The 226,474-nt window shown below is 64.9% G+C and carries 221 protein-coding genes, 3 tRNA genes, 1 pseudogene and 2 riboswitches (2 of these 227 cut by a window edge); of the genes and pseudogenes, 135 read left to right on the top strand and 90 right to left on the bottom strand.

The window, feature by feature from the left end; all coding sequences use genetic code 11:
* Together M8312_RS05630 and M8312_RS05625 are read left to right on the top strand one after the other, a co-directional pair.
* Positions 1–578, top strand: the 3' portion of a protein-coding gene (locus M8312_RS05630; protein ID WP_250119395.1) for an ABC transporter ATP-binding protein. It extends 358 nt beyond the left edge of the window; the window shows 578 of its 936 coding nt (coding positions 359–936); its start codon lies off the left edge, out of view; its stop codon occupies positions 576–578.
* Complete coding sequence (locus M8312_RS05625; protein WP_250119394.1) at positions 575–2,065, top strand: ABC transporter permease; 1,491 nt, start codon at positions 575–577, stop codon at positions 2,063–2,065. The genes M8312_RS05630 and M8312_RS05625 overlap by 4 nt, the downstream gene beginning before the upstream one ends.
* A 70-nt stretch (positions 2,066–2,135) precedes the next feature.
* Here the strand turns inward: M8312_RS05625 and M8312_RS05620 are convergent, their stop codons facing one another.
* Entirely contained in the window at positions 2,136–2,246 is a 111-nt protein-coding gene (locus M8312_RS05620; protein WP_284070204.1) for a PEPxxWA-CTERM sorting domain-containing protein, read from the bottom strand.
* 1,092 nt (positions 2,247–3,338) lie between these two features.
* Between M8312_RS05620 and M8312_RS05615 the strand changes: the two genes are divergently transcribed.
* Together M8312_RS05615 and M8312_RS05610 are read left to right on the top strand one after the other, a co-directional pair.
* Entirely contained in the window at positions 3,339–4,334 is a 996-nt protein-coding gene (locus M8312_RS05615) for an acyltransferase family protein (RefSeq protein WP_250119393.1), read from the top strand.
* A 67-nt stretch (positions 4,335–4,401) separates the two neighbouring features.
* Positions 4,402–5,121: an FkbM family methyltransferase gene (locus tag M8312_RS05610; protein WP_250119392.1), complete on the top strand. Its 720-nt coding sequence runs from the start codon at positions 4,402–4,404 to the stop codon at positions 5,119–5,121.
* Positions 5,122–5,475: 354 nt separating this feature from the next.
* Here M8312_RS05610 and parE read toward each other — a convergent pair whose 3' ends face one another.
* Positions 5,476–7,461, bottom strand: a complete 1,986-nt coding sequence (gene parE / locus M8312_RS05605) for a DNA topoisomerase IV subunit B (RefSeq protein WP_250119712.1) — start codon at positions 7,459–7,461, stop codon at positions 5,476–5,478.
* A gap of 184 nt (positions 7,462–7,645) precedes the next feature.
* Between parE and M8312_RS05600 the strand changes: the two genes are divergently transcribed.
* Entirely contained in the window at positions 7,646–8,125 is a 480-nt protein-coding gene (locus M8312_RS05600) for an Hsp20 family protein (protein ID WP_250119391.1), read from the top strand.
* 51 nt (positions 8,126–8,176) lie between these two features.
* Here M8312_RS05600 and M8312_RS05595 read toward each other — a convergent pair whose 3' ends face one another.
* Entirely contained in the window at positions 8,177–8,983 is an 807-nt protein-coding gene (locus M8312_RS05595; protein ID WP_250119390.1) for a DUF7847 domain-containing protein, read from the bottom strand.
* Positions 8,984–9,095: 112 nt separating this feature from the next.
* Here M8312_RS05595 and lipB point away from each other — a divergent pair, with 112 nt between their 5' ends.
* From lipB to M8312_RS05580, 3 genes are all read left to right on the top strand, one after another.
* On the top strand, positions 9,096–9,740 hold the full coding sequence (gene lipB / locus M8312_RS05590) for a lipoyl(octanoyl) transferase LipB (RefSeq protein WP_250119389.1): 645 nt from the start codon (positions 9,096–9,098) through the stop codon (positions 9,738–9,740).
* A gap of 100 nt (positions 9,741–9,840) precedes the next feature.
* A complete protein-coding gene (locus tag M8312_RS05585) occupies positions 9,841–10,110 on the top strand; it encodes a hypothetical protein (RefSeq protein ID WP_250119388.1) in 270 nt (89 codons plus the stop codon).
* 95 nt (positions 10,111–10,205) lie between these two features.
* A complete protein-coding gene (locus tag M8312_RS05580) occupies positions 10,206–10,574 on the top strand; it encodes a hypothetical protein (RefSeq protein WP_250119387.1) in 369 nt (122 codons plus the stop codon).
* Here the strand turns inward: M8312_RS05580 and queE are convergent.
* The 9 genes from queE to M8312_RS05535 all read right to left on the bottom strand — a co-directional run bounded on the left by queE (position 10,571) and on the right by M8312_RS05535 (position 16,881).
* Complete coding sequence (gene queE / locus M8312_RS05575) at positions 10,571–11,203, bottom strand: 7-carboxy-7-deazaguanine synthase (protein WP_250119386.1); 633 nt, start codon at positions 11,201–11,203, stop codon at positions 10,571–10,573. The two genes, M8312_RS05580 and queE, sit on opposite strands and share 4 nt — an antisense overlap.
* On the bottom strand, positions 11,200–11,898 hold the full coding sequence (gene queC / locus M8312_RS05570; RefSeq protein WP_250119385.1) for a 7-cyano-7-deazaguanine synthase QueC: 699 nt from the start codon (positions 11,896–11,898) through the stop codon (positions 11,200–11,202). Before queC ends, queE begins: the two co-directional genes overlap by 4 nt.
* Positions 11,899–12,044: 146 nt before the next feature.
* Positions 12,045–12,437 carry a DUF3617 domain-containing protein gene (locus M8312_RS05565; RefSeq protein WP_250119384.1) on the bottom strand — a complete coding sequence of 131 codons (393 nt, stop codon included), beginning with the start codon at positions 12,435–12,437 and terminating at the stop codon, positions 12,045–12,047.
* 23 nt (positions 12,438–12,460) lie between these two features.
* On the bottom strand, positions 12,461–13,360 hold the full coding sequence (gene hslO / locus M8312_RS05560; RefSeq protein WP_250119383.1) for an Hsp33 family molecular chaperone HslO: 900 nt from the start codon (positions 13,358–13,360) through the stop codon (positions 12,461–12,463).
* A 48-nt stretch (positions 13,361–13,408) separates the two neighbouring features.
* Positions 13,409–13,609, bottom strand: a complete 201-nt coding sequence (locus tag M8312_RS05555) for a hypothetical protein (RefSeq protein ID WP_250119382.1) — start codon at positions 13,607–13,609, stop codon at positions 13,409–13,411.
* Positions 13,610–13,678: 69 nt separating this feature from the next.
* Positions 13,679–13,885: a cold-shock protein gene (locus M8312_RS05550; protein ID WP_250119381.1), complete on the bottom strand. Its 207-nt coding sequence runs from the start codon at positions 13,883–13,885 to the stop codon at positions 13,679–13,681.
* Between the two features lie 264 nt (positions 13,886–14,149).
* Positions 14,150–15,340 (bottom strand): aspartate aminotransferase family protein, encoded by a 1,191-nt coding sequence (locus M8312_RS05545; RefSeq protein WP_250119380.1) that lies wholly within the window; start codon positions 15,338–15,340, stop codon positions 14,150–14,152.
* Between the two features lie 118 nt (positions 15,341–15,458).
* Positions 15,459–15,983, bottom strand: coding sequence for a hypothetical protein (locus M8312_RS05540; RefSeq protein ID WP_250119379.1), 525 nt, complete (start codon positions 15,981–15,983; stop codon positions 15,459–15,461).
* Between the two features lie 94 nt (positions 15,984–16,077).
* The gene (locus M8312_RS05535; protein ID WP_250119378.1) at positions 16,078–16,881 is read right to left on the bottom strand and encodes an ABC transporter permease; all 804 of its coding nucleotides are present in this window, start codon (positions 16,879–16,881) and stop codon (positions 16,078–16,080) included.
* Positions 16,882–17,002: 121 nt separating this feature from the next.
* Here M8312_RS05535 and M8312_RS05530 point away from each other — a divergent pair, with 121 nt between their 5' ends.
* Both M8312_RS05530 and M8312_RS05525 read left to right on the top strand, forming a co-directional pair.
* Positions 17,003–17,701: a GcrA family cell cycle regulator gene (locus M8312_RS05530; RefSeq protein ID WP_250119377.1), complete on the top strand. Its 699-nt coding sequence runs from the start codon at positions 17,003–17,005 to the stop codon at positions 17,699–17,701.
* Positions 17,702–17,713: 12 nt separating this feature from the next.
* The gene (locus M8312_RS05525) at positions 17,714–18,784 is read left to right on the top strand and encodes a phytanoyl-CoA dioxygenase family protein (RefSeq protein WP_250119376.1); all 1,071 of its coding nucleotides are present in this window, start codon (positions 17,714–17,716) and stop codon (positions 18,782–18,784) included.
* Between the two features lie 7 nt (positions 18,785–18,791).
* On the opposite strand, the gene M8312_RS05520 is transcribed toward M8312_RS05525, so the two are convergent.
* Positions 18,792–18,995, bottom strand: a complete 204-nt coding sequence (locus M8312_RS05520) for a hypothetical protein (RefSeq protein ID WP_250119375.1) — start codon at positions 18,993–18,995, stop codon at positions 18,792–18,794.
* A gap of 84 nt (positions 18,996–19,079) precedes the next feature.
* Complete coding sequence (gene hemF / locus M8312_RS05515; protein ID WP_250119374.1) at positions 19,080–19,919, bottom strand: oxygen-dependent coproporphyrinogen oxidase; 840 nt, start codon at positions 19,917–19,919, stop codon at positions 19,080–19,082.
* Positions 19,920–20,168: 249 nt separating this feature from the next.
* Between hemF and petA the strand changes: the two genes are divergently transcribed.
* The 4 genes from petA to M8312_RS05495 all read left to right on the top strand — a co-directional run bounded on the left by petA (position 20,169) and on the right by M8312_RS05495 (position 23,690).
* Positions 20,169–20,732, top strand: coding sequence for a ubiquinol-cytochrome c reductase iron-sulfur subunit (petA, locus tag M8312_RS05510; RefSeq protein WP_250119711.1), 564 nt, complete (start codon positions 20,169–20,171; stop codon positions 20,730–20,732).
* 11 nt (positions 20,733–20,743) lie between these two features.
* Positions 20,744–22,063, top strand: coding sequence for a cytochrome b (locus M8312_RS05505; RefSeq protein ID WP_250119373.1), 1,320 nt, complete (start codon positions 20,744–20,746; stop codon positions 22,061–22,063).
* Between the two features lie 16 nt (positions 22,064–22,079).
* Positions 22,080–23,024 (top strand): cytochrome c1, encoded by a 945-nt coding sequence (locus tag M8312_RS05500; protein WP_250119372.1) that lies wholly within the window; start codon positions 22,080–22,082, stop codon positions 23,022–23,024.
* A 138-nt stretch (positions 23,025–23,162) separates the two neighbouring features.
* Positions 23,163–23,690: an adenine phosphoribosyltransferase gene (locus M8312_RS05495; protein WP_250119371.1), complete on the top strand. Its 528-nt coding sequence runs from the start codon at positions 23,163–23,165 to the stop codon at positions 23,688–23,690.
* 53 nt (positions 23,691–23,743) lie between these two features.
* On the opposite strand, the gene M8312_RS05490 is transcribed toward M8312_RS05495, so the two are convergent.
* Positions 23,744–24,493 (bottom strand): DUF72 domain-containing protein, encoded by a 750-nt coding sequence (locus M8312_RS05490; RefSeq protein ID WP_250119370.1) that lies wholly within the window; start codon positions 24,491–24,493, stop codon positions 23,744–23,746.
* 245 nt (positions 24,494–24,738) lie between these two features.
* Here M8312_RS05490 and M8312_RS05485 point away from each other — a divergent pair, with 245 nt between their 5' ends.
* The 3 genes from M8312_RS05485 to M8312_RS05475 are packed head-to-tail and all read left to right on the top strand — an operon-like array spanning position 24,739 to position 28,822.
* The gene (locus M8312_RS05485) at positions 24,739–26,436 is read left to right on the top strand and encodes a glycosyltransferase family 4 protein (protein WP_250119369.1); all 1,698 of its coding nucleotides are present in this window, start codon (positions 24,739–24,741) and stop codon (positions 26,434–26,436) included.
* Positions 26,433–27,632 (top strand): glycosyltransferase, encoded by a 1,200-nt coding sequence (locus M8312_RS05480; protein ID WP_250119368.1) that lies wholly within the window; start codon positions 26,433–26,435, stop codon positions 27,630–27,632. The genes M8312_RS05485 and M8312_RS05480 overlap by 4 nt, the downstream gene beginning before the upstream one ends.
* Positions 27,632–28,822, top strand: coding sequence for a glycosyltransferase family 4 protein (locus tag M8312_RS05475; RefSeq protein ID WP_250119710.1), 1,191 nt, complete (start codon positions 27,632–27,634; stop codon positions 28,820–28,822). Before M8312_RS05480 ends, M8312_RS05475 begins: the two co-directional genes overlap by 1 nt.
* Positions 28,823–28,862: 40 nt before the next feature.
* On the opposite strand, the gene ychF is transcribed toward M8312_RS05475, so the two are convergent.
* The 7 genes from ychF to M8312_RS05440 all read right to left on the bottom strand — a co-directional run bounded on the left by ychF (position 28,863) and on the right by M8312_RS05440 (position 35,430).
* Positions 28,863–29,963 (bottom strand): redox-regulated ATPase YchF, encoded by a 1,101-nt coding sequence (ychF, locus tag M8312_RS05470; RefSeq protein WP_250119367.1) that lies wholly within the window; start codon positions 29,961–29,963, stop codon positions 28,863–28,865.
* A gap of 111 nt (positions 29,964–30,074) precedes the next feature.
* Positions 30,075–30,665, bottom strand: coding sequence for a TIGR02466 family protein (locus M8312_RS05465; protein WP_250119366.1), 591 nt, complete (start codon positions 30,663–30,665; stop codon positions 30,075–30,077).
* Between the two features lie 21 nt (positions 30,666–30,686).
* Entirely contained in the window at positions 30,687–32,126 is a 1,440-nt protein-coding gene (locus tag M8312_RS05460; RefSeq protein WP_250119365.1) for a glycosyltransferase family protein, read from the bottom strand.
* Between the two features lie 43 nt (positions 32,127–32,169).
* The gene (gene pth / locus M8312_RS05455; protein WP_250119364.1) at positions 32,170–32,745 is read right to left on the bottom strand and encodes an aminoacyl-tRNA hydrolase; all 576 of its coding nucleotides are present in this window, start codon (positions 32,743–32,745) and stop codon (positions 32,170–32,172) included.
* Positions 32,746–32,831: 86 nt separating this feature from the next.
* A complete protein-coding gene (locus tag M8312_RS05450; RefSeq protein WP_250119363.1) occupies positions 32,832–33,461 on the bottom strand; it encodes a 50S ribosomal protein L25/general stress protein Ctc in 630 nt (209 codons plus the stop codon).
* A 118-nt stretch (positions 33,462–33,579) separates the two neighbouring features.
* Positions 33,580–34,386 carry a TraB/GumN family protein gene (locus tag M8312_RS05445; protein ID WP_250119362.1) on the bottom strand — a complete coding sequence of 269 codons (807 nt, stop codon included), beginning with the start codon at positions 34,384–34,386 and terminating at the stop codon, positions 33,580–33,582.
* 132 nt (positions 34,387–34,518) lie between these two features.
* A complete protein-coding gene (locus M8312_RS05440) occupies positions 34,519–35,430 on the bottom strand; it encodes a TraB/GumN family protein (RefSeq protein ID WP_250119361.1) in 912 nt (303 codons plus the stop codon).
* 84 nt (positions 35,431–35,514) lie between these two features.
* Here M8312_RS05440 and M8312_RS05435 point away from each other — a divergent pair, with 84 nt between their 5' ends.
* Complete coding sequence (locus M8312_RS05435; RefSeq protein ID WP_250119360.1) at positions 35,515–36,381, top strand: glycine--tRNA ligase subunit alpha; 867 nt, start codon at positions 35,515–35,517, stop codon at positions 36,379–36,381.
* A 53-nt stretch (positions 36,382–36,434) separates the two neighbouring features.
* Positions 36,435–38,699, top strand: a complete 2,265-nt coding sequence (gene glyS / locus M8312_RS05430; protein WP_250119709.1) for a glycine--tRNA ligase subunit beta — start codon at positions 36,435–36,437, stop codon at positions 38,697–38,699.
* A 35-nt stretch (positions 38,700–38,734) separates the two neighbouring features.
* Here the strand turns inward: glyS and M8312_RS05425 are convergent, their stop codons facing one another.
* The 8 genes from M8312_RS05425 to M8312_RS05390 form a co-directional block, all read right to left on the bottom strand.
* On the bottom strand, positions 38,735–39,079 hold the full coding sequence (locus M8312_RS05425; RefSeq protein ID WP_250119359.1) for a hypothetical protein: 345 nt from the start codon (positions 39,077–39,079) through the stop codon (positions 38,735–38,737).
* Between the two features lie 138 nt (positions 39,080–39,217).
* Positions 39,218–40,216 carry a type II secretion system F family protein gene (locus tag M8312_RS05420; RefSeq protein WP_250119358.1) on the bottom strand — a complete coding sequence of 333 codons (999 nt, stop codon included), beginning with the start codon at positions 40,214–40,216 and terminating at the stop codon, positions 39,218–39,220.
* 13 nt (positions 40,217–40,229) lie between these two features.
* Positions 40,230–41,201, bottom strand: coding sequence for a type II secretion system F family protein (locus tag M8312_RS05415; protein WP_250119357.1), 972 nt, complete (start codon positions 41,199–41,201; stop codon positions 40,230–40,232).
* A gap of 61 nt (positions 41,202–41,262) precedes the next feature.
* Positions 41,263–42,534 (bottom strand): pilus assembly protein CpaE, encoded by a 1,272-nt coding sequence (locus M8312_RS05410; RefSeq protein WP_250119356.1) that lies wholly within the window; start codon positions 42,532–42,534, stop codon positions 41,263–41,265.
* Between the two features lie 4 nt (positions 42,535–42,538).
* The gene (locus tag M8312_RS05405) at positions 42,539–43,183 is read right to left on the bottom strand and encodes a CpaD family pilus assembly protein (RefSeq protein ID WP_250119355.1); all 645 of its coding nucleotides are present in this window, start codon (positions 43,181–43,183) and stop codon (positions 42,539–42,541) included.
* 26 nt (positions 43,184–43,209) lie between these two features.
* On the bottom strand, positions 43,210–44,691 hold the full coding sequence (locus M8312_RS05400) for a type II and III secretion system protein family protein (protein ID WP_250119354.1): 1,482 nt from the start codon (positions 44,689–44,691) through the stop codon (positions 43,210–43,212).
* Positions 44,692–45,747 carry a Flp pilus assembly protein CpaB gene (cpaB, locus tag M8312_RS05395; RefSeq protein ID WP_250119353.1) on the bottom strand — a complete coding sequence of 352 codons (1,056 nt, stop codon included), beginning with the start codon at positions 45,745–45,747 and terminating at the stop codon, positions 44,692–44,694.
* A 50-nt stretch (positions 45,748–45,797) separates the two neighbouring features.
* Entirely contained in the window at positions 45,798–46,283 is a 486-nt protein-coding gene (locus M8312_RS05390) for an A24 family peptidase (protein ID WP_250119352.1), read from the bottom strand.
* Between the two features lie 49 nt (positions 46,284–46,332).
* Here M8312_RS05390 and M8312_RS05385 point away from each other — a divergent pair, with 49 nt between their 5' ends.
* Positions 46,333–47,475 (top strand): NAD(P)/FAD-dependent oxidoreductase, encoded by a 1,143-nt coding sequence (locus M8312_RS05385; protein WP_250119351.1) that lies wholly within the window; start codon positions 46,333–46,335, stop codon positions 47,473–47,475.
* Here the strand turns inward: M8312_RS05385 and M8312_RS05380 are convergent.
* Genes M8312_RS05380 through ispH form a run of 3 tightly spaced genes read right to left on the bottom strand, consistent with a single transcriptional unit; the run spans position 47,472 to position 49,761 of the window.
* Positions 47,472–48,299: an aldo/keto reductase gene (locus M8312_RS05380; protein ID WP_250119350.1), complete on the bottom strand. Its 828-nt coding sequence runs from the start codon at positions 48,297–48,299 to the stop codon at positions 47,472–47,474. The genes M8312_RS05385 and M8312_RS05380 overlap by 4 nt on opposite strands.
* A 51-nt stretch (positions 48,300–48,350) precedes the next feature.
* Positions 48,351–48,803 carry a ribonuclease HI gene (gene rnhA, locus M8312_RS05375; RefSeq protein ID WP_250119349.1) on the bottom strand — a complete coding sequence of 151 codons (453 nt, stop codon included), beginning with the start codon at positions 48,801–48,803 and terminating at the stop codon, positions 48,351–48,353.
* The gene (ispH, locus tag M8312_RS05370; protein ID WP_250119348.1) at positions 48,796–49,761 is read right to left on the bottom strand and encodes a 4-hydroxy-3-methylbut-2-enyl diphosphate reductase; all 966 of its coding nucleotides are present in this window, start codon (positions 49,759–49,761) and stop codon (positions 48,796–48,798) included. The genes rnhA and ispH overlap by 8 nt, the downstream gene beginning before the upstream one ends.
* Before the next feature lie 86 nt (positions 49,762–49,847).
* Here ispH and M8312_RS05365 point away from each other — a divergent pair, with 86 nt between their 5' ends.
* From M8312_RS05365 to M8312_RS05330, 8 genes are all read left to right on the top strand, one after another.
* Positions 49,848–50,486, top strand: a complete 639-nt coding sequence (locus M8312_RS05365; RefSeq protein ID WP_250119347.1) for a hypothetical protein — start codon at positions 49,848–49,850, stop codon at positions 50,484–50,486.
* Positions 50,487–50,583: 97 nt separating this feature from the next.
* Positions 50,584–50,674, top strand: a riboswitch (glycine riboswitch).
* Between the two features lie 3 nt (positions 50,675–50,677).
* A riboswitch (glycine riboswitch) is annotated at positions 50,678–50,777 on the top strand.
* A 62-nt stretch (positions 50,778–50,839) separates the two neighbouring features.
* Entirely contained in the window at positions 50,840–51,949 is a 1,110-nt protein-coding gene (gene gcvT, locus M8312_RS05360; protein WP_250119346.1) for a glycine cleavage system aminomethyltransferase GcvT, read from the top strand.
* Positions 51,946–52,317 (top strand): glycine cleavage system protein GcvH, encoded by a 372-nt coding sequence (gcvH, locus tag M8312_RS05355; RefSeq protein ID WP_250119345.1) that lies wholly within the window; start codon positions 51,946–51,948, stop codon positions 52,315–52,317. Before gcvT ends, gcvH begins: the two co-directional genes overlap by 4 nt.
* The gene (locus tag M8312_RS05350; RefSeq protein ID WP_250119344.1) at positions 52,314–53,063 is read left to right on the top strand and encodes a class I SAM-dependent methyltransferase; all 750 of its coding nucleotides are present in this window, start codon (positions 52,314–52,316) and stop codon (positions 53,061–53,063) included. Before gcvH ends, M8312_RS05350 begins: the two co-directional genes overlap by 4 nt.
* Positions 53,063–54,421, top strand: a complete 1,359-nt coding sequence (gene gcvPA / locus M8312_RS05345; protein WP_250119343.1) for an aminomethyl-transferring glycine dehydrogenase subunit GcvPA — start codon at positions 53,063–53,065, stop codon at positions 54,419–54,421. The genes M8312_RS05350 and gcvPA overlap by 1 nt, the downstream gene beginning before the upstream one ends.
* Before the next feature lie 2 nt (positions 54,422–54,423).
* Positions 54,424–56,034, top strand: a complete 1,611-nt coding sequence (gene gcvPB, locus M8312_RS05340; RefSeq protein ID WP_250119708.1) for an aminomethyl-transferring glycine dehydrogenase subunit GcvPB — start codon at positions 54,424–54,426, stop codon at positions 56,032–56,034.
* 25 nt (positions 56,035–56,059) lie between these two features.
* The gene (locus M8312_RS05335) at positions 56,060–56,521 is read left to right on the top strand and encodes an ABA4-like family protein (protein ID WP_250119342.1); all 462 of its coding nucleotides are present in this window, start codon (positions 56,060–56,062) and stop codon (positions 56,519–56,521) included.
* A gap of 1 nt (position 56,522) precedes the next feature.
* Positions 56,523–57,119, top strand: coding sequence for a DUF938 domain-containing protein (locus M8312_RS05330; protein WP_250119341.1), 597 nt, complete (start codon positions 56,523–56,525; stop codon positions 57,117–57,119).
* Here M8312_RS05330 and M8312_RS05325 read toward each other — a convergent pair.
* Positions 57,052–57,702, bottom strand: coding sequence for a phosphatase PAP2 family protein (locus tag M8312_RS05325; RefSeq protein ID WP_250119340.1), 651 nt, complete (start codon positions 57,700–57,702; stop codon positions 57,052–57,054). The two genes, M8312_RS05330 and M8312_RS05325, sit on opposite strands and share 68 nt — an antisense overlap.
* A 45-nt stretch (positions 57,703–57,747) precedes the next feature.
* Between M8312_RS05325 and M8312_RS05320 the strand changes: the two genes are divergently transcribed.
* Complete coding sequence (locus tag M8312_RS05320; RefSeq protein WP_284070202.1) at positions 57,748–58,158, top strand: PilZ domain-containing protein; 411 nt, start codon at positions 57,748–57,750, stop codon at positions 58,156–58,158.
* A gap of 8 nt (positions 58,159–58,166) precedes the next feature.
* Here M8312_RS05320 and M8312_RS05315 read toward each other — a convergent pair whose 3' ends face one another.
* Both M8312_RS05315 and flaF read right to left on the bottom strand, forming a co-directional pair.
* A complete protein-coding gene (locus tag M8312_RS05315) occupies positions 58,167–58,814 on the bottom strand; it encodes a PilZ domain-containing protein (protein WP_250119338.1) in 648 nt (215 codons plus the stop codon).
* Positions 58,815–58,960: 146 nt separating this feature from the next.
* Positions 58,961–59,326: a flagellar biosynthesis regulator FlaF gene (flaF, locus tag M8312_RS05310; RefSeq protein ID WP_250119337.1), complete on the bottom strand. Its 366-nt coding sequence runs from the start codon at positions 59,324–59,326 to the stop codon at positions 58,961–58,963.
* Between the two features lie 139 nt (positions 59,327–59,465).
* On the opposite strand from flaF, the gene motA reads away from it, so the two are divergent.
* Genes motA through M8312_RS05245 form a run of 13 tightly spaced genes read left to right on the top strand, consistent with a single transcriptional unit; the run spans position 59,466 to position 68,529 of the window.
* Complete coding sequence (gene motA / locus M8312_RS05305) at positions 59,466–60,350, top strand: flagellar motor stator protein MotA (RefSeq protein ID WP_250119336.1); 885 nt, start codon at positions 59,466–59,468, stop codon at positions 60,348–60,350.
* Positions 60,325–60,594 carry an STAS domain-containing protein gene (locus tag M8312_RS05300; RefSeq protein ID WP_250119335.1) on the top strand — a complete coding sequence of 90 codons (270 nt, stop codon included), beginning with the start codon at positions 60,325–60,327 and terminating at the stop codon, positions 60,592–60,594. The genes motA and M8312_RS05300 overlap by 26 nt, the downstream gene beginning before the upstream one ends.
* The gene (locus M8312_RS05295; RefSeq protein WP_250119334.1) at positions 60,591–60,956 is read left to right on the top strand and encodes a response regulator; all 366 of its coding nucleotides are present in this window, start codon (positions 60,591–60,593) and stop codon (positions 60,954–60,956) included. Before M8312_RS05300 ends, M8312_RS05295 begins: the two co-directional genes overlap by 4 nt.
* On the top strand, positions 60,947–63,028 hold the full coding sequence (locus M8312_RS05290; protein ID WP_502957451.1) for a chemotaxis protein CheA: 2,082 nt from the start codon (positions 60,947–60,949) through the stop codon (positions 63,026–63,028). Before M8312_RS05295 ends, M8312_RS05290 begins: the two co-directional genes overlap by 10 nt.
* The gene (locus M8312_RS05285) at positions 63,025–63,495 is read left to right on the top strand and encodes a chemotaxis protein CheW (protein WP_250119332.1); all 471 of its coding nucleotides are present in this window, start codon (positions 63,025–63,027) and stop codon (positions 63,493–63,495) included. The genes M8312_RS05290 and M8312_RS05285 overlap by 4 nt, the downstream gene beginning before the upstream one ends.
* Entirely contained in the window at positions 63,492–64,340 is an 849-nt protein-coding gene (locus tag M8312_RS05280) for a CheR family methyltransferase (protein ID WP_250119331.1), read from the top strand. The genes M8312_RS05285 and M8312_RS05280 overlap by 4 nt, the downstream gene beginning before the upstream one ends.
* A complete protein-coding gene (locus M8312_RS05275; protein WP_250119330.1) occupies positions 64,337–65,371 on the top strand; it encodes a protein-glutamate methylesterase/protein-glutamine glutaminase in 1,035 nt (344 codons plus the stop codon). Before M8312_RS05280 ends, M8312_RS05275 begins: the two co-directional genes overlap by 4 nt.
* Before the next feature lie 2 nt (positions 65,372–65,373).
* Complete coding sequence (locus M8312_RS05270) at positions 65,374–65,763, top strand: response regulator (RefSeq protein WP_250119329.1); 390 nt, start codon at positions 65,374–65,376, stop codon at positions 65,761–65,763.
* A 1-nt stretch (position 65,764) separates the two neighbouring features.
* Positions 65,765–66,292: a chemotaxis protein CheD gene (locus M8312_RS05265; protein WP_250119328.1), complete on the top strand. Its 528-nt coding sequence runs from the start codon at positions 65,765–65,767 to the stop codon at positions 66,290–66,292.
* A complete protein-coding gene (locus M8312_RS05260; protein ID WP_250119327.1) occupies positions 66,292–66,582 on the top strand; it encodes a hypothetical protein in 291 nt (96 codons plus the stop codon). The genes M8312_RS05265 and M8312_RS05260 overlap by 1 nt, the downstream gene beginning before the upstream one ends.
* A gap of 1 nt (position 66,583) precedes the next feature.
* Complete coding sequence (locus M8312_RS05255; protein ID WP_250119326.1) at positions 66,584–67,456, top strand: flagellar motor protein MotB; 873 nt, start codon at positions 66,584–66,586, stop codon at positions 67,454–67,456.
* Positions 67,457–67,462: 6 nt separating this feature from the next.
* Positions 67,463–67,909: a hypothetical protein gene (locus tag M8312_RS05250; RefSeq protein ID WP_250119325.1), complete on the top strand. Its 447-nt coding sequence runs from the start codon at positions 67,463–67,465 to the stop codon at positions 67,907–67,909.
* Positions 67,906–68,529 carry a PilZ domain-containing protein gene (locus M8312_RS05245; protein ID WP_250119324.1) on the top strand — a complete coding sequence of 208 codons (624 nt, stop codon included), beginning with the start codon at positions 67,906–67,908 and terminating at the stop codon, positions 68,527–68,529. Before M8312_RS05250 ends, M8312_RS05245 begins: the two co-directional genes overlap by 4 nt.
* A gap of 1 nt (position 68,530) precedes the next feature.
* Here M8312_RS05245 and fliP read toward each other — a convergent pair whose 3' ends face one another.
* The 3 genes from fliP to M8312_RS05230 are packed head-to-tail and all read right to left on the bottom strand — an operon-like array spanning position 68,531 to position 69,914.
* Positions 68,531–69,274 (bottom strand): flagellar type III secretion system pore protein FliP, encoded by a 744-nt coding sequence (fliP, locus tag M8312_RS05240; RefSeq protein WP_250119323.1) that lies wholly within the window; start codon positions 69,272–69,274, stop codon positions 68,531–68,533.
* Positions 69,259–69,681 carry a FliO/MopB family protein gene (locus M8312_RS05235; protein ID WP_250119322.1) on the bottom strand — a complete coding sequence of 141 codons (423 nt, stop codon included), beginning with the start codon at positions 69,679–69,681 and terminating at the stop codon, positions 69,259–69,261. Before M8312_RS05235 ends, fliP begins: the two co-directional genes overlap by 16 nt.
* Complete coding sequence (locus M8312_RS05230; protein ID WP_250119321.1) at positions 69,681–69,914, bottom strand: FliM/FliN family flagellar motor switch protein; 234 nt, start codon at positions 69,912–69,914, stop codon at positions 69,681–69,683. Before M8312_RS05230 ends, M8312_RS05235 begins: the two co-directional genes overlap by 1 nt.
* Positions 69,915–70,018: 104 nt before the next feature.
* Between M8312_RS05230 and flgC the strand changes: the two genes are divergently transcribed.
* From flgC to M8312_RS05190, 8 genes are all read left to right on the top strand, one after another.
* Positions 70,019–70,408: a flagellar basal body rod protein FlgC gene (flgC, locus tag M8312_RS05225; protein WP_250119320.1), complete on the top strand. Its 390-nt coding sequence runs from the start codon at positions 70,019–70,021 to the stop codon at positions 70,406–70,408.
* Positions 70,409–70,416: 8 nt separating this feature from the next.
* Positions 70,417–70,722: a flagellar hook-basal body complex protein FliE gene (gene fliE / locus M8312_RS05220; protein ID WP_250119319.1), complete on the top strand. Its 306-nt coding sequence runs from the start codon at positions 70,417–70,419 to the stop codon at positions 70,720–70,722.
* A gap of 3 nt (positions 70,723–70,725) precedes the next feature.
* Positions 70,726–70,989 carry a flagellar biosynthetic protein FliQ gene (locus M8312_RS05215; protein WP_250119318.1) on the top strand — a complete coding sequence of 88 codons (264 nt, stop codon included), beginning with the start codon at positions 70,726–70,728 and terminating at the stop codon, positions 70,987–70,989.
* Positions 70,982–71,740 carry a flagellar biosynthetic protein FliR gene (locus M8312_RS05210; protein WP_250119317.1) on the top strand — a complete coding sequence of 253 codons (759 nt, stop codon included), beginning with the start codon at positions 70,982–70,984 and terminating at the stop codon, positions 71,738–71,740. Before M8312_RS05215 ends, M8312_RS05210 begins: the two co-directional genes overlap by 8 nt.
* Positions 71,733–72,836, top strand: coding sequence for an EscU/YscU/HrcU family type III secretion system export apparatus switch protein (locus M8312_RS05205; protein WP_250119316.1), 1,104 nt, complete (start codon positions 71,733–71,735; stop codon positions 72,834–72,836). Before M8312_RS05210 ends, M8312_RS05205 begins: the two co-directional genes overlap by 8 nt.
* Positions 72,837–72,912: 76 nt before the next feature.
* On the top strand, positions 72,913–73,995 hold the full coding sequence (locus M8312_RS05200) for a flagellar basal body P-ring protein FlgI (RefSeq protein ID WP_502957438.1): 1,083 nt from the start codon (positions 72,913–72,915) through the stop codon (positions 73,993–73,995).
* Entirely contained in the window at positions 73,992–74,273 is a 282-nt protein-coding gene (locus tag M8312_RS05195; RefSeq protein WP_250119315.1) for a rod-binding protein, read from the top strand. The genes M8312_RS05200 and M8312_RS05195 overlap by 4 nt, the downstream gene beginning before the upstream one ends.
* The gene (locus tag M8312_RS05190; protein ID WP_250119314.1) at positions 74,270–74,689 is read left to right on the top strand and encodes a flagellar protein FlgN; all 420 of its coding nucleotides are present in this window, start codon (positions 74,270–74,272) and stop codon (positions 74,687–74,689) included. The genes M8312_RS05195 and M8312_RS05190 overlap by 4 nt, the downstream gene beginning before the upstream one ends.
* A 28-nt stretch (positions 74,690–74,717) precedes the next feature.
* On the opposite strand, the gene flgB is transcribed toward M8312_RS05190, so the two are convergent.
* Together flgB and M8312_RS05180 are read right to left on the bottom strand one after the other, a co-directional pair.
* On the bottom strand, positions 74,718–75,134 hold the full coding sequence (flgB, locus tag M8312_RS05185; RefSeq protein ID WP_250119313.1) for a flagellar basal body rod protein FlgB: 417 nt from the start codon (positions 75,132–75,134) through the stop codon (positions 74,718–74,720).
* Complete coding sequence (locus M8312_RS05180; protein WP_250119312.1) at positions 75,134–77,803, bottom strand: hypothetical protein; 2,670 nt, start codon at positions 77,801–77,803, stop codon at positions 75,134–75,136. Before M8312_RS05180 ends, flgB begins: the two co-directional genes overlap by 1 nt.
* A 95-nt stretch (positions 77,804–77,898) precedes the next feature.
* Between M8312_RS05180 and M8312_RS05175 the strand changes: the two genes are divergently transcribed.
* The 8 genes from M8312_RS05175 (at position 77,899) to M8312_RS05140 (ending at position 86,337) form a co-directional block, all read left to right on the top strand.
* On the top strand, positions 77,899–78,930 hold the full coding sequence (locus M8312_RS05175; RefSeq protein WP_250119311.1) for a flagellar motor switch protein FliG: 1,032 nt from the start codon (positions 77,899–77,901) through the stop codon (positions 78,928–78,930).
* Positions 78,927–79,532: a FliH/SctL family protein gene (locus M8312_RS05170; RefSeq protein ID WP_250119310.1), complete on the top strand. Its 606-nt coding sequence runs from the start codon at positions 78,927–78,929 to the stop codon at positions 79,530–79,532. Before M8312_RS05175 ends, M8312_RS05170 begins: the two co-directional genes overlap by 4 nt.
* 147 nt (positions 79,533–79,679) lie before the next feature.
* Positions 79,680–81,218: a flagellar basal-body MS-ring/collar protein FliF gene (fliF, locus tag M8312_RS05165; RefSeq protein ID WP_250119706.1), complete on the top strand. Its 1,539-nt coding sequence runs from the start codon at positions 79,680–79,682 to the stop codon at positions 81,216–81,218.
* Positions 81,219–81,240: 22 nt separating this feature from the next.
* Positions 81,241–81,594, top strand: coding sequence for a flagellar motor switch protein FliN (fliN, locus tag M8312_RS05160; RefSeq protein WP_250119309.1), 354 nt, complete (start codon positions 81,241–81,243; stop codon positions 81,592–81,594).
* Positions 81,591–82,157 (top strand): DNA-binding response regulator, encoded by a 567-nt coding sequence (locus tag M8312_RS05155; RefSeq protein ID WP_250119308.1) that lies wholly within the window; start codon positions 81,591–81,593, stop codon positions 82,155–82,157. Before fliN ends, M8312_RS05155 begins: the two co-directional genes overlap by 4 nt.
* Complete coding sequence (gene flhA, locus M8312_RS05150) at positions 82,157–84,292, top strand: flagellar biosynthesis protein FlhA (RefSeq protein ID WP_250119307.1); 2,136 nt, start codon at positions 82,157–82,159, stop codon at positions 84,290–84,292. Before M8312_RS05155 ends, flhA begins: the two co-directional genes overlap by 1 nt.
* Complete coding sequence (locus M8312_RS05145) at positions 84,264–85,622, top strand: flagellar hook-length control protein FliK (protein ID WP_250119306.1); 1,359 nt, start codon at positions 84,264–84,266, stop codon at positions 85,620–85,622. The genes flhA and M8312_RS05145 overlap by 29 nt, the downstream gene beginning before the upstream one ends.
* Before the next feature lie 19 nt (positions 85,623–85,641).
* Entirely contained in the window at positions 85,642–86,337 is a 696-nt protein-coding gene (locus M8312_RS05140) for a flagellar hook assembly protein FlgD (RefSeq protein ID WP_250119305.1), read from the top strand.
* Positions 86,338–86,463: 126 nt separating this feature from the next.
* Here M8312_RS05140 and M8312_RS05135 read toward each other — a convergent pair whose 3' ends face one another.
* Positions 86,464–87,318 carry a flagellin gene (locus M8312_RS05135; protein WP_250119304.1) on the bottom strand — a complete coding sequence of 285 codons (855 nt, stop codon included), beginning with the start codon at positions 87,316–87,318 and terminating at the stop codon, positions 86,464–86,466.
* A 21-nt stretch (positions 87,319–87,339) separates the two neighbouring features.
* Between M8312_RS05135 and M8312_RS05130 the strand changes: the two genes are divergently transcribed.
* Both M8312_RS05130 and M8312_RS05125 read left to right on the top strand, forming a co-directional pair.
* On the top strand, positions 87,340–87,966 hold the full coding sequence (locus M8312_RS05130) for a GFA family protein (RefSeq protein ID WP_349773290.1): 627 nt from the start codon (positions 87,340–87,342) through the stop codon (positions 87,964–87,966).
* Positions 87,963–88,721: an alpha/beta fold hydrolase gene (locus M8312_RS05125; RefSeq protein WP_250119303.1), complete on the top strand. Its 759-nt coding sequence runs from the start codon at positions 87,963–87,965 to the stop codon at positions 88,719–88,721. The genes M8312_RS05130 and M8312_RS05125 overlap by 4 nt, the downstream gene beginning before the upstream one ends.
* Here M8312_RS05125 and M8312_RS05120 read toward each other — a convergent pair.
* The 3 genes from M8312_RS05120 to M8312_RS05110 all read right to left on the bottom strand — a co-directional run bounded on the left by M8312_RS05120 (position 88,718) and on the right by M8312_RS05110 (position 91,165).
* Positions 88,718–89,782 (bottom strand): SDR family oxidoreductase, encoded by a 1,065-nt coding sequence (locus tag M8312_RS05120; protein ID WP_250119302.1) that lies wholly within the window; start codon positions 89,780–89,782, stop codon positions 88,718–88,720. The genes M8312_RS05125 and M8312_RS05120 overlap by 4 nt on opposite strands.
* A 62-nt stretch (positions 89,783–89,844) precedes the next feature.
* Positions 89,845–90,576 carry a hypothetical protein gene (locus M8312_RS05115; RefSeq protein ID WP_250119301.1) on the bottom strand — a complete coding sequence of 244 codons (732 nt, stop codon included), beginning with the start codon at positions 90,574–90,576 and terminating at the stop codon, positions 89,845–89,847.
* Between the two features lie 109 nt (positions 90,577–90,685).
* Complete coding sequence (locus tag M8312_RS05110; RefSeq protein ID WP_250119300.1) at positions 90,686–91,165, bottom strand: peroxiredoxin; 480 nt, start codon at positions 91,163–91,165, stop codon at positions 90,686–90,688.
* A 100-nt stretch (positions 91,166–91,265) separates the two neighbouring features.
* Between M8312_RS05110 and M8312_RS05105 the strand changes: the two genes are divergently transcribed.
* On the top strand, positions 91,266–91,838 hold the full coding sequence (locus M8312_RS05105) for a YqgE/AlgH family protein (protein ID WP_250119299.1): 573 nt from the start codon (positions 91,266–91,268) through the stop codon (positions 91,836–91,838).
* Between the two features lie 111 nt (positions 91,839–91,949).
* On the top strand, positions 91,950–93,371 hold the full coding sequence (ahcY, locus tag M8312_RS05100; protein WP_250119298.1) for an adenosylhomocysteinase: 1,422 nt from the start codon (positions 91,950–91,952) through the stop codon (positions 93,369–93,371).
* A gap of 9 nt (positions 93,372–93,380) precedes the next feature.
* Here the strand turns inward: ahcY and M8312_RS05095 are convergent, their stop codons facing one another.
* Complete coding sequence (locus M8312_RS05095) at positions 93,381–94,343, bottom strand: 2OG-Fe(II) oxygenase (RefSeq protein WP_250119297.1); 963 nt, start codon at positions 94,341–94,343, stop codon at positions 93,381–93,383.
* A 99-nt stretch (positions 94,344–94,442) separates the two neighbouring features.
* Positions 94,443–97,778, bottom strand: coding sequence for a TonB-dependent receptor domain-containing protein (locus M8312_RS05090; protein ID WP_250119296.1), 3,336 nt, complete (start codon positions 97,776–97,778; stop codon positions 94,443–94,445).
* Positions 97,779–98,557: 779 nt separating this feature from the next.
* Here M8312_RS05090 and M8312_RS05085 point away from each other — a divergent pair.
* Genes M8312_RS05085 through addB form a run of 5 tightly spaced genes read left to right on the top strand, consistent with a single transcriptional unit; the run spans position 98,558 to position 105,965 of the window.
* Positions 98,558–100,876: a sensor histidine kinase gene (locus M8312_RS05085; RefSeq protein ID WP_250119295.1), complete on the top strand. Its 2,319-nt coding sequence runs from the start codon at positions 98,558–98,560 to the stop codon at positions 100,874–100,876.
* Complete coding sequence (gene tsaE, locus M8312_RS05080) at positions 100,873–101,310, top strand: tRNA (adenosine(37)-N6)-threonylcarbamoyltransferase complex ATPase subunit type 1 TsaE (RefSeq protein ID WP_250119294.1); 438 nt, start codon at positions 100,873–100,875, stop codon at positions 101,308–101,310. Before M8312_RS05085 ends, tsaE begins: the two co-directional genes overlap by 4 nt.
* On the top strand, positions 101,295–102,296 hold the full coding sequence (locus M8312_RS05075; RefSeq protein WP_250119293.1) for an aminoglycoside phosphotransferase family protein: 1,002 nt from the start codon (positions 101,295–101,297) through the stop codon (positions 102,294–102,296). The genes tsaE and M8312_RS05075 overlap by 16 nt, the downstream gene beginning before the upstream one ends.
* Positions 102,293–103,060 (top strand): nucleotidyltransferase family protein, encoded by a 768-nt coding sequence (locus M8312_RS05070; RefSeq protein WP_250119292.1) that lies wholly within the window; start codon positions 102,293–102,295, stop codon positions 103,058–103,060. The genes M8312_RS05075 and M8312_RS05070 overlap by 4 nt, the downstream gene beginning before the upstream one ends.
* The gene (gene addB / locus M8312_RS05065; RefSeq protein WP_250119291.1) at positions 103,053–105,965 is read left to right on the top strand and encodes a double-strand break repair protein AddB; all 2,913 of its coding nucleotides are present in this window, start codon (positions 103,053–103,055) and stop codon (positions 105,963–105,965) included. Before M8312_RS05070 ends, addB begins: the two co-directional genes overlap by 8 nt.
* 1 nt (position 105,966) lies before the next feature.
* On the opposite strand, the gene M8312_RS05060 is transcribed toward addB, so the two are convergent.
* Entirely contained in the window at positions 105,967–106,107 is a 141-nt protein-coding gene (locus tag M8312_RS05060; RefSeq protein WP_250119290.1) for a hypothetical protein, read from the bottom strand.
* A 74-nt stretch (positions 106,108–106,181) separates the two neighbouring features.
* Between M8312_RS05060 and addA the strand changes: the two genes are divergently transcribed.
* The 5 genes from addA to M8312_RS05035 all read left to right on the top strand — a co-directional run bounded on the left by addA (position 106,182) and on the right by M8312_RS05035 (position 116,821).
* Positions 106,182–109,604 (top strand): double-strand break repair helicase AddA, encoded by a 3,423-nt coding sequence (addA, locus tag M8312_RS05055; RefSeq protein WP_250119289.1) that lies wholly within the window; start codon positions 106,182–106,184, stop codon positions 109,602–109,604.
* A gap of 46 nt (positions 109,605–109,650) precedes the next feature.
* Positions 109,651–109,971: a thioredoxin TrxA gene (trxA, locus tag M8312_RS05050; protein ID WP_250119288.1), complete on the top strand. Its 321-nt coding sequence runs from the start codon at positions 109,651–109,653 to the stop codon at positions 109,969–109,971.
* Between the two features lie 131 nt (positions 109,972–110,102).
* Positions 110,103–112,838, top strand: coding sequence for a preprotein translocase subunit SecA (secA, locus tag M8312_RS05045; protein WP_250119287.1), 2,736 nt, complete (start codon positions 110,103–110,105; stop codon positions 112,836–112,838).
* Between the two features lie 127 nt (positions 112,839–112,965).
* Entirely contained in the window at positions 112,966–116,088 is a 3,123-nt protein-coding gene (gene putA / locus M8312_RS05040; protein ID WP_250119286.1) for a bifunctional proline dehydrogenase/L-glutamate gamma-semialdehyde dehydrogenase PutA, read from the top strand.
* A gap of 154 nt (positions 116,089–116,242) precedes the next feature.
* Positions 116,243–116,821, top strand: a complete 579-nt coding sequence (locus M8312_RS05035; RefSeq protein WP_250119285.1) for an FkbM family methyltransferase — start codon at positions 116,243–116,245, stop codon at positions 116,819–116,821.
* Between the two features lie 108 nt (positions 116,822–116,929).
* Here the strand turns inward: M8312_RS05035 and M8312_RS05030 are convergent.
* Both M8312_RS05030 and M8312_RS05025 read right to left on the bottom strand, forming a co-directional pair.
* A tRNA-Asn gene (locus M8312_RS05030) sits at positions 116,930–117,004 on the bottom strand.
* 58 nt (positions 117,005–117,062) lie between these two features.
* On the bottom strand, positions 117,063–117,821 hold the full coding sequence (locus M8312_RS05025) for an NAD kinase (RefSeq protein ID WP_250119704.1): 759 nt from the start codon (positions 117,819–117,821) through the stop codon (positions 117,063–117,065).
* A 192-nt stretch (positions 117,822–118,013) separates the two neighbouring features.
* Here M8312_RS05025 and M8312_RS05020 point away from each other — a divergent pair, with 192 nt between their 5' ends.
* The gene (locus M8312_RS05020; RefSeq protein ID WP_250119284.1) at positions 118,014–118,868 is read left to right on the top strand and encodes an EAL domain-containing protein; all 855 of its coding nucleotides are present in this window, start codon (positions 118,014–118,016) and stop codon (positions 118,866–118,868) included.
* Here the strand turns inward: M8312_RS05020 and surE are convergent.
* Positions 118,816–119,586 (bottom strand): 5'/3'-nucleotidase SurE, encoded by a 771-nt coding sequence (gene surE, locus M8312_RS05015; protein WP_250119283.1) that lies wholly within the window; start codon positions 119,584–119,586, stop codon positions 118,816–118,818. The two genes, M8312_RS05020 and surE, sit on opposite strands and share 53 nt — an antisense overlap.
* Before the next feature lie 286 nt (positions 119,587–119,872).
* Between surE and dksA the strand changes: the two genes are divergently transcribed.
* Entirely contained in the window at positions 119,873–120,337 is a 465-nt protein-coding gene (dksA, locus tag M8312_RS05010) for an RNA polymerase-binding protein DksA (RefSeq protein WP_502957437.1), read from the top strand.
* Between the two features lie 60 nt (positions 120,338–120,397).
* On the opposite strand, the gene M8312_RS05005 is transcribed toward dksA, so the two are convergent.
* The gene (locus tag M8312_RS05005) at positions 120,398–120,562 is read right to left on the bottom strand and encodes a YdcH family protein (RefSeq protein ID WP_250119282.1); all 165 of its coding nucleotides are present in this window, start codon (positions 120,560–120,562) and stop codon (positions 120,398–120,400) included.
* 138 nt (positions 120,563–120,700) lie between these two features.
* Here M8312_RS05005 and M8312_RS05000 point away from each other — a divergent pair, with 138 nt between their 5' ends.
* The 4 genes from M8312_RS05000 to M8312_RS04985 all read left to right on the top strand — a co-directional run bounded on the left by M8312_RS05000 (position 120,701) and on the right by M8312_RS04985 (position 123,093).
* The gene (locus M8312_RS05000) at positions 120,701–120,898 is read left to right on the top strand and encodes a YdcH family protein (RefSeq protein WP_250119281.1); all 198 of its coding nucleotides are present in this window, start codon (positions 120,701–120,703) and stop codon (positions 120,896–120,898) included.
* A gap of 94 nt (positions 120,899–120,992) precedes the next feature.
* Complete coding sequence (locus M8312_RS04995) at positions 120,993–121,487, top strand: DUF1465 family protein (protein WP_250119280.1); 495 nt, start codon at positions 120,993–120,995, stop codon at positions 121,485–121,487.
* A 32-nt stretch (positions 121,488–121,519) separates the two neighbouring features.
* A complete protein-coding gene (locus M8312_RS04990; RefSeq protein WP_250119279.1) occupies positions 121,520–122,665 on the top strand; it encodes an iron-containing alcohol dehydrogenase in 1,146 nt (381 codons plus the stop codon).
* On the top strand, positions 122,662–123,093 hold the full coding sequence (locus tag M8312_RS04985) for an acyl-CoA thioesterase (protein WP_250119278.1): 432 nt from the start codon (positions 122,662–122,664) through the stop codon (positions 123,091–123,093). Before M8312_RS04990 ends, M8312_RS04985 begins: the two co-directional genes overlap by 4 nt.
* On the opposite strand, the gene M8312_RS04980 is transcribed toward M8312_RS04985, so the two are convergent.
* A complete protein-coding gene (locus M8312_RS04980) occupies positions 123,086–124,042 on the bottom strand; it encodes an NAD(P)H-dependent flavin oxidoreductase (RefSeq protein WP_250119277.1) in 957 nt (318 codons plus the stop codon). The genes M8312_RS04985 and M8312_RS04980 overlap by 8 nt on opposite strands.
* Positions 124,043–124,186: 144 nt before the next feature.
* On the opposite strand from M8312_RS04980, the gene M8312_RS04975 reads away from it, so the two are divergent.
* The 4 genes from M8312_RS04975 (at position 124,187) to M8312_RS04960 (ending at position 133,332) form a co-directional block, all read left to right on the top strand.
* Positions 124,187–128,452, top strand: a complete 4,266-nt coding sequence (locus M8312_RS04975; RefSeq protein WP_250119276.1) for a PAS domain S-box protein — start codon at positions 124,187–124,189, stop codon at positions 128,450–128,452.
* Positions 128,453–128,553: 101 nt separating this feature from the next.
* Positions 128,554–130,137, top strand: coding sequence for a Na+/H+ antiporter (locus tag M8312_RS04970; RefSeq protein WP_250119275.1), 1,584 nt, complete (start codon positions 128,554–128,556; stop codon positions 130,135–130,137).
* Between the two features lie 177 nt (positions 130,138–130,314).
* On the top strand, positions 130,315–131,775 hold the full coding sequence (locus M8312_RS04965; RefSeq protein ID WP_250119274.1) for an ArnT family glycosyltransferase: 1,461 nt from the start codon (positions 130,315–130,317) through the stop codon (positions 131,773–131,775).
* 6 nt (positions 131,776–131,781) lie between these two features.
* Entirely contained in the window at positions 131,782–133,332 is a 1,551-nt protein-coding gene (locus M8312_RS04960) for a hypothetical protein (RefSeq protein ID WP_250119273.1), read from the top strand.
* 131 nt (positions 133,333–133,463) lie between these two features.
* Here the strand turns inward: M8312_RS04960 and M8312_RS04955 are convergent.
* Positions 133,464–134,071 (bottom strand): annotated as a pseudogene (locus tag M8312_RS04955) (GTP 3',8-cyclase MoaA); the annotation flags it as partial.
* A 295-nt stretch (positions 134,072–134,366) separates the two neighbouring features.
* Here M8312_RS04955 and M8312_RS04950 point away from each other — a divergent pair.
* The 4 genes from M8312_RS04950 (at position 134,367) to M8312_RS04935 (ending at position 143,594) form a co-directional block, all read left to right on the top strand.
* Complete coding sequence (locus tag M8312_RS04950; protein WP_250119272.1) at positions 134,367–137,549, top strand: TonB-dependent receptor domain-containing protein; 3,183 nt, start codon at positions 134,367–134,369, stop codon at positions 137,547–137,549.
* A 10-nt stretch (positions 137,550–137,559) separates the two neighbouring features.
* Positions 137,560–139,224: a tetratricopeptide repeat-containing sulfotransferase family protein gene (locus M8312_RS04945; protein ID WP_250119271.1), complete on the top strand. Its 1,665-nt coding sequence runs from the start codon at positions 137,560–137,562 to the stop codon at positions 139,222–139,224.
* 313 nt (positions 139,225–139,537) lie between these two features.
* Positions 139,538–141,439, top strand: a complete 1,902-nt coding sequence (locus M8312_RS04940) for a S9 family peptidase (protein WP_250119270.1) — start codon at positions 139,538–139,540, stop codon at positions 141,437–141,439.
* Positions 141,440–141,443: 4 nt separating this feature from the next.
* On the top strand, positions 141,444–143,594 hold the full coding sequence (locus tag M8312_RS04935) for a penicillin acylase family protein (protein ID WP_250119269.1): 2,151 nt from the start codon (positions 141,444–141,446) through the stop codon (positions 143,592–143,594).
* Here the strand turns inward: M8312_RS04935 and M8312_RS04930 are convergent.
* On the bottom strand, positions 143,576–144,838 hold the full coding sequence (locus tag M8312_RS04930; RefSeq protein WP_250119268.1) for a metal-dependent hydrolase family protein: 1,263 nt from the start codon (positions 144,836–144,838) through the stop codon (positions 143,576–143,578). The genes M8312_RS04935 and M8312_RS04930 overlap by 19 nt on opposite strands.
* A gap of 174 nt (positions 144,839–145,012) precedes the next feature.
* Between M8312_RS04930 and M8312_RS04925 the strand changes: the two genes are divergently transcribed.
* A complete protein-coding gene (locus M8312_RS04925) occupies positions 145,013–145,678 on the top strand; it encodes a S8 family serine peptidase (protein WP_250119702.1) in 666 nt (221 codons plus the stop codon).
* Between the two features lie 84 nt (positions 145,679–145,762).
* Here M8312_RS04925 and M8312_RS04920 read toward each other — a convergent pair whose 3' ends face one another.
* The 3 genes from M8312_RS04920 to M8312_RS04910 all read right to left on the bottom strand — a co-directional run bounded on the left by M8312_RS04920 (position 145,763) and on the right by M8312_RS04910 (position 148,006).
* Positions 145,763–146,044, bottom strand: coding sequence for a DUF1294 domain-containing protein (locus M8312_RS04920; protein WP_250119267.1), 282 nt, complete (start codon positions 146,042–146,044; stop codon positions 145,763–145,765).
* Between the two features lie 247 nt (positions 146,045–146,291).
* Positions 146,292–147,188 carry a Brp/Blh family beta-carotene 15,15'-dioxygenase gene (locus tag M8312_RS04915; RefSeq protein WP_250119266.1) on the bottom strand — a complete coding sequence of 299 codons (897 nt, stop codon included), beginning with the start codon at positions 147,186–147,188 and terminating at the stop codon, positions 146,292–146,294.
* 62 nt (positions 147,189–147,250) lie between these two features.
* Entirely contained in the window at positions 147,251–148,006 is a 756-nt protein-coding gene (locus M8312_RS04910) for a bacteriorhodopsin-like (protein ID WP_250119265.1), read from the bottom strand.
* A 569-nt stretch (positions 148,007–148,575) separates the two neighbouring features.
* Here M8312_RS04910 and M8312_RS04905 point away from each other — a divergent pair.
* The 4 genes from M8312_RS04905 to M8312_RS04890 all read left to right on the top strand — a co-directional run bounded on the left by M8312_RS04905 (position 148,576) and on the right by M8312_RS04890 (position 153,871).
* On the top strand, positions 148,576–148,953 hold the full coding sequence (locus M8312_RS04905) for a BlaI/MecI/CopY family transcriptional regulator (protein WP_250119264.1): 378 nt from the start codon (positions 148,576–148,578) through the stop codon (positions 148,951–148,953).
* 1 nt (position 148,954) lies between these two features.
* Entirely contained in the window at positions 148,955–150,757 is a 1,803-nt protein-coding gene (locus tag M8312_RS04900; RefSeq protein ID WP_250119263.1) for a M56 family metallopeptidase, read from the top strand.
* 106 nt (positions 150,758–150,863) lie between these two features.
* Positions 150,864–151,751 (top strand): hypothetical protein, encoded by an 888-nt coding sequence (locus M8312_RS04895; RefSeq protein WP_250119262.1) that lies wholly within the window; start codon positions 150,864–150,866, stop codon positions 151,749–151,751.
* Positions 151,752–151,801: 50 nt separating this feature from the next.
* Positions 151,802–153,871, top strand: coding sequence for a TonB-dependent receptor plug domain-containing protein (locus M8312_RS04890; RefSeq protein WP_250119261.1), 2,070 nt, complete (start codon positions 151,802–151,804; stop codon positions 153,869–153,871).
* 617 nt (positions 153,872–154,488) lie between these two features.
* Here the strand turns inward: M8312_RS04890 and M8312_RS04885 are convergent.
* Positions 154,489–155,253, bottom strand: a complete 765-nt coding sequence (locus tag M8312_RS04885) for a hypothetical protein (RefSeq protein WP_250119260.1) — start codon at positions 155,251–155,253, stop codon at positions 154,489–154,491.
* A gap of 187 nt (positions 155,254–155,440) precedes the next feature.
* Here M8312_RS04885 and M8312_RS04880 point away from each other — a divergent pair, with 187 nt between their 5' ends.
* Together M8312_RS04880 and M8312_RS04875 are read left to right on the top strand one after the other, a co-directional pair.
* On the top strand, positions 155,441–156,316 hold the full coding sequence (locus tag M8312_RS04880) for a YfdX family protein (protein ID WP_250119259.1): 876 nt from the start codon (positions 155,441–155,443) through the stop codon (positions 156,314–156,316).
* A 144-nt stretch (positions 156,317–156,460) separates the two neighbouring features.
* The gene (locus M8312_RS04875) at positions 156,461–157,210 is read left to right on the top strand and encodes a helix-turn-helix domain-containing protein (RefSeq protein ID WP_250119258.1); all 750 of its coding nucleotides are present in this window, start codon (positions 156,461–156,463) and stop codon (positions 157,208–157,210) included.
* Here the strand turns inward: M8312_RS04875 and M8312_RS04870 are convergent.
* The 8 genes from M8312_RS04870 to M8312_RS04835 all read right to left on the bottom strand — a co-directional run bounded on the left by M8312_RS04870 (position 157,207) and on the right by M8312_RS04835 (position 165,898).
* On the bottom strand, positions 157,207–157,923 hold the full coding sequence (locus M8312_RS04870) for a cytochrome c oxidase assembly protein (protein ID WP_250119257.1): 717 nt from the start codon (positions 157,921–157,923) through the stop codon (positions 157,207–157,209). The two genes, M8312_RS04875 and M8312_RS04870, sit on opposite strands and share 4 nt — an antisense overlap.
* Positions 157,924–158,084: 161 nt before the next feature.
* Positions 158,085–158,429 (bottom strand): hypothetical protein, encoded by a 345-nt coding sequence (locus M8312_RS04865; protein WP_250119256.1) that lies wholly within the window; start codon positions 158,427–158,429, stop codon positions 158,085–158,087.
* Between the two features lie 110 nt (positions 158,430–158,539).
* Positions 158,540–159,136, bottom strand: a complete 597-nt coding sequence (locus tag M8312_RS04860; RefSeq protein WP_250119255.1) for a cytochrome c oxidase subunit 3 — start codon at positions 159,134–159,136, stop codon at positions 158,540–158,542.
* Positions 159,129–161,048: a cytochrome c oxidase subunit I gene (gene ctaD / locus M8312_RS04855; RefSeq protein ID WP_250119254.1), complete on the bottom strand. Its 1,920-nt coding sequence runs from the start codon at positions 161,046–161,048 to the stop codon at positions 159,129–159,131. Before ctaD ends, M8312_RS04860 begins: the two co-directional genes overlap by 8 nt.
* A gap of 2 nt (positions 161,049–161,050) precedes the next feature.
* Positions 161,051–162,055, bottom strand: a complete 1,005-nt coding sequence (coxB, locus tag M8312_RS04850) for a cytochrome c oxidase subunit II (protein ID WP_284070201.1) — start codon at positions 162,053–162,055, stop codon at positions 161,051–161,053.
* Positions 162,052–162,711, bottom strand: coding sequence for a c-type cytochrome (locus M8312_RS04845; RefSeq protein ID WP_250119252.1), 660 nt, complete (start codon positions 162,709–162,711; stop codon positions 162,052–162,054). Before M8312_RS04845 ends, coxB begins: the two co-directional genes overlap by 4 nt.
* A 2-nt stretch (positions 162,712–162,713) precedes the next feature.
* The gene (locus M8312_RS04840) at positions 162,714–164,540 is read right to left on the bottom strand and encodes a PQQ-dependent dehydrogenase, methanol/ethanol family (protein WP_250119251.1); all 1,827 of its coding nucleotides are present in this window, start codon (positions 164,538–164,540) and stop codon (positions 162,714–162,716) included.
* A gap of 251 nt (positions 164,541–164,791) precedes the next feature.
* Positions 164,792–165,898: a carbohydrate porin gene (locus M8312_RS04835; RefSeq protein ID WP_250119250.1), complete on the bottom strand. Its 1,107-nt coding sequence runs from the start codon at positions 165,896–165,898 to the stop codon at positions 164,792–164,794.
* Positions 165,899–166,938: 1,040 nt separating this feature from the next.
* Here M8312_RS04835 and M8312_RS04830 point away from each other — a divergent pair.
* Positions 166,939–168,786 (top strand): S41 family peptidase, encoded by a 1,848-nt coding sequence (locus M8312_RS04830; protein WP_250119249.1) that lies wholly within the window; start codon positions 166,939–166,941, stop codon positions 168,784–168,786.
* A 102-nt stretch (positions 168,787–168,888) separates the two neighbouring features.
* On the opposite strand, the gene M8312_RS04825 is transcribed toward M8312_RS04830, so the two are convergent.
* The gene (locus M8312_RS04825; protein ID WP_250119248.1) at positions 168,889–169,263 is read right to left on the bottom strand and encodes a hypothetical protein; all 375 of its coding nucleotides are present in this window, start codon (positions 169,261–169,263) and stop codon (positions 168,889–168,891) included.
* Between the two features lie 298 nt (positions 169,264–169,561).
* On the opposite strand from M8312_RS04825, the gene M8312_RS04820 reads away from it, so the two are divergent.
* The 3 genes from M8312_RS04820 (at position 169,562) to M8312_RS04810 (ending at position 172,361) form a co-directional block, all read left to right on the top strand.
* Positions 169,562–170,947 carry an RNB domain-containing ribonuclease gene (locus M8312_RS04820; RefSeq protein WP_250119247.1) on the top strand — a complete coding sequence of 462 codons (1,386 nt, stop codon included), beginning with the start codon at positions 169,562–169,564 and terminating at the stop codon, positions 170,945–170,947.
* 264 nt (positions 170,948–171,211) lie between these two features.
* The gene (locus M8312_RS04815) at positions 171,212–171,655 is read left to right on the top strand and encodes a DUF2059 domain-containing protein (protein ID WP_250119246.1); all 444 of its coding nucleotides are present in this window, start codon (positions 171,212–171,214) and stop codon (positions 171,653–171,655) included.
* A gap of 205 nt (positions 171,656–171,860) precedes the next feature.
* The gene (locus M8312_RS04810; protein ID WP_250119245.1) at positions 171,861–172,361 is read left to right on the top strand and encodes a hypothetical protein; all 501 of its coding nucleotides are present in this window, start codon (positions 171,861–171,863) and stop codon (positions 172,359–172,361) included.
* A 285-nt stretch (positions 172,362–172,646) separates the two neighbouring features.
* On the opposite strand, the gene M8312_RS14500 is transcribed toward M8312_RS04810, so the two are convergent.
* A complete protein-coding gene (locus M8312_RS14500; RefSeq protein ID WP_502957450.1) occupies positions 172,647–172,907 on the bottom strand; it encodes a UrcA family protein in 261 nt (86 codons plus the stop codon).
* Here M8312_RS14500 and M8312_RS04805 point away from each other — a divergent pair.
* The gene (locus M8312_RS04805; RefSeq protein ID WP_250119244.1) at positions 172,848–173,174 is read left to right on the top strand and encodes a hypothetical protein; all 327 of its coding nucleotides are present in this window, start codon (positions 172,848–172,850) and stop codon (positions 173,172–173,174) included. The two genes, M8312_RS14500 and M8312_RS04805, sit on opposite strands and share 60 nt — an antisense overlap.
* A 496-nt stretch (positions 173,175–173,670) precedes the next feature.
* Here M8312_RS04805 and M8312_RS04800 read toward each other — a convergent pair whose 3' ends face one another.
* The 5 genes from M8312_RS04800 to M8312_RS04780 all read right to left on the bottom strand — a co-directional run bounded on the left by M8312_RS04800 (position 173,671) and on the right by M8312_RS04780 (position 176,441).
* The gene (locus M8312_RS04800) at positions 173,671–174,123 is read right to left on the bottom strand and encodes a carboxymuconolactone decarboxylase family protein (RefSeq protein WP_250119243.1); all 453 of its coding nucleotides are present in this window, start codon (positions 174,121–174,123) and stop codon (positions 173,671–173,673) included.
* Between the two features lie 57 nt (positions 174,124–174,180).
* Positions 174,181–174,459: a YciI family protein gene (locus M8312_RS04795; RefSeq protein ID WP_250119242.1), complete on the bottom strand. Its 279-nt coding sequence runs from the start codon at positions 174,457–174,459 to the stop codon at positions 174,181–174,183.
* Positions 174,456–175,349 carry an alpha/beta hydrolase gene (locus M8312_RS04790; protein WP_250119241.1) on the bottom strand — a complete coding sequence of 298 codons (894 nt, stop codon included), beginning with the start codon at positions 175,347–175,349 and terminating at the stop codon, positions 174,456–174,458. Before M8312_RS04790 ends, M8312_RS04795 begins: the two co-directional genes overlap by 4 nt.
* Positions 175,346–175,606, bottom strand: coding sequence for a hexameric tyrosine-coordinated heme protein (locus M8312_RS04785; protein WP_250119240.1), 261 nt, complete (start codon positions 175,604–175,606; stop codon positions 175,346–175,348). Before M8312_RS04785 ends, M8312_RS04790 begins: the two co-directional genes overlap by 4 nt.
* Before the next feature lie 637 nt (positions 175,607–176,243).
* Positions 176,244–176,441: a hypothetical protein gene (locus M8312_RS04780; RefSeq protein ID WP_250119239.1), complete on the bottom strand. Its 198-nt coding sequence runs from the start codon at positions 176,439–176,441 to the stop codon at positions 176,244–176,246.
* On the opposite strand from M8312_RS04780, the gene M8312_RS14495 reads away from it, so the two are divergent.
* From M8312_RS14495 to M8312_RS04745, 8 genes are all read left to right on the top strand, one after another.
* The gene (locus M8312_RS14495; RefSeq protein WP_502957449.1) at positions 176,361–176,654 is read left to right on the top strand and encodes a helix-turn-helix domain-containing protein; all 294 of its coding nucleotides are present in this window, start codon (positions 176,361–176,363) and stop codon (positions 176,652–176,654) included. The two genes, M8312_RS04780 and M8312_RS14495, sit on opposite strands and share 81 nt — an antisense overlap.
* Before the next feature lie 595 nt (positions 176,655–177,249).
* Positions 177,250–178,560: a tyrosine-type recombinase/integrase gene (locus M8312_RS04775; RefSeq protein WP_250119238.1), complete on the top strand. Its 1,311-nt coding sequence runs from the start codon at positions 177,250–177,252 to the stop codon at positions 178,558–178,560.
* Between the two features lie 389 nt (positions 178,561–178,949).
* Positions 178,950–179,216, top strand: a complete 267-nt coding sequence (locus tag M8312_RS04770; protein ID WP_349773299.1) for a helix-turn-helix transcriptional regulator — start codon at positions 178,950–178,952, stop codon at positions 179,214–179,216.
* Positions 179,217–179,540: 324 nt separating this feature from the next.
* Complete coding sequence (locus M8312_RS04765; protein ID WP_250119236.1) at positions 179,541–180,689, top strand: AAA family ATPase; 1,149 nt, start codon at positions 179,541–179,543, stop codon at positions 180,687–180,689.
* Between the two features lie 416 nt (positions 180,690–181,105).
* Complete coding sequence (locus tag M8312_RS04760; protein WP_250119235.1) at positions 181,106–181,864, top strand: hypothetical protein; 759 nt, start codon at positions 181,106–181,108, stop codon at positions 181,862–181,864.
* 206 nt (positions 181,865–182,070) lie between these two features.
* On the top strand, positions 182,071–182,388 hold the full coding sequence (locus M8312_RS04755; protein ID WP_250119234.1) for a hypothetical protein: 318 nt from the start codon (positions 182,071–182,073) through the stop codon (positions 182,386–182,388).
* A gap of 139 nt (positions 182,389–182,527) precedes the next feature.
* Positions 182,528–182,869 (top strand): hypothetical protein, encoded by a 342-nt coding sequence (locus tag M8312_RS04750; protein WP_250119233.1) that lies wholly within the window; start codon positions 182,528–182,530, stop codon positions 182,867–182,869.
* Between the two features lie 318 nt (positions 182,870–183,187).
* Positions 183,188–183,754 (top strand): T4SS efffector SepA family protein, encoded by a 567-nt coding sequence (locus M8312_RS04745; RefSeq protein WP_250119232.1) that lies wholly within the window; start codon positions 183,188–183,190, stop codon positions 183,752–183,754.
* A gap of 99 nt (positions 183,755–183,853) precedes the next feature.
* Here the strand turns inward: M8312_RS04745 and M8312_RS04740 are convergent, their stop codons facing one another.
* Positions 183,854–184,987 carry a hypothetical protein gene (locus tag M8312_RS04740; RefSeq protein ID WP_250119231.1) on the bottom strand — a complete coding sequence of 378 codons (1,134 nt, stop codon included), beginning with the start codon at positions 184,985–184,987 and terminating at the stop codon, positions 183,854–183,856.
* 127 nt (positions 184,988–185,114) lie between these two features.
* Here M8312_RS04740 and M8312_RS04735 point away from each other — a divergent pair, with 127 nt between their 5' ends.
* Positions 185,115–185,708, top strand: a complete 594-nt coding sequence (locus M8312_RS04735; protein WP_250119230.1) for a DNA N-6-adenine-methyltransferase — start codon at positions 185,115–185,117, stop codon at positions 185,706–185,708.
* On the opposite strand, the gene M8312_RS04730 is transcribed toward M8312_RS04735, so the two are convergent.
* From M8312_RS04730 to M8312_RS04700, 7 genes are all read right to left on the bottom strand, one after another.
* The gene (locus M8312_RS04730) at positions 185,686–186,060 is read right to left on the bottom strand and encodes a hypothetical protein (RefSeq protein WP_250119229.1); all 375 of its coding nucleotides are present in this window, start codon (positions 186,058–186,060) and stop codon (positions 185,686–185,688) included. The genes M8312_RS04735 and M8312_RS04730 overlap by 23 nt on opposite strands.
* A 273-nt stretch (positions 186,061–186,333) precedes the next feature.
* A tRNA-Lys gene (locus tag M8312_RS04725) sits at positions 186,334–186,409 on the bottom strand.
* Between the two features lie 83 nt (positions 186,410–186,492).
* Positions 186,493–187,614 carry a rod shape-determining protein RodA gene (rodA, locus tag M8312_RS04720; protein WP_250119228.1) on the bottom strand — a complete coding sequence of 374 codons (1,122 nt, stop codon included), beginning with the start codon at positions 187,612–187,614 and terminating at the stop codon, positions 186,493–186,495.
* Positions 187,611–189,548: a penicillin-binding protein 2 gene (mrdA, locus tag M8312_RS04715; protein WP_250119227.1), complete on the bottom strand. Its 1,938-nt coding sequence runs from the start codon at positions 189,546–189,548 to the stop codon at positions 187,611–187,613. Before mrdA ends, rodA begins: the two co-directional genes overlap by 4 nt.
* Positions 189,545–190,066: a rod shape-determining protein MreD gene (gene mreD, locus M8312_RS04710; protein WP_250119226.1), complete on the bottom strand. Its 522-nt coding sequence runs from the start codon at positions 190,064–190,066 to the stop codon at positions 189,545–189,547. Before mreD ends, mrdA begins: the two co-directional genes overlap by 4 nt.
* On the bottom strand, positions 190,066–190,959 hold the full coding sequence (locus M8312_RS04705; protein ID WP_250119225.1) for a rod shape-determining protein MreC: 894 nt from the start codon (positions 190,957–190,959) through the stop codon (positions 190,066–190,068). The genes mreD and M8312_RS04705 overlap by 1 nt, the downstream gene beginning before the upstream one ends.
* A 14-nt stretch (positions 190,960–190,973) precedes the next feature.
* The gene (locus M8312_RS04700; protein WP_114228128.1) at positions 190,974–192,017 is read right to left on the bottom strand and encodes a rod shape-determining protein; all 1,044 of its coding nucleotides are present in this window, start codon (positions 192,015–192,017) and stop codon (positions 190,974–190,976) included.
* Between the two features lie 111 nt (positions 192,018–192,128).
* Between M8312_RS04700 and mutL the strand changes: the two genes are divergently transcribed.
* The 3 genes from mutL (at position 192,129) to M8312_RS04685 (ending at position 194,635) form a co-directional block, all read left to right on the top strand.
* Positions 192,129–193,913, top strand: a complete 1,785-nt coding sequence (mutL, locus tag M8312_RS04695; RefSeq protein ID WP_250119224.1) for a DNA mismatch repair endonuclease MutL — start codon at positions 192,129–192,131, stop codon at positions 193,911–193,913.
* Between the two features lie 76 nt (positions 193,914–193,989).
* Positions 193,990–194,391: a BLUF domain-containing protein gene (locus tag M8312_RS04690; RefSeq protein WP_250119223.1), complete on the top strand. Its 402-nt coding sequence runs from the start codon at positions 193,990–193,992 to the stop codon at positions 194,389–194,391.
* A gap of 70 nt (positions 194,392–194,461) precedes the next feature.
* A complete protein-coding gene (locus M8312_RS04685) occupies positions 194,462–194,635 on the top strand; it encodes a hypothetical protein (protein WP_250119222.1) in 174 nt (57 codons plus the stop codon).
* Here the strand turns inward: M8312_RS04685 and ilvC are convergent.
* Positions 194,632–195,597: a ketol-acid reductoisomerase gene (gene ilvC, locus M8312_RS04680; protein WP_250119221.1), complete on the bottom strand. Its 966-nt coding sequence runs from the start codon at positions 195,595–195,597 to the stop codon at positions 194,632–194,634. The two genes, M8312_RS04685 and ilvC, sit on opposite strands and share 4 nt — an antisense overlap.
* Positions 195,591–196,514 carry a tRNA (adenosine(37)-N6)-dimethylallyltransferase MiaA gene (gene miaA / locus M8312_RS04675; protein WP_250119220.1) on the bottom strand — a complete coding sequence of 308 codons (924 nt, stop codon included), beginning with the start codon at positions 196,512–196,514 and terminating at the stop codon, positions 195,591–195,593. Before miaA ends, ilvC begins: the two co-directional genes overlap by 7 nt.
* Between miaA and serB the strand changes: the two genes are divergently transcribed.
* The 4 genes from serB to M8312_RS04655 all read left to right on the top strand — a co-directional run bounded on the left by serB (position 196,507) and on the right by M8312_RS04655 (position 200,496).
* The gene (serB, locus tag M8312_RS04670; RefSeq protein WP_250119219.1) at positions 196,507–197,397 is read left to right on the top strand and encodes a phosphoserine phosphatase SerB; all 891 of its coding nucleotides are present in this window, start codon (positions 196,507–196,509) and stop codon (positions 197,395–197,397) included. The two genes, miaA and serB, sit on opposite strands and share 8 nt — an antisense overlap.
* Positions 197,398–197,553: 156 nt before the next feature.
* A complete protein-coding gene (locus M8312_RS04665; RefSeq protein ID WP_250119218.1) occupies positions 197,554–198,276 on the top strand; it encodes an AAA family ATPase in 723 nt (240 codons plus the stop codon).
* A 21-nt stretch (positions 198,277–198,297) separates the two neighbouring features.
* Positions 198,298–199,104 (top strand): hypothetical protein, encoded by an 807-nt coding sequence (locus M8312_RS04660; RefSeq protein WP_250119832.1) that lies wholly within the window; start codon positions 198,298–198,300, stop codon positions 199,102–199,104.
* An 18-nt stretch (positions 199,105–199,122) separates the two neighbouring features.
* Positions 199,123–200,496 (top strand): SPOR domain-containing protein, encoded by a 1,374-nt coding sequence (locus M8312_RS04655; RefSeq protein WP_250119217.1) that lies wholly within the window; start codon positions 199,123–199,125, stop codon positions 200,494–200,496.
* On the opposite strand, the gene M8312_RS04650 is transcribed toward M8312_RS04655, so the two are convergent.
* From M8312_RS04650 to M8312_RS04630, 5 genes are read right to left on the bottom strand one after another with little or no spacing between them, the layout of a single operon-like run.
* Positions 200,493–201,368, bottom strand: coding sequence for an aspartate carbamoyltransferase catalytic subunit (locus M8312_RS04650; protein WP_250119216.1), 876 nt, complete (start codon positions 201,366–201,368; stop codon positions 200,493–200,495). The two genes, M8312_RS04655 and M8312_RS04650, sit on opposite strands and share 4 nt — an antisense overlap.
* An 11-nt stretch (positions 201,369–201,379) precedes the next feature.
* Positions 201,380–201,850 carry a Holliday junction resolvase RuvX gene (gene ruvX / locus M8312_RS04645; protein WP_250119701.1) on the bottom strand — a complete coding sequence of 157 codons (471 nt, stop codon included), beginning with the start codon at positions 201,848–201,850 and terminating at the stop codon, positions 201,380–201,382.
* Positions 201,847–202,962: a DUF3089 domain-containing protein gene (locus M8312_RS04640; RefSeq protein ID WP_250119215.1), complete on the bottom strand. Its 1,116-nt coding sequence runs from the start codon at positions 202,960–202,962 to the stop codon at positions 201,847–201,849. The genes ruvX and M8312_RS04640 overlap by 4 nt, the downstream gene beginning before the upstream one ends.
* 38 nt (positions 202,963–203,000) lie before the next feature.
* The gene (locus M8312_RS04635) at positions 203,001–203,543 is read right to left on the bottom strand and encodes a DUF4334 domain-containing protein (RefSeq protein ID WP_250119214.1); all 543 of its coding nucleotides are present in this window, start codon (positions 203,541–203,543) and stop codon (positions 203,001–203,003) included.
* A gap of 3 nt (positions 203,544–203,546) precedes the next feature.
* The gene (locus M8312_RS04630; RefSeq protein WP_250119213.1) at positions 203,547–204,251 is read right to left on the bottom strand and encodes a VIT1/CCC1 transporter family protein; all 705 of its coding nucleotides are present in this window, start codon (positions 204,249–204,251) and stop codon (positions 203,547–203,549) included.
* A 115-nt stretch (positions 204,252–204,366) separates the two neighbouring features.
* On the opposite strand from M8312_RS04630, the gene M8312_RS04625 reads away from it, so the two are divergent.
* The 12 genes from M8312_RS04625 to M8312_RS04570 all read left to right on the top strand — a co-directional run bounded on the left by M8312_RS04625 (position 204,367) and on the right by M8312_RS04570 (position 214,990).
* Positions 204,367–204,726: a hypothetical protein gene (locus M8312_RS04625; protein WP_250119212.1), complete on the top strand. Its 360-nt coding sequence runs from the start codon at positions 204,367–204,369 to the stop codon at positions 204,724–204,726.
* A 42-nt stretch (positions 204,727–204,768) separates the two neighbouring features.
* Positions 204,769–205,056, top strand: coding sequence for an Asp-tRNA(Asn)/Glu-tRNA(Gln) amidotransferase subunit GatC (gene gatC / locus M8312_RS04620; RefSeq protein ID WP_250119211.1), 288 nt, complete (start codon positions 204,769–204,771; stop codon positions 205,054–205,056).
* A complete protein-coding gene (gatA, locus tag M8312_RS04615; protein ID WP_250119210.1) occupies positions 205,056–206,534 on the top strand; it encodes an Asp-tRNA(Asn)/Glu-tRNA(Gln) amidotransferase subunit GatA in 1,479 nt (492 codons plus the stop codon). The genes gatC and gatA overlap by 1 nt, the downstream gene beginning before the upstream one ends.
* A complete protein-coding gene (locus tag M8312_RS04610) occupies positions 206,531–206,902 on the top strand; it encodes a hypothetical protein (RefSeq protein WP_250119209.1) in 372 nt (123 codons plus the stop codon). Before gatA ends, M8312_RS04610 begins: the two co-directional genes overlap by 4 nt.
* Positions 206,899–208,365, top strand: a complete 1,467-nt coding sequence (gene gatB, locus M8312_RS04605; RefSeq protein WP_250119208.1) for an Asp-tRNA(Asn)/Glu-tRNA(Gln) amidotransferase subunit GatB — start codon at positions 206,899–206,901, stop codon at positions 208,363–208,365. Before M8312_RS04610 ends, gatB begins: the two co-directional genes overlap by 4 nt.
* An 80-nt stretch (positions 208,366–208,445) precedes the next feature.
* Positions 208,446–209,072, top strand: a complete 627-nt coding sequence (locus M8312_RS04600) for a hypothetical protein (RefSeq protein ID WP_250119207.1) — start codon at positions 208,446–208,448, stop codon at positions 209,070–209,072.
* Positions 209,069–209,983, top strand: coding sequence for a hypothetical protein (locus M8312_RS04595; RefSeq protein ID WP_250119206.1), 915 nt, complete (start codon positions 209,069–209,071; stop codon positions 209,981–209,983). The genes M8312_RS04600 and M8312_RS04595 overlap by 4 nt, the downstream gene beginning before the upstream one ends.
* A 55-nt stretch (positions 209,984–210,038) precedes the next feature.
* Positions 210,039–211,658, top strand: coding sequence for an alkaline phosphatase family protein (locus M8312_RS04590; RefSeq protein ID WP_250119205.1), 1,620 nt, complete (start codon positions 210,039–210,041; stop codon positions 211,656–211,658).
* A gap of 80 nt (positions 211,659–211,738) precedes the next feature.
* Complete coding sequence (locus M8312_RS04585) at positions 211,739–212,521, top strand: hypothetical protein (RefSeq protein ID WP_250119204.1); 783 nt, start codon at positions 211,739–211,741, stop codon at positions 212,519–212,521.
* Positions 212,518–213,732 (top strand): M48 family metallopeptidase, encoded by a 1,215-nt coding sequence (locus M8312_RS04580; RefSeq protein ID WP_250119203.1) that lies wholly within the window; start codon positions 212,518–212,520, stop codon positions 213,730–213,732. The genes M8312_RS04585 and M8312_RS04580 overlap by 4 nt, the downstream gene beginning before the upstream one ends.
* Before the next feature lie 8 nt (positions 213,733–213,740).
* Positions 213,741–214,367, top strand: coding sequence for a hypothetical protein (locus tag M8312_RS04575; RefSeq protein WP_250119202.1), 627 nt, complete (start codon positions 213,741–213,743; stop codon positions 214,365–214,367).
* A 35-nt stretch (positions 214,368–214,402) separates the two neighbouring features.
* A complete protein-coding gene (locus M8312_RS04570; RefSeq protein ID WP_250119201.1) occupies positions 214,403–214,990 on the top strand; it encodes a phosphatase PAP2 family protein in 588 nt (195 codons plus the stop codon).
* On the opposite strand, the gene M8312_RS04565 is transcribed toward M8312_RS04570, so the two are convergent.
* Complete coding sequence (locus M8312_RS04565; protein WP_250119200.1) at positions 214,987–215,199, bottom strand: hypothetical protein; 213 nt, start codon at positions 215,197–215,199, stop codon at positions 214,987–214,989. The two genes, M8312_RS04570 and M8312_RS04565, sit on opposite strands and share 4 nt — an antisense overlap.
* Before the next feature lie 121 nt (positions 215,200–215,320).
* On the opposite strand from M8312_RS04565, the gene M8312_RS04560 reads away from it, so the two are divergent.
* The 9 genes from M8312_RS04560 to M8312_RS04520 all read left to right on the top strand — a co-directional run.
* Positions 215,321–215,405: transfer RNA gene (locus M8312_RS04560), tRNA-Leu, on the top strand.
* Positions 215,406–215,542: 137 nt separating this feature from the next.
* A complete protein-coding gene (gene tig / locus M8312_RS04555) occupies positions 215,543–217,171 on the top strand; it encodes a trigger factor (protein WP_250119199.1) in 1,629 nt (542 codons plus the stop codon).
* A gap of 32 nt (positions 217,172–217,203) precedes the next feature.
* Positions 217,204–218,136, top strand: a complete 933-nt coding sequence (locus M8312_RS04550; RefSeq protein ID WP_250119198.1) for a glycosyltransferase family 2 protein — start codon at positions 217,204–217,206, stop codon at positions 218,134–218,136.
* Between the two features lie 120 nt (positions 218,137–218,256).
* Complete coding sequence (locus tag M8312_RS04545; protein WP_250119197.1) at positions 218,257–221,175, top strand: TonB-dependent receptor domain-containing protein; 2,919 nt, start codon at positions 218,257–218,259, stop codon at positions 221,173–221,175.
* Between the two features lie 144 nt (positions 221,176–221,319).
* The gene (locus M8312_RS04540; protein ID WP_250119196.1) at positions 221,320–221,985 is read left to right on the top strand and encodes an ATP-dependent Clp protease proteolytic subunit; all 666 of its coding nucleotides are present in this window, start codon (positions 221,320–221,322) and stop codon (positions 221,983–221,985) included.
* 114 nt (positions 221,986–222,099) lie between these two features.
* Positions 222,100–223,230 (top strand): DUF47 family protein, encoded by a 1,131-nt coding sequence (locus tag M8312_RS04535; RefSeq protein WP_250119700.1) that lies wholly within the window; start codon positions 222,100–222,102, stop codon positions 223,228–223,230.
* A gap of 12 nt (positions 223,231–223,242) precedes the next feature.
* Positions 223,243–224,256 carry an inorganic phosphate transporter gene (locus M8312_RS04530; RefSeq protein WP_250119195.1) on the top strand — a complete coding sequence of 338 codons (1,014 nt, stop codon included), beginning with the start codon at positions 223,243–223,245 and terminating at the stop codon, positions 224,254–224,256.
* A gap of 291 nt (positions 224,257–224,547) precedes the next feature.
* The gene (gene clpX / locus M8312_RS04525; RefSeq protein WP_250119194.1) at positions 224,548–225,813 is read left to right on the top strand and encodes an ATP-dependent Clp protease ATP-binding subunit ClpX; all 1,266 of its coding nucleotides are present in this window, start codon (positions 224,548–224,550) and stop codon (positions 225,811–225,813) included.
* A gap of 5 nt (positions 225,814–225,818) precedes the next feature.
* Positions 225,819–226,474, top strand: partial view of a class I SAM-dependent methyltransferase gene (locus tag M8312_RS04520; protein WP_250119193.1) — the 5' portion only. 73 nt of this gene lie beyond the right edge of the window; the window shows 656 of its 729 coding nt (coding positions 1–656); it begins with the start codon at positions 225,819–225,821; the stop codon falls past the right edge of the window.

The raw sequence follows: 226,474 nt of genomic DNA, 5'->3' as shown, positions 1-226,474 counted from the left end.
CGCTGCTCGACCGGTTCGGACTGGCAGGCAACGCGAAATCGAGCATCGACAAGCTGTCCAAGGGGATGGCGCAGAAGGTTCAGCTCGCCGCCGCGGTCGTCAATCGCCCGCGACTCCTGCTTCTCGACGAGCCCTTTTCCGGCCTTGATCCGGTCAACCAGACACTCTTGGAGGACGAGATCCGACGGGCCGCTACCGAGGGTGCGACAGTGGTCTTCTCGACCCACGTGATGCAGCATGCCGAGCGGTTGTGCGACCGGCTGCTGTTCCTGGCCAAGGGCCGCAAGCGCTTCGAAGGGACGCTGGACGAGGCGCGGGGAAGCCTTCCCGCCCGCTTGACGCTGCTGTCCCGCCAGTCGCCCGCGGCGCTCCCCGGGGTGATTTCCGCGACCCGCCTGAACGGTGGGCAGGACGGCTGGGAGGAGTGGGAAGTCCGCATGGCGCCCGGTGCCAACGCCGGCGACCTGCTCGAACGATGCATCGCCGACGGCTTCCCGCTGCGCCGGTGCGAGGAGCAGCGGCCGGGGCTGCACGACGTCTTCATTCATCTGGTCGGTCCGGCGGAGGCTCGCTCGTGAGGAATATCCTGATCGTCGCCGAGCGCGAGTTCAAGCAGATCACCGCCATGCGGAGTTTCTGGCTGACCTTGCTGATCCTGCCGCTGGCGCTCTCCTTCGGACCCCTCGCGTCCAAGTTCCTCAAGGACGACGACGCTTCCCGGCTGATGATCGTTGATCGCTCGGGCGGCGCGGTGGCCTCCGCGCTTGCGGCCCGGATCGATGACGACCAGCAGCGTGAGGTGCTGGGCAAGCTGTCGCGCTACGTCCGCCGCCACGATCTTGCCGCGGCCGGACCGGGCCAGCCCTGGGCCGAGCACGACCGTTACTACACCGAGGCCGACGTCGCTGCCTTCCGTGCATCCGGCGGCCTGCCAGCGGCGCTGAAGGCGATCGACCGGGTCAAGCCTTCGGGCGTCCCGGAGTTCAAGGCGCCCGACCCCGACTATGCCGTCGTACCGGCCGCGCCAGCGCTTGCCGCCGCGCCGCCGGAAGGGGTTGAGCAGGCCGCGCAACCACTGCTTCACCCGGCCGACAAGGCGGTGAAGGCGGTGGACACCATCCTCGTCATCCCGGCCGACTTTACCCGTACGGGACAGGCCCGGCTGCTCGCCAACTCCGACCCCTCGCCGCGGCTGATGGCGCTGGTCCAGGACGTATTGACCCGCCAGTTGCGCACCGGCTTCCTCCAGAGCCAGGGCCTCAGCCCGCAAGCCGCCACCGCCGCCGGCCAGATCGCCCCGGCGCTGGCCGTTTCGACCCCGCCGCCCGGCGGTGGCCTCAAGGAAGCGATGGTGGTGCGCTCCGTGCTTCCGCTGGCCGCCTGCTACCTGCTGATGATGAGTCTGATGCTGTCGGGCAGCTGGATGCTTCAGGGCAGCGTCGAGGAACGCGGCAACAAGCTGATCGAGGTCGTGCTCGCCTGCGTCAGCCCGGAGGAGCTGATGTACGGCAAGCTGATCGGGACCGTCGCGGTCGGCATGTTGATGATCGCCGTGTGGATCCTGTGCGGGGTGGTCGCGGCCACCGCCACCCAGGGCGCCATCGCCGACTTCATCCGTCCGGCGGTGGAGCCGCTGCGCTCCCCCGGCACCATCGCCACCATGATCTTCTTCCTGGTGGTGGGCTATGTCTCGATCTCGCTGTTCTTCCTCGCGATCGGCGCGATGACCGAGTCCATGCGGGAGGCGCAGGGCTACCTCATGCCGGTCATGCTGGCGCTGATCCTGCCGGTGACGGTCCTCATCCAGGCAGTGCTCAGCGGTGGCGGCGGTGTCGCGCTGACCGTGCTGACCTTTGTGCCGATCTGGACGCCGTTCACGGTCCTGGCCCGGCTGGGTTCCGGCATTCCGACCTGGCAGGTGCTGGTGGCCGGCGCGCTGCTGCTGGCGTGGACCGCGCTCCAGCTGGTGATGCTCGGCCGCCTGTTCCGCCAAAGCCTGCTGGCGACGGGCCAGAAGCCAAGCCTCAAGGTAATGATTGACCGAATGCGCGCGCGGGCCGGCTGAGGGGTCGTGAGATGCAACACGTAAATGTCTTCACCGACGGAAGCCCGTAGGGTGAACTAGTGCGCCGACGTCAGGTAAGGGCAACTCGCCTTGGTCCTGACCGCCCGAAAGACCGCCGTATCACTGCTCCGACTAGGCCAAAGCCAAGCAGCATCAGGGTCCAAGTGGCCGGTTCGGGCACATGTCCCACTTGGACATCGAAAGTCGAAGTCGATCCTGTACGGATGATGCAGCCTGGCGGAGGAGAAACGCTGGGCGAGCAGCTCCTTTGGCCGAAAGTCAGATCAATACCGCTAAGGGATTCAGTGCTGAGGATCGTGCCGGTGTATAACCCGAGATTCGGCGTTCCGAAGGTGAAGACGTTCTCACCTGGGTGTAGGTCAAGATACGGAAAAATAGCAAAGCTTTGTGCGAAAGACGTAGTGACGGGGCAGATGGGCCCGTTCGGGCCGTCACAGGTAACGAAAAACTGTTTGAAGTCCGTTCACCGTACCTGTGAGAGTGTAAGTCTGGACCGCAGCTCCTGCCGAAGATGTCGCAAAAAGGCTGAGAATGCCGAGCAACGCGTATAGCCCACGCATCGACTGCGCCCTCCAGACTCGACTCGTCCTTCGAAGATACCACAAAGGGAATTGTTGGACGAGTCAGTGCTTCTGGACGAGGGACGTTTATGTCACATTGAGTGGATGTCCGCTCACCACCGAACTCAGACATCCATCCCCGAACATCTGAGTTCCACGCATTGCGCACGTTCAACCGCAAGCGTCTGCTCAAGGATACTCGGCTGATCGCCCGCGTCTTGCTAAATCACCTGAGACATAGGCGTCGTTTCGCTTTGACAGCTCTGCAGCGTCACACGGCCGGTGCACGTGTAGGAGACGTGGGCAGTTGCTAACTCAGTGGTTATCGCTGAAGTGGGTGCGGCATGGACGACGAGCAGAAGCCCAACGGGCCGCCAGCAGGATGTGTGTGGATGGCAGCTATCGCCTTCATCCTAGTCGCCGGGTACGTGGGCGCTACGGTCTTGGGTTTCATCGATGTAGCTAAGATGGTTGCACAATGACGCTTATCGACCGCCTGAAGCTGCTTCTGTGTGTTCCTCGGAAGCCGGGGCGCTGCAACGTGTGCGGTGACAAGACGCGGTTTAGTCGTCTCTGTGACGCTTGTTGGGAAGGCGATCAGCTTTGAAAGCGGGGTCAAGCTGCATCGCGTGGGTCGTCACTCTCGCAGTCGTCCTAGCGATCGCCTACAACGTCCTGTCCGTCGTCCTCTGATGTTCAAGCTGATCCAGGCGTTGCGGGGGGTCGCCGCGTTCTGGATCGTGCTGTTCCACGCTTCGGCTGGCGGTCACATCGAGACCTTGAAGGCGCACCTTCCGGGTTGGGTCGTGAAGCCGCTGTTTCAAACCAGTGAAGGCGGAGTGGCGATCTTCTTCGCGCTCTCGGGGTTCGTGATTGCCCACTCGATCCGCGACAAGCAGATCACGTCAGGCTTCGTCGGAAGGTTTGCGCTGCGGCGCTCACTCAGGCTCGATCCGCCTTATTGGGCAGCGATTGCACTCGCTGTGCTCGCCGGCGCATTCTCGGCCCACACCCACCAATGGCCGAGCGGTGGGCAGGTTCTTGCCCACCTGACCTACACGCAAACGCTGCTTGGCTTTGACCAGATCAATCCGGTGTTCTGGACGCTCACCTACGAAGTCCAGTTCTACCTAGTGCTGGTGGTGTCCGTCGGTCTGGCGCAGCGATACGGAAAGGCGTGGGTAGGCGTGCCCCTCGCGCTCATAGCAGTACTGTGGGGGACGCATTGGCTGCCAGAGATGCGCGGTCTGTTCGTCAACCTGTGGCACAGCTTCTTTATCGGATCCTTGGCTTACTGGGGCGTCAAGGACCGGAGAGCAGCGCTGGCCTGCGTCGCCCTTGCCGTGCTTCTGATGGCTGCCGGACCCAACGAGTTTACATCGGTTGCCGTCGTGACCGCGTTAGGGCTCATGGTCGCCGGGCAGAGGGGATGGCTTGAGAACGGCCTAAGCTGGCGCCCGCTTCAGGTCCTCGGTCAGATTTCGTACAGTCTGTACCTGACTCACAACCCTGTGACTGGGGCAGCGTTCTTCCTGTGCGTGAAGGCCAAGCTGCCTGAGTGGGCCTCGTTTCCGCTGGTGCTGGCCATCGACATCGCCTTTGCTGTAGCTTTCTGGTGGGCGCTGGAGCGGCCGTCTATGGCTCTGGCAAAGCGAGTGCGCGCTAACGCCACGATGGGGGTGGTGTAGGTTCGCCTTTGACCGGGGGGTGATGGAGATGTTGAGAGAGCGTCTAGTCGGCACATCACTGGGCAGAATGGCGTTGAGCGTTCGCGACGTTATCAGCCTGCTACGAACGCCACGAGTGGCGCTAGGAACAACCGTAAACGACCAATTGGCTCTTCCGCTACTTGTAAAGCTGTGCCGGCCAAGGGAAGTTTTTCTCGACGTGGGCGCTCACATTGGTTCGGTGATTGCCGAGGTCCAGCATCAATGCCCGACGGCCCATATCGAGGCTTTCGAAGCCATACCAGAAAAGGCGGAAAAGCTCCGCCGCAGGTTTCCCGGGGTTGCGATACATTCGTGCGCGCTGTCCGAGGATGCAGGCTCAGTGACATTCTATGTCGACACAGAAGAGAGCGGGTACAGCTCTCTCGCTGAGCGGCCTCATGGGAAGAAGATAGTCGTCTCCAAGTGCCGTCTGGATAGTCTGGTAGACCGAGCGGATCTGATCAAGATCGACGTCGAGGGAGCAGAGCTTGGCGTACTCCGCGGGTCTGACAAGCTAATTGAACGCAGCCGTCCAACGATCATGTTCGAAAGTGGACCGGGCAACGTGCTGGGCTACACCAAGGAGGCAATGTTCGCATGGTTCGCTGAGCGCAATTACGGTCTGTTCGCCCCGAACCGATTGGCGGGAACAGGTGGCGCCATGACTCTCGACGGATTTCTCGACAGCCACGAATACCCAAGGCGAACGACAAATTACTTCGCTCTGCCCATCGAGAAAGAAAGCGAGATACGCGGGCGAGCTTGATCGAGTGCTGGCCGGGAGAGTGCTGGTGTCACGAGCCGCATCAATCGAACGTCGGCTTTCCATCCAGATCAGACATTCGCCACCCAGCTTGAACAGTAGGGTTTTGACTGCTTGGATCGACTTGCGGGTGACGGCGTCTTTGACAATCGGCCAAGGCTAGTTGGCGCATTACAGCGCCCGCTGTGGGCGGTGGTGGCCGGCTTACCGGGGAAACTTGCCCCGTCCGAGGGTCACACCAGGGAAACTTGGAAGCTTCAGGGATAGAACATCGGACGGCAGAATTCCGCCGGAGTTTCCGGCTCCCGAATCCTGACCATACGGCGCAGCACGGAAACTTCGTTCTGCCGCTTCCATCTAGGCGTCGAGCTCGTCTTCGCTCACCGCGCTGGCCCGGCTCTGGATGAAGGCGAAGCGGTGTTCGGGGTTCTTGCCCATCAGCCGCTCGACGAGATCCTTGATCGGCTGCCGGTCCTCATACTGGCTCGGCAGGGTGACCCGCAGCATGGAGCGGGTGGCCGGGTCCATGGTGGTTTCCTTGAGCTGGTTGGGGTTCATTTCGCCCAGGCCCTTGAAGCGGCTGACTTCGACCTTCTTGCCCTTGAACTCCTTGGCCTCAAGCTCGGCGCGGTGGGCGTCGTCGCGGGCGTAGAGAGTCTTTGCGCCGGCCGTCAGGCGGTAGAGCGGTGGCTGGGCCAGGAACAGGTGGCCACGGCGGACCAGCTCGGGCATTTCCTGGAAGAAGAAGGTCATCAGCAGGGTGGCGATATGCGCGCCGTCGACGTCGGCGTCCGTCATGATGATGATCCGCTCATAACGCAACGCCGCTTCGTCGAACTTGTCCCGGATGCCACAGCCGAGCGCCAGTTGAAGGTCGGCGATCTCGGAGTTGGCGCGGATCTTGTCCTGGGTGGCACTGGCGACGTTGAGGATCTTGCCCCGGATGGGGAGGATCGCCTGGGTCTTGCGGTTGCGCGCCTGCTTGGCGCTGCCACCGGCGCTGTCGCCCTCGACGATGAACAGCTCGGTTCCGTCGGGGTCGTCGCTGGCGCAGTCGGTGAGCTTGCCGGGCAGGCGGAGCTTGCGGGCACTCGTGGCAGTCTTGCGCTTCACCTCGCGCTCGGCCCGGCGCTTCAGCCGCTCGTCCATCCGCTCGATGATCGAGCCGAGCAGCGCGCGGCCCCGGTCCATGTTGCCGGCGAGGTAATGGTCGAAATGGTCGCGGACGGCGGCCTCGACGAAGCGCGCGGCCTCGAGGCTGGTGAGGCGGTCCTTGGTCTGGCTCTGAAAGTGAGGATTGCGGATGAAGACGGACAGCATCAGCTCGACCCCGTTGAACACGTCGTCCGGGGTGATGTCCTTGGCGCGCTTGTTGCCGACCAGCTCACCGAACGCGCGGATGCCCTTGGACAAGGCAGCGCGCAGGCCCGCTTCATGGGTGCCGCCGTCGGGCGTCGGGATGGTGTTGCAATAGTAGCTTTCCGAGCCGTCGGAGTAGAGCGGCCAGGCGACCGCCCATTCGGCGCTGCCCTGACCATCGGGGAAGTCCTGCCGGCCCGCGAAAGGCGCGTTGGTTACGCAGGGGCGCTCGCCAAGCTGCTCGTTCAAATGGTCGAGCAGACCGCCCGGGAACTGGAAGGTGGCAGCTTCGGGGACGTCCGGAGAGGCGAGGCTGGGATCGCACTTCCAACGGATCTCGACCCCGGCGAAGAGGTAGGCCTTGGACCGGGCAAGGCGATACAGCCGCGCGGGGTCGAAGTTGTTGTCCGGGCCGAAGATCTCAGGGTCTGGGTGGAAGGAGACGCTGGTTCCGCGGCGGTTGGGTGCGGCGCCGACTTCCTCGAGCGGGCCGGTCGCGGCCCCGCGGGAAAAGGTCTGACGGTAAAGCTTCTTGTCCTTGGCGACCTCGATCACCGTCTCGGTCGAAAGGGCGTTGACCACGCTGACGCCCACGCCGTGCAGGCCGCCCGAGGTGGAGTAGGCCTTGCCCTCGAACTTGCCGCCCGAGTGGAGCGTGGTGAGGATGACCTCGAGCGCCGACTTGCCCGGGAATTTTGGATGGGGGTCGACCGGAATGCCGCGGCCGTTGTCGGTGACGGTCAGGCGATTGCCGGGCTCCAGCGTGACTTCGATCCGGCTGGCGTGGCCGGCGACAGCCTCGTCCATCGAGTTGTCGATCACTTCGGCGGCGAGGTGGTGAAGCGCGCGGGCGTCGGTGCCGCCGATATACATCCCCGGACGACGGCGCACCGGCTCTAGCCCCTCCAGCACCTCGATTGCCGAGGCGTCGTAGCTGTCGGGGGTGGATGAAGCGGAGGAAGAGCCGAACAGGTCCGTCATGATGCTTCGCTTCTTAGCACCGACGGGGGGATGCGCCACTGCGATGCAGCACCCTTGAAGCGAGTGACAAATATACCACATCACTGTTGCCGGGTGCTTGATGAGGCCCGGTGACGGGCTGCGGGAGGCCTATGCCGGATCGCCTGCCGTCCGCCTTGTTGCTCAACCACACACGAGGACAAGAACCATGCGTAGCGCTTTCGATTTTACCCCCTTCCGCCGCTCGGCCGTTGGCTTCGACCGGCTGTTCGACATGCTGGAGAACAATGCCGCCAGCGGGAATGGCGAGAATTACCCGCCTTTCGACCTGATCAAGGTCGACGACAACAAGTATCGGATCGAGGTGGCGGTTGCGGGCTTCAAGCGCGAAGAGATCGAGATTACCTCGCACCAGAACGTGCTGATCGTCCGCGGCCAGAAGGGTGAAGAGGCTAACGCCAACTACATCCACCGCGGCATTGCGACCCGCAGCTTCGAGCGGCGCTTCGCGCTTGCCGACCACATCAATGTGACCGGCGCTGACCTGCATGACGGGATGCTCTGCCTCGACCTCGTCCGCGAGATCCCCGAGGCGATGAAGCCGAGGAAGATCGAGATCGGTGCGACCGGCGAGCAGCCGCAGACCATCGAGGCGGAAGCGCGGCCTCGCGAGACCGAAGCCGCCTGAGCTTCGTTGTGAAGACGAGCCCCGGGGTGCCTTCGCATCCCGGGGTTTTCATCAGGGAGCGTGGGGAACGCTGGCGCTACCTTTGACCGCTTGGGCGTAAAGCCGGGTCAGCATGATCGAATAAGGCACCAGCACCAGCAATTCGCCGAGCAGGCCGAGAGCCGAAAGCAGCAGCGCGGCGACGCTCAGCGGATCGGGCTTGCCGAACGCCAGCAGGACCAGCGAGCCAACGACGGCACTGAGCGCGATGCTGACGATCAGCAGGACGGCGACGAACAGCAGCACGAAGCCAAGCAGGCGAAGCGTGTTGCCGGCGGTAAGCCGCCAGCTCCTAACCATCAGACGGATCGGGCTGCCGCCCTCCGCCGCCGCGATCGAGACGGCAAACTGCAGGCGGGCGAGGATGACCACGCCGAGGATAATACCCGCGAGGAAACCGAGGGCGCTCGCCGGGCTCGGCTGTTGCTGCTGACCTGCCGCGAGCAGGGCCGGAGCGAGCAAGGCGGTCAGCGGAAGCAGAACCAGCAGGACGACGCCGAGCACCGCCGGCGCCCGCTTGAGGCCGGAGCGAAGCGCGTCGCCGACCCGCTCATCCGAGTGGAGGGCAAGCTGGGCAATGGCGGTCAGTCCGCCGAAGCGGGCCCAGGCGACCAGCAGCAGCGCAAGCAGAAAGGACAGGGACCTGGTGGTCTGCGCATTCTGCGACAGGTCCGTCATTGCCGCTGGGCCGAGCACCGTGGCGATCATCAGCTGCGGAAGCACGAGGGTCATCAGGCCAAGCGGCCAGATCAGGCGGCCGTCACGGCGCAGAATGGCGCGGGTTTCGTCCCAGGCTCCTGAAAAGGATAGTTTCGTCACCCGTTCACTCTCCCCTTGGCGGCGCGCCAGTGCTTGCCCGCTTATGGTGGGACGGCAAGGGTGAGGCAACGGCTTGCGGGCACGGCGCGGAGGCGCCACGTGCGAATGCGCGATGAAGATTGATAGCATTGAGTGGCGGGTGAGCAAAGGTCAGGTGCCTTACCCCGAGGCGCTGGCCGAGATGGAGGCGCATGCCCGTGCCATCCGCGACGAGGGCGCGGCCGAGCGCATCTGGCTGCTCGAACACCCGCCCCTGTTCACTGCGGGCACCAGTGCCGACCCGTCCGAACTGTTCAATCCGCAGGCCTTTCCGGTGTTCAGTGCAGGCCGCGGTGGGCGATACACGTACCATGGGCCCGGGCAGCGGGTCGGTTACCTCATGCTCGACCTCGACAAGCGGGGGCGGGACATTCGGCGCTTTGTCCATGCGCTTGAAGGCTGGATGATCGCGGCGCTGGCGCAGCTTGGCGTGGAAGCGCGCCGGGAAGAAGGGCGGATCGGGATATGGACTGGCGCTGGTCCCGCACAGGCAAAGATCGGCGCCATCGGTGTCCGGGTCAGGCGCTGGGTCACGCTTCACGGCTTTTCGATCAATGTCGCCCCGAATTTGCAACACTTCGGCGGCATCGTGCCCTGCGGCATCGCCGAATTTGGCGTGACGAGCCTTGCGGCACTCGGCAATAAGGCGGGAACAGCCGAGCTGGACTCGGCGTTGTGGGCGCACTTGCCTGAATTCCTTGCGGATTTGGCCAAGTAGACGTACCCCCTTGAGGGGGCGGTCCAGTCACTCTATTGTGCATGTGATTTGTGACGCGGGCAAACCGCGCCAGATCGCCTATTTCCGAAGGGAGTCTTGAATGCGTGCTCTGATCCTGGTCGCTGGTGCGGCCCTCGCTGTCTCTGCGTGCAGCAGCAACAACACTGCGAATAACACCACCGAGGACGTGAACCTCACCACCGACATGAATGCCGGCATGACCGACATGAACGCCGGCATGACCGACATGAACGCCACTGACGCGAACATGTCGATGAACGCCGCCGACAGCAACATGTCGAGCGATTCGAACATGGTTTCGTCGAACACCACGACGACCACCACGACGAACACCACGAACGCGATGTAAGTCCAAACGCCTCCCTCACGGGGGGCGTTGGCTTTTGGAGAGGCTGTCGGCATAAGCCGGCAGCCTCTTTTCATTTCGGCGGAGCTGACCAACGCATGATCCGGACCTGCCTCATCGCGCTGGCGGCGCTTGGCCTGGCCGCCTGCGGCAAGGGCCAACCCGCCGAGGGCAACCAAGCGTTCAGCGACGACGATTTCACCGCCCAGGCCATCGTCGCCAATGACGTGACGGCGATCGATGCGGCCACGGGCGATGCGGCCAACATGGCTGCCGATGTTCCGCCGGACGCCACGCTCGACAATGGCGATGAAGGCGACGGCGGGTCCGATGCGTCGTCGGCCAAGACCGAGAAGCGCACTCCGCGTCCGGCGTCCGATGCTCGCAACAGCCGTAACGAGAATGACTCGGCGCCTTCCGCTGCCGCGCCAGCCACACCGGCGGCAGCCGGGAATATCGTCGGCTAGGGCAGCCCGACCAGCTTGTGCGCCTGCAGAGTCAGTCGCCACTTCGGCCGGGTCATCGCCAGGGTAATGGCGGCCGCGACAGCCTCGGCCGGCTGAGCTCCGTCCATCGGCTGGACGAGGAAGTGGGCGAAGTTCCAGTCTTCCAGTGCCGCCGGGTCGATCCCTTCCTGCGGCCAGACCAGCTTGAGCTCATCACCGGAGCGCTGGACGACATCGGTGCCCGCCTTGGGGCTGATGCAAAGCCAGTCGAGTCCGGGCAGGGCGGGCAGCGTGCCGTTGCTTTCCATCGCGACCCGGAAGCCCCGCGCGTGCAACTCATCAAGCAGGGGGAGGTCGAGCTGGAGCATCGGTTCTCCGCCCGTGATCACCACCAGCCGCTCTGCCAAGCCGCCATCCCAGACCGCTTGGACATGATCGGCCAGCGTCTCCGCGTCAGCGAACTTACCGCCTCCCGGCCCATCGGTACCGACGAAGTCCGTGTCGCAGAAGCGGCATTGCGCCGTCGCCCGGTCCGCCTCCCGCCCGCTCCACAGATTGCATCCGGCGAAGCGCAGGAAGACTGCGCGGGCACCCGCCTGCACTCCCTCCCCCTGAAGGGTAAGGAAGCATTCCTTGACCGCGTAGGTCATGGCTGTGCGTAGTGCGTAGGGTCAGGCAGACCGGCGTCCTCGAAACCCTTGGCGCGCAGGCGGCACGCGTCGCACTCCCCGCAGGCGCCGCCCAGGGCGCCCGGATCGTAGCAGCTGTGGCTGATGCCTGCATCAAGCCCGAGCCGCGCCGCCTCGCGGGCGATGTCCGCCTTAGTCATCTGCTGCAATGGAGCGTGGATGGTGAAAGGCTCGCCCTCGACCCCGGCCTTGGTCGCAAGGTTGGCGAGACTCTCGAACGCCGCCACGAATTCGGGCCGGCAATCGGGATAGCCTGAATAATCGAGGGCGTTGACGCCGACGTAGAGGTCCCGCGCGCCCGCCGCTTCCGCCCAGCCCAGCGCCAGGCTGAGGAAGATGGTGTTGCGGGCGGGGACGTAAGTCACCGGAATTCCCTCGCCCACGCCGTCCTTCGGCACTTCGCCGTCCCCGGTCAGCGCAGAGCCGCCGAAAGCGGTCAGGTCCATCGGCAGCACGATGTGCTGGTCGGCGAGATCGGCGGCGATGCGACGCGCGGCGGCAAGCTCGACCCGATGGCGCTGGCCATAGTCGACCGTGAGCGCAAGCACGCTGAAGCCGGATTCGCGGGCCAGGGCGGCGCAAACCATCGAGTCGAGCCCGCCCGAGAGCAGGACCACGGCGCGACGCGCGGGGGATGAGCTGGCGATGGTGGTCATTTGCGCGGCCACTTAAAGGCGCGGACCGCAAAAAAGAAGGGCCGCCCGAAGGCGGCCCAGGTTCGGGGCAAGCCCGATAGGGAGGAAAGCGTGCCCCGAAGAATGAAGCACCGGGTCGTGATAAGCCTGTTCTGCTAAACAAGACCTTAATGGTTACCGCAAGTTCCGGATTTTCTTGCAAACAATTCGTAATGGAAGGGTTCGCCGGAATGGATGCCCTGGGTCTCGACCCGGAGCGAGCGGGGGGTGAGGGTGGTGAGCTTGGCTTGCCCGAAATCGCCGCCGGGGCAGCTGTAGCGGACGACCGTGTCGCTGCCCGTTTGCGAGATGATCGACCGGCTGCAGGTCGACCCGCGATGCTCCCATTGTCCAAGCGCGGCGAAGTCTTTCACGCACAGGTTCACGGCATGGCTTCCAGTCGCGCTTCGGCTGACCGACCACAGGCCCGGCTCCAGGCTGGACAGCGGGCCGGCAAGGGCAGCAAACGTCGTGCCTGAAGCCACCAGGCCACCAATCAGCAAAGGCAGAAAAGAGCGCATTACCGTGCTATTCTAGCACGCTCTCAGGCTTCATCGAAGTGGACCGGGAAACTGGTCGAGCAGAATTCACAATCGACCCGGATGAGCCCGTCGTCCCCCTTCATCGCCTCACGTTCCTCGGCCGGGAAACGGGCGATCACGGAACGTACATAGTCGGGGTCACAGCGGCAGCCGCGCGCCAGTGGGAGGCGATCGAGGGTGCGCACCTCCGGCTCCTCATGGAACAGGCGCCAGACCAGCTCCTCGAGTGGCAGTGCAGGGTCGGTCAGCTCGCCCGGGCCTACGGTCTGCACCAACGCGGCGACATGGTCCCAATCGGGATGGTCCATGCGCGTGTGCAGCCGCTCGCGGCCGACCTCGCCCTCCGGCAGGTGCTGGAATAGGATTCCGCCACCGATCCACCTGCCATCTTCTCCCTTGCGCGCGGCCAGGCGGACAATGCTGGGGATCTGTTCCGACTGGCTGAAATAACTTTGCGCCGCCTCGGCCAGGCTGTCGCCCTCCAGCGGGACGATGCCCTGGTAGCGCTCGTCGGTCGCGGGTTGGTCGAAGGTGATGGCGAGGTAGCCGTGGCCAAACAGGCTGGCGAGGCTGGGCGTGCGAGTATCCGCAAGACGGGCCGGATCGTGCCGGACGTAGCCGCGCAGCTGACCATTCAGATAATCGCAGACCAGCAGGTCGACGATCCCCTCCTTCGTCTGGGCCTGGAGGGTCAGCTGACCGTTGGGATCCTTGAGCAGTGCACCGAGCAACGCCGTCAACGTCAGCGCCTCGGCGAGGAGCTGCTCAATCTGCGGGGGATAAGCGTGCGCGGACAGCACCTGATCGAGCGCCGGACCAAGTCGGGCGGCACGGCCGCGTGCGTGGCGTGTCGGGATGGTGACGCCAAGCGCCACGTCGAGAGTCTGGATGTCGGGAGTCATACCCGACGGAGATAGGAAGCGCTTTTGCCTGCAGCAAGCGAGCGAGGATCAGTCCTCGCCGTGCTCCGCGGCGGCACGGGCGGCGGCATTCGCTTCACGGTGAGCGTTGGTGCGGTGAAGGCGCTCGGCCATGGCGTCCCACGCGAGGGCGGCGTTGAAGTTTCGCTCCCGCACGTTGTTGAGGGTCGATTGCTCGGCCTCGCTGCGGCAGTGAGCGGCGCGCTCGGTATAGAATTCCAGAGTGGACATCAGCGCTTCTCCGCTTGGGTATGACAACGGGAACTGGCCCGCCGAACCTTGGTCCGGCGGGCCCGACGCTTACGCTGCCTGGAGGTTGACGGCGCTGTTCCGGCCGTCGCGACCCGACTGCAGCTCATACTGAACGCGCTGTTCGCGATCGAGGCTCTGCATGCCGGCAGCTTCAACAGCCGAGATGTGGACAAAAGCGTCGCCGCTGTTGTCGTCGGGCTGGATGAAGCCATAACCCTTGTCGGCGTTGAAGAATTTGACGGTTCCGGTGATCATAAAGGTAGTCCTTCTCGTGCGGCGCCGCGAACTGCCGAAGCGCCGGCTAGGAGCGGCGAAGAGAGAAGGAAGAAAGGTGCCGCAAAGCGCCCGTAGACCGTCAACTTGCGACTGATAGCCACCAACACATGGGCGCATTGGCGCATTTTTACAAGGCGCGTGGCCTAGATGATGACCAGCACCACATCACGGAAGCAACCGTTGCCGAGCAGCGGTTAGGCAAGAATTGTGATCCGATCCGGTCCGACAAAGACAGAATGAAGATCAGGCGGCCTGCGCGGGTAGTTCGTATGCCGCCGATGCGGCGCTCAGGCCTTCAACGAAGGCGCGAATGTCGGCTTCCTCGATGATCAGCGGCGGGAGGACGCGAACGACATTGTCGCCCGCTGCGACGGTCAGGATACCTTGCGTGCGCAGGTAGCCGACAAAGGCGCGGCTGTCGGTCTTCATCTTTATGCCCAGCATGAGGCCAAGGCCGCGCACGCTTTCGAACAAGTGGTCGTGGTTTGGGATCATCTGCTCCAGCGCGGAGCGGAGGCGCTCACCCATCATGCGGACGTGCTCCAGGAACTCCGGCGTCGCGACCACGTCGAGCACGGCTTCGCCGGCGGCCATTGCCAGCGGATTACCGCCGTAGGTCGAGCCGTGTGTGCCGATCACCATGCCCTGCGCGGCATGTTCGGTGGCGAGACAGGCGCCCATCGGGAAGCCGCCGCCGATGCCCTTAGCCGAAGCCATGATGTCGGGGGTGATGCCGTATTGCTCGTAGGCGTAGAGCGTTCCGGTGCGGGCAACGCCACACTGCACCTCGTCGAGCACTAGCATCAAGTCGTGCTCGTCGCATGCCTTGCGGAGGCCCTGCATGAACGCCTGGCTCGCGGGGCGGATGCCGCCTTCGCCCTGGATCGGTTCGACCAGGAAGCCGGCGGTGTTCTCGTCGATGGCGGCCAAAGCGGCGTCCAGATCGTCGAATGCGACGACCTTGAACCCTTCGAGCAACGGCGCGAAGCCGTCGCGCAGCTTCGACTGATCGGTTGCGCTGATGGTCGCCATGGTGCGGCCGTGGAACGCGTTGGAAAAGGTGATCAGCGTGTGCTTGTGCGGGTTGCCGCGGGCGTGATGGTAGCGGCGCGCCGTCTTGATCGCACACTCGACCGCTTCCGCGCCGGAGTTGGTGAAGAAGACGGTCTCGGCGAAGGTCAGGTCGACCAAGCGCTGCGCCAGGTGCTCGCCCTGCGGAGAGCCATAGAGGTTGGAGACGTGCATCAGCGTCTCTGTTTGCTTCTGGATCGCGCCGATCAGGTGTGGGTGGCTGTGGCCGAGCAGGTTGACCGCAATGCCGCTGGCGAAATCGAGGTAACGCTCGCCGCCTTCGCCGATCAGGTACACGCCTTCGCCCTTGACCGGTCGCACCTCGCAGCGCGGGTAAACGGGCATGAGCGGCGTGATGGCCATGGCGGCGGAGTCCTCTTCGTGAGTGGCGGTATGCCGCGCTCTTTAGCCGGGAGAGGGTGCAAAAGAAAAGGCGGCTCGGGTTCGCCGAGCCGCCTTTCCATGCCGTCAGAGGCGATGCTTAGCCGGGGAAGCGGCCGTGATCGTCCTCGTAGCGGTCGTCGCGGCCGTCACGGTCGCGATCGTAGGGGTTCGGCTGGTTGTAGCCGTTATACCCATTGTAGCCGTTGTAGCCGTTCTGGTTGCCCCAGCGTCCCTCGCGGCGACCCTCGCGGGCCTCGGCGTAGATGCGGCGCTCAAGGTTCGCGAGGCGAACATCGATGTCGCGGCGCTCCTGCCAGTTGAGACCGTTGTAGCCGCTGCGGGCGACACGGATACGGAGATTGGCCGCCTCGTTGCGAAGACCGCGATACTCACCGCGGTTAAGCAGTCCGCGCTGGCCAAGCATGTCGATCCGCTGGGTCAGCTGGTCAATCCGAACCATATAGTTCTGACCGCCCTGGTTGTAGCCATACTGAGGCTGGCCATACTGCTGGCCATAACCGTACTGCTGGCCATACCCCGGCTGATAATATTGAGCGGCGGCGGGCGAGGCGGCGGCGATCGCGCTGGTGGCGACGGCGGCGGCGATGATGAACTTACGCATGGTGCATTCACTCCCTTCGAGTGTTGATGGGAGCGGTCTACCGAACCGGCGGTGTGGCGGGCCTGAACGCAGTCGTTAGCTGAGGTTCACCCGGTCAGTTCTTGATTTTCCAGCCGCTGCGCAGAAGTGCATAGCAGAGCGCCCAGAGCACCAGGTTCAGGATGCCGAGACCGATCGCCCCCACCCACAATGGGGAGTCCGCCGCCTGGAGGAAGCCGTAGCGGAAGCCGCTGATCACATAGAAGAACGGATTGAGGTGGCTGACCGCACGAAAGGCGGGGGATAGCTGCTCGACCGAGTAGAAGGTGCCGCTGAGGAGCGACAGAGGCGCGACCACGAAGTTGGTGACGGCCGCGGCATGGTCGAACTTTTCGGCCCAGATGGACGTCAGCAGGCCGAGGAAGCTCAGTAGCAGCGATCCCATGAGCCCGAACCAAAGCAGGCTCAGCGGATGGCGGACCCAGACATGGACGCCCGGAAACAGGCTCATGGCCAGCCACACGGCACCTCCGACCAGGATGGCGCGGGTTACGGCCGCGCCGACGAGGCCGGCGATCAGCTCACCCGTGGACAAGGGCGGCATCAGATAGTCGACGATCGTGCCCTGGATCTTGCCCACAAGCAGGGAGAAGCTCGAATTTGCGAACGCATTCTGCATCATCGCCATGACGATGAGGCCGGGCGCGATGAAGTCGGCGAAGGGAACGCCCAATACGGTGCGGCCGGTGCGGCCCATGGCGACAGTGAAGATCACCAGGAACATGAGGGTGGTCACGGCCGGCGCCCAGACGGTTTGGGTCTGGACCTTGAAGAAGCGCCGCACCTCCTTCACATATAAGGTCTTCAGGCCTCCCCAGTTCACGCCGTTCAGGCGGGCTTCGCCGGGCGCGCTGCGCATCCAGGCAGCGTTCGCGGATGAGGGGACGGGGGCAGGCTGGTTGTTCACGATGGAATCGCCTATCGGCTGCGGCCCCGCGCCGCAACCACGGCGTCCGAGGCATGGAAAGAGTTACTTCACGATGAGCTGGACTGACGAGCGGATCGACCGCCTGAAAGCGATGTGGACCGAGGGCAAGACCGCCTCGCAGATCGCTGAGGAACTGGGCGGCGTATCGCGCAATGCCGTCATCGGCAAAGCCCATCGGCTCGGGCTCGATTCGCGACCTTCGCCCGTCAAGGGCAATGAAGAGAAGGCGGAGGCCGCGCCGGCGCCCGCCGGGCCCAAGCCGACCGCCAAGCTGGTAACCGAGCCGACCCGTGTGAAGGAGCGGCCGGCGATTGCCGCCGCCCTCGAGGCCGCCGCGCCGATGCCGCCGGCCCCGACTCCCGCGCCCCCTCCGGTCGCCGCCACGCCCAACGCGCCGAGCAAGCCCGAGCCCACCATCCAGTATCGTTCGATCGGCCCAGGCGGCTTCGTTCGTCAGGGTCCGGGCGAGCAGCAGGCACCGATCCCGCCCGCGCCGCCGCGCCGCCTGGTTCCGGCCAAGCCGAGCGCCGAGGTCGCCGACAAGACCAGCCTGCTCGAACTCAACGACCGCATCTGCAAGTGGCCGATCGGCCATCCGGGTGAACCTGATTTCCACTTCTGCGGGGAGCAGGCCAACCCGGGCTTCCCTTATTGCGTGCAGCATTGCGGCGTGGCCTATCAGGCGCAGCTGCCGCGCCGCGACCGCCGCCCGCCGCCGCCGCTGCCGTTCGGCGGTCCGCGGGTCCGCTAAGCACTCTGCTCCATGGCGCCGCGCCGCTGGACCGACTGGTGGCGCGCGCCCTGGTGGCTGCTGGCGCTGGCGACCGGCGCCAAGAGTTTCGCTGACAATCCACTGTTGGGATCGCGGGCGCTAAACGCCCGCGGGCTCCACGCCGCTCGCGTCAGGCTCGCGCATCGGCTGACCGTCAGGCGCCGCCGATGGCTTGCGCCCAGCGTCCCCACTGCCTGGCGGGAGGCGTTCGATCGCGACGGGTTCGTCGTCATCCCGGGCGTGCTTGCCGCCGCTGAGCTTGCGGAGGTGCAGCGCGCATTGGCTACACAGCCGCTCCCAACGCGGGCGCATCTGCAGGGCGACACGATCACCGCGCGTGTCCTGTTCGACCATGACGCGGGGCGGCGCCTTCCCGCGCTTGAGCGGTTGCTGCGGCGACCAGAGGTCCGTGCCCTGTTCTCTTACGCGGCGGGCACCCTTACTCCACCGATCCATTATCTTCAGACGATCCTCGGCGGGGCCGCTCCGGGGGACCTGCCCGACCCGCAGGTTCATCTTCATGCCGACGCTTTCTATCCCTCCATGAAAGCGTGGCTGTTCCTTGCCGACGTCGCCGAGGACGGCCGCCCGCTGACCTATGTGGCGGGGTCCCACCGGCTGACGGCGGAGCGGCTGGCGTGGGAACAGGCGCGGAGCCTGACCGTGCTGGAGCATGGGGATCGCCTGTCGCAGCGCGGTTCCCTTCGGGTGGAGCGGGAAGAGCTCGCGGGTCTTGGCCTGCCTGAGCCGACCCGCTTCGCGGTACCTGCCAACACCCTGCTCGTTGCGGACATGTTCGGTTTCCACGCCCGGGGCGATTCCGATCGGCCGACGACGCGCGTGGAACTGTGGTCCTATAATCGCCGTCCACCATTCCTGCCGGACCTTGGCCGCCGCCTCCTGGCACTTGCGCCGCGGTCATGGGCCGGGGGAGGGGTCGTCTATCGAGCAACCGACCTGCTGGACCGGCTTGGGCTGCGGCGCCAGCATTGGCACGACATTGGCCCGCAGCCGCCGGCCGCGCCCGATCTGCGTGGCCGGGCTCCGGAGACACTGCTTTGAGGAAGCGTTACGCCGGTTGAGGGCCGCCAGGTGCGGGCACCTGCCCTGCCGGGTTTTGCGTGGGCGTCTGCACGGCGAGCTCGTCGGCCTGGCGTTCGTAATAATCGGCAAGGTCGATCAATCGGGCAGCGCCTTCGCGGTCGAGGACACCTTTGGCCAGCCGCCGGCACCGTGCCGCCTGCTCACGGAGATACGCGGGTTCGTTACTCATGGGCAATAAGCCTAGAGGCCTATGCGGCCCCAATTAAGGTGGCCTTTCTGCCGTGCGTTTCGATTCGCAACGGACATTGAGTGATCAGCGCCACCGCGCCAACGGCGGAAGGCTCATCAGGATGGCGTCGATGTTGCCGCCGGTCTTCAGCCCGAAGAGCGTGCCGCGATCGTAGAGCAGGTTGAACTCGACGTAGCGGCCGCGGAACTCCAGCAGGCGCTCCATTTCGGCGGCGTCGAACGGCTGATCCATTCGCTTGCGCACGAGGGGCGGGAAGGCGGCGAGGAAGGCCTCGCCAACGGCTCGGGTAAAGGCGAAGTCTGAGCCGAAGTCGCTCTCCAGCCGATCGTAGAAGATCCCGCCAACACCGCGCGCAACCTGCCGATGGGGGAGCCAGAAATAATCGTCCGCCCATTTGGCGAAGCGCTCGTAATAGTCCGAGCCATGTGCGTCGCAGGCCCGGCGGAGTTCCGCGTGGAAGGCGGCGGTGTCTTCAGGGTATGGCAGGGCTGGATTGAGGTCAGCGCCGCCTCCGAACCATCGCTTGCCGGTGGTCAGAAAACGAGTGTTCATGTGCACGGCCGGAACATGCGGATTGGCCATGTGCGCAACCAGGCTGATGCCGGTCGCGAAGAAGCTCGGGTCCTCTTCGGTACCGGGGATGCTTTTCGCGAATTCGGGACTGAAGGCCCCGTGGACGGTGGAGACATTGACCCCGACCTTCTCGAACACCTTGCCGGCCATTTGCCCGCGCACCCCGCCGCCGCCGGGCGCACCGTGGTGATCGGTTCGGTCCCAGGGCGTGTAGGTGAAGGCCGCGTCACTGCCCGCCTCGCGCTCAATCGACTCGAACTCGGCGCAGATGCGGGTGCGAAGCGCCTCGAACCAGCTGCGAGCGGCGGATTGTTGGGGATCGAGCTCCATGGGCTGCGCCGATAGGCCAAGCCGCGCGTGGCCGAAAGACCATGTTGTGAGTTACTGACCGTCCCCAATCTACACTTGGCGGACGCGGTTCGCCTCGCTATCAGCACCGCCAATCCGTCCCGGGGCCTTCCGTGGCGGCTTTCGTCATAGGTGCTCGCCCGCGGACCGCAGGTGGTGCCAACCAACGATGACCTAGTGAAGGGTTTTGGGATTTCGATGGCTACTGTGAGTGATCCCGCGCAGCCGATCATGCCCGGCGAACCGGTCGTGGACGCTGCCGACGGGCACGCGGACGGCGTTCGCCGGCGGGACTTCATCAACATCGCGGCGACCAGCTTCGCCGGTGTCGGCGCGGGCGTCGCGGTGGCGCCGCTGCTGATGCAGATGGCGCCCTCGGCCGACGTTCAGGCGTTGTCGACCACCGAAGTGGACATCTCCAAGATCCAGCCCGGTCAGGGCATCAAGGCGGTGTGGCGCAAGCAGCCGGTGTTCATCCGCAATCTGCTGCCGAAGGAAATCGCGGCCGCCAATGCGGTAGACGTGGCGACTCTTCGCGATCCCCAGACGCTGGCCGAGCGGACCAAGCCCGGCAAGACCAACTGGCTGATCACGCTCGGCGTCTGCACTCATCTTGGCTGCGTGCCGCTCGGCATTGGTGAGGGTGAGACCCGCGGTGAGTATGGCGGCTATTTCTGCCCTTGCCACGGCTCGGTCTACGACACGGCCGCCCGCATCCGCAAAGGCCCCGCGCCGAAGAACCTGCAGGTGCCCGAGTACAAGTTCACGTCCGCCACCGTCGTTCAGATCGGTTGAGGTAAGCCACGATGAGTTTTGCCTGGGCCAAGCCCTACGAGCCGAAGTCCCCGTTCACCAAGTGGGTGGACGAGCGCCTGCCCCTTCCGCGCCTGGTCTATGGCGCGATTGGTGGCGGTTATCCGGTCCCCCGGAACCTCAACTATTTCTGGAACTTCGGCGTTCTCGCCGGTCTTGCCCTGGTGATCCAGATCATCACCGGCATCGTGCTGGCGATGCACTATTACAGCTACGCCGCCGGCGCCTTCGACAGCGTTGAGCGCATCATGCGCGACGTCAACGCCGGCTGGGTGATCCGCTACGTTCACCAAAATGGCGCCAGCTTCTTCTTCGCCGTCATCTACATCCACATCTTCCGCGGTCTGTTCTACGGTTCGTACAAGGCGCCACGCGAAATGGTGTGGATGCTGGGCGTCGTGATCTACCTGCTGATGATGGCCACAGCCTTCATGGGGTACGTCCTGCCGTGGGGTCAGATGAGCTATTGGGGCGCGCAGGTCATCACCGGCTTCTTCTCGGCCATTCCGCTGATTGGTGAGCCGCTGCGCATCTTCCTGCTCGGTGGTTACGCACCTGACCAGGCCGCGCTGACCCGCTTCTTCTCGCTCCACTACCTGCTGCCGTTCGTCATCGCCGGCGTGGTCATTCTCCACATCTGGGCGCTGCATATCCCGGGTTCGTCGAACCCGACCGGCGTGGACGTCAAGGACGAGAAGGACACGCTTCCCTTCCACCCGTTCTATACGGCGAAGGATGGGTTCGGCATGGGCGTGGCGCTGATCATCTTCTCGATCTTCGTCTTCTTCCTGCCGTTCAGTCTCGGCCACCCCGACAACTACATCGAGGCGAATCCGCTGGTGACCCCGGCGCACATCGTTCCCGAGTGGTACTTCTGGCCGTTCTACGCGATCCTGCGCAGCTTCACGGTGGATTTCATCCTGCCGGCCAAGCTGTGGGGCGTGCTGGCGATGTTCAGCGCCGTGCTGCTGCTGTTCTTCCTGACCTGGCTGGACCGGTCACCGATCCGCTCGACCAGCTATCGTCCGGTCTACAAGATCTTCTTCTGGATCCTGGTCGCCGACGTGATCCTGCTGGGCTATGTCGGACAGGCGCACATCACGCCCGTCAACGTCGCGCTCGGCCAGGTCGCCGCAGCCTATTATTTCCTGCACTTCCTGGTCATTCTCCCGCTCGTCTCCAAGTTCGAGAAGCCGCTTCAGCTGCCCAACTCGATCACGGAAAGCGTGCTTCACGGAGAGGACAAGGAAAGCGCACCGTTCGGCCTCGCCACCACTGGCGGGTCCACCACGGCTCCGGCCGCGGCCGAGTAAGGGGACAGACAGGACAATGGTCCGGATTATCGGTTTCTTCGTCGGGCTCGGCTTTGTCGGTGTCCTCTTTCTTTCGCTGATCTCCAATGGAGTTGAGGCGATCAAGAGTCCTCCGCCGGCTACGGCCGAAGAGGAGTTCCACCTCAAGCCCAAAGACGTGCAGTTCGCGACCGACGGCCCGTTCGGCCGATTCGACCGGGCGCAGCTGCAGCGCGGCTTCCAGATATACAAGGAAGTCTGCTCGGCTTGCCACAGCATCAAGGAAGTGAGCTTCTACCAGCTCAAGGACCTGGGCTATAACGAGGCCGAGGTGAAGGCGATTGCTAGCCAGTGGGCGACGGAAGTCCCGTCGGTGAACCCGGACACGGGCGAGCCCGCAACCCGCAAGGCGCTGATCTCCGATCGCTTCCCGAGCCCCTACGCCAACGAGACGGCCGCTCGCGCTGCGAACAACAACGCGCTGCCGCCGGACCTCTCGCTGATCACCTCCGCACGCGAGGGTGGGGCGCACTACGTTTATTCGCTGCTCACCGGCTATGCGAACCAGCAGGGCTACAGGAACGCCAAGGGCCAGGAGTTGCTCAAGGAATTCCCGGACGTGAAGACGCCCGCGGGCCTGCACTTCAATCCCTATTTTGCCAACCTGAACGTTGCCATGCCGCCGCCGCTGGTTTCGAACGGCCAGGTGACCTACGCCGATGGGACCAAGTCTACCGTCGACCAGATGGCCAAGGACGTCGCCAGTTTCCTCGTCTGGACCGCGCAGCCGAAGCTCGAGAGCCGGCTCAGGACCGGGTGGGTGGTGCTGCTGTTCCTCACCATCGCGACGGTGCTGGCCTACATGGCCTACCGGAACATCTGGGCGAACGCCAAGCGCGAGGTCGCCATTCGCGGACCGCTGGAGCCCGCCTTCCGGCAGCGGATGGACGAGCAGAAGGCCGAGCGGGGTATCGCTGGCTAGTTCTCCTCAGGAGACACAGACAAAGGGGGCGGTCCAGTAAATGGGCCGCCCTTTTTTTGCGGCTCAGGCGGAGCGGCCGAGCGCGCGCGAACGAGCCCTGGATTGCTTCGCCGCTTCACTGCTCTCAATGACGCGGGAATGACCGACCTGCGCGCGCTGATCCGCACCATCCCCGACCATCCCCGGCCCGGAATCCAGTTCCGCGACATCACGACGCTTCTCCTCGATCCCGCTGGCCTTCGCGCCACCGTCGAACGGCTTGCAGACACCGTTTCTGACCGGCCGGACCTGATTGCCGCCATTGAAGCGCGCGGCCTCGTGATCGGCGCGGCGTTGGCGGTGAGGCTGGGATGCGGGCTGCTGCTCATTCGCAAGGATGGAAAGTTGCCTGGTGGGACGATCGCCGAGGATTATGCGCTGGAATATGGCAGTGACCGGCTGGCCATGCACGTCGACGCCTTCACGCCGGGCGCCAAGGTGCTCGTTGTCGACGACCTGCTTGCCACGGGCGGGACCGCGCTGGCGGCAGCGCGCCTGGTGCGCAGAGCCGGCGGCGAGGTGACCGGCGCCCGCTTCGTCGTTGATCTGCCGGCGCTGGGTGGCGCAGAGAAGCTGAGGGAAGAGGACATCGAGACGCACTCCCTGCTCCAGTTTGACGGAGACTGAACTCGCCTTGTCGGCGTGGTTCAGCTCGCCTTCGAGATCAATGTCGCTGCAGGTCAGGTCATTGGTGACGGTGACTTGCTGGCTAGGGCCTGCTGCAAGGCCAGTGCATCGCCCGTCGCTGCGCTGCTCGCCGTGTTATCGAAGATGCACCAGCGGTCGCCGGCGTCCGCGGCGATCTGGTCGGCATAATCGACGAGGCGGTCGCCGTAGCTGGAGCGGTAAATTACTGGGGAGCCGTGCAGGCGCCAGTAGCGCAGTCCGGTCCACCCGCCCGGTTCGGCTGCTTCTGGTACCCGCGCCGGATCGGCCGCGACTCGCGCTACGCGCAGCTCGGCCAACAGCGCGTCGCACTCGGTCTCGAACCAGCTCGGGTGCCTCGGTTCACAGGCAAGCAGAGCCGGAGACAAGCCCCGCAACAGCTCTACGAAGTGGCGAAAGAGGTCAGCATCAAACGCGAGGCTCGGCGGCAGCTGAATCAGCAGAACGCCCATTTTGGAGCCAAGCAAGCTGGCCTGCTCGATGAACGTCGGCAGCAGGTCGGCGCAGTCGGCCAGTCGCCGCTCGTGAGTGATCGTCTTGGGCAGCTTGACCGAGAAGCGGAACCCATCGGGCACACTGTCCCGCCACTTCTCCCAGGTCGAGAGCCGGTGAGGCCGATGAAAGCTGCTGTTGATCTCCGCCGCAGTGAGTTTCGTCGCATAACGCTCGAGCGCGCTCCCCTCGACAGGGAAGGAGGAAGCACAGTTCTTGGCGATGCTCCAGCCAGCAGTGCCGATCCGGGTTGATGCTGGCGCTCTGCTCACTCCTGAGAAACGCCGGTTCGCGACTTCGGTCGCATTGTGCGGCAAACCCGTTGCGAAGCGCGGCGTATTCGGCAAATGACGGCGGCGGGGGCTCGACCAAGATCGTCAGATGCTTGGCGACACAATCATTTCGCAAGACTGATCAATGGCTCGGGCAAATTTCGGTTCTCGCCGGGTCGGCGCAGCTGGTCTTACGGCCAACGAGCGCAAGCTCCGCGTTTTGCAAGAGAAAACAGAAGAGAGCGATGGCTGAGTCGACGGCAAGATTGGACCACGGTTCGCTCGAGTGGCTGCTCTCGCTTGAGCAGGAGCGCTTCATTGCGGCCGTGTTTGAAGCTCTCCTCGGCCGTTCGCCTGATCCGACCGGGATCAAGCACTACCTGTCGCTGCTGGAGCGCAAGAAGAACAAGCTGCAGGTCATCTCGGACCTCTACCATTCAGCGGAGGCCAAGGCTCGTCCTCAAAGGACGGATGTCATCGAAGCGGTGTTCAGACACGACCACCCGCTGCTCAGCCGTGTGATAAAAGCCCCGCGCCGTGCGCGCAGCATGGCACCGCTGCCAAGTACCCCTTCGCCGCCTGCGTCGTTGCTGGCGGAGCTGGACCACCATATCCGCGCACGACACGAGGAATTGCTCAACGCCATTCACGGCAAGGGAAATGTCATCCAGGACAAGCTGCTGCAGCTTGAATATATCCTGGAGAGTGTGGGTCGGTCGCAGCCCGATGAGGCCTTGGGTGATCCCCGCTCCGGCTTCATCTTCAACCTGTCGACCAGCAATCACTGGCGAACCCATCCGGTCGGGATTGTGCGGGTCGAGCGCGAGATTGCAGCCCATCTACAGCGCTTTCGAAATGTCGACTTCGTATTGTGGGACAAGAGCAGCCGCTGCTTGAAGAAGCTGCCGTCGGTCCATGCGGAGCGGATCCTGACACCCGCTTGGTGCGATCCCGCTTCTCCAATGCTGGAGTACGACCCCGGCCAGTTTGTCGAGCCAATCATTCGGCCCGGAGACACCTACATCTCACTCGGTCTCGACTGGGATCACGCGCCCGTCGACCAGGTCCTGGCTTATCTCCGCCGGTTCGAGGCGAAGGCGGTTCTCGCCTGCTACGACACCGTCCCCACGCAGTTTCCCGAATTCCTCGTGCGCGAGGAGATCGGCAGCGAGTTCCGGCATCATCTGGTCGACATGGCTCATGGTGCGAGCAAGGTGTGGGCCATTTCGGAGGCGACGAAGCGCGACCTGCTCGGCTTCTGGGACAGCGCCCGTCTGGAACGCGAACCGCCGCCGGTTACGACCGTTCCCTTGGCAAGCTTCTGTGCCCCGTCGGACCTACCCCAGCTCAACGAGCGGGAGCGGGGCGTCCTTCGCGACGTGTTCGTGAAGGGTGAGTACGTTCTTTACGTCAGCTCGGTCGAGCCGCGGAAGAACCACAAGCTTATGCTCGATATCTGGCGCGAGCTTTGGGAGGAGCGGGGCGTCGACTGCCCGCAGTTCGTGTTCGTCGGAATGCGCGGGTGGGGCACTGAAGACCTGCTGCAACGGACCAGCCGGATGGCGGCTTACCGCGGTGGCAAGATCACCGGGCTGCATCACGTCAGCGACGAGCTGCTTGCCCATCTGTACCACCATTGCTCCTTCACCGTTTTCCCAAGCCATTATGAGGGTTGGGGGCTGGCCGCGACCGAAGCCATGGCGTTCGGCAAGGTCTGCGTGATCGCCAACAACAGCTCGCTGGGCGAGGCGACGCAGGGACTGATGCCGGCTCATCACCCGCTCGACTTCCCCGCGTGGAAGGCGGAGATCGAGCGATTGCTTGATGATGTTCCCTACCGCCAGTCGCTGGAAGCCAGCATCGCGGCAAATTATCGGCCTCTTACCTGGGCGGACGTCGGCGAGGCATTCTGCAACCGCGTTCTCATGGACGACCAACGATGAGCCGCCGTTTCGTTATCAACATCACCACGTCGGCGAACTGGCGCGAGCGGCCCGTCGGTATCGTCCGGGTCGAGCGCGAGATCATCAAGGCGGCGTATGGCCGGTTGGGCAAGGAGCTAGTCCCGACCTACCTCGATTACCCCACCGGGCGGCTGCTGACGGTCGATCAGCACTTGTTCCGGCAGATCATGTCGGACGATTGGGTGGATGGAAGCGAGACCGGCAGCAAGACGGTCAACATCCACCGATATCTGAAGCCCTTCACCCCCTCCGCCAACGACAAGGTCATTTCCGTTGGGAGTGACTGGTCATTCGAGGTTCCCGACAAGATCGAGGCGCTCTACGGATCGAAGCGAGTGCTGATTTCAGCGTGCTACGACCTCATCCCGCTGCTCTATCCCGAGTTCACGCCGGGGCCGGAATTCTTTGACCAGTTCAATCACCACTATCGGGCATTGGCACGGTTGGCGCACGGGGTGTTCGCCATCTCTGAAGTCTCCGCCCAGTCACTTCGCGATTTCTGGGCTGACGAGGGGCTCACGAGCACTGCGCCCCCAGTGACGGTGGTCCCCTTGGCTGCACCCGTTCCTGCGGCCGAACCGACCAAGCTCGATGCCACGGAGCAGTCTGTTCTCGAGGAGATCGAGAAGGCGGGTCCTTACGTCATCTACGTAAGCACCATCGAGCCCCGCAAGAATCACCAGTTGCTGCTGGACATCTGGCGCGATCTCTACGCCGAGCGGGGCGAGAATTGCCCGACGTTGCTGCTGGTCGGAATGAAGGGCTGGGGGAGCGGCGATCTGCTTCGTTCGGCCGAACGGATGGCGGTATCGAAGGCCGGGAAGATCCAGTGGCGCAAGGGCATCAGCGACGCGCTGCTGATGGCGCTTTACCAGCGGAGCGCCTTCGCCGTCTTCCCCAGCTACTTCGAGGGCTGGGGGCTTGCCGCCACTGAAGCAGCAGCGCTTGGCAGGGTATGTGTCGTGTCGAAAACCGGGGCGCTGATTGAGGCGACACAGGGCAAGATGCCAAGCTACCATCCGCTCGATTTCCTGGGTTGGAAGGGCGAGATCGTCCGCCTGCTCGACGACCTTCCCTATCGCTCGGCCCTGGAAGCCAGGCTGGAGGATGGGCACTTCAAGCGAACCTGGGCCGACTTCGCCGACGATTTCTGCACTCACTTCCTGGTCGCGTGATGAAGATCCTGCAGTTAACGAATTATCCCACGTCCAAGCCGCAGCACGGCGGGCAGATCCGTGCGCGGCAGCTGGCCGAAGCGCTGCGCAGGGCTGGTCACGAGGTCAAGGCGGTCGCCGTTTACCCAAAGGACGCTTACAAGTCCGACAGCCAGGACGACGTCATCTTCGCACCGGACAGCCCCTTCTGGCGTAGCGAGATCGACTTTCTGTCGGACTATCTGTCCGGCATCTACGCGGCCGAGGATGGGCAAGCGTTCGGATCACTGGCGAGAACCGCTGCCGAACACCGCCCCGACGTGATCATCAGTGAGCATCCCTGGCTCATGCAGGTAGCGCGGAAGCTTGCGGACGCTCAGGGGGGCAGCAAGCTGGTCTATTCATCCCACAACGTGGAATTCCGGCTGAAGCGGGGCATCCTCGACAAGGCGAAGATCAGCCCGCAGGATCGCGCACGCCTGGTGCACGAGATCGAGCAGCTTGAGCATGATGCGGTGCGTCATGCCGACCTGGTCATTGCGTGCACCACCGCCGACGCCGATTATTATCGCGACCATGTCGCGGGCTGTCCGGAGGTGGTGGTGGCCGGCAACGGGGTTGAGCCCTTTGCCTGCAAGCCGGCGAGGGTTGAGGCGTGGCGGCACTTCTTCGGTGCGCCGTTCCCAGTCTTCGTGAGTAGCGCGCACATTCCCAACGCCAGCGGCTTCTGGGAGATGATGACTCCGGGCCTGACCTTCCTCCGCCCGGACGAGCGAGTGATCGTGGTTGGTGGCGTCTCGAACCTGATCGATCAGATCAAGGGGTTCGAGGCGTATGCGGCGGTCAATCGCAGCCGGATGGAAGTCATGGGACTGATGGAGAAGAGCGAACTTCAGGCACTCGTCACCGCCGCCCATGTGATCATGCTGCCGATCGTCGAGGGGGAAGGGTCCAACCTCAAGACCGCCGAAGCGCTTGAGGCGGGGTGCTCGATCGTCGGCACGACCAAGGCTTTCCGCGGCTTCGAGGAGGCTAAAAGACTGCCTCACGTGCATATCGCCGACGAGCCGGAAGCTTTTCGCCGGAAGGTCCGCGAAGTGCTCGATGCGCCGCGCTACGATCGCGGCACGCCGGACGCCGTGCGGGCGCGCTTCTACTGGGCGCAGCTGCTTGGTGAGGCGGTGTCGCGGATCGGTGCGCTAAACAGCTGAAGTTGCGCGGGCTGCCTCGTGCAGCCCGCTATCTGCGGCCTCATACGTTGAATTTGAAGTGCATGACGTCGCCGTCCTGTACGACATATTCCTTGCCCTCCTGCCGCAATTTGCCGGCGTCGCGAGCCCCCGACTCGCCATTCAGCGCGACATAGTCGTCGAAGGCGATGGTCTCAGCGCGAATAAAGCCGCGTTCGAAGTCGGAGTGGATCGCGCCCGCAGCCTGCGGGGCCTTGGCGCCCTTCTCGACCGTCCAGGCGCGCGCTTCCTTCGGGCCGACGGTGAAAAAGGTGATGAGGTGGAGGAGGTCGTAGCCAGCGCGGATCACGCGGGCGAGGCCGGTCTCGTGCAGGCCCATCTCCTCGAGAAAGGCGAGCCGCTCGTCCATGTCCATGCCGATGAGGTCGGCCTCGATCGCGGCGGAGACCACGACGGCGTTGGCGCCCTCGGCCTTTGCCTTGGCGAAGACCTGCTCGGACAGCGTATTGCCGTTGGCGGCGTCGTCCTCGTTGACGTTGCAGACGTAGAGGATCGGCTTGGCGGTGATCAGCTGGGCCTGGGAGAAGACACGGGCTTCCTCGTCGTCCTTGGGCTGGGTCAGGCGAGCGGGCTTGCCCTCGCGCAGCAGCTCGAGCGCCTGGCCGAGCACTGACGCGGCGATCTTCGATTCCTTGTCACCCTGCTGTCCGCGCTTGACGAGGTTGGGGACGCGCTTCTCAAGGCTGTCGAGGTCGGCGAGGAGCAGCTCGGTCTCCACCGTTTCGGCATCGGCCAGCGGATCGACCTTGTTAGCAACGTGCTGGATATCGTCATCCTCGAAGCAACGCAGGACGTGGACGATGGCGTCCACCTCGCGGATGTTGCCGAGAAACTGGTTGCCGAGGCCCTCGCCTTGGCTGGCGCCCTTCACCAGGCCCGCAATGTCGACGAAGCCAAGTTGGGTGGCGATGATCTTGGCCGAGCCGGCGATTGACGCCAGCTTGTCGAGGCGCGGGTCGGGAACGGCGACCTGGCCGACATTCGGCTCGATCGTGCAGAAGGGATAGTTGGCGGCCTGCGCCGCCTGAGTCTCAGTCAGCGCGTTGAAGAGGGTCGATTTGCCGACGTTCGGCAGCCCGACGATGCCGCAGCGGAAGCCCATGGGTGTTCTCCGGTGGTCCTGTCGTCATTGCGAAGAGCGCAGCGACGGTGCGATCCAGTGCACTGGATTGCTTCGCTGCGCTCGCAATGACGGGTGTGTTCGCGTGGCCCCTTACGCGAAGTTGAAGCTGATGCTCAACCGTTCGCCCTTGCCAGTACCGGGAAGGACCTCGTGCCGAAGCCAGCTTTCCCATAACAGCAGGGTGCCGGGCGCCGGCTGCACCGTGACGAAGGAACTTAGCGGCTCCGGTGCGTCGGGCGATCGAGTGGGGGCGGCCATCATCATCGCCAAGCGGGGATCTTCGAACCGGATGGCGCCGCTGCCTTCCGGGACCTCCACGTAGAGCGTGCCTGACAGAATGCTGTGGGGATGGATGTGCGCGGTGTGGTGACCTCCAGGTTTCAGGAGGTTGACCCACAAGCTGTCAATCTTGGGCTTCACGTTCCAGGCGAGCTCTTTGGCGAAGCTTGCAGCGTGACGGGTGAGAAGTTTGGCGAGATCGGCAATCACCGGGTCGCGCCGGGGTAGATCGTCGAGAGAGGCGTAGCTGGTGTAGCCCTTGTAGCCATGCTCGCGGCACCAGCGGCGACCGGCGATGTCATCTTCTGCAAGGCTGCGGATTGAGTGGGAAAGTTCTTGCCACAGCGCGGCCTGGCCAACCTCGGTCTCGTACAGCGGCGTGACGAACAGAGTGCGCGACATGGCTGCGCGCTTAGACGCCCCTCAGCGTCGGCGCCAGACCGCCACCTCGCCAGCGCGCGCGACCGGCGCATAGTCGCTCATCACGGCTCGGATCAGCGGCTCCTTCAACAGCCAGCGGCGGTTCTCGTCCTCGACCAGCACGATATCGGGCCGGTTGGCGCGGACATCGGCAGCAAAGATGGCGAGGTCTTCGTCATACCAGTGGCGGATGCCAGGTTTGTCGAGGCCGACGTAGAGTGCCCCGGCCGCGGTGAAGAGCGCCGCGCGGCGACCGACCCAGTGGCCGTCGACATGGCGGACCGCTGGGTGCCCGGTGACCAGCTGCGTTCCAAGGGTGATGACCTTCGGGTGGGATGGGCCGGCGCGCACGATGGCGGCGGCGAGCCCCGGAGGGGGCTGGATCGTGCACGTCTGGTATAGGAGGGCGGCGCACATGACCCCCATGCCGAGGCGGAAAGGCAAGCGCCGGGCGCGCTCGCTCGCGCCGCTGATCAGCAGCAGCAGAAGCGCTGCAAGGCACAGGGCAACGCCGGGGAAGGCGTGGTTAGCGTAATTCTTCCACTGGAGCAGTCCCGCCAGTGCGAAGCCGACCCCGCCAAGCAGCCAGCCCACGACCAGCCCGTTGCCGGGCCGCGCCTGGAGCAGCACGACGCCAGCGATCAACGCCGCGGGGACAATCAGGAGCGAGCTCAAGAGATAGTGGAACCACGGCGGGCCCATCGGGAGATAGGTCGCGGCGAGCATCGGCAGCAGAGAAAGGAACGTGGGCTCGAACAGAAGGACCGCCAGCGCGTAGAGGCCGAGAACTCCCAACGCGGCGAGTGCTGGCAGAAGAAACGGTGCGGGAGAGCGAAGCTTGCGGGTCGCGCCGATCGCAGGGAGCAGCAGGGCAAGCGCGAAGTGCGGCTTGATCACCATGATGAGGCCAGCGCCAAGGCCTGCCAGCACGGCCGTCCGGCCGGGCAGGCGGCCCCGGTCGCCAAGGAGGACAATCGCCGTGATTACCGGCAGGGCAATCAGCAGCGCGACATGCTCACGCTGGGCGAACAGTCCGCCGGGCAGGATCAGCGTGACGAAGCCGAGGCTGGCGGTCAGCGCCACGGGGCTTGGCGGCTGCGGCAGGCGCGAACTGAGCCGCAACGTTCCCCATAGAGATAGCAGCGCACCGCCGATGCAGGCCGCGACAATCACGGCTTCGGCGCGCAGGTGCAGCAGCTTCGCCAATGCCACGAACGGCAAGTAGAGCCAGACGGAGGCGGGCGGATTGACCTCCACGACGTCGACATAGAGCCGCTGTCCCTGGAGAACCCGTTCGCTGACGGTAATCAACCAACTGATATCGGCATCGATCGGGATCAACGTGCCCTGGATCAAGGCCGCGAGCAGCGCGAGACCAATGGCGAGCGTCCACGCCGGGGCACGGCGGGTCGACTGCCACTGATCGGAGTTGCCGGCGAACATGACAGCTTTGCTAAGTGGACAAGGTTAAGGTTCGCGTAAAGTGTCAGTCGTCCTGGTGCAGTCGCCGGGCCACCTCGCTCATGAAGCGGACATCATCGCCATCGGCCAACCACTCGGCCTCGCTGGCAAGCGCTCCGAGCAGGTCGGACAGGTCCTCCATCTCGCTCTTTGCATAGTTGCCCAGAACGTAGCCGGTCACCCGATCCTTGTGCCCGGGATGGCCAATCCCGATCCGCACCCGGCGGAAGTCTGGACCGAGCGACGCGTTGATGGAGCGCAGGCCATTGTGCCCGGCAAGGCCGCCGCCGGTTCGGACCTTCACCTTGAACGGCGCAAGGTCGAGTTCGTCGTGGAATACGGTCAGCGCCTCGTCGCCAAGCTTGAAGAAGCCGAGCGCCTGCTGAACCGCATCGCCACTGTCGTTCATGAATGTCTGCGGCTTCTGCAGCAGAACGCGATGCCGGCCGATCCGCCCCTCGCTCACGAGGCTCCGGAACTTCTTCGTCCAGGGCGCGAAACTGTAGACGGCATGGAGGGCGTCGAGCGCCATGAAGCCGACGTTGTGCCGGTGCAGCGCATATTGCGTGCCGGGATTACCGAGGCCGGTCCAGATCTGCATGGGACCTCGTTAGCGGTCCGCGAGGGCAAAAGAAAACCGCTCGCCCGGTCGTTCGGGCGAGCGGTTCACTTGAAGTCAGCGCAGGCTTACTCGCCTTCGACGGTCTCGTCCGCGGCGTCGGTCTGCGTATCGCCTTCCTCGCTCTTCATCGCGGACGGAGCGACGAGGGTGGCGATGGTGAAGTCGCGATCACTGATCGCGCTTTCCACGCCATTCGGAAGCTTGACCGCCGAGATGTGAATGCTGTCGCCGATGTCGAGGCCGGCGAGATCGATGTGGACCTCGTCAGGGATCTCGGCCGCATCGCAGTTGAGCTCCAGCTCGTGGCGGACGACGTTGAGCACGCCGCCGCGCTTGATGCCCGGGCTCGCCTCTTCATTGTCGAACCGCACCGGCACCGCGACGGTGACCTTGCTGTGTTCGCTAATGCGGAGGAAATCAACGTGGGTCGGGCGGCTGCTAACCGGGTGGAACTGCACGTCTTTCGGCAGGGTCCGCAGCGTCTGGCCACCGGCGTCGATCATCACGACGGTGTTCATGAAGTGACCGGTCGAGAGCATCTTGGTGAGGAGCTTTTCCTCAACATGGATGCTCAGCGCGTCCTGATTGTTGCCGTAGACCACGGCGGGTACCCGTCCATCGCGACGCAGTGCCCGGGAGGCTCCCTTGCCAGCCCGGTCGCGCGTCTCGGCGGGCAGCGTCAGCTGTTCGCTCATGCGTGCATTCCTTTGATAAGTTTCTCGTCTGCCCACGCCTCCAGGGATGACCATGAGCAGCGGTCGCGCGCTTAGCGGAGCAGGGCAGCAAAGGCAAATGCGCCTTGGCCTGACGTCCTCAGTTCACCCGAGCGCTGCGGATGCCGTGGGCGGCGAGCTGGGCTTGGACGCTGTCGCGGCCGACCAGATGACCCGTTCCGACGGCCACGAAGACAATGCCGGGCTGCTTCAACCGTTCGCTGATCCAGTTCGCCCAGGTCGCATTGCGCTCCGCGAACAGCAATTGATAGCTTTCCGGACTCTGCGCCTGAACGGCGTCCACCACCGCTTCAAAGGTGCGGGGATCGCCGCTTGTCCATGCCGCAACCAGCTGGCGCATGAACGCGGCGACCGCCGGATCGGGAGTTGCGGCGGCGCTCGTGCTCGCTGGGGCAAGTGTCCGCCCAGGCAGGCGATCGTACATCGCCAGCTGCGCCTCGAACTTCTCCAGCCCGATCACCGGCTTGCGCTCGGCCACGGCGGCGCGCTGAAGTACCTCGTCCGCTCCGTTGCGCGCGGACAGGCCAACGCTTCGCGCAGCGGTCATTGCCGTGTGCGCCCCCATCAGGCCGGCAGCTGGCGTGGCGGACGGCCGATACCGGGCCAGCGCTGCGCGAAAGGCCTCGGGGCTGTCTGGAACGAGCGTCTCGAGCACGAGCTCGTCGGAGCCCTCGAAAGCGGCGCGCACCGCATGGTCGAACCAGGGAATGCGATCGTCCAGCGCGTGGAAGGTACCGAACAGGTAGATGATCGTGTCATCGTCACCGACCACCCAAAGTGCCGGCCGCGCGAGCTGCGCATCAATGACCGGCGCTGGCGCGGGGATTGCGCAAGCGGGCGTGGCAACAAGGGCCACCGCGAGACTCACCAGGGCGTGCCTCAGCACTCTCCGCACGCCATCGCGCCGGAGCCTTCCAATGCTCATCACCATATGACGCGACCCCCCAGCCGCTGCTTTCAGGAGGGGAGTGTGTCGGTCCTCCCGTGCAGCGTCAAGCGGCTGAAAGCCTTGCGTGAATTATTGGACTCGAGTGACCCGAAGCCCACGCTTCTGAAGCATGGCGAGCACTGACTCAGGACCCGCCAAGTGGCCGGCGCCGACGGCGACGAACACCGTCCCGGGCTGCGCCATGCGGCGCTCGACCCAGCCGGCCCAATTGCGATTGCGCTGAACCAGCAGGGCATCCTTGAGCGCCGGGGAATGATCCATCTCGCCGTTGAAGCTGCGGGCCATGCCCTTGACGTCGCCGCGCGTCCACGACGCCAGCATTCCGTCAAATTCCTTGCGAGCCGCCGCTGGGTCCTCAAGCGCAGACAGCAGCAGGTCGCGCTGCGCCTGGTCGGGCAGACGGTCGAAATAGCTGAACTGCTCGGCGTTGGTCTCCAGCTGCCCAATCGGCTTGCCGGCAGAGGTGAATGTATCGCGGAGGGTCATCTCGACGCCGTCCTCACCTTGGAGGCCGATCTGCTGGAACTGCGAGGTGATCAGAGTGAAGGCCGCGGCCCAGGTCTCCATCCGGTCATAAGCCTCCATCGGTACGCCCGAGGCGCGCACCGCGGCCTGCAGCGCGGCGACCTTGTCGGCCGGCACCCGAGAAACGAGCGGCGGCTGGCCAGGGCTGATCGCAAGCTGGGTGAACGCCGCGCGGAAGGAGTCGAGATTCTTTGGGTCGATGATTGTCTCAACTACAAGGCCGTTGGCGCTGGTCAGCGCCTGGTCGAACTTGGGCGTTCGCCACTGATAATTTTTCGGCAGCAGGTGGATGGTACCGAACAGGTAGATCGTGGTGTCGTTGTCAGCAACACGCCACAGCGCCGGGCGTGGCGCAGCCGCCGGTGCCGCGCTGGTCGTGGCGGAGGTGCAGGCGACGGCCGTCGCGGCGAGGCCAAGTGCGGCGAGGCCCCGGCGGAACAAAGTTTTCAAGCGCATGCAGTCTCCATCGGGGGATAGCTCTTAACGGACCATGTAGGGGCGGCTTGGCAATCGTTGAAGGCAATGCCATTGCCCCGGCCCGTGACCGAGCCACTAAGCTTCCAGGACCTGATCCTCACCCTCCACCATTATTGGTCGGACAAGGGCTGCCTCATCCTGCAGCCTTACGACCTCGAAATGGGGGCAGGAACCTTTCATCCCGCGACCGTTCTCCGCGCTCTTGGACCGAAGCCGTGGAAGGCCGCATACGTCCAGCCCTGCCGCCGGCCGACGGACGGCCGCTATGGCGAGAACCCGAACCGGCTGGGCGCTTACTACCAGTATCAGGTTATGTTGAAGCCGAGCCCGCCGAACCTTCAGCAGCTCTACCTCGAAAGCCTCGCGGCCATCGGAGTGGACACGACGGCGCACGATATCCGCTTCGTCGAGGATGATTGGGAAAGCCCGACGCTCGGCGCCTGGGGGCTCGGCTGGGAAGTCTGGTGCGACGGGATGGAGGTGACCCAGTTCACTTACTTCCAGCAGGTCGGCGGCTTCGACTGCCTGCCGGTTGCGGGTGAGCTGACCTACGGGCTGGAGCGGCTCGCCATGTATATCCAGGGCGTCGACAATGTGTTCGACCTCAAGTTCAACAAGGAGGGCGTGACCTATGGTGACGTCTTCCTCGAGAACGAACGACAGATGAGCCAATGGCACTTCGAGGTGGCGAATACCGAGGCTCTGTTCGATGGCTTTCGCAAGTCAGCCGCGGAGTGCGAGAATTCGTTGCAGGCGGGGCTGGCCATTCCGGCCTATGAGCAGGCGATCAAGGCCAGTCACATCTTCAACACGCTGCAGGCGCGCGGGGTCATCTCGGTGGCGGAGCGGCAGGCTTACATCGGCCGGGTGCGCGACCTCGCCAAGGCGGCTTGCGCCAAGTGGATGGAAGGTCAGGAGGTCGCGGCGTGACCGGCACGGCCGACTTCCTGCTGGAGCTGCTCAGCGAGGAAATCCCCGCGCGGATGCAGACGCGGGCGCGCAATGACCTGGCGCGGATGTTCGCGGAGGAGCTCGACAAGGCCGGGCTCGCCGCGGAGGCGATCGAGACCTTCGCCACACCACGCCGACTGGCGCTGATCGCACGCGGCTTGCCACTGGCGACGGCCGCGGTGTCGGAGGAAGTGAAGGGCCCGCGCAGCTCGGCGCCGCCTCAGGCACTTGAGGGCTTCCTGCGCAAGACGGGACTGACACAGGATAAGCTGTTTGAACGCGACGGCGTGTGGTTCGCGGTAATCGACAAGCCGGGGCAGGCGACCAGCATGGTGCTCGGCCCCGCGGTCGAGCGGATCGTACGCGGTTTTCCCTGGCCCAAGTCGATGCGCTGGGGAGAAGCGAGTGCCAGCACGGCGAGCCTGCGCTGGGTGCGGCCGCTGCACGGCATCGTCGCAATGCTGGGTGACGAGATCGTACCGGTCGAAATCGACGGAATCTTCAGCGGCGCGACCACGGTCGGCCACCGCTTCCATCATCCGGGGCGGATCACCCTCGGCGGCGCTAGCGACTATGCCGAGAAGCTGCGGGCCTGCCACGTAATCGTCGATCCTGAGGAGCGGGGGGCGATCACTCGTGAGCGGGCGCAGGCATTGGCGGCTGAAGTCGGGCTGGAGCTGGTCGAGGATGAGGGGCTGGTCGCGGAGAATGCCGGGCTGACGGAGTGGCCGGTGCCGCTGCTCGGCCGCTTCGACGCGGACTATCTCGACGTGCCGCCCGAGGTGATCCAGCTGACCGCGCGGGTCAATCAGAAGTATTTCGTGCTGCGTGGCAACGAGGGCGCGCTCGCCAATGCCTTCATCTGCACCGCCAACATTGAGGCCAGCGACGGCGGTGCCGCGATCATCGCCGGCAACCAGCGGGTGCTGGCCGCGCGCCTGAGCGATGCGCGGTTCTTTTGGGAGCAGGACCTCAAGGTTCCGCTGGAGAAGCAGGCGAAGAAGCTGAGCCAGATCGTGTTCCACGAGAAGCTCGGCACGGTGGCAGACAAGGTCGAGCGCGTGGCGAAGCTTGCCCGGTGGCTGGTCGAGCAAGGCGTGGTCAAGGGCGCGGACCCGGACTTGGCGGAACGCGCTGCGCGGCTGGCCAAGGCCGACCTCGTCACCGGGATGGTCGGCGAGTTCCCGGAACTGCAAGGGGTGATTGGCGGCTATCTCGCGGCGGCCCAGGGCGAGCCGAAGGAAGTCGCCGAGGCAATTCGCGACCACTACAAGCCGGTGGGGCAGGGCGACCAGGTGCCGACTGCGCCAGTCACGGTGGCGGTGAGCCTGGCGGATAAGCTGGACACGATCGCCACGTTCTTCGTGAAGGAATTACTCCCAAGCGGTTCGCGAGATCCGTTTGCTCTCCGTCGCGCAGCCTTGGGGGTGGTCGGCCTGATTCTTGAGAATCAGCTTCGCCTCGATCTCTCATTTGCTCTGACTACGCCGATGACCAGCCTTCTTGGCAGAGAAGTCGGGATGGCAGACGTTGAGGCGTTTCATGAGATGCTCACAGCAACTGAACGGGCTGGTTTCGCTTTGCAGACGCCTCAGCAAGATCTTGTGGAGGAGGCTAAGTCCCGCACGATCGCAAAATGGGAAGAGATTTATGAGGCGCAGATTGCGCCCGCCGTCGCGAGGCTCCGTGTCTTCTTTGCCGACCGGCTCACCGTCCAGCAGCGCGAGGCGGGCGTGCGGCACGACCTGATAGACGCTGTGTTCGCGCTCGGAAGCGAGGACGACCTCGTTCGCCTCCTCGCCCGGGTTAGGGCCCTGCAGGCGTTTGTGGAGACAGAGGACGGGCGCAACCTGCTGGCTGGCTACAAGCGCGCCGCAAACATCCTGAAGAAAGAAGATTGGGACCTGCCGCGTGTGATGGCGACCCGGGGCGAGCAGGGGATGCCGCAGACCGGCGAGGAAGACCCGCTGGCGCTGGTCGAGGAGCCGGCGATCGCCGCCGCCATCGCCGAAATGGCGCTGGGCTCGCCGCACAATGCGAATGCGCCGGCCGAGGAACAGGCGCTGGTCGCCGCGCTCGAAGCCGCCGAGCCGACCGCCGCTGCGGCGGTGGCGCGCGAGGACTTCGCAGGCGCGATGGGCGCGCTCGCCTCGCTGCGCACGCCGATCGACGCCTTCTTCGATCAGGTGACGGTAAACGACCCCGACAAGGAGGTTCGCGCGCGTCGCCTCAACCTCCTCGCCCGCTTCCGCGCCGCGGTCCACATGGTCGCCGACTTCTCGAAGATCGAGGGATAATCGCCGTCCCGGCGAAGGCCGGGGCGGCGAAGTGTTCAGTAACGCTCGTCGTTGAGCGGGCGGGCGTCGGCGCGGTTTGGGATTCCGTCGCCGTCGATATCGCCCGGACGGCGCTCGGCGACCACCGGCCGCTCGACCACGCGGTCACGCGCGGCCGCGGCGCGCAGGGAGTCTTGCTCGCGCCATTCCTTCTCGCGCACGGTCCAGTGCGCTTCCCGCTCCTGGTGGGTCTTTTCAAGCGCGCGGCGCTGCTCGAGTTCGCTGTTGTAGCGAGTGCGCCACTTGCGCCGTCCGCCACTGGTCGCCCAAGCGCCGACCAGCAGCCCGAGGACGAACACAAGGCCAATGATCACCCACTGGTCGGGGCTGAAGGTCGTCATGGTCGATGGTTTCCCTGTGCTGAGTCCGTAACGACTAGACGTCAAACGGACGGGGAGGTTCCACAAAGGCCCATAAAGGGAGGGCTCGTCCAGTGTCCCGGACGAGCCCTCCGGCCCCTCATTGCGCGGCGGCGCCGATCAGTGGCGATTGAGGAAGTTGTCGCTGATCTTGCAGGCCGCCGGTCCGAGAATGACCACGAACAGGGTCGGCAGAATGAAGAGGATCAGCGGGATGGTCATGATCGCCGGAAGTCGGGCTGCCTTCTCCTCGGCGCGCATCATGCGCTCGTTTCGGAACTCCGCCGACAGAACGCGTAGCGCACTGGCCAACGGCGTACCGTATTTCTCGGTCTGGATCATGGTGGTGACCACGCCGCGGATGGCTTCAAGGTCGATACGCATCGCCAGATTCTCGAAGGCCAGGCGACGTTCGGCAAGAAAGCCCAGCTCGATGGAGGTCAGGCCGAATTCGTCGCCGAGTTCCGGGTAGGCCCGGCCAAGTTCCTTGGCGACGCGGGCGAAGGCAGCGTCGACGGTAAGACCCGCCTCGGCGCAGATCACCAGCAGGTCGAGCGCGTCCGGCAGGCCCTTGCGAACTTCATGGCTACGCTTCTTGACCTTGTTGCTGAGCCACAGGTCCGGCGCCTTGTAGGCAAGGCCGATGGTTCCGGCGACCAGCGCATACTTCTTGAAGGCGCCCCACAGCGGAAAGACCTGCAGCACGTAAACAAACAGGATGGCCAGGCTGCCGAGCACCAGCGGCGCCAGGAAGCGGGCGAGAATGACGAAAAACGCCAGGTCCTTCGTGCGGATTCCCGCCTGCATCAGCCGCTGCTGCGTCTTTTGGATCTGGTCGTCCTGGAGCATCTTGAAGTTGCCCAGGAAGCCGCGGACCTTGTCGGCGGCGGCATTCTTGTTGGTCAGCTTCTTGCGCTTGTTGGTGGACGCGACGATGCCGGCCTTGAGCTGCTCGCGCCGCTCATTGAGCGCCTTGACGCGGCGGATCATGGGATCGCGCGCCGTCATGCCCGCATAGATTGCGAGGAGAACCGCAAAGGTCGCGACCGCCGACAGGATGGTGGCGACGAATATGACGTCGACACCGAGGAGGGTTGGGCCAGAAGCACCGGATTGCATGGTTCGAAGCCCCCTAGATCTCGAAGTTGATCATCTTGGCCATGATGAACACGCCAATGCTCATCCAGCACAGGCCGCCAAGGCCAGCCACGATCAGGCGGGGATCAACGAAGAAGCCGCCCATATATTTGGGATTGATCATCATCACGAGGCCGAAGACGATGAAGGGCAGGGCGCCCACGATCATCGCCGAAGCCTTTGATTCCGAGCTCATCGCCTTGATCTTCAGCTTCATCTGCGCGCGCTTGCGAAGCACGTCGGCAAGATTGCTGAGCGTTTCGGCAAGGTTACCACCCGTTTCGCGCTGGATCGCAAGGGTGATCACGAAGAACTGGAACTCCGCCGTGCCGAGCCGGTCAGACGTTTCCTGGAGTGCGGCCTCCATCGTGCGTCCGATCTTCATCTTGTCGGACACGGAGCGGAACTCAATCCCCACCGGGCCAGTGATCTCCGCGGCCACCACGCTCAGCGTTTCCGTGATCGGAAGACCAGAGCGCAAACCACGAACCATCAACTCGATCGCATCGGGGAAGTTGGTGTTGAATTTGGCTACTCGGCGGGTGATCAACTTCCCGATCACGAAGTGCGGCAGGCCGATGCCGACGAACAGGCCGAGGAACAGCGAAAGCAGGAACGGCATTCCGCGCATGGCGAACAGCAAGGCGGCGACGACCACGATGCCGCAGCTGACCATCGCGTAGCGGCCGAGCGTCCAGTTCTTTCCCGTGCGCTCCAGCCGCTGGCGAAGCAGCGCCGGCCTGGGGATCAGCGAGCTGAAGGCGTTCTCGACCCGATTCTGGCGCTGCGCCATGAGCTTGCGGATCTGCGCCTGAGCGGAGGCCTGCAGCGGAGTGCCGCCATGGCGCTCCTTCAGGAGCTCCATGCGGCGCTTGACCTCCTTCGCGGGCGACGGGCCGCGGAAGGCGAACACGAGCATCGCCAGGACCAAGAGCATCGCTCCGCCAAGGATCACCAGCATCTGCATCGGTTCAGTTCCTCATTCCTAAGTAGAGGAGGCGATCGCCGGTTTGGCGACCGCCATCCACTCACGCCGCTTTCGGCTGCTTGGCGAGCATCGCCTTGAGACCGCCCACCAGCGACTTGCCGCCGGCAGCCGCCGGCTTGCTGCCGGGAGCTTCCGCGCCCTCTTCGCTGGCGTGGCTCAGCACCATGTTGCACAGCGCCATGTAGGGCGCCGCCGCCTTGCCGGAGGCGACCTCGGCGACCGGCTTGCCAAGCTTGGCGGCCTGCGCCGACAGCTTGCCATCCTCGGCGATGACGAGATCGATCTGACGTTCGATCGACTGCTCGAAATCCTTGCGGTTGATTTCGAGCGCGCCGCCGGACGGCATCCGGTTGGCAACCACGATCACCTTGGTCTGCGGAGCATTGGCCTTGAGCCAGGCAAGCAGCCGGATCGTGTCGCGGGTCGCGGCCAGCGTCAGTTCGCTGACCACCACCGCGACATGGGCATCGTGCACCATGTGCGGATACTGGATCAGCATCTGCCGCGGCAGGTCCATGACGGTCGATTCAAAGGCGTTCTTCATCTCCTCCTGGAGCTGGAAGAAAGCCGTCCCGTCGGTCATCAGCGGCTGGTTGATCGGCGCTTCGGCCGACAGCACGCTGAGGCGCTCGTTGGCGCGAACCATGGCGCGTTCGATGAACAGGCCGTCGATGCGGCTTGGGTTCTCGATCGCGTCGGTCAGACCACGGCCGGGCTCGAGATCGAGCGCCAGCGCGCCGGTGCCGAAGTGGATGTCGAGGTCCAGCAGCGCCGTCGAGCGATGGGCCTTGTCACCCAGCAGCCAGGCCAGCGAGGTGGCGATGGTCGAGGCGCCGACGCCGCCGCGAACGCCGACAACGGCGGTCATGACGTGCGGCCGATCGACCTGCGCCTCGCCACGCGGACCAGCCAGGATGGTCTGGGCATGGGTCAGCGTGTCTCGCAGCTGATCGACGCTGAAGGGCTTCAGCAGATAGTCGTGGATGCCGCTGGCGACGAGGTCGCGGTAGAGGCGGACATCGTTGACCTGGCCGGACGCGATCACCACCGTGCCAGGTTCGCAAACCTCGGCCAGGGCGTTGATGTCGTTCAGCGGATCGGCCGATTCCGAGAGGTCAACGAACAGGATGTTCGGGCTCGCGGAGACGGACAGAGACTGGACCGCGTTGCGCAGGCCGCCCTTGTTGACCTTCTCCGGCGACCAGCCGTGCTCCACCGCAACCGGCCGCAGCATGTCGGCAGTGGCGTCGTCGCAGACGAAGGCCTGGAACGGGTCCCGCAACCCAGCGCGGGCATGAAAAGGCGCGTTCATTGACTTAGCCTCCACTCTTCGAAGTCGTCACGGCCGGCAGACCGGTCGTTCCGGTCTGCGGCTTGGTCCGGTAGGTCTCAATGGCGCGGGCAGCCTGCGCCGGGTCAGCGACCCCGCTTGGCTCACGGCCGTGAACGAGATCCTCGGGATTGGCGATCATCGCGGCCAGGTTGCCGTTCACCGCGCAGCCGAAGTTCGACATCGTGCGGTTCTGGAAATTCGGGTTGGCCGGATCTCTCCAGTTCGGGCAGTTGGGAACGCTGGCGCGAGTGCGGCTGACCACCACCCGGACCGAGCCGTCCGGAATGGCGCCAGCAGTTATCGGAGCACCGGACGACGCGACCAGCAGACCATATTGCCCGGCCACGCGGCCGACGTCGGCTCGAACCGACGGAGCCAGCGGACCATCAACGTAAATGATGTCGCCATAGCCGAGCTGCAGGCCACGGAACCAGGCGTCGAGCCGGCCGGCCTCCGAAGAGGGCAGCTGGCCGCCCGGCGCGGCGACGTCGAAGCTGAAGTCGCTGCGGGTGACTACCGGGACGTTGACCGGGACGACCCCGCGCGACGGCTGGTCCTGCTTAGTATAACCGCAGGCGCTGGTCATCGCCGCGGCAACAGCGACAAGGGTGAGTTTGGTGCGCATCATCTGTTCCTTTTGCGAGGCCAGCGGCATCAGAGCTTGAAGCCGGGCGCGGCAGCGACGGCGGTGGGACGCGGCGCGCCGGCGACCGCGGCGCCGGTCGACACCGACATGCCGGGCCCGGGCACCGGGGTGGCGGAACGCGGACCGGAAACGCCTTTGAAGGTCTGCCCTTCAAGGATCATCTCAGGGTCGCTCGGCGCACGATAACCGTCTGCCGGCGTTGTCAGCTGGCCGGACGTCGGCCGCACCAGGTACGGCGTGACGATGATGACCAGCTCGGTCTCGTTGCGCTGGTAGCTGGTGGAGCGGAACAGCGCGCCAAGGATCGGGATGTCGCCGAGGAACGGCGCCTTCTGGATCGAGTTGTTGTTCCGATTCTGCAGCAGGCCCGCCAGCATGAACGACTGGCCGGAGCCGAGCTCCACCGTCGTTTCCGCGCGGCGGGTGGTCAGCGCCGGGATCGTGTAGCCGTTGAGCTTCACGGAACCCGCGTCACTGAGTTCGCTGACTTCCGGACGGACCCGCATCGAAATGCGGCCGTCGGCGAGCACGATCGGCGTGAAGGCCAGGCCAACACCGTACTGCTTGTACTCGATGCTGAGCGAACCCAGCGACTGCGATACGGGGATCGGGAACTCGCCACCAGCCAGGAAGCTGGCGGTTTCGCCCGATAGCGCGGTCAGCGTCGGCTCGGCCAAAGTCGTGATGAACCCGTCGTTCTGAAGCAGATCAACGGTACCGAGCAGGTCGAGCCCGAAGATCTTGCCGGCCAGGGCGAGCGTGGTGCCTTGCGATGCGATGTTGAAGGTTCGGTCGCCGACTGCCGAGCCGCCATTGAGCTGACCCGGATTGCCCTGTCCGATGCCGAACAGGGTTCCACCCGGCTTGGCATCGCGGCCGAGCAGGTTGACGCCGACCTTCTTGAGCGCCGAGCGGTTGATCTCGGCCACGCGAACCTTGAGCATCACCTGCAGCGGGGTGGCCGTGCGAATGCGGCTGACCACCTGGGTGCCGTCGCCGACGTAGGCCGCGGTGAGGCGCTGGGCCTCGGCCGCATCGGCCGGGCTGGCGACCGTTCCGGTCAGCAGCACCAGGTTGTTCATCGGGGTCGCCTGGATGTTGGCGTCGGGCATTGCCATGCGGAGCATGTCGTCGACCGAACCGACATTGGTGCCGACGCGGACGTTGGCGGCATAGACCACCCGGCCACCGCGGTCGGTGGCATAGACGGTGGTCTCACCCTTGCCCTTGCCGAAGATATACAGCTGGTTCGACGAACGGACCTGGACATCGGCGATCTGGTCGTTGGCGACGAACAGGTCGGTCATCGGCGCGGACAGGCGGACCATGGTCCCCGTGCCCTGGCTGAGGTTGAGCGTCTCGGCCGGACGAGCGGCGCGCGACTGGGCGGCAGCGGGGGCGGCGGCAAGGACCGTCGTTCCCAGGCTGAGGGCCAGGGCCGCGGCGGCGACGCCGAGGCGGGACTGGCGAGCGATCTTACGGCTGGTCATTTAACGTGCCCCCACTGGAACGTAGCTCACGGTGTTTCCCCGAGCGACGCGGACCGTCGGTCCGGCCGGAACGGCGTTGGCATTGGAACCGCCGCTAGCGAGACTGCCGAGCGCGCTGCTCATCTTGTCGAGCGAACGGGTAGCGGCCTGCATCATTTCACCACCGGCCTTGCCGGGCACCGTGCGGCGCTGGAACCGGCTGACATCGCCGCCGGTGCTGTAGGTGCTGCCGTTGTCGAGCGGCTGGCTGGCAAAGGCGAGCATCATCTTGCGCTCATCCGCTGGCGTCGCATTGGCCGGCATCTTGACCTGGCCCTCGGCCACTGCCCGCTCGAAATCGGCGGTGTTGTCGGCGATCGAGCGCAGCGACAGCGAGAGAGTGCCGAGGCTCTGCGCCACCGCAATCTTCTCGGCGAGCCGCGGCGTCGCCTCGAGCGTGATGGTGTCGGCCTTGGCGACCACCGGATTGCCCTTGTCGTCCTTGGCCTGGTCGACCTTCTGGTCGATGGCGAGGATGCGCAGGTTGCGAACGATGGTCTCGGACACCTTGAGCGGCGGACCGTCGCCACCGCCCGCGACCGTCTGGGTCAGGACGAGGTCGACTCGGTCACCCGGGAACATGAAGCCACCGACGCCGCCGGTGCGACCGTCGACCGGGATGGTAACGGCGCGCATGCCCGGGCCAAGCGCCGCGGCAAGGAAGCCGCGATCCTGCGGGCCGACCAGGTTGCCGCGGGTCAGCGGCTGGCCAGCGGTCACCGGATTGCGGACAACCGTGCCGATCAGCTTGCGCATGTCGGAGTCGGGCTGGCCTTCCTGGTAGTAGGCGTTCTGCACCAGCTCGGACGGCCAGGGCTGAAAGGTGAAGCTTTCCGCGTCGACGATGGTGCCGACCGGCAGCGCTTTCTTGGCGACGAGGATCTTGGGACCCATCGGCACTTGCGCGGCCTGCGCCTGGGGCGCGGATGCGCCGCTGAACATGTTCTTGGCCATGACGGCGGTGACCACCGCGACCAGGAGCGCTCCGAACAAGAGCGCGATCTTCTTCACATCCATGGCGTATCCGCCTCCACTGTCGAGGACCCCCTCGGAAACAGCGTCAGCAATCAGCCAAAATGGTTAAGATATCGTTGGGCGAGGATGAGCCATCCGCCAAGCGCGATCGCGATGCCGTACGGCACCCTGACGCGGCCTTCGATGCCGTCGCGGCGATGGTCCGCCCAGGCCGCAATGGTGATGATCCCGCCCGCAATGGACATGATGATCACCAGCTGAAGCATTTCATTGGGTGCGAACCACAGAGCGAGCGCGGTGGCGAGCTTGAGGTCGCCGCCACCCATGCCGCCGAAATGGAAGAAGATGTAGAAGATGCCGAAGACGACCAGCGCCATGCCCACCTGCACCGGCACGCCCGGCCACAGCGGCAATCCCGCCACCAGCCAGTAGACCGGTGCGAGGGCCGCGATCGTGAGGTTCAGCCGGTTGGTGATGATCCGGCGACGAAAGTCGGTCACGGTGGCCACCACCAGCAGTCCGGCCAGAGCCGCATTGAGCGCGGCCCAGAGCGCCGTGGTGAAAGTGATGTTCATCATGCCATACAGCCCTAGACTTGTGGGCTTAGCAAACCGTAACCGCTGTTCCGTGAGCAACCAGTATGACGTTCTGATCATCGGCGGCGGGATCGCCGGGGCGAGCCTCGGGGCGCGGCTGGCGGGCAAGCTGAAGCTCGGGCTGATCGAAGCGGAAGAGCAGTGCGGCTACCACGCCAGCGGGCGCTCGGCGGCATTCTGGATGGCGAGCTATGGCGGGGATCTGATCCGGCCGCTGTCGCTTGCTTCCCACGCAGACCTGACGGCGGGCTGGCCGAGCGGCGAGCGAAGCTGGCTGAGACCGCGCGGCGCAATCCACTTGTCGGGCCCGGATACCGACTATCGCGATGTGCTGGCGGCGTTGCAGTCCGCTGATCGGAACTACCGCATCGTCGATCGTGAAGAGCTGGAACGGCTGGTCCCGGGTATCGCACCGCGCTTCACCTCCGCCTACACTGAGCCGAGTTGCACGGACATCGATGTGGGCGGCTTCCTCGCCGCCTGCCTGGGCGCGATTCGGCGCGGCGGGGGGCAGGTGCTGACGGGGACGGCGCTGACGGGGGCCGAACGGCGCGGGGGCGAGTGGGTGGTGACGACCAGCGCCGGCGAGCTGCGGGCTGCCCGGCTGGTCAATGCAGCGGGCGCCTGGGCCGACCGGGTGGCGGAGCGGTGCGGGGTGGCGCCGCTCGGCCTCGAGCCCAAGCGGCGGACGGTGGTGCAGCTGCGGCTGGGCAGGACCGGACTAAGGGACCTGCCGCTGATCGACTACAGCAGCTGGACTGATGGTTTCTATTTCAAGGGCGAGGGCGACAACCGGATCTGGCTGTCACCGACGGACCAGACTCCCGACGAGCCGCGCGACGTGGCGGCGGAGGAAGAGGATGTGGCGATCGCCATTGATCGCTTTCAGCGCACGGTGGACTGGCCGATCGAAGCGGTGGAGCGGCGCTGGGCGGGGCTGAGGACCTTCTACCAGCACTTCCTGCTCGCCATTGGGGAAGATCCGACCGCACCAGGCTTCAACTGGAGTGCCGGGCAGGGCGGATGGGGATTCCAGACAGCGCCGGCCATGTCGGCGCTTGGCGCGGCTGCGATCCTGGGGGAACCGCCCCCGGCGCAATTCGACGGGCTTGATGTGCAGAGATATCGACCTCGCCGCTGGGAAGAGCTGCGGGCCGGACAGCCTTCAGCCTAAAGCATCTCCAGCGCCTGCGGCTGGCGCGGGCGGAAGACGTCGTCGAGTTGGCGCAAGACGTCCTGACCGAGGGTCAGATCGGCGGCGGCGCGATTCTCGCGCACGTGCGCGATAGTGGATGCCTTGGGGATCGGCAGCACGCCGGGTTGTGCCAGCAGCCATGCCAGTGCCAGCTGTGCCGGCGTTGCTTCAGCTTCGGCGGCGATGGCGGCCAATTCGGAATGGCGCAGGAGCCGTCCCTGCTCGACGGGGCTGTAGGCCATCACCGGAATGCGCCGCTGCCGAAGCCAGGGGATGAGGTCCAGCTCCGGTCCGCGCCGGGTGAGATTGTAGAGGATCTGGTCGGTAGCGCAGGACTTGCCGCCGGATGCGATCAGCTCCTCCATGTCGTCCATGTCGAGATTGCTGACGCCCCACCGGAGGATCTTGCCGTCCTTCACCAGCGCTTCCATCGCCTCCACCGTCTCGGCCAGCGGCACGCTTCCGCGCCAGTGGAGCAGGTAAAGGTCGAGCCGGTCCGTGCCGAGCCGCCTGAGGCTTGCTTCGCAGGCGCGTGGAAGGCGGCTTGCAGAGGCGTTCTGCGGATAGGCCTTGCTGACGAGGAAGACCTCGTCGCGGCGGCCCTCGATCGCCTCGCCGACGAGTTCCTCAGCCGCACCGTCGCCATACATTTCGGCGGTGTCGATCACCCTCAGGCCGAGGTCGATCCCGGTCCGAAGCGCGGCGATCTCATCAGCCCGGCGCGAGGCCTTCTCGGCCATCATCCAGGTCCCCTGGCCGAGGGCCGGGAGGGTCGTGCCGTCAGGAAGTTGAATATCGTTCATGAGCCGCCAACGCGCCGTGCGCCGAGAGGCTTCACCTGAACTGGTGGTTTCTTAGCCGGCCTTGCGCTGGGCGTCGGCGGCTGCGCAGGCGAGCTGGTCGACCCGTTCGTTTTCGGGATGGCCGTTGTGGCCCTTGACCCACTTCCACTCGATCCGGTGCAGTTCGGTGGCGGCGCAGAGTTCCTGCCAGAGTTCGGCGTTCTTGACCGGCTTCTTGTCGGAAGTGCGCCAGCCATTCCGACGCCAGTTATGCACCCATTTGGTGATGCCGTCCTTGACGTACATGCTGTCCGTATGAAGCACGACGTTAGCCGGACGGGTTAGCGCCTGAAGGCCGCGAATGGCGGCCATAAGCTCCATCCGGTTGTTGGTGGTCAGCGGTTCGCCGCCCGACAATTCCTTCTCTTGGGTACCGGAACGCAGGAGCGCACCCCAGCCGCCCGGGCCGGGGTTGCCCCGGCAGGCGCCGTCGGTGAACAGTTCGACCTTGGGGAGCTCAGGCAACGAGTTCGCGCGGCAGCTTGAAGGTGAGGCCCTCGGGCACATGCTCGGCTTCCTCCACCCGCAGGGTGAAGTGCTCGCTCAACGCTTCCAGGACTTCCTGAACCAGGACCTCGGGAGCCGAAGCGCCGGCAGTGATCCCGACGGAGGAGGGGGTTCCAAGCCAGTTCCAGTCAATCTCCGTGGCCCGCTGGATGAGGGTCGCCGGAACGCCCTCCCGCTCCGCGACTTCCACGAGGCGGACCGAATTGCTGCTGTTAGGCGCACCGATCACCAGCATCTTGTCGACCTTGGCGGCGATCGCCTTAACGGCCGACTGGCGATTGGAAGTCGCGTAGCAGATGTCTTCCCCACGCGGCCCCCGTATCTCGGGAAAGCGCTGCTGAAGGGCGGCCACGATGTGCGCCGTATCGTCCACGCTGAGAGTCGTCTGGGTCAGGAAAGCGAGGTTTGTGGGATCGGGCACCTCAAGGTTGACGACGTCGGCGACCGTCTCGACCAGCGTGATGGATCCGAACGGCACCTGACCAAGGGTGCCGATCACTTCGGGATGGCCGGCATGGCCGATGAAGATGATGTGCCGCCCTGCCTCGATCATCCGCTGCGCCTGCCGATGCACCTTGCTGACCAGCGGGCAGGTGGCGTCGAGGTAGCTGAGGCCACGGCTCTCCGCCTCAGCGGGCACGGACTTGGGTACGCCGTGGGCGGAGAACACCACTGGAAGGCCGTCCGGCACCTCGTCCAATTCCTCAACGAAAATGGCGCCGAGGCTCTTCAGCCGGTCGACGACGAACTTGTTGTGGACGATTTCATGCCGGACATAGACCGGCTTGCCGTAGCGTTCGAGCGCCAGTTCGACGATCTTGATGGCCCGGTCGACGCCCGCGCAGAAGCCGCGCGGGGCGGCGATGATCACCTGCAGCGGCGGCCGCGGGACGGAGATCGGATCGTGGAGGGTCATGGGAGCCGCGATGTAGGCGATTGCTTGCGGGGTTGAAAGGCGCTTCCTATGGAGACCACCACCCGAACCGAAAAAGAGATCGCCCCGTGAAACTGGCCACCGTCACCATCGCCCTCGCAGCGCTTGCCCTTGCCTCTTGCGGCGGTGGGCAGAAGCAGCTCGTCCCCGGCGGCGTTTATCTCAAGCGCACGGGTTGCCCGCAGGTCGCCATTCCGGGGGCCACGGGTGACATCACCCTGTTCAACCCGGCCGGCAGCAGCGATGCGCGGGCGATCGACGTCTCCGCCAGCATCACCAACCTGCGCGGGACCTGCACTCAGGATGCGACCTATGTCGTGTCGACCGTGACCTTCGACGTGGTCGCCACCCGGCGCGACGCCGGGGCCGCGCGCCAAGTCGTTCTGCCCTTCTATTCGGCGGCGGTGCAGGGCGGGAGCGCCATCGCCGCCAAGCATGTCGGGGCGGTCGCGCTCGACTTCGCGGCAGGGTCCTATCGGGCGCAGGGCCGCGGCCAGACCACGGTTCGTATCGCCCGCTCGGCCGTGACCCTGCCGGCCGACGTCGTCCAGGAGCTGACCCGCGAGCGCAAGCCCGGAGACGCCGACGCGGCGATCGATCCGCTGGCCAATCCGAAGGTTCGCGACGCGGTCGCCCGCTCTACCTTCGAGCATCTGGTCGGCTTCCAACTGACCGACCAGCAGCTGCGCTACAACGCGACCCGCTAAGCAGGGCGATTATCTCACCAGCAGGCCGCAAGGCGCGTTGACTCGGGAAAGGCGTCTCGCCAAGGCAGGCACGTCTTCCCGTCGGCGTGCCGGCGGGAGGGCTCGCGCGGGAGAGTTTGGCGGTGACGCCGACGCCGAAGGAGCAACCGCCCCCGGAATCTCTCAGGCAAAAGGACCGCGCGGGGCCAGGACGTCTGGAAAGTGCCGCCGAGCAATCGGGGCCGCCGAAGGGGTAACCCGCCGCTGCGTCAGCGACGGCGGGGAAAGCTCTCAGGTTGCAAGCGACAGACGGGGGTTCGTGTTTCATCGGGTGCCGTGGCGGCGCTCGCACGAACGTGGAGCTTGCCTGACCGATGACCGATGATGTCCTGACCCTTCCGCTTGACCGCTGGCACCGCGAACGCGGTGGCCGGATGGTGCCCTTCGCGGGCTATGGGATGCCGGTGCAGTATGAAGGCATCATGGCCGAGCATCTGTGGGTTCGGCAGAGTGCCGGCCTGTTCGACGTCAGCCACATGGGCCAGCTGCTGATCTCCGGCGACGGCGTCGATGCGGCTCTGGAGACCCTGCTGCCGGGCGAGCTCAAGGCCTTGGGTGATGGGCGGCTGCGTTATTCCCTGCTGCTGAACGATGCCGGCGGGATTGTGGACGACCTGATGGCCACGCGGCAGGGCGAGGGCTTCTACGTGGTGGTGAATGGAGCCACCAAGCATGGCGACATCGCCTATCTGCGTGAAAAGCTGCCCAGCCTGACCATCGACTATCTGGAAGAGCGAGCGCTGCTCGCGCTTCAGGGGCCGAAGGCCGTGGACGTGCTCGAAAAGCTGGCGCCTGGTGTTGCCGGGCTGGTCTTCATGCAGGCCGGTCGGTTCAGCATCAACGGCGTCGACGCCTGGATCAGTCGCTCGGGATATACCGGCGAGGACGGGTTCGAGATTTCGCTGCCCGGCACGTCTGCGGAAGAGGTTGCCGAAGCGCTGCTTGCCGATCCGCTGGTCAAGCCGATCGGCCTTGGGGCACGGGATTCGCTTCGGCTCGAGGCTGGGCTGCCGCTCTATGGCCATGACCTCGACGAGCGGGTCACGCCGGTTGCCGCCGACCTGACGTTCGCCATCAACAAGCGCCGCCGCGAGGAAGGCGGGTTCGCCGGCGCCGAGCGCATCCTGGCTGAGCTGCGCGGGGGCCCGGTGCAGCGGCGCGTCGGCTTCGCCGTCGAAGGCCGGCAGCCGGTGCGCGAGGGTGCGCGGGTGATCGACAGCGAGGGCAATGAGGTCGGCAAGGTCACCAGCGGGGGCTTCTCGCCATCACTGAGCAAGCCGATCGGCATGGCCTACGTCGCCGCGGGCTTGAGTGAGCCCGGCACTCGCCTGACGCTGGAGCAGCGCGGCAAGTTGTTCGCGGCCGAGGTCGCGGCCATGCCGTTCGTCCCCCACAATTACGTCCGCAAGGGAGCGCAGAAGTGAGCCTCTATTTCACCAAGGAACATGAGTGGGTCCGAGTCGAGGGTGACACGGCCACGGTCGGCATCTCCCAGCATGCGCAGCAGGCGCTGGGCGACATCGTCTTTGCCGAAGCGCCGCAGGTCGGCCGCCAGGTCCGCAAGGGCGAAGAGGCCGCGGTGGTCGAATCGGTCAAGGCCGCCAGCGACGTCTATGCGCCGGTCAGCGGCGAAGTGGTCGAGGCCAATGGCGCGATCGCGGACGAACCGGCGCTGATCAACACCGATCCGGAAGGCGAGGGCTGGTTCTTCAAGCTCAAGCTGTCCGACCCTTCGGAGCTCGACGGCCTAATGGACGAGGGCGCTTACCGCGACTGGTCCGCCAAGCTTTGAGCGAGGCGGCTGCCTCGACTAGCAGCTGGGACGCGGCGGCTTATGCCAGGGTCGGGAGCTATGTCCCGGCGCTTGGGGGCGCCGCCCTGCGCCTGCTCGACCCGAGGCCCGGTGAGCGGATCCTTGATGTCGGCTGCGGCGACGGAGCGCTCACGGAGCAGATCATCGCGGCAGGCGCCGAGGTGGTCGGCGTCGACAAGAGTGAGAGCATGGTGGCCGCGGCGATTGCACGGGGGCTGGACGCACGCGTGGTGGACGCTGCCGACTTGCCGTTCAAGGCGGAATTCGACGCTGCTTTCTCCAATGCGTCCTTGCACTGGATGCTCGACAAGGACGAAGTGGCGTCAGGGCTAGCTCGGGCGCTCAGGCCGGAGGGCCGGTTCGCCGGTGAATTCGGCGGGGCGGGCAACCTCCAACGGCTGCGGACTGCTCTCGACGAGGAGCTGTTGTCACGCGGCTACCGTCCGCCGGTTGAGGCCGCGAACTGGTATCCCACCACAGCTGAATTCCTGGCCGTTTATGAGCCTGCGGGGTTCAGGGCCTATTCGGTTCAACTTATCCCGCGACCTACTGCGCTGGAGCATGGCGTCGAAGGCTGGGTCACCGTCTTTCGGGCAGGCTGGCTCGACCGCGCCGGCGTGCCACAGGACGAGCGCGCCGACCTTGCGCGAGCCGTTGCGGCGCGCGTGGGCAGCGATAATGCCGATTACGTCCGACTTCGTTTTCTCCTCAGGAAAGCCGACTGATGCGTTACCTGCCTTTGTCTGACGCCGACCGGCGTCAGATGCTCGACGTGATTGGCGCCGAGACGATTGACGACCTGTTCCGAGATGTGCCCGAGAAAGCGCGTCAGTCGGGGCCGATTGCCGGGCTGCCGATGCACGCGTCCGAGATGGCGGTGGAGCGGCATCTCACCGCACTCGCCGCCAAGAACGTGCCCGCCGGCAGTGCGCCCTTTTTTCTCGGCTGTGGCGCCTACAAGCACCATGTTCCGGCCAGCGTCGACCACCTGATCCAGCGCGGCGAGTTCCTGACTGCCTACACGCCCTATCAGCCAGAGATCGCACAGGGCACGCTGCAGGTCCTGTTCGAGTTCCAGACCCAGGTCGCCAAGCTGACCGGCTGCGAGGTGGCGAACGCCTCCATGTACGATGGCTCGACCGCCTGCTGGGAAGCGATCGGAATGGCGCGCCGGATCACCCGGCGGACCAAGGCGCTGCTGAGTGACGGTCTGCATCCGCACTATGTGGCCGTCTGCAAGACGATGGCGAAGTTCACCGGTGATTCGCTGACGACGTCGGTCCCGACACTCGACGCAGAGACCGATCTCCAGCGGCTGATCGGCGAAATCAACGATGAGACCAGCGCGGTCGTGGTGCAGTATCCCGACATCCTTGGGCGCATCGCCGACCTGACGCCGCTGGCGGACGCGGCGCACGCCAAGGGCGCGCTGCTGATCGCGGTGGTGACGGAGCCGGTGGCGCTGGGACTGATCAAGGCGCCGGGTGAAATGGGCGCCGACATCGTGGTCGGGGAAGGGCAGTCGATCGGCGTCGGGCTGCAGTTCGGCGGACCTTATGTCGGCCTGTTCGCCTGCCGCGAGAAGCACATCCGGCAGATGCCGGGGCGGCTGGCCGGCGAGACGGTGGACGCAGAGGGCAAGCGCGGTTTTGTGCTGACCCTGTCGACCCGGGAGCAACATATTCGCCGCGAGAAGGCGACCAGCAATATCTGCACCAACTCGGGCCTTTGTGCGCTGGCCTTCTCGATCCACCTTACCCTGCTCGGGGAGAAGGGACTGCGGCAGTTGGCCGAGCTCAACCACGCGCGGGCGGTGCAAGTGGCGGAGCGGCTGGGGGCAATCCCTGGGGTAGGCCTGGTGAATAACAGCTTCTTCAACGAGTTCACGCTGGAGCTTCCGGTCGAGGCTCGGCCGGCGGTGCACCGGATGGTGGAGCAGGGCGTGCTCGGCGGGGTGTCGCTCGGCCGGCTCTATCCGGGGGCCGAGGGCCTCAAGAACGGACTGGTGGTGGCGGTGACCGAAACGGTGACCGACGCGGACATCGACGCGCTGGAAGGTGCGCTCAAGGAGGTGGTGGCGTGACGATCAACCAGAGCGGCTGGAAGCCGGCGGCACCGGTCAAGGGTCCGGGCGACACCGGTACCGTGACCGGCAATCGTGCGCTGATGCTGGAAGAGCCGCTGATCTTCGAGATCGATGGGGGCGAGACCACGGGCGTCGACTTCGCCGACGTGCCGCAGGTGACAGCGCGTATCGGCGCTCTGACGCGGTCGGCACCGATTGGCTTGCCGGGCCTGAGCGAACCGGAGGCGGTACGGCATTACACGCGCCTGTCCCGGCAGAACTATGGCATCGATCTTGGCTTCTTTCCGCTCGGTTCATGCACGATGAAGCACAACCCGCGGCTCAATGAGAAGATGGCGCGGCTGCCCGGCTTTGCCGACATCCATCCCCTGCAGCCGCGCGAGACGGTTCAGGGCGCGCTGGAGCTGATCAACGAGCTGGCCTTCTGGCTGATCGACCTAACCGGCATGCACGGGGTCGCGATGAGCCCCAAGGCGGGCGCGCACGGCGAATTGTGCGGCATTCTCTGCATCCGCGCCGCGCTTGAGGCGCGCGGTGATGCGCGATCGGTGGTGCTGGTGCCTGAGAGCGCCCACGGCACGAACCCGGCAACCGCCGCATTCGCCGGCTATGCGGTGGAGAACATTCCCGCCAACGCGGACGGCCGGGTCGACCTGGAAGCGCTCAAGGCGCGGCTGGGGCCAGATGTGGCCGCCTTGATGATCACCAATCCCAACACCTGTGGCCTGTTCGAACCGCAGATGAAGGAGATCAGCGACGCGGTGCATGCCGCCGGTGGTTTCGTTTACTGCGATGGCGCCAACTTCAACGCGATCGTCGGCAAGGTCCGCCCGGGCGACCTTGGCGTCGACGCCATGCACATCAACCTGCACAAGACATTCTCGACACCGCATGGCGGCGGCGGACCCGGCTCGGGCCCGGTAGTCCTGTCCGAAGCGCTCTCGCCCTTCGGACCGCTGCCCTACACGGCGCGGACCAAGGATGGCGTGGTCCACCTGATCGAGGAGGAGCAGGCCGAGGAGTTCTCGAACGAGAACTTTGGCGGTTCAATGCAGAGCTTTGGCCGGATGACCGCCTTCCACGGCCAGATGGGCATGTTCACGCGCGCGCTCACCTACATCCTCAGCCACGGTGCGGACGGGCTTAAGCAGGTGGCGGAAGATGCCGTCCTGAACGCCAATTACGTGCTGCGCAGCTGCGAGGACGTGCTGGATGCGCCCTTCGCCCACTCCGGCCCGTGCATGCATGAGGCGATCTTCTCCGATAAGGGGTTCGGCGGCGGGCTGACGACGCTCGATCTTGCCAAGGGGCTGATCGACGAAGGATTTCACCCGATGACCATGTACTTCCCGCTGGTGGTGCATGGCGCGATGCTGGTCGAACCCACCGAGACCGAGAGCAAGGCGGCGCTCGACCAGTTCATCGGCGCGCTTCGCCACGTCGCCGAACGCGCGCGGGCAGGGGACGAAAGCCTCAAGTCGGCACCGGCGCATGCGCCGCGCCGCCGCCTCGACGAGACGTTGGCGGCGCGCAAGCCGATCGTCGCCTGGCGCACACCAGCGCCCGACGCCGACAAGATCAGCGGCCGGAACGAGGTCGGCGGGCAGTGAGGCTAAGCGAGGGACCGGAGCCCGCGTGAGCTGGGCTGGAGCCTGGACCTTCATCAACCTCGTGGCGCTGCTCGGCTGGGCCGCTCTGATCCTGCTGCCGCGCCGGCCGATCGTTCATTCGCTCATCTTGTATGCGGGCGTCGGACTTTTGTGCCTTAGCTACGCGGCGATATTCGTTCTGTTGATCGGACACTGGGCCGATCCAGGGCAGGTCGCGGGGCAGCCGCCCGCCGACCTTAGTGATTACAGCATCAGCGGGATTCGCCGACTGTTCGGCAGCGACGCAGGCGTGGTGATGGGGTGGACTCATTACCTTGCCTTCGATCTTTTTGTCGGGCTGTGGATTGGTCGCGATGCCGACAACAAGGGCTTTTCGCGCGTGGTCCAAGCGCCCGTGCTGTTGCTGACCTTTCTCGCTGGTCCGCTTGGCCTGGCTCTCTGGCTCCTCATTCGGGAGCGGCGGGCCCGGCGCGCGGCGCGGGCATGACGTGAAGCTGCACTCGCCAGCAGCGGCCCGGAACGTCGGGCCAATCGGCGACGTGCTTGCCGATTGGCTGCCGCAATTCGGCCTGGTGCTGGAAATCGCCAGCGGCAGCGGCGAGCATGCGATCGCCTTTGCCCGCCGCTTTCCCAAGCTGGTGTGGCAGCCAACCGACCCCGACCCGTCAGCGCTTGGCTCGATCACGACCTGGCGTGAGGAAGAGGGCTCGGCGAACCTCCTGGCACCCCTGCGGCTTGACGTCACCGAGCGGCCTTGGCCGGTGTCGAAGGCCGAGGCGGTGATGGCCATCAACCTTGTCCATATCAGTCCGTGGGAGGCGAGCCTGGGCTTGCTGGCGGGCGCCGCGGACGTGTTGGAGCCCGGCGGGCCGCTGATCTTCTACGGGCCGTGGCGGGTTCCGGGCGAGCCGCTGGCCCGATCCAATCACGACTTCGAGGCACAGCTCAAGGCGCGTGACCCGCGTTTTGGGATCCGCGATGTCGCGACCTTTGCCGCCGCTGCGCGCGAGGCGGGTTTCAGTCTTGCCCAGCAGCGAGCGATGCCGGCCAATAACCGGATGCTGCTGTTTCGCCGGGCCGGCTGAACCGCCACCACAGCAGGATCCAGAGCAGGCCGAAGCACCAGCCGGCGAGGACGTCACTCGGCCAATGGACACCCAGAATGGGGCGGGTGCAGCCGATCGCCACCGCCAGCGCCAGGGCTGCTGGAAGCGCCGCTCGCCGCCATCTCGCCGGAACGGCGAAGACCGCGAGTGAGACATAGGTCAGGGTGGAGTTTCCAGCGTGACCGCTGGGGAAGCTCTGCACCGAGACGATAACCGGATAGGGGTCGAAACTCGGCCGAGGGCGATCAACGAGCCACTTGATGAGCTCGATCATGGCGCGACCGCTCATGGTGGTGCCGAAGAACAGAAGCGCAGTTCGCCGGTCGCCGCGCAGCCAGAGCCACGCCGTGACGACCAGGACGAGTGGCACCAGCACGACCGAGCCACCGAGCTGGGTGAAAGCGAGAATGGCGCGGGTCAGCTGCACATGCTCCGCGCGCCAGCCGATGAACCACATGTCGGTCCGCAGGTCGTAGGCGAAGTGCGGCCCGCCAATCAGCCCGGCGACCACGATCACCAGCAGCAAAGCGGTGCCAAGCAGGAGAGGGGTGAAGCGCGTCATCAGCGTTAAACGAAGTTTTACCTGTGGTGGATACGAGAGCGGGTTATGGACGAAAGCCAGACCGTGCAGAACCGCCGGCAACGCCGATCCCAAGTGCTCATGAGCGCTGCTCTGGAGCTGTCGGGAGTGGCGGTTCCGGTCAAGCTGCGCAATCTTTCGGCCGAAGGGGCGCTGGTCGAAGCCGACAATCTGCCCGTCGAAGGGGCCGAGGTCGTCTTCCGCCGCCAGGAGCTGAGCGTTCCGGCGCGGATCATCTGGGTTCGCGGGGGTCGTGCGGGGCTGTCGTTCAACACCGCGTTATCGCCAGAGGCTGTGCTTCGCCACATCCCGACGCCAAAGCCTCGGGTACTCCCGGAGTTCCGTCGGCCGGGCCTCAGCACTCGATTCACCGACACGGATCGGGATGCGATGAGTGCCTGGGGTTACCGGGCGTCTTTCGACCGCCCGGGCGAGTAGAAGTCTTTTCAGGCCGCGCGCGCGGCGTCGCGCTGCACGCGGAGCCAGTCGACCAGCTCGGCCAGCGACAGCGGCGTGTTGAACGAGATCCCGGCCGACGATTGCGTCGCCCAGCGAACCACCGCTGCCTGCGGCGCGAGGCCGGGGAGCGTCACGACCACATCGGAGTCCGGGATCAGCGTCGTCGGGGTGTCGACCTTGATGCCGCCCTGGCTGATGTCCGTGCAGTGCAGGCGAAAGATCGAAGCGCCATCCCGCACATAAGCGGAGGTTCTGACCTCGATCCGCGGCATTCGTGGCCGGGGCCCAGCTTCGTCGCTGGCGAGAATGGCGATCACATCCACGGGCGCCGCGAAGGCGATGCCGACTTGATGATCGCGCACCCAGCTCACCCGGCCGAGCAGCGGCTGACCGGTCTTGAGCTCCACTTCGACCGGCACGCCTTCTTCCATCGTGCAGTACACGCGAAGCATCATGCCACCGGCGGAGATGTTCTTGATCAGGCAAAGTTCGCGGCGTCCGTCGATCACCATCGCACCGACGCGGAACAGCGTAAGGTGGCGCTCACTGTCGCGGCGATCGGCGCCCGCCGAGGGCTGACGGGGCGGCTCCGCGTTCAGCGAGTATATCGTCGTGTCGACTTGGCCGTGATCCACGCAAAAAGGCTCCGCTGCGAGCGGCAAGCGTAAGGGCATCTTCGTTTCGCAAAGGTTTCCAGTGCGGTCAGAAAAGACGTCGTTCAGGCAGTGACTTACACTTTTGCGACGAGCTGCCTGAGGTTTGAGCAGGCAATGCCGCTGCCTCAGGCGGCGCGAGCGTCGGCGGTCCCGGAAAGTCCATCCATCAGCAGGCGGTTGACGTCCAGCAAGGGGTCGACTGATTCCCGCCCGGTCACCACGGCGCTGGTGTGGCGGTCGACCCATAAGGCAAGCGAAACGATGCTTGCCCGCAGGTCTGTCGGAAGGGCGTTGTCCGCCGCTCCACAAGCGGCCGAGAAGGTGGACCACATCTCGCGGTTGCGGTGCAGCGCTGGCATGAGCCGCGCCCCTCGCCAGCCCGCCTGCCAGGCCTGCTCAATCTCACGGCTGATCTCCGCGATCAGCCGGTACTCCATCGAGCGGGGATGTTCGGCCGCGCGGTGAGCGCGCTGATAGGCGGCAAGCGACATGCGTCCTCCATTGCTTCGGGCTCATCATAGACAATGCGGCTTTGTCGGGCCGGCACGGGACGAATTTGGGCCGACGCACACGGGCGGCCTTGCGGGGCACCTATAATCGGAGGGCGTGGGATTAGGAGCGGGCAATACCGTGCTCAATGGCGTTGGTTTTCTGATCATTCTGGGCTGCGTTTTCGGCAGCTTCATCGTGTCGGGCGGCAAGCTTGGCGTGATCATCGAGGCGTTGCCCCATGAACTGGTGGCGATCCTCGGCGCGTCAATCGGCGCCTTCGTGGTCAGCAACTCCCTTCCGACGGTCAAGCTGGCGGGCAAAGGACTGCTTCGCGCCTTCAAGGGCCCCAAGTGGAAGAACGATACCTATCGCGAGTTGCTGACACTCATGTTCGCGCTGCTCACCACCTTCAAGAAGGGCGGCGCAACGGGGATCGAGCCGCATCTCGATGCACCGGAGGAGAGCAGCATCTTCTCGCGCCATGCCAAGGTGCTTGCGGACCATCACCTGGTGGAATTCACCTGTGATTACCTGCGGATGATGACCGTCAGCTTCGATGATCCGAACCAGATCTCGGAAGCGATGGACGCGGATATCGAGCGGCACCATGCCGAGGAACACCTGCCCCACCATGCGCTGCAGAGCATGGCCGACGGACTGCCCGCCATTGGCATCGTCGCGGCCGTGCTTGGTGTCATCAAGACCATGGCGTCCATCGACCAGCCGACGGAGGTGCTCGGCGCGATGATCGGCGGCGCGCTGGTCGGGACCTTTCTGGGCGTGCTTCTCAGCTACTGCGTGGTGGGACCGCTTGCGTCCAAGCTTGGTGAGACCATCGGCGAGGACAGCCGCTGCTACACCATCGTGAAGACGGCCATCGTCGCTTACGCCCAGGGTGTCGCCGTGCAGGTCGCGGTTGAGCTTGCCCGGCGCCAAACGCCGTCGCTCCACGCCCCCAGTTTCCAGCAACTCGAAGAAGCCCTTCAGGAGGCCAAGCATGAGCTCGCCGCTGTCCCCGCTTGAGCCGCTGGTTCTCCCAGCCAACGGCAATCTGGCTGCAGCCGAGGCGTTGCTACCGCAGGTCCAGGCGGCTGCGGCTTCTGGCATCGTCAGCATCGACGCGGGCGAGGTGTCCACGATCGGACAGGCCATGCTCCAGCTGCTGCTTGCCGCGGCACGGTCCCGGGCCGGTCTTCACATCACGGCGGCAAGCGATGCCTTCCGCGAACGCATCGAACAGCTTGGTCTCAAGGAGCTTGCCGCATGAGCAGGACCATTCTCACCGTGGACGACTCGCCCAGCATGCGCTTGCTCCTGAAGGCATCGCTGTCGGCCCAGGGCTATCACATCGAAACGGCCGAAGACGGCATTCACGGTCTTGAGCGCCTGTCCGAACTGACGCCAGACCTCATCATCACCGACATCAACATGCCGCGCATGGATGGGTTCGAGCTGATCGAAGCGGTACGCGCCGGCGACCGTCATCGCGGGTTGCCGATCCTGGTCCTGTCGACCGAGTTCTCGGATGAGAAAAAGGCCCGTGCGCGGGAGGCAGGCGCCACCGGCTGGATCACCAAACCTTTCGATGCCGACAAGCTGGGCGCCGCCATCCGGCGCGTCTGCCCGTGAGCGAGCTGGACGACATCCAGGCGATATTCTTCGAGGAGTGCGCCGAGGGGCTGACGGCCGCCGAGGCGGGATTGTCGGCAATGGTCGAGGGCGACACCTCCGACGCGACCATCGCTGCCGTGTTCCGCGCGGTTCATTCGATCAAGGGCGGCTCGGGAGCGTTTGGTCACAGCGCATTGATGGCGTTCTCGCATCGCTTCGAAAATGTGCTGGACGAAGTGCGCAGCGGTCGCATGGCGCCGACACGCTCCCTGGTGCAGCAGCTGCTTCGGGCGTTTGACGTGCTGTCGGACCATGTGCTGGCCGCGCGGGGTGAGGCAGCGCCGCCTGCCGACGGACCCATGCGCGACGAGCTCGACCGATTGCTTGCTGGTGGCGGTGCTGGCGAGATTGATCCGGCCCCGAACGATCCGGTCCCGACCGACGATGACCCTTTCGGCTTCGAGCCAGTGCTGGTCAGCCTGGACGACTTCGGGCCGCCCGAGGAGTCCGACGATGGTGGCTGGTCGGTCCACTTCCGTCCGTCGCGGGCGGCCATGGCCAACGGAGCCGAGCCTTTGCTGGTCGTGCGTGAGCTGGAACGCCTCGGCGGCCGGGTCGATCGGGTGCTCGACGACAGATTGCCGTCGATCGAGCTGCTGGATCCGGCCGATTCTTACCTGGGTTGGCAGATGATCTTGCCGGGCACGCTAGGCGAGGATGAAATCCGCGAGTGCTTTGATTTCATTCCGCCTGACAGTGTCATCGAGATCGAACGCATCAGGAGACCTTCCACGCCGGAACCCTCGCCCGCGACGGACGCCGTGGAGGTTCCGCTCGTGCCCACGCCTGCGCCGGTCGGGCCCGCGGCGTCGCCGAACGCGAGCGAGAAGGTCGCACCCAAGGCAGAGGCCATGAGCGTGCGGGTCGACCTCGCCCGCCTCGATCACTTGCTCAACCTGGTTGGCGAGCTTGTCATCCGCAATTCGGTCTTGGCCGATCGGCTTGCTCAGGCCGATCAGGAGAAGGTCGAGCTTCCGCAACTGCTGAGGCTGACGCGTCAGATCCAGGACGGCGTCATGGGCCTTCGTGCCCAGCCGATTGCTCAGGCCTTCAACCGCGTGCCGAGAATGCTCCGCGACCTCGAGGCGGAGACTGGCAAGTCGATCCGGCTCGAGATCAGCGGCGAGCAGACCGAGGTCGACAAGCGCGTGATCGAACGGATCGGCGATCCGCTGACCCACATGATCCGCAATGCTGCCGACCACGGCATCGAGAGCAGCGAGCGCCGCCTTGCGGCGGGCAAGGACGCTCAGGGCACCATCTTTCTCTTGGCCGAGCAGAAAGGCGGACGGATCATCGTCCGCGTTACCGACGACGGCGGCGGCATCGACCGCGTGCGAGTGCTCGCCAAGGCGATCGACAAGGGCATTGTCTCGGCGACCGCCGAACTGACGGACGAAGACATCGATCAGCTGATCTGTGCGCCTGGCTTCTCGACGGCCGAGACGATCAGCAATATCTCCGGGCGCGGTGTCGGAATGGACGTGGTCCGCTCCAACATCGAGCAGCTTGGTGGTCGGGTGGAGATCAGTTCGGTCCCTGGGCAGGGCACCAGCTTCACCATGATCCTGCCGCTGACGCTGGCGATTCTCGACGGGATGGTCGTCCGCTTGAGCGGCCATCGTTACGTCCTGCCGCTCGGGTCGGTGATCGAGAGCGTCCAGCCGGAGCCGGGACAATTGCAGGCACTCAGCCCCGGTTCCGAGGTGCTGGAGCTGCGCGGCTCCTTTCTGCCTGTTCGCCGCCTCAACCGCTTCTTCAACCTGCGCGGTGAGGAGCGGGCGCCGGAAGACAGCCTGGTGATCGTCGTCGAGACCGACAGCGTGGGGGCGATCGGACTGATGGTCGACACCATCGAGGACCGGCGCGAGGTCGTCATCAAGAGCCTCGACCAGAACCTTTATCCCGTTCGCGGCCTTGGTGGTGCGACCGTGCTCGGTGACGGTTCCATCGCCCTCATCCTCGACATCGACGCCATCGTCACGGCTTCGGGCCCGGCGTCCCGCCTTCAGAAAGGAATGGCAGCATGAGTGAGATCAGCGAACGCAAGATCGTCACCTTCTCACTGGGCGAGAAGATGTTCGGAATCGACATGTCCGTGCTTATCGAGATCCGCGAATGGGAGGCGCCGACGCCGCTCCCGGGTGTTCCGCTGTTCATCCGCGGCGTCGCCAACCTTCGGGGCACCGTGATCCCGATCGTCGACCTGAGCGAACGGCTTGGGTGGAAGCCGACCCAGGTTCACGGTCGCAGCTGCATCCTGGTCGTGGTGCTTGGCGGCAAGCAGGCGGGCTTCCTTGTCGACGAGGTCAACGACATCGTCTCGATTGACCCGGCGCAGATGCAGCCAGCGCCCGAGATCGAGCTGGCGGAGCCGGGCGTCATTGCCGGCCTAATCCATCTGGTGACGCGCGGATCGGGTGAGCAGGGCACGATGGTCTCCTTGCTTGACCTGGAAGTGCTGGGCGTCACCCGCCAGCTCGACCTTGCCGCATGATCAACGCGCTCGCAGGTGACGCGGAGCTGGGTGAGCGCGACTTCCGCATTCTTGCGGGAATATTGCGCGACGAAGCGCGGATCGCCCTTTCGCCTGTAAAGCGGACACTGGTCCAGTCGCGGCTGGGGCGGCGGCTGAGGCAGCACGGCCTGGGTGACTTCGGCGCTTATGTCCGCCTGGTGCAGGAGGACGCAGACGAGCGCCGTGCGATGGTGACCGCCCTCACGACCAACCACACGCACTTCTTCCGCGAGCGGCATCACTTCGATCATTTCACCGCGGACGTGCGCCCGATGTTGCAGCAAGCGGCTGGACGCCGCTCGGTGCGGCTGTGGTCGGCCGGCTCCTCCAGCGGGGAGGAAGTGTACAGCCTGGCCATGTGCCTTGCCGGCTCCTCGCGGCCCGCCGGGGAATGGTTGGCGAACCGGGATGTTCGCCTGCTAGCAAGCGACGTGTCAGCGCCGATGGTCACGGCAACGGCCGCCGCACGCTATTCGCGGGAGACGGTTGCGGCAGTCCCGGCGGATTACGCTTCGGCCTGGCTGAAGCGCGACGAGGGTGGGGCGACCATCTCGCCGTTCCTTGTGGAGCGGGTGCATGCGCGCATGCTGAACCTGTTCGATGCCTGGCCGATGACGCGCAAGTTCGATGTCATCTTCTGTCGCAACGTCATGATCTACTTCGATGACCCCGCCAAACGCGAACTGGAGCTGCGACTGGTGCAGCAGCTGCAGCCGGGCGGCTTCCTGTACATCGGCCATTCGGAGCGGCTTGGCGGCGAAGCCGAGGCGCAGATGGAGTCGATGGGCCATACCATCTACCGCAAGCCGGGCACGTTGCCATGAGCGCCGCCATCCGCACCCTGGTGGTGGACGACAGCGCCGCCATGCGTGCCGTGCTGACCCGGATCTTGCAGGCTGACGGCGACATCACGGTGGTCGGTTCCGCGCCGGAGCCCCTCGTTGCGCGTGAGCTGATCAAGACCCTCGATCCGGACGTCGTGACACTCGACGTCGAGATGCCGGGAATGGATGGACTTTCCTTCCTCGAGCGGATCATGCGGCTTCGTCCGATGCCGGTCATCATGTGCTCGACGCTGACCGCGCGCGGCGCCGAAGTGACGATCGAGGCGCTGCGCCTCGGTGCTGTCGACTGCGTGTGCAAGCCGTCGGGCACGGCGGCGGAAATGGAGCGGGAAGGCGATCGGCTTCGTGCCTGTGTCCGGACCGCCGCTGGTTCAAGGGTCCGCCCAGGACCGCTCCCGCGCACGCCGGCGGCGGCCAGGGGAGGCGCCTGTGCCGATCGGCTGATCGCCGTAGGGGCGTCCACGGGAGGGGTCGAAGCGCTGTTCGCCTTTCTTGGTTCACTGCCGGCGGACAGCCCTCCGGTGCTAGTGGTTCAGCACATGCCGGCGGGCTTCACCGCCAACTTCGCCGCAAGGCTCGATGCAGAGGCCGCGGTCAAGGTTGTCGAGGCTCGTGACGGCGATGCCGTGCTGCCGGGGAGGGTCTATGTCGCACCGGGCGGCGAATGCCACATGCGGCTGAACACGGGCGCTGCTCCATCAATTCGGATTGCTCCGGGTGAGCTGGTCGGTGGTCATCGGCCTGCGGTGGACGAGCTTTTCTGCTCGTTTCTTCCGGTCGCCAACCGGACCACCGGCGTGCTGCTTACCGGAATGGGCCAGGACGGTGCGGCAGGCCTGCTGGCGTTGCGCCAGGCCGGTGCAAGAACGCTGGCCCAGTCGGCCGAGAGCTGCGTCGTCTACGGCATGCCGCGCGCCGCCGTCGAACTCGGCGCGGTTGAACAATCCATCCCCATCGAGCGCATGGCTGACGCAGTGATGCGCACCTGCGCCCCCCGAAAGGACGCCTGACCATGCCGGCTGCCGCCGCCATCAAGGTGATGATCGTCGATGACCAAGCCAGCATGCGCGCCATGATCCGACGCGCGCTGCAGGACTTTGGGTTCGTCCACGTGCGCGACAAGGGTTGTCCGCGCGAGGCGCTGGCCGACGTTCGTCAGGATCGCGTCCATCTGATCATCTCCGATTTCAACATGCCCGAGATGGACGGGCTGCAGTTGCTCGAAGCCGTTCGCCAGGACGTGATCATTGGCAAGACCGTCTTCATCATGCTGACGGGGTCCGCCGACCGCGAGGTCGTGCAGAAGGCCGCTGCCCTGGGCGTCAACAACTACCTGGTGAAGCCCTTCGCGCCCGCCGCGCTCAAGGAGAAGATCGAGCGCGTGTTCGGAGCACTGACCTGAGATGCGGCGCCAAACCATCGTTCAGGGCGAGCATGCCGTCATCGCCGAGCCGGACGTGGTGGTGACCACCATTCTTGGTTCATGCGTCGCGGTGTGCCTGCATGATCCGCAACGGCGGATCGGAGGCATGAACCACTTCCTCCTGCCGCAGCCGGCGGGCGGCAGCCTGCAGGGCGTGTTGGACCCGCAACGCTACGGAATCCACGCCATGGAAGTGCTGATCAATGCGCTGATGGCCCGCGGGGCCGAACGCTCGCGGCTTAAGGCGCATTGCTACGGCGGCGCTCAGGTTGTCGCGGGATTGGGAGACATTGGCGCCGAGAACTGCGCTTTTGCCCGCCACTTCCTGGCCACCGAACACATCACCGTTGTGCATGAAGACCTTGGCGGACGGAATGCGCGCCGGGTGGAGTTCATGCCCTTTCTTGGCCGTTCCCGCTGCCTCACCGTGCGGGAGCCTGCGCCCCCCGCCAATACCCGCCTCCCGCTGCGCCTGCCCGAGCGCGCCGGAGAACTGGAGCTGTTCTGATGACCGCACTTCCCGAGATTGCGCCAGCTCTTTGCCGTGCACTTGCCGCGGAGATGCGGGAGATGTCCGTTCTGATCGAAGCACTGGCGGAGGTCCTGGCGAGCGACGAAGGCGTGATTGCCCGTCATCTGCCGCGCCTTCAGCAATTCGACGTGCTCGCGCAGCACATGGGTGAGAGCGCAAGCTTGCTCGACACGCTGGCCGGCGGAGATTGCGTGACCAGCGCGGTCGAGCAGGTCCGGCTCGAGAGGTTGCAGACACGGCTTAAGGCCGTGCTCAAGGCGGCCTGACATGGCGACGCGCGCCAAGCCCGCGGTCGACGTGCGGCCGATCGTCATTCGCCGTGTGAAAAAGGTGGTCGGCGGCGGTCACCACGGCGGGGCGTGGAAGGTTGCCTATGCCGACTTCGTGACGGCGATGATGGCATTCTTCATGCTGCTGTGGCTGCTCGCCAATCCGGACAAGGACCGGCTGAAGGGTCTGGCGCAATATTTCTCGCCGTCCAGCGCCAGCGCCAAGCCGGGCGAAACAATCGAAACCGTTCCAAGTAGCAAGCCGGGTCTTGGCGCCCAGCAGATGCGGGCACAGGCGAGCGATCCTTCACGCGACGGTCACCCTTCCTCGCCGACTTCCTACGCGCAGAGCAAGTCGGGAAGCGCCAAGGTTCCGGACGCGAGCGTGCGTGTGGTTGCCGAGGAATTGAAGCTCCTGCTTCAGCCGACCAGCGTTCCCCGGGCCGACCAGCAGCGCATCCAGATGGAGCAGGCACGCGAGGGTCTCCGAGTCAGCCTGATGGACGATGACGGCCATGCCATGTTCCGGCCCGGCACCGCGACGCTGAACCCCTACGCGGCCGTGCTGCTCGGCCAGATCGCGCGCAAATTGGCGACGTCCAGCGTCCAGATCGCGATCGAGGGCCATACCGACGGGCAGGGCGGTCAAAGCACGTCCAACTGGCACCTGTCGGCTGACCGTGCCCTTGCCGCGCGCGACGCGCTGATCGCTGGCGGACTGACGCCGGACCGCTTCTCCGAAGTGGTCGCATTGGCAGCGACCCAGCCTGTCTATCCGGACCAGCCGCTCCGGCCCGAGAACCGGCGCATCACCATTGTCCTGCTCGCCGACAGCTCGCCGCTGCCGCGCGACGTCAGTTTCCGGTTCTGACCAGTGATGCGCGTCTTCCTCCTCCTACTGGTGGTGAGCGGTGGATGTGCCGCCGGTGCCGCGAGCGCTTTCGCCGTGACCTTGCTTCATCCGCAGGCGCCGACGGCCGCAAGCGACAGGCCCGGATCGCCGGACCTCAAGGAAACGCCGGAATTTGTGCCGGTCGACGTGCTGCTTCCGCTGGTCTTCAGCGACGGGCAGCTTGCCGGCTACGCTTCCCTCAAGCTGCAATTACGGGTGGCCCCGGGGACGGGCGAGGCGGTCAAGGAGCGGCTTCCGCTGCTGTTGAACGCGGTCAACCTGCAGACCTACCGAACGCCGCTTGCGTCCGGCGCCGACGGGCGGCTTCCGGACCTCTCCAACTTTCGACTGCTGGTGCAGCGCTGTGCTGACCAAGCACTGGGTCGCGGCACGATTATCCAGGTGGCCATCACGGAGGCACGCACGTCATGAACGCTCCCTTTCACCCAGAGCGCAAGATCATGGAACGGGCCCAACGCACCGTGACCATGCTCACCGTGGCGAAGGTGCGTGTACGCGGGGTCGAGGGGCTCTGCCGCATTCGCAATATTTCGCCGGGTGGGCTGATGCTGGAGACCCGCTTGGCGCTGGAATGCGGTGACCATGTCGAAGTGGAGCTGCGCCAGCAACGGGTGGTCGCAGGGCGGATCGTCTGGACTCGCGCGGGACGTGCCGGACTTGCCTTCGACGTGCCCGAGGTGATGGACGGATTGCTGCCGTGTGCCGGGCGACGCCCAAGCCGTATCAGGCGCGAGCAGCAACCGCGCGGCCCGCGCTTGCAGATGGACTGCCCGCTGGAGGTCCGGATGGCGGACGGGCGCGCCGAGGCGACGCTGCGCGACATCAGCCAGGGCGGAGCCAAGGTATCGTTACCGTTCCATACCCATGTTGGCGAACGTCTGCTGTTGCTGGTGCCTGGCTTGCCGCTGAAGCTCGGCATCGTGCGGTGGGTGCGAGAAGATGTCGGGATAGCATTCGCAGAGCCGCTCGGCTTCGACCTGCTGGCCGACTGGCTGGTTGCGCGGTCCGGCGGGTTCCAGCGCCAGGGCTGATCTATCCGCCGCCGTGGGCGAAGCTCTGGACGAGTGAACCGGCGACCAATGCCCAGCCATCAACCAGCACGAAGAAGATGATCTTGACGGGCAGGCTGATCGAGGAAGGCGGCAGCATCATCATGCCCATGGCCATCAACACTGCTGCAACGGCGAGGTCGATCACGAGAAACGGCAGCAGCAGAAGGAAGCCGATCTCGAACGCCCGGCGAAGTTCGCTGATCATGAACGCCGGCACCAGGGTTGCGAGGCTTATGTCCGCCGGCGCTTTCGGCTGCGTCTTCGCAAGGCGCGTGAAGAGCGCAAGATCCTCGCGACGAACCTGGCCGAGCATGAAGCTGCGGAACGGAGCCGCGGTCTTCTCGAATGCCTGCTGCTCGGAAATGCGGCCGGCATTGTAAGGCTGCACGCCATCGTGCCAGGCCGCCTCGAACGTCGGCTGCATGACGAACAAGGAAAGAAACAGCGCCAGGCTGATGATGACCGGATTGGGCGGTACGCCCGGTGCGCCGATTCCGGTACGCAGCAGCGACAGGGCGACGACGATCCGGGTGAAACTGGTGATCGTCATGAGGATGCCGGGTGCGAGGCTCAGCACCGTCAGCATCAGTACCAGCGAAATCGCGCGCCCGCCCACCGGGCCATCCCCGAGATTGATCGAAGCCGTGGCCGCGGCCTTTGCAAAGACCGGCGAGGGCAGCGCCATCAGGCCGAGCGCAAGGAGAGCGGTCAGGCGATGTCGCATGGCGCGCCAAGGGTTGGTTGATCAACTGAGCCAAGCCGCCGGCGCGACGCCAGCAGATGCTGCTTGACGAGCATGGCGAAGTTCGGGCGGCTGACCGTTGGCGATGCTCGCGGCGGTTCGCTGCCGGGTCGATTGGCCGAGCATTTCGAGGGTTTGATTGTTCCCTCGATCGTCATTGCCCCTGCCGGTCCGAGGATCAGCAGATGCTCGACGTGATCGCGGCGGAGGATCACCACCATGTTCTTGGGGTCGAGGCTGAGCCGTTCCATCACTTGGAGGCGAGCGGCCGAACACGAGCGCCCCGGCAGCCTGATATCGAAGCGGCGGACGGCCCACAGGATCGCTGCCATCATGCCGAGGACAAGTCCCAGGCTCGCGATCATTCGAAGCAATGCGGAGGCTTCCATCAACCCTGCTCCGCCAGCAGTGCGGTGATCGTGACGGACACGCGATCTCCAGTGACTGAGAGCTCGCCGGTCGCGATGGTCTGCCCGCCAGCACTGATGGCGACCTGACTTTCCGGAACAACGCCAAGCGGCACCACGGCCCCGCGTCCGAGCTTCACCAGCTCACCTATGGGCAGGCGCGTAACACCGATCATGGCCGACAATTCGACGGGTATTTCCGCAAGCAAAGACATGAAGGCTCCCCTGCGATCATCATAGGTCCGCAACAGGGAGCCACGCCCGAACTAGGCAAAATCTTCCTATCATGAGTGCCGGGAGCATCTCACGGGAGCCTGGCATGGATCTTACCGACATCACGCGGATCGCGGCATCTGGCCTGCGCGCTCAATCATTGCGGATGCGCATCGTCGCCGAAAACCTCGCCAACTCGGACTCGGTGGCAGCCACGCCGGGCGGTTCGCCGTACCGGCGCAAGCTGGTGGAGTTCAAGCCGACCGAAGATGGCGTGTCGGTAAGCGGGGTAAGCTCCGACAAGAGCCCGTTTCCGCGCATCTACCAGCCTGGCCATCCCGCCGCCGATGCGCAGGGCTATGTGCTCCAGCCCAACGTCAACGGGCTCGTCGAAGCGGCCGACATGCGCGCCGCGCAGCGCAGCTACGAAGCCAATCTCAACACGATCGAGGCGGCGCGCAGCATGACGGCGCGCACCCTCGACCTGCTCAAGTAGGAGCGATCATGTCGATCAATCAAGTATCCGGGCTGGCCGCTTACTCGCGCGTGCTTGGCGGTGGCACAGCGGCAGAATCGAGCAAGGCTGGCGACGGTGGCGGCTTCGCCAGTCTCGTCGGCGACATGGTCGGCGACGCCGGCAAGAGCCTCAAGGCCGCAGACCAGGCGACGGCGGCGCAGGTCGCCGGCAAGGGCGACCTGGTCGACGTGGTCACCGCCGTCAGCGCCGCCGAACTTGCCCTTGATACGGTGGTTTCGGTGCGCGACCGGGTGGTCAGCGCCTACCAGGATATCATGCGGATGCAGATCTGAACCATGGAGGCTGGCGCCATCATGGGACTGTGCCGCGCGGCGGCCATGCTGTTCCTGACCATCGCCGGTCCGCTGCTGATCGCAGCGCTGATCACCGGCGTGCTGATCAGCCTGTTGCAGGCACTGACGCAGGTGCAGGAAATGACCCTGACCTTCGTGCCCAAGCTGCTGGTCATGGGCACGGTGCTGCTGATGTCCCTGCCGCTGATGGGCCAGTCGATGGCCGTCTTCATGCGGACCGTGCAGGCGGCGATCGTCCATGGCTGACATGCCAATGGAGGCGACCGCCTTTCTGATCCTGTTCGCGCGGGTCGGAGCGGTGCTGATGCTTCTGCCAATCCTGTCGGAGGAGGCCGCGCCGGGTCAGGTTCGACTGGTCTTGAGCCTTGCTATCAGCCTTGCACTATTCGGACTTCTGCGTTCCGCAGTGATGCCCTCAGCCGGCGCGAGTGATGGCGCCCTGCTCGCGATCCTGGTCGCGGAACTTCTCACGGGTCTGGCCATCGGTTCGGTCATCCGCCTCATGTTCCAGGCCGCGGCGATGGCGGGCGCGCTGGTCAGTCTGCAGATCGGGCTCACCACCGTACTGACCTTTGACGCGCAGGCCGGGCAGGTGCCGTTGCTGGCCAAGTTCATGGCACTGGCCGCGGCGCTGGTCTGCTTCGCGACGGGAGTTCACCATCAGTGGATCGTGGCCCTGGTTCGCAGCTACAGCCTCTTTCCGGTCGGCGGGCAGCTTGCCGGCGGCGACTGGATGAAACTTGCGATCACCACCGCCACGCAGGCGCTTTCGCTCGCGGTGAGCCTGTCGGCCCCCTTCATCCTTTACGCCATCGTGTTCAACTTCGCGCTTGGACTCGGCGCTCGGCTGGCGCCCACGCTTCAGCTGTTTTTCGTCGCACAGCCGCTCGACCTGCTGCTCGGCTTTGCCATCTTCGCGCTGGCGGTCGGCGGCATGCTGACCCTGTTTGCCGAGCGGTTCGCCGGCTGGCTCCAGGCGAGTCCGCTCGGTGGCTGAGGACGCGGGTGAGAAAGCGCATGCGCCGACCGCCAAGCGCCTCGACGATGCACGGCGCAAGGGCGATGTGGCGGTCGCGGCGGACATGCGGCACGCGGTTATGCTCGGAGCAATATGGCTAGGAGGATCGGTCATCGCGGGCACCGGGCTGCAGCTGCTGCAGTTCGGATCCGGCATGTGGCAAAGCGCCGGTTCGTTGCGGCTCGAGGCAGGATCGGGACAGTCGTTTCTTGCCTGGCTGTTTGCCGAAATGCTCCACCGCCTCGGTCCGTTGCTGATGCTGTTCTTCGTGGCAGCAATCGCCATCGGATTCACGCAGGGGCGGCCTACCTTCGCGCCGTCGCGGCTATCGCTGAAATGGTCGAGGCTCAATCCGGCGTCCGGAGCCAAGCGGCTGTTCGGGCGGCAGGGATGGGTCGAGTTCGCCAAGACCCTGCTCAAGTGCGGCGGTGTCGCGCTGCTGTGCTGGTGGTCACTGCGACCGCTGGCGGGCGGCATCGGGCAGGCGGTCGGACTGGAGCCGAACCGGCTGGTGCTCCTGCTGGGCCAGTTGACCCTCGACCTGCTGCGCCACGTCCTTTTGCTTGTGGTGGTAATCGCGGCCGCCGATTCCATCTACCAGCACCGTTCCTTTCTTTCCCGCATGCGGATGTCCCTACAGGAGATGAAGGACGAACAGCGGGACAGCGACGGCGATCCAGCGGTGAAAGCGCGCCAGCGTCGCGTCGCGGCCGAGCGCTCACGGCGGCGGATGATGGCGGCGGTGCCATCCGCGGCGGTGGTGTTGACCAATCCTACCCATTACGCGGTCGCGCTCAAATATGAGCATGGGACGATGAGCGCGCCGCTCGTCGTCGCCAAGGGCGCCGACCGCATCGCGTTGCGCATCCGCGAGCTCGCAGCGGAGCATGATATCCCCATATTGGAGAGCCCGCCGCTCGCGCGCGCGCTGTACGCCAGCGCCGACCTCGATCGGCCCATCCCGCTCGAATATTATGCTGCGGTCGCCGAGATCATCAGCTTCGTCCTGCGCCTCGCCAAGGCACGCAGCAGGGGTCAGGCCCTGCCTCGCTGGCAACCGGGAACGTCGTCTTGAGGGAAGGCGAACGAGGCGCGGACCTGACGTCCTATAATGAAGAGGAGCGGGCGCCTCGCGCCCGCGTGGGGAAAACATGCGCCTGAACATGTTCGTCATGCCGCTCGCCGCCCTGGCGATGTCCGCGCCCGCCAGTGCGGCGTCGCGGATCAAGGACATCGTCAACGTCGAGAACGTCCGGTCCAACCAGCTGGTCGGCTACGGCCTCGTGGTTGGCTTGGCCGGCACCGGCGACCGCCTGCGGAACGCTCCGTTCACCGAAGAATCCATGCAGGGCATGCTCGAACGGATGGGCGTGAACGTGCGCGGCTCCGACATGCGGGTGCAGAATGTCGCGGCGGTGACGATCACCGCCTCATTGCCGCCCTTCGCGCGCGCCGGCTCGACGATCGACGTGCAGGTCTCGGCGCTGGGTGACGCCAGCAGCCTGCAGGGCGGCACATTGGTCGCAACCCCGCTGCGGGGCCTCGATGGGCAGGTCTATGCCATGGCGCAAGGTTCGGTGGCGGTGAGCGGGTTCAAGGCGCAGGGTCAGGCCGCGCAGGTCAATCGCGGTGTGTTGACGTCCGCCAGGCTCGCCGGCGGCGCGATCGTCGAGCGAGAGGTGCCGTTCGTCCTGCGCTCCGCAACCAGCCTCAAACTCGCCCTGCGCAATCCCGATTTCACGACAGCGCAGCGGGTCGCCAGCACCATCGATGCGCGCTTTCCCGGCGCGGCGACCGTGCTCGATCCAGCTACGGTCGAATTGAAGGGCAACGATCTGGTCGCGCTGCTCAGTAGCATCGAGAACCTGCCGGTGGCCGTCGACCAGCCCGCCCGCATCGTCATCAACGAAGCCTCCGGGACCGTCGTGATGAGCGTGGACGTCAAGATCTCACCGGTGGCGATCGCACAGGGTGGATTGACGATCAGCGTCAGTGAGGCGCCGCAAGTGGCGCAGCCCGCTCCGCTCGCCAGCGGGCAGACCGCGGTTGTGCCGCGCACCGCCGTGCAGGTGGATGACGGCGGCGGCGCCAGTCTCGCCATGGTCGACGGCGCCTCACTGCGCGATCTGGTTGATGGTCTCAACAAGCTTGGCGTCTCGCCGCGCGACCTCATCACCATCCTCCAGGCCGTGAAGAGCGCGGGTGCGCTGCAAGCGGAGATCGAGGTGCAATGACCACGCCTGTTTCTTCGTCAGTCACTCAGCCGACTAAGCCGGTCCCGCCCGCGCTCGCCAAGACAGCCCATCAATTCGAGGCGGTGTTCGCGGGGCAGGTCGCGAAGTTGATGCTCGAGAGTGTCGACGTCGGTGAGTTCGGCGGCGGGCACGGCGAGGAGATGTTTCGCGGCGTCCTGGCCGAACGCGTGGGAGATGAAATGGCCAAGGGAACAGGGCTGGGGATCTCGGCAAGCGTGATCCAGCAGATGCTCAAGATGCAAGGGGATCAACCATGAGCGCGACCATCACCGACACCATTCGCTCGCTAACCAGCCTCATGCTGGAAGAGACGCGGTTGCTTTCCTCCGGATGGCGCGCAGAGCTGGGTGAGTTGGCGAGTGCGAAGCTCCGGCTTACTGCCAGCCTTGAAAAGCAGGTGGCCGCCCGCCAGCGCGACAATCCCGACTGGCAAGATACCCTGCAGCCAGAGGAAAAGGCCGCCTTCATCCAGGCGGTTGACGAGATGCAGCAGGCGGCAAGGGAGAATGGCCAGCGCCTGCTGCGGCAGATCGAGCTGTCACGCGACCTGATGGATGCGATCGTCAGTGAGGCGCGGCGGATCGATGGTCATGAGTCCAGCACCTATGGCGCCCGCGGTGGGCTCCAGCGTTTCGAACTGCCCGCACCCATTTCCATCAACGCCCGGCTCTAAGCGCTTTGCGCCAGGCGCCGGCCCGGCGCTACTGACCGCCGCGGCCAAGCGCGATCTTCATCAGCTTCATCTGCTTGGCGTAGAGATTTGTGAGCGTGGAATAATCGGCCTGGATCTGCCCGAGCTGCAGAAGCTGATCTTCCAGTGTTACATTGTTGCCGTCGGGTTTGGTCTCGCTGACATGGCGATCGTCGATCACGTGCGATCCAGAGCGGAAGTGGGCCCCCAGCGCCGCCATTCCGCTGGTCAGGGAAACGCTTGGCCGGCTGACGCCCGAAACGCTGCCGTCTGACAGCAAATTGCGGAAATCGGGCTCTTCCAGGGTTTTGGTCTTGTAACCGGGGGTGTCGGCGTTGGCGACGTTCTCGGCGATGACCTTCTGGCGATCGCCGAGGTGGCGCATGGCCGAGACGAGCCCGCCGAACAGGGGTGGGAGGTTGGGCATCAGCGGCTGCTGCTCGTCAGCGTGCCGGTCAGGCGCGTCAGCGCGTCCTTGTAGCGGGCGAGCTGGCTCGACTGATACGCCGAGACTATCCCGTTGCTGCCGCCATTTCCGTTCACCAGCGCCTCCTTGCTGTTATCCCAGTATAGCGAACGATAGGCCGTCTGCGTCGTCCTGATCGCCGTTTTGATCCGCGCAAGACTGGCGGCCGCCAGATTGCTGTCGCCGATCGACAGTCCGGTGGTGAGGTCCAGGCCGTAGCTGCCGCCGGGCGTGACGCGCGGCGCCTTCGGGTCGTAAGCGGGAGGAGTGACGAGCCGTCCGGGCTCCAGCGCCAGCTTCGCCAGGGCATCGTGGCCGGTCGGTCCGGCGCTGAGATCGATCGAATGTCCAGGTTTGGCCGAAATACGGAGCATGCTCGCGCCGCTGCTTGGCGCGGCGCTGACCGTCACATCCTTGCCGGCCAGCTTGCCCATCCGATCGGCCAAGCTGGCGAGCGTGTCGGTGGCGGTGATCGTCACGGTCTTGGCAGTCCCGCCGTCCACCCGGAAGGAGAAGCTGTCGCCCGTGCGCAACGCCGTTCGATCCACCAGCGTCGGGCTCTCGGGCGGGTTCAGAAGGCCGGATCGGAAGCCCAGCGCCGAAGCTGCACTGTCCGCTCCTGGGGCGGCTGACACTTCGACCGGACCGATCTCCGTGCCCGACCGTCCCCATTGACTGATCTGTTGTAAGGCCCCGTCAGCGCCGATGCGAGCCACGAACCCATCGACGCTGCCGGACTTGGCTGCACCAATCGATCCGCTGGTTCGGCCGCCGGCGTAGAGCGTACCGTCGATGAAGGTGATGCTGTCGACCCGGTCGTCGCCGCCACTCGCTAGAACGGTCGTCGCGATGACGGACAGGTCGGAGCTGAGCTGAACCACCTGTCCGTTGCGATCGCCCGCCGTGATCGCGCCGCCGACCGCAATGCTGCCGGACGCCGAGATCGCGAGGCTCGAGCCATCGAAGTTGCCAAGCGCCACCTGTGCGCTGGACCCAAGGCTTCCTGCATCGAGGCGCAGGAGGCTTGCGCAATCCGGACCAGCCATCAGCGCCACGGAGGAACCGTCAGGCGCAGAGGCGAGCGCGCGGATCTCGGAGCCTGCGTTGCCCAGTGTATGCCGCTCGACGAGCTTGCCGGCGACATCAAAGCGGGCGAGCATTGCACTGCCGTCAGCGGACTTGCCGCCGATGATGGTGTCGCCATTGGCGGCAACGCTGATCGCCGTGGCGAGGTCGGCGCCAGCCGAGCGAACTGCGGTGGCGAAGCGCTCGTGACCGTCGGCCGAGAAGCGGATCACCATCATGTCGCCGTCCGTGCTGGCGCCGTCGAGATCGCCGGTGGACGTGCCGCCGACCACCACATCGCCGTCGGGCGCGAGCGCCACCGCCGTGCCCTGCGCGCTGCCCCCGCTGCCGAGGCTGCGCTGCCAGATGACCGATCCTTGAGCATCGACCTTGCTCAACAGCAGGTCTTCGGCACCGTCGCCGCGCTGTACACCGGTATCGCCGCTGGTCGTGCCGACCACATAGCTGAAGCCTTGCGCATCGCTCACCACCGCGCGCGCCGTCAGCGCCGCGGCCACCGGGCTGGCGATGACGTTAATTCCATTGGCCGACTTGCGGGCAGGCAGGGTCTGTTGCGCGGCCGTCGCCTGACGGTCGAATGCGCTGAGCGTGCCCAGGCTGGCGCGGGTGAGCAGCTGGTCTGGCAGATCAAAGCGGGTGAGCGCCACGCTGCCAGGAGAGCCGGGAACCGATTGACTGGCGGCGACGATCAGGGCGTCAGTGGCCGACTCGTCGCTCAGGCTGACCTGCTCGACCCCCATGGTCTGAAGTTCCAGACCCCAACCCTTGTCGCCTTTCACGACCGCAAATTTGGTGTCCCACCGTGGCCTCACGTTGCCGTTAGGATCAAGCACCGGCGCGCCGCTCGAATCGAGGCGCGGGATGGAAGCAATGGCAGCATTAAGGGCGTTCGCGACGCTGTCGAGAGTGGGCGGCTGCGCTGTCTGATTAAGGTCGACCGAAAGGCTATCGGTCGCGCCAGGACGGCGGAGGCCAAGCGTCAGATGTTCGTTGCCGTTCAGGCCAGGCACGGGAGCATAGCGGTCGGTCGTCACTGCCTTTCCGCTTACGTTGGCCGGGTTCACCGAAGGCAAGGCGAAGCTATCGACCCGGGTCTTGGGCTGACCAAAGGTAAGCGAAAGGTGACTGGAGGGCGCCACGGCAAGGTAGCGCTGCAGGTCGGCGACGCCCTTGGCAAAGCTGGTCTGGAGCTGCGTTCGCACGGCCGAGGAGGTCGTGTTGCGGGTCGCGTATTCGGCAAGCATGCGCAGCCGCTCCAGTGCCTTGTAGGCACTGAACGCGGTCTGCAGGTCGGGCGGCAAGCTCGCCGTGGTTTGCACCTGGTCGACGATCGACTTGAGGCGCTGGATCGCGGCAACGCTTTCGGGCGTACCGCTGCCCGCCACTTTCCATGGCGGGGCGATGACCGGTGTCGTGAACTGGGCTTTCGCCAGCCGGGCGGCCCTGGTCTGGACGGTGGCCGCGACAGCCGAAGTCATGGAATCGGCTGCCGCTCCGCCAAGTAGCGTCAGTCCGACAAGGCCGGAGTTCAGGTCGTTTGCCATCGCGCCATTTGCTCCGGGTCCACTCTCCTCCGTCTATAATAGAGGAGCATGCCGTCTTTACCGCGGCGCCGGATCGAATTTGCTTAGGAGTGGAGATGACTGCTCAGCCGCTCGGCGAACCGCCGGAGCTGAAGAAGTATAGCGGAGCGCAGCGGGCGGCGGCTTTGCTGCTGGTGCTCGGCCAGGAACATGGCAAGCCCATCTGGGACGCACTGTCGGTAGAGGAGGTGAAGGAACTCTCCGCCACCATGGCGCAGCTCGGCCGGATACCGGCCAGCGTGGTCGATCACCTGCTGCTGCAATTCTCCGGCGAGGTCAGCGGCATGGCGACCCTGCACGGTTCGTTCGAGAGCACGGAGCGGCTGCTGACATCCCTGCTTCCCGAAGACCGGGTCAAGGAGGTCATGGAGGACATTCGCGGGCCATCGGGCCGGACGATGTGGGACAAGCTAAGCAATGTTTCGGAAGGCGTGCTCGCCGGCTTCCTGCGCAACGAATATCCCCAAACCGTGGCGGTAATCCTGTCCAAGCTTCGTGCCGACCACGCCGCGCGCGTACTCGCCGAGTTGCCGCGCGAGTTCGGGGTCGACGTGGTCACCCGGATGCTCAGGATGGAGGCCGTGCAGAAGGAAGTCGTGCAGCAGGTCGAGGAGACATTGCGGAACGAGTTCATGACCAATCTGTCCCGCACCCAGAAGCGCGACCCGCACGAGAGCATGGCCGAGATGTTCAACGCCATGGACCGGTCAACGGAAGAGGCGATGCTCGGGGCACTCGAGGAGCGACTGCCAGATAGTGCCGAACGCATCCGAAGCCTGATGTTCACCTTCGAGGACCTCACCAAGCTCATCCCGAGCGCGATCGCAGCGGTGGTGAAGGCCGCGGACAAGAAGATCATGGCACTCGCCCTGAAGGCCGCGCCCGAGGAGCAGCGCGGCGTCTTTTTCGGTGGGATGACCGAACGCGCCTCGGCGTTGCTGCGCGAGGATATGGCCAACATGGGACCGGTTCGGGCGCGTGATTGCGAGGAAGCGCAGTCCGAGCTCGTGCGGCTGGCGAAATCGCTGGCAGACCGGGGCGAGATCGTCCTGGTTGATCCCAAAAGCGATGATGCACTCATCCTGTGACCGCGTTCCAACCCTTTGCCTTCGAGCGTGAATTCACGCTGCCCACCGACGACGTGGTGTGCGGCGAAGACTCGCTTGCCGAGGCAATCGCCGCCGCTGAGGAGCGAGGCTTCGCTGCTGGCGAGGCTGCGGCGCTTGAGCGTTTCCGCGATGAGCGTGAAATAGCGGTGCAGAATGCCCTCACGCGCCTCGTACTGGCGGCGGAGCAGATCGACGCGCAGTCGCAAGCGCTGTCGGCCGGACTGGAAGCGGCGGCCACTTCGCTGGCTTTGTCGGGAGCCGAGCTGCTGGCTGGACAGGCCGTAGCCGAACGACCAGCCGGCGCCGTTCAGCAGGTGCTCGGGGAGCTTCTTCAGGAACTGCGTCGCGGAATGCCGCTGGAGCTATGGGTCCACCCCGACCTCGTGCCGGAAATTCAGCACGTCATCGAGGAGCATCGACGGGGCGAACGGCGGCAGCGACCGATTACGGTCAGGGAAGACCCCGCACTCCAGCCTGGCGACGGCCGGATCAGCTGGGACCAAGGGTTCGCCCTGGTGGAAGCTGCGTCGCGAGGTGCGACGCTTGAGCGCGTGATCGCGGAAACCGGGCAGGGGCACTAGGCAAAATTTGCCGGGCTGCGGCTTGGGCGCTGGTTGGCCTCCTACAACACATACGAGGGGCGAGGACCGCTCGACGTTCAGTGGGATGCCGTGATCAACATCATCCAGCAATTGGCCGGAAAGCTCGGAGCAGCGCGCCTCGCCATGATGGGAGCCGTCGCGGCGGCGCTCTTTGCCGGGCTCATCTGGTTGGCGCTCCCCTCCACCGTGGGTCCGATGGGCTATCTCTTCACGGACCTCGATCCCTCGTCCGCACAGGGCATCGCCGACCGCCTGCAAGCTGACGGCGTGCCGCACCAGCTTTCGCCCGACGGCACGGCGGTACTTGCGCCCCAGTCACGCCTGGCCGAGTTGCGGATGAGCCTTGCTTCCAGCCGGATGGGCGGGAAGATTGGTTATGACGTGCTCGACAGCGAGCAGTCGTTCGGCCTTTCTCCAGCGCGCGAGAAGCTCAACGAGACCCGCGCGATCGAGGGCGAACTCGCCCGCTCGGTTCAGAGCCTGCAGAACGTCCATGCGGCGCGGATTCACATCGTCATGCCGGACCGGGAGCTGTTCGCCACCCAGACGCGGGGCGCCACGGCCGCGGTAACCGTGAAGACCTTGGGCCGGCTGTCGAACGAAAATGTCCAAGCCATTCGCTACCTCGTTGCGAGCGCCGTGCCGGAGCTTAGTCCCGATGCCGTATCGGTGATCGATCAAACGGGTGCTCTGCTGGCGCGTGCCGGTGAGACTGGCGCCGGTGGGGCAGGGGACGCGGACGAGAAGCAGCAGCAGGTCGAAGCCAAGCTGCGTCAACAGATCGAAAGCCTGCTCGAGCCAATCGTGGGCGCCGGGAAAGTACGGGCGGAAGTCGCGGCCGTGATCGACCGCGACCAGACCCGCGAGGAGGCCAGCGTCGTCGATCCCGACAAACAGGCGATCGCCAAGCAGGTCACCGTGGAGTCCAACGACCAGGACCAGCAAGGCGTTGCCGGCGGTGCGGCGACCAGCGTGTCGCAGCAATTGCCGGACGCCCAGGTAACCGGTGGCGGTGGTGGCGGAAGTGGCGACCAGCGCGGTTCCGCCCGTACTGAGACCAGTGAGGACACCACTTACGAGAACAGCCGCACAAGTACGGTCAAGATTCGTCCTCCCGGCGACGTCAAACGACTGACCGTCGCGGTCATGGTCGATGGCGGCGCGCAGGGCCTGCCAGCAGCTCAGGTGGAGCGCCTCAAGGGTCTTGTTCAGAATGCCGTGGGTTTCGACTCTCAGCGTGGCGATAGCATCGTCGTGGAGGCGATGAAATTCGCGCCGGCTGATGCGGGTGCGGAGCAGAGCTTCCTTTCCAATCTGGCGACGGACCAGATCTTCTCCGTTCTGAAAGTACTGGTCGTTGCCGCCATCGCCTTCTTCGCGATGCGAATGCTTCGGCCCAGCGCCTTACCGGAAGGCGCAGCGAGAGTCTTGTCGGCGCTGCCTGGTGCCCAGTCGGCGGGAAGCGCGATTGAAGGTCCAGGTGGGCTGGCGCTGGCGGCACCGGGAACGGAGCGCGGGCCCGCGGCGGTAATGCTCGATCAGGAAATCGCGCTGGCGGAGGTTGACGGCAAGCTCAAGGCGTCCGCCATCAAGCGTATCGGCGAAACCGTCGCGGCAAGCCCTGCCGAAGCCACATCCGTGGTTCGGCAGTGGATGAGCAACTAAACAGCCAGAGAGGATAGAGCGGATGGATGCGAACCCGCAGCAGATGGTGGCCGCCGACTTCGATGAGCTGGAGTCGGGCGCCTCCTTGGGCGTCCAGCAAGGGGGCTCGCAAGGATCGCCTCCAGCGGCCGAGAAACCACCGCTTTCCCTGCTTCCGCTGCATCATGTGCCGGTGCGAGTGCAGGCGCTGCTTGGGCGAGCGCAGCTCACTATCGATCAGTTGCTGGAGCTTGCGGTGGGCAGCGTGGTCGAGCTCGATCGCCGCGCGGGCGAGCCCGTGGACCTGCTGGTCAACGGTCGCTTGATTGCACGCGGCGAACTGGTCCTGGTGGACGGGCAGCTGGGCGTGACTCTGACCGAATTGCTGACGGCGTGAGCTTGGCGGACACTCCCCGCATCCTGCTGGTAGGCGGGGCAGCAAGCGAGCTTTGCCTGGCAGGTGGCCTAGCCCGCAAGCTCAAGGCCGACATCCGGTTTGCCCGAGACGGCGAAGCGGCACTTGCCGATGTTCGCCTGTACGGCTGCGACCTCATCCTGGTTGAAGTTACGCACGACGTGGCTGCCATAGTCCGCCTTCTCCGCGCCGAGAACTTCGGCGTTCCGATCGTCGCCTGTGGTGTCGGCGCTCCGGGCGAGCTGACCGTAGCGGCCGTTCGGGCGGGCGCCCGCGACTATGTTCCGCTGCCGCCAAGCCGAGACCTGATCGAGGCCGTCATCGCTGAAGATTCGAACGACTGCGCCGGGCGGTCGGCCGATGTCGATCGCCTGGTCGGCCACAAGATGGATGAGGTCGAACGCGCTATGATCTTGGAGACGCTTCAGCGCTGCAACGGCAATCGCACGGTGGCCTCACAGCTGCTCGGAATTTCCGTCCGGACGATGCGCAACAAGCTGCGCGCCTTCATCGGTGAAGGCCTTGCGGTCCCGCCGGCCGCCTGATGACGCCACTCGACCGCCTCACGCAGACGATGCAGCGCTTCGGCGCGAACCGCGACATGGCGCTCGCCGGGGGCGTCATTGGGATCATCGCCATGCTCATCCTCCCACTGCCGGCCTGGTTGCTGGATCTGGGCCTGGCGCTGTCGATAACCTTCTCGATCCTGATCCTGATGACGGCGCTGTTCATCGAGCGCCCACTCGACCTCAGCGCCTTTCCAACGATCCTGCTGATTGCAACCATGCTCAGGCTCGGCCTCAACATTGCGAGCACCCGGTTGATCCTGGCCCATGGCCATGAGGGTGCGCATGCCGCGGGCGGGGTCATTGCGGCCTTCGGTGAGTTCCTGATCGGCGGCGACGTGGTGATCGGGCTCACCATCTTCTTCATACTGGTCGTCATCAACTTCGTGGTCATCACCAAAGGCGCTGGCCGCATCGCCGAGGTCGCGGCGCGGTTCAGTCTTGATTCCATGCCCGGCAAGCAGATGGCGATTGACGCCGACCTGTCGGCGGGGCTGATCGACGAGGCCGCCGCGCGCCGCCGCCGCGAGGAAGTGGAGGCGGAAAGCGGCTTCTATGGCGCGATGGACGGCGCGTCGAAGTTCGTGAAGGGCGACGCCGTCGCGGGGTTGCTGATCACCGGCATCAACATCGCGGTTGGACTCGTCACGGGCGTGCTGGTCCATGGCGCGGGCCTCAGTGAAGCGTTCCATAGCTACACCGTGCTGACCGTGGGCGACGGGCTGGTCAGCCAGATTCCGGCGCTGATCGTGTCGACTGCCGCCGGCCTGCTGGTCAGCAAGGGCGGGATCAATGGCAAGGCGGGCAGCGCGCTCGTCACGCAGCTTGGCCGTTTTCCACGCAGCCTGGGCATGGCGTCAGCACTGCTGGGCGTGCTTGCGCTCTTGCCCGGTTTGCCCTTCTTTCCCTTCGCGACCTTCAGCGCATTGTGCGGCTGGCTCGCTTGGTGGACCGCGCGTCAGGCCCGCGCCATGAGCGCGCAGGAGCAGCGAGAGGAGGCTGCCGCCGCCGCCGACCAGCAGGTCGAGGAGCCGATTGCCGTGACTCTCGCCCTTGACGCAGTGCGGATCGAGCTTGGCTTCGGTCTGCTCCCGATCATCAACGAAGGCGGGGTCAGCGCGAGGCTCGACGACCAGGTCCGGGCCCTGCGCCGCCAGATGGCGAGCGATTACGGCTTTGTCCTGCCGAGCGTCCGGATCATCGACAACATGAGCCTGAAGGCGAACGAATATGTCGTCTTCATCAAGGAGACGGTGGCCGCGCGCGGCGAACTTCGCCTGGACAAGTTGCTGGTGCTCAATCCGGCGGGCGGACCGGCGGGCCTGCCCGGCGAGGAAACGCGTGAGCCGGTGTTCGGACTCCCGGCGCTCTGGGTCGACCGAGAGCTTCGCGACGAGGCAGGTTTCCGCGGCCTTACCGTAGTCGATTGCGGCACGGTCATCGCAACCCACCTGACCGAGCTGGTGAAGGAGAATCTGGCCGACATGCTCTCCTTCACCGAAACCCAGAAGCTGCTGAACGAAGTCCACAAGGAAGCCGAGCGGCTGGTTGCCGAGCTCGTGCCGGGAAAGATCAGCATATCGGGGGTGCAGCGCGTGCTTCAGAACCTGCTTGGCGAAGGAGTGTCCATTCGCGACATTCCGACGATCCTGGAAGGGATTGCCGAAGCGGTCCCCGCGACCGGCAATCTCGCCCAGATCACCGAGCATGTGCGAGTACGCCTGGCCCGACAGATTTCGGCCGCCTGCACGGTGGACGGGACCATCCCGATCGTCACGCTGGCGCCGGTCTGGGACCAGGCGTTCAGCGAGGCTATCGGCGGTGAAGGCGATCACCGACAGCTGGCCATGGCGCCAAGCCAGTTGCAGGGATTCATTGCCGCAGTTCGCGAGACTTACGACCGTCTCGCGCAGGAGGGCCAGATCCCCTGCTTGCTGGTGAGTCCGGCAATGCGCCCGTTCGTCCGCTCGGTCATCGAGCGGGTTCGTCCGGCCACCACCGTGCTCAGCCAGAGCGAGATCCACGTCCGCGCCCGAATTCGGTCGCTCGGCATGATCGGCAACCCTGCCACCTATAAGGAAGACAATGAACAGCTTGCCCTCGCAGCCGCTTGAGCCTGGCGGAGCGGGCAGCGCCGTCGGTGTCGGTTCCGGCGTCGGCGTCGGCGCTGGTGCCCTGCGTGCGGGAGCGGGCGATGCGGCCTCCCCGACCTTCGTCGCGCTGCTGACCTCCGCCAGTGCGCCGCAAGCATTACCGCTTGCGACAGCGATCAATCTGGTGGCTCCACCACCCTGTTCGCCGCCATCGGGGAGGGCAGGGGCGGCGGAACTACTCGCCGGCTGCACCGACGCTGACTCGATTGGCGCGGCAGTGCCCTTAGGCGGTCCTGTGCCGACGCCGGGTGCGCCGCAAGTTGCATTGCTTGCGGTCGCGCACCCCGGGTCGAAGGGTCAGCCGCTGAAGGTGGTCTCGCAGCGGTTGGCAGTGCCGGTCGATACGCTCGCGGCAGCGCCTGGAAGTCCCACGGCGGACGGAGGGGCAGGCACTTTGACTCCGACGCGGCTCCCAGATGGTCAGGAGCCTGGCGGGGAATCATCAAAGGATTCGTCATCGGGCGTCGTGACCGACGGCGACGGCCTGCCTGCGCAACCAGCGGGGGATGTCCCGGTGTTGCCGCTTCTGCTCGTGCACAATCAGCCGCCGCCCGCAGCCGTTCAGGCGGACCGCGCTCCGCTTTCGGCGGCGTTTGATGCCGGCGGCGAGCCGCCGGCAGAATTCGGTGGGCCTGCCGCGACGGCAAAGGTGGCTGGTCCCAACCAGTCAGCCGCCACTCCGGCGGTGAACGACATGAACCCAGAAACGGCAATCCGTCCGGAGCGCGCGACCGCGCCGGTTGCGGCGGCCGCGACGGTGCCCACCACGCCGCCGCCGGTGGCCTCCTTGCCTCCGCCCACGACCCCTTCGCGCGTGACCGAGGCCGCCGAGCCGCGGGCGGGCGACCATCGGCTGACGCTCGGCCACGATTTCGCCGATCAGCTTGGCGTGATGATCGCGCGGCACGGCAAGGCGGGCGCGGAGGAGCTCACGGTCCGGATGCATCCGGCCGAGCTTGGCCGAATCGAGGTCAAGCTTGGCTTTGACGAGACGGGCAGCCTTCGCGCCGTGGTCAGCAGCGACAACGTGCAGCTGCTCGACCAGTTACGGCGCGACTTGTCGGACCTTACGCGCGCGCTAGGCGACGCCGGCGTTCGGGCGGACCAGGGCAGCTTCCGCTTCGATCGCAGCAGCGGCGACCAGGCAGCCGGTGGAAATATGGGAGGAGGCGACCGGCCATTCGGCCAGGGTTCGCATAACCCCCACGATCGCAGGAAACAGGCACGCGATCCGCAGACAATCTGGCAGCGACCGCTTCGCCGGTCAGGCCGCCTCGATCTCATGGCCTAATCAGCAGGAGCTTCCTATCATGTCCGCCATCTCATCCACGACCGCCGCTGCCGGTGCGGCCGATAGCAGCGCCGCCGCAGGCGCGTCGCGCAGCAGCTTGTTCGGCACGGATGCCGGAGAACAGTTCAACATGTTCCTGACGCTGCTCACCACGCAGATGAAGAACCAGGATCCGCTGAACCCCATGGACAGTGCGCAGTACACGCAGCAGCTGGCTCAATATTCACAGGTCGAGCAATCGATCCAGCAGACGGGGCTGCTCAAGGACATGCTGGGGCGGCTCGGCACCAATGACCTGACCGGCGCTTCGGGCTTGATCGGCCGACAGGCCGAGTTCTCCAACTCGGCGTCGGCCCTGTCCGGCTCGGCACCGGCGCAATGGCGCTGGTCGCTTCCGAGCAACGCCAGTACCATCACCGCGGAAATCCGCGACAGCAGCGGCAAGTTGGTGGCCACGCCGGCCGTCACCCCTGGTGAGACCAGCGGGACGTTGAGCTGGGACGGCCTTCTCGCGGACGGAAGCAAGGCGTCTGGTGGCGCCTACGCGCTCAAGCTGATTGCCAAGGATGACGCGGGCGCGGCGATCGCGCCTTCCATTCACAGCATTGGCCGGGTGCAGGACGTCACACAGCGTAACAACGAGTTGTGGCTTGGCCTTGGTGGTCAGGTCTCCCTGCCAATTTCCGACCTGCTCGGCGTCGCCAGCATTGGCTGACGGCCCCGCCTCTTATCCGTGGGGCTTTTCATTTCAGTTCGCTTGGGGAGCGGACGGCAAACGGGCCGGAGTGATTGCTCACTCCGGCCCGTCCTTGCAGTAACTGGTGTTCCTTGGTCTTGGGGATTAGCGGAACAGCGACATGATTGCCTGGGGAGCCTGATTGGCAATCGAGAGCGCCTGGATACCCAGCTGCTGCTTGACCTGGAGCGCCTGAAGCGAAGCAGATTCCTTGGCGAGATCCGCATCAACCAGGTTACCCACGCTCGCCTCGACCACGTCATTCAGCTTGCTCGTGAACGAGAGCTGCGAGTCGATCTTGCGCGAGGCAGAACCGAGCGTCGAAAGCGAGGTCTTGAGGTTCGACTGACTGTTGGTCAGCGTGTCGACCATGCTCTGCGCAGTGGCCTGGCTGTTGATCTGGTCAGTCGCGCCGACCGTGATCACCGTTCCACCCAGGTCGAGGCCCTGGTTGGCGATCGACAGGGAGTCCGGCTGCCAGCCGGTGGTCGTGCTGTCACCATCCTGCAGTGACTGGATGGCGGAAACAGCGCCGCCGCCGGTCTTGAGGATGTTCGTGCCGTTGAAGTCGGACGAGCTGACAACCGTTGTGATCTGATCGCGCAGGGCAACGAAGTCCTGGTTGATCGCGTCACGGCTGGCCTGATCGATGCCTGCGTCGGCGGCCTGGTAGGCCTTCTGCTTCATCTGGATCAGGATGTCGGAAACCTGCTCGGCGCCGGCCACGGCCACGTCCGTCACACTCTTCGCACGGTTGAGCGACGAGCTGACGGCTTTCAGTCCGCCCATGTCACCACGCAGGGTCTGCGCGATGGCGAAGGCGGCGCTGTCGTCCTTGGTCGAAGCAACATTGTAGCCGGTGTTAATGCGGCTCTGAGTCTGGGCCATCGCCTTGCTAGTCGTGCCGAGGCTCTGCAGGGCGGCCATTGCGCCCACATTGGTGTTTACGGAAAACGACATGATTATTCTCCCATTCTGGGGTTGAAGGACCGCCTTCTGCGTTCCTGCGACGGCAAGGCCGCTGCACCTCTCTTGTGGGAAGGATTTCACCGCGGACGGTTCGAGTGGCCGAAAAAAATGGTGGTTAACGGCGCCTTGTGCACTTCTTGCCTGTTGGTTTCGAAGGCTTACGAAGGCACGTCGAGGAGGGCAGAGATGAGCGAGAAGACCGAAATGAGTGGTGGATGCGCTTGCGGGCGGGTGCGCTTTTCGGTGCCGGTCGAGGATGACGACGCCTATCTTTGCCATTGCCGGATGTGCCAGCGCGCGACCGGTTCGGTCTCGATTGCCTTCAGGAACGTCAAGGCAGCGGATGTGCAATGGCAGTGCGAGCCGGACTGGTACGAGAGCTCACCGATCGCCGTCCGGCCCTACTGCCGCGAGTGCGGGACGTCGCTTGGCTTCAAATTCCGCGAGGGCAGCGAAAACATGGACCTGACTGTCGCCAGTTTTGACGATAAGAGCCGGTTCAAGCCCAGGCATCACTTTGGCGCGGAAAGTATTCACCGAGCCTGGCTGAATACGGAAGGGCTGCCCGAGCAGCGCACCGACACCTATCAGAAACTGGTCGACAAGTGGGTCGAAGCGACCGGTAGCTTTCCCGGATGAGCGAGGTTGCGACCCATCGCTGGACGGCTTCGGACGGAGTGGAACTAGCCTATCATGAGGTAGGAAGCGGGCGAGCCGTGATCCTGCTTCACGGCCTCTTCTCCGACGCGCACATGAACTGGATCAAGTTCGGCCATGCGGCCCGCATCGCTGCGGCGGGCTTTCGAGTCATCATGCCGGACCATCGCGCGCATGGGCAAAGCGGCAAGCCGCACGATCCGCGGGCATATGGTCCCGGCGTGCTCGCTCGCGACGTGCGTGAGCTGGTGGCGCTGCTCGGGCTGACCGACTTCGATCTGGGCGGATTCTCGCTGGGGGCGCGGACTACGGTGCAGGCGATCGGCGAAGGGCTCCGACCCCGACGGGCGATCCTGGGCGGGATGGGGCTTCAGGGGCTGGCCAATTGGGAGCGGCGCAAGACCTTCTTCCTCGAGGTGATCGACCGCTTCGACACGCTGTCACGCGGCGACCCGCACTGGCTGGCGGCGCAGTTCATGAAGAGCCAGGGGGTCGACCGCACAGCCGCGCGGCTGCTGCTGGAAAGCTTCGAAGACGTGTTCATGGAATGGCTGGGCGCCCTGACCATGCCGGTTCTGGTCGTGTGCGGCGACAAGGATGAAGACAATGGCTCCGCGCGGGAGCTGGCCTCTACCTTGGCGGACGCGACGCTGGCGATCGTGCCGGGCACACACATGAGCTCGGTGACCGAGCCTGAGTTGGGCCAGGCGATCGTCGCCTTCCTGATCGCCCCCTAGCTCATCCCCGCGGCGCGAATCCGGCGCTGCGCCTCACGTGTGCCGACGTCCTCCGGGCCAGCTTTTCTGAGCATGAAGGCGCCCGCCGCGGCGGCAACAGCGCCGCCGAGCAGGGCTGCGGTTGCGACCGGATGCATCTGCGCTTCCAGGGCCAGCGAGGAGCGGCGGGTCAGCGGATGCTGATTGCTGGCGGTGCGGCCGTCCGCACGGACTTCGAACAGATTGTCGGCGGCGGCTGGTTCAGGCGGCACTGATGTCGTCTGGGACGGCTCGCCGCCCACTATCTCCATCGCCTTGTCCGCCAGGCGCGGCAGTGCAGGGGCCAGCGTGCTGATCGCGAGACCTCCGCCACCGACATTAAGGGTGCGGCGCTTGTTGGATGCCGCGAAGCAGATCGCCTTGGCGACGAGCTCGGCGTCGTAGAGCGGTTGCGGCAGGCGGGCGGGAGCGTCCAGCTTGTTGCGGGCATGCTCTGGATAGGGAGTGTCGATGGCGGCCGGCTTGATCAGCGTCACGCTGACCGGAGCGCCCTCGGCTTCCAGCTCCATCCGCAGCGCGTCGGTGAATTGCATCACCGCCGCTTTCATGGCGCAGTAGGGACCCTGTAGCGGGATGGCGCGATTGCTCAGCACCGAGCCGACGTTGATCAGCGCGCCGCCTTGAACCTTCAGACGGGGCAGGGCGGCGAGGCTGCCCTGGACCAGCCCGAAATAGCCGACCTCGAACACCCGCCGGTGCTCCTCGAGGGTGACTTCCTCAAGGCGGGCGTACATGGCCGCCGCAGCGTCGTTGACCCAGCTGTCGATGCGACCGAAGCGTGCGACCGCCTGCTCGGCTAGGCGCTCGGCGGCACCCCCGTCGGCAATGTCGAGTGGGACGGAGTGCGCCTCCCCGCCCTTGGCGCGGATTGCTTGGACGACGTCGTCAAGCGCTTCGGCGTTGCGGGCTGCCAGCACGACTTTGGCGCCCTTGGCTGCGGCCCGCCGTGCCGCCGCGAGCCCGATACCGCTCGACGCACCTGTGATGACCATGACCTGCTGATCAAGCGGCTTTAGTTTCATTCCCGTCTCCGATGCGAAGAGGGGCGCCGAAGCGCCCCTCCCATTCAACCAAGAAGCGAGCCTTAGGCTCCGTAGGCGACCGATCCGACCTTGGTTTGGTCATCGCCCGTTTCGTCGAGCCCGGTGTTGCCGGTGCGCGCGCTGGTCTGACTGCCGCTGTCTGACGACTTCGACTTTCCGGCCTTGCCGCCACTCGCCGCAGTCGAGCCGCTCGCACCACCGCCGGAAGCGCTGCTGCCCGTGCTGGCACCGCCCATGCCGCTGGGCGTGCCGCCGGTCGACGCAGAGCTGGTGCCGAACGCTGGCTGGGTCGAGCCGCTGCTTTCCCCGCTGACACCGAGGTTGGAGCTGCTGCCGCTGAGGCCCTTCGAGCCACCGGCGCTCACGCTTTGCTGGACATCGAGCGGTGAACGGCCGGCTTCTCCAGCACCGGTGCCAGCGGTCGCGCTGGGTCGCGTGCTGCTGGTTTCCTTCAGCCCATCGTGGCTGGTCGAGCCTTGCTGCTTGTAGGCGCCAGCCCCGGCCTTGCGGTCACCGGTGGTCTCCTGGCCCCACTTGCCGCTGCTGCTGTCCGTGTTCGAACTGTTGCCCCGGCGAGCAAAGAAGAAAGCGCCGGCCGCGGCAACCGCCGTCGCGGCGGCAGCGGCGGCAACCGGGCGGGCGCGGACAGTGTCGCCAATCGCTCCGAACCGACTTCCGCCCGAACTGCGGTTGTCACCGCGGCCCGGATTGCGATTACCATCGCGTTGATTGCTTTGGTTGCTGTGACTATTCTGACGGTTGTGGTCGGCCATGGTGCTCTCCTCCTACGCAGGAAATCTCACCGCCCGAACGCCTGGGGGCCAGCGCTTGTTGCGGCCTCTCGTCGACGAGAGGCCGCAATGCGACGACCGGAAAGGCCGCTTACAGCTGGGTAAGCAGCGTTTCCGCGCTCGAGGCCTGATATTCGCCCGGCGCCTCGACGTTCAGCTGCTCAACCACGCCATCGTTGACGATCATCGAATAGCGCTGGGAGCGGGTCCCCATCCCGAACTTGGCGCCATCCATGGTGAGGCCGAGCGCGTCGGCCAGCTGCCCGTTACCGTCGGCCAGCATGGTAATGTCCTCGCTGCCCTGGTCACGGTTCCAGGCGCTCATGACGAAGGCGTCGTTGACGCTGGTGCAGGCGATCTCGTCGACGCCTTTGCCTTTGAGCTCTTCGGCCTTCTCGACGTAGGAGGGGAGGTGCTTGGCCGAGCAGGTCGGCGTGTAGGCGCCCGGAACGGCGAAAAGCGCAACGCGCTTGCCGCCGAAATATTCGCTGGTGGTCGTGGGACGCGGGCCCTCGCTGGTGGCGATGGTCAGCGGGACCTCGGGCAGGCGATCGCCGATCTTGATGGTCATGGGTCATGCTCCTGTTGGTGACTGTCCCAAGCACCTAGGAGCCGATCGTTACGCGCTCAAGGCTTGCTCTTTGCGCGTCCAGCGGGGCATCAGCGAGCCGATGAGCGAACCGCCCTTCCTTTCCGGCCAATTGCTGCTCGCCATGCCGGGCATGGCCGATCCGCGCTTCGATCGAGCCGTGATCGCGCTCTGCGTCCATGACGAGAATGGCGCGGTGGGCATCGGTATCGGGCACAAGCGGGCCGGCCTGCGGTTCCGCGAGCTGCTCAAGCAGCTTGAGCTCGATCCGGGGGAGGCGCCCGACTGCGCCATCCACCACGGCGGGCCGGTCGAGCCGGGTCGCGGCTTCGTCCTGCATTCCACCGACTGGGGTGGAGAAGATACGCTGCACGTCAACACGCCGGGAGGCGACCGGTGGTCGATGACGGGGACCATTGATGTCCTCAGGGCGATCGCCGAGGGACGGGGACCCGCGCAGTGGCTGGTCGCGCTCGGCTATGCGGGCTGGGGACCCGGCCAGCTGGAAGAAGAGATGACCAGGCACGGCTGGTTCGCCGTGGCGGCTGAGCCCAAGCTGCTGTTCGACACGCCCACCGACGAGCGCTGGTCCGGCGCATTCCGGGGAGCGGGTATCGACCCGCGCCTGCTCAGCAGCGAGGCAGGCGCGGCCTGACCGCCGCAACCCTCATATAAAGCTTCCTTTATATCCCGTTCCGCGCTAGGGGCGCCGCCGACCGACCGCCGCTTATCGCCAGCGGTCTCATTCTTGTTGGAGACCTTACCCGTGGCCACCCAGACGCTCGATCGCGCCAAGAACTCGGACGATTACCTCGTCAAGGACATTTCCCTTGCTGACTTCGGTCGCAAGGAGATCGAGATCGCCGAGACCGAGATGCCGGGCCTGATGGCGCTTCGGCAGGAATTCGGCGCGGCCAAGCCGCTGAAGGGCGCGCGTATCGTTGGCTCGCTCCACATGACCATTCAGACGGCCGTCCTGATCGAGACGCTGACCGCGCTCGGTGCGCAGGTCCGCTGGGCCAGCTGCAACATCTTCTCGACCCAGGACCATGCCGCCGCCGCCATCGCCGCCACCGGCGTGCCGGTGTTCGCGGTCAAGGGTGAGACGCTCGAGGAATATTGGGATTATGTGGTCCGCATCTTCGACTGGGGCCAGGACCAGACCTGCAACCTGATTCTCGACGACGGCGGCGACGCCACGATGTTCGCCCTGTGGGGCGCGCGGGTCGAGGCCGGGGAGGAACTGTTCACCCCGTCGAACGAGGAAGAGGAAGTGTTCGCGGCGACGCTGAAGCGCTTTCTGACGGAACGTCCGGGATACCTCACCAAGACGGTCCAGACGATCAAGGGCGTCAGCGAAGAGACCACCACCGGCGTCCACCGCCTGTATGAGCTGTCGAAGCAGGGCAAGCTTCCCTTCCCGGCGATCAATGTGAACGACAGCGTCACCAAATCGAAGTTCGACAACCTTTACGGCTGCAAGGAAAGCTTGGTTGACGCCATTCGCCGCGGCACCGACGTGATGCTGGCGGGCAAGGTCGCCTGCGTCGCCGGTTTCGGCGACGTCGGCAAGGGCTCGGCCGCGTCGCTCCGTAATGGCGGCGCGCGGGTCATCGTGACCGAAGTCGATCCGATCTGCGCCCTGCAGGCGGCGATGGAAGGTTATGAGGTCGTGACGATGGAGGAGGCAGCCCCGCGCGCCGACATCTTCGTCACCGCAACCGGCAACATGGACATCATCACGCTCGACCACATGCGGGCGATGAAGAACATGGCGATCGTCTGCAACATCGGCCACTTCGACAGTGAAATTCAGATCGGCGCGCTGTCGAACATGAAGTGGACCGAGATCAAGCCGCAGGTCGACGAGGTTGAGTTCCCCGATGGCAAGAAGCTGATCGTGCTCAGCAAGGGCCGCCTGGTGAACCTCGGCAATGCCACCGGCCACCCGAGCTTCGTGATGAGCGCCAGCTTCACCAACCAGACGCTCGCCCAGATCGAGCTGTGGACCCGCAACGACCAGTACAAGAACGACGTCTACGTGCTGCCCAAGCACCTCGACGAGAAGGTCGCCGCCCTTCACCTCGAGAAGCTGGGCGTCAAGCTGACCACGCTCAACGAGCGTCAGGCCGCCTACATCGGCGTCACGCCGCAGGGCCCGTTCAAGCCCGATCACTACCGCTACTAAGCGGCGGGTTCAGTAGATGAGGGGCGTCGCGCGGATCCAGCGCGACGCCAGCAGCTTGCTGCCGGCGGTGACCGGCAGGCCCGCGTGATTGGCGCGCGGGTCCGGCTGCCCGTCTGGCAGCGTGCTTCCAAACAGCAGCCCATCACCTTTTCGGCCACGCAGCTGTATTCCCAGCTTGGGGAAGCTCGTCTCGCCGCCCAGATAGTCGTCATTCAGCCAGATGAGGAAGGTGAGGACCCGCTGCTGCGCCGGCGGGCACCCTGGCAGCGCATCGCTGTGCAGGCGATATTCCTGGCCCGGCGAATAGCGCAGCACCTGCAACGGTTCGCCGCAGCGAACGTCCGTTCTGCTGGCTAAGGCAATCCGCCGATTGATGGCGTGGATGATCGGGCTTTCATCAACAAAGGCGAAGGCCGCGGCTTCGGACGTGCGGATCGGGTTGGCTGTCTGGCGTCCGGTGACGGGGTCTACGATCACGGCCGGCTGCAACAGCGGCCTGGCTGAGTCGACCAGAAAGTCGCACTCGGCAGGAGACAGGATGCCCTCGAAGTTGCGGATCAGCGGTTCTTCGCTGACCGTTGCGGCTTCCGACATGGACCTGCCGGCCGCTTCGTCGCTGGCGGCGAGGCCTTCGACCAGGGGAAGTTGCCGGCGCGCGTCGTCGTCACCGTCGGCGGCGACGTGGAGCAATGCGATTGCTTGCGCCCAGTCGGCTGGCCCACCGAGGCCCTGAGCGACGAAGTTTCGATAGACCCGCTGCGATGGTTCATCACCGAGTTCGGCTGCCCGGGCGAAGGCAAGGCGTGACTCGGCGAGATTGCGGGCGACCGGCTGGCCCTGAAGGTACCAGACCGCCAGTTCGCGCGCGGCGAGCGCGTCTCCATCAGCGGCAGCGGCTTTCAGCGTGGCCAGGCCGCCGGCCACGTCTCCCTTGAGGCATTGCTGATCTGCCAGGGCGATCGCGTTCGACATTCTGCTCTCCTAGCAGAGCAAAACGGCGATGAAGAGCGCCCAAAAAGAAAGGAGCCGGAGATTTCTCCCCGGCTCCCATCCTTTTCCGTGTGGCAGTTCTTAGAACTTGGCCACGACGCCCGTGTAGAAGTAACGACCACGGTTGTCGTAAATGCCCGAGCCGCCACCGACACCGGTCAGGCCGTACGGCGGGAACCGGTTGGTGAGGTTGTCGACACCAACATACATGTTGAACTTCGGCGTGATGTCGTAGCCGACGCGGATGTTGTGATACATCACGGACGGATACTTCACGATCGGAGCGTAGTCGGCGTTCTGGGGCGGCTGCCCGTTCACCGAGTTATAGTCCTCATAGGTGTTGAGGTACATGCCGCCGATCCAGCGACCCGAGTAGTTCAGGAGCCACTTGCCGGACTTCAGGCCGAGGCTGGCGAAGACCGTGTCCTTCGGCGTGCCGAGCTCGTTCAGGAACACGTCCACGAACGTCGGGTCAGCCGGGTTGGTGTAGCTCTCGTTCTTCAGGACGTGGGTCCAAATCACCTGCCCAGTGAAACGGCCGATGCCGAAGCTGTGGGTGTAGTTGATCTGGCTGTCGAACCCGCGGGTCTTCAGCTTGGCGAAGTTCGCCGTCGACTGAAGGAGCGAGCCCTCGAGGATCCGGAACGGCTCCTCACCGCGCGGTCCGCCCGAAGCGCCAGCGCGCTGGAACAGGCCGCAGAACGGGTTGTTCAGCGTCGCCGAGTCGTAGCAGAGGTTGGCGATCTGCTGGGCCGAACCGATGCTCGAGATCACCTGGTTGACGGTGATGTCGTAATAGTCGGTCGACACCGAGAAGCCCGGCAGGAAGCGCGGCTGCAGGTAGCCGCCAACCGTGAACGAGTCCGACTTCTCGACGGTCAGGTTCGGGTTGCCACCGCTGACGATCTCCAGCGAGCTGCTGTAGACATAGTCGTAGCCGGCCGGACGGCCCGCCGCGGTGCAGTTCGCGACGCGGGTCGCGCTACCGGTTGCCAGAGCGCGCTGCGAGCACGGATCCGCGAAGCCCGGAGCGAAGTTCTGACCCTGGGCCGAGTAGAGCTCGGACAGGTTCGGAGCGCGCACCGAACGGTTGTAGGCACCACGGAAGGTGATGTCGCGGATCGGGCTCCAGATGCCCTCGACGCCGTAGGTCTTCACATTGCCGGCGGCGCCCTTGTAGTCCGAGTAACGACCCGAACCCTTGACCGTCAGCTCATGGAACAGCGGGGTGTTCTTGAGCAGCGGGACGTTAAGCTCCGCGAAGGCTTCCTTCACGCCGAACGACGGCGAGGTGAAGCTCGGGATGGCGTTGTAGAAGGCGTACCCGGCCTGGGTGACCGGATCGAGGTTATAACGCAGCGTCTCCTTGCGATACTCGCCACCGACCGAGAAGCCGATCGGGCCGCCGGGCAGGCGGAAGAAGCTGCCGGTATCACCGGCGATGTAGCCGAGCACGTCGAACTGCGTGATCTTGCCCGTGGCGAGCGTGTTCAGCAGCAGATAGTTCTTGGCGGCGTCGCTGATGTTGCCGGTGCCGAACGGGTTCAGGGGAACGCAGGCGGCAATGTCGGCCGCCAGGCGAGCCGGGTCACCCGCACGATCGGTGCCGCGATAGTTCGGATCGATCTGCGAGCGGCAGACGATCTGGCCCGACGAGTTCACCGCAGTGTCGTTCGCAAGCAGGAAGCGCTGGCGATCGATGTTGCCCTGAATCTGGTTCCGCTCCTTGTGCTCGCCGTAGTTGGCGGACAGTTCGTAGCTGAAGTTGTCCCAGAAGCTGCCGCGGATACCGGCCACGACGCGGTAGGTTTCACGACGGAAGTTCTCGTCGCGGATGCCCAGGTCGAGGTAGTTGCGACGCAGGCTGAAGCGGAAGGTGTTGTTGTTGACCTCCGCGATCGCCTGGGTGCGAGCCGCCTGCTGAGCGGCGGAGCTGCTGTACGCCGTGCCGGTGTTCGGGTTGATGCCCGCATTGAGCGCGGCGAGCAGCTGGGTGCGGAGCGTGCTCTGCGCCGACGCCGACAGGTACGGATTGTCGAGGCGGATACCCTCGCGGTTGACGCGGCCAACGGTGCAGCTGCCAGTCGAACCCACGTCGTAGGAGCGGTCATTGAAGCCGGTGACGCAGATCGCGTCGCCAAGCGTCTGGCCCTGCGAGAAGAACGGACCGCTCTGCGAACCCTTGGCGTCCACGCGGACGTACTTGGCTTCGATGAACGGCTCGAGCGCCGGCGAGATCTCGTAATGCGCCAGCAGGTTGATCGAGTAGCGCTTCACGTCCGGCGAAAGGGCGATCAGCTTGCCTTCGCGGCCGCTGTAGCCATTGCCGCCGCTGAAGCCGGCGTTCGGCGCCAGGCCGACGCGCTGACCCGTCTGGGGGATGAGCGTTCCGTCGGGCTGGAAGATGTACGGGCAGGTGTAGGCGTTGCCCAGGTAATCCTTGCCGCACGGTGCGGTCGAGGCGCCTTCGCGGATGGCGACCATGCCACCGAGCGAGATCGTCGCGGAACGGAGATCAGTGAAGTAAGCGCGGTCGAACCCGCCAGCCGCACCGTTCGGCGAACCGGCCGGATCGGTCTCGATCACGACAAAGCCATCGCTCTGCTTCAGCTTGCCCACATCCGACGCATAGAAGTCGTCGTTGTGCGAATATTCGGCGGCGAGGACGACGTTACCGCGGCCACCGGCGAAGTTCTGGCCGGCGAGCAGGCTGACGAACTGGTTGCCCGCGGTCTTGTACTTGTTCAGGCCCGACTGCGCACGCAGCTGAACGCCCGAATAGTTCTTCTTGAGGATGAAGTTGACCACGCCAGCGACGGCGTCCGAACCGTAAACGGCCGAGGCGCCACCGGTGACCACGTCAACCCGCTCGATCAGGTCGGCGGGGATGGTGTTGATGTCGACCGACACGCCGTTGTTGAGAACGTCGGCGGCCACGTGACGACGGCCGTTGACGAGCACCAGGGTGCGCTGCGTGCCGAGGCCGCGAAGGTCGACCAGGTTCAGGCCGCGGGTGCCGAGGAAGCGGGTCGAATTGGCGGTGCTGAACGTGCTGCGCAGCTGCGGAAGCTGGTTCAGCTGGTCGCCGATCTGAACCTTGCCGGTCTGAAGCAGCTGCTCACCGCTGAGCGTGGTGACCGGAGCGGCCGACTCGAGGTTCGGCGTGCGGATGCGCGAACCGGTGACGACGATGTCGCTCTGAGTGACAGGAGCGGCGGCGTCCTGGGTCGTGGAAGCAGCCGCGCAGCCGGCGCTGTTGGCCGTGCCCGGGGCGGTGCAGTCGGGGGTCGGCGCAGGCTTGGTCGCGCTGCCGGGGGCGGCGTCCTGTGCAAAGGCCGGGGTCGCCGCAAGCACGAATGCGCCTGCGAAGGCCGCCGAACGGAGAGCGCTGGCGCTCAACAACGACATCTTACCCATGAAATCTCCAGTGAGAGTGATTCTAGCTTGCAGTACGAATTGCCGGCGCTCTGTTACGGATTCGATCAGCCAAGGAAACCAAATCCGTCGCAGCAAAAACATTAATTCAACGGGTGTCGCAAAGCTGCAACATATTCTCGCGCAGGCAATCAGCGAACGAAAACAACGGCATAACCTGAACGATCAGAATGCCGGATGTTGGCTATGGCCATAAGGACACGCCGGAGGGAGCCGATCGAGGCTGATCCGGCCCGTGCTGCGTTAGCGCTCCTGACGATCAGAGGCGTCCTGTCCGCAACGCGAAAGCCGCGCTCCACGATGATCATCTTTGCTGACGGAAATTCGACAAGCAAGTGCGTTCTGGCCGCGCTGAAGCAACTCGCGGGGTAATAGACGCTCGCGCAGGCGAACGTCGCGGGAAGGATCCAACCGCAAGCCTTTCTTTCTGTCTCTTGGCGGGACGCCCTCGGAGAGGCACCAGCGTCTTTTGGCGAAATGAAAAAAGACAAGGAAACAGGTGCTTACGACGTGGCCTTCGAAATCTTGCGACGCCCGCGCGACTGCCGAAGCCGGCGAGGCTGATGCATAAAAGTTACAGGTTGTTCATGAAATTACGCGGGTGTTCGGCGGAAGGAATTCGGGGCTCCGAAAGAGAGCAGAGTCCGGCGCTGATGCCCTCGCCTCGCTTTTGCACTTCCAACGCCGCTTGCCCGCCCTATGCTCTTTCGCATGGCAGTGGGGTGGCAGCTTAGGTGACGGGGCAGGGGGGTGCTGCAATCGTGGTTGCGCTGGCCGCCCTGTGGGTGCCGATTGCGGTCATCCTGTCGTTTCTTGCGGCCCGCCGGATGGCTCGGGCGCATGCGGTGATTGAGTCCGCCCGGTCGCTCGCCGGCCTCCTCGCCGTCGCGCCCGTCCGCCCTTTGCTGGTCGACGCCAGCGGCCGGGTCGAACTGGATGAGCAGCTGCTGCGTCAGTTGGGCCTTGATGCTGCGCCCGCCCGGCTCGACCAGCTTGCCGGTGACGGGCAGGGCCTCGACGCTTCGGACCTCGAAGCGCTCACCAACGAGCTGCGCTCCGCCGTGCTCACTGGTGGCCGGATCGCGCGCTCGGTCCGCATCGCAGGGTCAGACCGTGTGCTGGAGGTGCAAGGCGGGCCCGCACCACCGCCGGCCGAGACTGGCAGCATGCTGCTGTGGTTCTCGGACATCAGTGGCGCCGAGCGGGAAAAGGGCCGGCTTGCGGAACAGCTGGAGGATACGGGCACCGCTCTGAACGCCCTCATGCACCTCATCGAGGCCGCGCCTTTTCCGATGTGGTACCGGGGACCGGATCTCCGGCTTGGCCTTGTCAACAGTGCGTTCGTCGCGGCGGTCGAAGCGCCGTCAGCAGCGGCGGTCATCACCAGCGGCATCGAACTGACGGACGCTGGTGGCGGCGCGGGCGCCCGCGACGCAGCCCAGCGGGCGTTGAGCGACGAGCGGCCATTTTCGCGCACGCAGCCCGCCACGATCGGTGGGGAGCGGCGGATGCTCCGCCTCGTCGACGTGCCGCTTGGCGGTGGGGCGGTGGCAGGCTTTGCGATCGATATCCAGGACCTGGAGGACGCCCGCTTCGAGCTGTCGCGCTATATAGAAAGCCAACGCGAGCTGGCTGACCGGATGACCGCCGGCGCGATCCAGTTCGACCCCGACCGCACGCTGAGCTTCTTCAACCAGCCGTTCGCGATCATGGCCCAGCTGGATCCCGAATGGCTGGCCGAGCGGCCCGAGTTCGACCGCGTGCTGGAGCGGATGCGGGAGAATGGCCGCCTCCCCGAGACCCGGGATTTCCCGCAGTGGAAAGCCGAGCGGCGCGGCTGGTTCACCTCCGCCGAGGAGGCAGTCGAGGAAGAGTGGATCCTTGCCAACGGCGACCACTTGAGGGTGGTCGGCCAACCGCTGCCCGACGGCGGCCTGCGGCTGATCTTCGAGGACCGGACGGAACAGGTCCGGCTGGCCAGCGCGCGTGACACCCTGCTTCGGGTACGGACCGCCACGTTCGACAACCTATTCGAAGGCATTGGCGTCTTCGCCGCCGATGGGCGCCTTTATCTCTGGAACCGGCGCTTCTGCAGCTTTTGGGACCTCGACGAGAGCTGGATGGGCGAGCACCCCCGGGTGGACGAGCTGGTCCCGGCCATGGCCAGGCGACTGGTCAACCCGACCGCTGCCGCCCAGCTACGCGAACTGGTCCGCGCGGCCACCAACGAGCGGCGGCAGGGCAGCGGGCGCCTTTCCATGGTGGACGGCAGCCATTTCGAGTTCGCGGCCGTGCCGCTGCCGGACGGCAACGCGCTTTTCACCATGGTCGATGTGACTGATTCGACCAGGATCGAGCATGCGCTGCGCGAACGCACGGCCGCGCTGGAGGAGGCGGACAAGGTGCGCACCGACTTCGTGGCGAACATGAGCTACGAATTGCGCACGCCGCTGACGTCGATCGGCGGTTTCGCACAGATGCTGTCGGGGGGCTATGCGGGCAAGCTGGCGCCGGCCGCCGCGGACTATGTCGGAGCGATCCTCGAATCCGTCGCGCGCCTGTCGAAACTGATCGACGATGTGCTCGACCTGACCCAGGGCGAGCAGCGCGCCGTCACCATTGAACATGAGCGGATCGACCTAGCCGGGCTGGCGCGAAACGTGGCCGAGCGGATGGAGCAATCGGCGACCGCAAAGAAACTGAAGCTGAGGCTCGACATTGCGCAGAGCACGGGCGTGGTGATCGGCGATGCACGTCGGCTGCGGGAGAGCATCGAGCATGTGCTGCGCAATGCCATCGCCTACACCGACAAGGGCACGGTTGCGCTGAGCACGTTCGGCGATGAGCAGACAGCCACGATCCGCGTTGGGGACACGGGCGCCGGGATCAGCATCGAGGACCAGCGCCACGTGTTCGAGCGCTTCACCCGCATCGGGGGCAGGCAGGGAGAGGCGGCGCTCGGGCTGGGGCTTCCGCTCACGCGTCAGTTCGTCGAGGCGCATGGCGGGCAGGTCGATCTGCAGAGCGAGCCGGGCAAGGGAACGGCGGTGACCATCGTCCTGCCGCGCAAGTCCGCATGATCTTGACCGATGAGGCGGGCACGGAAGCGCTCGGCAGTCGGCTCGCCAGCTTGCTGAGACCCGGTGACGTGGTGACGCTGTCCGGTCCACTCGGCGCCGGCAAGACGGCGCTGGCCCGCGCGGTGCTGCATGCGGCCGGGCATCGGGGGGAAGTGCCGAGCCCGACCTTCGCGATCGTCCAGCCCTATGATGAGCTCGATCCGCCTATCTGGCACTGTGATCTGTACCGTCTCGAGGACCCGGCGGAACTGGAGGAACTCGGCCTCGACATGGTGCTTGGCGAGGGCGCCTTGCTGGTGGAATGGCCTGAGCGGGCCGGCGAGGCGGCCTGGCCGGAAGCGCTGCGCTTGCGGCTGGACGTGCGCGATGACGGTTCGCGCGCCTTGACTTGGATTGTCCCGGCGGCATGGAAAGGCCGATGGCCGCCAGCATGACTCCACCGCCGCACGCCGAACAATTTCTCGCAGATGCGGGCTGGGGCGGGGCGGCAATCGCGCCGCTTGCCGGGGACGCCAGCTTTCGCCGCTACTTCCGGGTTCACCTCGACGAGCGTCAGGCGGTGCTGATGGACGCACCTCCGCCGCACGAGGATCCGCGGCCGTTCGTTCGCGTGGCCGAGTGGCTGGCGCAGGTCGGGCTGTCCGCGCCGGAGATCCTCGCCCGGGACGAGGAGCGCGGATTGCTTCTGCTCAGTGACCTTGGCTCCGACCGCCTGCGAGAGCAACTCGACCAGGCGCCGCACCGCGAGGAAGAGCTTTACGCGCTGGCGACCGACGTTCTGGTGCACCTGCACGCCCGCCCCCCGATGGACGGCCTTCCGCCGCACGGACTGGAGCAATGGCTGACGGAGCTGGACCTGTTCACCGAATGGTATTGCCCCGCCGTTGGCCTTGAGGTGGACCCGGGCGCTTATCGCGCCGCCTGGGAGCAGGTGCTTGCGCCCGTTGCCGGTGACGGGCTGGGTCCGGTCACCGTGCTGCGCGATTATCACGCCGAGAACATCATGCTGGTGGGTGGCCGCAGCGGCGTCTCGCACATGGGGCTGCTGGACTTCCAGGATGCGCTGGCCGGGCACCCCGCTTACGACCTCTGCTCCGTGCTGGAGGATGCCAGGCGCGATGTTCCGCCCGCGATCGAGCGCTCAATGATCAACCGCTATGTCGGAGCGACGGGCGCTTCGGAGGTGTTCGAGCGGGCTTATTGGGCTCTCGCGGCACAGCGCAACACGCGCATCCTCGGGGTGTTCACCCGCCTGTGGAAGCGCGACGGAAAGCCAGGCTACCGGCGCTTCCAGCCGCGCATGTGGGGACTGCTGGAGCGGGACCTTGCCCAGCCGCACCTCGCCCCCGTGCGTGATTGGTTCAGTCGCAACGTGCCGGCTGATAAGCGGGTCGGCCCGTGGCTTGAGGAAGTGCAATGACCCCCGCGACTGTCAAGCGCGCGCTCAACCTTCGGCCCAGCATCACCGCTGCCGTGCCGCGCACGGCGATGGTCATGGCGGCGGGCCTCGGCAAGCGCATGCGCCCGCTGACCGCCACCCGGCCAAAGCCGCTGGTCGAGGTCGCCGGCAAGGCCATGCTCGACCATGTGCTTGACCGGCTGCGCGCAGCGGGGGTCGAGCGGATCGTGGTCAATGTCCACTATCTTGCTGATTCCATCGAAGCGCACCTGAGGAAGTCGGCCAAGGACCTGGACGTCGCCATCTCGGACGAGCGGCAATTGCTGCTGGAAACCGGCGGCGGCCTTAAGAAGGCGTTGCCGCTGATCGAGGGCGATCCCTTTTTCGCGGTGAACAGCGACAATTTCTGGGTCGATGGGCCGACGGATGCCCTGAAGCTGCTCGCGTCCCATTGGGATGACGCACGCATGGATGCGCTGCTGCTGCTGGTGCCGCATGCCCGGGCCGGCAATCACAACGGGATGGGCGACTTCCACATGGATGCCGCCGGCCGCCTGAAGCGTCGCACCAAGAGCAAGGTCGCGCCCTTCGTCTACACGGGCATTCAAATCCTCTCCAAGCGGCTGCTGGCCGAGGCGCCGGACGGTGTGTTCTCGACCAACATCCTGTGGGATCATGCGATCGCGCAGGGACGCTGCTTCGGCGTTGTCCATCAAGGCCTTTGGTTCGACGTCGGGACCCCGGGTGCGATCAAGGCAACAGAGCAGGCGCTTGCCCTTGTCTGAGGCCGGCCGGCCCAGCCTTTTCACCATTGGCGCGCACCGCAGCTTCGCCGATGCGCTCGCCGCCGGGCTGATCGCGGAGCATGGCCGCGACCCGCTTGGACTCGCCCGCTCGCGCATCCTGCTCCCCAACAACCGAGCGATCCGCACGGTCACAGAGGCGTTTGTTCGGGCGAGCGGGAGCGGCCTGCTGCTTCCGCGCCTGATCGCCATCGGCGACCCGGAGCTTGACGACCGCCTTGGCGAAGCCTTCGAGAGTGCCGCCGACGCGCCGGTCCCGCCCGCCATCGACCCCCTCGAGCGCCTGGTGATCATGACTCGCCTGGTCCGGCGCCAGCGCCCCGACGCCAGCGCCGCCGAAGCCTTTCGTCTCGCTGCCGAACTCGCGCGAACGCGTGACGCGCTGCTGGTTGAGGAAATCGCGCCAGAGCGGCTGGCCGACGTGGTGCCGGAGGAGCTTGCCGGGCACTGGCAGGCCTCGCTTCGCGACTTGCGGGTGATGCTCAACGCCTGGCCGCAGGAACTGGCGCGGCTCGGCCGGATCGACCTTGCCGACCGCCGGAACCGGCTCCTGCGGGGGACTGCCCGCCGCTGGGCCGCCAACCCGCCGGAAGGCTTCACCGTCGCTGCCGGAATTACCACCAGCGCGCCGGCAGTGGCTGCCTTGCTCAAGGTGGTGGCGACTTTGCCCGGGGGCAGCGTCGTGCTTCCGGCATTGTCCGGGCCAGCGCTGCTGGACGAAGACGAGTGGGACTGGCTCGGCCCCGATCACGACAGCCGGCGCGCCGATGAAACTCATCCGCAGTTCCACCTGAAGCGCCTGCTGGACCGGCTGGATGTGCGGCGGGAAGAGGTGGAGCCCTGGCGTCGCGGCGGGCGGGCAGCGGCTCCGCGAGCGCGGAGCGGTGCCATCGCCACCGCCATGAAGAGCGCCCGCTTCACCAGCCGCTGGGCCGACGCCGGCCCGGCCGAACGCCGCCTGACTGGGGTTCGGCTCGCCGAATTCGGTGAGCCCGCGAGCGAAGCTCAGGGCATCGCCATCGCGTTGCGCGAGGCGCTCGAAACGCCCGGGCGCACCGCAGCGCTGGTGACGCCCGACCGGGCGCTCGCCGCGCGGGTGTCGGCGCTGCTCGGCCGCTGGGATATTCGTGCTGATGACAGCGCCGGGCGGCCACTTGGCCAAACAGCCGCCGGCACCTTGCTGCTCGCCATTGCGGCCGCCGCTGCCGAGCAGCTCGCCCCGGTGCCGATGCTGGCGTTGCTCAAGCATCCGCTCGCCGGCGCGGGTGAGGATCGGCAGTCGTGGCTGGAAGCGGCCCGGCTGCTCGACCTCGCCCTGCGCGGACCGCGCCCGCCCGCTGGGCTAGCCGGCCTCGACGCGCATTGCGCCGAGAAGGAAAAGGCGCGCGGGACACGAGGTTGCGGTGCGGCTTGGGCCAAGGTGCGGCCCTGTTTGGAAAGGGTCGACCGGACGTTTGGACGGCCGCTGTCCTTGCCTGCCTTTGCCGCTATGCTGCGCGAGCTTGCGACCGGCATCGCCGGCGACGCGGCGTGGAGCGGTCCGGACGGACGCGCCGCAGCCAAGCTGCTGGCCGGCCTTGAAGAAGCCGAAGGTGCGCTTTCAATCGACATTCGGCCGGAGGATGCCGTGCCGCTGCTTCGTCAGCTGCTCGACGCGGAGTCCGTCCGACCACCGTATGGGGGCCATCCGCGCATCCAGATCCTCGGCCTGCTGGAGGCGCGGCTTGTCCAGGCGGACCTGATGATCCTCGGTGGGCTCAACGAAGGCACCTGGCCGGCCCTGCCGAACCCCGACCCGTGGCTTGCCCCGGCGGTTCGAAAGAGCCTTGGCCTGCCCGGACTCGAATTCCGGATCGGTTTGTCGGCGCACGATTTCGCCGGTTTCCTTGGAGCGCCGCGCGTGCTGCTGACCCGCGCCAGACGGGACAGCCGTTCACCGACGGTGGCCTCCCGCTTGCTTCTGAGGCTGCAGGCGCTGACCGGAGGGCTGGCGCGTGACCATCGGATTGAGCGGCTCGCCAGTGCACTGGACGATGCGGGCCCGCCGAAGCCGGTCAACCGCCCCGCGCCATCTCCGCCGGCCGCCGATCGCCCGAGGCAGATTTATGTGACGGACGTCGATCGTCTCAATGCCGATCCTTTCGCTTTCTACGCCAAGGCCATGCTCAAGCTCAGGGCGCTCGAGCCGGTCGACGCCGACACCACCGCTGCGTGGAAGGGCAGCGCGGTGCACGCCGTGCTCGAGGCTTGGCTCAAGGAAGATGAGTGCGACCCTGCGCGGCTGATGGATCGGACGACCGCGCTGCTTGCCGAAGATGCGATCCACCCGCTGTTGCGCGCACTATGGGCGCCGCGTCTCCACGAGGCGATCGCCTTCATCGCCGCGACCGAAGCTAGCAATCAGGGAATGGGCCGCCGACCGCTCAAGGCCGAGATCGAGGGGCAGGCGGTGCTTGGGGACATCACCCTTAAGGGCAAGGCCGATCGGCTGGACCGGCTGGCGGACGGACGCCTCGCCGTACTCGACTACAAGACGGGGCAGCCACCGTCCAAGATGGCACTGGCGGAAGGCTTTGCGCTGCAGCTCGGACTGCTGGGGCTCATTGCGGAGAAGCAGGGCTTTGCCGACGTGGGTGGAGCGCCCGGAGCCCACGAATATTGGTCACTCGCGAAGAAGTCGGGCGCGAGGACGCCAGGGTTCGTGATGGACGCGGACCTGGGCGATCCTGAAGCCTTCCTCGCCGCTGCGGCTGCGGCATTCACCAGGGCCGCCGACAAGTGGCTGACCGGCGGCGAACCATTTACCGCCAAGCTTCACCCGGCTTTCGCCCCGTACGGCGACTACGACCAGCTGATGCGGTTGGAAGAATGGTACGGGCGCGACTGAGCTATTTCTTCCGGGGCTTGCCCGAGCGCGCATAAAGCAGCGCGGCGACGATCGCCGCCGAGCCGATGCCGATCGCCATGCCCGCCTTGAACTGACGGTTGTCCGGCTTGTCAGCTTCGGTCTTCTTGGGTGTCTCGCTCATGGGCTTCCTCTTGGTCTTGATGCCGACGCTCCTAAACGCATGGCGCCCCGCATGGGAAGCGCTATGGTCGGGCCATGGCTACCCGTTTGAAGCCGCTTCACCCTCTCCAGTTGGAACAGGCGCGGGCGGCCGATCCCTCCATTCACGCAGCCCTGTCCGCCAGTGCCGGTACGGGCAAGACGCAGGTGCTGACCGCGCGGGTGCTGCGCCTGCTGTTGGGCGGCGCCGCCCCCGAACATATTCTCTGCCTGACCTTCACCAAGGCCGGTGCGGCCGAGATGGCCAATCGCATCGGCGAGCGGCTTGCCTGCTGGGTCCGTCTCAAGGACAGCGAACTTGGCGCCGAGTTGCACGCCATCGGTGCTGACAACAGCCCGGAAGGGCGCGAACGGGCGCGGCGGCTGTTCGCCGAAGTGCTGGACGCGCCGGGCGGGCTGCGAATTCAGACTATCCACAGCTTCGCGCAGACACTGCTTGCTGCGTTTCCGGCGGAGGCGGGGGTCACACCCGGATTCCGACCGCTCGAAGGCCGGGAGGAGGAGTTGCTTGCCCGTCGCACGCTGGCCGCGCTGGTGGCCGAGGCGGAGGCAGGAAGGGGCGGCTATCCCGGGTTGGTCGATGACATCCAGGCGCTGAGCCGCCGGCTCGGAGAGCGGGACGCCGAGCGGTACCTCCTCGCCTGCGCCCGAGAACCTGAGGCGCTGACCTATTTCGCCACGACCGACGCGGCGGAAGCGTGGCTGCGCGGCCAGCTCGACCTGCCAGAAGGGGACATTGCCGCGCTGGTCGCTGCCCGTTGTCACGACGACAGCTTCGACTGCGCGCTGCTGAGGCAGGTGGCTGATGCCTACCGTAGCTGGGGCAAGCCGTCCGGCCAGCCGCTGATCGAGGCCATAGAGCAATGGCTCGCGCTCGGTTCGGCTGACCGTTGCCGGAACCTGGAAAACTTCGCGCGCAGCTCGATCCTCACCCAGTCGGAAAGTCGTCGCTCGATCAAGTCGCTGCTGAAGGTATGGCCCGACGCGCAGGAGCATTGCGACCAACTGGCGAGCGAGATCGAGGAATTGCTGAGCCTGCTCCGCAAGGCCGAACTCGTCGCCGTCCAGGCAGCAGGCTTGCGGGCCGGCGCCGCTTTTGCTGACGCCTACGTCCGGGCCAAGCGTTCGGCCGGGGTGGCCGACTTCGATGATCTCATCCGCTGGACCCGTGATCTGCTGGCGACGCCCGGAATGGGCGACTGGGTCCGCTACAAGCTCGACCGCCGCACCGACCATGTGCTGGTGGACGAGGCGCAGGACACCAACGCCAACCAGTGGCAGATCGTGTTCTCGCTGCTGGACGAGTTCTTCAGCGCAGAGCGGGGCGAAAAACATCACAGAACCTGGTTCGCAGTCGGGGACTACAAACAAGCAATTTACAGTTTCCAAGGCACCGATCCGCGCCAGTTTGAGCAAGCCCGGAACGACATTCGCCAGCGAGTGGCGGCACTCCAAGAAGCTGCGAAAGGGGAAACTGACGTCGTCGTCCGACCCTATTATGACTTGTCGATCAGCCAAAGCTTCCGTTCTGCCCAGCCGGTGCTGGATCTGGTGGACGCGATGATCGCGGAGGTTGGTCCCGCCGCCATGGGCCTGCCCGGCAATCCGGAGCCACATCGGGCCTATCATGGCAGCCGCCCAGGCTCGGTCGAACTCTGGCCACCATTCGCCATAGAGCAAGACGAGGACGAAGCGGCCAACGACAATGGCGACTCGGGTGAGGAAGGCTGGCTGCCTGAGCCCGCGCGGCTCTACGCCGGCCAGCTCGCCCGCACCATCCGCCACTGGATCGAGGACGGCGAGCCACTCGCTACCACCGGCCAGCCGATCACTCCCGGCGATATCCTCATCCTGGTGCGCAGCCGGGGCGAGCTTGCCTCGCTCATCGTTGCACGGCTGTTCAAGGAAGGTGTGCCGGTCGCCGGGATCGATCGACTGCACCTGTCATCGCCACTGGCCGTCAAGGACCTGATGGCGGCGGTGACCTTCGCAGTTCAGCCGCTCGATGACCTGAACCTCGCCAGCCTGCTGGTATCGCCCCTGCTCGGCTGGGACCAGGACCAGCTCTACGCGCTTGCCCACAACCGCACCGGGCCGCTGTGGAACGAGCTGCGCAAGCGAGCGGCGGAGGGCGGTGCCTTGGCGGAAGCGCACGTGCGCCTGGCGGACCTGCTTGCCCAGGCGGACTTCATCACCCCGGCCCGCTACCTCGAACTGATCCTATCAGGCCCGCTGCAGGGGCGCCGGCGCCTGCTCGGGCGACTTGGTCCGGCCGCGCGTGACCCGATCGACGAACTGGTTGCGGCCGCCCTGGAGTTCGAGCGGGTGGAAACGCCTTCGCTTGACCGCTTCCTGGCCTGGTTCGGCGGCGGCGAGGTCACCATCAAGCGCGATCCGTCCGCTCCTGCCAACGCCGTCCGGGTGATGACGGTGCATGGCGCCAAGGGGTTGGAGGCCCCCGTCGTGATCCTCGCCGACGCGACTGCCGATCCGTCCAGGTTGGGCGAACGCAACGGCCCGGTCGCACTGCCCTTTGGAGAGGCCGGCAACGCGCCCGTCATCCGCCCTCGCAAGGAAGAGTTGGCACCGCCCTTCACCGACCTCATCGCCGATCAGCAGCAACGCGACCTCGAAGAGCATTGGAGGTTGTTCTACGTTGCGCTGACCCGCGCGGCCGAGCGGCTGATCATCGCGGGCATCAAGCCCAATACCAAGAACCTGGCCGCGAACAGCTGGCACCTGAAGGCCGCGGCCGCGCTGGAGCGGCTGGGGGCGGAGCAGGACGGGCCATTGCTGCGCTACCGGGGAAGGCAGGCGGACGCCACACCGAAGCCGACGCGTGCACCCACGGCCCTGCCACCACCCGTGCTTCCCGACTGGATCAATCAGCCTGCGCCCCCCGAGGCACGGCCATCCCGGCCCCTGGCCCCATCGCAGCTGGTGGAGGACCGCGAGGCCGCACCGCCGCCCACTCCCGAGCTTCGCGCGGCAGCACGCCGGGGCGTTCTGCTCCACGCGCTGTTCGAACGGCTGCCGGGCGTTGCGCCGGCGGATCGCCGCTCAGCCGGCTTGCGCTGGCTCGAGCAGTCAGCCGACGTCAAGGACGCTGCTGAGCGGGACAGCCTTCTCGCCGTCGCTCTCGACATCATCGACCATCCGGACTTTTCCGAGTTGTTTGCCGCCCAGGCGCTTGCCGAAGCGCCAATCGCCGCCACCATCAGCGATGGGCGCGTGGTCGCCGGGACCGTCGACCGATTGCTGGTGGGTGCCGACCGGATCGAAGTCGTCGACTTCAAGACGGGGCGTTTCGTGCCTGAGGAACTCACGCAGGTTCCCGCGTCGCATCGCCTGCAGATGGAAGCCTATGCCGAGGCCCTGCGGGTCATCTTTCCGGGCCGACGGGTCATTTCGTCCCTTCTCTACACAGCTGGCCCAAAGCTGATTGCGCTGCCGGACTGAACCCCCATATGTCGGCTCAACAACCTTCCAGGAGTCTTACCCTGCCATGCCCAGCAAGACCGTGACCGACGAAAGCTTCGCCTCTGACGTCCTCAATTCAGACAAGCCCGTCCTTGTCGATTTCTGGGCGGAATGGTGCGGTCCGTGCCGGATGATCGCTCCGGCGCTGGAGGAAATCAGCAACGAGCTGGGCGAGAAGGTGACCATCGCCAAGCTCAACATCGACGAGAACCCCGAGACCCCCGGAAAGTACGGTGTTCGCGGTATCCCGGCCATGCTGCTGTTCAAGAATGGCCAGCCGGTCGCTCAGAAGGTCGGCGCCGCGCCGCGTGGCCAGATCCAGGGCTGGCTCGAAGGGGCACTCTGAACGGGGCGCCCGTGGCATTCACCGTCTCTTGATTGACGAGCTTCCAAGCCGTCCCTACATCGCCGCCCACCTGTAAAACGCTCGCGCGCGAGCGCGTTTTCGCACGCCTCTCGCGCCCATAAGGAAGTCTCATGCTCGCCAATGTGGCCAAGTCGATCTTCGGCTCCAGCAACGACCGTTACGTCGCCAAGCTCCGCCGGATCGTCGACACCATCAACGGGTATGAGCCGACCATCTCGGCGATGTCGGACGAGGAGCTGAAGAACCAGACGGCGATCTTCCGCCAGCGGCTCGAGAATGGCGCGACCCTCGACGACATCCTGCCCGAGGCGTTCGCCACGGTGCGCGAGGCGGCGAAGCGGACACTCGGCCAGCGGCATTATGACGTGCAGATGATCGGCGGCATTGCGCTGCACCGCGGCGAGATTGCGGAGATGCGCACCGGCGAGGGCAAGACGCTGGTTTCGACGCTGGCGGCCTACCTGAACGCGCTTCCTGGCAAGGGCGTGCATGTGGTCACGGTCAACGACTACCTGGCCAAGCGCGATTCCGAGTGGATGGGTCGGGTGCACGGCTTCCTCGGGCTGACGGTGGGCGTGATCGTGCCGAACCTGACGGAGGAAGAGCGCCGCTCCGCCTACAACAGCGACATCACCTACGCGACCAACAACGAGCTCGGCTTCGACTATCTGCGCGACAACATGAAATACTCGCGCGAACAGATGGTCCAGCGCGAGTTCGCCTATGCCATCGTCGACGAGGTGGACTCGATCCTGATCGACGAGGCGCGCACCCCGCTGATCATCTCGGGACCGACCGACGACAAGTCAGACCTCTACCTCGCCGCGGACGCGGTCGTGGTGCAGCTTGGCGAGGGCGATTATGAAAGGGACGAGAAGCTCAAGAGCGTCGTCCTCACCGAGGAGGGCACGGAGAAGGCCGAGCGGCTGCTGGAGCAGGCCGGGCTCCTCGAGGGCAGCAATCTCTACGACGTCGCCAACACCCAGGTGGTCCATCACCTGAACCAGGCGCTCAAGGCCAACACGATGTTCCGCAAGGACATCGACTACATCGTCAAGGACGGCAAGGTCGTCATCATCGACGAGTTCACCGGTCGCATGATGGACGGGCGCCGCTGGTCGGACGGCCTGCACCAGGCGGTCGAGGCCAAGGAGAAGGTGGCGATCGAGCCGGAGAACCAGACGCTCGCCTCCATCACCTTCCAGAATTACTTCCGCATGTACCCGAAGCTCTCGGGCATGACCGGTACCGCGCTGACCGAGGCGCCCGAATTCTTCGACATCTACAAGATGAACGTGGTGTCGATCCCGACCCACGTGCCCGTCCAGCGCCAGGACGACGAGGACGAGTTCTACAAGAACATCGGCGACAAGTTCGCGGCCATCGCCAAGGAGATCAAGGCGCGGCAGGAGAAGGGCCAGCCGGTCCTTGTCGGCACCGTGTCGATCGAGAAGTCGGAGCTGCTCAGCGAACATCTCAAGGCCGAAGGCATCACGCACTCGGTCCTGAACGCCCGCTTCCACGAAAGCGAGGCGCACATCGTCGCGCAGGCCGGGCGGATGCGCGCTGTCACCATCGCCACCAACATGGCGGGCCGCGGCACCGACATCCAGCTGGGCGGCAACATTGATTTCCGAATCGAGGACGAGCTCAAGGACGTCCCCGAAGGACCGGAGCGGGACGCCGCGATTGCTCGCATCCGCGAGGAAGTGCTCGAGCAGCGCGAACTGGTTCGTCAGGCCGGCGGCCTGTTCGTGCTCGGCACCGAGCGCCATGAGAGCCGGCGCATCGACAACCAGCTGCGGGGCCGTTCGGGCCGTCAGGGAGACCCGGGCTTCTCGCGCTTCTACCTCAGCCTGGACGATGATCTGCTGCGCATCTTCGGGCCGCAGACCGCTTTCTCGCGCCTGATGAACAAGGAGCTGGAGGATGGCGCCTCCATTCGCCATCCGTGGCTCAGCAAGGCGATCGAGACCGCGCAGAAGAAGGTCGAGGCGCGCAACTACGACATCCGCAAGCAGGTCGTCGAATTCGACGACGTGATGAACGACCAGCGCAAGGTCATCTACGAGCAGCGCTCCGAGATCATGGAGTCCGAGCATATCTCGGACGTGATCGAGGAATTCCGCGCCGACACAATCGTCGGGCTGGTGGCCGCTTATTGCCCGGAGGGCACCTATCCCGAGCAATGGGACGTTGAAGGCCTCAAGACCGCCATCGACGACGTGCTCGGCCTCCAGCCCCCGGTCGAGGAATGGCTCAAGGAAGATGCGGTCGAGCCGGCGATGATCGTGGATCGGCTACAGGCACAGACCGACGAGCAGATGGCCGCCAAGGTCGCCGAGGTCGAGCCGGAGCGCTGGCGCGAGATCGAGAAGAGCTTCCTGCTCCAGACCCTCGACCATCACTGGAAGGAGCATCTGTCGACCCTCGACGCGCTCCGCCAGGTCATTCACCTGCGCTCTTACGCACAGAAGAAGCCGATCGACGAATATAAGCAGGAGGCTTTCCTGCTGTTTGAGCGACTGTTGGTCGCCATCCGCGAGGATGTGACCAAGATGCTGGTCAAGGCGCAGATTCAGCTGGAGCCGCCCCCGCTACCGGAGCTGCCGGCGTTCCTGACCCAGCATCTCGATCCGTTCACGGGCGAGGACGATACGTTCGACCTGGACTCCGCCGCGCGCGGGCTGGTCAGTGGTCCGCGCCCTGATGATGCGATGAACATCCCGCAGCCCGACCTGCCGCCGCTGCCGGAAGGGGCGCTGGCCGAGCCGGTCAGCCGCAACGCCCCATGCCCCTGTGGTTCGGGCCGCAAGTTCAAGCATTGCCACGGCCAGCTGGCGTAAACTCTCCTCGTCATTGCGGGCGAAGCGAAGCAATTCAGTTCTTCCCTTCGCCCGCAGGCGCTAAGGTATCGGATCGCTTCGCCCGCGGCTTGCAATGACGCGCCGACGGGCCCGTAGGAACGTCGACATGAACAAGCACCAGCCCCTCAGCGCGACCCTAGACCGCACCGCGGTTCGCCGCGATTACCGCCGTGACGAGGAGCAGGTGGTTGCCGAGCGGTTGGCACAGGCGCGGCTTCCGGCTGGCAAGGAGCATGAGGCGCAAGCGATCGCTCGCACGCTCGTCACCCACGTTCGCGCCGCCAAGCCGGCCGGCCTTGACGCTTTCCTCCACGCCTATGACCTCGGCTCGGACGAGGGCGTTGCGCTGATGTGCCTGGCCGAGGCGCTGCTCCGCATCCCGGACGCGCACACGGCCGATGAACTGATCCACGACAAGCTTTCGGGACCCGACTGGAAGGACAAGCTGGGCGAAAGCCATTCGCCGTTCGTCAACGCGGCGACCTTTTCCCTGCTGCTGACCGGCAAGGTGCTCGACGGGGCCAATGACCGCTCCTCCACCTGGAGCGCGGCGCTGGGCCGGGCGGTAGGGCGGCTCGGCGAGCCGGTGATCCGCACCGCCGTCGGCCAGGCGATGAAGATCCTGGGCGGCCAATTCGTGTTCGGCCGTACCATCGATGAGGCGCTGTCGCGCGCCGCGCCCGAGCGCAAGCGCGGGCTCAGCCACAGCTTCGACATGCTGGGCGAGGCGGCCCGCACCATGGTCGACGCAAACCGCTACGCCGACAGCTACCGGTCGGCGCTCGCCCGGATTGCCGGGCAGGCCGAGGGCGGCTTCATCACCTCGCCGGGCATCTCGGTGAAGCTGTCCGCGCTGCACCCCCGCTACGATTTTCTGCGCGCGGACGAAGCCAAGGCGCACATCCTCCCGATCCTCAAGGAACTGGCCGCCACCGCCAGCGCCGCCGACATCCACCTCACCATCGATGCGGAGGAGGCCGACCGACTCGAGCTGCAGATGGACCTGCTCGAGGAGCTGGTCCGCGACGAAAGCCTGTTTGCCAACGGCTGGAGCGGGCTCGGCATGGCGCTCCAGGCCTATTCCAAGCGCGCGGTTCCGGTGGCGCAATGGACCGTCGACCTCGCCCGGGCCCACGGCCGCCGGCTGATGATCCGGCTGGTCAAGGGCGCTTATTGGGACAGCGAGATCAAGGTCGCGCAGGTCGGCGGCTTCGACGATTATCCGGTCTTCACCCGCAAGGTCGCGACCGACGTCAGCTATCTGGCCTGCGCCAAGGTGCTGCTCGGGGCGCCCGACTGCGTCTATGCGGCCTTTGCGACCCACAACGCCACCACCATCGGGGCCATCAAGTCGCTCGCGGGGAACACGCCGTTCGAGTTCCAGCGTCTGCACGGCATGGGGGAGGGGCTTTACGAAGGTCTCGCCAAGCTCGAGGCGCAGCTCGGCCAGTCGCAGACGCCGGTGCGCATCTACGCGCCGGTCGGCAGCCACAAGGAACTGCTCGCTTATCTCGTCCGTCGGCTACTGGAGAACGGGGCCAATTCGAGCTTCGTCAATCGCATCGCGGATGAGCACATCCCGCTGGACGATCTCGTCCGCGATCCGGTCGTCGAGCTCACGACGCTGAAGCCGCGCCGCAACCCCAATATTCCCCTTCCGGGCGAGATGTTCGGCAGCAATCGTGGAAACAGCAGTGGATGCGACCTGTCGAATGCCGGTGTTCGTGAGCCGCTGTTGGCTCGGCTTGGGCGGCTTGAGGGCAAACAGTGGACGGCGGGGCAGGGGAGCGGCGCCCGCGCCGAAATCCGCTCGCCTTACGACCGCCGACTGCTGGTCGGCACGGCGATTGAGACCACGCCCGATCAGATCGACTCGATGCTGGCCGCTGCTGCAAGCGCGCAGCCCGGCTGGGACGCGCTTGGCGGTGAGCGCCGCGCGAGCCTGCTCGACCGGGTCGCCGACCTCTACGAGGAGCATCGGGAGGACTTCTACTCGCTCTGCATCCGCGAGGCGGGCAAGACGCTTCCCGACGCGATCCTGGAAGTGCGCGAGGCTGTCGACTTCCTCCGCTACTATGCGGAGGAGGCGCGCCGACTGTTCACAACGTCCGAGACGCTGCCGGGTCCGACGGGCGAGCTGAACCAGCTTCGCCTCCACGGCCGCGGCGTGTGGACCTGTATCAGCCCCTGGAACTTCCCGCTGGCGATCTTCACGGGGCCCGTCGCAGCCGCGCTTGCCGCGGGCAACGCGGCCATCGCCAAGCCGGCGGAGCAGACGCCGCTGATCGGCGCCCTCGCGGTTGCGCTCATGCATCGGGCGGGCGTGCCGGCGGATGTGGTTCAGCTTGCCGTCGGTGATGGTCAGGTCGGCGCGGCCCTCGTTGCGCATCGGCTGACGGCCGGCGTGGCCTTCACCGGCTCGACCGCGGTCGCCAAGGCAATCAACCGCAGCCTCGCCGAGCGCGACGGCCCGATCGTCCCGCTGATCGCCGAGACTGGTGGGCAGAATGCCATGATCGTCGACAGCTCGGCGCTGCCCGAGCAGGTCACCCGTGACGTGATCGCCTCGGCCTTCCAGTCGGCAGGACAGCGTTGCTCCGCGCTGCGGGTCCTGTTCGTGCAGGAGGACGTTGCCGACACCATGCTGACGATGATCGCCGGCGCCATGCAGACGCTGCGCATCGGCAATCCGTCCGATCTGGCGGTGGACGTCGGCCCGGTGATTGACGTCGAAGCCAAGGCCGCGCTTGAACGCCACATCGCCCACCTGCGCACCAGCGCGAAGATCCTGTGCGAACTTCCGCTGCCGGTTGGCGCCGAGCAGGGCAGCTTCGTCACACCGGTGCTTGTCGAGATCGGCAAGCTCTCCGACCTCCAGTCGGAGAACTTCGGACCGATCCTCCATGTCATCCGCTATCCGGCGGGCGGCCTCGACGGTGTGATCGACCAGATCAACGCCACCGGCTTCGGCCTGACGCTTGGCCTGCAGAGCCGCATCGACACGGTTCGCGATCACGTCGAGCGCCGGGTCCGGGTCGGCAACCTCTACGTCAACCGCAACCAGATCGGTGCCGTGGTCGAAAGCCAGCCGTTCGGCGGGGAGGGGCTGAGCGGCACCGGCCCCAAGGCCGGCGGCCCGCACTATGTCGCGCGCTTCGCTACCGAGCGGGTCAGTTGCATCGACACCACCGCGGCGGGCGGCAATGCGTCGCTCATGGCCCAATCCTGACATTCGGCGAATGCCGCTGGAAAGTGCTTTGCACGAGGGCTCACGCACACCGTACGTGGACGAGGTCATTGAAGGTGTCCGCGAGCGACCTATGGATTTCGAGAACCTACTAGGGCGACTCTATCTGCAATAGCCGCTGGCGGACCGAACTGTGGTGGACGTCGGCGCCCATACCCGACGCCATATGGTCACGCTGGCCAAGCTGGTCGGACCGCGCGGCATGGTCCACGCGTTCGAGCCCATTCCGTCGATCCGCTTGCAGCTTGCGGGACGGCTGGCGTCCGAGGCCATCCACAACACCGTCTTGTACCCGTTCGCTCTGTCCAGTTCGGACCAGGAGGTCGAATTCCATTACATTCCAGCGGCTCCCGAGGAGTCCGGAATCAAGGCGCGGCAGACCTACAACAGCGCCGAGATGACGCCCGAGCTGATCAAGCTTCAGGTGAAGAAGTTCGACGATCTTTTCTCGACACCGTTCGACTTCATCAAGATCGATATTGAGGGCGACGAATTGGACATGCTGGCGGGAGCCAGCCGCAACATTGAGCGATCGCGCCGTGTAATCGCCTTCGAGTGCGGCGCCAACGCGTTCCTGACCTATCACGATCGTCCGGAAGAAATCTTCGACTTCTTCGAGAAGAGAGGCTTCGAAGTCTGGTCAATCATGGGTGATCGAATTGAGGATGCGGCGAGCTTCCGTGCGGTGTCCCATGCGCAGCAATTCTGGGACTAATCGCCCTGCCGTACGAGAAGCGCGGATACGCTTCCTGTCTGAGATGCTGATCTTGCGGGCAGTGGAGCGGAGTGGATCAGCGGGCGACTGTAGCGCCCGAGCCGAAGCTGGCTCCCCGAGTTGGATTCGAACCAACGACCAAGTGATTAACAGTCACCTACTCTACCGCTGAGCTATCGGGGAGCGGTCCAGTGCGGACGCCCGCGCCTATGGCTTAGCGATTTGGCCTTTGCAAGCCCTCTCAGGAGGCAAACTGTTCGGTGGCGATCCGCTCGTCCAGCGCGTGCTCTGGGTCGAACAGCAGGCTGAGCTGGCGCGTGCGGTCGAGGCTGACCTCCACCTCCGCCACGTCGCGGACTTCGAACTGATCGGCGACCGCTGCCACCTTGCGGTCGGCAGGCGAATGAATGCGGAACAGGATGCGGGTGTCGTCGGGCAGGATTGCGCCGGTCCAGCGGCGCGGACGGAAAGGCGCGATGGGGGTCAGCGCCAGCATCCTTGCCGCAAGCGGCAGGATCGGCCCGCGCGCCGAATAATTATAGGCGCTGGAGCCGGCCGGCGTGGCCACGAGGACCCCGTCGCCGACCAGTTCCGGAAGGACGACGCGGCCGTTCACCAGCACCTCGATCTTCGCCACCTGTCGAGTCTCACGCAGCAGCGAGACTTCGTTGATGGCGGCGCTGGTCCACTCATCGCCATGGATCGTTCGTGCGACCATCGTGAGCGGCGCGACGCTGATCCGCTTGGCAGCGGCGATCCGCTCGGCCAGGCAGTCCAGACGCCACTCGTTCATCAGAAAGCCGACCGTGCCCCGGTTGATTCCGAACACCGGCCGAAACTCTCCGCCGTCGAGCATCTGGTGAAGCACGTGGAGCATGAATCCGTCGCCGCCGAGCGCCACCAATTGAGTGGCCAGGCTGTCCTCGGCGAAGGTGTAGCGGCGACGCAGCAGCTTGGCGGCGGCCTGCGCTGCCTCATTATGGCTGGCAACCAGTCCGATGCCGTGAGCGGCAAGGTCGCGGTCGGCGCTGGCAGCGGTCGCGGGCAGTTCGGCGCTCACTTACTCTCCTCCGCACGGGCGGCGCTGGACCGCGAGCATAGCAGCGGATCGGGCCGCCGCCACTGTCCCGTTAAGACGCAGCAGCAAGGCGTCCGGGTGCATCGCGGTCTCATGCGGTCTACGAAGGAGGCAATGGGGTTCTTCTCTCTCTTCCGTCGGGGCAAGCGCGCGTCCGACCACCCGGCGACGGCGGCCCCCGCCGTGCGGAGCGACCGGGCACTTCAGCGCGCGCTCCAGCGGGACGAGCTCGGCATTGCTTTCCAGCCGCAGTTCGACGTCGCGACGGGAGCCATGGTTGGGGTCGAGGCACTGGCCCGCTGGCCCGGGGTGGCCAGCCCGGTCGAGCTGTTCGCCCGAGCCGCCGCCGCCAACCTGTCCGAGCGGCTGTCCCGCACGATGCAGCGCAAGGCGCTGAGGACGGCCGGCCGCTGGACCGGCGAGCGCGCAAATCTCAAGCTGTCGATCAACCTTCTGGCGGAGGACCTCGCCCGTCCAGGCTTCGAGCATTGGCTGCTTGACGAGATCGCCGCCGCCGGCCTGGCGCCAGAGCGGGTCACGGCCGAGATCACTGAGGGCAGCCTGGTGGCGGACCCGGTCGCCGCGGCCGGGCGGCTGGCGCGGCTGCGTGCCGCGGGCGTCCGTATCGCGGTCGACGATTTCGGCACTGGTTACGCCAGCCTTGCCTATCTCACCACCTTGCCGCTCGACCTCATCAAGATCGACCGCGGCCTGATCATCGACATGGTTGGCGGCAGCCGCGACCGGATCGTGGTTCGGGCGCTCATCGCCCTCGCGCGGGAGCTTGATCTGCAGGTGGTCGTCGAAGGGGTGGAGGACCCCGCGCAGCTCGCCCTGCTGCAGCAATGGGGCTGCGACTATTACCAGGGCTTCCTCGGAGCCGAGGCGCTCGATGATGCGGAACTGGAGCGCTTCGTCAGCGCGGATCGAACCGCTGTTCCAGCGCGGACAGCGACGGTTCGTGCGTGAGGTCGAGGTGGAGCGGGGTCACTGACACATAGCCGTCGGCGATCGCTTCGAGGTCGGTCTGGTGGCCCGGCGTCTGCACCATCGGTCCGAGGCCCAGCCAGTAATAGTTATAGCCGCGTGGATCGGTCCGCTGGATGATCTGGGTCCGCCCGTAATCCCGAATGCCCTGGCGGCACACCCGCACTCCGCGCACGTCCTCGGGCGAGGACGCGGGAAAGTTGACGTTCACTAGGGTTCCAGCCGGCATGTCTTCTTCCAGCAGCGGTCCAAGCACGCGCTCGGCCCAGGCCTCGGCGGCGGCGAAGGGGACCGTGTCACCCATGCCCTCGCGGGCGTAGGCCTGGCTCAGCGCGATCGAGCGCACGCCGGCGAGTGCGCCTTCCATCGTGGCCGACACGGTTCCCGAATAGGTCACGTCCTCACCAAGGTTTGCACCCCGGTTGATTCCGGACAATATAACGTCGGGTCGGGCGTCCTTCATGACATGGAACAGCGCCATCAGAACCGAGTCGGTCGGCGTTCCCGCCACCGCGAAACGCCGCTCCGCGAGCTTCCGCAGCCGGATGGGCCGGGTGAGCGTCAAGGAGTGGCCGGTTCCCGACTGCTCCTCCAGAGGCGCGACGACCCAGATGTCGTCGGAGAACCGGCGCGCGATCTGTTCCAGGAGCTTGAGGCCACTGGCATTTACGCCGTCGTCGTTGGTCAGGAGAATGCGCATGACCTGGCTCTGGCGCACGGGTGAGCGGGCGGCAAGTGTTCCGACTTGCGCCATTTTGGCAACAAACACGGCTATTCGCGTGTCCCTTCGTCAACAGGACGCTTGTTCGACAACGCGGTTAGAATTATGGGCGCGCTGGGGAATGGCCGACTTCGCCGGGTCTAAGTCCCGGTAAAGTCTCGTATTCGCCTCCGGTTGTCCGGGTGGCCCCGGACGGTGGTGGCGCCGTGCTTATATGGTCGCGAGCGGCCTTGTTGCTGTCGCTCGGGACACGAGGGAGGGGACTATGGCGACGGCACTTGTCGACATCTACGGGGACCAACCCGTCTCATTTGACAACCTTGTCCTGCCGCATGGCTACAAGCCAAGCGACAGCGAAGAGTTCATGTGCACCGCGCACAAGGCCTACTTCCTCAAGAAGCTGCTCGACTGGAAGGAAGCCATTGTCGAGGAAAGCCGGGCAACCATGGCGCAGCTTCAGGTCGACTCGCTGCGGGAGCCGGACCTTGCCGACCGCGCTTCAAGCGAGACTGATTGGGGGATCGAGCTTCGCACCCGTGACCGCCAGCGCAAGCTGATCGCCAAGATCGAAGCCGCTATCCGCCGCCTCTATGCCGGTGAGTATGGCTATTGCGAAGTGACCGGAGAGCCGATCAGCCTCGGTCGCCTGGAAGCGCGCCCGATTGCCACCATGACTCTGGAAGCACAGGAGCGGCACGAGCGGATCGAGAAGGTCAGCCGCGACGACTGATCGGAGAAGGCAGGTTCGCGCCCGACGCCGAGTCGCTGGTCGGATCGGGCGCTCCTGCGCTCAGTGCACCGTGAGGCCCAGCATCTCGTCCTTGAGACGGAGCTTTTCCTTCTTCAATCGGTGGAGGAGCACATCGTCGGGGTGGGGTCGCTGCTCTTCGGCATCGATCTGGGCCTGAAGAGCAGCATGCTTAGATGCGAGAGCGTCGACGTGTGCATTTTCCATAGTTCGTCATTCCCTTTCGTCAGGTAGCGACACGAGTAGAAAACCACAGACGGCCGACTTTGTCTCGTCACAAATGAACCACCTGTCCCGGCCCACCGCTCGGTTGGCCGTTTCCGCCGCGGTACGGCAAGAGAGGGTATGAACGACGACCTGCTTTCCGCTCGGCTCGACGCCCTTCGCGCCGAGCATCACCTGCTTGACGAGCAGTTGATCGCGCTGGTCGCCGAGCCTCATGGCAATCAGCTCGAGCTTGCCCGGATGAAGCGCGCCAAGCTCCGCCTGAAGGATGAGATTGCCTTTCTCGAGGATCAGCTCGTACCGGACATCATCGCCTGAACTGTCCCGGGCGGGGACTGGTGGCTGCCGGCGTGCAGCCTGCGCTTCATCAGGAGCGTTCCCGTTGCGTCAAAATGCTGCTTAGAAGAACATCATGAGTGACCCGTTCGATTCCGCCAGCGATCGCGCCCGCATCACGCCGCGCCTGATCGAGAGCCTCTACACGGAGGCCATGCTGCTGGCGGACGAGGCACGGACCTACTTCGATCAGGAGGGCCGGGACGAGCGGTCGCAACTCGATCCGTTCGTCCGGGTCGGCTTTGCCTGCGAGTCGCTGAAAGTCACCACGCGCATCATGCACATCGTTGCCTGGCTGCTAACCCAGCGGGCGGTGGAAACAGGGGAGATCCTGCCGTCCAGCGCCGGCCGTCCCGAGCGGCGGCTTGGCCATGCCGCGCAGAGTGATCCGGAAGTTGTCAGCCAGCTTCCGCCGGCCGCGCAGCGGCTGGTGACGTCGAGCACTGACCTCTACGCTCGGGTCAAGCGTCTCGACGAAGAGGGCTTCGACGAGGCGCCCGCCCCGAGTCCGGCACGGGCACTGATGGGCCGGCTGGAGCGCGACCTCCGCCGAACCGCGCGCGGCGACTAGAGGCAGCGGCTGCGAGCGGCTACATTCGCTCCATGCAGCCATTCAGCTTCAACCCCGGACCTCGACTGCTCAGCGGTCCGGGCCGAAGTCCTGACCTCAGCGGGCACTTGCCGGACGGGTCGGTCCTGTTCGTCACCGATGCTGACGTCCGCCGGCTTGGCTTGCCCGACGACCTGCTGACCGCCCTCGCCCAAAGCGGCCGCACTGTGACGCTGTTCGATGGGGTCGAGGCGGATCCGTCCCGCGCAACCCTGCTTGCCGCGGTTGCCGCGGGGCGCGAAGCGGGCGCGGCCAGTGTCATCGGCTTCGGCGGCGGCAGTCCGATGGATATCGCCAAACTTGCCGCCTACCTGCTTGGTTCGGGCGATGAGCTCGACGCCATCTGGGGCGTCGGGCTCGCCAGGGGAAAGCGGCTTCCCCTGGCGCTCGTCCCCACCACGGCGGGTACGGGCAGCGAAGCGACCCCCGTCGCGGTTATCACCTGCGAAGGCGCCGAAAAGCGGGGGGTCAACAGCCCGGCGCTGATCGCAGACTGGGCGGTGCTTGACGCCGACCTGACGCTCGGCATGCCGCGCGCGCTCACCGCTGCGACGGGGATCGACGCGATGGTCCACGCGGTTGAGGCCTACACCTCCGCCCACGCCAAGAACCCCATCTCCGACCTCTATGCGCGCGAAGCATTGCGGCTACTCGGCGCCAATCTCATCACGGCATGCGAGCAGCCGGGCGACCGGGACGCGCGCTCGGCCATGCTGCTGGGCGCGCACCTCGCCGGCCTGGCGTTCGCCAATGCGCCCGTCGCGGGGGTCCACGCACTGGCCTACCCGCTGGGTGGCATTCACCATCTGCCGCACGGGCTGAGCAATGCATTGATGCTGCGCCACGTGCTGGCCTTCAACGCCGAGGCCGCGCGCGATCATTATGCCGAGCTCGCGCAAGTGCTCGATCCTGGCTGCGCGGAGCTTGGCAGCCAGGCCAAAGCGGCGCTGCTGATCGAGCGTCTTGACCAGCTGGTGACGCAAAGCGGTTTGCAGCCACGTCTACGCGATCACGGCATCGCCTTCGATGAGGCCCCGCTGCTCGCCCGCGAGGCAATGAAGCAGCAGCGCCTGCTGGTGAATAATCCCGTTGAGATCACGCAAAGCGACGCCCAGCGCCTCTATGAGGCGGCCTGGTGAGCCGCCCGACGCCGCCCGCCCGCGCCGACTTCCGCCATTGGCAGACCGTTACCACGCGCTGGGCGGACAATGATGCTTACGGACACGTCAACAACACCGTCTATTACCAGTGGTTCGACAGTGTGGTGAACGCCTGGCTGGTGGACCGCGGGCTGCTCGACATTGCCGCTGGGGACCCCATCGCGCTGGTGGTGGAGACCCGCTGCGCCTACTTTGCGCCGCTGAGCTTTCCTGGCGACGTAGACGTGGGGCTGGCGGTCACCGAACTTGGTCGCTCCTCCGTTCGGTACCGCATCGGCGTGTTTGCGCCAGGTGCAGAGCAGGCCGCCGCCGCCGGTGAGTTCGTCCACGTCGCGGTCAGCCGGGCCGAGCGGCGGCCGGTTTCCTGGCCCGACGCATGGCGCCGCTCGTTCGCTATGCTCAGCTAAGCCCGAGCCGCGCCTTCACAGCCGCATATTCGGCCGCCCACCTGGCGACCAGTTCGCCCGTCGGCTGGACCTTGTCGATGACGCCGATTCCCTGACCCGAACCCCAGATGTCGCGCCAAGCTTTGGCACCGCTTGCCCCGCCAAAGCTCATCGCTTCCGGCCCACTCTCCGGCAGATGGTCAGGGTCCAATCCGGCGGCGACAATCGACGAGCGCAGGTAGTTGCCGTGAATGCCAGTGAACAGGTTTGAATAAACGATGTCGCCGGCGCCGCTCGCCACGATTCCCTGCTTATATTCCTCGGTTGCGCGGGCCTCGTCCGTCGCGATGAAGGGGGAACCGATATAAGCGAAATCGGCTCCCATTGCCTGTGCCGCAAGGATCGACCCGCCAGTCGCAATGGAGCCAGATAGCGCCAGCGGCCCATCGAACCATTTGCGGATTTCCTGCACCAGCGCGAACGGCGACCAGCGCCCGGCATGGCCGCCGGCGCCTGCCGCCACGGCAATCAGCCCGTCCGCGCCCTTCTCGATCGCCTTGCGGGCATAGCGGTCGTCAATGATGTCATGCAGGGTGATGCCGCCCCAGGCGTGAACTGCATGGTTGAGCTCCTCACGAGCGCCCAACGACGTGATGACGATCGGTACCTTCCACTTGGCGCAGGTCGCGACATCCTCCTCGAACCGGTCGTTGGAGCGATGGACGATCTGATTAACGGCGAACGGCGCTGCCGGCGTTTCCGGGTGGTCGCGGTCATGCGCCGCGAGCGCTTCGCTGATCTCGTGCAGCCATTCATCCAGCTGGCTTTGCGGCCGCGCGTTGAGCGCGGGGAAACTGCCGACCACGCCCGCCTTGCACTGGGCGATCACCAGCGCCGGGTTGGAGACAATGAACAGGGGTGCGCCGATCACCGGCAACCGCAACTTGTCGAAAATACGCGGTACGGACATGGGTTCGGTTGCTCCCCGAGACTGAATGACTGACGCGGGGCTACCAACCGCTCGGCGCGTTGGCAAACGGACCCAAGGACCTAACTGCCCGCTTGGTTGTTACCGTTCAGGGACAAAGGGAAAAGGTGGGGACCAAGGCGATCAATGGTGGACGTCGAAACCGCACCGGCGACGATCGCGCCGGAGATATTCGAAGCGCTCGCGGACAATCTCCCGCAGCTCGCGTGGATCGCGGACGCAAGCGGCTTCATCTACTGGTACAATCGGCGCTGGTACGAATTTACCGGTACGGACCTCGCACAGATGCAGGGGTGGGGCTGGCAGTCGGTTCATCATCCCGATGAGGTCGAGCGGGTCACCGCGAGCTGGAAAGCGGCGCTCGATAAGGGGGTCGCCTGGGAGGACACCTTCCCATTGCGGAGTGCGGGCGGCGAGTACCGGCACTTCCTGTCGCGGGCCAATCCGCTCCGCAACGACCAGGGTGAGATTACCAACTGGTTCGGCACTAACACCGACATCACCGAAGAACTTCGCAGCAAGGATGAGTTGAAGGAGGCGCAGCAACGCCTCGGGGCGGCGCTGGAGGCGAGCCAGACCGGCACCTTCTTCTGGAACATGCGCACCAATGCCCTCGACTGGGACGAGGCGCTGGACGGCCTGTTCGGCCTGCCGGCGGGTGAGACAGCGCGAAGCCTCGACCAGTTTCTGGCCATGGTCCACCCCGATGACCGGGCCGGCGTCGTGGAGCAATGCAACCGCTGCATCTCGGAGGGCGCCGACTTCGACATGGAGTTCCGGGTCGTCCGGCCGGACGGAAGCACGCGCTGGCTCCGCGACCGGGGCAAGACCATGCTCGACGAGAAGGGCAAGCCGCTGCTTCTGTCGGGCGCTTGCGTCGATGTGACGGACCTTCGCAGGGCCGAAACGGAGGCGCGGCTGACGGCACAGGAAGTCAGCACAATCTACGAGACGGCGCCGGTCGGGCTGACCGTTATCGGCCGCGACAAGCGATACGTTCGCATCAATCAACGCCTTGCGGAAATCAACGGCGTGCCGCCGGAAGAGCATATCGGCCGAACGCTGCGCGAGATCGTGCCGGACATCGCACCCGAGGCCGAAGAGCTGCTCGACCGGGTCTTGCAGGGCGAGGAGATCTGGAACCTCGAAATCAGCGGGACCACCGCTCGGCAGCCAGGGGTGGTTCGGACGTGGCGTGAGAACTGGATCCCGCTGCGCGACCAAAGCGGGGAAATCGTCGGTGCTGCCATTTCGGCTGATGACGTCACTCAGCAGAAGGAGAATGAGGGGGCGCTGACCCGCTCGGAAAGTCAGTTCCGGACGGTCGCTGATGCCCTGCCGGGCATGTTGTTCGTCACCGACCCATCCGGCGACAATTTGTACGTGAACGGATTTTTTCGCGACTACACGGGTTTCTCCGAGGAAGAACTGCTGGGTGGCGGCTGGTCGAAGGTCGTCAATCCGGACGACTTGCCGCGCGTCAACGAGATCGTGAACGTCGCTCGAGCCGAGAAGCGCATGGCCGATTTCGAACACCGCCTACGCCGCAAGGACGGCGAATGGCGGCTCCACCGAACCCGCGCGGCTCCCGTGCTCGGCGCCGACGGAGATATCCAGCAGTGGATTGGCGTGTCGATCGATGTGCACGATCAGCGCCGCGTCGAGCGTGAGTTGCGAGAAAGCGAAGCGTTCGCCCGCCGGATCAGCGATATCGCGCCCGCCATTCTCTACGTCTACGACATGGCGGAGCGGCGGAACGTCTGGGGCAACCGCGAAATGGTGGAGGTGCTCGGCTACAGCGCCGCCCAGATCGAGTCCTTTGGCGGGGAGATCATTGGGCGGCTGATGCACCCTGATGACCTCGCCCGTTATCCCGAGCACATCAGCCGGATCGCCGCGCTTTCCGACGGCGAAATGGCCCAATTTAAATACCGCTTCCGCCGGCCGGACTGCAGCTGGGTCTGGTTGCTCAGCCACGACATGGTGTTCCGCCGCGACGCGGACGGACAGCCGACGCAGATCATCGGCGCCGCGCTGGACATCACCGAACAGGAAAATGCCGTTGCGGCCCTGCGGCAAAGCGAGGAGCGCTACCGCGCCCTGTTTGAATCGATGGAGCAGGGGTTCTGCGTCATTGAAGTGCTGTTCGACGGCGACCACGCGGTTGATCACCGCTTTATCGAGCTCAACCCGGCATTCTCCGTCCAGAGTGGCTTACCGCAAGAGGTGCTTGGAAAGTCCGTCAGGGATGTCGTCCCCGAACTGGAGGACCGCTGGGGCGAACGTTACGGGGAAATCGCCCGAAGCGGCATCTCGCAACGCTTCGTCGAGCGGGCGGAGCCGCTTGGACGCTGGTTCGAAGTCTACGCCTTCCGCATCGGCGACCCGACGGCTCAGCAGGTGGCGATTCTGTTCACTGACGTGACGGAGCGGGAGCAGCGCGACCGTGATCTTCAGCTCCGGCTCAACGCCATTCCGCAGATGGTATGGTCATCCCGGCCGGACGGTTTCCACGACTTCTATAACGAGCGCTGGTACGAGTTCACCGGTACTCCGCTTGGCTCGACGGATGGCGAGGGCTGGAACGACATGTTCCATCCTGACGACCAGGACCGCGCATGGTCACGCTGGCGCGACTCGCTCGAGACCGGCAAACCCTATGAGATCGAATATCGGCTGCGCCACCGCAGCGGAGAATATCGCTGGGTGCTTGGCCGCGCTTTGCCGGTGCGCGATGAAAGAGGCGTCGTCATTCGCTGGATGGGCACCTGCACGGATGTCGACGATGGCATTCGGGCCCGCGAGGCCCTCGCCGAATCCGAGGCGACCCTGCGGGCAGTCATCGACAGCATGCCGGTAGGACTGATGTTTGCGGATGCGAGCGGCCGGCTCACGGGACGTAACCAATGGATCGAAAAGATCCTCGGAATGGAGCCGCCGCTTACCGCCAGCCCCAAAGAGTATGAACGCGATTACGTCGCTTTCCACGCTGACGGTAGCCGGGTCGAGAGCCACCAATATCCTCTCGCGCAAGTACTTACCGGTGACCATAGCCGGCCGGAGCTGGAGTGCCTGGTCGAACGTGGTGACTGCTCGCGCAGCTGGGTGCGCTATGTGGCGGCGCCGATTGAGGATGCTGATGGCCGACTGATGGGCGGCGTCGTTGCCTCCATCGACATCGATCGCGAGAAGCGGCTTGCCGCCGGCCTCGAGCGCGAAGTGGAAAAGGTCATCGCCGAGCGCGAGGCCGCTCAGGAAGCGCTGCGCCAATCGCAGAAACTCGAGGCAATGGGTCAGCTGACCGGAGGCGTCGCTCACGACTTCAACAATCTGCTGACCCCGATCATCGGCAGCCTGGACCTGCTGCACCGCAAGGAACTTGGTGATGCGCGCACCCGGCGGCTGATCAACGGCGCCCTTCAGTCCGCGGAGCGCGCGAAGACCCTCGTTCAGCGGCTGCTCGCCTTTGCGCGCCGCCAGCCTCTTCAGCCGACGGCCGTGGACGTTGGGCGTATTGTGCAAGACATGGCCAGCCTCATCTCCAGCACGGCCGGCCCGCGAATCAAGGTCAACGTGGCGATCGCTCCAGACCTGCCGCCGGCCCATGCCGACAGCAATCAGCTCGAGATGGCGCTGCTCAATTTGAGCGTGAACGCGCGCGATGCCCTTCCGAGCGGTGGTGAGCTGACGATCGACGTGCGGGAGGCCACCGCCTCTGCTTCGGAACTCCCCGATCTTGCCGGCCGCTCGCACATTCTGCTGACTGTGACCGACAATGGCCTCGGCATGGACGAAGAGACACTCGCCCGCTGCATTGAGCCCTTCTTCTCCACCAAGGGCATCGGCAAGGGAACCGGGCTAGGCTTGTCGATGGTCCACGGCCTGGCCGCGCAGCTTGGCGGTGCGCTGCGGATCAACAGCAAGGAAGGCGAGGGGACAAGCATCGAGCTCTGGCTCCCCGTGTCCAGCGAGGCCGTTGGGGGCGGCAATCTCCCCGGCGAGACGGCCGAGGGTAGTGGCCAGGGCGTCGTGCTCCTGGTTGATGACGAGGACCTAGTGCGTGATTCGACGGCCTCCATGCTCACCGACCTCGGCTACCGGGTGGTGGAGGCGAACTCCGCCGAACAGGCGCTGGCGCTGGTCAAGGGCGGGCTGCAGCCGGATATGCTCGTCTCCGACCACCTCATGCCGGGCCTTAGCGGAACCGACCTTGCCGTGCGACTGCGCGCGCGCTTGCCGAGCCTGCCGGTCCTGATCGTCTCGGGCTATGCCGACGTGGACTCGCTTACTCCGGCTTTCCCGCGGCTGACCAAGCCGTTCCGCGAAGCGGACATGGCGGCCGCGCTTGCCGCACTGAGGGGTGAAATGGTGAAATCGCCTGCCGAAGCTTGAGGCGGCTGATCCGGACCTGAGGTGACGGGGCGATCACGGCGCCCACAAGACCGGACAGTAGGCCATGGCAAGCGAGCGGCAGGCCGCCTACCATCCCCGTCATGCACGCCGTTGAAACCTTCGAACTTGTCTTGCTCCTCCTGGGCGCTGTGGTCGCGCTGCAATGGCTTGCCGAGCGGATCGGACTGCCGCCTTCCGCCGCCTTGCTGGTTGGTGGAGGCGCGCTCGCCTTCCTGCCCGGCCTTCCGCCGATCGAGCTCGATCCCGAACTGGCGCTGGTCCTCTTCCTTCCACCCCTGCTGATGGATGGGGCCTATTACACCGCCTTTGGCCGCTTCCGGCGACATCTTCCCGGGATCCTTTCGCTTGCGGTCGGAGCGGTGGTTTTCACCACTCTGGCCGTCGGCATGGCGGTTCATCTCCTACTGCCCGAACTGCCCTGGGCCGCCTGCTTCGCGCTCGGGGCCATCGTGTCGCCACCTGACGCCGTGGCCGCTCGCGCCGTCCTTCAGCGCGTGCAACTTCCCCGCCGGCTGCAAGCATTGCTGGAGGGCGAAAGCCTGCTCAACGATGCGACGGGTCTCGTCGTGTTCCGCTTCGCCGTCGTCGCTGCTCTAAGCGGTGTTTTCGAGCCTGGCGCTGCCATTGGGCAGTTCGCACTGCTCTCGTTCGGCGGAATTGTTGTTGGCGTCATCACCGGCTTCGCCTGGGTGTGGGTTCTTCGCTATCTCAGCAACGAGACGCTGGTGGTCACGACCGCCACCCTGCTGTGCTGGGTTGCCTATCTTGCCGGCGAAGCCGTGCACGTGTCGGGCGTCATATCCACGGTCACCGCCGGATTGATCTTCGGCTGGTATCAGCACGTCATCATGCCGGCGGCCGTGCGGCTGCAGGGCAGCGCCTTCTGGCGAACCCTGACCTTCTGCCTCGAGGCGATTGTCTTCATCCTGATCGGCTCATCCCTCCGTAACGTGCTGGCGCGCGCGGGCGGGCTTGAGCAGGTGCTGACCAACATGTGGGGACCGGTCCTCGTCATTATGGCGGCGGTGGTGGTCGCGCGATTCTTCTGGGTGTTCGTGATCGAATTTGCCCTGAAGGCGCTGCGCGTCGCCGGCTGGAAGCGCGCGCGGCCTTTGGGGCGACGGCAAGCGACGATCTTGGCCTGGACCGGCATGCGGGGCGTCGTCACCCTGGCGGTCGCACTGACGCTGCCGGCCAACATGCCGGGCCGCGACTTCATGCTGGTCGCCGCCTTCGCGGTCATACTCATGACGGTCGTCGTGCAGGGGGGCACACTTGGCATGCTGATCCGCGTCCTCAAACCGGAGGACAAGGATCCGCCCGCCAAGGTGCCGTTGCCCGAGGCGGAAGCGGCCATCGCCAGAGCCAAGCTCGCCGAAGCCGAGAAGCTCGCCTACGATGACGCTGGCAAGCTGGTCCACCCGCAGCTGCTCGATACCTACCAGAAGCGAGCAGCGGCGACCGAAAAATACGCAAGCGATGCCGACGGATTCATGCAGAACATCCGCGGCCATTTCGATGTCATGCTGAAAGCGCTCGCGGCTGGTAGGGCCAAGCTCATCCTGCTCCATCGCAAGGGCGACATCGAGGACGAAACGCTTCACAATCTCGAGCGTGACCTCGACCTGGAGGAGCTTGGACTGATCTACCAGCGGGACGGTTGAACCAGCTCACGCGGCGGCTGCTTGCCGACCCTTTGCAGGAGCGGTCCCGAAGACGATGACGATGCTGGAAAGCACGAAGTTTTAACGGCCAGGGAGCTATCGCAAGCTGTGTTGCTCGCCCTTCGCCAACCCTCCCTTGAGACGGCCATCGCGCGGCATGGCAGACGGCCCCGGGACTTGTTCTGGAAGCTGCTGTTCCTGGTCGCGAGCGCGATCTTCCTGTTCGTCGATCCGCGCATCTCTCCGATTGCGCTGCAGGATGAGGCACGAAACGCGAATAACGCGCTTGAAATGTACCTGACCGGTCCCAGCCTGATCACGACCTTCGACTTCAGGCCCGACCTCTGGAACACCAAGCCGCCGCTGCTCATCTGGCTGATGGATGCCAGCATGACATTATTCGGGCCGTCCGAATGGGCCATTCGATTGCCCTCGGCGCTGGCGGCGCTCGGCACATTATTGGCCACACTGCTGTTCACCCGGCGAGTGACGGGGTCCTTGCCGGTCGCGCTACTGGCCGGAACGATGCTGCTGCTCAGCCCCGGCTTCTTCGGGGAGCATGGCGCACGGACCGCCGACTTCGATGCGACCCTGACATTTTTCGTCACCGTCGCGCTGCAGCTGATCTTCTTCGCCGTGCATCGGGCAAAACCGACGATGGCATCAATGCTGCTGATCGGAGCTTTGGTGGCGGGCGGAGCCATGACCAAGAGCACGGCGGCCTTTATCCCCGTCGCTGGTGTCTTGGTCTATGTCGCCCTGGTCGGCCGACTGAAGCGCGTGCTTCGTCTGGCACCCCGCTATTCCGTGGCCGTCGCTACCGCGATTATTCCCTTGCTCGGTTTCTACTTGCTTCGAGAGGCGGCCGGGCCTGGCTACCTTGCCGCGGCCTACCACAACGACATGGCCGGGCGCTTCAGCGAAGCGCTGAATGTTGAAACAAGGCCGACTTTCTACCTGACGTCGCTGCTGCCCGGCTGGTTCTTCGGAGGGGCGTTCCTGATCGCCACACCGCTCGCCTTCGCAAAGCTATTGGGCCGGACCAGGCTGCTTCTCATTTACGCCGCCTCCATTGTCCTCTTCTCCCTGCTGGTGCTCAGCGCCGCGACCAATCGCGCTCTGCAATATGCCCTGCCGCTCTTCCCCTGGCTGTCGATCCTCGCCGCTCTCGCTTTTCGTCATCTGGTGAGCCTGGCGGTTAAATCCTGGGGCAGGGGAAGGAGAGTCGAACCACTCGTCCTGGCCGCAGCGCTTGGCCTGGCCGTTGGCTTGCCCGCCTATCAGGCAGCCTACTGGAGGTACAAGCGCTTTCCCGCCCGGGATTTTTATCCTCAGTCCTCCTATGGCGATCTCTTCGCCGCGCTGGCCGCGCGTGGCGTGACCGACGTCACCGTGGTTGATCCCGGGATCATGCACCTCGGCAAACCGGGCTATGCTCCCTTGCTTCGCTGGCACCAGCTGGTCTGGCGCGAGAAGGGTCTGAGAGCCCGGCGTGCGATGGTCGACCAGCCGCAGCTGAGGTTGCCGATTGCCAGCTGCGAGCCAACGATCAGCATGTCGTGGGGAGCAGGCGCCGAGCGGCTCGGAAGTTGCGCCGTGCTCTGGCGTAGACCGGTGGCAGCGCCGGTACGTGGCTGAAGACGCATGAACATGGCGGCAAGGATGGTGAAAGACGGGCGCGGCGAGGCTCGCGCCTGGTGGAACACGCCGCTGTTCGCCTGCCTGCTAGTCGTCGTCTCGGCTGTCCCGCTGCTCTGGCCAACGGTTCCTCCCCTTTTGGACGTTCCCGGGCATATGGCGCGCTACCGGGTGCAGCTGGGTCTTGCGGATTCGTTTTGGCTGCAGCGCTACTTCGACTTCCACTGGGCACCGGTGGGCAATCTGGGCGCGGACCTGTTGGTACAGGCGATCGCGCCGGTCCTCGGTCTCGAGTTTACGGTCAAGCTCATCGCGATGAGCATCCCGATGCTGTTTGTGGGCGGGCTCCTCGCCATTGGCCGTGAGGTGCACGGCCGCTTGCCGCCGACCGCGGCATTGGCAGCGCCCTTGGCTTATTCGACGCCCTTTCTCTACGGCTTCCTGAACTTCACGCTGAGCGTGTCACTGGCGCTCTTCGCCTTTGCGCTCTGGGTGCGACTGGCGCGCCAAGGCCGGCTTCGGCTTCGAGCGATCCTGTTCGTCCCGATCAGCCTCTTGCTCTATTTCGCTCACATCTACGGCTGGGCCGTTCTCGGGTTGCTATGCTTCGGGGCTGAAGTGGTCCGCGCTCATGACGAAAGGGGTCACGGCTGGTCGAACTCTGTGGTCGATGCCGCTCTTGCCTGCGCCGTGCTCGCCGCACCACTCGTGTCTCTGCTCGGAGCAGTTCGGAACGCAGGCGGCCAGCCATTCGATGACTGGTTCGACCTTGAGCTCAAGCTGAACTGGCTGGTCGCGGTGCTGCGCGATCGCTGGAAGATCTTCGACGTGTTGTCGACGATGCTCTGCTTCGCGGCCATGATGTTTGCGCGCATCGATCCTCGACTTGGTTTTTCGCGCACACTCGGGGCGGGAGCGATGCTGCTGGGCCTCGCGTGCCTGGTGCTGCCCTTCTGGGTGCTCAACTCCGCGCTGGCGGACATGCGCCTGCTGCCGGCGGCGCTCGCCATCGGCATCCTCTCCATCGATAGTGTCGATCAATCCGACCGGCACTTCGCGGGCAAGGTCGCGCTCGTGGCGCTTCTGTTCTTTACGGTACGGACGGTTGGCACGACGGCCAGCTTCGCCATGTCGGCCAACCAGCAGGACGAGCATCTGGCGCAACTCGACCTGCTTCCGCGCGGCGCGCGGCTGGCGACGCTGGTGGGCCGCGACTGTTCCAATCCGTGGCCATCGATCCGCGACGGTCATCTCGGGTCGATGGTCACCGTTCGCCGCGACGGCTTCAGCAACGACCAGTGGCCGGGGCAGGGGATCAACCTCCTGCTCGTCCGCTATCGCCCGCCCAACGGCTTTGCTTCCGATCCAGGTCAGATGGTGCAGCCGGCCGAGTGCCTGCAGAACCGCACCGTCGAGCAGGCCCTTCAGGACCTGCCCCGTCAATGGTTCGACTATGTGTGGCTGCTCGGAACGGAAACTCCTTCCGAAAGGCAGTTGCGCGGCCTTGCGCTGGTTGCGCACTCACCAGGCGCCAGCCTCTACCGCATCGTGCGGTGAACCGACTTCGCCGAAGGAGAGTACGGTGAGCGTTCAGTAGAGGTGAAGCAGCTTGGTCCCGGCGACCAGCAGCACCACGCCCAGCGCCTTCAGCACGACCGGGGCCTGGAACCTGATTCCCAACGTCGTGCCAATGGCTGGTCCGTGCGGTCTTCCGCGACGTCGCCCATCGGCATGGTCTCGATCGGCGTCAGGTCGTGACCTTGCGCGTCGCACCACAGCAGCATGTCGGCAATTTCGTCTTCATTGAGCCCCTTCAGCGCCACCATGTTGATCTTGACCTGCAGTCCGGCTTCGCGCGCGGCGCCGATCCCTCGCAGTACCTGACTCAATTCGCCCCGCCCGTTGATGTGAGCGAAGCGCTGCGGGTCGCGCGTGTCCAGGCTGACGTTGATACGACGAACACCGGCAGCCGCCAGCCCACCCGCGACCTTCTCGAGCTGAGTGCCGTTCGTGGTGAGCGTCACTTCGTCCAGCCCCCTCCGATCCGGTGACTCAGCGTCCCGAGAAGGTCCATGATCCCTCGGCGCTCCAGCGGTTCGCCGCCGGTCAGTCGCAGTCGCTTGACGCCACGGGCGATGAAGATGTCGGCAAGCGCCACGTTCTCTTCCAGACGCAGGATGTCCTCGCGCGGAAGGAACACCATCCGGTTGGCCATGCAGTAGCGGCATCGGAGATCGCAGCGATCGGTGACGGACAACCGAACGTAGCTGATCCGCGGTCCAATGCTGTCAATCATGCCGGGCTGGCCCATGCTCCCCTTTATCGAACGCAGAGAATGGCGCCAGCCAAGCAACATTTTGCCAGCGTCGGGTACGGTCTCATGGTCAGCAGGCGACGACGACCTCGAGCGTCTAAGGGGTCGAAGGGGCAAAGCCACAGGAGCGTTGATGGAGACGCGGTCACATGCATTTAACTGCAGAATGTGGCTGTTTCGCAACAACTACGCGAAAAAGATCTAAGTGGCGCAAAATATTAGTGCGGAATCTGGCGAGGAGCCCCCAGAAGCACCGCAATTGATGAAGGGAGTCCTGATGCGCGTTCTACTTGCTTGCAGCACCGGCCTTAGCACCTCGCTCGCCGGAATGCTGATCGCCGCTCAACCAGCGTCGGCGCAGACCGCGCAGCCGGCCACGCAAAGCAACGAGCAGACCGCCGCCGCTGCTGCCACGGATCCGAACGCGCCCACCGCGACTTCGACCCAGGCGACCGATCCGAACGCTCCGCCGCCCGCGCCGACTGCCGGTGGCCCGACCATCGATAGCGCCGCGCAGAACGAGAACAATACCGTGGTCGTCACGGGGTCGCGCATCCGCAGCCCTAACCTCACCTCGGTCGTGCCGGTCACCACCATCAGTGGGGAAGACTTCTTCAAGACTGGTCAGACGTCGATTGGTGACGTCCTGAACCAGCTCCCGGCTCTTCGCAGCACCTTCAGCCAGGCAAACTCGACCCGCTTCTTGGGCACGTCGGGCCTCAACCTGCTCGACCTTCGCGGGCTCGGCACGCAGCGCACCCTGGTGCTGGTGAACGGCCGCCGTCACGTGGCGGGCGACATCCTCAACAGCGCTTCGTCGGTCGACACCAACACTATCCCGACCGATCTGATCGATCGCACCGACATCATCACCGGCGGCGACTCTGCCGTTTATGGTTCGGACGCCCTCGCGGGCGTGGTGAACTTCGTGCTAAAGGATCACTACAGCGGCGTGCAGCTTCGAGCCCAGGATGGGATCAGCCCGCATGGTGATGCGGGCAACAGCTTCATCAGCCTGCTCGCCGGCAAGAACTTCGCTGACGGCCGCGGCAACGTCGCGGTGAATCTTGAATATGCCCATCAGGCGGACTTCTACGCCAGCGACCGAGCGGCGTACCGCACCGTTAACGGTTTCGTGCAGATCAACGAGAACGGCAGCGCCACCGCGCCGCAGAATGATTACTTCCGTGACATTCGGAATGGTTTCTATACGAACGCCGGTACCTTCCTCACCTATCTCGGCGGCGACAGCTACACGCCCTTCATCTTCCAGCCGGACGCCACGCTGATCCAGCAGACCGGCACGCCGGTCGGCCTGGCGCCGTTCCCCTCTTATCTTGGTGGCAACGGTGACAACTTCCGCGACGGCAAGCAGTTTGCTTTCCGGCCGAAGCTCGACCGCTACAATGCCAACATCGTCGGCCACTTCGAAATGAGCCCGGCCTTCGTGCCCTTCATCGAAGGCAGCTATTCGCGTACCGATTCATTCGGCAGCGCGTCCGGGCCATTCTTCACGGCCTCGATCGGCGACACCTACAATATCAATAATCCTTATCTGACTGATCAGGCGCGCGGGATCATCCGCGATTACTACACAATGGCTTATGCGGACGATCCGAGCTTCGATCCGAACAACTTCGATTTCACCTTCTATAAGAATGCAGTTGACCTAACGAACCGTTCGGAAAAGGCCCGTCGTCAGACCTACCGCGGCGTGGTCGGCGTGCGCGGCGACTTCAATGGCGACTGGAACTACGAAGTCTCGGCGAACTACGGCAAGTTCACCGAGAATACGGCCATCCTGGGCAACATCAACTTGCAGCGTTATCTGCTGGCGATTGACGCCGTGGACCAGGGCCTCGCCACCGGTGGCACAGCCAACGGCAATATCGTGTGCCGCTCCCGGGTCGATCCGACTGCGGCCAGCACCTACGGCGGCGCCGACCAGACTTTCGCCAACGCCGAGCTGGCGAATGACGTGGCGAGCTGCGTCCCTCTCAACCTGTTCGGCAACGGCAAGGTAACGGACGCGGCCCGCAACTATCTGCTTCAGAACTCTTACGCTCGCGGCAGGATCACGCAGTTCGACATCAATGGCTTCGTCAACGGCGACACGAGTGGCTTCTTTAACTTCCAAGGCGGACCGATTGGCTTCGTGGTTGGCGGTGAGTACCGGCGTGAAACTGCCTTCTACAAGCAGGATGCGGCAACTGCGGCGGGCCTCACCTTCTACAACGCTATTCCGGAGTTTAATCCGACCGCGTTTGAGGTCAAAGAAGCGTTCGGCGAGATTCGGTTCCCAATCTTTAAGGATCTGCCTTTCGCGCGCCTGCTGACTGTGAGCGCTGCGGCCCGCGTTTCCGACTATAAGGGCTCCACCGGGACCGTTGCGAGTTACAACGGCGGTGTCGAATGGTCTCCGGTGCGGAGTTTGCGTCTGCGCGGCAACTACTCGCGCGCTGTTCGCGCTCCGAACCTCTCCGATCTGTACACGCCGTTGGGTCAGAACTACTTCCAGTTCTCTGACCCCTGCTCGCAGCGTAATCTCGGGTCGGGCAGTCAGTATCGTACAGCGAACTGTCGGGCAGCCGGCGTTCCGGTCGGTTATGATTACGTCTACCGGTCGACTCCCGGCTATTTGTCGGGCGGCAACTCAAACCTGCAGGCGGAAACCTCCAACTCCTTCACCGTGGGCGGTGTGTTCGCCCCGACGCAAGGATTCCTGCGGGGCTTCTCGGCTTCGGCCGACTATTACAACATCAAGGTCAAGAACGTGATCAACTCGCCGTCGGCGCAAGGGATCATCGATGCTTGCTACGATCTGCCGACGCTGAACAACCAGTTCTGCAGCCTGTTCACCCGTGACACGACCGTGGGTCTCACCGCTCCGGAATACGTGCAGAACAGCCTGCGGGTAATCCCGTTGAACTATGCGAAGCTGAAGACCTCGGGCATCGATTTCGATGTCGGCTACCAGCACAAGTTCGGCCGGGTGGGCGACCTGTCGCTGCGCATGATCTACACGCTGTCGCTATCGAACAGCAATTTCCTCGACCCAACCAATCCGGCGTTCGAAGACCGCACCCTGTCGGAACTGGGCCAACCGCGCAACCGCTTCACGTTCAACGCCGGCCTCAGGACCGGCCCCTTCGTGATCAGCTACAAGCTTCGCTACGTCGGGCCGATGTTCAACGGCGCTTATGAAGACTACAACAGCCTCCAGGGCCGTCCGCCGGAGAACCCCTATCAATACCCCGCGGCTTACCGCCTATATCCGGCAATTACCTATCATGATGCCCGGATCGAGTTCGACGTTAGCAAGAACAGCAACTTCTACCTGGGCGTCGACAATCTCTTCGACCAGCTGCCGCCGTTCGGGCTGACCGGCGCCGGTGGCGGAAGCGGCATCTACGACAACGTCGGCCGCTTCTTCTATGCCGGCGTCCAGGCCAAGTTCTAACGGCACCGGCGTGCCTCCTGCTCGTGGGCAGGAGGCACGCTCGGACGCGGAGCGGAGGGCGGCTCGCGGGCACGCGAGCAGCGAAGTCCTCCGCCTCGCCAGCAATCCAGCCATCCAGCATGCGATCGGCGCGCTGCAAGCCCGCCGCCTCGCCGATGCCGAGCGGATCGTCCGTCAGCATCTCTCCCGGTCACCGCGCGACGTCGCGGCGCTGTGCCTTCTCGGCGATCTTGCCGTGCGCGCGGGCGTGCTGAGCGAGGCCGAAACGCTCTTTCGCCGCGCGCTCGAACAGCTTCCGATGTTTGCCGAAGCACAGGTCAATCTCGCGCGCGTGCTCTCCCAGCGTGATGCGCTTCCGGAAGCGATCGGCCTGCTCGACGACGTGCTGCACGACCAGCCCGAGCACCGCCATCTGCAGCTGCTCCGGCTGGCATGGCTGGGGCAACTGGGCGATTACGAAACCGCCCGTGATACTTACCCCGAGCTACTCGAAAGATCCCCGGACTGGCCGGAGGGCTGGACAGCGTACGCCCATCTGCTTGGGACGCTGGGCGACTTGCCGGGAGCCGTCACCGCTTACCGCCGCGCCATTGCCCTTGCCCCTCATCACGGCGAGGCCTGGTGGGGATTGGCGAACCTCAAGGTCAAGGTGTTCGAGGCGGCAGATGTCGAGCAGTTGCGGGCGCTGACAAACGAGACGGGCCTCGATGGCGAGCGCCGCTCCCTTCTTCATTTCGCGCTGGCCAAGGCGTTGCAGGATTCCCGCGATTACGATTCCTCCTATCGTCACTACGTAGCGGCCAATCGCCTCCGCAAGGTCTTGCTTCCCGCACCCGTCGATCCCATCCGCGCGGAGGTCGACCGGTCGATCTGCTTCTTCACGGCCGAACGGTTTGAAACGGCTTCCCGTGCGGAGGAGAGTTCTTCAGGTCCAATCTTCATCGTTGGAATGCCGCGGTCGGGCTCGACCCTGGTCGAACAGATCCTCGCCAGCCACTCGCTGGTCGAGGGCACATCCGAGCTGCCCTATATTCCGATGCTCGTTCACCGGCTCATGTCCGAACGACGGGGGGAAGGTGCGTTGCGCTTTCCCGAAGTGCTTGATGGAGTTCCGACGGAGAAGCTTGCGGAGCTTGGACAGGCCTATCTCGATGCCGCGCGTCCACACCGCCGCAGCGACACGCCCTTCTTCATCGACAAGCTGCCTGACAATTGGCGCTACGTCGGCCTCATCCGCATGATCCTGCCCGGCGCCCGCATCGTGGATGCGCGGCGCGGAGCGATGGCATGCCTGTGGTCGAACTACCGTCAGTGGTTCGCCCGTGGGCAGGAGTATAGCTACGATTTCGACGACCTCGTCGAGCAGTACCGGCAGTATTTACGCCTGATGGCGCATATGGATGCGGTTGCACCGGGTGCTGTCATTACGGTCCAGCATGAGGACGTTCTTGACGACAGTGAGCGGGAAGTCCGTCGCCTGCTGGCCAGACTTGGTCTTCCGTTCGAGCCCTCCTGCCTCGAGTTCTACAGGAACAACCGTCCAGTGCGCACCGCCAGCGCCCAACAGGTCCGTCGGCCGATCGATCAGAGCACGCGGGAAGACTGGAAGAACTTCCGGCCTTGGATAGGCGAGCTGGAGGACAAGGTCGCGAGTCTCACGAACGTGCGACGCTGAGAGGCTACACGACCGTTGGGCAAGGCAATCGCTGGACGGAGTTACCGACTTTGCGGTCCCAGTCGCTAGCATTCGCCTGTGATGGGCTGCGCCGACCTATGCGCGACAACGTTCGATGGCTGGGCTGGCATCGCTCAGCTTCGAACTTGCCTTGACCGTATCGCAGCGCTTGCACTGGCGCTTTCCTGATCGCTTCAGTTTGGTTCAGCATACTGCGGTTAACCGGCAGTGGTCGGGCGTAGACAGCACCGCCTGCGCGCCATATCCGCAGGATCAGCGCTTGTTCGTGGTGGCGCATGTTGAAGGATTGCCGATGCGTCTCATTGCCGCGCTGTTGCTTGCCTCCGTTTCCGTCGCGCCGGCCGCCGCCGCTCTGCACCGCTATGGCGGGCTGACGCTCTCGCCGGCCGGGGCCGAACTGGCCGCGATCGAAGGCGACGTAGCGCCGCACAGCGCCGTGGTGATCCGCTCCGCCCGCGACGGAAAGGTGATGCACCGGTTCGACCCTTGCGCCACCTGTAGTTACTCGGGCCTGACCTACGCCCCGAGCGGCGACGACCTGGCCTTTCTGGCCCGTGACCAGAAAGCCGGCAAGGCGACGCTCTTCCTCGCGAGCGCTGGCAACGTCAGGCCGGTGGCGACGGTCGCTGGCCTCGCCTCCACCCCGCGCTTTTCACCCGATGGCTCCCGCATCGCCCTCCTCATCACGCTGGGCGCGACCAAGGAGACTGGCGCAACCCAGGCAGGTGCACGCCAGGTCGGGGAAATCGGCGTCGCCAATGACGAGCAGCGGTTGGCGATCGTCTCGGTCGGCAAGGCGCCGGCGACCAGCGTAACGCCGCTGTCGCCCGCTGGCCGCTACATCTACGAATATGATTGGGCGCCCGACGGCCGAGCGCTGGTGGTCACGTCCGCGCTGGGCAACGGTGATGCCAACTGGTGGGTGGCGACACTCGACCGGGTCGATGCGGCGAGCGGGGCCATCACCAACATCGCCCGGCCCGCGACCCAGCTCAACATGCCACGCGTGTCGCCCGATGGGCGTTCGGTCGCCTACATCGGCGGACTGATGAGCGACTTCGGCTCGATCGGCGGCGACGTGTGGACGGTGCCGTTTGGGGGTGGCAACCCGACCAACCTGACCAGTGGCCAGCCGGTCACCTTTACTTCCCTGGCTTGGACCCGCGGTGGGCTACGGGCAACGACGCTGCAGAACGACAAGTTGGGCGCCATGGCGATCGAGCCGGGCCGCGCGCCGCAACCGCTGTTCGCCATGCCGGTCAGCCTCGCCGCGGGCGACGGCAAGGTCGCGTGGGATGCGGCCGGTGGCATTCTGGCGACGGTGGTGCAGGACTTCACCCACGCACCCGCCATCTACGCTGGGCCGGCCAGCGCTCCGCGCCAGCTCACCCATGAGAATGACGCGGCGCCGCCGGCGGTGCAGGCGCGCAGCGTCACCTGGCGCAATGAGGGCTACTCCGTGCAGGGCTGGCTGCTTGCGCCGCTCAAGGCCGACCCGCGCGTCAAGGCGCCGATGATCGTTTCGGTCCACGGCGGACCCTCGGCGGCGAATAGCCCGCGTTTCATCGAGAAGGGGCTGGGCAGCGCGCTCGAGGACGCGGGCTATTATGTGTTCCTACCCAATCCGCGCGGCAGTTACGGACAGGGCGAGGCATTCACCGCCGCCAACAAGCGCGACTTTGGCGGCGGCGACCTGCTCGACATCCTGACGGGGATCGACGCGGTCGAGAAAGTAGCGCCCATCGACGACGCGCGGCTTGGTTTGACCGGCTGTTCCTACGGCGGCTTCATGGCAATGTGGGCCAACACGCAGACCAATCGCTTCAAGGCTATCGTCGCCGGCGCGGGCCTGTCCAACTGGATCAGCTACTACGGCACCAATGGCATCAGCACCTGGATGATGCCCTTCTTCGGCAAGTCGGCCTACGACGATCCCAAGATCTACGAGGACGCCTCGGCGGTCTACCATGTGAAGAAAGCCCGGACGCCAACCTTCATCTACGTCGGTGAGCGCGACATCGAGGTGCCGCCGACCCAGTCGGTCGAGTGGTGGAATGCCCTCAAGAGCCAGGGCGTACCGACCAGCCTCGTCATCTACCCCGACGCAGGCCACTGCGTTCCAACCCAGGCTGCGGATGTCAGCAAGCGCGCAATCGCTTGGTTCGACCGCTACGTGAAACCCGGCGCGCGGTAAGGCTGTGCGTGCCTTTGCCCTCGGATTGCTGATCCTCACGGCCGCCTCGCCGCCGCAGGTTCGGCAGTGGCGCGACGAAGCCGCGAGGGTTACCATCACTCGCGACGATTGGGGCGTTGCCCACGTCCGTGCTGCGACCGACGCCGATGCCGTGTTCGGGATGATGTACGCGCAGGCGGAGGATGACTTTCCGCGGATCGAAGCCAATTACCTCACCGCTCTTGGCCGCACCGCCGAAGCGGAAGGGGAGGGCGCGATTTGGCAGGATCTCCGGGCCCGGCTCTACGTCAGTGAACCTGAACTAAAGGCGCGGTTTGCGGCGAGCCCGCCTTGGCTGAAGCGGCTGGTGCAAGCGTGGGCGTCTGGGCTGAACTACTATCTCGCCAGCCACCCCGAAGTGAAGCCGCGCGTGCTCACCCGTTTCGAGCCGTGGATGGCGCTGAGCTTCACCGAGGGTAGCATCGGCGGCGATATCGAACGAATCGACCTCAAGAATTTGCAGCGTTTCTACTCGGGTGAACTGACTTCGCTTGCAGCGGCCCAGGTCAACGACGGTGAACCGCGCGGTTCCAACGGCGTAGCCATCGCGCCGACCCTCACGGCGAGTGGCCATGCGCTGCTGCTGATCAACCCGCATACCAGCTTCTTCTTCCGCGCGGAGCAGCAGGTCACGAGCGGCGAAGGGCTCAACGCTTACGGCGCAGCGACTTGGGGGCAGTTCTTCATCTACCAGGGCTTCAACCCCGATCTTGGTTGGATGCACACTTCAAGCGGGGTGGACAGCGTCGACGAGTTCGCCGTCGACGTGCGCGGGCAGGGGCAGCAGCGCCTCTACCGCTTTGGCCAGCACTGGCGGCCGTTGGGCGTGCGGCCGATCACCATTCGCTACCGTACCGCTGACGGCCGCCTCGCCAGCCGCACCTTCAACACCTGGCGCACCCATCGCGGGCCGATCGTGCGCGCGGAAGGCGGCCGCTGGGTCGCCTTCGCAATGATGGACCGGCCAGTCCCCGCGCTGGAGCAGAGCTTCCTTCGGACCAAGGCGCATGACCTGAGCGGTTTCCTGCAGGTCGCGAAGCTGCAGGCCAACAGCTCGAACAACACGCTGGTCGCGACCCGCTCGGGCGAGATCGCCTTTCTCCTTCCGCAGTTCGTGCCTCGCCGCGACAATCGTTTTGATTATGGCAAGGTCGTCGACGGGAGTGATCCGCGGACCGATTGGCGCGGGCTTCATGCGATGGCCGAGCTGCCCAACGCCATCAATCCGGCGAATGGCTGGGTGCAGAACACCAACGCCTGGCCGTATCGCGCAGCGGGGCCCAACAGTCCCGATCCGCGCCGCTTTCCCAGATATATGGATTCGGTCGGCGAGAACTTTCGCGGCCTCCACGCCGTGCAATTGCTGAGCGGTCGTCGCGGCTGGACGCTCGAGGCACTGCGCGCGGCGGCTTACGACAGCTATCAGCCAGGGTTCGCCGAAATGATCCCGGCGCTGCTGCGCGCGTTTGACGCGCTACCCGCAAGTGATAGGCGCCGGGCCGAGCTCACGCCCCTTATCGCGACGTTGCGGCCATGGGATTACCGCTGGAGCGCGGAAAGCGTACCGCAGACCTTGGCCATGTTCTGGGGCGATGCGCTCCAAACGGCGCTCAGCAAGATTCCCGACGAACCGCGCAACGCCAGCATGGCCCGGCTTGCGACCGCTACAAGTCCGGCGCAAAAGCTCGACGCGCTTGAACAGGCCAAGGCCCGCCTTGTGCGCGAGTACGGCCGCTGGGCGATGCCCTGGGGCGAGGTGAACCGCTTTCAGCGCGTGTCGAGCAGGATCGACCACCCGTTCAGCGATGCGCAGCCAAGCATTCCTGTACCGTTCGCCTCGGCCATCTATGGTTCGCTGGCGTCATTCGGATCAGCGCCTAAGCCGGGGACCATTCGCTGGTACGGCACGTCGGGCAACAGTTTCGTGTCGGTGGTCGAGTTTGGGCCGCGCGTGCGGGCGGTGGCGGTCACCGCCGGCGGGGAGAGCGGTCATCTCGGGTCGCCGCACTTCAACGACCAGGCTGGCCGCTACGCCAGTGGTGCGCTTCGGCCGGTCTACTTCTACCCCGACGAACTCACCAGTCATGTCGAGCGGCGTTATCGTCCCGGCGAGTGAACCGCGGCGTCGTCCCTGACGATTTGCCCATCCTTGATCACCAACCGCACGCGCCTTGTCGCGGCAATATCGGTCGTGGGATCACCCGCGACCGCCACCAGGTCGGCGCGAAGGCCCGGTTGAATCCGGCCGCGATCGGTCAACCCGAAGGCGCGAGCATTGACGGACGTCACCGCCAGCATGACCTCGGTCGCCGGCATTCCATCCGCCACCATCAGCTCCAGCTCGCGCGCATTGTCGCCATGCGCGAACACGCCCACGTCTCCGCCGGCGCAGATACGCACGCCAGATTTTCGCGCCAGCACGAACGAGCGGCGGCTGGTCGCCACCGATGCCGGAGCCGGCTCGGACCCGTTCCACCCGGCATAGCGTGACACCGCGTCCGCCGCGGTCAGCGTCGGGCACAGCGTCATTCCGCGCGCCTTCATCGCGGCAAAGATCTCGGCGGTCCCGCCATAGCCATGCTCGATGGTGTCCGCGCCTGCTGAGATCGCCCGGCGCATGCCTTCGGGAGTCACCGTGTGCACCGCAACCAGCCGGCCGGCGTCGTGCGCCGCGGAAACCGCCGCCGCCATTTCGGCCTGCGAGAAGGTTGGTCGGCTGTCTTCCCCGGAGCGCCAGCGGTAGTCGCCGTACAGCTTGATCACGTCCGCACCGGCCGCGATCTGGCTGCGAACGGCGGCGACGATCCCTTCGACGCCACTAGCCTCCTCGGCTCCCTGCGGGATCGCGACACCGGGTTCGAAGCCTTTGGGACCATAAGCACCCTTGGCCACGATGGCCCGCGTCGCGACGAGCAGATGCGGACCCGACACGATGCCCTGGTCGATCGCCTGGCGCAGCCCGACGTCGGCGTAGCCGGCTCCCTCGGTGCCGAGGTCACGTTCGGTGGTGAAGCCAGCAAGCAAGGTCGCGCGGGCGTTCATCACCGCCCGCGCCGTCCGCAGCGCCAGCGGCTCGTTCAGCACCTGCGCATCCCACTTTGCCTCATTGTACGGGTGGAGGAACAGGTGGCCATGACCCTCGATCATGCCGGGAATGAGGGTTGCGCCGGGCAGGTCGATGACCCGCGTGCCGACCGGTACGGTCAGCGCCGGTCCGACCGCCTCGATCCGGTCGCCGCTGACCAGCACTTGCCACCCGCGATGCGGCGCGGTGCCGACGGCATCAAATACCGCATCGGGCCGCAGCAACAGGTGCGGCTGCCCTTCCGCCGACGCGGAACTCGCGCCCGCCAAAACCATGAGCATGAAGAGCAATTTGCGAAGCATTCGCCGACCCCAAGTGAAGGCGCCGGTATGTGCAGCCCCCGCACGATCAGCAAGTGGGCTGACCAATCTGACGCACATTATTGCGGGCTCTCTTATCAAGGCCAATCTGCGTGACGTGACCGAGAAACTCATCCGTCTGCTGGCGCTATTTGCGCTCATGCTGATGCCGATGGGCATGACCGTCGCCACACTCGCGCCACGCGCGGGGATGCGAGCGGCGGTGCGACCCTCGTCTCACTGCGCGTGCTGGATGCGTCCGGCAACGGCGCGGATTCCGGGGTCATCGCCGCCATCGACTTCCTCGCCGGCCAGGTGGGGACGACTGCGAGCCCCGGCGACGTCGCCAATCTCAGTCTGGAGACGGTTGCACTCGACTCGCTCGACTCCGCTGTGGTCGGGCTTGGGCAAACCAGTATTCGAGTCACGATCGCCGCGGGCAACGACACGCAAAATGCGAGCAATTACTTGCCGGCTCGGGCGAATGGCGCGAACGTCTATACAGTGGCGGCATTCGGCCAGCTCGCCAGGAGAGATGTTTGGGCATCCTACTCGAACTATGGCCAGTCTCCTGTCGGTCCGGTCGACTATGCGGAGCCTGGCTCGTCGATCACGTCGACGGTGTTGAACGGCGGGTACGGAACGAAATCCGGCACATCAATGGCAGCACCGCACTTGCCGGAATCCTCTTGCTCGGAGCAGCCGTGGCCAACGGCTCGGTCTCGCGTAACAGCGCCGACAGCTATCCTGTGGGCTCGCGCTGACAATCCGCGAGCTTGCGGGAGGGGTTTGAGGCGCTTTCTCAGCGTGAGTTGATGCCGCTTGGGGCCATTGCCGGTCCTCCCGAGCGCAGGCCTGACCACCCGCAGGCACGGTAAACGGCCTAGCGACGTGGGCTCTTTATGCGAGGGCGATAAACATCCCAAGGGCAACGCCGAGTTGCAAGGCGACGATAACGAAAAGCTGGGTGGAAAAGGGCTCCTTGCGCGTCTTGTGACGGAAGATTTGACGCGCCACCAATGCGCCGGGAGATCCGCCAAGCAGCGCCAGGCATAGAAGGTCCCGCTCCGGTATCCGACGCTCCCCTGCAATTGCTCGCCGTTTATCGTGCCAGAAGCAGGCCACGGTCCAGAGGTTCAGCACCAGCAGGGCTGCACCAAGCAACAGAGTAAGTCTGGGCATTCGCAGCGCTTACCTGAGCTTTCTTACTCAGGGCTTGAGAGGCAGCTTTCCGGCTGCACTTGGTGGGACGCAAATCTAGTTCGGGCCCTTGCCCACATGCTGGATGGTCGCTGTTGGCCACTTGCCGCCATTCGGGTGGGTCTGTTTGAAGGGCTGCTAAGGGGGTGCTCAGACTTTTGCCCGAGTCCGTCATGGGTTAGGAAGCCGACATTGAACCTGATCGCCGATGAGGCATTTGGGCCGCCCTTCAGCAGCTTCGATCCAGACACCTTTGCTGACGGCTCCTTCTCATCAGAAGGCCGTCGGTGAGCACGGGGGCAAGCATGTGCGGGATGGTGAGGATCGACAAGGTCATGAACGTCGCTGCCAGCCAGCTGGCCGGCAGCGTTCCCCGCCACTCGATCCGGGACAGAACGGCAGCAATGCCAAGGGCGGCTCCCGTCAGCAGCGAGACGATCATTGCTCGGCGGAGGGGTGTCAGGGTCACTTCCCTGAACGCTTCACGAAGATGGAGCGGCGAATGGAAGAGACAGAAGAACAATGCGAACCCCACCAGCGGTGGGGCAAGGACCATCGAGGAGATCAGGGCAATCGCCACTGCAGCCAGCGCATGTTCGCCGCGCCGGGCGAGATCGAAGATGCCGACGAGTGCAATCAGCAGGGCGATAGGGGCACTCATCAGTAGACCATCGGTCACCAGACCCGCCGATCGCATTCCCGTCACCGCCGTGAAGATGGCTGTAAGCTCGGCACCATGGAGCAGGGCTGGTGCGGTCAGGAGGGAAAGGGCCATGGCTCCGCCCAGCAGAGGCTCACCCATCGAGCGCCAGTCCTCGCTGAAGTGAACAGTCGCCGTCGCAAGGAAGACTGCGAGCGCGAGTAGCGGTGCGACCTGCCAGAAAAAGAACATGATCCCGGCGAGCGCGACGTAGAGTGCCAGCAGACCGATCATCCCGCCGTGAGCTTGGCGGGTCGCAGCGCGAATCCGCTCGATATCGAGCGTGCCGTGCGGCAGCCCGACCAGCAGCAGCGCAGCACACAGAATGCAGGTAGCTGTCGCCCCCGAAAGGTCGATACCCAGCGCCGGTGCCAGCAGGACCATCGCTGTCATCGCGAGGATTGGGCGGGCGGGGACTGAAGCCATGTGCCAGGCATCCTGCTCGGCCGTCGGCGGGGCGCCCCGAGGGAGCCCCGCCGAACCCGCGATCAAAGGACTTTATACCCCTCGCTTGCGCTCTTCCGCCGAGCGATGAGGTAGATAAGCACGCCGACCCCAGCCTTCGCGATCAGGTCCGCGATGGTGTAGCCGATCTGGACACCGGTCTCCACGGCCGCTCCCGAGAACGAGGTGTATGGGATCATGTAGACGATGGGGTAGAAGCCCCATGACATGAAGGTGAGCCAGCGGGCGACATTCACAAGGTTTCGCGCACCTTCCGGTTGCCGCTTCACCGCCTCGCCAAGGCCGACGAACAGTTCGTAGACAATGTAAAGGAAGGGGATGGTGGAAAGGGTGCCCCACAACGCCCTGGTGCCATTGTCCGCCGCGATCTCGCCTGGATAGCCAAGGATGATCATGAGGGCCGCCGCAAGTCCGAGCCGGCTCGCCTTCTTGAAAGTCGCCTCTTCGGAGAGGCGCATGATCAGCACCAATTCAAGGAGCAGCAGAGGAACCGTCAACAGCCAGTCGACGTAACGGTAGGCGTCATTGAAACCGAACCCGGTTTCGGTGACGAGGCCGCCGCGCAACGTATAGGCAGCGTTCCAACTCTCGAAAATGCGCCAGTAGTGATAGGCTGCAATGGCCGTGACGAGACCGGAGATGAGTAGCGCGGTGCGGTATTCTGGAGCGACTTGTGGCCGACTGAGCCACAGAAACAAGGTCGCTGCCGCCATCGTCGCCAGCGTGAACGAGAAAGCGTTGTAGACCAGTAGGTATTGGCCGGAAGTTAGGTGATCCATGAAGTTCCTCCACCCTGCTCGAACCGAGCGTAGGATCGTTCCGGAGGCGCACCTATATGGACCTTTGGTCCTTGGTCGGTACTTAGGCCAGTCGGCTGACTGGGGGCCTGCGATTAACGCGGAGTCCCTGCTCACTTCGAGCAAGCAGCTGAACACGTCTTGAAACGATGGCTGCCCCATCTCCGATCCGTACGACATGCGCCTGTACATCCCGTCGAACCGCTCCGGCGGTCACGACGGACTTAATATCTGGATCGCGCCCTGGACCGGATACGGATGGGGAAGTCCGGTAATTGCTGGGCCCGAGATTAGTCACATTTCATCTGTGACTACTTAGAATCTGCACACAGGTTGGTTTCGATGCTGAGGCCGGCTTCAAACCACGCCAACATCTGTATCGAGCGGAATGCAGGCCGTCTGCTTTCAGGTGAGCACCGCTGAATAGCGATCGCTCATTCGGCTTCCTGGCCGAGTCCGCTTGAGCCGATCCAGACCTTCGCTTCGCAAGAGGCTTGCACGCGCTACAATTGTGGCGTACGCTACAAATGTAGCTAAGGAGTTTGCGAGTCGTGCTGAACCGCTTGCCACCCAAAGAACGGCAGATTGTCGACCTTCTTTACCAGCGCGGGGCAATGACCGCAGCTGAGGTCGTGGAAGCCCTGCCGGAGCCGCTGAGCGGCTCGGCCGTGCGCACCATGCTCCGCCGGCTGGAGGACAAGGGCGCGGTTCGGCGCGGCGAAAGCGAGCGCGGCTACCTATACGCTCCGGCCCAGTCCGACCAGACCGCTCGCAAATCGGCGCTTTCCGAAGTGGTGCGGGTGTTCTTCAACGGTTCACCGACCAGTGCCGCCAGTGCGCTGCTCGGCATGTCGGACCGGATCGACGACCAGGAACTCGATGCGCTTGAGCGGATGATCGCCGAGGCGCGCAAGGCGAAGGGTAAGTAGGATGGTCGCGCTGTTCATTCCGTTCGCGCTCAAGTCGCTGCTGATCGCCGGATTAACCCTGGGCCTGTTGGGGCTGTTGCAAGACCGCTCGGCCGCCGAGCGCAACATGGTCGCCCACTTCGGGCTGCTGGCGCTGCTGATCATGCCGCTGGGCTCGTTGTTCCTGCCGCAACTGGTGGTGAGCGCGCCGGTCTTGGCGCCGGTCGCGGAGCCCCTCGTAACGGCACCTGCCGTGTCCTCGGTTGGACCTATTGCCACGGCAGCCGGCGCGGTGCCTTCCGCCATGCCGGCGTTCGACATCACCAACCTGTGGCCGCTGCTTTATGGACTGCCCGCCACCGCGCTGCTGGTCGTCACCATACTCGCCGTCTTGCGACTGCTCACTCTGAGAGCTCGCGCGAGTGTGCTGGTGGAGCCGAGCTGGATCAGCGCGCTCGCCCATGCGCAGCGCCGCATGGAGTTCAAGCACGGCACGGCCTTGCTTAGCAGCGGTGATCTCAAGTCGCCGATCAGCTGGGGCGTGCTTCGGCCGGTCATTCTGATCAACGACGAAGCGATCGCCGCGCACAGCGACGCAGAGGCGATCATCGCGCATGAGCTGGCGCACGTCCGGGGGCTCGACTGGGCCAAGCTGCTGCTGGCACGGATCGTCACAGCGCTGTTCTGGTTCAACCCGCTCGTGTGGCTGCTGGCGCGCGAAGCGCACCAGCTGCGTGAGGAAACGGCGGACGACGCGGTGCTCGCCGCGAATGTGGCCAACACCGATTATGCGCAGCTGCTCGTGGGTGTCGCCCGCCACGAGTGCCGCGGCATCCTGCTCGCGTCGCACGGCGTCGCGCCGGCCCGCAACAGCCTCTCACGACGGGTTCGGCGCGTGCTGGACTCTAGCCTGCCGCGTACGCCGGTTGCACGCGGCTTCGCCGCTGGCCTGGCGCTCGGCGTGGTCGCAGCGGCGGCGCCGCTGGCCGCGCTGACGCTGGTCCCTTCCGTCGCCAGTCATACGGGCCGCAGCGCTTACCGAGTCGCCGCACCCGCTGAATCGTTGCCGGCCGTGGTGGCCTCGTCGGTGGCCCAGGCTACTCAAGTGACCTCCGCCGTCGTCACGACGCAGGTGGCCGCTGCCTTCGCTAACAAGCAGCAGGCCGAGGCTCGCCGCGACGCCGATGAAGCGCTCGCCGACGCTCGCCGCCAGCTTGCCGCTGGAGCGCAGGAGCGGGCCATGGAGGCGGCCGGCCGCGCCAACGAAGCCGCGATCGAGGCTCGTGCTGAGGCGGTGGCCCAAGCCGCCGCGGCCCGGGCGGGAAGGGTCGATCCAGGCTACGCCGCGCAGATCCGCGCGGCAGCGCCATCGCTTCGCCTCGACTCCGACGATCTGATGGGAATGCAGGCGGTCGGGGTCACGCCGAACTGGCTGCGGGCGATGATGGCTGCGGGTTATCAGGCGCGCGATGCAGGCGACCTGACCGGCGCGCGAGCAGTCGGCGTATCGCCCGCTTACGTCGCCGAGCTGGCCCGGGAAGGCTATCGCGGCCTTGCGCTGCACGATCTCACCAGCATGCGCGCCATGGGCGTCGATGCAAGCTACGCCCGTCAGCTGCGAGCGCAGGGGCGCACCGGGCTGACCCCTCAGCAGCTCGTCGAATATAAGGCGCTTGGCGTGGCGGCGCAGTCGCTGGCCAAGGTCAAGGTAAGACCGGCCAAACCGCCCCGTCCTCCGAAGTGGACGCGCGGCGATGCGGCGGATGCGGCGGACCCTGAACCCCCCGAGCCGCCGGAAGCACCGGCGCCAGAGCCCGGCAACTAGGGCAGCTCCGCCTCCCTCACGACCCTGAGAACCGCTCGATTTGAACACCCTTTCGGGGGTGAGCGGGACCGCTTTGCCTCAACCCTTCGATCCAAGGAGATTAGCCATGGTTCGCTTCTTACTATTCATCGGCAGCCTGCTGCTGGCCTTCATCAGCATCTCGAGTGCGGGTTTCGCAGCCGAGATCGGCGAGTTGCGTTTCGCCCTCTCCCTGTCGCCGGGAAATAATGGCCAGGTCCGTCTTCGTGTCGACGAGGCGGATGGAGGCCGGGACCGGCACTCGGTCGACACCAGCTCCACCATGCCCGCCCGCGACCTGATCGGCCTGGCGCCGCAGCAGCTGCTCGGCCCCGGCTCCCGGCCGCTGCGCTTCGCCCTGGTCCGCGACGCCGGGCGGCTCGACTGCGGCGGAAGTGGCGGGGAGGGGCGTGGCTCCGGGCGCTGCCTGTTTTCGGCCGATCAGCGTTTCACGGCCATGCTCCGCCAGTCCGGAGTGCGCACTGACAATCGCCGCGAACTGTTGGGCATGATGCTCCTCAACGTCACCCGTGACCTCGTGCTGGCGGTCCGCCAGGCGGGATATGTCGGCGCCACCGGCAATGACCTGGCCGGCCTTGCGGCGCTTGGAGTCACGCCCGCCTACATCCGCGAGCTGGATCGGCGGGGTTACCGTCCCGACCACCTGAGCGACCTCACCGCATTTAAGGCGCTCGGCGTCACCCCTGAATATGTCGACGCGCTGGTCCGCGCCGGCTTCGGCCGTATCCCGCCGAGGGAGATCGTGCAGCTGAAGGCGCTGGGCGTGTCGCCCGACTATCTCGCCCAGCTTCGTTCCGCTGGTTATACGCCGTTCCGCAGCTCGGAAGTCGCGCAGATGCGCGCGCTGGGTGTCACTCCCGCTGACTATGCTCGCTTCCGGCGGGTCCACGGCACTGTCAAGGTGAACAAGCTGGTCGAGGCCAAGGCGCTCGGCCTGGTCGATCGCGACCGCTGATCCCGACCCGGCGCCAGTCCCTCTTCGATCTGTTCACCGGAGCGTATCGCATGCCGTCCATCACCCGCCTCGGCCTGTTCTGCACGGCTGCATTCATTCCGGCTCTTGCCTCTGCCCAGACCGCGCCCAACGCGCCGCTGGTGACCTCGCTGGCAGGCAAGACGACCTTCGTGCCGGCCGATTTCGCTCGTTTCGCGCCCCGCACAGCACTCGACATGCTGGTGCAGGTTCCCGGTTTCACCATCCACGAGGCAAGCCAGGAGCGTGGCCTTGGGCAAGCGTCGGAGAATGTGCTGCTCAACGGGCAGCGGGTCGCCAACAAGTCGGGCGGCGCCATCGCCGAGCTGGGCAAGATCAACGCCTCGGACGTCGAGCGGATCGAAATCCTCGACGCGGCGCAGCTCGGGATTGCCGGACTGACCGGGCAGGTCGCCAATGTGGCCGTCAAGGCCGTTCGCAAGGCGCATGGTCAGTTCGAATGGAAGCCGGATATCCGCGCTCACTACGCCCATCCGCGCTGGGATAGCGGGTCGATCAGCTACAACGATCATGCCGGCCCGCTGGATTACACGCTGGCGGTGAACACGGAGTCCGGGCGTGGCGCTTTCGGTGGCCCGATCGAGATCATCGACCCGTCCGGACAGGTGGTCGAGCGCCGGCACGAGGTGCTCTGGTCCGACTTCACGGGACCGAAATTTTCGCTGACGACCAAGCTCGACGGGCCCGGCTCGTCGGAAGGCAATCTGATCGTCTCTTACGAGCCTTACTGGGCGCGTTCCCAGTTCAAGGACCGGCGCAACAGGCTGGACCGCGACGATCGGCGGCGGATCACACGGCAGCGGCGCAACGGCTACATCAGCGAAGCCAACGGCGACTACAGCTTCGCGCTCGGGCCCGGCCGGCTCAAGCTCATCGGCCTCACGCATTTCGAGCATGAGCCGACGATTACGACGCAGATCACCAGTTTCGACAGCGGTCGGCCCGACGAAGGCCTGCGGTTCAATCGCGACGTCCGCATTCGTGAGACGGTCGGCCGCGCCGAATATGGATGGAAGCTGGGCAAGAACACGCTCCAATTCTCGCTGGAGCGGGCCTACAATAGCCTTGCCCAGGACGGCCGCTTTTTCGTTCTCGACGACAGCGGCACCTTTATCGAGCAGCCGCTGGCCGACGGCAGCGGCACGGTGCGCGAGCGGCGCTACGAGGGCCTCGTCACTTTCGGCCGGGCACTCTCACCCAAGCTGGACGTGCAGCTGGTCGGCGGCGCCGAAGTGTCGCGGCTGGAGCTGGTCGGCGGCCAGCTTCCCCCGCGCAAGTTCTTCCGACCCAAGGGCAGCGTGACGGTCGGCTGGCGGCCGACGAAGTCGTGGGACGTCAGCCTGAAGCTCAACCGCAAGATCGGTCAGATCAGCTTCTACGATTTCCTTGATCAGCCGCGGCTGAGCGACGATCGCAACAACAACGGCAATGCCCTGCTTGTCCCGCCGCAAAGCTGGCAGCTGGAGCTGGAGGCTGGCCGCACGCTCGGCGCATGGGGCAACACCCGGTTGCGCCTCTACGCGCACCGGATCACCGACATCGTGGACATCATCCCGATCGGCCCCGACGGGCAGGGCGTGGGGAATTTGCCGAGTGCGAAGCGGATCGGCTTCGAGAGCGTCAGCACCATCAACTTCGACCCGATCGGCTGGCATGGCGCCAAGCTGGACGTGACCGTCGGGCTTGAACGCACCCGCGTTCGCGATCCGCTGACAGGCGCACTGCGACCGATCAGCGGCAACCGCAATCGCTGGGCCGACATCTCCTTCCGCCACGACATTCCGCACAGTGACTGGGCCTATGGCTCGGAAGTATCCCACAGCCATTACGTGCCCTATTACTATTTGACGGAGGTCAGTCGCACGTGGGAGGGGCCATGGTTCGACGAGACCTTCATCGAGAACAAGGATGTGGCGGGGCTGACGGTGCGGTTTGCCGTGGCCAACCTGCTGAACGCCCGCCACCGGCAGGAACGCTTCGTCTACGACGGTCGTCGCAACACCTCCCCGTTGCTGTTCCGGCAAAGCCACGACCAACTGATCGGACCGATATTCGCGCTAAGCGTGAAGGGCAGCTTCTAAGGGTCGATAGCAGCGAACAAAAAGGACCCGATGTTGGGGTGAGCTCCTTCAAGGCGTTCGCAGCCCATCTACGAGACCAGTCAGGCAGACCGTTCCGCGCGAATTGTGAGGAGCTGAAGGAGAAATGGTGGACGCACTAGGGCTCGAACCTAGGACCCGCTGATTAAGAGTTCGTTGTTCTACAAACAAAACCAACCACTTAGCTGCATTCGTGTTTTGCCGGTTAAATTTCCATCGCCGTTAATCTACAAAGACGGACGCTAAAGGATGACTCAATTTAGCTCACACGGCTCCTCTCTCGAAGAGCAGCTAAGCGCCGAACGTCTGCGGTCCAAGCGAAAGAAGACGATGCCATAAACGAACCTCTCTTTAGCGTTGGATCGAGTTTGCTTTGGTGGGAAGCGGAAGAACCGCTATTGGGCGTGGCCAAGCCAAAGCCGCCGTTCGTTCAGGCCGTCAGTACGTCGGCTTAGCGCCCTTCTCGGACGCTTAGGGCTGCAGCTGCGATGCCAGTAAGCAGACATTGGATCAGCTAAGCAGCATGTGTCCACTTACAGACCATTGCGGACATAAGCTCGATGCCTGCTAAGAGAAGTTTTGGTTCAGAATTCGGGCCTTCAGAGCGTCAGCAAAAGGAGGGAATACGCCGACGCCCCGGCAGCGAAGGCCCAGAAGCGGCTCTGCTGTTCGCTTGGCACTTCCTCTTTGAGTACGTTCAGGACCACGCCACCACCCAAAAAGGCAGTCAGTGCGGCAATGACGGGCTTTCCCACTTCCGTCAGCGCGCCGATCAGCCAGCCAAGTGCAAGCGTGCCCGCCAGAATCCAGCGGCCAAGGGACCGAAAGAGGGACTTGTGATCTTCGTTCAATCCGTAATCCGTCACCAAGAAATGCAGGGCCATTGCGACGGCGAAAAACAATAGGCTGCCCAGCGTCATCTTCTCGCGGTGCAGCAGCAGGTAGCCAATAATGGCGTTGTAGACCCCGAAGCTCGCCATGTGGATCCAGAACACGCCCGAGCTGGCAGGAGGCGCGTCGCGACGCTTGGCGCCGCGACCATCGGATACCGGTCGACCGGCATGGCGGGAGCGATCGGCTTTGGCGAGGCGGTCGAGACCATAGAAGGTGAGGAGCCCCGCCAGCGCGATCAGATAGACATGGCGCTCGGCGAAATCGACTGAACGCAGTTCAGCCGCGATGTCCTTTTGCCCGCTCGCAAGCTCCGGAAGGAAGTGAACGAAAACGTAGGCGACCGAGACGCCACCGGCGATCGAAAGCCAGATGCTGCGCGGCGTCCCCTCCAGGAAGCGCATCATCGGAGCGGTGAGGTGAATGGCGCTCAGGACGAGTACGCAGAGCGCCGTAAGGACCAGTAGTTCCATCTGCTGACAACTGTTCCGTCGGGCACTGGTTTCCCGAGTGACTGCCGAACCCATCCAAGACGAGCGTTCGTGACCTTCCTCGCTCACCGCGCGGGGAGAGTCGACTCCGGGAAAAAATTGACGTTGGTCAAAGCCCGGAACGGCATCCGAGCCTTCCGGTTATTTGGGGTGCGGAGCGGCTGCGCCCGTGCCCATTACCATCAGCATGCAATCGGAGGATACGATGCCACGTGTCTTTGATACTCTCTGCGCGGCGGTCGCGCTGAGCCTGGGAAGTCTGTCCATTGTGTCTTGTGCAAAGAGCGACAAGGCCGAGGCAGCCGAGCGTCCCACACCTGCTCCACGACAGGCTGCCCAGCCAATCCACGATCGCGCGGTGGAGCGATCAAACGCAGCCGTTCGCGTCTTGGCGGCGACGCAGATGGCGCGAACAGCCTTGGCCAGAAAAGACGTCGCAACCGCGAGGATTAACATTGTTTCGGCCCTTGATGAACTCGTCCGAACCGGCGGTGTCCCACTTGTCCCAATCTTTTCCGAAGTTTCACAAGAAAGCTTCATCGGGGCTTTGGAGGACGCCAGGAAGGAAGACGCGACGAAGAGTCGGACGGCGCCGGTCGCGGTTCGGGCGGTCGCCGGCGGCTACAGCGAGATCCTGCTCGACACCAGTGTTGCTCGCAAGCAGTTGACCGCCGCGAGAGACGCCCTCGGACGCGGCGATGTCCACGCAGCCGATGCCAGCCTTAAGACGTTGCAGCAAAGCATCGTGTTGGAGAGCTCCACGACGCGAATGCCGCTGGTCAAGGCTCGGCAGAATCTCTCGCTTGCAGCGATCGCTGCGGCGCAAGGCAACTGGCCCCAAGTGAAAGCAGAGCTGCAGGCTGCGTCCCGGGCCCTCACCGACTATGGCAAACTCGCACCCGCAGCCGACATGGCGGACGTGCGCGTGCTCGAACAGCAGATTGCAACCTACGCGAATAATGCCGCAAGTCAGCATGGCGATGCTGCAGCACGCATCAACGGGTGGTGGGTGCAAGCTGCTCAGCTTTCTGAGCGGCGTGGCTGAGGGCAGAGACCGCAAGAACTCTCCCGCCTCTGCGGCGATGGAGAGAGGGCATCGAAACGTTGGGCAAGTGTCTGGCCAATCACTGCTTGTCTGCTACGTTGCTGAGAGTGAGTGCCCGCGTTTGACCCACTCCTGGTTCTATCGATGACCTCAACGGAGCATTCTGCCGCCGACGCGGCCGAGAACGATTTCGACGAGCTTCGCGGGTTCCACCTCTTCGAAGGTGTTGAAGCGGGGCTCGCCGATTCGCTTATCGCCAATTGCACCTCGCTATGGTTCAAGCCCGGTGAACTCATCTTTGAGCAAGACAATCCACTGACCCGTTTGATGATTATCAGCCGTGGTTTGGTCGACCTCAGCCGGATTGAAGGCACTCGCGAATTCGGTGTTCTCTTGCTGGCCGCGCACGACCTGCTGCTGCCGGGAGCAGCCTTGTTCGACGAACCCTGCCTGTTGTCGGCGCGAGCGCTGACGAGAACGAAGATATGCGGATTTCCCGCGGACGTAATTCTCGGTGCGATGAGCCAGTCCGCGCGACTGTCGTTCAATCTCCTGTCCGTGACCTCGGGCCAGTGGCGCATGAGCGTTCGCAACACGCTGGACGCGAGTACGCGTACGGCGGCCCAGCGCGTGGGTGCATTTCTGCTGCGGCTTGCGGATCTTCAGCCGCACACCAGCCCGGCGTTCCTGCCTATTTCGAAGCGCCACCTTTCATCGCGGCTCGGCATCACCCCTGAAACATTGTCACGAGTGCTGCAGAACGTGGCCGAACATGGGTTGTATCTCCGGGGCCGGATGATCTTTGTCCGCGACCGGGAGCAGATAGAGCGCTTCTGTGGGCCCGATCCTTACATCGCCCGCGATGAACGTGAGTTGGGAGTGTTCGCGCTCTAGGCTTTGCTTCGGCGTACGGGCTTGGGGGACTTGGCAAGCGCCGCCGCAAACAGCGCAGCGAAGGCGCCAAGGTAAACCGTTCCGGCAAGCACCCACATCATCACTCCGCCAACCGCCTGATCCGACAAGGCCTCTCCGCCGGCGCCGTAGCTCAGGTAAAGCGGATGTCCGGCCAGCGTGATGATGGCGGCAAGCAGCCCACCTTGGACGCTCATGCCGACCAAGATGAGGGCGGCTGCAGCGCGACTTAGCTGCCGTTCGCGGCGAAACAGGATGACGCGCCAGAAAGCGAGCTCGGTTATGAGAAAAACCAGGTGTTCGAGATCGTGCACGACTTCGTGGCGGCGAGCGTAATCGTAGATCGCGGGCAGGTGCCAGAACCAGAGCACGCCAATCGAACTCAGGCAGACGAACCATATGGTGGAACTGTGATCGGCGGCGAAACGCAGCCCGGGCGTTCGAGCAGTTGCGCGGCCTACCTGGCGTCGGAGTGGCACCGGAAAGGCGCGCAGCAGGACGAGATGGGCCTGGGAAGCGGCGAGCATGGGGGGCGCAACGACCAGCAAGGCGAGGTGCTGCGCCATGTGTGCCGAAAAATGCTTGTCGGCGAGTTCGTCGAACGGTGGCAAGAGGACCATCCCGAGTACCACCAGCGCACCAACGAACAGGCCCGCCCGCCAAGGCTCGACCGGCTTGTTTCCCCTCCTGCGCATCGGCATCCCTCGCCAGCCCACAACGAAGGCAGCCAGAAGGCCAATGAGCAGCGTGACAATGATGAGATTATTGAGGCTGACGCCTTGATGGCCTGCCTCATTGCCGTGCGCAGCGAGCGAAGACGAGCAGAGAATAAGCGCTGCTGCTGACCAGCACCACTTCACAGCCAATACCCTGGAGCGCAGCGCTGCAGGATGAGCAAGGCGCCAAATTCGGCCAGAATGGCGAATAGAAAGATTCCGCTCACGATGGCGGCGGACAGGGCGCTGAAACGGGTCCGGCCTTCGCCCACGTCCAGCAGGTGGTGGCCACCGCCGCGTCCTTCGTGGCGCGTTTTGCGCCACGAGCGGAGCGCCAGCATCATGCCGCAAATGGCTGCCGCGATGCAGACGACGTTGAGCAGCAGCAGGAGCAGCCACAGGCTCGGCACCACTTCCGGCATTCGGCCATCATCGGCTCGGGCGCACGCATTGGCCGAGAAGAGGTAAGAGCCGAGCAACTGCACCAACCAAGCTCCTGGCGCGAGAAGCAGCGCTCCCAACAGTCGCAGGGTGGAAACGCGATCCCGCTCCGGCGCCGGGTGCCCGGAGGGCTGTGGCTGTGGCGTCGTTCCGGTCATGGCTGTTGCGGGACGATGTAGATGGTCAGGAATACGACGAGCCATACGACATCCACGAAGTGCCAGTACATGCGGCCCAGCGCGAGGTGTAGGCCGCCGCGGGTAAGCCGCTGCTGCCAACCCCAAAAGGCGAGCACCAACAAGGCGAGGATGCCGGCGACCACGTGGGCGAGGTGAAAGCCGGTCAACGTGAAATAGATGCTGCTGTAGGCGCCGTCGGTGAAGCCAAACTCCTTGCGGCCCCATTCCTCCCACTGCACGATCACGAACACCGCCCCCATCAAGGCGGTCAGCAAGAGCACCGGCACCGTGGAGCGGTCGCGGCCGCTGCGGAACCGGCGGGCGCCCACCTCGAGCACCACGCTGCTGGCGAGTAGCAGGATAGTGTTCGGGAGGGCGAGCGAGAGCGGCGGCGCGCCACCAGGAGGCCAGGAGCCAGATGCCTGCACGCCGAGATAGGCATAGCTGAAGATCAGGTAAGCGAAGAGAATGCCTTCGGTGGAGATCAGGCAGAGCATTCCCCACCAGCCGGTCGACAACCGGCCGGGTCCATTTACGGGGAGTGTGTCCTTGGCGATGATTGCGTCAGGCATAGAGCCTCGGATGTTCGGGGTCGGCGAGGGGTTCGGGCGCAAACCACAAGATCAGCGTCACCAGAGCGGCTGCGAAACCGAGGCCTGCGATCAACCAAAGCTTGCTGAGTAATGCGAAGAACAGCACGCTGGTCGCCACGGCCAGGCAGAGGGGGAGAAGGCTGTCACCCGGCATGCGCAGGATCACGTTGGGCTCTGCATCCAGAGGCGTGGTTCCGATGGTTTCACGACCGTGATCGAGGAGATAGCCGGTGGTGAGTTGAGAGCGGTCCTCGACGTCCTCAAGCCGGTCTTCCCACAGTGGGTGACGACTGGCGATGATCGGGATGATGTCGAAATTTTGGGGCGGCGGCGGCGATGAGGTCGACCATTCCAGCGTCGGTGCGTCCCACGGGTTCGGACCGGCAACTTCGCCCACTGAAAGGCTCCGCACGAGATTATAGAGAAACAGGAGAATGCCCGACGCAAGCATGAAGGCGCCGATGGTGATCAGGAGGTTCCAGCCGCCTACGCCGAGATCGGCGGGGTAGGTGTAGATGCGGCGCGGCATCCCTTCCAGGCCGACGATGTGCATGGGGAAGAACGCAAGGTTGAAGCCGATGAACATGATCCAGAAGGCCCACCGGCCGAGCCGCTCGTCCATCATCCGGCCACTGAACTTCGGAAACCAGTAGACCAAGCCACCAAGCACCGGGAACAGGTTGATGCCGAGCAGCACGTAATGGAGGTGGGCAACGACAAAGTAGGTATCGGTAAGCTGCCAGTCGAGCGCGGCTGAGGCCGTCATGAAGCCAGAGACACCGCCGATCACGAACAACAGGATAAATCCGGCGAAATAGAGAAACGGCACCTTGAACACCGGCCGTCCGGTCCAGATCGTCGCAATCCAGGCGAACACAGCGATTGCGCTGGGAACGGCGATGATGATGCTGGCGGCGCTGAAGAATGAGATCGCCATGGTGGGCAGGCCAGTTGCGAACATATGGTGGACCCACACGCCGAAGCCGATCACCATGGTCGTGACGGTGGCCAAGGCTACCGCCGTATAGCCGACCAGCGGACGCCGGCAGAATACCGGCAGGGCGTCGGAGACGATACCCATCGAAGGCAGCACGAGCGCATAGACCCACGGGTGGCCAAACGACCAGAATAGGTGCTGCCACAGCAGTGGCTGCCCGCCGCCACGAACCGCGAAGAAGCTGGTTCCGAAGTTCCGATCCAGCCACAGCATGAAGCAGGCGAGGCTGAGCGCCGGCACGGCGAAGAGGTTCGCGACCGATGCCGTCATTGTGCCCCACACCAGGATCGGCATACGGTTGATCGACATGCCCGGCGCGCGCGTGCGCAGCAGTGTCACCACGAAATTGGCCGATCCAACCACGGTTGAAATGCCGAGGAAGATCAGCCCGAGCGCGAAGATGTCGATGTTGATGCCGGGATCATATTCGCTGCTGGTGTAGGGGACGTAATTGAACCAGCCGCCGTTTGGTGCCTGGCCGAGCGGCAGGCCGACGTAGAGAAATATGCCGCTGAAGAGGTAGAGCCAGTAGGACAGCGCATTCAGGCGCGGAAACGCCATGTCGCGCGAGCCGAGCATGAGCGGCCACAGATAGTTGCTGAAGCCGGAAAGCACTGGCAGGGCGTACAGGAAGATCATCGTCACGCCGTGCATCGAGAAGAGCTGATCGTACTGCTCGGGCGCGAGGAACTTCAGGTTGGGTTGCGCGAGCTGAATGCGGAGAGTCAGCGCCTCCACTCCGCCGAGCAGCAGGAATACAATCGAGGTTACCAGATAGCGGATGCCGATCTGCTTGTGATCGACGGTGGCGCACCAGCCGTACACACCGGGCGCAGTTTCCCATGTGCGGACGAGCTTTTCCTGTTCCGGTGCCGGTACGGGAACGGTGGCCATGATCAACGAGCCTCCAGGTACGGCACGAGTTTCGCCACATCAGCGTCACTCAGCGGCACGTTCGGCATGCGCGCGCCGGGCTTCACCTCCTGCGCATGACGTATCCAGTAAGCGAGATTGCGCGGCGTGTTCTGGATCATGCCGGCAGCCAGTGTGGTCCGGCTGCCCAGGTTGGTGAGATCGGGCCCATAAGCGCCGCCGGCCTCGGTGCCGCGCATCGCGTGACAAGCACCACAGTGCGCCGCGAAGATGGCTGCGCCCTGCGCACTGGCACTTCCCTGCTGAGGCGATCGGCCGGAAAGCTCCGCCGCTTGCCAGGAACGAAATCGGTCGATGGGCTCCGCAATGACCCTGAAGGACATCAGCGCATGTTCGATGCCGCAGTATTCCGCGCACTGTCCACGATAGATGCCCGGCTGCCGGGCTTCGACCCACATGGAGTTCGTCCTGCCAGGAATGACATCGGTCTTCCCAGCAAGCTTGGGGACCCAAAAGCTGTGGATCACGTCGGCGGACCGAAGTTCAAAGCGGACGGGAACACCGACCGGGATGTGGACTTCATTCGCTGTCGTGAAGTTGCCTTGCGCTTGTGACGGTCGGTAGTCGGCCTGCCACCACCATTGGTGCGCAACGATGCCAATCGTCAACGGTGCCGCGCCGCTGGCAGGCTGCGCCACCGCCTTGAGCGTCAGCAGCGTCCAAATAGCGGAAATCGCTAGCACCGCGCTCGAGATTCCGACTCCAACGTAAATCCAGCGCATGCCACCGGTATCGCGCCGAACCGCAAGCTCGCGCCCGTCGACTTCCGTTGACCCGCGCCAGATCGCCGCGACGAGCAGACCCGCGATGATCAGCACCACCACGACGGAGATGATCAGCATCCCCCAACCGAGCTGCGCAATGCGGCCACCGACCGGCGCTGTGGAGTCCAGATAGGATAAGGGCAAGGACGCGCACCCGGTCAGTGCGAGCGCAGGACAGGAAAGGATCCAACGGGCGCGGATCATGGGTGGCTCCCGCCGGCCCCACTCGACTTGCCCGATTGCTGTGATTGTGAGCCGCTGCCGGCCGCCGGCTTGTGGTTCCCGCCATTATCCGCGGGCGGTTCGCCTGACTCCGCAGCGCTGGCTTGGCCGGCCAGGTCCCCCTGTTGCCCGGCATGGTAGGCATCGGCCGGGAAACTTCCGCCCAGGCTCTCGATATAGCTGGTTAGCTGCCAGATGGAGTGAGAAGGCAGCGCGCGCCCCCAAGCCGGCATGCCCTGGGGACGGCCCTCAAAGATTGACTTGTAGATCTGGACGGGCGTGCCGCCGTAGCGCCAGTGCGTGTCGGTCAGGTCCGGACCCATGCCGCCCTTTGCGGTGTAGCCGTGGCAGCCGGCGCAGTTCATCTGCGCGAACAATCGCTTGCCCTCGTTCACTGCCGACGCGTCTTGCTTGAGTGGATTGGCAAGGCTGGCTGGGAGCGTGGTCTCAGCGCTGCCTGCCAAGTCCCCGAGTGGTACCAGTGCGGCGGCCCCTTCGGGCGGGAGCGGTGTGGTCGACTGCAGCGTGACGGAGCGTTCAGAGCCTGGCGCGCGAGTTTGCATGACCCACGCCGTGGCGCCTCCGGCGACAAGTGCGGCGACCACCGCTGCAGCAATCGTGCGACCCGACGGACTCATGATCAGTGCCGCCCTTTCTGGGTGACGTCAGCCTGGCTGGCGGCGGCGTTCGCCTCCGTCTCCAGCATTCCGGCACCGCTACCCGGTGACTGCCCGTCCAGTGAGAAAACGTAGAGCGCGCCGCCCCGAGCGGGGAAGCCCGGCGTGTCGGCTGAGACCATCGCGGCCCCACCCACGCCCGTGTAGATCGCGACGTATTGACGGCCGTCCGGACCAGTATAGGTCATCGGCTGGCCAATGATGCCCGACGACAGTTTTTGCGACCACAGCACCTTGCCAGTCCATGCGTCGACCGCCCGGAACCAGCCGTCGACGGTGCCGTAGAATAGAACGTCGCCGGCAGTCGACAACGTGCCGCTCATCACCATGAACTTTTCGGGAATTTCCCACAGCTTGCGCCCGCGCACCGGATCCCAGGCGATGAAGCCGCCCCAGTGCTTGCCGTCGGCTGGATAGCGCTTCATCTCCATGCCGTCGTAGGGCGTGCCCGCAATGTACGAGACCACATGGTCGGTCAGGTCCATGCAGATGTTGAAGATGCCCGTGTAAACTAGCCCGGTGTGCGGGTTGAACGCCGACGGCTGCCAATCCTTGGTGCCGATGTCGGGCGGGCATACCCGCTTCAGCGTCTGGCCTGGTTTGGGCTCCATCTCGGGTTTGACGATGGGCCGTCCGGTGCGGAGGTCCACGCCATTGGACCAGTTCTGATAAGCATATTGATCAGCAACCAGCACCTGGCCCGAGCGACGGTCGATCGTGTACGCAAAGCCATTGCGATCGAAGTGGACAAGAACGTCTCGGCGTTGTCCCTGCCATGGAATGTTGAGCAGCATGTGCTCGTTGACGCCGTCATAGTCCCACTCGTCGTGCGGCGTATATTGATAGGCCCACTTGGCCATGCCGCTGTTGGCGTCACGGGCGAATACGGCGCTGGTCCAAAGATTATCACCGGGGCGTTGAGATGGAACGCGGGGCCCCGGATTGCTGGTGCCGTAATAGAGCAGATTCGTCTTGGGATCGTAGGATACGAACCCCCAGGTCGCCGCAGCGCCGGTCTTCCACATGCCGGCCGGCCACGTGCGCACGCCCAAGTCCTTGCCCCGCATCCAGGAGTAAAAAGGCTGAAAGTCGGAGCCCAATCGCGCTTGCTGATCATTGCCGATTCCGTAGGCGCGCCACAGCTCCTTTCCGCTGTTGAGATCAAGCGCGGCGAGCCAGCCGCTGACACCCATTTCGCCGCCCGAATTGCCGACGAATACTTTGTTGCCGGCCACGAAGGCGGCCATCGTCATGGTCACGCCATGCTCGACGTTGGCCATCTTGGTGCGCCATAGTTCCTTGCCGGTATTGGCATCGACCGCCACCGTATGCGCATCGAGCAGGTTGAAGATCAGCTTGCCGTCGGCATAGGCCCAGCCGCGCAGCACCGCATCGCAGCAAGCCTTGCCGATCGCGATCGGCGAGGTCTTCGCATCATAGCTCCACTTGATCGGCGCGCCGGGTTTGGAAAGGTCCAGCGCATAGGCAACATTGGGGTAGGGCGACACGACGTACATCGTGTTGCCCACGACCAGCGGTGCCCCTTCGTGTCCGTAGAGCGTGCCGTCCGAGAAGCTCCAGGCGACCTTCAGGCGTGCGACATTGCTTCGGTTGATCTGCGCGAGCGGACTATAGCGAGTATTCGCGTAATCGCGCGCGGGCGATCGCCACTCACCGGCAGGGTCGTTGGGGGCGTAATCGGCGGCTGCGCCTGTGATCGAACGCAGCTGTTGCTGGACCGGCCTTCCGGTCGCCCCGGTATAGATGTTGTACGCGGCATAAGCGGCCACGGCCGGGAATATCAGGGCAATCGCAGCGCTTCCAGCGATACGCCCACGGCTCAGCCCTGAATGCCTTTTCAAACTTGTCTTCATCAACGCACCGTCCTTTGGCGCGCCACCCCGATGTCCGAGCTAAACCAGCAACCGCGGCTTTAATACCCGCAGGAAACCAGAATTGACCACGCGCAAGTTCTGGCTGTAAGCCACTGTAACAACATCCTTTTAGATGCCTGTGGTAGGTCGGGCGGTCGCCCCTGAACTTAGAGCTTGATCGTCAGCAGCGCACCGGCGAGCAGCGCGTTCCGCTGATACCGTGTCGCCCCTGGGCGAATGACATATTGCACGTCGGGCATCACATCGACCTGCTTGTTCAAAACCACGTCATAGCGCGCTTCAATCAATGCTTCGTGCGACTGTACGCCGTTGGCGTCGAACAACAGGGGCTCGCCCAAGCTTTCCTCGATGCGCTCCGTCCGCACCGCGGGCGAGCTGACCTTCGCATAGGCAAACAGCAGCCCCGCAGTGTCCTTAGGCCTGCTGGCGACCAGACCTTGATCGGCCAAGCCCACGAAGCCGAAGCTGGAAATCTCCGAATTCGCCGGACGCGAGTGGACGTACCCGCCCATGATAATCAGGCCGTTCTGGTCCCCCTCACCGTGACGGGCAAGCATCTGGTCGGCGAGCACATATGCCGAGTAGCGACCGTGGCGTTTCGCGGGCTGGCGACCACTCAGAGCAAACGCAGCGCCTGTCGCGTCTTGGAAATTGTCCTTGTACGAGGACGTGTCGTAGCCAACGCCAATTTTGTAATGGCCCGGCAGACGGCCTCCACGCAACGTCGGTTCCCAGCCGATTTCGACCGGAAGATAGGTGCCGGTGGTCCCTGACCAGCCCCAATTCAAACCCCAAGGCCCGCCAGCTTGCGGCCGCACCTGATAGGCCCCCGCCTGCGCATAGACGGACTTGCCAGGAGAGAATTTTGCCCGCGCTCCCCAGGTTGAGTTCGGAAACGTCGAGAAGCCCTGCTTGGCCGCGAGCGCATGGGGGTAGCCACACAGAGCGGTGTTCATGAAGCCGCAGTAAAGCGGTGAGGAGGCGAACGCCTCGCCCACGGGCAAGCGGCCGGCGGCGAGATCCCATCGGCCGCCATCGAGCTTGTCCTCGAAATAGGCTTGCACCAGATGGATGGGCTTGTGGAAGGTGCCACCGTAGACGGCCTGGCTCTGCAGCACATTATCGCCAATCAGTCGTTTGCTGGCGTCGAAGCCAGTCCGGTTCACTAGCGTGACGTGACTGGTCAGGCCGTCCAGCTGCGCGATCTTGCCCCAGTCGATTGCCAGGTCCAGCTCGACCTGCTGCGCCGACAATAGGCCCGCGCGCTTGCCGCCAGCGACCAGCCCGACTGGCTCAACGGTGATCTTCAGTGAAGGGTCAACGGCAGGGGCCTGCTGATTTGTGCCGTTCGCGTTACTAGCGAATGCTGGCGACGCGACGCAGGTGGACACGGAAGAGAGCGCGACCAGCCAGCTGCGAAAGAGGTGCATAGTTGGATCCACCTTTCAGACTGGCCGCAACCACTCACGGCAAATCCGCGCTCCAGAAATTGACGGCGATCAAGCAAGGCTCGCAAGGGCCGGACGGAATTCCACATCGCCATGAGAATTCCAAATGGCATCGCGTGCGCGGCCTGCATGGATTTCCGAAGATTGTTCTGGAAGCTGTTGGCAGAGGTCGCGCGAGCTCAGGCTATACCGTAGGCTGGCGTGAGCCTGTGGCTGCGGCGAGTGCCATTCTCCGCGCAGCACCCGGTTTGCGAAGCGATTGTGCTGGGTTACGGCGACGAGACAGTTCCTGAGTACATGTCGGCCTACCAATCAACCATCGTGGACCGAAGGGTTCTTAAAGCCGCCGGCTTGGACCTCCCGAGCACTGTTGCCGACGACGAGGCATCATTCAGAGCGGCAGCTGAACAGGTCTTCCCGATGCGGGGCGAGCATTGCTCGCAAAAGGGGTCGCTTTGCTCAGGGCGGCAGCCGATCTCACGCCGGCCAGAGTGCGATCACAGGGCCTAGCGAAGCTTCCCCACCTGCCGGTCTGCAAACAACTCTCTGCCTTGGGCAGAAACTCAACATCTCCATAGAGGGAATCTTCGCGGGCGAGGCCGTCAATAGGTCGCATCTGCTCATCGACAGCGTAGATGAACCACCGGCTGCTTTGACCGCCTTTGAGCCAAAATCAGACGGTCTGCTTTCGGCCAAGATGAGCGGTTAAGTGCGCCTGGCTCTGAACGGCTGCGAGGGTGGCAAGCGAACCCTCGATCCACGGCGCGATCAAGTTGTTGCTGGCGTGTAATTCGCTTGCAAGTGTGGGAGAAAGCCGCCCTATTCATGTGCCCTGGGGGGACGGAATGGACGCGCAGCGCGGAGGTCAATCGCAATCGCAATCGCAATCGCGAACGGTGGCTTTACCCCCGCTTGGCCGACGAGCGCTCACGCTTTTTCGGATCATCTGGTTTGCAAGCTTCGCGCTTGCCCTCGTCGCGCTAGCCGTCGGTCAATACCGCGACTACCGTATGCACGAGGTGCGGCCATTCTCCCGCCTAGGCCTCGGCTGGTACACGGACAACGGTGAGCTGCGCCTCAGTGATCCGCTAACAAAGGAAGCGCAACGGGCCGGCATAGTGCGAGGCCTCAGGATCGTCGCTGTTGACGGTCGCAACGTTTCGTCACTGCTCAGTGATCGAGCAGTTCTCGAGAGCCACCTCGTTGGCCCTGAGAACCAGACCGTGGTACTAACCACACGATCGCCGCAGGGCACCTTGCGCGATCATCGGCTCACAAGGACTGCCCGGAACCTCGACGAAGCGTTTGTCGGAACAGGCATGACCTCCAATCAGGAGCTGACCCTCGAGACCGCGCTCCGCGCATCGCTGGACCTCTTGATGTTGGCCGGTGGTGTGCTGCTTTTTCGCGCCGCACGATCAAGCACGCTTGCTGCTCTGCTGGCGATTGGCCTGGTTTTGCTCGTCGCTACGGGGCCCGAGACTTGGCAATTTTGGCTGACGGGGAGCTCGACCCTGCTTCACGACAGCCTTGCCACTGCAGGAGCGCTCGCACTCTTCACCGGACTGTTCGTCTTCCCGGATGGTGAGTTCCGCCCTCGTTGGACCTTGTGGGCAGCAGGCGTTTCAGCATGCCTGATTGTTGCTGACACCCTTCTGCCGGAAGTCTTCGGCAGGCTCATGAACCTGTTTGACCTCGCGATTATTTTAGCCATCGCTGCGGCGGCTGTGCAGCGTTACAACCAACTGCCCGACGGGCGGGCGCGCCAGCAGATTCGCTGGGCGGTACTTGGTTTTATCTGGTCAATTCCACCTCTGGCGTTGGCCAGCTTGCTGGCCGTGCTTTCGAGCGACCGGTCGCGCACCGACGCCACTGCCGTACTTCTTGAGCTCTGCCGCATCTTTCTCGACTCGGCCGGCTTCGGCTGCATCTTGCTGGGGGTGATTGTATCCGTGTTGCGCTACCGGCTCTACGACGTGGATGCACTGCTCAGCCGATCGGCAGCTTATGGCGTTCTAACCATTATCTTTTTGGGCCTCTTCGCCGGGCTTGAGCATGGGCTCGAGATTAGCGGAGAGCATTGGTTTGGCGGTTCTACGGGAGTAGCTGGCGGTGTCGCTGCAGGCTTGGCGGCCGTCATCGTCGTGCCGATGCACAATCGGGTTCACGGCTGGGCAGAGCGCCGCTTCCAACGGCGGCTGACCCAGCTAGGACGAGACCTCAAGGAGCATGCCGACGACTGGCGTGACAGCTCATCACTCGAAATGGTGGCAGACAACATGGTTACGCTGGTGCTGACAGCGGTCCGTGCCAGCTACGGCGCCATACTCGCGGACGAGCGCCTGTTGGCTGCTCGGGGAGTGAACGCCGAGGAGGTGACGGGATGGACGGTTGGACGCGTGCTGACGAGCAACGGTGCGAGACTGGATTGCGATAGGTCCGATCCGCTATTTCCCATGCGCGTCGGGCTCTCGTCCGGAGATGGCTGTGCGCGCTGGCTCCTGCTTGGTCCGCGTCCTGACGGTAGTTTTTACGGGACTGACGAGCAGGATAGCCTGCGCGAAGCGGCACCCTTGCTTGGCCGAGTTCTCACGAGCGTCAGCGTTCGTAGTAGCGAAAAGGTGACCCTGGAGGAACGGCTCCGGACCATCGAAAGTGCGGTCAACAGACTCGCGAAGCTCGCAGGCGCATGAGATCAGGCCAAGCCAAGCGTCGGTTTGAACGTCCGTTCCGGGTCGGAAGCGGACATGGACCGGTGCTCGCAGAGGCGCATCTGTTTTCGGGCGATGTCATAATTACAACTCGTCTTGAGGTACCGAAACCAAGCTTACCAAGAAGGTGAAGGGCAGGAAGAGAACTGCCATGACCTCAAATATCAAGTCGAATGACCAAGCGTCATTCATTCGTCCTTTGTCGATGCCAGTCGCTTCGACGATGAAGGCTGCAAGCACCAGCAATCCCGGGACCGCCAAGGCACAGCAAACCACGGCGGTCGCTCTGCTAATTTCCGTTAGGCGCCTGCCCAAGGTGCGGCTCAGCAGGAATGTAACGCCAAGCACGGCGGCGAAGGTTAGCCCCAACTCCATAGCGCCGTGTAACTGCAGAGCTTTGGCGTTGCATCCTGCAGCGCCGCGCAGTGTGGATGTCCGCAATGGGTCGTATGCGGTCATCCGCAAGTCAGTGGAACGAACGACGAGACTTGCTGCCTATCGCCTAAAAGCGGACCGTCCGCCTAAGGCCAAGAACGAACATCAGGAGGGCCGCAATTTTGGTGAGCCGTAAGGTGGGGCGAAGGGCCGCGCCGCCGTGCCCTGAGAGGAAGATCCTCGCTCACCACCGGGCGAGCTGGGCGTGAGCCCGGAGCCAATCCAGAAAGAGGCGACCGCATCGGTACTCAAGTGGCCGCGATGGCCTTCATGACCCCGTGCGAGTTCTTTCTTCGGGCGTTGGTTCGTGTAGGCAAGCGCGATGAAGGCGATCCAAGATCCGCGACACGCGCTCACGGCCGGGCTGGCCGCGATCAGGCTGCAGTATCAGGTGCCCGACGGCTTCCCGACCGAGGTCCTCGCCGCCGCCGCCGAAGCTGCTAGGCGAGCCCCAAACGCGCATCGGGACCGCACGAGCGAGGCGTTCGTCACGCTCGACCCGGCAACCTCGACCGACCTCGACCAAGCGTTTGCGATCGAGGCCGCGGGCGATGACCTCATCCTTTACTACGCGATCGCTGACGTCTCCTGGTTCGTCGACGATGGCGGGGTCATCGACGTCGAGGCGTGGCGGAGGGGGACGACGCTGTACCTCCCCGATGGCAAGGCGGGGCTTTACCCGCCCGCGCTGAGCGAAGCTGCCGCCAGCCTGCTCCCCGACGGGCCGCGCCCGGCGGTCGTGTTCGCGGTGCGGATCGACCCCGCGGGCAAGGCGAGCCTCGACAGCGCCGAGCGTGCTCTGATCCGCAGCCGTGCCAAGCTTGCCTATGATGCGGTGAACGAGGCCGATCTTCCCGCCGGGTTCGCCGAACTGTCGCGGCGGATCGTGTCGGCCGAAGCAGCACGCGGGGCGTCGCGCGTCGACCCGCCTGAGCAGGAAGTCGCCGCCGCGGGCGAAGGCTGCTATACGCTTTCCTTCCGCCCGCGGTTCATGTCCGAGAGCCGTAACGCCGCTCTGTCGCTCGCGGCCAACCTTGCCATCGCCGATGCCTTGCTGGCGGCGCACGCCGGCCTGTTCCGTGTGATGGCCGAACCCGATGATCTTGCCGTCGGCCGCCTGCGCCAGACCGCCAAGGCGCTCCATCTCGACTGGCCCGCCACGACCAGCCTCAAGGAATATGAGCGGGCGCTCGACCCTGCCGATCATGCCGAGGCGGCAATGATGCTCGCAGTGCGCCGCGCGGGAGAGGGGGCATCGTATCAGCCCTATAACCCCGGCGAGATCCCGTGGCATTCGGCGATGGCGGCGACCTACGTTCATGCCACCGCCCCGCTGCGTCGCCTTGCCGATCGGTACGTAGTGATGGCCGCGCTCGCGGTGGCCAATGGCCAGCCGGTTTCCGACGACTTGAGGGCCGCCTTCGCGCGCCTGCCCAAAATCATGGCCCGCGCCGATGCCCAAAGCGCGGCGATCGAGCGCGCGGTGATCGACCTTGCCGAAGCGGTTACGTTGCAGGGGCGCGAGGGCGAAGCGTTCGACGCAGTGGTGACCGATGAGGATGAACGAGGGGCAAGAATCCAACTTGAAGCCGAGCCAATCGTCGCACGCGTAGTGGCGCACGCGGTCGAGCCCGGCACTCGGCTCCGCGTCCGCCTCGCCGCGGCCGACCCGGCGGCGCGCACGCTGACCTTCGAACGGCTCACCTGAGCCGCATCTTCGCGGCCGATGCTTGGCACCGAATTGAGCAAACGTCCGGAACGAGAAATGGCGCGCCCGATAGCAGTTAGTCCGCTTTCGGCCAGATCCTGCCGTTTTTTGGCCAGTATGACCTGGCTCACCGGAATGTCTGCAACGAGGAAAGCGGACACCGACTGTTCAGCTGCCTTTCCGACATTCACGGGACCGCGCGACGCCACCTCTTATTGACAGGTTGAACGGCTGCGAGTTTCCTGGCTGAAAGAAGGGAAGCTGATGGCAATCTTCATCCTGGCTTTGGCGGCCGCCGCGACCCCACCATCCCCTAGTGCAATCAGACTTGGACGCCTCTTGGCCGAGCATGGAATGCTCGCGTCGATATTGCCTCTGGTGAAGGCTAAAGAAATCGACGAGCTTGTAGCAGAAGACCCGCACCTTTCAGTTGGGGAGCAGGTTCGGCTGAGGGCGACAGCAGAGCGGGTATACCGCCGTGGTTATGAGCGCCTGATGGCTGCGACCGGCGAGGCCTATGCGCGGCAGCTGAGTATGGCTGACCTGAAAGCGCTGGTGCGCTTCAATTCGTCGCCCGTGGCGACGAGATACCGGTCGGTCACGCCAACGGTGATCCAGGCCACCATGAAGAGCGTTGGACAACTCGACTTCAAGGGTGATGTCCGCAAAGCCTTCTGCGCCGAGGTGCATCGGCTTTGCGCCAAGTAAGGTCTTGAGACGGTTTCGCGTCGTTACCGTCGAGGATGGTGTCAGGCCCCAATCACCTGCTCAGACGTCACCTCTACGGTTCAGGACCGCTTTTCGTTCAATCACGCACCTTAAGTTCGAATAACATTTTTTGAACAACCTTTGTTATGTGTGAAATTAATGATAGCCTTCTGCTGGGCAGCACACCCAGCAACAGGAGGATCTTATGTATTCTTTCCTGCGTCTAACGTGCGTGGCGGCCGTTGCCGCATCCGGACTCGCGATTACGAGAGCATCGGCCTCGCCTCCATCGAATTGGTCGGGGCAACTCCTCGTCGCAGCACATTTCAAGGAGACAGCGCTTATCAATAGCGAGCGGATCAAGTTTCAGACCAAAGACCCAACTGACACCTATGAGGTGAAGCTGACTTGGGGAGCCACCGGCAATTCCGGCTGGCACCATCACCCAGGCATGGTCATTGTCCAAGTTGCGTCAGGCTTGGTCGACGTCACCCGGGTGATAAACGGAAGATGCGAAACCAAGCAGTACGGTGTTGGATCGCCAAATGGCTCGACATTCACCGAGGGCGATACAATGCATGTCGGTACCAGCGCAGCAGGCGCCGTTGCTTACGCAACAGCCGTGATCGAAGCAGGGGCCCCCAACCGGATTGACGACGCTCCTCCGGCCTGTGCGTCGGACTTCGGCGTTCGAAAGGTCAAATAGCTTTGGCTCTAAAGTAAGGCACGACGGAATAAGGTCGTAATTGGACGACCAATTTCGTCGATCTCACATGGCTCGTGCTGCCCATCACGCCGCAGACCATATTTCGGTCTCATCTTCTGGCAATACCAAGAGTAACGGCGGCATTTCGGTCTGCTCTGTCTTGCAGCGCTGAATAGAGCGGCAATAAATTGCCAGATGGGCGTTGCCCTTGGCAGGCATCGAGGCCAGCGTCTCACATCCACGGTTTTCGCGTAGAGGAAGGGGCGGCTTGCGCCGCCCCTTTTCTCACTGTCCACTAACCGCCATTGAGATCGCGATTGCAGGACCGACCGGAAGCCCAGCCATCTGATCCTTGGCTCGTTGGATGGCTCGCGCTACCTGATCGTCCGTGCTGTGCACGGCGAAATCGGTGCATTCAGCCGTTCCGTTGTTGCCATTCAGATCGAAGCAGAGTGAGTCTGCGGTCCTCCAAATCCGACCCTGAAGTTGCTTCTGGTCGTTCCGATAAGCGAGGTTGAGATCCGCGTAGCTAACCCGGCGTTCCAGGTCACGATCGACCCGCGGAGCCGTTACGACAGCTTCGCGGGGCGGCCTTGCGAAAGCATGGGTCGCGCTGGCGGTAAGACCAATACCGATGAATCCTGCAGCGAAGACGCACGCAATGTTCCGAGCTTCCATGTTGTCCTCCTGTCGCCACGAGCATCCCTGCCCGTGACAAAGGAGATGACAGGTCAGAACGGCATCCTCATCGTCGTTTCGATCTTCCGCGACGAACTTTACTTCAAGCCGTCCACTTTCGCCGAAGTGTGCTGAGCCTTCGCCTAATTTGCGCAGAATTGTCGAATCACCCGTCCAAGTGACATTCGGCGACATATCGCCGCAAATCACCGTTCAGCCGCGCAATTCGGCGACAACATTAGCGAGGAACGAGAGAGACACCCGCCAACTTCTAAACTGGGCATCGTCCATGTTCGCGCCATGGTGCGCATTTCACTTCGATTGAATCTCCGGGTTCGGTGGGAGCGAACGCACGCAGCTTCGCTGAACGACCGTCCGGAAAATTGGCCTGGCGCCCAGAAGCGGACGGCCTGCTTCCGGCCAGTTCCGGACTTCAGCCGCGCCTGAACGAACGTCGGCTTTGGAGCAGCAGAGATCCGGACCTGAATGCCTGAGTGTGGGTCTTCGCAGACGCGAGACTTTGCTCAACTAGCGTCCGAGCCTTACCCTCCCTTGCCTGAGAGCCGTCCTGCGGCTTACCGTCAGATGAAGATGGGACTCTCCAAATTCAGTACAATCGGCAAGAGCTTTTTCAGTTGGAAAGCTGGGCCTTCCTCTCGGTCGTGCGGTACTGCGCCCTCGAGGCAATCGCGACCCTGTTCCAGCTATTGATCGTGACAATAGCCATTGTGAGCCAACCTATTTCACTCTCGTCGAAGTGAGACTTCAAGTCAGCAAAGGCACCAGCCGAGGCGCGGGTGGTGGCAATCAGCGTCACTTCATCCACCCACCTCAGCAGGACGCGTTCGCGCTCCTCGAATCGATCGGACTCTTCCCACGCATCGAGTGAAGTCAGCCTAATCGGGGACTCGCCGTCCTGCAGTGCTTCATGAGTGTGCATGGCGATGCAGTAAGCGCAACCATTGATCTGGGAGGCCCGCAGCTTGAGCAAATGTAGAAGCTTAGGTTCGATGTGCGGGGCAATTATACTCTCGAGCTGAGCAAGCTTCCGATATGCGTCCGGCGCAATGCGCGAAAGGTCCATGCGCGGCGGTTCAAGAGTCACAAAGCATCTCCACATGCGAGCAGGCTCAAACCTACTTCACCAGCCGACTTCCGGTCTGAAATCGAAGATCCGCACGTCTTCGTACAGGTCAGCTTGGAAGTAGGGACTGTCTCTCATGAACTGGTCGGCAGCGGCGCGGTCGTCGAGCTCGACCAGCAACATCATACCTACGCGATCCCCAGCATCGTTGAGTAACTCGCCCGCCGTTCGGATCGCCACCAAGGGCTGACCGATGAAGTCGTTGGTTAGCTGCTGGATGTCCTGCGAGATTGCGCGGACCCCAGCTTTGAGCATTCCTGTCATGAGGAAGATCACGAGAGGAGCCCTTTTGATCTCGGAAGATCTCGTCTGGCTTCATCACTGAAGCGGAGCAGGAACTCCACGGCCGCATCGGCAACGTCCTTCCAACCATTATCGATTGTGAGTGAGTGTCCTCTTCCAGGTACCACGCGCAGTTCCGTGGGGCTCCGGTTGCGTCTCTGGTGTGAGTATTCGGCCTCTACGATGTTGGGCGGAACCACATGATCGTTTTCGCCGGCGAGCAGGAGTAAGGGTCCACGATCCGCTCTTGTCGGATCCAGCCGATCATCCGTCCAAGGATTGATGTTGGCGAACGCCGCCTCGAACAGAGGTCCGCCTGGAGCAGGAACAACGAATTCACCGTAGAGCTGCCGAGCTTCCGTTTCCTCAAGCGCGTTCGCGAACGAGTAACGGAACTGCTCGAACGTGAGCATCACGACATGGTGTCGGTTGGCGGGATTGCTGAGTACCGGAGAAGCGGATCGAAGCGCGGAGATCGGAAGCGGGAGGATACCTCGGAAAGCCGGAGGTGAGATCGCAACAGTTGCTGCGGATAGCCCACGATCGGCGAGCAGCTGGGCGATGAGGCCGCCGAACGAATGGCCGACCAGGAACGGCTTGCGGTCGAGCGCTCCGATGAGGTGCGCCAGATGGTTGACTACTTCTTCAAGGGTTTCGCTGGGTCGCCCTAGGTCGGCCCGTGCTGCCTCCGCCGTGATATCGTCTCCTGGCCATGCTGGCGCGTAGGTCTCGAACCCTGCGTCCTCGAAGACGCTAGCCCACCGGCTCCAACTAGAGGGCAGCAGCCACAAGCCGTGGATGAACAGAACTGGCTGGCGACCACTTCGATTGATCCGGTCGACGGACGGTTCCGCCTGCTGCCAAGGGGTTGCGGTGCTACTCACTGGCTTGCCGCCGAGCGCCAGTAGTTGTTGGCAGCAGCTATGGTTGCAAACTCGACCGCAATGACGTGACTCGCGGCGATGAGGCCGAATGGATCGTGGGCGTACTGTGCACGCCCATTCTGCAGAACTTCGAGTTCCCGCTGCATGGCGTGGACTGAATGGCGAGCAAGCATGATCGCAAGTGCTCGGCCCTCTTCCGGCCCCGGAGTGATCAGCGAATTGTTTGGAACGAGCGGCTTGTCGGGTACCTGGACCATGCTTTCCCCTTCAGAATTCGGCTGACAATTGCCGGTTCGTTTACTGGGGCACGGGCAATGATGTATGTCCCGGTCCTGCCTCGTCGTTGACCCAAATTGCTGAATTCGGATCAGCTGCTGCGATGGCCGGGGAGGTCGCTCCCAGGAGACCGGCATGGACCTTATTGGCCACGGCACTGAGAAGTATGGGCCTGAGGATGTGCTTGCCACGTCTGTTTCATGCAGTTGGACCGGTGTGGCGGCTGAACTCCGCCATCACCCTGCGTCCGAGCTGCCGCCGTTCGATCTCGTGCAGACGGAGATCGGGGTTGCAACGCGCTGCCACCCCGACGCCGTGGTCAGCCGCTGCGGTAATGGTGAAGTGCAATCCACTAGGGTCGCTCGAGGCACAGTCTGGACATGCCCAACTGGAGTTCGCGAGGAACAAATTCGGTTACACGAGTGGCATGAGTGCTTTCACATCTATCTCCCCGCGCACCGCTTCCGCGAGCTGTCTGAAGTTCGGGGCGGCGCCAGCGTTGATGCAGCGCACGTGCTTTACCTATCCGACGTTAGAGACACGCTAATCAGGCAGATCGCGTTTACCATGCTGGAGGAGCTTCAAGAGCCGACATCGGCAGGACGCGTGCTAGTTGAGTCACTCGCCGTTTCGCTCGTAGCCCGTTTGGCCCAGACTTGCACACCGGGGGCTGCCGCTCAGGTGCGATCCCTCCATCTCAGTCAAGCCTTGGATGACGACCGCTTCCGACGCGTTCTGGAATTCGTTGAGACGAACCTCGACAGCGACATCGGCGTAGACGATCTGGCTGCGGTTGCGTGCCTCAGCCCGTTCCATTTTATTCGCCTCTTCAAGAATCGCACTGGCGTTCCGCCGGGCCGGTACCTCAGCAAGCGGCGCCTTGCCCGAGCAAAGGACCTGCTTGCTTCAGGTCAGATGGCGCTCGCAGAAATCGCGTATGCATGCTGCTTCTCATCGCAATCGAGCTTCACTCGCGCATTCCGCAGAGCGACGGGGGAAAGCCCCGGTACATTCCGTCGGCGACAGTAGCATTGCGAGAGAACTCAATAGCCGTTTCCAGGAGTAAGCTAGAATTACCGGGGTAGGCTACTGACGGGGTCGCCTGATCGGCCGTCAAGCAAACAGTCTGATTGCAGCCACTTTAGGCTTCAAGACAGAAGTGAACGAACGTCCGCTTTCGGGCCGTCGCGAAGCGGTCGTGAGTGGCTGCAAATGGGTCTTCGCAGACACAACGCGATTGCGTCTCAGAGAATGCCCGCTTCCGAGCCGCGGCCTGAGGGCCGAGTTGGGCCCGGGGGCAAAAACGAGCCTGTTCTGGTGTCTTGGTGCGAGTACGGATACCTAAATCATTACCTAAGTGCAGCGACCAAAATCTTCGCTAAAGAACGATGGCCGCTAAACCGCTAACATTGCTAGGCAAAATGGTGGACGCACTAGGGCTCGAACCTAGGACCCGCTGATTAAGAGTTTGGGAATCAGGCTCTTGTGCTAGTTAGCGACAACTTATTCTAGCTTGTAGAATCACAGGAAATCAGCAGTTTATGCCGTTGCTTTTTTGTGGTGCTTTGTCTTAGCTGTAAGCTCCTTGCTAGAAATACGCTGAATTCTAGCGCCGGAGAACAGCATGGCGAAGATCACAAAGACCTTTGTGAACAAGGTTCAGCCGCCCGCTTCGGGCTATGCCGTCCATTGGGACGACAGCGTGAAAGGCTATGGCCTCCGCGTATCGTCACTGGGCAAGCGCGTCTTCATCGCGATGGGCCGGGTACAGGGCAAGCCGATCCAATTTACCCTTGGACCCTATGGCGTGCTCACCGAAGACGCCGCTCGGAAGAAGGCACAGAAGGTCTTGCAGGACATGCGCGAGGGGATCGACCCGCGCAATAGCAAGCGAGCCGACGAGGCGATGAAGGTCACGCTCCAGCAGGTGTGCGACGCGTATGTAGAGCGACCCGGCAAGCTCAAGGAGAGCAGCAAGGCGGAAATGAAGCGCCACGTCGAGAAGGTGTTCGCTTCGTGGAAGAACAAGCCAATCGTTGCGATCACCGAGGACGACGTTCGAAAGCGTCACCGCGAAATGGTAGAGAAGGGGCTGGACGGTAAGCGCGGCGCGCCAGCCAGCGCCAACGCCTCAATGGTGACGCTGCGCATCCTTTGCAATTTCGCTAGCCGCCAATACCGCCGCGCTGACGGCTCGCCGCTGCTGCTCCGTAATCCCGTGGAAGTGTTGAAAGATCACTGGGCAACGCTCGGGTCGCGGACGGAGCGCTACATCGACCGCCGCAAGGTCGGCGAGGTGTGGAACGCGCTACAAGCTGCTCGCGAGAACCCGAAGAACCGGGACGCACTCGCCGGTATAGATTTAGCCCTTTGGGCGCTGTTGACGGGTTGCCGTCGCGATGAGGGCGCAACTCTCCGGTGGGCGAACGTCAACATTGATGACCACGACCCCTCCAACTGCTGGTGGCGAATTACGGAGCGCAAGCGCGGCGAGGATTTGCAGATGCCTCTGTCCTCGCAAGCGGTCGCGCTGCTCAAGGCGCGACGCGCGGTAGTCGATGCGGACATTGCCGAGGGTAAGACAGTCAGCGAGTTCGTATTCCCCTCATGGTCCAAGGCTGGTCACATACGGGACGCTCGCGCCCCGATGGAAATGATTAGCAAGATCGTTGGGAAGCACCTGTCGCTCCACGACATGCGGCGCTCTTTCACGAACTACGCCATGCGCGAGTGTCTGATTGAGAAGTTCCGCACCGACCTACTGACCGGCCACAAGCCCGCGCAAGAGGACATCACCGCCCGCAACTACCTCGACCTGGCGCGTCTCGATTGGCTCCAACCGGAAGTCCAAAAGATAGGCGACTGGATCGAGCAGCAAGCGGCTATCGCCGCCAGCAAGAACGTCGTGCAACTCCATGCCGCTGGGGCCGCGTAGCCTCGCGTACAGCCCCGAGCCGGGGTTGCCGCCGGGGTAGGGGCGAAGGGGTAGCGATCGGGGCTGTAGCGGCCCCGTAGCGAGGGAGACCCCGCATCAGCGCGGGTGCCGCACCTTAGGGCCGTCAGTGGGTGCCACCCCTCCTACGCTTTTTTGAATCGAAGCGGGGTTTCTCCGGCGCCACCCCCGGCCCTACTATTTTTTGAACCCAGCGCCCCAGCGCATTTTATCCGAGCGCGGCTCAATTTTTCTGCTAAGCTAGGGCAATCACGCTCCATCCAGCGCGGGGCGTGTCATATCGAGTTCGGCCTCCGAACCGTTTACCCCACCTCCGCTCCGGGTCACTCGCGGTCCACGCTGGATTGCAGGAGTGACCTGCTGTGAGTGAGATGACTTTCGAGCAGCTATGCGAGCTGTTCGCCTATTCCCCCAAGCGCCGCCCCCTCGATAGCAAAGAGGTTGCCGCGATCCTTGGCATCCATCCGAACACGATGGATCAGTATCGCTTGCGTGGCGAAGGCCCGCGCTATTTCAGCCCGCCCGGCACCCGTCGCGTCTGGTACGCTGAGCTGGATGTGCTCCGCTGGCTCGCCTCCGGTGCTCGCCAGAGCACCAGCCAGTTGTTCGGGGCAGACGACCCGTCCTGCCCCTTCTGAGCAGCTCTCCGCCTAATCCCTCACAAGTAGCGGCAGAGCCGGTTGGGTCCGACCCTGCCGCCGAAAGGATCAACGTGAACAGCATTAATTTACCCGGCCTCCTGAGAGTTCCGCAAGCTGAACGCAAACTCGCAAAATTCGCGCGCGATGAAGAGGGGCCGGATGCGACCGCGCTGCCTCGAATTGACGTCTTACCCGGAGGGCGGCGCTGTGACTGATCTCTCCACCACACCGATGTCTTCCGAGGAGTGGAACAGGACTCTCGCGGCCATGCAAGCGAGCAAGAACCGAGACCTTAGCGTCCCCTCCGGTCACGCGGACCCAGTGACGTTCGCCGCAGCGTTCTTTGACGAAATGGACAGGCGCGAAGAGCGTGCTCACTCACTCCAACTGGGTGATCCCATCACGTTGACCGAGTGGAACACCGCCACCCCGAAGCCGCGTACGATCATCGACCGATGGTTCTACGAGGACGTGGGCGTCTTTATCGCTCCGGGAGGAACTGGGAAGACCACGCTTCTCCTGTTTCAGATCATTCACCTCATCCTGGGACTGGACCTGTTCGGACTGGAGGTGCGCGCCCCCGGACCAGTCATCATCATCACGGCAGAGGACAGTAGGGAGACGCTCATCGCTCGCCTGCGCTTCATGTGCCACCAGTTGAACCTGACGGATGAGCAGAAGGCGGCAATCCGCGAAGGCGTGATCATCACCGATGTGTCTGGACGAGGTCTCAAGCTGACGACCGTCGAGAAGGATGTGGTGATGCCCAGCAAACAGCTCGACCGTCTGATTGTTGAGGTTGGACTTCGTTGCCCCTCATTGCTCATTTTTGATCCGATGGTGTCCTTCGGGGTTGGCGAGAGCCGAATCAATGACGCGGAGCAGGGGCTCATTGAAGCAGGGCGTCGGATCAGGAACGCGGTGGGCTGCGGTGTGATTTATGTTCACCACACCGGCAAGGCGAATGCTCGGGATGAAAGTCTCGACCAGTATAGCGGTCGCGGCGGAAGCGCGCTCGCCGATGGCGCGCGAATGATACACGTTCTTCAGCGCCTGCAACCGGGCGAGTGGACCAGTAAGACGGGTGATATTCTCGGCCCCAAGGACAGCGGGTTCGTTCTCGCTCGGCCCAAGATGACGTGGTGTGAACCACAACCACACCTCTACATCAAACGCCAAGGCTTCGTATTCGACTATTTCGAAGCCGCTGCTCCCGAAGAGGCGATTGCAGCTATGATGAAAAAGAACGCGGAATTGATATTACAGCTGCTCAAGGATGAGTACCTGAAGGGAACGCGGCACACGGGCAGAACCTTGGAAGCTATCAGTCCCATACAGCAGAAGCAGACCCGACTTACGCTTCAACATCTATTGGCGAATGGGCTCGTTGTGAACGAGAAGGTCCAGCGCACCGGGCGCGGAGGAGCTTCCAGCTTTCTCCGCCCCCTCGACGTTCCAATGACCACGTGAATGGGCTTTGGTGCATTGGCGCGTTGTAGGGGCGTTAGGGTGTGTTGAACGCCCCTGGGGCAAGGGCATGCACGCAACGCGACCAGTGCGTTGCTGCGTTAGCCCCTTAGGGGAAACGCACCAATTCCTAGGGGGTCTGGTCGGTGTGGTAACTGGCTGGGGGGGGGGCATTGGCGCGTTGCTCATGAGCGCCGGAGTGGATGCGTGTGGCTAGCTGCCGCCTCCGTGCTTGCGCAGTAGCCGCCCCAATCCATCATGCAAAGTGAGCCCGCCATCTGCGCGACCGTCAAACAGGGTATTAGTTGGCCGAAGGCATCTGAGCTGACCTAAGCAATTGTAATAACAAAATAATCGTTGCGGACCTACAACCGGCTTCCCTACGCTTTAGCCCATGCTTAGCCGCTTGGGAGCGTACAATGGTCGATGAAGTTGACACCCGTATTCCGCTGGATCTTCACCCCGGCGCGATTGCCAATTTGCCAGGGTATGAGGAGGAAGAAGTTCGCGCCGTTTTGAACGGCACCGAACGGCTTCTTCGAACGACTACCGAGAACCTTGCAGCAATCCATGACGCGAAAGCGGCGGCAGCGACCGACCCGACGCTTACGCCCGCTGCCGCGCTCTTAAAGGTAGATGACTACGCCTCGGCGCGGATGAGCACCGTGACGAAGCAGTGGGACCAGATAGCCAGTACGCTCGCCAACAACATTGCTCAGTACGAAAAGGAGCTGTCAGCCCCGATCATCGCTAAGGCCAGCCAGATGGTGTCAGGCGAGATACGCTCGCACTTCAAGAGCCTGCCGCAATCTGAGCGGGTGTCCGCAGTACAAGCAGCCATTCGAGCGGGCGACGAGGTGACGTGCTCAAGCCTCTTTGGCGCACCCGCGTATCTCTCAGGGCTGAATGAAGAGATGCATCGGGAGTTTACCCGTCTTTGGCAGGAGAAGGTCAATCCACTCGTCGCCAAGCGCCTCCGAGCAGTGAGCGCCGCTCACGAATACGTCGAGCGCACCGGCCCGCTTATGCTGAAGGAGTGGCATAACGCGGTTGGGGTCATTGAGGAGACCCGAGAAGATCGGAGCGGACGCAGGATCGTCGTCGGGCGAAGCACGGCCAGTGCAATTCGCAAAAAGAAAGCGTCGGCCGACCAGCGCTTCGCTCTCCCCGCAAATTGATCCAATCAATTTGGTGGACTGGTCTTATGAGCAAAGTTCAACCGCGATGGTTGGAGGGCTGGAAGCCTACGCCGCCAACCGCGCCGCCGCCCATGGTCAAATCGCGTGGGCCGGGGAACCCCGCATGGACAACAGGTTGCCCGTCACCGAACCCGAATGGTCGTCCCGCGGGCATTCCAGACAAGCGGCTGCTCGCGACACAGCAGATGCTGGATGAGATGCGCACCATCGTGGCGGTGCTCGTCGGCAAGGCGTTGGAGGGCGACACTAACGCCGCGAGCATCGTCCTGTCCAAAGTGATGCCGTCGATCAAGGCGCAGGCCGAAAAGGTCTGTTTCGAGTTTGATGCCGGTGCGCCAATCAGCGAGCAGGTCTCTAAGGTACTCGACGCGATTGCAGCCGGTGCGGTCGCGCCCGACGTTGGCAGGCTCATCATCGAGTCGATCAAGGCGCTGGCGGATGTGCGAGCGACTGAGCAGCTGGAGGCGCGGATCGCCGCTCTGGAGAAGGCGCGGCTCGGGTGAACGCTACCGCACAATTTGGACAAAAAGTGAAAAGGTCGGCGATGCGATCCGCCGGTGCCGGCATAACAACCATACCCCCGAGGGCGAGGATACCCCACCGATGACTGACCTAAGCTCTTGGCGCCCTCCTTACCGCGCCATGTGCCCGGAACCGGGTCCCCACGACCTGTTCCTCCTTGTCCTCATCGATGGGCAGCGGGCGACGATCCAGCACGCGGCTGATCATGCCCGGTGGCGCGTAGCAGCGGAGCGGCTGGCGGAGAGTCAGCGCTGCCAAGTGAAGGTGCTGCCAATGACAGGCGGTGAGTTGATGAACTATCTCGGCATCCGCCCCGCCGCTCCGCACCCGCTTGAAAGCGTGGACACCGAGTTTCGAGCGCAGGCCGTGAGGAACTGCATGGACGTGCTGCGCGAGTGCGGTTCGCAAGAGGACCGAGAACTAGCGCTGGACCTGCTCGGGAAGATGGGAGCGCTCAATTAGCGAACCATGAGCAGCCTGCGCGCCTTGCAGAAGCGGATTTTGCGCTTGGAGCGAGCAGCTATGCCTCGCACGTCACCGATTGTGCTTTGGTTCGGCACATTCGACTGCTTTGCTGAGATCGTCTGGACTGAGATTGAGGCCGGGAATTTGGACCGCCTGGATATGGTCGACATCGTTGCGGCCCTCCGAGCTTGGGAGAACGACGGAACTTGGGATCGATAAATCTGCGATGATCCCAGGAAATATGTTACCTTTTATCTTGCCTAAACTCACACGCCATGTAACATATCTGCTCATCGAGTCGATGTGGAGGATGCCATGATGCCTGTCGTGAGGGTCAACGATGGTACGTTTGCTGATCTGAGTACGCTGAAAACGTGGTTTAAGACCAAGACGCCGAGCGAGACCATCGACCGCCTTGTAAAGGAGGTCATGGAACAGCTCGGCATGGAGCGGGACGACGAGCCGGAAACGGTGGTCACCATGAGCGGCAAGGGCGCTATGGAGTTCGAAACCGCTCCCGGTCTCGCATTCACGAAGCCGCTTTCCGCCTCAATCAACGGAAAGGCAGTTAACAGCCCTCGGTGGTCCGCGATCCTGCTCAAGATGATTGCTGAGGTAAAAGCTACAGGTGTTCAGGGAGAGAAGCTGGTTCGCGAGCTTGGCATCCCCGCTAAGGTCGAGCGGTACGACGAGGAGGGGTTCAAGTATCATCCTGACCTCGGCATCTCGGTGCAAGGACAGTCCGCGTCAGATGCGTGGAAGGAGATCGACCGCATCGCGAAGAAACTGCGGGTGCCGGTCGAAGTGGAGTTCTGGTGGCGGCAGAATCCGAAGGCTCAGTACCCCGGCCGCACGGGCATTTTGCGCTCCGGCACCGCATAAGAGATTCACGCACGTGTAACATGCAGCGCCTCGCGCCCGTTGGCGCGGGGCGCTCCACGTGCCGTTAGGAGAGCAGATCGCGAGGTTCCTTCGTTATGCTTAAGCGATGATTAGCAGGCCCTCATCGGTCATAGTGATGCGCTTGTACGCCCCGTCCTCAATATCGCGGAAGATGCGTCCGTCTCCGACTAGCTCGGTAGCAAGCGCTTGCACGTCCTCGTCGTTCAAGAAGGTCTCTTTGCTAATGTAGTTGAGAAATTCGTCGCCAATCTCATTTTCGAATGCTTCCATGGCCGTGATGATCAGACTGTCATCCACAACGAGATTATAATCGATCGACGCCTTGACCATGTTCACGCTTTTGGGTTCCCAGTGGGAAAACTCCGTCATTACCAAAACACTCACGCACTCGGCCTCGTTGGGCCGCTTGTCGAATTGCCCGAACATGCCCTTGCGAACGTCGAGTGCAACGAATGAGGCTTGTTTTGCTTTCTCCGGCGTCTGCGGGCCTGCGAGGCAGGTGTTCAACAGACAGAAAACCCCCTCGTCTGTGTGGTCGGTAATCTCGAGGATACGGCACGCTCGAATGGATTGAGGGATGTCCCGCAAGCTCTGGTCGTTGCCGAGGAAGAATGGCTCTCCCTCCACCGTCAAGCCAAGGATGATGCGTTCACCATCGCCTACGAAGGCCTCGTGACAAGCGGTGCCATTAGACCTCGCGCGAACACGCGTCTGGCCATCCACCTGGTCAAACTTGATCTTGAAAGCGACTGTCTTTGCCCACTTGGGCGCGAACTTTACGTCGATAGTGGTGCCGTACGAGATTCGGCTCGCCTTCTTGAAGGAGCGCTTGAATGCGCCATCGATTGTCTGCTCGACGCCGACTTTCTTACACTCTACGAAGCCGGCTAATTTGCTCATTTCGGTTTCAGGCTCGCCGTCATCGTCGAGATGAAACAATCCAAATTCGACCTTGTGGCCCGCGCCCGAGAAGCCGACCAGCTTCGGCTCTAATACCAAACGAGCCTTCGCGTGCTCGTCCATGTACAGAGCAGCAAGAGTCAGCACCTCAAGCATGTCGCCGACCTTGCGGCCGATTTGATGCCCTGCCCGACGATAGTGCGAGATATATTTAAAAACGTCCGAAAGATGGACGTAATCCGGTTGATCTTGATGGAGGTCGTCAACGACCTCGGGTTCGACGGGAATGTCTTCGTCAAAAAGGCTGGCCATGGGGTCGATTGAGCATCTCGCGAACAGCCGTGCAAGGCCAACCTTCCGGTTGCTTCATTCGGGCGGCCCACATTACAAGGCTCAAACGCGCTCGCTTCATGGCGGCCGACCCTGCTTTAATCCGCTCGTGGAGCTCTATCGTATGACCGCTGGCCGCACAGTAATTGGCAATTCCAGAGACTGGTGCACGCCTCTCAAGTACGTTCAGGCGGTTCGGGAGGTTCTGGGCGAGATTGAACTGGATCCTTGCTCTAACCAATGGTCGAAAGTTGCCGCCAAGACCGAGTGGAAGCTCCCTCATAGCGATGGACTTCACCACAAGTGGGACTTCCCAACGATCTACGTGAACCCGCCGTACGGTTCTGATCAAGAACGCGGGACGCGGATCATTCATTGGCTGCATAAATGCTCTGACGCCCACGAGGATTTTGGGTCCGAGGTGATCGCGCTGGTGCCGATTGCGGCGAATACACTCCACTGGAAGCGCTATGTTTGGCCCACCGCCGCCTCGATTTGCTTCCTCTACGATACCCGCTTGCGATTCCTGGTCGAAGGGCGCGACGACGGGAAGGGCGCCCCGATGGCGTGCGCCGCGATCTATTGGGGCAAGAACAAAGCCAAGTTCGCCCAGGTATTTCGGCAGCACGGCGCGGTGGTGGATTTGAGCAATATTGCGCTCCCGGTCGAGGGCCGCCAGCCTACGTTGCGTCTGGTCGGTTAGGGACGAACCGGATAAAGTGTCCCCGTCCTCGCTTCTTGGCGCTGCTGGTGAGCACTACGTAATGTCGCAGCTGCTTCGACGCGGATTTATAGCTGCGCTCGCGCCCGTAGGCGTTCCCTTGGCTGACATTGTAGTCACCGACGATGTCGGCGAACGCGCTTGCGCTCTTCAGGTGAAGACGCGCCGCAATCTCGGTTCCGATGGTGGTTGGCACATGAAAGCCAAGCACGAGCAGATAAGAGGCGAATCGCTGTTCTACTGCTTCGTGGATTTCGGCAACGAAGCGGACGATGCCCCGACCACCTATGTCATCCCGAGCAACGTGGTGGCCGACACGCTGGCTCTCGCTCATCGCACTTGGCTAGCTCGCCCCGGTCGAGGCGGGCGACCGCACAAGGACGGGGAAATGCGACGACTGTTACCCAGCTACGCACATCTTGACCTTGCAGGTCACGGCGCGGGTTGGCTTGAGAAGTACAGAGGTGCTTGGAGGTTGCTTCGGGCAGCCTCTGAATGCGGCGACGCTTAAGAAGCCCAGTTGGCTAGAAATACGCTAGAGCCCGCCGCGCGAAACTGGTGCAGCGCCAAAGGCCAGCCTCTAATTGTCTGTTGTACTTAGAAAAAATGGTGGACGCACTAGGGCTCGAACCTAGGACCCGCTGATTAAGAGTCAGCTGCTCTACCAACTGAGCTATGCGTCCATGCCTGCAAGGGCAATGCGCCGGTGCCGCAGCAGGGCGCGGACGGGCCTTTATCCGGCACCCGACGGCATTGCAACCGCTTTTCAGCTCAATGCCGAACTGCTCCGGGATCGTTGCTGCCGTTCGAAGCTCATCAGCAGGCCGATGCAGATCATCACCGTCATCACGGCCGAGCCGCCATAGCTGATCAGGGGCAGGGGAATGCCGACAACGGGTGCAAGGCCCATGACCATCAGCAGGTTGATGGCAAAGTAGGAGAACAGCACCATCGTCAGCCCCGCACAGCTCAGCTGACCAAAGCGGGTAGGGGCGTTTGCGGCCACTTTCATCGCCCACCTCAGGACGAACAGATAGGCGATGATGATCGCCGTGCCGCCGACCATGCCCCACTCCTCGGTGAGAGTGGCAAAGGCGAAGTCGGTGTGGCCCTCGGGAAGATATTGCAGGTGGCTCTGGCTACCCTGCATGAAGCCCTTGCCGAACACTCCGCCCGAACCGATCGCGATCTTGCTCTGCGTGATGTGATAGCCGGCGCCCATGGGGTCGCTCTCCGGATCGAGGAAGATGTCGATCCGTTTCTTCTGGTAACCGTGTAGCAGGAACTCATAGATCGGGATGATCGCTGCCGCGATCGCCGCGCCCGGAATCAGGAACCAGCGCAGCGGAAGCCCCGCCAGGAACATCACGGTGACACCCGCGAACACCACCATCAGGCCCGTGCCAAGGTCGGGCTGAGCGATGATCAGCAGTGCCGGCACGCCGATCAACGCGGCGGCCGGCCAGATTGCGCGGAAGCTGCGGATGTCGCCGGCCGGCAGAAGTTCGTAGAAGCGCGCCAGCATAAGGGCGATCGTCGGCTTCATGAACTCGGACGGCTGAAGGCGGATAATGCCGAGGTCGAGCCAGCGCTGCGCCCCCTTGCCGACGATGCCCATGGCATCCGTCAGCACCAGTGCAATGACGATCGCGCCATAGATCGGCATCACCAGCGGCTTGATCCGCTCCTCCCGCACGTTGCTCAGGGCGACCGCCATTCCGAGGAACAGCGCGATGGCCATGCCCTGCTTGAGCGCCCACGGCTGGATCGAACCGCCGGCCGCCGAGTAGAGGTTTACCAGCCCGAACAGACCGATGGCGACGATCAGGAACAGGAGCTTCCACGGCAGCCGGGCGAGCGGTTGCGGGATGATCGAGGAAAGGATCATGCGCCGGCTTGCCCATCATCGGCCTTCGCGGCGGCAGCCTTGAGCTGCGCCGCGCTTTGCGCCGCCGCCTTGAACGCGGCGGAGCGGCGGGCATTGCGCTCGGCCAGGGAGCCGCCCCATTCCTGCTCCATCGGCGCAAGGGTCGCCCAGGCCTTTTGCTGATCGAACAGGTAGGTCATGCTGTCACGCACGATCGGTGCCGCCACGGACGCGCCGAAGCCGCCATGCTCGATGATGCAGCCGATCGCATATTTCGGCTTGTCGGCCGGGGCGAAGGCGATGAACAGGGCGTGGTCGCGAAGGGCCCAGTTCGAATTGGCGACTTTGCGCTGGGTAAGCTTGTACACCTGCGCGGTGCCCGTCTTGCCGGCCATCAGCACGCCGGGGATCTGCAGCTTGGACGCAACGGCGGTGCCGCTGCCGTTCACCACCGCCGACATCGCGTCCCGAACGATAGCGAGATGCTGGGGGTCGACGGCGACCGGCGCAATGGGCGGCTTGGGAGCGCCCATCAGCAAGCGCGGCTGGATCAGTTTCCCGCCACCCAGCCGACCCGGCATGACCGCCAGCTGGAGCGGGTTGATCAGCACATAGCCCTGTCCGATCGAGGTGTTGGCGCTGTCGAAGCCCTGCCACTTGCGCTTGTACTTCTGCTCAAGCCACTTGGGGCTCGGCATGGTGCCGAAGCGCTGGTTGACCGGCATCTGTGGGAAGTTCTGCCCATAGCCCAAGTAGTTCACCATCTCGGTGGTGAGCTCGGGGTCCGTCCGAAGCCCCATCGACCAGAAATAGGTGTTGCAGCTGCGCTCGATCGCCGAGTGCATGTCCATCGAGCCATGCTTGGCGTCACAGCTGAAGAAGCGGTTGCCGATACGCAGGCCGCCCGGGCAGAATACCCTTTGCTTGGGATCAATCCCCTGTTTCAGGAAGGCGAGCGCCATGGCCGGCTTGATCGTCGATCCAGAGGGATAAAGTCCCTGGCTGACCTTGTTGATGAGCGGCTTGTGATCGTCCTCCGAGAGCATCCGCCACTCGGTCCGCCCGATCCCGCTTGAAAAGTTGTTCGGATCGAACGCGGGCATGGAGACGAACGCCAGCACGTCACCCGTATCGACATCCAGCGCCACCAGTGCGCCCGAATTGTCGCCCATCCGCCGCGCCGCATATTCCTGCAGGCCTGCGTCGATGGTCAGTGCCACCGTGCTTCCGCTCTGGTCGGGCTTGGGGTCCAGTTCCTTGACCAGCTTGCCGCTGGCGGTGACCTCGATCCGCTGCCCGCCCGGCTTTCCGCGCATGTAGGGCTCGAGCGTTTTCTCCAGCCCCTGCTTGCCGATCTTGAACCCGGGCGTCAGGAACAGCGGGTCCTTGGTCTTCTTATAGTCCTCGGCAGAGGGCGTTCCGACATAGCCGACCAGGTGCGCCACGGCCGGACCGGTGGGGTAGAAGCGCGAGAAACCACGCATCGGCTGCACGCCCGGGAGCTCCGGCAGCCGCACCGTCACCGCCGCATAGCGCTCATAAGGAACGTTCTCGGCCACCTGCACCGGCTGGAATCCCACGGCGGCCTTGATGTCGCGGTTAATCCGATCGACCTCGTCGGGGGTCAGCGCGAGCAGGTTCGTCAGCACGGCGACGGTGGCAGGAACGTCCTTCACCTGGTCGGGAATGAGGTCGACCCGGAAGTTCGAGCGGTTGATGGCAATCGGCTTGCCGTGGCGATCGACGATCCACCCGCGCCGGGGCGGTACGATGATCAGCTGGACCCGGTTGCTCTCGGACAGCAGGTTATACTTCTGGTTTTCCTTGACGGCGAGCCAGCCCAGCCGTCCCACCAGTGCGCCGCCAACCAGCACCTGCGCTCCGCCAACCACGGCCATCCGCCGGGAGAAGGTAAGGTTCTGGTGGACCGCGGTGAAGCGGATGGGCGCGTTCACCGGCCCAGCCTCCAGCGGTCAAGGCGGCTCGCGGCCCAGGCCGCGACCGGGAATGCGAGGATGGCGATGATCAGCGGCGACCAGATCACGTGGAACTCATTGGGAGCGCCCATCAGGGCATCGACTTTCCACCGTAGAACCGCGCTGATGAACAGGAGCACAGCGGCCAGCAGCCATTCGATCCAGTAATCGCGCCACATGGTGCGGCGGTCGGCCAGGTCGAGCAGCAACATCGACAGTGTCCAGAGGAACACGGACAGGCCGATCGGCTCACCCACGACCAGGTCGTTCCACAGGCCGAGCGGTGCCGCCCACCAGCCCGGGAAGGCGTCCGACCGCAGCAGCCGCCAGGCGATCAGCATCAAATAGCCGAAGCTCGGTCCCCAGCCGACTTGGGCAACGATCGGCAACAGCGCGATGGCGCTGGCGGCGGCGATGCTGGCCGGAGCGACAAACGGCGCGATCGTCTTGGGACCGCGCCCGATCTGGCTTTTGCCGGCAAGAGCCGAGCGAACCATCAGCGCGCCTCGCTCATGGCCGCGTTGGTCTCGGTGGCCGTGTCCAGCGCGGCCTCCTCATACGGCCGCTCGACCTGCGCGAAGCTGGCATCGGCGGGATCGGCCATGGGCACCGCGATCGCACCATCGTCGTCGAGCTTCACCACTCGCGCGATCGGCACGCCGGGTGGGTAAAGACCGCCCGTGCCACTGGTGACCACGATGTCGCCGCGCCTGAACGGATTGCGGCCAACCTCGAGCGGGCGGACGTCGATTGTTCCGTTGCCGCGCCCGGTGCTGATCACCGCCTGGCCGGTCCGGAGGAGCCTTGCCGGCACCACGTTGGCGCGGTCCGAGACCAGCAGCACCCGGCTTGCCATCCCGCCCGCCTCGATGATCCGTCCCACCAAACCGTCCGCCGCGCGTACCGGCATTCCCACCTGCACACCGTCGGTGCGTCCCGCGGAGATCACTGCGAAGCGCCGCTGGCTTTCGAAGGAGGAGCCGACAATCCGTCCGCTGGCGACCGCCACCGGGGTCCGCTCCCGCAGCTGCAGCGCGGCCTTCAGCTGCGTATTTTCGTTGAGGATCGCCCGGGCTTGGATGATCTGCCGCCTGAGTGCCGCCTGCTCGGCCTTGAGGCCGCCGTTCTGCCGGGCGGCGTCCCAGTAGTTCTCGGCGCCGCTGAACAGCCCGCCGACCGTACTCGTGACCGCGCGCAGTGAATTGCTGACCGGCGCGGTCACGTCGAGTGCCACGCCTCGCACGCCGGAGTAGGCCCGCGGTGCGAAGATGGAGAGCCCCAGCAGGGCGAGCCCGATCAGCGCCCCGGCAACCAGCGCCAGGAAGCTGAAGAACAGGCCATATTGCGCCCGCCGCGACCAGCCCGGGCGCGCACCCCTCGGCGGCGCCACGCGTCAAGCCCCTCTTACGCGGTCTGGAGGACGCCGCGGAACTGCTCTTCCTCGAGCGCGCGGCCGGTTCCGAGCGCGACGCAGGTGAGCGGATCCTCGGCAACGGTGACCGGCAGGCCGGTTTCGTCCCGCAGCACTTCGTCCAGGCCCTGCAGCAGCGCGCCGCCACCGGTCAGCACGATGCCCTGGTCGCAGATGTCGGCCGCCAGTTCCGGCGCGGTGTTCTCCAGCGCGATGCGGACGCCCTCGACGATGGTGCCCACGGGCTCCGACAACGCCTCGGCGATCTGGCCCTGGTTGATGCTGATTTCCTTGGGCACGCCGTTCACCAGGTCGCGGCCCTTGATGTGCACCGTCTTGCCAATGCCGTCGACCGGCGGCTTGGCGATGCCGACTTCCTGCTTGATCCGCTCGGCCGTGGCTTCGCCGATCAGAAGGTTGTGGTTGCGGCGAACGTAGGAGCTGATCGCTTCGTCCATCTTGTCGCCGCCGACGCGCACCGAAGTGGTGTAGGCCAGGCCGCGCAAGGACAGCACCGCGACCTCCGTCGTGCCGCCGCCGATATCGACCACCATCGATCCGATCGGCTCGGTCACCGGCATATCCGCGCCGATTGCCGCCGCCATCGGTTCCTCGATCAGGTAGACCGCCGAGGCGCCCGCGTTGGAAGCGGCGTCGCGGATCGCGCGGCGCTCGACGCTGGTGGAGCCCGACGGCACGCAGATCACGATTTCCGGGAAGCGCCAGGCGCGCATCTTGCCGCCGTGCACCTTGTGGATGAAGTGCTTGATCATCTGCTCGGCCACGTCGATGTCGGCGATCACACCGTCACGCAGCGGCCGGATCGCCTCGATCTGGTCCGGCGTTTTGCCCATCATCAGCTTGGCGTCGTCACCGACGGCCTTGACCTTCTTAACGCCGTTGATGGTCTCGATCGCGACCACCGACGGTTCGTTCAGCACGATCCCCCGACCGCGCACGTAGACGAGCGTGTTTGCCGTCCCGAGATCGATCGCCATGTCGTGCGACATCCACTTGAACCACCGAGTCCAGAACATGCCCGCTCGTCTTCCTGAAAAATGATTAAATCCCAATGAGGTAACTGCCGGTAAATCGCGTCCGGTCACAGTCCCTCGCCCGCCTTAACCGATTGGGCTAGACCCCCACCCATGTCAATAAGAAGGCTGCCTTCTCACCTTGTGGATCGAATCGCCGCCGGCGAGGTGGTTGAGCGCCCCGCAAGCGCTCTGAAAGAGCTCGTCGAGAACGCACTCGATGCGGGCGCGCGGACCGTTCACATTCGCCTGTCGGCTGGCGGGCTCGATCTCGTCGAGGTGACGGACGACGGATCGGGCATGAATCCAGCCGAAATGAGCCTCGCGCTTGAGCGGCACGCCACCTCCAAGCTGCCCGACGAGCGGATCGAGGCCGTTGCGAGCTTCGGCTTTCGCGGCGAAGCCTTGCCTTCCATCGCCAGCGTCAGCCGCTTCACTCTGGAGAGCCGCCTCCCAGGGCACGATGGCTGGCGAATCACGATCGATCATGGCGAGCGCGCAGGGGAGGGGCCGGCGGCGCTCCCGCCCGGCACCCGGGTCCGGGTCGACGAACTATTCGCCCGCGTGCCCGCCCGCCGCAAGTTCCTGCGCTCCCCGCGCGCCGAATATGCCGCCTGCCTCGACACCGTCCGCCGCCTCGCCATGAGCAGACCGGATGTCGGCTTCACCCTTGAGCACGACGGGCGCCGCACACTCTCGGTGCAGCCGTCCACCTTGCCCGGGCGCGTGGCAGCGCTGCTTGATCCGGAGTTGGAGCGCGCCGGCCTGCCGATAGACCTCCAGCGCGGACCGTTGTCGCTGGGTGGCGTGGTTTCGCTTCCGACCTTCAATCGGGGCGCCGCCGATCACCAGTATCTGTTCGTCAACGGTCGTCCGGTGAAGGACCGTCTGCTGGTCGGCGCCCTCAGGGCCGCCTACAGCGACGTCCTTGCTCGCGACCGCCATCCGATCGCCGCGCTCTTCCTGGTGCTCCCGCTCGAGGAAGTGGACGTCAACGTTCACCCCGCCAAGACCGAAGTCCGCTTCCGTGACCCCCAGGCGGTGCGCGGCCTCATCGTCGGCGGCCTTCGTCACGCCCTCGACGAGGCTGGCCATCGCAGCGCCGCCCGGATGCAGGCCGCCGCCGAGGTCAACTGGACGACCGAGTTCGATCAGCCGGAGCGTAGCGAGCGTGAGCACGCAGAGCGCCTGGATCAGCCGAGCCAACCGGACTACGGATGGCCGGACGCGCTGTCAGTCACCCACGTCCGCGAAACCCAGAGCCTCTTCACCGCCGCTCCGGCCGCCAGGGCCGAGCCCGCAAGCGCGCCTGTGCCGAGCCATCCACTTGGCGTCGCCCGCGGCCAGGTCGCGGCCACCTACATCGTCGCCGAAGCGGAGGACGGCCTCGTCCTCGTCGACCAGCACGCCGCGCATGAACGGCTCGTGCTCGAACGTCTGAAGCGGGGGGCCAGCAACGGCGGGGTCGCGCGGCAAGCGTTGCTTCTGCCCGAAGTGGTCGAACTGGACGAACCCGATTGCGACCGGCTCGAGGACGCTGCCAGTGAACTTGCCGGCTTTGGCCTCGAGATCGAACGGTTCGGCACCAACGCCATCCTCGTCCGCGCCACGCCGGCGCCGCTTGGCCAGCCGGACCTGAAGCGTCTGCTTGGCGACCTTGCGGCCGAAATCGCAGAGCTGGGCGGCCCTCAGGCGCTCAAGGAACGGCTTGACCTCGTCGCGGCCACCTTCGCCTGCCACCACAGCGTTCGCGCCGGCCGGATACTTTCCGTCGCGGAAATGAATGCGCTCCTCCGCGAAATGGAGGTCACTCCCCACAGCGGCCAATGCAACCACGGCCGGCCAACCTGGGTGAAGCTTGCCCACGGCGATATCGAGAAATTATTCGGACGGCGGTGAAGCGAGCAACTTTTCGTTAAACACCCTTCGGTAATCGCATCTACGGGGGGCTGGTAACCGGAATGGAGTGGGCCAGTTGGAACAGCTTATCTACATCAGCACCTCGCGATCGCCGTCCTCGGTGCCGCAAAGCGAGATTGACGCGATCCTCGACGTATCGAGGCGCAACAATCAGCGCGATGGTCTGACCGGTCTGCTCGCGGTTGGCGGCAGGCGCTTCCTGCAAGTGCTCGAAGGCCCGACCGCCCAGCTGACTGCTGCCTACGATCGTATCGAAGCGGACCAGCGCCACTTCGCGCTTGTTCAGCTGTCCCGCCGAACCATTGAGGAGCGCAGTTTTCCCGACTGGCAGATGGGTTACGACCATGACGGCTCAGGCCTTGCAGCGCACATCGATCGGCTGGTCGAAGGCGTGACGGACCCCGTTCTGCGGCCGGAATTCCGCGGATTTGCCGAGCGCCACGCCAGCGCGGCGTGAGCCCGAGCCTTCGCTTTCGGGGCGCGATGTGCTAGTCCCGAGGGCTCGGAACCGAACTGGGAGCCGCGCCATGATCGAGGAAGCCAGCCGCATCTATTTCGCCCGGCGTGCCGCTGAGGAGGAAGAGCGCGCCGCTTCGACCGGCGACCCGGTCGCACGTGAGGCACACCGCAAGCTTCAGCGTGTTTATCTCGAGCGCGCCAGCGTCGGTGACCGGCAACCGCTACCCGACGTCGTCGGCTAGTTCTCGCCGCGCAGACGTAGTCGTGCTGCCTCCAGCGCCGTCTCGCGCGCTGCCTTCCGTGCCGCGCGCAAGCGTGGGTAGTCGCCGTCCGCCTCTTCCCCCAGCGCAGCGGCGAACGCCCCTGACTGCACCTCTTCGAGCACCTCGTTCATCCGCGCCCTGACCGACGCGTCGATGACCTTCGGCCCGCCGATCAGTGCCCCGAACTCGGCCGTATTGCTGATGGCCTCCGCCGTCCCGGCGATCCCGCGGGCTTCGATCAACCCGGCAAGCAGCTTCAGCTCGCTTACGCATTCAAGGTAGGCGACCTCCGGCTGCACCCCGGCGGCGACCAAGGTGTCGAACCCAGCCTCGAGGATTTGCGGCACCGCGCCCCAGACGACCGCCCCTTCGTTGAACAGGTCGGCGACGCATTCCTCCTCGAAGCTGGACCGGATCACGCCCGCGCGGCCGCAGCCGAGCGCCTGGGCGTAGGCCAGCGCCAGCGGCCATGCCCGGCCAGTCGCGTCCTGCGCCACCGCCGCCAACGCGACCATCCCGCGCCCTTCCTCGTACAGGCTGCGCAGCGCCGTTCCGGGCCCCTTGGGGGCAACCATAACCACGTCCAGATCGGCGCGAGGGCGAATCAGCCCGAAATGGATCGCGAGCCCGTGGCTGAACCCCAGCGCGGCGCCGCGCTTCAGGGCAGGGGCCAGTTCGTCATGAATGGCCGCCAGTCTCTCGTCGGGGGCGAGCAGCATCACGAGGTCCGCTCCGTCAGCCGCGTCAGCTGGCGTCATGACGTCCAGCCCCGCTGCCCGCACCTCGGCCTCGCTCGGGCTTCCGGGGCGCAGGCCGATTCGCACCGCAACCCCACTGTCGCGCAGGTTCAGGGCCTGTGCCCGGCCCTGATTGCCATATCCGATGATGGCGACGATGCGGTCGTGCAGCGGCGCCGGGTCGAGTTCTTTGTCGGTCAGCACGCCATGCGATCCGCCATCAAGCCAACTTTCTCGCCGTCCAAGGCTTCCTCCACCGCTGCCAAGTCCCCCAGCCACTGATGCCGGAACCAGGTATACTGCCGCTTGGCATAGTTGCGAGTGGCCTGCGCGCCGGCCGCGACGCATTGTTCGCGCTCCAGTTCGCGCCGCAGGTACGCCGCGACCTCGCGCACCCCGATCATCCGCATGGCCGGAAGAGCGGGATCGAGTTGACGTTCCAGCAGTGCCCGCACCTCCTGGATCGCGCCGCTATCGAGCATGGCGGCGAAGCGTGCATCGCAGCGCTGGTAAAGCCATTCGCGTGGCGGCAGCAGGATCGCGCCCCGCACGTCTGCCTCGCCCCGAAGGCCACCCTCACGCGCCTCCTGCCAGTCTGAAAGTGGTCGGCCGGTCGAGAGCACCACTTCCAGCGCCCGCGCGACCCTGGTCGTGTCGGAAGGGTGGAGCCGCGCCGCAGCCGCATGGTCGAGCCTTGTAAGCCGCAGGTGGTTCTCGTCGACCGCCGCCCGGCGCACCTCGCCTCGCACCTCCGGGTCGATCGGCGGGACCGGGGCAATTCCGTCCAGCAGCGTCCTCAGGTACAGCCCCGTTCCGCCAACCAGGATTGGCATCCGACCTTCGGCCCAGACTTCCCGCACTGCCGCCGCGGCCAGTGCCGCCCACACGGCAGCCGAGCAGGGCTCGGCGGGATCGCGGAAGGCGAACAGTCGGTGCTCCGCCATGGCCAGTTCATCCGCACTCGGTCCGGCGCTGATTATTCGGAGCCCTGCATAGATTTGGGCGCTATCTGCGTTGATCAGCACCGCGTTCGTCCGTTCGGCCCAGGCGAGCGCAAGTGCCGACTTGCCCGACGCGGTCGGACCGGCGATGAGGCCGAGAGGAGGACGTCCTTTGCTCATTGCCACGCTGATAGCAGCCGGATCGCTCAATCAGGATAGAATCGACGAGGCGCTGCGGCTGCTGGCCTCCGCCCGCGTGAATGCGGAGACGTGGAGCTGGCTGGACGAGGGCGATGCGGCCGACATCACCATCGAGGAGGCGCCTGAGCGCTTGCAGGAGATCCGCCTGCTGCTCGAGCGCGAGCTCAAGGGAATGGATGTGGTTATCCAGCCCGCCGAGCACCGACAGAAGCGCCTTCTCGTCGCCGACATGGATTCAACCATGATTGGCCAGGAATGCATCGACGAGCTCGCCGACTATGCCGGAATGAAGGATGAGATCGCCGCCGTCACGGATGCCGCGATGCGGGGCGAGATCGACTTCGCCACCGCGCTTCACCAGCGCGTGGCGACGCTGAATGGGCTTGGTACCGGCTGCATCCAGCGCTGCCGCGAAGAGCGCATCCGGCCCAACCCGGGCGCACGCATCCTGGTTCAAACCATGAAGGCACGGGGCGCGGGTACCTTGCTCGTCACCGGCGGATTCCACGATTTTGCCGATCCCACCGCCGCCGAGCTTGGCTTCGACGAAGTTCGCGCCAACCACCTCGACAGCATCCATGGCCACCTGACCGGCCTCGTCACCGGCGAGATCGTCGACGCCGCCGCGAAGTGCGAGGCACTTATCCAGCGCCGCAACCACATGGGGATCGAGCCGGCGGCCGTGCTCGCGGTCGGCGATGGCGCCAACGATGCGCCCATGATTGTCGAGGCGGGCCTCGGCATTGCCTACCGTGGCAAGCCCAAGCTGCGGCAGGTGGCGGACGCGCGCATCGACCATGGTGACCTGACCGCCCTTTTATGGGCACAGGGCATTCGCCGCGCGGAGTGGGTGCAGGCCTAGCCGCCGCTAACCCGCGCGCGACGGCGCCCATTATCACTGCCGCCGACCAATCCGCCCCGTCATCGACGTTGAGCGCCGCGCATCAGTCTTAACCTTATTTTAGGTCTGAAGCGCGCATGCCAGCGACAACACGGCCAAATAGGCAAGGGGATTGGGATGCGCGTTCTGGCTTTGGCATCGCAGAAGGGGGGCTCGGGCAAGACGACCCTGTCCGGACATCTTGCGGTGCAGGCACAGCTGGCGGGGCAGGGGCCCGTCTGCCTCATCGACATCGATCCGCAGGGTAGTCTTGCGGATTGGTGGAACGAGCGTGAGGCCGACATGCCGGCTTTTGCGCAGACCACCGTCGCCCGTCTCGCCTCCGACCTGGAGGTGCTTCGCCAGCAGGGCTTCCGCTTGGCTGTGATCGACACCCCGCCCGCCATCACCATGGCCATCCAGAGCGTCATCGCGGTTGCCGAGCTGATCGTCATCCCGACCCGCCCGAGCCCGCACGATCTGCGCGCCGTGGGCGCCACCGTTGACCTTTGCGAACGCGCCGGCAAGCCGCTGCTGTTCGTCGTCAACGCGGCGACCCCCAAGGCCAAGATTACCAGCGAGGCGGCTGTTGCACTGTCGCAGCACGGCACGGTGGCGCCCGTCACCATTCACCACCGCACCGATTTCGCGGCCTCGATGATCGACGGCCGAACGGTGATGGAGGTCGATCCCAACGGCCGTTCGGCCCGCGAGGTGATCGAGCTGTGGGATTATATCAACGAGCGGCTGGATAAAGCCTTCCGCCGCAACGTGTTCGCGGCCCCTGCGGCCGGTCCGGTGGGCGCGGTTGCTGCGGCGCCTCGCCCCGTTGGTGGCTTCGGCCGCCGTGTCGTCGGTTAAGCGAAAGGGAAGGGTGCTCCAGTGAAGAGCGAACCCCGGGCGTTTGCGTCCCTCTCCTCTGGCCTGCTCGCCCGCAAGGGCGCGGCGCGGCCTGCCATGCGTCCCCAGGGCTTCGGCCAGGCGGGCGGCAATCTCGACGATCTTGGCTGGAACGACATGGGGCATGACCTGCCCCGGCCGGTTCTGGCGCCGGTCAGCGATGACGGCGAAGTGCCGTCCATCTCCCGCACGCCGCTCGCCGGCCTCACTCCCATTTCGCCGGTCCATGACCAGCAGGCGGAGATCGAGGAGCGGTTCGGCGTCTACGGCGGTGCCGAGGACGAAGGCGACGAGGAAGAAGCCGAGGAAGAGCGGGTCGCCGCGAGCTACGGTTCGCTGACGACCGCTCGTCATTCGGAGCCGGAGGAGGCCAAATCCGACGAGGAGGAGGACGCGCTCGAGCTCGACCAGCCGGTCGCAGAGGTGCCTGCTCCCGTCTTCGCCGCGCCGGCGCCCGCGCCCGCACCGGTCGAAGCCACGGCCCCGGTCGAGGTTCCCGCTCCGGTCGCCCAGGCCGCACCTGTCATGCAGGTCATGCCGAAGCCTTCGTTCGTGCCACAGCATGTGGCGAGCGGGCCCCGCGTCCGCGCCGAAGCTTCTGCCAAGGGCAAGGCAGCGTTCACGCTCCGCCTCGACCCGGCCCGCCACCTCAAGCTGCGGCTGGCCTGCGCTGTCACGGGCAAGTCTGCCCAGCAACTCGTTACCCGCGCGCTCGATGAGCTGCTCGAGTCCATGCCTGAACTCGAAGCGATGGCCCAACGGGCACCGCTCGAGCGGGCGAACAAGTAGAAACCAAGGGGCTAAGCCATGTCGAAGACGCTTCGCGCAAGCACCGCGCTCACTGCCGTCGCCGCCGCCAGCCTGATCGCCGGTTGCGCCAGCCCCCACAGCCAGATGCAGGTCAGCGGGGGCTTCGCCCAGCCTGCCGACCTCGGAAAGCTCGGTCTCGCCACCCGCGCCCTTGCGGCGCTGCAGGCCGGCAACAAGGACGAAGCCGTTCGCCTCGCCGAGCGCGCCGTTGAGGCTACCCCGGACGACGCCGGCTTCCGCACCCTGCTTGGCAACGTCTACCTCGCCCAGGGCCGCTTCGCCTCGGCCGAGACTTCCTTCAAGGACTCGTTGAGCCTGCTTCCGGGCCAGATCCCGGTTGCGATGAAGCTCGTCCTCGCCGAAATCGCGCAGGGCAAGAATGGCGAGGCGCTTGGCATGCTCGACCAGTTGCGCGGCACGGCCGATCCGGCCGACGTCGGCTTGGCGATGGCGCTTGCCGGCCAGCCCGGTAACGCCGTCGCGCTGCTCGACGAAGCTGCCCGCCGGCCCGAGGCCGATGCCCGTACCCGCCAGAACCTCGCCCTCGCCCATGCCATGGCCGGCGACTGGGACAATGCCCGCGTGGTGGCCGCCCAGGACGTCCCGGCCGATCAGGTCGACGCGCGGATGGCCGAATGGATGAAGCTCGCCGCCCCGAAGAGTGGCGCAACCCAGGTCGCCTCCCTGATCGGCGTGACGCCGGCCGCCAGCGATCCCGGTCAGCCGGTCCGGCTTGCGCTGCGTGACAACGGCGGCGTCCGCATGGCCGCCGCGACACCCGCTCCGGCACCGACCCAGGTGGCCGCGGCGGAACCCGCTCCGGCGATTGCCCCGGCGCCAGCCAGCAACACCGTCATGAACGATCCGGGCTTCGCGGCACCGGTCGCTCCTGTCGCCTCCGCGCCGGTCGCCATGGCAGCCACCACCGTCACCGTTGCCCTGCCCGAAGCGGCACCGTCGCCCGAGCAGGCAGCGCCGCTCGCCGACCTCGCGCATGATCTGGACGCACTCCGCCACGAGCAGGTACGACCTTCGGGCGCACTGCCCAAGGTCAGCGAACTTCGCCGCACCGCCGCGATCCGTTTCGCCAGTAGCGGCGTTGTGGTGCAGCTTGGTGCCTACGGCTCGCCGTCGAAGCTCCAGGCGGGCTGGGCCAAGCTGTCGAGTGCACACAAGGGCGTGCTCGGCCGCTATGTCCCGGCCACGGCGCGCTTCAACGCGCCGATCGGGCCGGTCTACCGCCTCAGCCTGCAGGGTTTCGCCTCATCCAGCGAAGCGCGCTCGGTCTGCCAGGGTCTGAAGAACGCGGGTGCGGCCTGCTTCGTCCGCAACGTCGCGGGCGATGCGCCGATCCGCTTCGCCAGCCGCTAGGCCTTCAGCAGCATCTCCAGCACCGCCATGCGGACGGCCACGCCGTTCGCCACCTGGCGGCGGATCAATGAGCGTGGCCCGTCCGCGACGCTGTCGGCAATCTCCACCCCCCGGTTCATCGGGCCGGGGTGAAGCACCACCGCATGGGGCGCCGCCAGCGCGAGCCGCTCCTCGGTCAGCCCGTAACGGCTGAGGAATTCGCCGGGCGCGTCGCCAAGGTCTGCGTCCATCCGCTCGCGCTGGACCCGAAGCATCATCACGGCGTCGGCGCCTGAGATCGCCTGTTCGATATCCCCGCCACCGGGAAGGTCGTCCGGCATCAGCGCGGGCGGACCGGCTAATCGCACCGTTACGCCCAGTCGCGGCAACAGCCGGGCATTGGACCGGGCCACGCGGCTATGGCGAATATCGCCGACGATCGCGACCGTTCTGCCTGTCAGGCTTCCGAAATGCTGGCGCAGGGTCAGGGCGTCGAGCAGGGCCTGGGTCGGATGCTCGTTGGTCCCGTCACCCGCGTTGATGACCGGGCAATTGACGATCTCCGCCACCTCGTGCGGCGCACGATTGTCGCGGTGCCGCATCACGATTGCGTCGGGCCGCATCGCATCGAGCGTCAGGGCCGTGTCGGCTAGCGTCTCACCCTTCTTGACGCTTGAATGCTCCACCGACAGCGTCACCGTCTGTGCGCCCAGCCGCGCCGCAGCCATGGCGAAGCTCATCGCCGTGCGCGTGCTGTTTTCATAGAAGATGTTGAAGACGACCTTGCCCGCCAGCCGTTCGCTCGAACCGGTGCGCTCGGCGAACAGTTGCGCCGCGTCGAGCAGGATGGCGATCTGTCCATCGGACAGGGATTCGATCGAGAGCAGGTCCACAAAAGCGTCTGCTAATCTGCGCGCGGCAGATTGACCAGCGCATCGATCGCGCCCTGCAGGATGTGTGCCGCGGCCAGCTTGTCGACCGCCTCGGCGCGTTTGGCCCGGCTGACGTCGGCCGCGATCATCGCCCGCTCGACGGCCTGCGTCGACCAGCGCTCGTCCCACAGCAGGATGGGCAGGCCCAGCACCCGGCAATTGCGGGCGAAGGCGCGGACCGACTGGGTTCGGGGACTGTCGGTCCCGTCCATGTTGAGCGGCAGGCCGACCACCAGCCCAACCACTCCGCCCCGCTCCAGCAGTGCTTTGAGGGCCGCGAGGTCGGCGGTGAACTTGGTGCGGCGGATCGTCTCGACCGGCCCGGCGAAGCTCCAACCGGAATCGCACAAGGCGACCCCGACAGTCTTGGTGCCGACGTCCAATCCGGCGAGCCGTCCGCCCGGCACGGCGGCGGCGAACTCGGCCGCGCTTCCGGTGATCAGCGCTTCTTCCACGCCGCCAGCCGTCGTTGCGCATCCTCGCGGATGTTCGCCCAGAACAGGGCATAATCGTACACGTGGTAGTTATTCCCGGGCAGGACGAACGGACCCATCTTGGGCAGATCGCCTTCGAGCAACAGGAACCCCTTGGAGCAATGTGCGCCGACGACGCCCGGTTGCAGCGAGCCGCTGGTCATCGTGTCATCATTGGGCACCAGCGTCCCCTGGTTGGCCTGCGGAGCCGCGGCTCCGTTGCGGATGCCGGTGAGCGGATTGACGCACAGCATGTCCTGCCGCCGCCGAGCCTGCCCGTTGAACCCCGTTGAGCCGTCGTAATAATCGGAAATGAGGGAGGTGTTGGCCGGTTCGGCAAAGCTCAGCCAGCTGAGGATACAGCCCGCCTGGTCGGCCCGCTCGCACGCGGGCAGGCCCATCGCCGGCACGTCCGCCGCCACAGACACGGGCCAGCCGACCACGTAAGCCGCGACTACCCGGCTTGCCACCGCTTTGCCCGCCACCTTCTCCTTCAGCAGCCGGGCCAGGTGCAGCGCACCCTGGCTATGCCCGGCAAGGATGATCGGCCCCTCCGGTGCCTGGGCCAGGAACCGGTCGAAAGCGCGGGCCACGTCCTGATAGGCAAGGTCGAGTGCCTTGGCCGCATCCTCGTTCCGCAACAGAAAGGCGCCGAACGCCGCCTGGCGATATTTCGGGGCGTAGATCTGCCCGATGGCGTTGAACGCACTTGCCTGGCTGCGCACGAACAGGGCGGCCCGGTCCTGGCTTTCGCGATCGCCAAGCGGCGCGTTCCAGCGGTCCTTCTGCAGGTACGTCGTTGGATGGATGTAGAACACGCTGACCGGCCGTGCGCTGTCCGGCGGCGGCGATCCGTTCGGGAGCCAGTCACCCGGCCCCGGCGGCACCGTGTCGGGCAGCGCAAGCCAGTTCGCGGTCTGGATGTAATCCGGTCCGCTGGCCGCGACGGGCGCCTGGAAATGCCCTTCGGGCTCGGCCTGCTTGATCAGCACCGAACTGCCGTACTGGTAGATGCCGAACGCCGCTGCGACGACCAGCAGGGTCAGGAAGAAGATCGCGAGCAGGAAGCGGCGGACGCACATGCCGGCGGCAGGTAGGGGCCGGCCGGGCAGGGCGCAAGCTAAGCGGCCGCAACCCGCCGAAGTGTGAACATGTACGGCGCCTCATGCCCGCGAATGTCCATGGCCCCGATCAGCACGTCTTCGCTGACCTTGCGAAAACAATCGGCGATCGGATGCGCGTCATAAATCATCGCCGCCGAGGTGACGCCGCGATAGGTGAGGGGCCGCAGCCGCGCCCGTGGCCTGCTCGTCCGCAGCAGCGGCGACAATGCCCGGAACAGCGCCGCCGAAGGTGCCGACTTGGCAAGCTTGGGAAAGCGCTCGATCAGCCCCAGCGGGATCAGCGCCGGATTCCCCGCGAACAACTTGCCATGCCGTTCGAACAGCAAGGGGTCGACGTCATCAGGGCCGCGGAAGTCCTTGCCCCACCAGCCGGAAGGCTTGAGCAGCCCATCGTAAAGGTGCCCGGTCGCAATCTCGCCGCCCTTCCAGCGTCCCAGCATCGCGTCCGCGGTGACCGCCGGCAGGCTGTCATAGAAGGCGAGCACCTCGGCCAGCGGGGCGGCGGGCTCCAACTGCTCGAGGGTGGCAAGTGGGTCCACGGCTCAGGCCGTGACCACGCCGAACAGCCGGCCGACCCCGGCGGTCACCAGCATCGCCAGCACGCCCCAGAACGTCACCCGCACGATTCCGCGCCAGACCGGCGCGCCCCCGCCGCGGGCGCCCAGCGCTCCGAGCAGGATCAGGCAGAGGACCGTCGCGACGCCCACCACTGGCAGGATCATGCCGTCCGGACTCAGCGCCGCCGCCAGGGTGGGAGCGCCGCCGCCAATGGTGAAGGTCAGCGCGGAGGCGAGCGCCGCCTGCAATGGCCGGGCCGTCATATGCTCGGTGATGCCAAGCTCGTCGCGAGCGTGGGCGCCGATCGCGTCATGCTCCATCATCTGCTCGGCCACGGCCATCGCCGTATCCTTGTCGACCCCGCGCCCCATGTAGATCCGCGCGAGTTCGTTGCGCTCGGCCGCCGGGTTCTTGTCGATCTCGGCCTGTTCACGCGCCAGATCGGCCGTCTCAAGGTCCGCCTGCGACGAGACGGAGACATATTCGCCCGCCGCCATGGACATCGCCCCGGCGACCAGTGCGGCCACCGCGGCAACCAGCACCGGGCCACGGCTCGCATCCGCTGCAGCCACGCCCACGATCAGGCTGCTGACGGAGCAGAGGCCGTCGTTCGCACCGAGCACCGCGGCCCGCAGCCATCCCGCGCGCTGGACCATGTGCAGTTCGCTGTGCGCTGAAACACCCTTCATGCTGCCACTTTCGTCGTCGGAGCCTTCCGGCCGTTTCGCATTCACGGACCATTCAGCGGTTCGGGGCGACGGTCAACAGGCCGGGGTGGGCTGGTACGTGCGTGGAGCGATGCTCATGACCCATTCCCGACTGCTACTCGCGGCCGTTGCCGCGACCGGCGCCGCCGCCCTGTCCGGCTGCGCCACCTACGATCCCTACGGCGGTGGTTACAGCAGTGTGTCCGTGGGCATCGGCACCGGCGGCTATTACGGACGCTATGGCGGTTACGGCGGCTATGGCGGCGGGTACGGCTATTATCCGTCCTACCGTTACGCCTCTCCCTGGGCGGGCTGGTACAACGACTATTACTACCCCGGCACCGGTGTGATCGTCTATGACCGCCAGCGCCGCGCCACTCGCTGGAACGTCGACCAGCAACGCTATTGGGAGCAGCGCCGCGCCCAGTGGCGCGCGGAACGCCGCCACCGCCGCTAAGCGCGGCTTGCGGCTGGCGCGGGCGCTCGCTAACGCCCGCCCATGTCCGTCGATACCGCCACCGTGCGGCACATCGCCCGACTTGCGCGGCTCGAGATGAGCGACGCGGAAGTCGAGGCGACCGTGCCCGAACTGAACAACATCCTCGGCTGGGTCGAGCAGCTGGCGGAGGTCAACACCGACGGCGTCGAGCCGCTGACCGCCGTGATCGACCAGAAGCTGCGCCTCCGTGACGACGTCATCAACGACGGCAACGTCCGTGATGCGGTGCTGCTCAACGCTCCCGACGCGCAGCACGGGTTTTTCGCCGTGCCCAAGGTCATCGAATAGTGACGGACCTCACCAGCCTCACCATCGCCGAGCTGCGCGACGGTTTTCGCGCCGGGTCCTTCTCGGCCCGCGACATCGCGACCAGCTTCAACGCCGCCGTCGCCGCCGCCAAGGCCTTGAACGCCTACACGGTGGAGACGCCCGACGACGCGCTTGCCGCCGCCGACACGGCCGACAGTGCCCGCCAGCGTGACGAGCTCATGCCGCTGTCCGGCATTCCGCTCGGCATCAAGGACCTGTTCGCCACGGCTGGCACCGACACCACTGCCGGCTCGAACATCCTCAAGGGCTTCAAGCCGCCCTACGAGAGCACCGTCACCGGCAACCTGCGCCGCGGGGGCGCCGGAATGCTCGGCAAGCTCAACATGGACGAATTCGCCATGGGCTCGTCGAACGAGACCAGCGCCTACGGTCCAGTCATCAGCCCGTGGAAGCGCAGCGACGGCGGCAATGCCGCGCTGACCCCGGGCGGAAGCTCTGGCGGTTCGGCGGCAGCGGTCGCGGCCGGAATTGCGCCGGGCGTCACCGGCACTGACACCGGCGGCTCGATCCGCCAGCCCGCCGCGTTCACCGGGATCAGCGGCATCAAGCCGACCTATGGCCGCTGCTCACGCTGGGGCATCGTTTCCTTCGCCAGCTCGCTGGACCAGGCAGGTCCCATGGCCCGGACGGTCCGCGACTGCGCCATCATGCTCGAAGCCATGGCCGGCTTCGACCCGAAGGACTCCACCTCGCTCGACTTGCCCGTGCCCAATTGGGAAGCGGGATTGTCGAGTAATCTCAAGGGTAAGCGCGTCGGCATTCCCAAGGAATATCGCATCGACGGAGTGCCGGAAGAAATCAACGCCCTGTGGGATCGCGGGATTGAGTGGCTCAGGGACGCCGGTGCCGAGCCGGTCGAGATCAGCCTGCCGCACACCAAGTACGCGTTGCCGACCTACTACATCATCGCCCCGGCCGAAGCCTCGTCCAACCTCGCCCGCTACGACGGCGTCCGCTACGGCATCCGGGAGGCTGGCGAGGGTGGGCTCGAGGGCATGTACGCCGCCACCCGCGCCGCCGGCTTCGGCGCCGAGGTCAAGCGCCGCATCATGATCGGCACCTATGTGCTGTCCGCCGGTTTCTACGACGCTTACTTCAACAAGGCTCAGCGGGTCCGCGCCCTCATCAAGCGCGACTTCCGTGAGGCGTTCGAGCATTGCGACCTCATCCTCACGCCGACAGCGCCCAGTGCCGCCTTCGGCATCGGCGAGAAGATGAGCGATCCGCTGGCGATGTATCTGAACGACGTCTTCGCCGTTCCCGCCAGCCTTGCTGGCCTGCCGGCGATGAGCGTGCCCGGCGGTCTCGATGCCCAGGGCCTGCCGCTCGGCCTGCACCTCATCGGCAATGAACTCGACGAGCAGGGCGTCCTCAACGCCGGCCTCGCAATCGAAGAACGCGCGGGCTTCAGCGCCCGCCCGGAGAAGTGGTGGTGAGCGAAGACACAAAGGATGACTTCAGCGAGCTTAGAGCGTTCATTTCAGGCTCTCTGAAGGCGATCATTGAAGGGATCGCTGACGTTCAGAAGGAAGCTCAGCTTACTTCGCCGTTCGGTTCTGGCACGCACGCGTTTAACGTGCCGAAGGAGGTTTCCTTCGACATTGCCGTCTCGGCAGAGCGAACCGTGTCCGCCAGGGGCGGTTTCTCGCTCAAGATTCTATCCGTAGGCGCGTCCACCGAAGCTGCTGGTGACCGTGCAAACTCGACTGTGACTCGGCTGCAGTTTGCTGTCCCGACGGGTTTCAAGAGCAAACATGCTGATCAGCCTGTGAGTATTCCAACCATGTCTCGGAGCGTCGTATGAACGCACCCTATCGCCTCAAGGGCGCCACCGGAGAGTGGGAGGTCGTGATCGGCCTCGAGGTCCACGCCCAGGTCGTCTCCAACGCCAAGCTCTTCTCCGGCGCGGCGACGGCCTTCGGGGCTGAACCCAATACCCAGGTCAGCCTAGTCGACGCGGCCATGCCGGGCATGCTGCCGGTGCCGAACCGCGAGTGCATCCGCCAGGCGGTCCGCACCGGCCTGGCGCTCGACGCGCAGATCAACAAATGGTCGCGCTTCGACCGCAAGAACTACTTCTACGCCGACCTTCCGCAGGGCTACCAGATCAGCCAGCTCTACCATCCGCTGGTGGGCGAGGGGACGATCGAGGTCCTGCTGGACGAGAAGGACGAGTCCAGCGTCCGCCGTATCGGCGTCGAGCGCATCCATGTCGAGCAGGACGCGGGCAAGCTGATGCACGACCAGCACCCGACCATGAGCTACGTGGATCTCAATCGCTCGGGCGTCGCGCTGATGGAAATCGTGTCCAAGCCCGACATGCGTTCTCCTGCAGAAGCAGGCGCTTACCTGCGCAAGCTGCGAGCCATTCTCCGCTATGTCGGAAGCTGCGACGGCAACATGGAGGAAGGCTCCATGCGCGCCGACGTCAACGTGTCGGTGCGCAAGCCGGGCGCGGAATTCGGCACCCGGACCGAGACCAAGAACGTCAATTCGGTGCGCTTCGTCCAGGCGGTGATCGAACATGAAGCCCGCCGCCAGATCGACGTGCTTGAACAGGGCGGCAGCATCGTCCAGGAAACCCGCCTGTGGGACCCGGACAAGGGTGAGACCCGCACGCTCCGTTCCAAGGAAGACGCGCACGATTATCGCTACTTCCCCGACCCCGACCTGCTCCCGCTCGAGCTTTCGGATGAGTTCGTCGATGACTGCCGCAAGTCGCTGCCCGAACTGCCCGACGCCAAGCGCCGCCGCTACGAGCAGATGGGCATCTCTCCCTACAACGCCAGCGTGCTGACGGCCGAGGTGGAGACCGCTCGCTGGTTCGACACGTTGCTGAGCAACAGCGTCGATCCCAAGCAGGCGTCCAACTGGGTCGTCGCCGAGCTGTTCGGCGCCCTCAATCGCCGCGGCGAGTCGATCGCAGAGGCGCCAGTCTCGCCCGCCCACGCCGCCGAGCTGCTCGGCCTTGTCGCCGACGGCACCATCAGCGGCTCCATTGCCAAGACGGTCTTCGAGAAGATGCTGGAGACCGGCGACCCCGCCGGCACCATCGTCGAGCGCGAAGGCTTGAAGCAGACCAGCGACACCGGCGCCATCGATGCGGAGATCGACAAGATCCTCGCCGCCAACGCCGACAAGGTCGAGCAGTATCGCGGCGGCAAGGTCCAGCTGTTCGGCTTCTTCGTCGGCCAGACCATGAAGGCGATGGGCGGCAAGGCTAATCCCGGCGTCGTCAACGAACGGCTCAAGGCCCGGCTCGGCTGATCTTCGGCAATGCCCGAGATAATTGACGCTTAACTGTTGCCCGCTTACGCTCGGCTTGCCGAGAAAAGGGGGACTTTCCTTTGCGTACGACGTTCTGTCGCCTGCTGTTCGCGGGCACTTTCCTTGCGCCTGCAGCGGCGCTTGCACAGCCTGCACCGGCTACACCGACCACCGCCGCGGCACCGGCCGCGACCGATGACGACGACGATTTCACCATTCCGTCACGCGAAGGCTTGGTCGCACCCCGGCTCGACTTCACCGCGACGCCCGAAGCCGAAGCCGGCTTCGACAAATATTTCTTCTTCCACCGCGCCAACACCAGCTTCGAGGAAGCCTACGCCGACATCCGCGAGTGCGATTCACTGGCGAGCGGAAGCAGCATCTACATGGGCGGCGATGCCAGCACGATGGCAGGCGCTGTCGCGCAGTACGGCATGGCCGGCGTGGTCGGCGGAGCGATCGGCGGGGCCATTGCCGACGCCATCTTCGGCTCGGCCGCGCGGCGGGAGCAGCGTCGCACCAACCTGCGCAACTGCATGTCGTTCAAGGGTTACCAGCGCTACGGCCTGACTCGCGACCTGTGGACCGCCTTCAATTTCGAGGAAGGGAACGGCCGCAAGCGAGAGCCCGTGCGGCTCCACGCGCTGGCGCTGCAGGCGCTGGTCGCCTCCGGACCCAAGCCGACCAGCAAGGAGCTCGGACTGTGAGCCGTCTTCGCATCGCCATCACCGCCGCCCTGCTGGGCGCCACGCCTTTCACCGCTCCGGCCAGGCCGATTTCCGAAAAGGACGTGCAGTCGGGCAAGGTCGCGCTCGACCCCAACCAGGGCTACATCCTCATCTCGGGTGCGGAGCGCCAGTTCGGCACCTTCCTGCGGGTTCCGGACGCGGAGACCTGGACCCAGTATCACGCGGACCGCGACAAGGCCTGGGCCAAGGCGCAGCGCCGCTACACCAGCGCGATGAAGGAGTGGGAGGTCCAATCCGAATTCGCGAAGAGCAAGCAGATGCCCGTTCCCGAGCGCCCGGTCGCGCCGACCATGGGCAATCTGGGCATCGAAGCGGCCGAGCTTCGCGATCAGGAAAGCTTCGGGCCGATGAACGCCTTTGCCAAGGATGAGCAGGGCGTGAGCTACTTGAGCGCGGTCAAGCCGGGCACCTATGTCTGGTATGGCCCCGTGATGCTGGCGCCCAATGGCACGGCGATGGGGTCCTGTTACTGCCTTGGCTCGGTGCGCTTCGAGGTGAAGCCCGGGGTCGTCACCGATCTGGGCAACTCGCTGACCAGCATGCCGCACTGGGACGAGCAGCAGGACGTCGCCCGCGCCAAGCTGGCGGAAATCAACGCCCGCCGCGTCGCCGACGGAAAGCCGCCGCTTCCCGCATTCGCCAAGGTGGAGACGCACTATGGCCTGCCGCCCAGCCTGTCGTCCTGGCCGAGTGCTCAGGCGACCCTCCAGGCCAGTCCGAAGATGAACAACTACTTCGGCCTGACAGTCACCCGCGTCGCGCCCATTCCGGGAGTGCTGGCCTACCATCGCGACGTGATCGTCGATGGCCGCACAGGGCAGGAGATCCCCAGCCCGACCCTGGTCACCCTGGTGAAGATGAAAAAGTAGGCGCGGGCCAACAACCCGCTTACCGGCATGGCCGCCTTCTACTACGAAGGCGGCCATGCGCTCGCTTCTCCTCTTCACCGCCGCCGCTCTCGCCACCGCTCCGGCCATCGCCGCCGCCCCCAGGGGCCAGCCCAAACTGATCGTCGCCATTTCCGTCGATCAATTCGCGGCCGACCTGTTCGACCGCTATCGGGCCGAATTCACCGGCGGCTTCGCTCGGTTGGCGCGTGAAGGCACCGTCTTCCGCAACGGTTACCAGAGCCACGCCGCGACCGAGACTTGCCCGGGCCACTCGACCATTCTCACCGGCGACCACCCGTCGGAGACCGGGATCATTGCCAATGACTGGGTCGACCAGGGTGCCGCGCGCGCCGACAAGCACGTCTACTGCGCCGAGGATGAGGCACAGCCCGAAACGAGCTTCACCAACTACAAGGTAAGCCCGCTCCACCTGCGGGTGCAGACGCTCGGTGATCGCCTCAAGGCCGTCAGTCCGCAAAGCCGAAACGTCGCCATCGCCGGCAAGGACCGAGCTGCGATCATGATGGGCGGGCGCAATGTCGACCAGCGCTGGTATTGGGACGGCAAGAGCTGGACCACCGACACCGGGAAGACGCCGCCCCGAACCATCGCCGCTCTCAACCAGCTATTCGCTGCCCGGCTTGCCCAGCCGAGTGAAAACCTGGTCCCACCGACCAACTGTACGGCCCTTGCCAAGCCCTACCAGATCACCCCGACCCTGACCGTCGGCAACGGCAACCTCCAGCGGGCGGCTGGCGACATGCGCTTTGTCCGTGCTCATCCGGACTTCGACGGAGCGGTGCTTGCGGGCGCAGCGGCGCTGGTCGGTGAGCTCGGCCTCGGCAAGGGCCCGGCTCCGGACGTGCTGTCCGTCGGCCTGTCCGCCACCGATTACGTCGGCCATGCCTATGGCAACCGCGGGCAGGAGATGTGCCTGCAACTCCTCGCGCTGGATCGGGAGCTTGGCGACTTCCTCACGCAGATGGACCGCACCGGCATCGACTACGCGCTGGTCCTGACTGCCGACCATGGTGGGCTCGACATTCCTGAGCGGCTCCGCGACCAGGGCGTCACCCAGGCACAGCGTGCGGATCCTGAACTCGCGCCGAGCGCCGTCGGTAAGTTGCTCGCGCCGCAATTCGGTCGGACGGAGCCGGTGCTGGTCGGCGACGGCATCGGCGCCGACGCGTGGCTCGACAAGCGGCTCGATCCCGCAACCGCCCGCCGTGTGCTGGCGGCGGCCGTCGCCCGCTACAAGGCGCACCCGCAGGTCTATGCCGTCTACACCAAAGCGGAGATAATGCGCGTGCCGGTGCCGCACGGGCAGCCCGACAAGTGGAGCGTCATCCAGCGCGTCCGAGCCTCCTACGAGCAGCAGCGGTCGGGCGATTTCTACGTCGTCCTGAAGCAATATGTCAGCGCCGTCGCCCGCCCGGCCCCCGGCTATACGGCGACGCACGGCTCGGTCTGGGACTATGACCGCCGCGTGCCGATCATCTTCTGGCGACGTGGCGCGGCGCCGGCTGACCGGCCGCAGGCGGTCGAGACGGTCGACATCCTTCCAACGCTGGCGCCGATGATCGGCCTCAAGCTCACCGCGCCGGCCATCGACGGCCGCTGTCTCGATGGCGCGGCGGGGGTACGCTGCCGATGAGCGGTCCAGATGGGGACTCCGGCCGCTTGCGCTAACCGTCTGGCGTGGTAGCATTTTTGGGCCGCAAAGGGAGTAACCGAATGCGTCTGCTGGTTCCACTGCTCGCCGCCGGCCTGACGTTGAGCGGCTGCGTCCAGACCCAGCAATATGCCGACCTCCAGTTCGCCCCGCCCAAGGGTAACTACAAGCTGATCGTCCTTCGCCCCGAGGTGGAGGTGGGCGCGGTGACCACCGGCGGCATGGTCGAGCCGCGCGCCGACTGGACCGAACAGGCGCGGTCCAATGTCATTGCCGCTCTTCGAACGCAGCAGGAAGGGCGGGGCGGGCAGACGCTGATCCTGGATCGACGCGACAGCCTCCCGACCGTCCCGGCCGAGCAAGTCGCGGAGCTCGAGCGACTCAATGCCGCGGTCGATCAATCCATCGCCCTTCACAAATATTCGGGTGTCACGCTTCCCTCCAAGCGCCGGCGGGGGCTCGACTACACGCTGGGGCAAGACGCCGTTCGCTTCGGCCAGCGCACCGGCTACGACTATGCCCTGTTCCTGCATGCGGAGGACAGCTTCGCCAGCCAGGGGCGCGTCGCCCTGCAGGTGCTTGGCATCGCCGGCTGCTTCATCGGCTTCTGCGCCCCGAACGTCGGCGGCGCGGGCCAGTTCGCTTATGCCAGCCTGGTCGACCTCAGGACCGGCGAAGTCGTCTGGTTCAACGTCCTCCAGGCCGGCAGCCAGGTCGCGGGCGTGAAGATGGGGGATCTGCGCACGCCCGACGGCGCCGCCCAGATGGTCGAACGCCTGCTCGGGCGGATGAAGCCAGGCCGCGACGTTCGCCGGGCGCAAGCCGCGCAGCGGGCAACTCCATGACCACGTTCACCCGCCGTACGATGCTCGCTGGAGCAGGGGCGGCGTCCCTTCTCGGCGGCACCGTTGCGCCCGCCCGCATCCTCCCCTCCAGCCTGATGCCGCTGGTCGGCCCCGGCTACCGCCCCCAGGACCCGGATGAGCGGGGCATGTGGCAGCAGATGACCCGCGTGGAAGAGGAGATCGCAGGCTCCAACCTGCTGGTCGCGGACCCCGCGCTCAACACCTACCTGCGGCGGCTGATCGGCAAGGTCGGCGGCCCCGCCACCAGCGACCTGCGTGTCTATCTGGCGCGCATTCCCGAATTCAACGCGATGATGTTCCCGACTGGATTCGCGGTCGTATTCACCGGGCTGCTGCTGCGGATGCGGGACGAGGCGCAATTGGCCGGTGTTCTCGCCCATGAAAGCAGCCACTTCCTCCTCAAGCACCAGCTGCGGCAATGGCGCGACACCCGCCGCAAGACCGACATCTACTCCTTCGCGTCCATGCTCGGTGGCATGGTGGGCGGCGCGGCCGGTTACTATACCGGCAACCTCGACCAGCTGGCGCAGCTGGGCACCATCATCACCCTGTTCCGTTACAACCGCCAGCTCGAAGCCGAGGCCGACGCGCTCGGCATCAAGCTGATCAACGATGCCGGCTATGCGCCGCTGTCGATGGCGGAAACCTGGGAGCAGCTGATCGGTGAGGTCGAGCTCAGTGCCGCCGTCCGCCGCAAGCGTCCCGACCGGGGTTACTCCATCTTCGCCGACCACCCGGCACCGCGCGAGCGGATGATCGATCTTCGCGCTTCCGCCGCCGAGCTGACGGCCCCCGGCAAGACCTACGCCCGGGGCCGAGAGCGCTACCTCGCCGCCATCGCGGGCATCCGCCCGACCTTGCTCGACGATCAGGTCAAGCTGAACGACGCCGGTGCCTCGCAATACGTCATCCAGACCCTCGCGAAGGATGGCTGGAACGGGCTGCTGCGTTTCTATGAGGGCGAGTCGCTGCGCCTCCGCAACACGGCTGCCTACGACGCGCGCGCCGCCTTGAGCTATGCCGCGGCCGTCAGCTACCCAGACGTGCCCGCCGATGCCTGGCGCTGGCATGGGATCTATCTTGCCAAGGCCGGCCACCGCGAGGAGAGCCGGGCCGCGCTCCAGCGCTATCTTGCGCTCGCGCCGGCAGCGCCTGACGCCCCCTTCGTCCGCCAGATGCTGGCCAGTTGAGGATCGCCATGCACTTCCGCCGTCTTACGATCACCGGTCTCGCCCTGGCGCTTGCCGCCTGCGCTGGCGGGCCGGGAGGGTTCGGCGGCCTCGGCTATTATTCCCTGGTCCGCCCCAACCGCGTCATCGAAGTCGGTAACGGCGGCATGACCGTGGTGACGCCGCGCGAATGGAACCGTGCCAGCCGAAGCAGCTTCACCGATGTCGGCGCGGTGGAGGACTGGACGCTGAACGGGCCTTATCTAGACGGGATCAGCTTCGTTTCCGGACTGCCGAACAACAAGCGCCTCGTCCGTCAGTCGCGCAAGGCGGACCGCCAGGTGCCGCTGTTCCGCTCGACCATGACCGCGCCCGAGATCGCCGGCTTGCTGGAAACCCTCTACCGGATCGAGGGCGGCGCGATCGAGTGGCGAACGCTGGGCCTTGCCCCGCGCACCTTCCTCGGCGCGCCCGGTTTCCAATTGGACTACGAACATCTCGACAGCGACGAGTTGTGGCGCAAGGGCAGGTCGGTCGGCGCAGTGATCAACGGCAAGCTGTACCTGATCCAGCTCGACGCTGCCCGCTCGCACTATTTCGATGCCGCGCTGCCTGACTTCGAAACGATGGTCGCGAGCGCTCACGTGCGTCAGTAACCGCAACAAGGCTGCCTGCCACAGGTTGAGCAGCCATGACCGCACCGCATCTGCCCCCAACCGATCCCAACGGCCCCATCGAAGAAGCCGACCTCGCCGTTGCTGAAAAGCTCGTCCCCGCTGCCGAAACGCCCCTCATTCGGGCGCTTGGCGCCGCCACTGACCTGTCCGACCAGGAACCCCTCTATGCCGCAACGGCGGCCTTCGCGGTCACCGGCATCTTCTTGCGCGACCTGCGATCCTTTCGCGCCGGCACGGAGATGCTTGCGGCGCACCTGTTCGCCACGGCGCTGCGCGGGATCGTCAAGCAGCTGGTGGACCGCACTCGTCCCATCGCGGCCGCGCACCGCGGGCGTTACGAGCTGCGGGACGGACAACGCTACGAAAGCGATTTCAACAGCTTTCCGTCAGGCCACAGCGCCGGCGCGCTGGCGGTGGCTGCCACCGTCGCGCGGCAATACCCCATCGCGACCGGTCCGGCGCTGGCGCTGGCCGGTGCGACTGCGGTTGCCCAGGTGGTCCGCTCGAAGCATTTCGTGACGGACGTGCTGGCCGGCGCGGCGATCGGTTGGGTCGCCGCCGCGCTCATTGGACAACTCGTCGGGCGTGCCGAGCGAACCTAGCCGACCGGCGAGATCGGCGTCGGCGAGGGGTTGATGTCGGGACCACCCGGGCTCGGCACGTCGATCGGCGGCTCGACGCCCGGAGTCTCGCTCGGCACTTCGGTCGGCTGCCCCGGCGGGGTCGGCTGCGCCGGCTCGGGCGTGGGGTTGCTTGGCTCGCCGGGCTTATATTCCGGGGCATCGTCGGGAAAAGGCGGCAACTGCTGCATGGTCTTGGAACTCCTTGTCCCTCAGCAACGAAGCCAACCGTTTACGGTTGCTTGGCCGTACCGCTTCCGCTTGCCCCTTTGCGCATCCTTGCTATAGGCCACCCCGCCTCACGGGTCCGATGCGCGCGTGGCGGAATTGGTAGACGCGGCAGGTTTAGGTCCTGTTGTCGCAAGATGTGGGGGTTCGAGTCCCTCCGCGCGCACCAACTTCGCGAGCGAGCATCCGGGGGATGCTCGCGTAGCGAAGTTCCAAGGGCGTCCGAAGGGCGGCCGCGGACGGAGCAATACCAGAAGCGTCCGGACACGGACCCACCAGAAGATTCAATAGGATAGCGACCAAGTCATGCAGAGCGTTGAGACCCTGAACGAAGGCCTGAAGCGGGCGTACAAGCTGACGATCACCGCCCAGGAGATCGACGCCAAGGTCGACTCCGAGGTCAAGCGGCTCGCCCCGACCATCCGCATGCCGGGCTTCCGTCCCGGCAAGGTGCCCGCCAACCTCATCCGCAAGATGCATGGCGAGGCGCTTCAGGGTCAGGCGCTGGAGACCGCCGTTCAGGAAAGCGTGCAGCAGTTGCTGAACGACAATCAGCTGCGCCCGGCGATGCAGCCGCAGGTCGAACTCGCCGATGGCTATGAGCCGGGCAAGGACGCCGAGGTCACGGTGAACCTAGAGACCCTGCCGCAGGTCCCGGCCCCGCAAATCGACGGGCTCAAGCTCGAGCGGCTGACGCTCGAGGCCGACGAGACTCAGGTCGACGCGCAGCTCCAGCAGCTCGCCTCGGGCCAGAAGAGCTGGACTGACGCGGGCGCCAAGAAGAAGGCGGCGAGCGGCGACCAGGTCGTCATCGATTTCGTCGGCAAGGTCGACGGCGTCGCCTTCGAGGGCGGCACGGGCACCGACATGGCGGTCGAGATCGGCTCGGGCAGCCTGATCCCCGGCTTCGAGGACCAGTTGGTCGGCGTAAAGGTTGGCGATTCCAAGACCCTCAACGTGACCTTCCCGGCCGATTATCCGGCCGAGAACCTCAAGGGTCAGGCCGCGACCTTCGACGTTGTCGTCAAGGCAGTGAAGACCGCCACTGAAGTCGAGCTCAACGACGAGTTCGCCAAGAACCTCGGCCTGCAGGATCTCGAGCAGCTCAAGGGCTTGCTGCGCGACCAGCAGACTCAGGAGCTGAACGGCCTCACCCGGACCCACATGAAGCGCCGCCTGCTCGACCAGCTGGCGGACACCCACAGCTTCGAGGTGCCGCCGTCGATGGTCGACGCCGAATATCAGAACATTCTCCAGCAGCTCGAGCATGAGGCCAGCCACGAGGCCGATCCCGAGACCGCCAAGGCCGAGATCGAGAAGGACAAGGACGATTATCGCAAGATCGCCGAGCGCCGGGTCCGCCTCGGCCTCCTGCTGAGCGAGATCGGCCAGGCCAACGGCGTGGACGTAACGCAGCAGGAAATGCAGCGCATCATGATGCAGGCGGCGCAGCAGTATGAGCCGGCCGAGCGCGAGCGTTTCTTCCAGTTCGTCCAGCAGAATCCGATGGCCGCCGCCCAGCTGCGCGCGCCGCTCTACGAAGACAAGGTCGTCGACTTCCTCTTCTCCAAGGCGGAAATCACCGATCGTCCCTCGACCCGCGCCGAGGTCGAAGCCGACCTCGAAAGCGAGGAAGGCCATGTCCACGGTCCGAATTGTGGCCACGACCAGGCCCACTCGGCCGCTCCGGCCAAGCCCAAGAAGGGCAAGAAGGCGGCTGCCAGCACTGACGCTGCCGAAGCCGTGGTCGCTGACACCGCGCCGGTCGCCGCCGATGAGGCCGCTGAAGCGGTGAAGCCGAAGAAGCCCAAGCCGGCCAAGCCCGCCAAGGGCGCCGTCGAAGCCGAACCGGCCACTCCGCAGCCGGCTGAGCCCGTCAAGGACGGCGCTGGCAAGAAGCCAGCCGCCAAGAAGACCAAGAAGGCCGAAGCCTGACCGGTCTGATTGCAGCGGGAGCAGGACAGGCGGTGACCGCTCAGGCGCGCATCGCCGTCCTGCTGCCCTGCTACAATGAGGAAGCGGCGATCGCGCAGACGGTCGCCGGCTTCCGCGCCGCGCTGCCGGACGCCACCGTCTACGTTTACGACAATAACAGCACCGATCGCACGCTGGAGGTGGCTCGCGCAGCGGGCGCCGTGGTCCGGGTCGAGCGCCAGCAGGGCAAGGGACATGTCGTGCGCCGGATGTTCGCCGACATCGACGCCGACGTCTATGTCATGGCCGACGGCGACCTCACCTACGATCCGACCTCCGCTCCGGCCATGGTCACGCAATTGCTGGCCGAGCAGCTCGACATGGTCGTCGGCACCCGTCAGCATGAAGTGAGCGATGCCTATCGCGGCGGCCATGTTCTCGGGAACAGGCTGTTCACCGGCCTGCTGTCCGGCCTGTTCGGGCGCAGCTTTACCGACATTTTCAGCGGCTACCGCGTCTTCTCCCGCCGCTTCGTGAAGAGCTTTCCGGTGCTGTCCTCCGGCTTCGAGATCGAGACCGAGATGAGCGTCCACGCGTTGGAGCTGCGGATGCCGGTGGGCGAGGTCATCACCCGCTACGGCGCCCGGCCCGAAGGCTCGGCCTCCAAGCTCTCGACCTATTCGGACGGCTGGCGGATCCTGCGGACCATCGGAACTCTCTACCGGGTCGAGCGCCCCACGCTGTTTTACGGCGCGATCGGCGCCGTGCTGCTCGCCACCGCGCTCGTCCTCGCGGTACCGCTGGTCACCACTTATCTGCACACCGGGCTGGTGCCGCGTTTCCCGACCGCGATCCTCATCACCGGCATGGTGATCATCGCCGTTCTCTGCTTTTTCGCCGGCCTGATCCTCGACACCGTCACCCGCGGCCGGCGCGAGGTCCGGCGGCTCGCTTACCTCGGCCAGCCCGCGCCCACGCAATTGTAACGGAAAAGCAACAACGAAGCGAAGAGTGGCGGTGACGTCACAAAAGCACTGTGAAGCGCGCTTGCAACAGTTCAATATCTCCCGGGGCCGAAAGATCGGCGAGCATTCGGGGGGTACCAGATGAACCGACGCGAGATCCAGCTGCGCGCGAGTTGCGCCGCTTTCGTGATTGCCAGCACCTGCATGGCCACTGCTGCCACTGCCGCTGTTGCGCAGCCAACCGTTCCGCCGGGATCGGCGGCGGCGGAGGCGACCGCACCCGGCCAGGAAATCGTGGTCACGGGCTCCCGCATCCGACGCGATCCGCTAGCGCAGGATTCACCGGTCGTCACCCTCGATCAGGAATCGCTCGCCAAGACCGGCCTTTCCGCGGTCGCCGACGTCCTGCAGCGACTGCCGAGTGCGGCCGGCGGCCTCAACTCCAAGGTCAACAATTCCGGTAACCTCGGCAACCCGCCTGACGGCGGCGGTGTCGGCGCTGGTTCGGCCGAGATCGACCTGCGCTATCTCGGCGCCAAGCGCACCCTGGTGCTCGTCGACGGCCTGCGCTTCGTCAACGCGACCAGCGCCAGCGGCATCCCCGCCACCGTCGACCTCAACACCATTCCGGCCAACATGATCGACCGGATCGAGGTTCTGCAGGCCGGCGCGTCACCGCTCTACGGCTCGGACGCGATCGCGGGCGTGGTCAACGTCATCACCGTCTCGCAGCAGAAAGGCCTGCGCCTGTCCGCGCAATATGGCCAGTTCCTCAAATATGGCGACGGCAAGACGCAGGATTACCAGGCCAGCTGGGGCAATGGCAGCAGCGGGCCGGTTCAGCTCGCGGTGGGCGGCGCCTTCGTGAAGCAGGAGGCCGTTCGCTCGGCCAACCGCTCCATCTCGCAATTCCCTAATCCGGGCCAGACCAGCTGCTCCAACGGCGGCGGCGGGTGCAGCAGCGCGGCGCTCAACGGCCGGTTCGACACGCGCGGAAGCGCGGGACCCCAGCCGGGCCTGCCGTTCGGCAACTTCACCATCAGCAATCCGCCGGACAACACGCCGACCTTGGCGGAACTGCGGCCGTTCACCACGGCCGACCGGTTCAACTTCGCACCGTTCCAGTACATACTGACGCCCAGCAAGCGTTACGGCGCCTGGATCAGCGCCAAGTCGGAGATCTTCCCGGCCACGCACTTCCGCCTGCGCGCCAGCTGGAATCGCCGCAACTCGCAGAATCAGGCGGCGTTCGAACCGCTGTTCATCGGGCCGGACGCGGGCAACGGCGCGGGCAGCCTGTTCGACACCTTGTCGGTCGATGCCACTAACCCGTTCAATCCGTTCGGAGCCACGCTGGAATCCGGCCTTAATGCGAACGGAACGCCTAACGGTCGTACCCCAACCTACAGCTTCATCGCCCGCCGCCTGGTCGAGGCCGGGCAGCGGACCTTCAACCAGCGGGTCAACACCTACTCGGTCAACGCCACGATTGACGGCAAGGTGCCGCTGTTCGGTCACGACTGGTTCTGGGACGTGAACGCCATCTACGGCCTCAACAAGGCCCGGCAGTCGTTCACCGGCAACGTCCGCGCCGACCGCGTGGCACAGGCAATCGGTCCCATCGCGAACTGCACGGGCGCGTGCGTTCCACTGAACCTGTTCGGCGGCGCCGGCTCAATCACCCCCGCCATGCTCAACTGGATTGCGTTCACCGAACATGATCGCAGCCAGCAGAAGCTCGCCGGCGTCACCGCGAACCTCACCGGCGACCTTGTCGAACTGCCGGCCGGACCGATCGGTGTCGCGCTTGGTGTCGAGCATCGCTACCAGAGCGCGTACTTCACGCCCGATCCCATCGTCTCGGCCGGCCTCGGCGCGGACATTCCGGCCCAGCCGGCGTCCGGCCACTACAACGTCGATGAAATCTACGGCGAAATGCGGGTGCCGATTCTGAAGGAGCAGCCGTTCGCCTACGCGCTCGAAGTGAACGGTGCGGTGCGCCATTCCAAATATTCGATCAGCGGCGGCGCCACCACCTACACGGTGACCGGCCTGTGGAAGCCGGTGCAGGACCTGCTCCTCCGCGGTGCCTACTCGACCGGCTTCCGGGCGCCGAGCCTGGGTGAACTGTTCGGCGGTCGGTCGCGCTTCGACCTTCCCGCCAACGACCCCTGCACCAGTGCGGCGGGCGGCCTGTTCCCGACCAACGCGACCGTCCGTGCCAACTGCATCGCCAATGGCGTCCCCTCCAACGGTAGCTATGCCGAGGATCAGGGCGGCCAGTTGCCGGTGATCACTCAGGGCAATCGCAACCTGCGTCCGGAGAAGTCGCGCAACTTCACCACCGGCGTCGTCTTCGCGCCGCAGTGGGCGCGCCGCAACGGCAGCAACTTCAACGTCGAGGTCAACTATTCGGACATCAAGCTGACCAACGCCATCGGCGCGGTCGATCCGAACGTGACGCTGAACAACTGCGCGCTGCTCGGCGATGCGGCCAGCTGTGCACTCGTAAAGCGCACGGCCAACGGCTTCATCAACGAGATCGACGGGACCCTCGGCAACCTCGACAGCATCCGGACCAAGTCGATCGACGCGACGCTGAACTACCGGTCGTCGCCGTCGTCGATTGGCCGCTTCGGCATCTCGGCCAACGCCAGCCACCTGCTGAAGTATGTGCTGACCGCGTCGAACGGCTTCGTCGTCATCGATCGCAAGGGAACGGAGCGGGGCAGCCCCGACCAGGCCTATCCGCGGTGGAAGGGCAATGCGACGCTCGACTGGTCGCTCGGCAACCTCGATGTCGCACTAACGGGTCGTTACATTGCCAGCGTGCGGGAAACCGACAACGGCAACAAGCTGAACAACCGGCTCTACACCGACGTGCAGGTGAGCTTTCTGCCGACGATGATCGACCGCCGGCTGGCGCTGACGGTTGGCGTCAACAACCTGTTCGACAAGGATCCGCCGGCCTGCTTCTCGTGCAGCGTCAACAACTACGATCCCACGACCTACGACGTGCCCGGCCGGTTCGGCTACGTTCGCCTGTCGTACAAGATGTAAGCGGCTCCGGCCGCTGACAGGGGAGGGGCGGCCGGCCACAAACCGGCTGCCCTTTTCGTTTCCGCGGTGGACCGACCCCCGCTTGAACTCATGCCTGAACCGCCCGATGTAGGCGGCACCACAATCAAGGACCGCGTCTTTCCCATGGATCATCAGGACATCGCCTCGGCTCTCGTGCCGATCGTCATCGAGCAGTCGAACCGGGGCGAGCGCAGCTTCGACATCTATTCGCGACTCTTGCGCGAACGCATCATCTTCATCACCGGCGCGGTCGAAGACCATATGTCCTCGCTGATCACCGCCCAGCTGCTCTTCCTCGAGTCCGAGAACCCGAAGAAGGACATCTTCATGTACATCAACTCGCCGGGCGGCGTGGTGACCGCGGGCCTCGCGATCCACGACACCATGCAGTACATCCGCCCGCGCGTCGGCACCGTCTGCATCGGCCAGGCCGCGTCCATGGGCAGCTTCCTGCTGGCCGCGGGCGAGCCGGGGATGCGCGTCGCGCTAACCAACAGCCGGATCATGATCCACCAGCCGTCGGGCGGCGCCCAGGGCATGGCCAGCGACATCGAGATCCAGGCCCGCGAGATCCTCCGCATGCGCACGCGCCTGAACTCGCTCTATGCCAAGTACACCGGCAAGCCGATCGAGGAGATCGAGCTGGCGATGGACCGCGACAAGTTCCTGGAGGCCGACGAGGCCAAGGAGTTTGGTCTTATCGACGCCGTTTTCGACAAGCGCCCCGAAAGCGGCGACTTCGAGGGCGCCGGTCTGACCCCGGGCGCGGGCACCGACACGCCGGCCTAAGCGGCACGTTCATCACGTGACATCGGGCGGGCGGGAGGCTTGTGCTTCCCGCCCGTTCTGTCATTGGACCGTCACCTTAGCGTCACTCGGACGCAGGCGGGTGGGGAGGGGATCATTCGTCAGATTGCAGCCTTGCCCTACCGCACGGGCGGAACCGGGCTGGACGCGCCGGTCAGCGTTCTGCTGGTCACCAGCCGCGAAAGCCGTCGCTGGGTGGTACCCAAGGGAAACCAGGGTACGGGCCTGACCCCGCACGCCGCCGCGGCGGCGGAGGCGGAGGAAGAGGCCGGGGTCCGCGGTGCCGTTTGCCCGATCCCGCTCGGCTCCTATCGTTATCGCAAGCGCCGCAAGACGGGCGCCAGCCTCTGGTTCGACGTTGACGTCTATCCGCTCAGCGTCAGCGAGGAACTGAGCGAATATAAGGAAGCGCATGAGCGGACCCGCCGCTGGTTCAGCCTGTCCGAGGCGGCCGGCGTGGTGGAGGAACCGGACCTCGCCGATCTCATCCGCTCGTTCAATGTCGCCGAATTCAACACGGCCGCCCGACGCAAGTCGCTGATCTCGATCATGGCCGAAAAATCAAAGGTGGGACCCATGTTTGCCTGGTTTCAGCGGTTGCTGCCCAAGACCGGCGGTTTCTTTGAACTGTTCGAAGCCCACGCCGAAAGCGTCTGCGGGGCTGCCAATGCGCTTGGCCGGTTGTTCAACGACGGCGCGCACCGGGCCGAACATATCCGCGAGATCAGTGAGCGGGAGCATGACGCGGACAATATCATCCGCGAGATGCTTCACACCGTCCGCCGGACCTTCCTCACCCCGTTCGATCGCGGCGCGATCACTTCGCTGATCAGCTCGATGGACAATGCCATCGACGAGATGCAGGCGGCCGCCAACGCCGTCGATCTTTATGACTTCTCGACTTTCGAGCCGGAGATGCGCGACATGGTCGCCATCATCATCGACTGCGGTCGGCTGATGTCCGAAGCGCTGCCGTTGCTGCGGAATGTCGGGCCCAACGGCGGGCGCCTGCACGAACTCACCGAGCGCCTGGTCCGCATGGAAGGTCACGCCGACGAGATCCATCGCGCCGGTCTTAAGGCCGCCTTCCAGCGGTTCGGCTCCACCGCCGATGGCGCCATGCAGTTCACGGTGCGCCGTGAAATCTACAAGCATCTCGAGCGGATCGTCGACGCCTTCGAGGACGTCGCGAACGAGATCGACGGCATCGTCATCGACAATGCCTGAGGCTCGGGCCTGATGCATCAGCTCGCACTACCGTTGCTCGTCGGCCTGATCGTGGTCGCGCTGGCGTTCGACTACCTCAACGGGCTCCACGACGCCGCCAATTCGATTGCGACGGTGGTCGCAACCAAGCTGCTCGGCCCGGTCCAGGCAGTCGCCTTCGCGGCCTTTTTCAACTTTGCCGCTTACTTCCTGACTCTGGCCTTCCCCGCGCTGCACAAGGTCGCGGACACGGTTGGCAAGGGCCTGATCGACAAGGACCTCGTCACCCCGTCGGTGGTCTTTTCCGCCCTTGTCGGCGCCATGTTCTGGAACGTCGTCACCTGGCTCAAGGGCATTCCTTCCTCGTCTAGCCACGCGCTGGTCGGCGGTCTGGTCGGCGCTGGCCTCGCCTCGGCCGGGCTTGGCACCATCCAGTGGAGCGGCGTCAGCAAGACGCTCGCCTTCATTCCGCTCGCCCCCTTGCTCGGGATGGCGATCGCGATGGTCGTCATGCTCATCTCCAGCTGGACCGCACGCCGTGCCTCGGTCCGCGGCGCCGACCGCTCCTTTCGCGCGCTGCACCTGGTCTCGGCGGCGGCCTATTCGCTCGGCCACGGTCTCAACGACGCGCAGAAGACGATGGGCATCATCACGGTCCTGCTATTCTCGACCGGCTATCTGTCGGGCGACTTCGCCGTCCCGCACTGGGTCGCGATCAGCTGCTATATCGCCATCGGCCTCGGCACGCTGACCGGCGGCTGGAAGATCATCGAGACCATGGGCAGCCGGATCACCAAGCTCGACCAGCATCAGGGCTTCGCCGCCTCGACGGGCGGATCGATCCTGCTGTTCGGCGCCAGCTGGCTTGGCATCCCGGTCTCGACCACCCACACCATCACTGGCTCGATCATCGGCGCGGGCGTTGCACGCCGGGCCAGCGCGGTGCGTTGGGGCGTGGCGCAGAATGTCGTGCTGGCCTGGCTGATCACCATTCCCGCCAGCGCCGGGGTCGCCGCCCTCATCTACGGGCTGACCACCTTCTTCTAGAGCCGGGGGGCGCTCCGCGGGCCCTGCTGGCAACGCCACCGCGCTCATCGAATGCGACCTCCTGTGCCACAAAGGGCCTTCAATATCTTGGCAGCGGATTGGCTTTGCTCAGGATGGTTCCAGCATTCTCAATCACTTGGCCTTGCGGGGGTGTGGCCTGTCGCCCATATCGGAGAGGAAGTTTTCGGGGGGCGAAACACGTTAAGCCTCCTGAGAGTTTGATAATGGTAGAAAGCGGGCTAGCATCGCCCGCCAGTGGTCGCTCGCGGGTGGCCCCAGACAAGGACGAATATGACGAAGCTTTCCGGCGGCGACAGCAAGAGCACCCTCTACTGCTCCTTCTGCGGCAAGTCGCAGCATGAGGTCAGGAAGCTGATCGCCGGGCCGACCGTGTTCATCTGCGATGAATGCGTCGAGCTGTGCAACGACATCATCCGCGAGGAGTCCAAGTCGGCGCTGGTCAAGACCCGCGACGGCGTGCCGAGCCCGGCGGAGATCTGCAAGGTGCTCGACGACTACGTCATCGGGCAGAGCCGGGCGAAGCGCGTGCTCTCGGTTGCGGTGCACAACCACTACAAGCGGCTCAACCACGGCGCCAAGGGCGGGCAGGACGTCGAGCTTGCCAAGTCGAACATCCTGCTGATCGGCCCGACCGGCTGCGGCAAGACGCTGCTGGCCCAGACGCTCGCCCGGATCCTTGATGTGCCGTTCACGATGGCCGACGCGACCACGCTGACCGAGGCCGGCTACGTCGGCGAGGACGTCGAGAACATCATCCTCAAGCTGCTCCAGGCTTCCGACTACAACGTCGAGAAGGCGCAGCGCGGGATCGTCTACATCGACGAGATCGACAAGATCAGCCGGAAGTCGGACAATCCCTCGATCACTCGCGACGTCTCCGGGGAGGGCGTGCAGCAGGCGCTGCTCAAGCTCATGGAAGGCACCACCGCCTCCGTTCCGCCGCAGGGTGGCCGCAAGCATCCACAGCAGGAATTCCTGCAGGTCGACACGACCAACATCCTGTTCATTGCCGGCGGCGCCTTCGCGGGTCTCGAGAAGATCATCGGCGACCGTCTGCAGGGCAAGTCGATCGGCTTCGGCGCCCACGTCGCCGGTCCCGATGAGCGCAAGACGGGCCAGGTGCTGAAGAATTGCGAGCCCGAGGATCTGCTGAAGTTCGGCCTCATCCCCGAGTTCATCGGCCGCCTGCCGGTCATTGCCACGCTCGAGGACCTCGACGAGACCGCGCTGGTCAAGATCCTGGTCGAGCCGAAGAACGCGCTGGTGAAGCAGTATGGCAAGCTGTTCGACATGGAAGATGTCGAGCTCGAGTTCACCGAAGACGCGCTGCACGCGGTCGCCCGCAAGGCGATCGATCGCAAGACGGGCGCCCGCGGCCTCCGCTCGATCCTTGAGGGCATTCTGCTCGACACCATGTTCGACCTGCCGACCATGGACGGGGTCGACGAAGTGCACGTCGACAAGGAAGTCGTCATGGGCACCAAGGAGCCCGTTCGCGTCTACACCGACAAGAAGAAGGACGACGCGGCGGCCTGACGCGCATGAGCTTCCCTGACCTCTTCTCGGGTCATGCGAAGCTCTATGCCGCCGCTCGGCCGACCTATCCGGAACGCACGATCGCTGAACTGGCCGGGCTCGCTCCCGGCCGGCAGTGCGCGTGGGATTGCGGCACGGGCAACGGCCAGGCGGCGCGGCTGCTCGCGGATCACTTCGACTCCGTCGTCGCGACCGATGCGAGTGCCGAGCAGATCGCCCAGGCGTCACCGCATGAGCGGGTTCGCTTCGCCGTTGAGGCGGCCGAAGATTGCTCGCTTGCCGACGCCAGCTGCGACCTCGTCCTCGCGGCGCAGTGCATCCACTGGTTCGACCTCGACAGGTTCTTCACCCAGGTCCGCCGCGTGCTGCGCCCCGGCGGCGTGCTTGCGGCGCTTGGCTACGGCTGGTCGTTCGTCGATCCAGAGGTGGACGAACTCATCGCGCGATCTTTCCTCAAGCCGCTCGAGCCTTACTGGGCGCCCGGCAACCGCCTCATCATGGATGCCTACCGGACCATTCCCTTTCCGGGAGAGGAAGTGCGGCTCAGCCCGGCCGCGATCCATCTGGCATGGACCGGCCGGCAGTATGCCGACCTCATCCGCAGCTGGTCGGCCACGCAGAAGTTGGGCGAGGCCGCTCTGTCCCGCGCCTTCGCCGATCT

This window comes from Sphingomonas sp. KRR8 (assembly GCF_023559245.1).
Taxonomy (GTDB): domain Bacteria; phylum Pseudomonadota; class Alphaproteobacteria; order Sphingomonadales; family Sphingomonadaceae; genus Sphingomicrobium.
This window is presented reverse-complemented; position numbering and strand designations above follow the sequence as displayed.

Bases quoted from the DNA above. Each gene is read 5' to 3' on its own strand.
- M8312_RS04545 (WP_250119197.1), top strand. From the start codon at position 218,257: ATGAACCGACGCGAGATCCAGCTGCGCGCGAGTTGCGCCGCTTTCGTG.
- M8312_RS04630 (WP_250119213.1), bottom strand. From the start codon at position 204,251: ATGAAGGGTGTTTCAGCGCACAGCGAACTGCACATGGTCCAGCGCGCG.
- M8312_RS05555 (WP_250119382.1), bottom strand. From the start codon at position 13,609: ATGTCCACTCTGGAATTCTATACCGAGCGCGCCGCTCACTGCCGCAGC.
- M8312_RS05485 (WP_250119369.1), top strand. From the start codon at position 24,739: ATGGCTGAGTCGACGGCAAGATTGGACCACGGTTCGCTCGAGTGGCTG.
- M8312_RS04830 (WP_250119249.1), top strand. From the start codon at position 166,939: ATGGACGCGCAGCGCGGAGGTCAATCGCAATCGCAATCGCAATCGCGA.
- M8312_RS05465 (WP_250119366.1), bottom strand. From the start codon at position 30,665: ATGTCGCGCACTCTGTTCGTCACGCCGCTGTACGAGACCGAGGTTGGC.
- M8312_RS04580 (WP_250119203.1), top strand. From the start codon at position 212,518: ATGACCACGTTCACCCGCCGTACGATGCTCGCTGGAGCAGGGGCGGCG.
- M8312_RS04540 (WP_250119196.1), top strand. From the start codon at position 221,320: ATGGATCATCAGGACATCGCCTCGGCTCTCGTGCCGATCGTCATCGAG.
- M8312_RS04700 (WP_114228128.1), bottom strand. From the start codon at position 192,017: ATGTTCTGGACTCGGTGGTTCAAGTGGATGTCGCACGACATGGCGATC.
- ychF (WP_250119367.1), bottom strand. From the start codon at position 29,963: ATGGGCTTCCGCTGCGGCATCGTCGGGCTGCCGAACGTCGGCAAATCG.
- M8312_RS04890 (WP_250119261.1), top strand. From the start codon at position 151,802: ATGCCGTCCATCACCCGCCTCGGCCTGTTCTGCACGGCTGCATTCATT.
- M8312_RS05295 (WP_250119334.1), top strand. From the start codon at position 60,591: ATGAGCAGGACCATTCTCACCGTGGACGACTCGCCCAGCATGCGCTTG.
- M8312_RS04685 (WP_250119222.1), top strand. From the start codon at position 194,462: ATGATCGAGGAAGCCAGCCGCATCTATTTCGCCCGGCGTGCCGCTGAG.
- M8312_RS04870 (WP_250119257.1), bottom strand. From the start codon at position 157,923: ATGCGCAGGAGGGGAAACAAGCCGGTCGAGCCTTGGCGGGCGGGCCTG.
- gatB (WP_250119208.1), top strand. From the start codon at position 206,899: ATGAACGCACCCTATCGCCTCAAGGGCGCCACCGGAGAGTGGGAGGTC.
- M8312_RS04800 (WP_250119243.1), bottom strand. From the start codon at position 174,123: ATGGACCTTTCGCGCATTGCGCCGGACGCATATCGGAAGCTTGCTCAG.
- M8312_RS05495 (WP_250119371.1), top strand. From the start codon at position 23,163: ATGACCGACCTGCGCGCGCTGATCCGCACCATCCCCGACCATCCCCGG.
- fliF (WP_250119706.1), top strand. From the start codon at position 79,680: ATGGGAGCCGTCGCGGCGGCGCTCTTTGCCGGGCTCATCTGGTTGGCG.
- M8312_RS05545 (WP_250119380.1), bottom strand. From the start codon at position 15,340: ATGGCCATCACGCCGCTCATGCCCGTTTACCCGCGCTGCGAGGTGCGA.
- M8312_RS04970 (WP_250119275.1), top strand. From the start codon at position 128,554: ATGCACGCCGTTGAAACCTTCGAACTTGTCTTGCTCCTCCTGGGCGCT.
- M8312_RS05320 (WP_284070202.1), top strand. From the start codon at position 57,748: ATGGACGAAAGCCAGACCGTGCAGAACCGCCGGCAACGCCGATCCCAA.
- M8312_RS05520 (WP_250119375.1), bottom strand. From the start codon at position 18,995: ATGAGTAACGAACCCGCGTATCTCCGTGAGCAGGCGGCACGGTGCCGG.
- gcvPA (WP_250119343.1), top strand. From the start codon at position 53,063: ATGCGTTACCTGCCTTTGTCTGACGCCGACCGGCGTCAGATGCTCGAC.
- M8312_RS05585 (WP_250119388.1), top strand. From the start codon at position 9,841: ATGCGTGCTCTGATCCTGGTCGCTGGTGCGGCCCTCGCTGTCTCTGCG.
- M8312_RS05525 (WP_250119376.1), top strand. From the start codon at position 17,714: ATGGCGCCGCGCCGCTGGACCGACTGGTGGCGCGCGCCCTGGTGGCTG.
- M8312_RS05090 (WP_250119296.1), bottom strand. From the start codon at position 97,778: ATGGGTAAGATGTCGTTGTTGAGCGCCAGCGCTCTCCGTTCGGCGGCC.
- M8312_RS05270 (WP_250119329.1), top strand. From the start codon at position 65,374: ATGCCGGCTGCCGCCGCCATCAAGGTGATGATCGTCGATGACCAAGCC.
- M8312_RS05245 (WP_250119324.1), top strand. From the start codon at position 67,906: ATGAACGCTCCCTTTCACCCAGAGCGCAAGATCATGGAACGGGCCCAA.
- M8312_RS05285 (WP_250119332.1), top strand. From the start codon at position 63,025: ATGAGTGAGATCAGCGAACGCAAGATCGTCACCTTCTCACTGGGCGAG.
- M8312_RS04745 (WP_250119232.1), top strand. From the start codon at position 183,188: ATGATGCCTGTCGTGAGGGTCAACGATGGTACGTTTGCTGATCTGAGT.
- M8312_RS04780 (WP_250119239.1), bottom strand. From the start codon at position 176,441: ATGGAACGGGCTGAGGCACGCAACCGCAGCCAGATCGTCTACGCCGAT.
- M8312_RS04950 (WP_250119272.1), top strand. From the start codon at position 134,367: ATGCGCGTTCTACTTGCTTGCAGCACCGGCCTTAGCACCTCGCTCGCC.
- dksA (WP_502957437.1), top strand. From the start codon at position 119,873: ATGGCGACGGCACTTGTCGACATCTACGGGGACCAACCCGTCTCATTT.
- fliE (WP_250119319.1), top strand. From the start codon at position 70,417: ATGTCGATCAATCAAGTATCCGGGCTGGCCGCTTACTCGCGCGTGCTT.
- M8312_RS05565 (WP_250119384.1), bottom strand. From the start codon at position 12,437: ATGCGCTCTTTTCTGCCTTTGCTGATTGGTGGCCTGGTGGCTTCAGGC.
- fliN (WP_250119309.1), top strand. From the start codon at position 81,241: ATGGATGCGAACCCGCAGCAGATGGTGGCCGCCGACTTCGATGAGCTG.
- tig (WP_250119199.1), top strand. From the start codon at position 215,543: ATGCAGAGCGTTGAGACCCTGAACGAAGGCCTGAAGCGGGCGTACAAG.
- M8312_RS04860 (WP_250119255.1), bottom strand. From the start codon at position 159,136: ATGCCTGACGCAATCATCGCCAAGGACACACTCCCCGTAAATGGACCC.
- M8312_RS05145 (WP_250119306.1), top strand. From the start codon at position 84,264: ATGAACAGCTTGCCCTCGCAGCCGCTTGAGCCTGGCGGAGCGGGCAGC.
- M8312_RS05190 (WP_250119314.1), top strand. From the start codon at position 74,270: ATGAGCGCGACCATCACCGACACCATTCGCTCGCTAACCAGCCTCATG.
- tsaE (WP_250119294.1), top strand. From the start codon at position 100,873: ATGATCTTGACCGATGAGGCGGGCACGGAAGCGCTCGGCAGTCGGCTC.
- M8312_RS05260 (WP_250119327.1), top strand. From the start codon at position 66,292: ATGACCGCACTTCCCGAGATTGCGCCAGCTCTTTGCCGTGCACTTGCC.
- M8312_RS04590 (WP_250119205.1), top strand. From the start codon at position 210,039: ATGCGCTCGCTTCTCCTCTTCACCGCCGCCGCTCTCGCCACCGCTCCG.
- coxB (WP_284070201.1), bottom strand. From the start codon at position 162,055: ATGATCCGCGCCCGTTGGATCCTTTCCTGTCCTGCGCTCGCACTGACC.
- M8312_RS04920 (WP_250119267.1), bottom strand. From the start codon at position 146,044: ATGCCCAGACTTACTCTGTTGCTTGGTGCAGCCCTGCTGGTGCTGAAC.
- M8312_RS04915 (WP_250119266.1), bottom strand. From the start codon at position 147,188: ATGGCTTCAGTCCCCGCCCGCCCAATCCTCGCGATGACAGCGATGGTC.
- flgB (WP_250119313.1), bottom strand. From the start codon at position 75,134: ATGCCCAACCTCCCACCCCTGTTCGGCGGGCTCGTCTCGGCCATGCGC.
- M8312_RS05265 (WP_250119328.1), top strand. From the start codon at position 65,765: ATGCGGCGCCAAACCATCGTTCAGGGCGAGCATGCCGTCATCGCCGAG.
- pth (WP_250119364.1), bottom strand. From the start codon at position 32,745: ATGCAGATCTGGACCGGCCTCGGTAATCCCGGCACGCAATATGCGCTG.
- M8312_RS04750 (WP_250119233.1), top strand. From the start codon at position 182,528: ATGTGCCCGGAACCGGGTCCCCACGACCTGTTCCTCCTTGTCCTCATC.
- M8312_RS04975 (WP_250119276.1), top strand. From the start codon at position 124,187: ATGGTGGACGTCGAAACCGCACCGGCGACGATCGCGCCGGAGATATTC.
- M8312_RS05505 (WP_250119373.1), top strand. From the start codon at position 20,744: ATGAGTTTTGCCTGGGCCAAGCCCTACGAGCCGAAGTCCCCGTTCACC.
- M8312_RS05120 (WP_250119302.1), bottom strand. From the start codon at position 89,782: ATGAAACTAAAGCCGCTTGATCAGCAGGTCATGGTCATCACAGGTGCG.
- M8312_RS05140 (WP_250119305.1), top strand. From the start codon at position 85,642: ATGTCCGCCATCTCATCCACGACCGCCGCTGCCGGTGCGGCCGATAGC.
- gcvT (WP_250119346.1), top strand. From the start codon at position 50,840: ATGACCGATGATGTCCTGACCCTTCCGCTTGACCGCTGGCACCGCGAA.
- M8312_RS05095 (WP_250119297.1), bottom strand. From the start codon at position 94,343: ATGTCGAACGCGATCGCCCTGGCAGATCAGCAATGCCTCAAGGGAGAC.
- M8312_RS05610 (WP_250119392.1), top strand. From the start codon at position 4,402: ATGGCGTTGAGCGTTCGCGACGTTATCAGCCTGCTACGAACGCCACGA.
- M8312_RS05000 (WP_250119281.1), top strand. From the start codon at position 120,701: ATGAACGACGACCTGCTTTCCGCTCGGCTCGACGCCCTTCGCGCCGAG.
- M8312_RS05420 (WP_250119358.1), bottom strand. From the start codon at position 40,216: ATGCAATCCGGTGCTTCTGGCCCAACCCTCCTCGGTGTCGACGTCATA.
- M8312_RS05550 (WP_250119381.1), bottom strand. From the start codon at position 13,885: ATGATCACCGGAACCGTCAAATTCTTCAACGCCGACAAGGGTTATGGC.
- M8312_RS04995 (WP_250119280.1), top strand. From the start codon at position 120,993: ATGAGTGACCCGTTCGATTCCGCCAGCGATCGCGCCCGCATCACGCCG.
- M8312_RS05460 (WP_250119365.1), bottom strand. From the start codon at position 32,126: ATGTTCGCCGGCAACTCCGATCAGTGGCAGTCGACCCGCCGTGCCCCG.
- M8312_RS05415 (WP_250119357.1), bottom strand. From the start codon at position 41,201: ATGCAGATGCTGGTGATCCTTGGCGGAGCGATGCTCTTGGTCCTGGCG.
- M8312_RS05195 (WP_250119315.1), top strand. From the start codon at position 73,992: ATGACCACGCCTGTTTCTTCGTCAGTCACTCAGCCGACTAAGCCGGTC.
- flgC (WP_250119320.1), top strand. From the start codon at position 70,019: ATGGATCTTACCGACATCACGCGGATCGCGGCATCTGGCCTGCGCGCT.
- M8312_RS04625 (WP_250119212.1), top strand. From the start codon at position 204,367: ATGACCCATTCCCGACTGCTACTCGCGGCCGTTGCCGCGACCGGCGCC.
- ispH (WP_250119348.1), bottom strand. From the start codon at position 49,761: ATGACCCTCCACGATCCGATCTCCGTCCCGCGGCCGCCGCTGCAGGTG.
- M8312_RS04740 (WP_250119231.1), bottom strand. From the start codon at position 184,987: ATGGCCAGCCTTTTTGACGAAGACATTCCCGTCGAACCCGAGGTCGTT.
- trxA (WP_250119288.1), top strand. From the start codon at position 109,651: ATGCCCAGCAAGACCGTGACCGACGAAAGCTTCGCCTCTGACGTCCTC.
- M8312_RS04785 (WP_250119240.1), bottom strand. From the start codon at position 175,606: ATGGTCCAGGTACCCGACAAGCCGCTCGTTCCAAACAATTCGCTGATC.
- M8312_RS04875 (WP_250119258.1), top strand. From the start codon at position 156,461: ATGACCTCAACGGAGCATTCTGCCGCCGACGCGGCCGAGAACGATTTC.
- M8312_RS05005 (WP_250119282.1), bottom strand. From the start codon at position 120,562: ATGGAAAATGCACACGTCGACGCTCTCGCATCTAAGCATGCTGCTCTT.
- hslO (WP_250119383.1), bottom strand. From the start codon at position 13,360: ATGACTCCCGACATCCAGACTCTCGACGTGGCGCTTGGCGTCACCATC.
- M8312_RS05115 (WP_250119301.1), bottom strand. From the start codon at position 90,576: ATGGCCGACCACAACCGTCAGAATAGTCACAGCAACCAAAGCAATCAA.
- M8312_RS05580 (WP_250119387.1), top strand. From the start codon at position 10,206: ATGATCCGGACCTGCCTCATCGCGCTGGCGGCGCTTGGCCTGGCCGCC.
- M8312_RS04575 (WP_250119202.1), top strand. From the start codon at position 213,741: ATGCACTTCCGCCGTCTTACGATCACCGGTCTCGCCCTGGCGCTTGCC.
- M8312_RS04990 (WP_250119279.1), top strand. From the start codon at position 121,520: ATGCAGCCATTCAGCTTCAACCCCGGACCTCGACTGCTCAGCGGTCCG.
- M8312_RS05200 (WP_502957438.1), top strand. From the start codon at position 72,913: ATGCGCCTGAACATGTTCGTCATGCCGCTCGCCGCCCTGGCGATGTCC.
- surE (WP_250119283.1), bottom strand. From the start codon at position 119,586: ATGCGCATTCTCCTGACCAACGACGACGGCGTAAATGCCAGTGGCCTC.
- M8312_RS05390 (WP_250119352.1), bottom strand. From the start codon at position 46,283: ATGATGAACATCACTTTCACCACGGCGCTCTGGGCCGCGCTCAATGCG.
- M8312_RS05400 (WP_250119354.1), bottom strand. From the start codon at position 44,691: ATGACCAGCCGTAAGATCGCTCGCCAGTCCCGCCTCGGCGTCGCCGCC.
- M8312_RS04730 (WP_250119229.1), bottom strand. From the start codon at position 186,060: ATGAGCGAGAGCCAGCGTGTCGGCCACCACGTTGCTCGGGATGACATA.
- M8312_RS04980 (WP_250119277.1), bottom strand. From the start codon at position 124,042: ATGTCCGTACCGCGTATTTTCGACAAGTTGCGGTTGCCGGTGATCGGC.
- clpX (WP_250119194.1), top strand. From the start codon at position 224,548: ATGACGAAGCTTTCCGGCGGCGACAGCAAGAGCACCCTCTACTGCTCC.
- ctaD (WP_250119254.1), bottom strand. From the start codon at position 161,048: ATGGCCACCGTTCCCGTACCGGCACCGGAACAGGAAAAGCTCGTCCGC.
- secA (WP_250119287.1), top strand. From the start codon at position 110,103: ATGCTCGCCAATGTGGCCAAGTCGATCTTCGGCTCCAGCAACGACCGT.
- mutL (WP_250119224.1), top strand. From the start codon at position 192,129: ATGTCAATAAGAAGGCTGCCTTCTCACCTTGTGGATCGAATCGCCGCC.
- M8312_RS04815 (WP_250119246.1), top strand. From the start codon at position 171,212: ATGGCAATCTTCATCCTGGCTTTGGCGGCCGCCGCGACCCCACCATCC.
- M8312_RS04665 (WP_250119218.1), top strand. From the start codon at position 197,554: ATGCGCGTTCTGGCTTTGGCATCGCAGAAGGGGGGCTCGGGCAAGACG.
- hemF (WP_250119374.1), bottom strand. From the start codon at position 19,919: ATGGAGCTCGATCCCCAACAATCCGCCGCTCGCAGCTGGTTCGAGGCG.
- queE (WP_250119386.1), bottom strand. From the start codon at position 11,203: ATGACCTACGCGGTCAAGGAATGCTTCCTTACCCTTCAGGGGGAGGGA.
- queC (WP_250119385.1), bottom strand. From the start codon at position 11,898: ATGACCACCATCGCCAGCTCATCCCCCGCGCGTCGCGCCGTGGTCCTG.
- M8312_RS04825 (WP_250119248.1), bottom strand. From the start codon at position 169,263: ATGACCGCATACGACCCATTGCGGACATCCACACTGCGCGGCGCTGCA.
- glyS (WP_250119709.1), top strand. From the start codon at position 36,435: ATGCAGACGCGGGCGCGCAATGACCTGGCGCGGATGTTCGCGGAGGAG.
- M8312_RS05235 (WP_250119322.1), bottom strand. From the start codon at position 69,681: ATGGAAGCCTCCGCATTGCTTCGAATGATCGCGAGCCTGGGACTTGTC.
- flaF (WP_250119337.1), bottom strand. From the start codon at position 59,326: ATGTCGCTTGCCGCCTATCAGCGCGCTCACCGCGCGGCCGAACATCCC.
- M8312_RS05215 (WP_250119318.1), top strand. From the start codon at position 70,726: ATGGAGGCTGGCGCCATCATGGGACTGTGCCGCGCGGCGGCCATGCTG.
- M8312_RS05255 (WP_250119326.1), top strand. From the start codon at position 66,584: ATGGCGACGCGCGCCAAGCCCGCGGTCGACGTGCGGCCGATCGTCATT.
- lipB (WP_250119389.1), top strand. From the start codon at position 9,096: ATGAAGATTGATAGCATTGAGTGGCGGGTGAGCAAAGGTCAGGTGCCT.
- M8312_RS05180 (WP_250119312.1), bottom strand. From the start codon at position 77,803: ATGGCAAACGACCTGAACTCCGGCCTTGTCGGACTGACGCTACTTGGC.
- gatC (WP_250119211.1), top strand. From the start codon at position 204,769: ATGTCCGTCGATACCGCCACCGTGCGGCACATCGCCCGACTTGCGCGG.
- M8312_RS05075 (WP_250119293.1), top strand. From the start codon at position 101,295: ATGGCCGCCAGCATGACTCCACCGCCGCACGCCGAACAATTTCTCGCA.
- flhA (WP_250119307.1), top strand. From the start codon at position 82,157: ATGACGCCACTCGACCGCCTCACGCAGACGATGCAGCGCTTCGGCGCG.
- M8312_RS04775 (WP_250119238.1), top strand. From the start codon at position 177,250: ATGGCGAAGATCACAAAGACCTTTGTGAACAAGGTTCAGCCGCCCGCT.
- M8312_RS05020 (WP_250119284.1), top strand. From the start codon at position 118,014: ATGGGGTTCTTCTCTCTCTTCCGTCGGGGCAAGCGCGCGTCCGACCAC.
- M8312_RS04845 (WP_250119252.1), bottom strand. From the start codon at position 162,711: ATGAGTCCGTCGGGTCGCACGATTGCTGCAGCGGTGGTCGCCGCACTT.
- M8312_RS04570 (WP_250119201.1), top strand. From the start codon at position 214,403: ATGACCGCACCGCATCTGCCCCCAACCGATCCCAACGGCCCCATCGAA.
- M8312_RS05405 (WP_250119355.1), bottom strand. From the start codon at position 43,183: ATGATGCGCACCAAACTCACCCTTGTCGCTGTTGCCGCGGCGATGACC.
- M8312_RS05060 (WP_250119290.1), bottom strand. From the start codon at position 106,107: ATGAGCGAGACACCCAAGAAGACCGAAGCTGACAAGCCGGACAACCGT.
- M8312_RS05410 (WP_250119356.1), bottom strand. From the start codon at position 42,534: ATGAACGCGCCTTTTCATGCCCGCGCTGGGTTGCGGGACCCGTTCCAG.
- M8312_RS05175 (WP_250119311.1), top strand. From the start codon at position 77,899: ATGACTGCTCAGCCGCTCGGCGAACCGCCGGAGCTGAAGAAGTATAGC.
- M8312_RS05500 (WP_250119372.1), top strand. From the start codon at position 22,080: ATGGTCCGGATTATCGGTTTCTTCGTCGGGCTCGGCTTTGTCGGTGTC.
- cpaB (WP_250119353.1), bottom strand. From the start codon at position 45,747: ATGGATGTGAAGAAGATCGCGCTCTTGTTCGGAGCGCTCCTGGTCGCG.
- M8312_RS05615 (WP_250119393.1), top strand. From the start codon at position 3,339: ATGTTCAAGCTGATCCAGGCGTTGCGGGGGGTCGCCGCGTTCTGGATC.
- putA (WP_250119286.1), top strand. From the start codon at position 112,966: ATGAACAAGCACCAGCCCCTCAGCGCGACCCTAGACCGCACCGCGGTT.
- M8312_RS05280 (WP_250119331.1), top strand. From the start codon at position 63,492: ATGATCAACGCGCTCGCAGGTGACGCGGAGCTGGGTGAGCGCGACTTC.
- M8312_RS04770 (WP_349773299.1), top strand. From the start codon at position 178,950: ATGACTTTCGAGCAGCTATGCGAGCTGTTCGCCTATTCCCCCAAGCGC.
- M8312_RS05110 (WP_250119300.1), bottom strand. From the start codon at position 91,165: ATGACCATCAAGATCGGCGATCGCCTGCCCGAGGTCCCGCTGACCATC.
- M8312_RS04565 (WP_250119200.1), bottom strand. From the start codon at position 215,199: ATGCAGCAGTTGCCGCCTTTTCCCGACGATGCCCCGGAATATAAGCCC.
- M8312_RS05125 (WP_250119303.1), top strand. From the start codon at position 87,963: ATGAGCGAGGTTGCGACCCATCGCTGGACGGCTTCGGACGGAGTGGAA.
- M8312_RS05325 (WP_250119340.1), bottom strand. From the start codon at position 57,702: ATGACGCGCTTCACCCCTCTCCTGCTTGGCACCGCTTTGCTGCTGGTG.
- M8312_RS05425 (WP_250119359.1), bottom strand. From the start codon at position 39,079: ATGACGACCTTCAGCCCCGACCAGTGGGTGATCATTGGCCTTGTGTTC.
- M8312_RS05105 (WP_250119299.1), top strand. From the start codon at position 91,266: ATGAGCGAACCGCCCTTCCTTTCCGGCCAATTGCTGCTCGCCATGCCG.
- M8312_RS04655 (WP_250119217.1), top strand. From the start codon at position 199,123: ATGTCGAAGACGCTTCGCGCAAGCACCGCGCTCACTGCCGTCGCCGCC.
- M8312_RS04910 (WP_250119265.1), bottom strand. From the start codon at position 148,006: ATGGATCACCTAACTTCCGGCCAATACCTACTGGTCTACAACGCTTTC.
- M8312_RS05275 (WP_250119330.1), top strand. From the start codon at position 64,337: ATGAGCGCCGCCATCCGCACCCTGGTGGTGGACGACAGCGCCGCCATG.
- M8312_RS05535 (WP_250119378.1), bottom strand. From the start codon at position 16,881: ATGCGCAGCGCGCCCGGCGAAGCCCGCCTGAACGGCGTGAACTGGGGA.
- M8312_RS04640 (WP_250119215.1), bottom strand. From the start codon at position 202,962: ATGTGCGTCCGCCGCTTCCTGCTCGCGATCTTCTTCCTGACCCTGCTG.
- M8312_RS05600 (WP_250119391.1), top strand. From the start codon at position 7,646: ATGCGTAGCGCTTTCGATTTTACCCCCTTCCGCCGCTCGGCCGTTGGC.
- M8312_RS04760 (WP_250119235.1), top strand. From the start codon at position 181,106: ATGGTCGATGAAGTTGACACCCGTATTCCGCTGGATCTTCACCCCGGC.
- M8312_RS04755 (WP_250119234.1), top strand. From the start codon at position 182,071: ATGCTGGATGAGATGCGCACCATCGTGGCGGTGCTCGTCGGCAAGGCG.
- M8312_RS05210 (WP_250119317.1), top strand. From the start codon at position 70,982: ATGGCTGACATGCCAATGGAGGCGACCGCCTTTCTGATCCTGTTCGCG.
- M8312_RS04940 (WP_250119270.1), top strand. From the start codon at position 139,538: ATGCGTCTCATTGCCGCGCTGTTGCTTGCCTCCGTTTCCGTCGCGCCG.
- M8312_RS04530 (WP_250119195.1), top strand. From the start codon at position 223,243: ATGCATCAGCTCGCACTACCGTTGCTCGTCGGCCTGATCGTGGTCGCG.
- M8312_RS04810 (WP_250119245.1), top strand. From the start codon at position 171,861: ATGTATTCTTTCCTGCGTCTAACGTGCGTGGCGGCCGTTGCCGCATCC.
- M8312_RS04930 (WP_250119268.1), bottom strand. From the start codon at position 144,838: ATGGTTTTGGCGGGCGCGAGTTCCGCGTCGGCGGAAGGGCAGCCGCAC.
- M8312_RS04960 (WP_250119273.1), top strand. From the start codon at position 131,782: ATGAACATGGCGGCAAGGATGGTGAAAGACGGGCGCGGCGAGGCTCGC.
- fliP (WP_250119323.1), bottom strand. From the start codon at position 69,274: ATGCGACATCGCCTGACCGCTCTCCTTGCGCTCGGCCTGATGGCGCTG.
- rodA (WP_250119228.1), bottom strand. From the start codon at position 187,614: ATGATCCTTTCCTCGATCATCCCGCAACCGCTCGCCCGGCTGCCGTGG.
- M8312_RS05480 (WP_250119368.1), top strand. From the start codon at position 26,433: ATGAGCCGCCGTTTCGTTATCAACATCACCACGTCGGCGAACTGGCGC.
- petA (WP_250119711.1), top strand. From the start codon at position 20,169: ATGCCCGGCGAACCGGTCGTGGACGCTGCCGACGGGCACGCGGACGGC.
- M8312_RS04900 (WP_250119263.1), top strand. From the start codon at position 148,955: ATGGTCGCGCTGTTCATTCCGTTCGCGCTCAAGTCGCTGCTGATCGCC.
- M8312_RS05380 (WP_250119350.1), bottom strand. From the start codon at position 48,299: ATGAACGATATTCAACTTCCTGACGGCACGACCCTCCCGGCCCTCGGC.
- M8312_RS04885 (WP_250119260.1), bottom strand. From the start codon at position 155,253: ATGGAACTACTGGTCCTTACGGCGCTCTGCGTACTCGTCCTGAGCGCC.
- M8312_RS05450 (WP_250119363.1), bottom strand. From the start codon at position 33,461: ATGAGCGAACAGCTGACGCTGCCCGCCGAGACGCGCGACCGGGCTGGC.
- M8312_RS04820 (WP_250119247.1), top strand. From the start codon at position 169,562: ATGAAGGCGATCCAAGATCCGCGACACGCGCTCACGGCCGGGCTGGCC.
- mreD (WP_250119226.1), bottom strand. From the start codon at position 190,066: ATGGTTCGCTCGGCTCTTGCCGGCAAAAGCCAGATCGGGCGCGGTCCC.
- M8312_RS05230 (WP_250119321.1), bottom strand. From the start codon at position 69,914: ATGTCTTTGCTTGCGGAAATACCCGTCGAATTGTCGGCCATGATCGGT.
- M8312_RS05475 (WP_250119710.1), top strand. From the start codon at position 27,632: ATGAAGATCCTGCAGTTAACGAATTATCCCACGTCCAAGCCGCAGCAC.
- M8312_RS04585 (WP_250119204.1), top strand. From the start codon at position 211,739: ATGCGTCTGCTGGTTCCACTGCTCGCCGCCGGCCTGACGTTGAGCGGC.
- M8312_RS05440 (WP_250119361.1), bottom strand. From the start codon at position 35,430: ATGCGCTTGAAAACTTTGTTCCGCCGGGGCCTCGCCGCACTTGGCCTC.
- M8312_RS05070 (WP_250119292.1), top strand. From the start codon at position 102,293: ATGACCCCCGCGACTGTCAAGCGCGCGCTCAACCTTCGGCCCAGCATC.
- M8312_RS05530 (WP_250119377.1), top strand. From the start codon at position 17,003: ATGAGCTGGACTGACGAGCGGATCGACCGCCTGAAAGCGATGTGGACC.
- M8312_RS04895 (WP_250119262.1), top strand. From the start codon at position 150,864: ATGGTTCGCTTCTTACTATTCATCGGCAGCCTGCTGCTGGCCTTCATC.
- miaA (WP_250119220.1), bottom strand. From the start codon at position 196,514: ATGAGCAAAGGACGTCCTCCTCTCGGCCTCATCGCCGGTCCGACCGCG.
- M8312_RS05250 (WP_250119325.1), top strand. From the start codon at position 67,463: ATGCGCGTCTTCCTCCTCCTACTGGTGGTGAGCGGTGGATGTGCCGCC.
- M8312_RS05540 (WP_250119379.1), bottom strand. From the start codon at position 15,983: ATGCGTAAGTTCATCATCGCCGCCGCCGTCGCCACCAGCGCGATCGCC.
- M8312_RS05135 (WP_250119304.1), bottom strand. From the start codon at position 87,318: ATGTCGTTTTCCGTAAACACCAATGTGGGCGCAATGGCCGCCCTGCAG.
- addA (WP_250119289.1), top strand. From the start codon at position 106,182: ATGGCTACCCGTTTGAAGCCGCTTCACCCTCTCCAGTTGGAACAGGCG.
- M8312_RS05300 (WP_250119335.1), top strand. From the start codon at position 60,325: ATGAGCTCGCCGCTGTCCCCGCTTGAGCCGCTGGTTCTCCCAGCCAAC.